This is a genomic window from Buttiauxella sp. AC142 (assembly GCF_979253435.1).
Map to the genome: position 1 here is coordinate 1,324,121 of NZ_CEEDCH010000001.1, position 230,686 is coordinate 1,554,806.

Below are 230,686 nucleotides of genomic sequence, written 5' to 3' on the forward strand. Positions count from 1 at the left end.
CAGGCTGATAACCTAATTCTGTTTCAGCGCGTGTCGTATCGAGCGTTAAATCAAAATTAAGCTTCGACACGCCGTAGTGAGTGAGCACAGGTTCTTTGGCTGATTTACTGCCAAAACGCTCCATGCTTCGGGCAATCATATCCAGCATCGGATACGGTACCGAACGGATCCTGCATTGAATGTCTAATTCATCAATCAGCTTTTGCACGATAACCCGCAGCGGGCGAGCTTCCATGTTGGTGATGTTATAGGCACGCCCAGATGGCTGTGATTCGCACTGAGTTGCGAGCCACATCGCATGTACGGCATTTTCGATATAAGTCATATCGACCATCGCATCACCACCGCGCGGTAACAGCACGCTGCCGTAATGGCGCATCATCTGTACCAGACGTGGGAAGAAAACTTTGTCGTGCGGGCCGAACAAACTTTGCGGACGCAGAATCGTAAAGCGCGTGTGCGGATTCGATTGTGCCAGCAGCTGAATCACTTCTTCGCTGGCGGCTTTGCTGCGGGCAAATTCGTTGGCAAAGCGCACAGGACGGAAGTCCTCGCTGATATTGCGATGATGGTGATAATCAAAATAGAGTGAAGGTGAGGAAATATGCACAAAGTTGCGCACCCCCCACGCCACTGCCCATTCACCTAAGCGGCGAGTTGCGCGAACATTGGCGAGATCAAATGCTTCCTGTGTTCCCCACGGGGAAGTAAAGCTTGAGCAATGCCAGAGCGTGTCAACATCGGCCAGCATCACTTTGGCCTGCGAGGAAACCAGTTCCGTCAGGTCGGCATGGACGAACTCGGCACCCATTTTTTCCAGCAGTTTGCCCATGGCTTCATTGCGCCCGGTTGCCCGTACGCTGATGCCTTTAGCGCGAAGAAATTCGACCGCGTTTCGGCCTAAACCGCTGGTGGCGCCCGTTACCAGTACCTTCATGTCGACCAACTCATGGTAATTGAGATTTACGCTGCGCATTTTTCCGTGAAATGGCAGCGCTTGCAATGGGGAAAGCTAAAGATTAGGACTCTTAACGGACTTTATGTGCAGATTGTTCGGTAATCTGGCAAATCCGTCGGGCCATGCCACGGAAAATGAACAGATGCGCGGGTATCATGACCAACCAGTAGAACAAACCTGCTGTTCCATGCGGATGCCACCAGGCGCGAACATCCAGCGTGCGATGTTGGCCGTGGTCACGCAAAGTGAAAGAAAGTCGCCCAAGTCCGGGGGCTTTCATGCCAAACAATAGCGTCAGCTCTTTCTCGGGTTCGACAATAATCACTTTCCAGCTATCAACCCGATCTCCAACTTGCAGCATTTCCCGCTCCGGGCGTCCTTTCGCCAGTCTGTGACCGACCAGCAAATCCATATATCCTCGGGTTTGCCACAGAATGTTGCCGAAGAAATATCCTTCTTTGCCGCCAATCTGATTCACCACTTGCCACAAATCTGCCAGCTCAGCGGAGGTCGTTAACGTACAACCTGCCTGTTTGGGGAAGAAGCCATATTCCGGACGCCAGCGTGCGTAGGCCTGTGCGTCGTAACCCCAGTCCTGCGAGTTTGCCAGCTTGTGTTCATCTTCAAGGGTTAGGCGGACGGCGTCGTCAAAGGTGAGCAGGGGTTGTGGGATCAGTGCGCGTAATTCGCGATCGTCCGCCAGAAGATCGTGCTTTAGCCCCTGGATCAACGCCTTGGCAATCGTCGGCGGTACGGAGGTGATCATGTTGAGGAACCACACCGAGATCCAACTTGTCGGCAGCGGAATGGGAATCAGCGGGCGGCGTTTACCGCTTATCGCCATAAATCGTTCGAACTGCTGCTGATAACTCAGCACGTCAGGTCCGGCAGCCTCAAATACACGGTTCTCCTGCGCAGGATGTTTCAGCAATTCAACCAGATAATAGAGCAGGTTTTTCAGCGCAATCGGCGTGGTGCGCGAACGCACCCAGCGCGGTGGCGTAAGTACCGGCAGGTTATAAACCATGTCGCGCATCACCTCAAAGGCAGCGGAACCGGCACCAACAATAATACCGGCACGAATTTCGGTAACGGGAACGCCTGCATCACACAGAATATCCGCTGTTAGCTGGCGAGCGCGTAAATGCTCGGAGTCGCCATCACCTTCAGCGGCTTGCAGAGAACTGAGGAATATCAGCTGTTTTACCGGATGCACACGCAGCGCATCGCGCAAATTCAGGGCCGTCTGGCGTTCATGGGCCACGAAATCGGCTCCGTCACCCATGCTGTGCACCAGATAATAAAGCGTATCGACGTTTTCCAGCAGTTGAGGTAGCGTTGACGGCCACTGTAAATCGACGTGACGGCAGTCAACGCCCGGCCAGGGTTGTTTTTCCAGCCACTCAACGCGTCTTGCGGCCGCCGTGACATGATGCCCGGCAGCGGTAAGTTCCGGCACAAGGTGTTGCCCGATATAGCCGCTTGCGCCAAGTACCAGAATATTTTGTGGCTGTGTCATCTTCCCTGACCCTCCGGTTAGCGTTGTAAAAATGCCTGCCAGTGGGAAACAACTTCGGTCAGTTGCTGGCGATTCACATCAAGATGAACAACCAGACGAGTGACTGGCCCTGCGCTCATCAGCACACCGCGTTCTTTCATAAATTTGCCGAGGCTTTCAGCCTGCTCAACCGGCACGCGAGCAAACACCATATTAGTGTCCTGACGTGTCACATCGACGCCAATTTCACGTAACTCACCCGACAGCCAATGCGCGTTGTCGTGGTCTTCTTTAAGGCGCTGCACGTTATTCTCAAGGGCGTACAAACCTGCGGCTGCCAGAATACCGGCCTGGCGCATACCGCCGCCGACCATTTTGCGCCAGCGCGTGGCTCGTTTAATGTATTCGTGGCTACCAACTAACAAAGAACCAACTGGCGTTCCCAGGCCTTTTGAGAGGCAAATGGTGAAGGTATCGCAGTAACGCACCACTTCTTCCAGCGTGCAGCCATATTCCACCACGGCGTTGAAGATGCGCGCACCATCAAGGTGTAATGCCAGATTATGATTGCGGCTAAATTCCCACGCCTGCTTGAGATACTCGCGCGGCAAAACTTTGCCGTTATGGGTATTTTCGAGACTCAGTAATTTCGTGCGTGCGAAGTGGATATCATCAGGTTTGATTTTTGCCGCGACTTTATCGAGAGGCAGCGAACCATCGGGATTGGCGTCAATAGGTTGCGGCTGGATGCTACCTAACACCGCAGCACCACCCGCTTCATAGAGATAATTGTGCGCCAGTTGCCCCACAATATACTCTTCGCCACGTTCGCAATGGCTTAAAAGGGCCACCAGGTTAGCCTGGGTGCCCGTTGGCAGGAAGAGCGCGGCTTCTTTGCCGCTGATTTTGGCCGCGTATTCTTGTAATTCATTGACCGTTGGGTCATCGCCATAGACGTCATCGCCGGTTGGCGCTGCCATCATACGCTTGAGCATTTCTTCACTCGGCCGGGTTACTGTGTCGCTGCGCAAATCAATCACGGTGGTTCCTTATTATTATCCTCAATTAAAGGAATGTTTTACCGGAACCAGTTCGTTTTCGCCAGTTCGATAACTTCATCGCCGCGCCCGCTAATGATGGCGCGAAGCATATACAGGCTGAATCCTTTGGCTTGTTCGAGTTTAATTTGCGGTGGGATCGCCAGCTCATCTTTGGCAACGACCACATCTACCAAAACCGGGCCGTCGATGCTAAAAGCACGTTGCAGAGCGGTGTCTAACTCTTCCGCTTTCTCAACGCGGATGCCGGTAATGCCGCAGGCGTTAGCGATATTGGCAAAGTTAGTGTCGTGCAATTCGGTACCGTCCGTCAGGTAACCGCCGGCTTTCATTTCCATTGCCACAAAGCCCAGCACGCTGTTGTTAAACACCACGATTTTGATGGGTAATTTCATTTGCACGACCGACAAAAAATCCCCCATCAACATGCTAAAACCCCCGTCGCCACACATCGCGATCACTTGTCTGTCAGGAGCTGTAGCTTTTGCACCGAGTGCTTGCGGCATGGCGTTGGCCATTGAACCGTGAGTAAACGAACCCAGCAAACGGCGTTTGCCGTTCATTTTCAGATATCGTGCGGCCCAGACTGTCGGCGTGCCTACGTCACAGGTGAAAATGGCGTCATCATCAGCGTAATGGCTGATTTGTTGCGCGACATATTGCGGATGGATGACTTTGCCATCGCCCTGTTGCGCGAGTTCGTCCAGGCTTTCGCGGGCCTCGCGATAGTTATCCAGCGCTTTATCCAGGAAGCTGCGGTCTGTCTTTTCTTCCAGAAGCGGAATCAATGCCGCAAGTGTGGCTTTAATATCCCCGACCAGCGCCATATCCACTTTACTGTGCGCTCCGATGCTGCCAGGGTTGATATCAATCTGAATGATTTTCGCGTCAGTCGGATAGAAAGCACGATAAGGGAATTGGGTGCCGAGCAGAATCAGCGTGTCAGCATTCATCATGGTGTGGAAGCCTGAAGAAAAACCAATTAGCCCGGTCATGCCTACGTCATAGGGGTTGTCATATTCAACATGCTCTTTACCGCGCAGGGCATGGACAATGGGCGCTTTAAGCGTGGCGGCAAACTGCACCAGTTCTTCATGCGCACCGGCACAACCGCTGCCGCACATCAGGGCAATGTTGTCGTTGTAGCGTAATAACTGAGCGAGTTTTTTGAGTTCTTCGTGAGCGGGAACAACCACGGGTTGCGGCGCAGAATACCAATGGGTGCTGGCGCTTTCAGGGGCGGGTTTAAGCGCCACATCACCGGGCAGCACTACGACGGAAACGCCACGGTTAAGAACCGCTTTGCGCATTGCAATGGCTAAAACCTGGGGAATTTGTTCCGGGGATGACACCAGCTCGCAATAATGGCTGCATTCGCGGAATAACTCTTCGGGGTGGGTTTCCTGGAAATAGCCGCTGCCAATTTCACTCGATGGAATATGCGCAGCAATCGCCAGGACCGGAACCCGGTTGCGATGGCAGTCGAACAGGCCGTTAATTAAATGCAGATTACCAGGGCCGCAGGAACCGGCACATACCGCCAGCTCACCGGAAAGATGGGCTTCTGCACCCGCAGCAAATGCGGCGACTTCTTCATGGCGGGTGGGCATCCATTCAATTGTGCCCATGCGGTTCAGGCTATCGGACAGTCCGTTGAGGGAATCACCGGTGACGCCCCAGATGCGTTTCACGCCTGCACTTTCGAGAGTTTTTGCCACATAAGCGGCGACGGTCTGTTTCATTGCTTCTCCTTGTCACGATTCAGTTAACGTAAACAAGCTTAGTCAAGGAAACAGAAGAGGCGGGGCAGAAAGTGCCACTCAGAGTCTGAGTGGCACGCGTGGATCAAGCGAGAACTAAGTCCCCTTGCGGATGACAACAGCAAGCCAGCACATAACCGTTGGTAATTTCTGCCTCGGTCAACGTCATGGAACTGCTGACCGTGTAATCACCGGACTCGACTTTGGTTTTACAGCTACCACAAACTCCGGCGCGACATGCCGCGTTGACGGGTACGCTATTGCTCTCCATTGCCGCCAGCAACGTGCTGCCAACGGGTGCATAGAACTCGCGCAGCGGTTTTAGCGTGGTAAATTTCAAACCACTTTCGACAGGAGCGGCGACGGGTGTGAAGAATTTCTCAGAATAAAACTCAGTCACCCCCAGGGCTTTGACTTCTGTTTCGACCAGTTCCATATACGGTGCTGGACCACAGGTCATCACGGTGCGCGAGGCAATATCCGGCACGGTTGCCAGAATTTCGCGGGTTAATCGCCCGGCGATAAAGCCGTGCGTCGCGTTATTCTCGGCAATCATGGCTACCGAATAATTGCGCCATTCGTCGGCAAAAATCACATCTTCGGGCGAACGAACGTTGTAAATAACCTGTACGTCGGCCAGCGGACGATGCTTTGCCAGCCAACGGCGCATCGCCATAATCGGCGTCACACCACAACCTGCCGCGATTAACAAATAGCGATCGGTGTTCAGATTTTCACAGGTGAATTCCCCCTGGCCTTCAGATAGCCACAGGTAGTCACCTGGTTTCACATCCTGCGTCAGCCATTGGGAACCAACGCCATTCTCGATACGACGAATCGTCAGCGTGATAAACGGGCTGAGTCCCGGCGTGGAAGAGATCGTATAAGCGCGTAGTGTCTCATCGCTATTACGAATACTCACCAGGGCGTATTGCCCGGCTTTGTATGGATAGAAATCGTGATTAATCAGCGATAGCGTCCAGACATCCGGCGTTTCCTGATGAATATGATGCACCTGCATACGATGCGGGCACAGTGGCGTTGGCATAGTCATGGCGTCTCCTTATGCACTAATCAGCTGTTGAATGTCTTGCTCAACGGTAGTGATGGCGCGCAGGCCAAATTTCTCGTTCAGCACAGCCAGCAGATTTGGCGTCAGGAAGGCCGGTGTGGTTGGGCCAGCAACGATATTGGTCACGCCCAGCGACAGTAAGGTCAGCAGGATGACAATCGCTTTTTGCTCGAACCAGGAAAGCACCAGACTTAGCGGCAGATCGTTCACACCGCAGCCGAGTTTCTCAGCAAGCGTGACGGCGAGAATGATCGCAGAGTAAGCATCGTTACACTGGCCCGCATCGACCAGACGCGGCAGGCCTTCGATATCGCCGAAGTCCAGCTTGTTGAAGCGATATTTACCGCAAGCTAGGGTCAGGATCAGGCAGTCTTTTGGCACGCTGGTGGCAAAATCAGTGAAGTAGCTGCGCTCGCCACGCTCACCGTCACAGCCGCCGACCAGGAAGATGTGGCGCAGTTTTTCACGGCTGACCAAATCAATTAGCGTATCGGCAGCGCCCAACAGAGTCTGGCGACCAAAGCCTACAGTGATCAGGTGCTCGATTTCGCTGTACGGGAAGCCAGCCATTTGTTGCGCCTGAGTAATTACGGGGGCGAAATCATCACCTTCGAGATGGCTCACGCCCGGCCAGCCAACAATGCTGCGTGTCCAGATACGGTCAGTATATGAACCCACCTCCGGGTTGATGATGCAGTTGGAGGTCATCACCACGGGGCCTGGGAAACGGGCGAACTCGGTCTGCTGGTTTTGCCAGCCGCTGCCGTAGTTACCCACCAGATGCTTGAATTTACGCAGCTCAGGGTAACCGTGGGCTGGCAGCATTTCACCGTGAGTAAAGACGTTAACGCCAGTGCCTTCGGTTTGTTCCAGCAGGTTGTAGAGATCTTTAAGATCGTGGCCGGAAATCAAAACACATTTGCCCGCTACCGGGCGCACGTTAACTTGCGTCGGGGTCGGGTGACCGTATTTTTCGGTTTCGCCGAGATCCAGAATGCTCATCACTTTGAAGTTCATCTGGCCGATTTCCATGGAGCACTCAAGCAGTGCGCCCATGTCAGCAGGCCAGGTTCCGAGCCACGCCATAATTTTGTGGTATTGCGCGTAGATATCGTTGTCGTATTGGCCGAGTACGTGAGCGTGTTCCATATAGGCCGCCGCACCTTTCAGGCCGTACAGACACAGCAGACGCAGGCCAAGAATATCTTCGCCAATTTCTGCTTTATCGCGGTTTGGCGCGAATTCAGCCGCCTGGCGTTGTAAATCACCCAAATCTTTGCTGACCAATTGCAGCTCGGCCATTGGATTAGCGACGGTAATATTTGGATTAATTGCGAGGCTGCGCGCCTTCAGGCTTTCGCGCAGCGTAATAGCTTCCTGCGCGTAGCCCACAATGCGCGGGGAGTCGAAGTTAACGTTAGTCAGGGTAGAGAAGAAAGCGCGTGGCGCAAAGTTGTCGATGTCATGGTCGATGATGCCAACTTCACGAGCAGCGATTGCCCATGCAGACAGCCCTTGCAGCGTGGCAATCAGCAGGTCCTGGAGATCGGAAGTTTCGGCAGTTTTGCCACACATCCCCTGAGCATAAGAGCAGCCGTTGCCTGCCGGGGTGCGGATTGTTTGTTCACATTGCACACAAAACATGATCGTACCTTTTAAAGTTATATTTAATATACATGTTTGAGATTATGCTCAGTGCGACACAGGGAAAAGGGATTTTTAATGCAACTTAGAGGGAGATTGATTTAGCGCAATTTTGGCGGTAGAAACCTACCGCCAATGAGGTATCAGGAGGCGAAAAAGGCCATGAGTAAAGGCGTCAGCAAGCTGAGAATAAAGCCGTGAACGATTGCCGCGGGAACAATTTCTAAACCGCCGCTGCGTTGCAGAACCGGAAGCGTGAAGTCCATCGACGTTGCGCCAGATAACCCAAGTGCGGTTGAGCGACTGCGACGAACGAGACCGGGAATCAACATGATTGCCACCAATTCACGCGCCAGATCGTTGAAGAACGAGGCACTACCAATCGCCGGGCCGTATGATTCGGTCATTAAAATACCGGAAAGTGAATACCAGCCGAATCCTGAGGCCATCGCCAGCCCGGTCTTAATCGGCAGGTCGAGAATAAAGGCATTGATAACGCCACCGGCGAGGGAACTGAGTGCGACGACCACGGCGACAATCATGCCCCTTCGGTTCAGCACGATCTGTTTTAGCGTCATGCCGCTATTGCGCAATTGGATACCGACTAACAGCAGCAGGAAGATTAATGTGTATTCGCTGGCATCGGTTGCGTGCTGCAAAATAGGCCATCCTGCCAGACCTAGCAGAAAACCGGCTACCACTACGCCGCATAATTTGAGCGATTCCAGTGCCATTGCAATACGTGAAGGGAGTTTTTCTTGCTCGTGGTTATGTCGCCACGGCATCGAACGCTCCAGCCAGAGCAGTGCCGCAGCATTGCACAGCAATAACACCACCACGGTGACCGCCGCGTAATGAAAAATTGCCAGCAGATTACTTGCCAGGTTGTCGAGAAATGCGAGGCTGATGCCCATGAAAAACAAAATAACGTACACAATCCAGCTTAATAAGCGATTGATTAGCTTTAGCAGACTGGTTTGTTTTAATGGAATGAGATAACCGATAATCAGCGGCACTAAGATAATTAACAATCCCGAAAACATGGTGCGGACAATCCTTGCAATAAAAGTAACGACATGTGTCACACTACCCAAAGTTCGGGAATGAGTAAAGCTACGAAAAAAAAGGATTTTTATGCAGGGGGAAGATTGGCGAAGAGCGGTGGGAAAGCCGCGTCACTTGCCAATATTCGGCAGGTGACGCGAAAGTTTGATTAGTGACGTTTTTCCAGCAACGTACGGTAAATAATGCCACCCAGGATACCGCCAATAATTGGCATTACCCAGAACAGCCAGAGCTGCTGAAGTGCCCAACCGCCCTGGAAGATGGCGACCGCAGTACTGCGCGCTGGGTTCACAGAGGTGTTAGTCACAGGAATACTGATTAAGTGAATCAGCGTCAGCGCCAGGCCAATGGCAATAGGAGCGAAACCGGCTGGAGCAAGCTTGTCTGTTGCGCCATGAATAACAATCAAGAAGCCACAGGTTAATACGATTTCAATAATGATTGCGGAGAGCATGGAATAATGGTCCGGCGAATGCTCGCCATATCCATTCGATGCAAAGCCGCTAGCCGCAGCATCAAAACCGCTTTTCCCGCTGGCAATTAAATAGAGAATACCTGCCGCAACAATACCGCCAATGACTTGCGCAACAACATAGCCAATCACTTCTTTTGCCGGGAAACGTCCGCCTGCCCATAAACCCAGAGTCACAGCCGGGTTAAAGTGGCCGCCGGAAATATGCCCGACGGCATAAGCCATCGTTAATACGGTTAAACCAAATGCTAATGCGACGCCTGCAAAACCTATCCCCAATTCAGGATACGCTGCGGCAAGAACCGCACTGCCACAACCACCAAATACTAACCAGAACGTACCAAAGAATTCTGCTGCTAATTTCCTGAACATAACCACCTCTGCGTTTCATAATTTTAACTGCGGGTAGGGTAAATAAACGCACCCATCCGATTATTTTTTGTCACAACTATTTAAGGCGTAACGTAAATAATAAAAGAGCAGTAATGTTAATGAGATCACTAAGTCAGAACCAGCCTATAAAATCCTAAAAAATTGATTTAGGGCAATGAGATGGCATTCCTTACAAGAATAAACACGTAGAAAGTATAGAAGACTTTTTAATAAAGTAAGAATCTTCTGCTATTCAATGTATTTTCTGATTACCCTGATTTTATCAAGGATTAAATGCAAGGATTTCGGCTTTTATTAAATAAAATAAAAATTGAAATTTAGATAATCCCTGCTACTTCATAAATAACCCGTAATGCTCACCTGCAACCTGAGGCACGAAGGGTATATACTCAGGTTATGCGTTGAGCCGTGCGGCTAATGGAAAGCATCAACCAATCTGGAGGGATTATGTTTCTCGAGCGAGTAGAAATTGTCGGATTCAGGGGTATTAACCGTCTTTCGTTAATGCTTGAGCAAAATAACGTGCTGATTGGCGAGAACGCATGGGGTAAATCGAGCCTGCTGGATGCCTTAACCCTGTTGTTGTCGCCGCACGAAACGCTTTACCATTTTAATCGTGATGATTTTTACTTTCCGCCGGGCGACGTACAAGGCCGGGAACACCATTTACACATTGTTCTGACATTTCGGGAGACTGCTCCAGGGCACCATCTTGGGCGGCGTTACCGTTCACTTGCGCCGGTGTGGGTAGAAGGTAACGACGGCTTTCAGCGCATTATGTACCGTCTGGTGGGCGAGCTGGCGCCAGACAATTCGATTTTGACGCTTCGCAGTTTTCTCGACGAGAAAGGCCGCGCAATCGATCTTGATGATATTGATGACGTGGCAAAACAAATTACCCGCCTCAATCCTGTTTTGCGCTTACGTGACGCGCGTTTTATGCGTCGATTACGCAATGACAGCATACCCACTATGCCAGAAACCGAAATGACGGCTCGCCAGCTTGATTTTCTTTCGCGTGAGCTGGTGTCGCGCCCGCAAAATCTTACGGATGCGCAGTTACGTCAGGGGCTGTCGGCGATGGTGCAATTGCTCGAGCACTATTTTTCTGAGCAGGGGGCAGTAGCTCACCAACGTTTATTACGCCGTCGATCCCACGATGAACAACGCAGTTGGCGTTATCTGGATATCATCAACCGAATGATAGATAAGCCAAATAGCCGAGCGCATCGGATGATTTTATTGGGGATGTTCTCCACGCTTTTGCAAGCGAAAGGCAGCGTGGCGCTGGATAAAAATGCGCGGCCTTTATTGCTGGTTGAAGATCCCGAAACCCGACTGCATCCCATTATGTTATCGGTGGCCTGGCATTTACTAAACTTGTTACCGCTGCAAAAAATCACCACCACCAATTCCGGTGAATTGTTATCCCTCACGCCTGTCGAGAATGTCTGCCGCCTGGTGCGTGAATCCTCTAAAGTCGCAGCCTGGCGGCTCGGCCCGGGTGGAATGAACGCCGAAGACAGTCGCCGTATTGCATTTCATATCCGCTTTAACCGTGCTTCTTCGCTGTTTGCCCGCTGCTGGCTATTGGTTGAAGGGGAAACCGAAGTGTGGGTGATGAACGAACTGGCGCGCCAGTGTGGGCATCATTTCGACGCCGAAGGGGTGAAGGTTATTGAGTTTGCCCAGTCGGGGCTGCGGCCATTGATTAAGTTTGCTCGACGTATGGGTATTGAATGGCATGTGCTGGTGGATGGTGACGAAGCCGGTAAGAAATATGCCTCCGTCGTGCGCGGCATTCTTGAAAATGACCGTGACCAGGAACGCGATCATTTAACCGCATTACCTGCGATGGATATGGAACATTTCATGTATCGGCAAGGGTTTTCCGATGTCTATCATCGGGTGGCGCAACTCCCTGAAAACGTGCCGATGAATATGCGCCGCGTTATCATCAAAGCAATTCATCGCTCCTCAAAACCCGATTTAGCTATTGAAGTGGCAATGGAAGCCGGAAGGCGGGGCGTGGATGCGGTACCGTCGCTGCTGCGAAAGATGTTCTCACGGGTGCTCTGGCTTGCACGTGGCCGGGCTGACTAACCCGGCCGTTGGACTAAAGCTGCTGCTCAATTTGTTCCATCATCTTATCTAACAAACTGTAGCGGCGGCGATACTCAGCACGTTTTTTGCTGGCGATATCCTCAATGGGTTTGCGTGACACATTAAGTGGCAGTTCAAAGAAACCTTCAGGCGTTAATTCCCCGCTCATTGATTCCCAGAAGCTATCGTAATCTGCATGGATTTTGTCTTTCTTCTTTTTCGCATAACGCCATGAACGGTAAATATGCGCGTTGTTGCTCACTGCCAGAATCTGGCTCATGCCTAAATGATGCGCCAGCAGGCAGGCCGCTTCCAGCACCAGACGCTTCGGGAATAAGCCATGACAGGCTTTTGTCGCAATCTGAATGTATTCATGCGGGATATCACTTTTAGCGCCCTGTAGCCCGCCGATGAACAAAGTCGGCTTCTCATGATGCTGGCATAGTGTGAAAGTTAACCCGGCGAGTGCAACCCCGTCATCACGGCTCAGGGTTATTGTCGCTTCACCTTCTTTATCCACATTGGCGATAGCGCATAAATCAAGATGGTAGAAGTTCTCATCTTTACCCGTTATTGTTGCCAGGCGCACACCACTGGCTGAATAGTGCTGCTGTAACAAGTGCTCAGGCAGTACGTGAGTTAAAGCGTGATAGTGGAAAGACAATGCATTAACGGCATCCTTACGGTTAAAATTTGCCGTTAAATAGGGGCGGTGGGCACGACATGGTAGACCCGGCTGCACGGCGAGCAGTTTTTCCAAAAAAGGTTGGTGGGCCAAATCGGCCAGTAAACGAGCCGTCGCGAGCGGAGTAGTCAGTGAACGCAGGACGAATTTCCGACGATAAACCGGATTTTGCCAGGCGCTTCCAGGCATCCATTGTCCGGTGGCTAAAGAGAGAAATAACTGCCAGCCATTGCGTTGAGTGGCGGGTATAAATTCGTTTACGGCAGCTGGATACATGGTTGAGGCCTGGTTGAAGGGTTATGGCGTAATTTCACCATTTGTTTGCTCAACGAATGTTCAATCGCCACATAGGTCGATAAGACCATATGGTTTTTGTTGATACTTCGTTTAATTTGCCAGTTTGTTTGTAGGATACCTATGAGATTCAAGGGAAAAATTAAAAAGCGTTATTGGCTTCTGGGCCTGCTGGTATTACTCCTGGTGATCTGGCTGTGGCAGTTTTTAAATGCGCCAGCGCCGGTCTATCAGACGATGATTGTGCGTAAAGGCGAGCTGCAACAAAGCGTGTTGGCGACCGGCAAACTGGATGCTCTACGCAAAGTGGACGTCGGTGCTCAGGTCAGCGGGCAGCTCAAAACGCTGTCGGTGAATATCGGCGATAAAGTGAAAAAAGATCAGCTGTTGGGGGTAATTGACCCGGAACAGGCGCAAAACCAAATCAAAGAAGTTGAAGCGACACTCATGGAATTGCGCGCGCAACGGCGACAGGCTGTGGCTCAGGCAAAACTCGCGCAAGTGACGTTAAATCGCCAACGTGCGCTGGCAAAAACTCAGGCAGTTTCGCAGCAAGATTTGGATACCGCATCGACCGATCTGGAAGTCAGGCAGGCGCAAATTGGCACCATAGACGCGCAGATTAAACGCAATCAGGCCTCGCTGGACACGGCAAAAACAAACCTCGATTACACTCAGATAGTGGCTCCAATGGCGGGTGAAGTGACAGAAATCACCACCAAACAAGGCCAAACGGTGATTGCCGCGCAGCAAGCGCCAAACATTCTGACGCTTGCCGATCTCGGGACCATGTTGGTGAAAGCGCAGGTTTCTGAAGCGGACGTGATTCACCTTAAACCAGGCCAAAAAGCCTGGTTCACGGTGCTGGGAGATCCATTAACGCGTTATGAAGGCGTGCTCATTGATATTTTACCGACGCCGGAAAAAGTGAACGACGCGATTTTCTATAACGCCCGTTTTGAAGTGCCGAACCCAAATGGCGTGCTGCGTCTTGAAATGACAGCGCAAGTACATATCCAACTTGGCGGCGTAAAAGACGTGCTCACTATTCCACTGGCTGCACTGGGCGAGCCTGTTGGCGATAACCGCTACAAAGTTTCGGTATTGCGTAACGGTGAAACGCGTGACCGTGAAATCACCATCGGGATGCGTAATGACACGATAGTGCAAGTCGCCAATGGACTGACTGAAGGTGAAGAAGTGGTGATTGGGAAAAGCACCGCCGGGAGCGCACCATGACGGCACTGCTTGAGCTACGGGATATTCGCCGTAGCTATCCGTCGGGAGACGAACAAGTTGAAGTGCTTAAAGGCATTAACATCACCATTGAAGCTGGCGAAATGGTGGCGATTGTCGGGGCGTCTGGCTCCGGTAAATCGACGCTGATGAATATTCTCGGCTGCCTGGATAAACCCACCAGCGGGAGCTACAAAGTCGCAGGCCAGGATGTTGCGTTGCTGGATAGCGACGCGCTCGCCACATTACGCCGCGAGCATTTCGGTTTTATCTTCCAGCGTTACCACTTGCTTTCTCATCTTAATGCGACGCAAAACGTTGAAGTCCCGGCGGTATATGCCGGGACAGCGCGGGTCTTTCGCCAGCAGCGGGCGCGGGCATTATTAATGCGTCTTGGGCTTGCAGAACGCGTGGACTACCTGCCTTCACAGCTATCAGGCGGCCAGCAGCAGCGTGTGAGTATCGCCCGCGCTCTGATGAATGGCGGGCAGGTGATTCTTGCGGATGAACCGACAGGTGCGTTGGATAGCCATTCCGGTGAAGAAGTGATGGCCACGCTTAAGCAACTGCGTGAGCAGGGGCATACCGTCATTATTGTGACGCATGATCCTTCCATTGCTGCGCAGGCGCAGCGTGTGATTGAAATTCGTGACGGTGAAATTATCAGCAATCCTCCCTCGGTGGCGCAAGAATCTGCCGCACAGAAAGAGGTGAAAACTCAGCCGATAAATTCTGCGTTTCAGCAAACTATCAGCAGCTTTCGTGAAGCATTCGCCATGGCCTGGCTGGCGCTGGCGGCGAATAAAATGCGCACTTTGCTGACCATGTTGGGGATTATTATCGGTATCGCATCCGTGGTGTCGATTGTGATTGTTGGCGACGCGGCGAAACAGTTGGTATTACAGGACATTCGCTCGATTGGCACCAATACGATTGATATTTATCCGGGTAAGGATTTCGGCGATGACGATCCGCAGTATCAACAGGCGCTAAAATATGACGACCTGGCGGCTATCAGCCAGCAGCCGTGGGTCAGTTCAGCCACCCCGGCGCTCTCGAGCAATTTACGTGTGCGTTACGGCAACGTTGATGCGGCGGCAAGCGTGAATGGTGTCAGCAGCCAATATTTTAACGTTTACGGCATGAGCTTTAGTGAAGGCAATACCTTCAACGAGGAGCAATTGGCCGGGCGTGCACAAGTGGTGGTGCTCGATAGCAACACCAAACGCCAGCTCTTCCCGAACAAAGCCAACGTGGTCGGTGAAATCATTCTGGTGGGGAACATGCCTGCAACGGTGATTGGCGTGGCGCAAGAAAAGCAGTCGATGTTTGGCAGCAGCAAAATTCTGCGTGTCTGGTTGCCTTATAACACCATGGCCGGGCGAGTGATGGGGCAAAGCTGGCTTAACTCGATTACGGTGCGGGTCAACGAGGGTTACAACAGCCACGAAGCCGAACAGCAGCTCAATCGGTTGTTGCAGTTACGTCACGGTAAGAAAGATTTCTTCACCTACAATATGGACGGGCTGTTGAAAACGGCGGAAAAGACCACACGTACTCTTCAGATGTTCCTGACATTAGTGGCGGTGATTTCGTTACTGGTGGGTGGGATAGGCGTGATGAATATTATGCTGGTTTCGGTGACAGAACGTACCAAAGAGATTGGCATTCGTATGGCCGTGGGAGCCAGAGCCAGTGATGTATTGCAGCAGTTTTTAATTGAAGCAGTGCTGGTGTGTCTGGTGGGCGGTGCGTTGGGGATTTCGTTATCCTTGTTGATTGCCTTCACGCTGCAACTGGTTTTACCCGGCTGGGAAATCGGTTTTTCACCGATGGCGTTACTGACTGCATTTGCATGTTCGACCGCTACGGGGATTATATTTGGTTGGCTACCGGCAAGAAATGCCGCGCGATTAAATCCAATTGATGCGCTAGCGCGTGAATGATTTTAATCTTTGGTATTACGTTTGGTTATAAAAATGCCAGCGTACAAGCTGGCATTTTGATTTAGTGATGTACACAATGAAACAAAAGGTCAGGCGACCGCAGCTTCGAGTTCAAGAGGCACAATCAAACTAGCGTGATTGCCTTTTGGCCCCTGGTGCACATCAAACCTGACAGTTTGTCCGGCTTTAAGCGTTCTGTAACCATCCATCTGAATGGTGGAGTAGTGAGCGAAGATATCTTCGCCGCCGCCCTCAGGGCAGATAAAACCGAACCCTTTGGCGTTATTGAACCATTTAACTGTACCCGTCTCCATGCTTCTACATCCTTCGTAAATCTTATAAGTGAGATGGAATGAACCGGTGGGTGAGGGCGGGCTGTTCAAAACCTCGCCAACTCACGCTTGTACAATGTAGATAATTTAACCATGTCGTCAAGCGTTGCACGGGGGGGTAAGAATGAAAATGAATCAAAAATTTGAAGCAGTTAACGCTATTGTGATTAATGTGACGAAGCTCTCGATTGCGATTTACCGTCCCTTTTAAACACAATGAATCACGTTAACTGAAAGCGTATTACACTCAACCTATGGGCTTCGCCTTCATGACAAAGGGCGATTAAACATGATGACGATTTGCAATGGGTAAGACGAACGATTGGTTGGATTTCGACCAGCTGGTGGGCGACAAACTGCGCGAAGCGCTCAAACCACCGTCGATGTATAAAGTGATGTTAATGAACGATGACTACACGCCGATGGAATTTGTTATTGACGTGCTGCAAAAGTTCTTTTCTTATGATGTAGAACGTGCAACGCAATTGATGCTCACTGTGCACTATCAGGGTAAAGCTATCTGTGGCATTTTTACTGCAGAGGTAGCGGAAACCAAAGTCGCGTTAGTGAACCAGTATGCAAGGGAGCATGAGCATCCGCTGCTGTGTACGCTAGAAAAAGCCTGAAGAAGGCAAAATTTGGGGGAGGTGCCTATGCTCAATCAAGAACTGGAACTCAGTTTAAACATGGCTTTCGCCAGAGCGCGCGAGCACCGACATGAGTTTATGACTGTCGAGCATCTGTTGCTGGCTTTACTCAGCAACCCATCAGCTCGTGAAGCGCTGGAAGCGTGTAGCGTAGATCTGGTGGCGCTGCGACAGGAACTCGAGGCCTTCATCGAACAAACCACACCGGTTCTGCCAGCCAGTGAAGAAGAGCGCGATACTCAACCGACGCTCAGCTTCCAGCGTGTGCTGCAACGTGCGGTGTTCCACGTCCAGTCTTCTGGTCGCAGTGAAGTGACTGGCGCAAACGTGCTGGTGGCTATTTTCAGCGAACAGGAATCCCAGGCAGCGTACTTGCTGCGCAAACATGAAGTCAGCCGCCTTGATGTGGTGAACTTCATCTCTCACGGTACACGTAAAGACGAACCAAATCAGGCTCCGGGAGCAGAAAACCCGGTCAATGAAGAGCAAGCAGGCGGGGAGGAACGTATGGAAAACTTCACCACCAATCTCAACCAGCTTGCACGCGTGGGAGGGATAGACCCCTTAATTGGCCGCGATAAAGAGCTTGAGCGCGCCATTCAGGTTCTGTGTCGTCGCCGTAAAAACAACCCGCTGCTAGTGGGTGAATCCGGGGTGGGTAAAACCGCCATTGCCGAAGGACTTGCCTGGCGTATCGTGCAGGGCGACGTTCCGGAAGTGATTGCCGATTGCACGATTTACTCGCTGGATATTGGTTCGTTGCTGGCGGGCACTAAATACCGTGGTGATTTTGAGAAACGTTTCAAAGCGCTGCTTAAACAGCTTGAGCAGGATCAGAACAGCATCCTGTTTATTGATGAAATTCATACCATTATTGGTGCGGGTGCCGCATCTGGTGGGCAAGTTGATGCTGCAAACCTGATTAAGCCGCTGCTATCGAGCGGCAAGATTCGGGTTATCGGTTCAACTACGTACCAGGAATTCAGCAATATTTTCGAAAAAGACCGTGCTCTGGCGCGTCGCTTCCAGAAGATTGATATTACTGAGCCAAGCGTTGAAGAAACCGTTCAGATTATTAACGGCCTGAAACCGAAGTACGAAGCGCACCATGACGTGCGTTACACTGCGAAAGCGATTCGTGCCGCGGTGGAGTTGGCGGTGAAATACATCAACGATCGCCATTTGCCAGATAAAGCGATTGACGTTATCGACGAAGCGGGCGCTCGTAGCCGCCTGATGCCGGTGAGCAAGCGTAAGAAAACGGTCAATGTCTCTGACATCGAAACCGTGGTTGCGCGTATTGCGCGTATCCCGGAGAAAAGTGTTTCAGCAAGCGACCGCGATACGCTGCGCAGCCTGGATGACCGCCTGAAAATGCTGGTGTTTGGCCAGGATAAAGCCATCGAGGCGTTAACCGAAGCCATCAAAATGAGCCGCGCCGGTTTAGGGCACGATCATAAGCCAGTGGGTTCCTTCCTGTTTGCCGGGCCAACTGGTGTAGGTAAAACAGAAGTGACCGTGCAATTGGCGAAATCGCTGGGCATTGAGCTGCTGCGTTTTGATATGTCCGAATACATGGAACGCCACACCGTGAGCCGTTTGATTGGCGCACCTCCAGGCTACGTTGGTTTCGACCAGGGCGGGCTGTTGACGGATGCGGTGATTAAACATCCTCACTCAGTTTTGCTGCTTGATGAAATCGAAAAAGCGCACCCGGATGTCTTCAACCTGTTACTGCAGGTTATGGATAACGGTACGCTGACCGACAACAACGGGCGCAAAGCCGATTTCCGTAATGTGATTCTGGTGATGACCACTAACGCCGGCGTGCGTGAAACCGAGCGTAAGTCTATTGGCCTGATTCGTCAGGACAACAGTACCGATGCGATGGAAGAGATCAAAAAGATCTTTACTCCAGAGTTCCGCAACCGTTTGGACAACATCATTTGGTTCAACCATCTGTCTACGGATGTGATTCACCAGGTTGTCGACAAATTTATCGTCGAGCTTCAGGTGCAGTTGGATCAGAAAGGTGTGTCTCTGGAAGTGAGCCAGGAAGCCCGTGATTGGCTGGCGGAAAAAGGCTATGACCGTGCAATGGGTGCTCGCCCAATGACGCGTGTCATTCAGGACAGCCTGAAAAAACCGCTCGCTAACGAACTGCTGTTTGGTTCATTGGTGGACGGCGGCCAGGTGACTGTGGCTCTGGATAAAGAGAACCAGAAACTGACTTATGACTTCCATAGCGCTCAGAAGCATAAACCGGAAGCAGCACACTAATTCATTCGTATTGCCATAAAAAAAGGCCAGGTTATTAACCTGGCCTTTTCATTACTAAACTGTCTGCGCCGCATGTATCTATGCAGCGCTAAATAAAACTATCAGCGACTACGGAAGACAATGCGGCCTTTGCTCAGGTCGTACGGGGTCAGCTCTACAGTGACTTTGTCACCCGTCAGGATGCGGATATAGTTTTTACGCATTTTACCGGAGATATGAGCGGTTACCACGTGCCCGTTTTCCAGCTCAACGCGGAACATGGTGTTAGGTAACGTATCAAGAACGGTACCCTGCATTTCAATATTGTCTTCTTTGGCCATCTAATCCTCGAGGGTATCACTACCATAGTTTTGAACCGGCAAGATAATGCCCAAGTTCACGTATCATGTAAAGAATTGTTGGTGAAATCACCAGCGAAAGTGCAATTTGCACATTACCCAAAACCCACTCAAAAGCTGCACGGATTGTGCCTGCGATGAGGGCTGCGAAGAGATAAACGATGGGTTGTCCCTGTTAAAGCTAATCCCAAACGGCGGCGGGGTAATGAGCAGAGCTCACTCTGCGGGGCTAATTATAACACTCTTAACAGTAATGTGCCGTAAACATTATCGTTACGACAGGATTTGTGGCACCCAACAATACGATGCCAGATGTTGTGGACGAAATATCGACAAATGTTCCAGATATTCCCGACGCGGAATTTCAATTGCACCTAAAGATGCGGTATGTGCGTTAAGAACCTGGCAATCAATCAATTTCCCGCCATAGCTTAGAAAGTGTTGGCAGAATACCAGTAACGCAGTTTTGGATGCATTTTCCCGGCGGCTGAACATCGACTCACCGCAAAACAATGCACCTTGCGCCACACCGTACATTCCGCCAACCAGTTCATCCCCTTCCCAGACTTCAATAGAATGAGCGTGGCCTAATTCGTGCAGTCGTGTGTAGGCGTCGATAATTTCGGGTGTAATCCATGTGCCTTCTTCACGGTCATCTGCGCAGTCGCTGATGACACGCTCAAAAGCATGGTTGAGCGTGACACGATAGGGCGAGTCGCGATGGAAGCGCTTCATACTGCGACTCAGATGAAACTGTTCCGGGAAAAGCACCGCACGCGGATCGGGCGACCACCATAAAATCGGGTCGCCAGGTGAGAACCACGGGAAGATGCCGCGTTGATAAGCCATCAACAAACGAGCTGGACTTAAATCACCGCCAAGTGCCAGTAACCCATTAGGTTCACGCAACGCGCCTTCCGGGGAAGGGAAGGCGATTGAGTCACGAGAGAGCTGAATAAGGCGCATGACGACACGGCTCCACGGCTAGCAATAATTATTGATAATAGACCAATTACAAAGGCTACAAACGCTGATGAAAATGATAATAACGACCCGCGCTAGCCATCAAATCTGCGTGATTACCTTGCTCAATAATTTGCCCGTTGTCCATCACAATTATGTTGTCGAAATCAGCCAATCCGCGCAGGCGATGAGTGACCATTAAGACGGTTTTCTCTTTGGTCACTTCTGCCAGTAAATCAAGTATTTGACGCTCAGTTTCTGCATCCAGACCTTCGGTCGGTTCATCGAGCAAGAACAGCGGAGCATCATGTAATAACGCACGGGCAATGGCCAGGCGGCGCAGTTCGCCACCAGAAAGCTGGCGGCCACCTTCACCCAACCAACTATTAAGACCTGAATCGTCTAACAACTTCTCCAGACCCACGCGGATCAGAACCTGCTTCAGCTCATCATCGCCGGCGTCAGGTGCGGCGAGTAGAAGATTGTCGCGCAGTGTGGCGCTGAACAAATGCACACGCTGTGACACGACGCTGGTTGAAGTACGTAAAGCCGTTTCATCGAATTGGCTGAGCGCTTCACCATTAAGACGAATTTCGCCCTGCTGGGGTTCCCAGGCGCGGGTCAGCAACTGTAGCAGTGTCGATTTTCCGCACCCGGTTCGACCCAAAATAGCGACGTGTTGACCGGCTTCAACCTGCAACGAAATATCACGCAGCGCCATTTGTGACTGTTCGGGATAAGTGAAGCTGAGGTTGTGAATCTCCAGTGCCACACGCTCAGGTACGGCATGAGTTTTCTCGGTGAAAATGACCTCGGGTTTCTGGCTGGTAATTTCAGTCACGCGCAAGGCCGAAGCAATCACTTGCCCCAAATGCTGAAACGACCCGGTGACGGGAGCCAGTGCTTCAAACGAGGCGAGTGCACAGAACACAAACAATGCTATCAGCGCACCTGGCGTAGTATTTCCACCCACACCTGCGGCGGCCATCCACAGCATCAGAATGACGGCGATTCCGCTAACCAGTAGCATAACTGCCTGCGACAATGCCGTAAGTTCAGCCTGGCGGCGTTGCGCTTCTTGCCAGTTGTCTTCGCTCGCTTCAAGCTGCTGGCGATAACGTTGTGTCGCACCGAAAATGGTCAGTTCCGCGTGGCCCTGTAGCCAGGCTGTAAGCTGCTGGCGATATTGCCCCCGTTGTACGGTAATCGCTTCACCGGTTTTTCTGCCCGCAAAATAGAACACGGGTGGCAGCAGAACTAATGTAGCCAATAAAATGCCGCCGAGCGTGAGCGCCAGGTGCACATCCAGCCAGCTTAATCCGAACGTGACGACCACAATCACGACAAATGCACCGACAAGAGGTGAAATTACGCGCAGATAGAGGTGGTCTAAGGTATCAACATCGGCGACCAGACGGTTAAGCAACTCACCCTGGCGAAAACGAGCCAACCCGGCAGGGGAGAGTGGTAGCAATTTGCTAAAGGTGGAAACTCGTAAGTGCTGGAGAACGCGGAAAGTCGCATCGTGGCTCACCAGTCGCTCAAAATAACGGCCCGCGGTACGGGTAATCGCGCCGCCGCGAACACCTGCGGCAGGCAACATGTAGTTGAAGCTATAAATGCCGGCCACGCCGACTACCGATGCGGCGGAGAGGAACCAGCCTGATAGTGTCAGCAGCCCGATACTGGCTAAGAGAGTAATAATCGCCAGCACAACGCCCAGCATCAGTAACCATTTATGGCGGCAATAAAGCGCAAGATAGGGGAGTAGCGCGCGCATTAAATTTCCTCCTGGCGATGAGTCAGTAACGTTGCAAACGGGCCTTCCTGAGAGGCCAGCGTTGCGTAATTTCCTTGTTGCACGATACGTCCATCACGCATCACCCAAACCTCGTCCCAATCGTTGATGTAATCTAACTGGTGCGTCACCATCAGGGTGGTTTGCTGTCGGGAGGCATTGCCCAACGCTTCCATTACACGCTGTTCGCTATGGGCGTCCAGGCTTGCGGCAGGTTCATCGAGCAATAACAATCCACATGGCATTAATAAGGCGCGCGCGACGGCAACTCGTTGTGCTTGTCCGACGGATAAGCGTGCTGCTGATTCACCTAATGGTGTATCAATCCCTTGCGGTAACAGTGGCAGGAATTCATTGACTGAGGCTTTTTCTAACGCAGCGGCTAGTTGTTCGGCGTTGGCATCAGGCATCGCTAAAAGCACGTTCTCACGAATAGTGGGGGCGGGGAGTTGCGGGTTTTGTCCGACCCAACTCAGTTGTTCGCGCCACCATTTTGGGTCCAGCTCTGAAAGCTCAACCCCGTTGACCAAAAGCTGACCCTGGTAAGGTAAAAATCCAGATATCACATTAAGCAGAGAGCTTTTCCCTGCACCACTTTGCCCCACCAGCACCACGCGCTGCCCGGCAGAAAGGGTGAAGTTCAGCGGGCCGGCGAGTGCTTTCTCTTCGGTCGAAAGAATCACCAAATCACGCGCTTCGATGCTGACAGGTTCGTTATTGTTGAACCGTGCACAACCTTGTTTACGCTGTTGTAGCGGGGCATCAAGGAAAGTCATCAGGCTATCCGCTGCACCGACGGCCTGCGCTTTTGCATGATAAAAAGTGCCTAAATCGCGTAACGGTTGGAAAAATTCAGGAGCCAGAATCAAAGCCAGGAAACCAGCAAATAGGGTTACGCCAGTGCTGTAATGGCCAAAATTCAACTCGCCTAAATAAGAGAAGCCGAAGTAAACCGCGACGACTGCGATGGATAGCGAGGCAAAGAATTCCAATACGCCTGAAGACAGAAATGCGAGGCGCAAGACTTCCATTGTCCGCTGGCGGAAATCCTGAGAAGCCGCACGAATATTCTCGGTTTCGGCATTTCCACGATTGAACAAGCGCAACGTTTCCATGCCGCGCAGACGGTCAAGGAAATGGCCGCTCAGACGCGCCAGTGCCTGGAAGTTACGACGGTTAGCATCTGCGGCTCCCATCCCTACCATCGCCATAAACAGCGGGATCAGTGGTGCTGTACACAGCAGAATCAGCGCGGCAACCCAATTAGACGGGAAAATCACGATCAAAATCAGCACCGGAACCATCACCGCAAGCGACATTTGCGGCAGATAGCGGGCATAGTAATCGTGCATATCTTCAATTTGTTCCAGCACAAGCGTAGCCCAACTGCCCACAGGCTTGCCCTGAATCCAGGCGGGGCCAGCCTCATGAACGCGGTCGAGCACTTTGCGCCGAATTTCTTGCCGTATGTGCAACCCGGCGTAGAAACCCGCTTTTTCACGCAGCCAAACCACCCATGCGCGCAATACAAAAATCAGTATCAGGATGACAAAAAGCAGAAGCAGCGCTTCGCGAGGAATGTTTTCCATGATCATGTGCTGCAACATCCGGGCTAAAAGCCAGGCTTGAGCAACAATTAAAAGTCCACTGATCAAACCCAAAACGCGGGAAAGCCCTAACCAGCGGCGCGAAATAATGCTTTGTTGTTTTAGCCAACGGCTAAGTTCTTGTTGACGGGTTTTATTCATGGTTGCCAGTGCAGGTAAATGATGAATTATCAGGCAAAATTTGCGGGCAATGTTACAACGCAGACAAAAGAAAGGCGACTTATTCAGTCGCCTTTACGTATCTTCAAACTGTCGCTATGGATTACGAGAGTTACTTATTCTGTTCGGCCAGACCGTCCAGGTAGCGCTCGGCATCCAGTGCAGCCATACAACCCGTGCCTGCAGAGGTAATCGCCTGGCGATAGATATGATCCATGACGTCGCCTGCCGCGAACACGCCAGGGATGCTGGTTTGTGTTGCGTTGCCGTGAATACCGGACTGCACTTTGATGTAGCCGTTTTCCAGCTCGAGCTGGTCGGCGAAAATTCCGGTGTTCGGGCTGTGTCCGATTGCGACGAACAGACCTGCAACTTCTAACTCTTCAGTCTGGTCAGTATTGTGTGCATCGCGCAGACGCAGACCGCTCACACCCATCTGGTCACCGGTTACTTCATCGAGCGTGCGGTTAGTGTGCAGCACGATATTGCCGTTCTTCACTTTCTCCATCAAACGATTGATGAGGATTTTCTCGGCGCGGAAGCTATCGCGGCGGTGAATCAGGTGCACCTCAGAGGCAATATTTGCCAGATAAAGTGCTTCTTCAACCGCAGTGTTACCCCCGCCGATAACCGCAACTTTTTGATTGCGATAGAAGAAACCGTCACACGTTGCGCAGGCAGAAACGCCACGGCCTTTGAACGCCTCTTCGGAAGGCAGACCCAAATAACGAGCAGAAGCACCCGTGGCGATAATTAACGCGTCACAGGTGTATTCGCCGCTGTCGCCTGTCAGACGGAACGGACGGTTTTGCAAATCCACTTTAGAAATGTGATCGAACAGAATTTCTGTTTCGAATTTGGTCGCATGTTCGTGCATGCGCTCCATCAACGCTGGGCCTGTCAGGTCATTAGGATCGCCAGGCCAGTTCTCAACTTCAGTTGTTGTGGTCAACTGGCCACCTTTTTCCATCCCGGTAATCAAAACGGGCTTGAGGTTAGCGCGAGCCGCGTAGACTGCAGCGGTATAGCCCGCAGGGCCGGAGCCAAGAATTAGCAATTTACTGTGTTTAGCGGTGCCCATGAGATCCTCATTGTTCGTTGGCAGTCAATCGAGGGATTGTAGGGAATTTGGCGGGTTAAAAAAAGGGTACAACGGTGGTGATGGGTAATAGTGTTAACGATATGTGCAATAGTCGTGTTCAATCAATCTATGCAAATGAATAGAAAGCGCATAGAAATCCATCAGAACAGGGTAATTAGTCACGCCACTAAAGTGATGAATAATCGTCAAGTCGCCGGGATATATGGCACGTTCCACTAATTTTCGATGTTTTGCTTTGACAATCCGCTAAGCATTTGCGAAAACATTCGAGGAAGAAAAACATTTGGTGTGAGAGCAGTAAAATAATCACGCATACCTGATGCAATTTTACCGGGTTATTGAAATCTACTCATGGCGTGGACAGACGCCATGAGTGATGTCGATAGCGGCCATTGGGCACCGGTCTTCTCACGTACACTCGGAACATTGACGTTGACCGGGTTATGGCAGGTGAAGGAAGGAACAAAGAGAGACAATAATAATGGTAGATAGTAAGAAGCGCCCTGGCAAAGATCTCGACCGCATCGATCGTAACATTCTGAATGAACTGCAGAAGGACGGACGTATTTCCAACGTCGAGCTTTCGAAGCGAGTAGGGCTTTCACCGACTCCGTGCCTTGAGCGCGTGCGTCGTCTGGAACGACAGGGTTTCATTCAGGGCTACACCGCTCTGTTGAACCCGCATTATCTGGATGCATCACTTCTGGTTTTTGTTGAGATTACTCTGAATCGTGGCGCCCCGGATGTGTTTGAGCAATTTAACGCCGCAGTTCAGAAACTTGAAGAAATTCAAGAATGTCATTTGGTATCCGGCGATTTCGACTACCTGTTGAAAACCCGTGTACCTGATATGTCTGCGTACCGCAAATTACTAGGCGAAACCTTGTTGCGACTGCCGGGTGTGAACGATACCCGTACGTATGTAGTGATGGAAGAGGTCAAACAGAGCAATCGTCTGGTTATTAAGACCCGTTAACACGGGCCAGGTGCAAAATCTGCGTATTTTGGTTACACTCCTGGTAATTCATACAGCAACAGTGCCGGGAATGCCCGGCACTGTTGCTCTCCATATTTTTTAAGGACCTGGAGAGTCTTACTTGAGCCAGGAATACACCGAAGAAAAAGAAGTTACATTGAGGAAACTCAGCAGCGGGCGTCGTGCATTAGAGGCGTTACTGCTTCTTGTTGCCATTTTTGCCGTCTATTTGATGGTGGCGTTGCTCAGTTTTAATCCTTCCGATCCGAGTTGGTCACAAACCGCATGGCACGAACCTATCCATAACCTGGGTGGAATGCCAGGTGCGTGGCTGGCCGATACTCTGCTATTCATCTTTGGCGTGATGGCCTACACCATCCCGGTAATCATTATTGGTGCGTGTTGGTTCACCTTCCGTAACCGTGATAGCGAAGAGTTTGTTGATTACTTTGCCGTTTCCTTACGCCTGATTGGTGTATTGGCAATGGTACTTACGGCCTGTGGCCTGGCGGCGATAAACGCAGATGATATTTGGTACTTTGCCTCAGGTGGCGTGATAGGGAGTTTGCTCAGCACCGCGATGATGCCTTTGCTTAATAGTAGCGGCGGCACAATTGCCTTGTTGTGCGTTTGGGCGGCAGGTTTAACCCTGTTTACCGGCTGGTCCTGGGTCAGTATTGCAGAGAAAATTGGCAGTGCGACATTAAGCGTGCTGACTTTTGCCAGTAACCGTACGCGCCGGGATAACACCTGGCAAGACGATGATTACGACTACGAAGATGAAGAGCATGGTGATGAGCACGCTCCGGAAGTGGAAAAGCGTGAGTCTCGTCGTGCGCGTATTTTGCGTGGTGCATTAGCACGTAAGCAGCGTATATCTGAGAAATTCTCCAATCCTAACGCGCGTAAAACAGACACTGCGCTGTTTTCTGGTAAGCGTATGGATGATGCGGAAGATGACGTTTTATTCTCGGGAAATAAAGCGACGCTGCCTGAGGACGACGTTTTGTTCTCAGGGAATAAAGCAACACTACCTGAAAGCGACGAATACGATCCGTTATTACACGGGCAGTCTATCGTTGCCCCGGTTGCGGCAACTGCCGCCGCTGCAATGGCGAACCCTGCCTATGCCGCTCCCGTTATGCCAACCGCGACCGTATCACCAGTAGCTGCTCCGGCACCAGAAGTGGATCACCATCCCGCTATTGCCTGGGAACCTGCGCCTACTACGATGACGCCTGAACCCGTTATTGCGCCTGCGCCTGAAAGTTACGACGCGCCTCGCGCGACGGATCAATATCATCCGCAATATTCTGCGCAACAAAATCCGCAGCAGCATCCGCAGCAAGTCACCAGCCATTGGTCAGAACCGGCTGCGGAGCAACCTTTTGTTGAACCGGCTTACTATGAACCAGAGGCTCCAGAGCCTGTTGTTCAGCCTGAGCCTGTTGAAGAATTCAAACCCGCCGTTCGCCCGCCGCTGTACCATTTCGAAGAAGTCGAAGAGCGTCGTGCGCGTGAACGTGAGCAACTGGCAGCCTGGTATCAGCCGGTAAACGAACCTAAGCCTGACCCTTATGGCTATGACAGTTCTCCAGCTTTTGCATCAACAAGTTCTACGGACGCTTCGCGGATTGAACCACCGGCTATGCCTCAGGGGATGTCCAGCGTAATGCCGGAAATTCCGATCGTGCCAGCCCCGGATATTCCGCAAGGTGTTAAAGATGCTGCAAAAGTCGCAGGTGTTGCGGCAGCGTTTAGCCCGGTGTTTAGTATTGCCAGCGACGCGCCTCGTCCTCAGGTTAAAGAGGGGATTGGCCCGCAGTTGCCACGTCCAAATCGTGTGCGCGTACCGACTCGTCGTGAGCTTGCGTCCTATGGCATCAAGTTGCCTTCTCAGCGAATGGCTGAAGAAGAAGCGCGTCGCCAGGGCGGGATGGATATCGAAGACGACTATGCTGACGATGCCGAGGAAATGGAACAGCAGGAACTCGCTCGCCAGTTCGCGGCCCAGCAACAGCGGCGTTATGGTGAAGAGTATGAAGACGATGCGACACAGCAAGATGAAGCAGAGGCTGAACAGGCAGAATTAGCTCGCCAGTTTGCAGCGCAGCAGCAACAGCGTTACTCCGCGGAACAACAGCAACCAACACAGCAACAGCCAAATAATGTGCCGTTCTCACTGGATGATTTTGATTTCTCACCAATGAAAACGTTAGTCGATGATGGCCCGAGCGAGCCATTATTTACGCCGAGTCCGGTTGAAGCACCAGCTCCTGTTCAGCAACCGCAAAGTTGGCAAGCCGCGCCGCAGTCGCATGTGCAGCAGCAACCGCCAGCACCTGCTCCTGTTGCAGCACCTCCGGTACAAGAAAGTTTGATTCATCCATTCCTGATGCGTAATGGGGACGATCGTCCACGGCAGCGTCCAACAACGCCATTGCCATCGCTGGACTTGTTGACCTCACCGCCAGCAGAAGTGGAGCCGATTGACACCTTCGCGTTAGAGCAAATGGCTCGCCTGGTGGAAGCTCGTCTTGCCGATTACCGGATTAAAGCCGATGTGGTGGATTACTCTCCAGGCCCGGTTATCACCCGTTTCGAGCTGGATTTAGCGCCAGGTGTTAAAGCCGCTCGCATTTCTAACTTGTCTCGCGACCTCGCGCGCTCGTTATCAACGGTTGCGGTGCGTGTCGTTGAAGTTATTCCAGGCAAACCCTATGTGGGCCTTGAGTTACCAAACAAAAAACGCCAGACCGTTTACCTGCGCGAAGTTCTCGACTGCGCTAAGTTCCGCGAAAGTGCTTCTCCGTTAACGGTCGTCCTGGGTAAAGATATCGGTGGCGAACCGGTGATTGCCGATCTGGCGAAAATGCCACACTTGCTGGTTGCGGGTACAACCGGGTCCGGTAAGTCTGTTGGCGTGAACGCCATGATCCTCAGCATGTTGTATAAAGCGACGCCTGAAGAAGTGCGCTTTATTATGATCGACCCGAAAATGCTTGAGTTGTCAGTGTATGAAGGCATCCCACATCTGTTAACGGAAGTCGTAACGGATATGAAAGATGCGGCCAATGCATTGCGCTGGAGCGTGAACGAAATGGAACGCCGCTACAAACTGATGTCTGCTCTGGGCGTTCGAAATCTGGCAGGTTACAACGAACGTGTGCTGGAAGCTGAACGCATGGGTCGTCCAATTCCAGATCCATTCTGGAAACCCGGCGACAGCATGGAAGTTTCCCATCCAATGCTTGAAAAGCTGCCGTATATCGTTGTGTTGGTTGATGAATTTGCTGATCTGATGATGACGGTCGGTAAGAAAGTGGAAGAGTTGATTGCTCGCCTGGCACAGAAAGCGCGTGCTGCGGGTATTCACCTGGTGCTGGCCACTCAGCGCCCATCCGTTGACGTTATTACAGGGTTGATCAAAGCGAACATCCCGACGCGTGTGGCGTTTACCGTCTCAAGCAAAATCGACTCGCGAACCATTCTTGACCAAGGTGGCGCTGAGTCGCTGCTGGGAATGGGTGACATGCTTTATTCCGGGCCGAACTCGACGCTGCCGGTACGTGTTCATGGCGCGTTTGTCCGTGACCAGGAGGTCCATGCTGTGGTTCAGGACTGGAAAGCGCGTGGTCGTCCACAATACATAACGGGTATCACTTCCGATAGCGAAAGTGAAGGCGGCGCAGGTGGCGGGATTGACGGTGATGAAGAGCTTGATCCGCTGTTTGATCAGGCAGTTTCCTTCGTGGTTGAAAAACGTAAAGCGTCTATTTCCGGTGTTCAGCGTCAGTTCCGCATTGGCTATAACCGTGCAGCCCGTATTGTTGAACAGATGGAAGCGCAGGGGATCGTGAGTCCGCAAGGTCACAACGGTAATCGCGAAGTGCTTGCACCACCGCCATTTGAGTAACTTTTTGCATTAGAGCCGCCGTTGCGGCTTTTATGCAAAGAAGGGTAAATTAGCGGAAAATCAGCTTTTTCTTCTGTTGCTCCCAAGCAATTCTCCACTAGAGTGGGCAACAGAAATGCCACAGTGCAGTCGCTATGTGGCGCATGAATTTAAGGGATCGTAATGAAGAAAATCGCTATTACTTGTGCTTTATTGACTGCTCTGACCGCAACTGCTGCCTGGGCTGACGCCGCGGGCGACCTGAAAACGCGTCTGGATAAAGTCAGTAGCTTCCACGCAAGTTTCACACAGAAAGTCACCGACGGTGGCGGCGCTGCAGTGCAAGAAGGTCAGGGTGATCTGTGGGTTAAGCGCCCGAATTTATTCAACTGGCACATGACTCAGCCAGACGAAAGCGTCCTGGTTTCCGATGGGAAAACATTGTGGTTCTACAACCCATTTGTTGAGCAAGTGAGTGCCACCTGGCTGAAAGATGCGACTGGTAACACTCCGTTTATGCTGATTGCGCGCAACCAAAGCAGTGACTGGCAGCAGTACAACATCAAACAAAACGGTGATGATTTTATTCTGACGCCTAAAACCAGCGCCGGTAATCTCAAGCAATTCACCATTAACGTTGGACGTGATGGAACCATCCATCAGTTCAGTGCTATTGAGCAAGACGATCAGCGCAGCAGCTACGCGTTGAAATCTCAGCAAAATGGCTCGGTGGATATGAGCAAGTTTACGTTTACCCCGCCTAAAGGCGTGACGGTGGACGACCAACGTAAGTAGAGGTATGAGTGAGCAACTTGTCGCTCGATTTTTCTGAAAATACCTTCCAGCCTCTGGCCGCGCGTATGCGGCCGGAGAACCTCGCGCAGTATATCGGCCAGCAGCATCTTCTCGCTCCGGGTAAACCTCTTCCTAAAGCTATCGAAGCCGGGCATCTCCATTCGATGATTTTATGGGGCCCCCCAGGCACCGGTAAAACCACGCTTGCGGAAGTCATTGCGCATTATGCGGACGCAGATGTAGAACGAATCTCTGCTGTTACTTCCGGTGTAAAAGAAATCCGCGAGGCTATTGAGCGTGCGCGTCAGAGTCGTAATGCTGGGCGACGTACGATTCTGTTTGTTGACGAAGTCCATCGCTTTAACAAAAGCCAGCAAGATGCTTTCTTGCCGCATATTGAAGATGGCACGATAACCTTTATTGGCGCGACCACTGAAAATCCCTCATTCGAGTTAAACTCCGCTTTACTTTCACGCGCCCGGGTTTATTTGCTCAAATCGCTGACGACTGAAGATATTGAAAAAGTCCTCGATCAGGCGATGAACGACACGGCTCGCGGCTACGGAGGGCAGAATATTGTCCTGCCGGACGAAACTCGTCTGGCTATCGCTCAACTGGTCAACGGTGATGCTCGCCGCGCACTGAACACGCTGGAAATGATGGCTGATATGGCCGAAATTGATGCGAGTGGAAATCGTGTGCTACAGATTGCGCTGTTGACCGAAATTGCAGGTGAACGTAGTGCGCGATTTGATAACAAGGGCGACCGTTTCTACGATCTGATTTCCGCGCTGCATAAGTCAGTACGCGGTTCCTCGCCGGATGCTGCACTTTACTGGTATGCGCGCATTATTACTGCAGGCGGCGATCCTTTATATGTTGCCCGGCGTTTGTTAGCGATTGCGTCCGAAGATGTAGGCAATGCCGATCCACGTGGTATGCAGGTCGCTATCGCTGCCTGGGATTGCTTCACGCGGGTTGGCCCTGCAGAAGGGGAGCGCGCCATTGCACAAGCTATTGTTTATCTTGCTTGCGCGCCAAAAAGTAATGCAGTTTACAAAGCTTTCAAGGCAGCAATGGCTGATGCCCGTGAGCGCCCGGATTACGACGTTCCCGTTCATCTTCGTAATGCGCCAACCAAACTGATGAAAGAAATGGGGTATGGTCAGGAGTATCGCTACGCTCATGACGAACCCAATGCTTATGCTTCCGGAGAAGTTTACTTCCCGCAGGAAATGGCACAAACACGCTATTATCAGCCTACAAACAGAGGTCTTGAGGGCAAGATTGGTGAAAAGCTCGCCTGGCTTGCTGAACAGGATCAAAATAGCCCGACAAAACGCTACCGATAATTCAGGCGTTGCGGTAAGGTTAGCAAGACTATCATTCATTGCGGTTGCAGGCTGTGACCGCTATCCCCTTCATTTAATTCGATAAGCACAGGATAAGCATGCTCGATCCCAATCTACTGCGTACAGAGCCAGACGCAGTCGCTGAAAAACTGGCACGCCGAGGCTTCAAGCTGGATGTAGAAACGCTGCGCTCCCTTGAAGAGCGTCGTAAAGTATTGCAGGTTAAAACAGAAAATCTGCAGGCTGAGCGTAACTCGCGATCGAAATCCATCGGCCAGGCGAAAGCGCGCGGGGAGGACATCGAGCCATTGCGTCAGGAAGTTAACCAACTCGGTGAAGAACTTGATGCGGCGAAAACTGAACTTGATGCCCTGCAGGCAGAAATCCGTGATATCTCGCTGACTCTGCCTAACATCCCGGACGATTGCGTACCGATGGGTAAAGACGACAGCGAAAACGTTGAAATCAGTCGCTGGGGTGAGCCACGTAAATTCGATTTTGAAGTGCGTGACCATGTGACGCTGGGTGAAATGGCTAAAGGCCTGGATTTCGCTTCTGCGGTTAAACTGACCGGCTCTCGTTTTGTTGTGATGCAAGGGCAAATTGCTCGCCTGCATCGCGCACTGAGCCAGTTCATGCTCGATTTGCACACCGAACAGCATGGTTACATTGAAAACTATGTCCCGTACCTGGTGAACCAAGAAACGTTGTACGGTACGGGTCAGTTGCCAAAATTTGGCGGCGACTTGTTCCATACTCGTCCATTGGATGAAGAGGCTGACAGCAGCAACTATGCGTTGATCCCAACCGCTGAAGTGCCGTTGACCAACCTGGTGCGTGACGAGATTATTGATGAAGAATCTCTGCCGCTGAAAATGACCGCTCATACGCCATGCTTCCGTTCAGAAGCGGGTTCTTACGGTCGTGATACCCGCGGTCTGATTCGTCAGCACCAGTTCGATAAAGTCGAAATGGTTCAGATTGTGCGCCCTGAAGATTCTATGGATGCACTGGAAGAACTGACAGGACACGCAGAGAAAGTGCTGCAATTGTTGGGCCTGCCATACCGTAAAGTGCTGCTGTGCAGTGGTGATATCGGTTTCGGCTCGGCTAAAACCTACGATCTCGAAGTCTGGTTGCCGGCGCAGGACACTTACCGTGAAATCTCTTCTTGTTCAAACATGTGGGATTTCCAGGCGCGTCGTCTACAGGCTCGTTGCCGTAGCAAAGCAGACAAGAAAACCCGTCTGGTACACACCCTGAACGGTTCTGGTTTGGCTGTAGGTCGTACTTTGGTTGCGGTACTGGAAAACTACCAACAAGCTGATGGACGTATCGAAATTCCAGAAGTGCTACGTCCGTACATGAAAGGTCTTGAGTACATCGGCTAATCATTGCGACTAATACATTAGTACTGTTTTACTCTCTGAAAAGCGCCTAAGGGCGCTTTTTTTATGCCGTAATTATTCTCATTCCCACAGATAATCTGCCTTTATTGATACCAGGCAATAACAAATACCCCTATATGAGTATCATTGCCTCCAGAAAGAGAGTGATGATGACGAATACAACTCATTCAGTTCCCTTATCATTTCGCCGTTTGAAGTTACATGATGTAACCGGGCAGCCAATCGTGGGACTGACATAAATTAAGACACTCCTTTCTCTTTTTGGCTGAGCAACGGAAACGCGGGCCTATTTCCCTGAGTAACCTTTGCCAGCTTGTTCAAACGTGAGCACGATACAAGTGGGTCATTATGAAAGAGAAAACTTCTAATGCGGTTCTGAGCGCACAAGTTAGCCGCCGTAAGCTGGTGAAAACCACGGCTATCGGTGGGCTTGCAGCTGCGAGCGGTGCATTAACACACCCCTTTAGCCGTACGGCTTTCGCACAAACTGCCGCTGATACGGTCAGTGCCGCTGAAAATGTGGTGTGGAGCGCTTGCACAGTAAACTGTGGCAGCCGCTGCCCATTGCGCATGCATGTGGTCGATGGCGAAATCAAATACGTTGAGACCGACAACACCGGCAATGATGATTATGAAGGTCTACACCAGGTGCGCGCTTGCCTGCGAGGCCGTTCAATGCGTCGCCGCGTCTATAATGCCGATCGCCTGAAATACCCGATGAAACGCGTTGGTGCTCGTGGAGAAGGGAAGTTTGAGCGAATCAGTTGGGATGAAGCCTTCGATACCATTGCCAACAGCATGAAAGGCATTATCAAAGAACACGGCAACGAAGCTATTTATCTGAACTACGGCACAGGGACGTTGGGCGGCACGATGACTCGCTCCTGGCCACCGGGTTCCACGCTTATTGCTCGCCTCATGAACTGCTGCGGTGGCTATCTAAATCATTATGGTGATTACTCTACCGCGCAGATTGCCGCAGGCCTGAACTATACCTATGGCGGCTGGGCGGATGGCAATAGCCCGTCTGATATTGAAAACAGCAAACTTGTTGTGTTGTTTGGGAATAACCCGGGCGAAACGCGTATGAGTGGCGGCGGGGTGACTTATTACCTCGAGCAAGCGCGTGAAAAATCTAATGCTCGTATGATTATCATTGACCCGCGTTATACCGACACCGGTGCAGGTCGTGAAGATGAATGGATTCCAATTCGTCCAGGTACAGATACCGCTCTTATCTCCGCCCTGGCTTGGGTGATGATCACTGAAAATCTCGTTGACCAGCCTTTCCTCGATAAATACTGCGTCGGTTATGACGAAAAAACGCTACCAAAAACGGCTCCGGCGAATGGCCATTACAAGGCTTATATCCTCGGCGAAGGGGCTGATGGTGTAGCGAAAACCCCGCAGTGGGCAGCAAAAATCACGGGTATTCCTGCTGAGCGCATCGTGCAACTGGCTCGTGAAATCGCCACGGCTAAACCCGCGTTTATCAGCCAGGGATGGGGGCCTCAGCGCCACTCAAACGGCGAGCTGGTATCGCGCGCAATCGCCATGTTATCGATCCTGACGGGTAATGTGGGAGTCAACGGTGGTAACAGCGGTGCACGCGAAGGTTCTTACAGCCTGCCATTTGTGCGTATGCCGACCCTGGAAAACCCGGTGCAAACCAGTATTTCGATGTTCTTGTGGACGGATGCTATAGAACGCGGCCCAGAAATGACTGCGACCCGCGATGGTGTGCGCGGTAAAGATAAGCTCGATGTGCCGATTAAAATGGTCTGGAACTATGCCAGTAACTGTCTGATTAACCAGCATTCTGAAATTAACCGCACCCATGACATCCTTCAGGATGACAAAAAATGCGAGATGATTGTGGTTATCGACAACCACATGACTTCTTCTGCGAAATATGCGGATATCTTGCTCCCAGATTGCACCGCTTCTGAACAGATGGATTTCTGTCTTGATGCATCTTGCGGCAACATGGCTTACGTGATTTTTGCAGGTCAGGCCATCAAGCCACGCTTTGAGTGCAAAACCATATATGAGATGACCAGCGAAATCGCCAAACGTATGGGGGTTGAGCAGCAATTTACCGAAGGTCGCAACCAGGAAGAATGGATGCGTCATTTGTACAAACAATCGCAAGAAGCTATTCCTGAACTCCCGAGTTTCGAAGAATTCAGCAAGCAAGGCATCTTCAAGAAACGTGACCCGGAAGGGCATCACGTTGCCTATAAAGCTTTCCGTGAAGATCCGGCGGCCAACCCACTGACGACCCCTTCCGGGAAAATCGAAATTTACTCTGAGCAACTGGCTGAGATTGCCGCGACCTGGCAACTTAACGAAGGAGATGTCATCGATCCTTTGCCGGTTTACAGCGCTGGCTTTGAAAACTACGGCGATCCTTTGGCAGAGAAATGGCCATTACAGATGACCGGTTTCCACTATAAAGCGCGTACTCACTCAACCTACGGCAACGTGGAAGTGTTGAAGGCCGCCTGCCGCCAGGAAATGTGGATCAACCCGATTGACGCCCAACAGCGTGGGATCAAAAACGGCGACATGATCCGCATTTTCAACGGACGTGGTGAAGTTCATATCAACGCGAAAGTGACACCGCGCATCATCCCCGGTGTTGTCGCGATGGGGGAAGGGGCGTGGTATAGCCCTGATGCCAATAAAGTGGACCATGCTGGTTGCATTAACGTGCTGACTACCCAGCGACCATCGCCACTGGCGAAAGGCAACCCATCCCACAGTAACCTCGTCCAGGTCGAGAAGGCGTAAGGAATAGCTGATGACAACCCAATACGGATTTTATATAGATTCCAGCCGTTGCACCGGTTGCAAGACCTGCGAGCTGGCTTGCAAAGATTACAAAAACTTAGGCCCGGACGTCAGTTTCCGCCGCATTTATGAATACGCGGGTGGCGACTGGCAGGAAGACAACGGTGTATGGCAGCAAAACGTCTTTGCCTATTATCTTTCGATTGCGTGCAATCATTGCGAAGACCCGGCTTGCACCAAGGTTTGCCCGAGTGGCGCGATGCACAAGCGCGAAGACGGATTTGTCGTCGTTAACGAAGACGTGTGCATTGGTTGCCGCTACTGCCATATGGCTTGCCCGTATGGCGCGCCACAGTACAACGCAGAAAAAGGGCACATGACGAAATGCGATGGTTGCTACTCGCGTATTGCTGAAGGGAAGAAACCTATTTGTGTTGAATCTTGCCCGCTGCGTGCGCTGGATATGGCTCCGATTGCAGAATTACGTGAGAAATATGGCGAACAGGCAGCGATAGCTCCGTTACCGTCAGCACATTTCACCAAACCAAATATCGTCATTAAACCCAACGCCAACAGCCGCCCTTGTGGGGATAAAACCGGCTATCTGGCAAACCCGAAGGAGGTGTGAGATGGGTAACGGATGGCATGAATGGCCGTTAATGGTCTTTACGGTTTTGGGGCAGTGCGTCGCAGGTGGTTTCATAGTGATGGCGCTGGCGTTGCTGACTGGCATCTCAGACCGCGTACTACAAAAGCGCGTGCACTGGGCGATGATTGTACTTTGGGTTCTGATGGGCATTGGCTTTATGGCCTCTGTTCTGCACCTTGGTTCACCGCTGCGCGCATTTAACTCGCTTAATCGTATCGGTAATTCTGCATTAAGTAATGAAATTGCCAGCGGCTCGGTGTTCTTTGCGGTGGGTGGTTTCTGGTGGTTGGTTACCGTGCTGGGCAAAATGCCTCAGGCATTGGGCAAAATCTGGATGGTGCTGACCATGATTCTGGGCGTGTTTTTCGTCTGGATGATGTGCAAGGTTTACCTGATTGATACCGTGCCAACGTGGTATAGCGTTTATACGCCGCTCACTTTCTTCCTGACGATGTTTATAGGTGGCCCGCTTCTTGGTTATTTACTGCTGCGTGTTGCGGGCGTAACGGGCTGGGGAATGCGTCTTCTTCCCGCTATTTCGCTCTTAGCGATTGTGGCGAGTGCAGTCGTTATGATGTTACAGAGCACGGAACTGGCAACTATTCACAGTTCTATTGCGCAGGCATCAGCACTCGTGCCGCAATACGGTGCGTTGATGTCGTGGCGATTGCTGCTGCTTTCTGCTGCACTAATTTGCTGGATTGTTCCACAATTAAAAGGTGGGCTGGCAAGCCCGGCAGTCCTGACGTTTGCATTCGTGCTGATGATTGCTGGAGAGCTTATCGGACGCGGAGTTTTCTATGGCTTGCATATGACTGTCGGCATGGCGATAGCCAGTTAATCAACTTCTAATATTAAATGCGCCTCCGGGCGCATTTTTTTTACCCTCGTATAAGAAAATGTCATCTGAATCACCATGAAATTTTTCATCTAATCCGCTTCGATTCACAGTTGCAGATGCTATCAAAAACAGAGACATAGCATTTTGGCGCTGTACTTCGCTTGTCACTTGGATAAGTTTTTCAAATCGACGGCTTTCAAATCGTGCCAGGCCCCGTCAGCGCTGGATTGACAATCATTTTTCCAGTGGCATGATGCGCACAAATTATTCTCTTCCTCGCGGTTTTTTACATGTCCACCTATACCCGACCAGTGATGCTTTTGCTCTGTGGTCTGATGCTTTTGACCCTGGCGATAGCAGTTTTAAATACACTGGTTCCACTCTGGTTAGCTCACGGAAATCTTCCTACCTGGCAAGTTGGGATGGTGGGTTCATCGTATTTTACCGGAAACTTATTGGGTACATTGATTACCGGGTGGCTGATTAAACGCTACGGATTCAACCGTAGCTATTATCTTGCGTCACTGATTTTTGCCACAGGCTGTGTCGGTCTGGGTTTAATGACCGGTTTCTGGAGTTGGATGATGTGGCGTTTCATCGCCGGTATTGGCTGTGCGATGATTTGGGTGGTAGTTGAAAGTGCTCTCATGTGCAGCGGGACTTCACGTAATCGTGGACGCCTGCTGGCGGCATATATGATGGTTTATTACGTTGGCACCGTGCTGGGCCAATTGCTGATAAGCAAAATGCCGACGGATTTAGCCAGCGTTCTGCCATGGGTAACCGCGCTTATTCTGACCGCCATTCTTCCGCTGTTGTTCACTCGTATTGTTAACGATCGCAGTGAAAACCAGGAGGCGACATCCGTCTGGCCGATGCTTCGCCTGCGCCATGCCCGCCTTGGAGTGAACGGCTGCATTATTTCCGGGATTGTTCTCGGTTCGCTTTACGGATTAATGCCGTTATACCTGAACCATCAGGGGGTGAGTGATGCTGGCATTGGTTTCTGGATGGCAGTCATGGTCAGTGCAGGCATTGTGGGCCAGTGGCCGGTAGGGCGCCTGGCCGATCGTTTCGGTCGTTTGTTGGTGCTGCGAGTTCAGGTGTTTGTGGTGATTTTGGGTTGCATGGCAATGCTGACTCATGCCGCAATGGGGCCAACATTATTTGTACTGGGCGCGGCTGGGTTTACACTTTATCCGGTAGCAATGGCCTGGGCTTGTGAAAAAGTTGAGCACCATCAACTGGTGGCAATGAACCAGGCTCTGTTATTAAGTTATACCGTTGGCAGTTTGCTTGGCCCAACATTTACCTCAATGCTGATGCAAAGCTACTCGGACAACCTGTTGTTTGTGATGATTGCCGGAGTGGCGTTTGTTTACTTACTGATGCTGCTGCGCAAAGCGGGGCCACATTCCACACCTATTGCCCACGCCTGATACAAAAATGGCCCTCGTTGAGGGCCATTTTTGTTGGTGCATCAAGATCAGTACATCACTTTGTGACCGTACTGCTCCAGAATCCCTTTGACGCGTTCCATGGTTTCTTTCTTCGGTGGATGTACGCCATCAAGTTTGTACTCTTCACCCATAGCGACCCATTTGTGTTTGCCCAGTTCATGATAAGGCAAAAGCTCAATCTTCTCGACGTTGCCCATATCACGGGTGAATTCGCCGAGGCGATGTGCAGAGTCATCATCATCAGACCAGCCTGGAACGACAACGTAGCGAATCCAGACGTTAACGTTTTTATCTGAAAGATAACGGGCAAATTCCAGGGTGCGATGGTTTGAAACACCGACCAGATTCTGGTGAATCTCGTCGTTCATTTGCTTCAAATCCAGCATCACCAGGTCAGTCACTTCCAGCAATTCATCAATGACCGGGTCGTAGCGACGCACAAAGCCGTTAGTATCAAGACAGGTATGAATACCTTCTTTACGGCAGGCACGGAACCAGTCACGCACAAACTCAGCTTGAAGAATGGCTTCGCCACCTGATGCTGTTACACCACCACCTGATGCGTTCATAAAGTGGCGATAGGTCACCACTTCTTTCATCAATTCTTCTACAGTAATCTCTTTGCCGCCGTGAGTATCCCAGGTATCACGGTTGTGGCAATACAGGCAGCGCATCAGGCAGCCCTGGAAGAAGGTAATAAAACGAATACCGGGACCATCCACGGTACCGCAGGATTCAAAGGAATGAATTCGGCCAATTACTGACATTGCGGTGTTCTCTCCAGTATTGGTCCAGGCTTTACAGCAAGAACCAGGTTGAGCGCGGTCTTTAAACAGAATGCCGCGTCGAATCAATTTTGCAAGATACCCTAAACTTAGCAGCTATCTTGCAAAATCGGTTCTGACATAAGAAAAGGCCCCACCGAGGTGGAGCCTTTATTCTACGCCTTTTCAGACAAACCGTGAATTACATGGTTTGAGTGAAGGTACGGGTAATAACGTCCTGCTGCTGTTCTTTAGTCAGGGAGTTAAAACGTACAGCGTAACCAGATACACGAATGGTCAACTGAGGATATTTCTCAGGGTGTTCCATCGCATCCAGCAGCATTTCACGGTTCATTACGTTCACGTTCAGGTGTTGACCACCTTCGATGGACGCTTCGTGGTGGAAGTAACCATCCATCAGACCCGCGAGGTTAGTTTTACGAACTTCGTCGTCTTTACCCAGTGCGTTAGGAACGATAGAGAAGGTATAAGAAATACCATCTTTAGCGTAAGCAAACGGCAGTTTAGCAACGGAAGTCAGAGAGGCAACAGCACCTTTCTGGTCACGACCGTGCATTGGGTTAGCACCTGGACCGAATGGAGCGCCAGCGCGACGACCGTCTGGGGTGTTACCGGTTTTCTTACCATAAACCACGTTAGAGGTGATGGTCAGAACAGACTGAGTCGGGATAGCGTTACGGTAAGTAGTCAGTTTCTGAATTTTCTTCATGAAACGTTCTACCAGGTCAACAGCGATGTCATCTACGCGAGAATCGTTGTTACCGAACATTGGGTATTCGCCTTCGATTTCGAAGTCTACAGCCAGGCCGTCTTCGTCACGAACAGGTTTAACTTTCGCGTATTTGATTGCAGACAGTGAGTCAGCTGCAACAGACAGACCCGCGATACCACAAGCCATGGTGCGAACAACGTCACGGTCATGCAGAGCCATCAGAGACGCTTCGTAGCTATACTTATCATGCATGTAGTGAATGATGTTCAGCGCGGTGACGTACTGTTTAGCCAGCCAATCCATGAAGTGGTCAAGACGATCCAGAACGTTATCGTAGTCCAGAACATCTGCCATGATTGGTGCTTCTTTAGGACCGATCTGCAGTTTCAGTTTTTCATCAACGCCGCCGTTGATTGCATACAGCATGGTTTTCGCGAGGTTAGCACGAGCACCGAAGAACTGCATTTGCTTACCAACGATCATTGGGCTTACGCAGCATGCGATTGCGTAGTCATCGTTGTTAAAGTCAGGGCGCATCAGATCATCGTTCTCGTATTGCAGAGAAGAGGTATCGATGGAAACTTTAGCTGCGAACTTCTTGAAGTTCAGTGGCAGTTTTTCAGACCACAGAATAGTGATGTTCGGCTCCGGAGACGGCCCCATGGTGTACAGGGTGTTCAGGAAACGGAAGCTAGATTTGGTAACCAGAGTACGACCATCTACACCCATACCGGCGATAGATTCAGTTGCCCAGATTGGGTCACCAGAGAACAGCTCATCATACTCAGGGGTACGCAGGAAGCGAACCATACGCAGTTTCATGACCAGGTGGTCAATCATTTCCTGTGCTTCAAGCTCAGTAATTTTGCCTGCTTTCAGGTCACGTTCGATGAATGCATCCAGGAAGGTGGATACGCGACCGAAGGACATTGCAGCGCCGTTCTGAGATTTAACCGCAGCCAGGTAGCCGAAGTAAGTCCACTGAATAGCTTCTTGAGCATTTTTAGCAGGACCAGAGATATCGCAGCCATATTTAGCAGCCATTTCTTTGATCTGACCCAGAGCACGGTGTTGCTCGGAGATTTCTTCACGCAGACGGATTGTTGCTTCCAGATCTTCGCCGTTTTCCAGTTTGGATTGCAGAGAGTTGAACTGAGCAAATTTGTCTTTCATCAGGAAGTCGATACCGTACAGCGCTACGCGACGGTAGTCACCAATGATACGACCACGACCGTAGGCATCCGGCAGACCGGTGATTACGCCTGATTTACGGCAGTTCAGGATGTCTTTGGTATAAACGTCAAACACACCCTGGTTGTGGGTTTTGCGGTATTCGGTGAAGATCTTTTTAAGCATTGGGTCAAGTTCGCGACCGTATACTTTGCAAGAACCTTCAACCATTTTGATGCCACCAAACGGAATAATTGCACGTTTCAGTGGAGCGTCAGTCTGCAAGCCAACGATAGTTTCGAGGGACTTGTTGATGTAACCAGCATCATGGGAGGTGATGGTGGAAGCGAGGTCAGTATCGAAGTCAACAGGCGCGTGAGTGCGGTTTTCCTGTTTAACGCCTTCCATGACGTTGTCCCACAGTGTGGTAGTTGCTTCAGTAGCACCTGCCAGGAAGGACTCGTCACCCTCGTAAGGGGTGTAGTTTTTCTGAATAAAGTCACGCACGTTGACTTCATTCTGCCAGTCGCCTTTGGCAAAACCTTCCCAGGCTGTGGCTAACTTCTCATTAAGCTCGGACATTTAACACCTACCTTCTAATGTGGATTTCTTATTCCCTGAACAATGGTTAGCACATTAGTGCTTATCGCCACCGCGCAGATAAATTACCCAGTACGTCAACCCAACCAGTACACCGCCACCAATGATGTTCCCGATAGTCACGGGGATTAAGTTATCAGTGATGAAGTTCAATACGGTCAAGTGTGTGAAATTGTCCGGAGACGACCCAACTGCGGTCCAGAATTCCGGGCTTGCAAAGTTGCGTACTACGATACCCAAAGGGATCATGAACATGTTTGCGATACTGTGCTCAAAACCACAAGCAACAAACATGGCGACCGGGAGGATCATAGCAAACATCTTGTCCATCAAACTGCGGCCCGAGTAGCTCATCCAGACAGCCAGACAGACCATCAGGTTAGCCAAAATACCGAGGCATACAGCTTCAATAAAGGTGTGATGCATTTTGTGGTCTGCAGTTTGAAGTACATTCAGACCCCACGCACCATTTGCTGTCATATACATGCCTGACAACCAAATCAACACCACGAATAGCAACGCACCAACCAAGTTTCCGACATAGACGTTAATCCAGTTCTTGGCTAGCTGACCCCAGGTGATTCGCCCGCTGGCTTTCGCAACAACGATTAACACCGTAGAGGTGAAAAGGTCGGCACCGCAGATGACACAAAGGATTAGCCCTAAGGAGAAGCAAGTACCACCAATCAGTTTTGCAATCCCAAATGGAATGGTTGCAGTACCGGTGGTAGCAGTGATGTAAAAGACAAAGGCAATCGAGATGAACATGCCCGCAGTGATCGCTAAATAAAACGTGGTCAGCGGGTGTTTTGTTGCTTTATAGACGCCAGCATCTTCGGCGACTTTCGCCATAGCGGCTGGGAGCAATAGATCAAAAGGGTTGTCAGCTTTCACACTAACTCTCTCTTATTTAATTCGGCGACGAGATACTAACAAAGCATTATAGAGTAAAAATTGATATGGATCATATCTCGCCAAGCTTATAGGCCTGTTAAAAGCAGGTGTTTACCTGATTTTCAGCGTAAGTAATTGATATTAATTATAAAAATAAAGTTTAAAATTTATAACGTAATTTGATATTTACCCTCGAAGCCCAGGTGAATGGTTAATTAGAAATGAGTATTTCAATAATTTTGCAACAATATTTATAGCTTAAAATAATATTATTTCACCAATATTTAACTATTGGGTCACAAATGAAATTATTGCGGTGACAATAAAAACACGGGGCAATAAAAATCGCCCCGTAATATAGCGTAAACCTGATGATTTACGCACCTTTACTCATATTTTATTACTTTATTTCCAGAAAGCCGCTTTTGCGCGTTGCAGTTTTTCATACGCGCCTAACAATGCCTGGTGTGCAGGGAAAGCTTTCAGATCGCTGTCTACAGCTTGCAAGCCATAGAATGGCGCTTCACCGCTCAGAGCAGCACTTGCTGCTTCTACTGTTTCTGCGCCGTACATACGGACGAAGGCATTCAGATATTGCAGTGGTTGGCGGTCTTCTTCCATCGCCAGTAACAGCAGGGTTTGCAGGCAGCGATAGTAGTTCGCACGCTCAGGGCTGAAAATAGAGGCGTTGAACTCCATCGTCCATTCAGTCCAGATAAGCGCCTGTTCGGTATCACCACCCGCCAACGCCAGCATGGCTTTCAGCTCGCCAATACGTAGCGTGTACCAACCGTTGTCTTTACCGGTAGCCAGGCCGAGCAGTTCACGCACACGGGTGAAATCATCATGACCTTCTTCATCTAACTGCGAGATCAGACCCAGATAATCCTGCTTTTCCCACTCACTTCCTGGCAGCGCCAGAATGGTGTCGCGCAGGTGATAACCCATATTGTTATTGGCAAGCAGCAAATCTTCTGCAGGATAGATATCGGACATTCCAGGCACGATGATACGGCAAGCGTAAACATCCAGATGTTGGTAATCGGCGATGTATACTTCTTGATCTTCTGCGTCAAAGATGGCCATCAAAGTGGCGAATTCTTCTTCTGTTGTGCCGGAGAAACTCCAGTCAACAAACGGATAGTCAGCATCCTGCTTGAACATATCCCATGAAATCAGGCCGCTTGAGTCAATGAAGTGAGTTTCCAGGTTCGCATGTTCGGCCACTTCTTCGTCATCAAAAGTAGGCGGAGTGAACACGTCCAGGTCTTTTAAACCACGGCCCTGAAGCAGTTCAGTCACTGTACGCTCTAGCGCAACACCAAAATCAGGATGCGCGCCGAAGGAAGCAAAACAGGTCCCGTTTGCTGGGTTGAATAACACAACGCAGATAACCGGATATTTGCCGCCTAATGAACCGTCGTAAGCGAAGATTGGGAAACCTTCAGCTTCCAGCGTGGCAATGGATTCAACCACGCCAGGATAGCGAGCCAACACTTCCTGTGGGATTTCCGGCAGACTGATGCTTTCCGCGATAATGCGGTTTTTAATGTAACGCTCAAAAACTTCTGAAAGCCCCTGAACACGGGCTTCGTTTGCGGTGTTCCCTGCAGACATCCCATTAGAAACATACAAATTCCCGATGATGTTCATCGGAATATAGACGGTTTCTTGATCGGATTGGCGGGTAAATGGCAGAGCGCAGATCCCGCGCTCTTCATTACCTGATTGCAGGTCAATAAGCATGCCTGCGGTGACTTCGTTTTCAGGATCGTAGAACGCACGCAGACGCTCGTCGAGAATACCTTCTGGCAACTGCTCGTCTTCAGGAATCGGGAACCACTTCTCGTTTGGATAATGCACAAACGGGCCATTGGCAATGGTTTTGCCCAACCAGAAATCAGCGAAGAAGTAATTGGTCGACAGGCGTTCGAAATATTCGCCCAACGCAGATGCTAACGCTGCTTTTTTAGTCGCACCCTTACCGTTGGTGAAGCACAGTGCGCTGTCTTTATCACGAATATGAACGGACCAGACGTTAGGGACCGGATTTAACCAGGAGGCTTCTTCTATATTAAAGCCAAGATCGGCAAGCTTGGTCTGGAAGCGAGCGATGGAATCTTCCAGGGCGGCATCTTTGCCAGGAATAAAGGTTTGAGTCATGAGGTTTCACTTTTGTCGTACGCAAAGCGCGCAATGATACGGGTTTTAGCCAACTGACGCTATCGTCAGCGGCAAGCAGGCGGCCTTAGCATAACAGGCTATGCTTATTGCTAGTAACCTACTGTTATGGCGGTATAAATGAAGAGTTTTGATCTCCAGCGGATGGCGCTAGACAAAGTCCCTTTAGATTTTCTGTGGGAAGTGGCTTTTCGTAGCCTTTACACCTTTGTGCTCGTGTTCCTGTTTTTAAAGATAACCGGGCGGCGTGGCGTAAGGCAGATGTCGTTGTTTGAAGTGTTGATAATCCTGACTCTTGGCTCAGCGGCAGGTGATGTGGCGTTTTATGACGATGTGCCGATGCTGCCTGTTTTCGTCGTATTCATGACGCTCGCTTGCTTATATCGTTTGGCGATGTGGTTGATGAGCCACAGTGAAAAACTTGAAAATCTGATGGAAGGAAAACCCGCGGTAATAATAGAAGAAGGTGAGTTTGCCTGGGAAAAAATGAAGGCTCAAAACATGACCGAATTTGAGTTCTTCATGGAACTACGCCTGCATGGTGTAGAGCATTTGGGGCAGGTTCGGCTGGCAATATTAGAAACCAACGGGCAGATTAGCGTCTATTACTTCCCCGATGATTTGGTCAGGCCGGGTTTATCTATATTGCCTGAGTATTGTAGCGAGCGTTTCGAGAGGGTTCCGGAGGATGGGGATTACGCCTGCATTCGATGTAGTGAAGTGTTGACGTTAAACGCAGGAGCAAAAATTCTTTGTCCACGCTGTAAACATCATCAATGGGTCAAAGCCAGCACGGCAACACGAGTCACCTGACGGGCGTTTATCGGGTGTTTAATTCAGCGATTAGTTGATTCTGTTGTGTGATTTTGCGCACATTACCGCAGCATGCCGTATTAACCATTGCAGCCTCAGCATCTCAATGATAAAACCGAATATGTGGTAAAACTTATGACTCTAAGCGTGGTGAGGGGAAATGACTCAGGTATACAATTTTAGTTCCGGCCCGGCGATGCTACCGGCTGACGTACTTCGTCGTGCACAAAATGAACTCTGTGACTGGCAAGGTTTAGGCACCTCCGTAATGGAGATAAGCCACCGCAGTAAAGAGTTTATTCAGGTTGCTGAAGAAGCTGAAAAAGATTTTCGCGATCTGCTGCAAATCCCCTCGAACTACAAAGTTTTATTCTGTCACGGTGGTGGTCGCGGACAATTCGCGGGCGTTCCGCTCAATATTCTGGGTGACAAAACTACCGCTGACTACGTTGACGGAGGCTACTGGGCGAGCAGTGCAGTAAAAGAAGCACATAAATACTGCAACCCCAATGTTATTGATGCCAAAGTCACTGTTGACGGTCTGCGCGCCATCAAACCGATGAGCGAATGGCAAGTTTTTGAAAACAGTGCTTATCTGCATTTCTGCCCAAACGAAACCATTGATGGCATTGCTATTCATGAAGCGCCAGATTTTGGCGACACCGTTGTTGTTGCTGACTACTCATCCTCTATCTTGTCGCATCCGATGGACGTTAGCCGCTTTGGCGTAATTTACGCTGGCGCGCAGAAGAACATCGGCCCGGCGGGTCTGACGCTGGTCATCGTGCGTGAAGATTTGCTCGGTAAGGCGCATAAAGCGTGCCCGTCGATTCTTGATTACACCGTGCTTAATGACAATGATTCTATGTTTAACACCCCGCCAACCTTCGCCTGGTATCTTTCAGGTCTGGTGTTTAAATGGCTGAAAGAGCAGGGCGGCGTTGAAGCGATGGACAAAATCAATCGGGCGAAAGCAGAACTGTTGTACGGCGTGATTGATAAAAGCGATTTCTATCGTAACGATGTTGCTTCGGCGAACCGTTCACGCATGAACGTGCCATTCCAGTTGGCTGACAGCGCACTCGACAAACTGTTCCTCGAAGAGTCCTTTGCTGCGGGTCTGCATGCGCTGAAAGGCCACCGCGTTGTCGGTGGGATGCGTGCCTCCATCTATAACGCCATGCCGCTTGAAGGCGTTAAAGCATTAACCAACTTTATGGTCGATTTTGAACGTCGCCACGGTTAATTGCTGTTAGTTGTGATTATCCCCGCGACATGCTTCGCGGGGTTTTTATTCTGTTTTGAGTTGAGAGTATTTTCCCCATGCTGGAATCCCTGACGTTACAACCCATCGCATTGGTCGACGGCACAATTAACCTCCCAGGTTCAAAAAGTGTTTCTAACCGAGCACTGCTACTTGCAGCGCTGGCTAATGGCACTACCGAACTGACTAATTTGCTGGATAGTGACGATGTGCGTCACATGCTTAACGCGCTGAAAGCCTTGGGAGTGAGTTATACACTTTCCGCCGATCGTACGCGTTGTGAAGTCACAGGAATGGGTGGCCCATTACAAGCCTCAGGTGAGCTTGAACTGTTTTTAGGTAACGCGGGTACGGCAATGCGCCCACTGGCGGCGGCATTATGTCTGGGCAGTAACAACATCGTGCTGACGGGTGAACCTCGCATGAAAGAACGTCCAATCGGCCATTTGGTTGATGCTTTACGCCAGGGCGGCGCGCAGATTGATTACCTGGAGCAAGAAAACTATCCGCCGTTGCGTCTGCGTGGTGGTTTTAGTGGCGGGCAGGTTTCTGTCGATGGCAGTGTCTCCAGCCAGTTCTTGACTGCACTTTTAATGACGGCACCACTGGCAGCAAACGACACCGAAATCACTATCAAAGGTGAGTTGGTATCGAAACCTTATATCGACATCACACTGCACCTGATGAAAACCTTCGGTGTAGAAGTGGAAAACCGGGATTACCGTAGTTTTGTGATTCGTGGCAGCCAACAGTACACTTCACCAGGCGCTTATCTGGTGGAAGGTGATGCTTCATCAGCGTCCTATTTCCTCGCAGCTGGTGCCATTAAAGGTGGTACGGTAAAAGTGACCGGTATCGGGCGCAATAGCGTCCAGGGTGATATTCGCTTTGCAGATGTGCTCGAAGCAATGGGTGCAAAAGTGACGTGGGGAGAGGATTTTATCGCCTGCGAGCGCGGAGAACTCAACGCTATTGATATGGATATGAACCATATTCCTGATGCAGCGATGACCATTGCAACTGCGGCTTTGTTTGCTAAAGGCACCACTACATTGCGCAATATTTATAACTGGCGCGTGAAAGAGACTGACCGCCTGAGTGCAATGGCTACAGAGTTGCGCAAAGTTGGAGCGGTGGTGGAAGAGGGCGAAGATTACATCACTGTGACTCCCCCCGCTCAGCTACAAGTTGCAGAAATCGGGACTTATAACGATCACCGCATGGCGATGTGTTTCTCGCTGGTGGCATTGTCGGACACACCGGTCACGATTCTTGATCCGAAATGTACAGCCAAAACCTTCCCTGACTACTTTGAACAATTAGCACGCATCAGCACTCTCGCGTAGCGTACAACATTATGCTCCGGTCATTGCGTGTACCGGAGCCTATTTTAACTACACCGCTTAGTATCAATCCCGCGCTTAATATCAACTCCGTTTTCATACCCTTGCTTTTATTGCACCAGCGTGTACCGCTGTTAATCTCATTTCCTATTTGATCGACAAATCAATGATTTGTTTCATGTATAGCTCATCAATGGAAGATAACTATGAAGACGTTAAAAATGGCACCCCTGTTAATTACAAAGTGTATTTGACCAGTGATGTAAATGCCTGGGCAATGGCTAACGGTTGTGTGCGTGTGTATAGCGGCCTGATGGATATGATGACTGATAACGAAGTGGAAGGCGTTTTGGGCCATGAAATGGGACACGTTGCGCTGGGTCACACTCGAGAAAAAATGCAAACGGCGTATGCGACAATGGCCGCTCGTGATGCAGTCTCAGCAACCAGTGGTGTCGCTTCGCAGCTACCTCAATCGCAACTTGGTGATTTGGTCGAAGGGGTCATCAATGCAACATTCTCGCGTAGTGAAGAATCTGAAGCGGATGATTTCTCATATGATTTGCTGAAAAAACGCGGTATCAGCACCCAAGGTCTTGCCAGCAGTTTTGATAAACTGGCAACGCTGAGCGGAACAGCAAAATCTATGTTTGATTCACATCCACCTTCAACGGAACGTGCGCAGCATATTCGCGAACGCATAGCAGCTGATAAAAAATAATCTACCTCTCTGATTTTAGGGCTGGTTTTTCCCAGCCCTGTCTCAATTCGCGCAATTCTTCTACACTCAGCCCTATTAACGACGATAATTGGCACGAAAGATAACGGTCAGGGTTCTGGCGGCGTATAATACGTGGCGTTTCTATTTCAGGTCCGCAATTCCAGCGAGAGGAGAGTAAGATGACGGCACCCGCCCCGGTAATAACAATTGATGGCCCAAGCGGCGCAGGTAAAGGCACGCTTTGTAAAGCCATGGCGGAAGCGTTGCAATGGCATCTGCTTGATTCCGGCGCGATTTACCGCGTTCTGGCATTAGCGGCTCTACATCACCAGGTAGATGTGACCTCTGAAGATGCATTGGTTCCGTTGGCCGCTCACCTTGATGTGCGCTTTGTTGCCAATAATGGCAATCTGGAAGTCATCCTCGAAGGCGAAGATGTCAGCGCTGAAATCCGTACCCAGGAAGTTGCCAACGCTGCTTCTCAAGTCGCTGCTTTCCCGCGTGTCCGCGAAGCCTTGTTGCGTCGCCAGCGTGCTTTCAGAGAAGCGCCAGGCTTGATTGCTGATGGACGTGATATGGGGACGGTTGTTTTCCCTGATGCCCCAGTAAAAATATTCCTCGATGCGTCTTCCGAAGAGCGTGCGCACAGACGTATGCTACAGTTGCAGGAAAAGGGCTTTAGTGTTAACTTTGAGCGCCTTTTGGCAGAAATTAAAGAACGTGATGACCGTGACCGTAACCGTGCAGTAGCACCGTTAGTGCCAGCCGCAGATGCGTTGGTGCTGGACTCAACCAGCATGTCCATTGAAGACGTCATCAAACAAGCGCTGAGTTATGCGCAGAAAATTTTAACACCAGCACAATAGTCAATATTGTGCTGGTGTGTGTTTTGTCATATTTGTCATGATATTGCCATAGTGGTATCCTGACATATCGGGTAGTTTTTTACCCCTGTAACCTAAACCCTGTCGGCATGGAGCCAATGGCGGGGTATGTGAAACAACCCCATTCGGCGGGATGCTAAATGGACGTTAAACTAAAGAACCTTGAAGATTAACAACATGACTGAATCTTTCGCTCAACTCTTTGAAGAATCCCTGAAAACAATCGAAACCCGTCCGGGTTCCATCGTTCGTGGCGTAGTAGTTGCTATCGACAAAGATATCGTACTGGTTGACGCTGGTCTGAAATCTGAGTCTGCAATTCCTGTAGAGCAGTTCAAAAATGCTGCTGGCGAACTGGAAATCCAGGTTGGTGACGAAGTTGATGTTGCTCTGGACGCTGTTGAAGATGGCTTTGGCGAAACTCTGCTGTCCCGTGAAAAAGCTAAGCGTCACGAAGCTTGGATCACGCTGGAAAAAGCTTACGAAGAAGCTGAGACTGTGGTCGGTATCATCAACGGCAAAGTTAAGGGTGGCTTCACTGTAGAGCTGAACGGTATTCGTGCGTTCCTGCCAGGTTCACTGGTAGATGTTCGTCCGGTACGTGACACTCTGCACCTGGAAGGCAAAGAGCTTGAGTTCAAAGTCATCAAGCTGGACCAGAAGCGTAACAACGTTGTTGTTTCTCGTCGTGCAGTTATCGAATCTGAAAACAGCGCAGAACGTGATCAACTGCTGGAAAACCTGCAAGAAGGCATGGAAGTTAAAGGTATCGTTAAGAACCTTACTGACTACGGTGCATTCGTTGATCTGGGCGGCGTTGACGGCCTGCTGCACATCACTGATATGGCATGGAAACGCGTTAAGCATCCAAGCGAAATCGTGAATGTTGGCGATGAAATTACCGTTAAAGTACTGAAGTTCGACCGTGAGCGTACTCGTGTGTCTCTGGGTCTGAAGCAACTGGGCGAAGATCCATGGGTCGCTATCGCTAAGCGTTATCCAGAAGGTACCAAACTGACTGGTCGCGTGACTAACCTGACTGATTACGGCTGCTTCGTAGAAATCGAAGAAGGCGTTGAAGGCCTGGTTCACGTTTCCGAAATGGATTGGACCAACAAAAACATCCACCCATCCAAAGTTGTTAACGTTGGTGATGTAGTGGAAGTTATGGTTCTGGATATCGACGAAGAACGTCGTCGTATCTCCCTGGGTCTGAAGCAGTGCAAATCTAACCCATGGCAGCTGTTCGCTGAAACCCACAACAAGGGCGACCGCGTTGAAGGTAAAATCAAGTCAATCACTGACTTCGGTATCTTCATCGGCCTGGACGGTGGCATCGACGGCCTGGTTCACCTGTCTGATATCTCCTGGAACGTTGCAGGCGAAGAAGCAGTACGTGAATACAAGAAAGGCGACGAAATCGCGGCTGTGGTTCTGCAAGTTGACGCAGAGCGTGAGCGTATCTCCTTGGGTGTTAAACAACTCGCAGAAGATCCGTTCAACAACTACGTTGCACTGAACAAGAAAGGTACTATCGTTACTGGTAAAGTAACAGCAGTTGACGCGAAAGGTGCTACAGTTGAATTAGCAGATGGCGTAGAAGGCTACCTGCGTGCTTCTGAAGCTTCCCGTGACCGCGTTGAAGATGCAACTCTGGTTCTGAGCGTAGGCGACGACGTTGAAGCTAAATTCACCGGTGTTGACCGTAAAAACCGTGTTGTGAGCCTGTCTGTTCGTGCTAAGGACGAAGCTGACGAGAAAGATGCAATCGCTACTGTTAACAACAAACAGGAAGATGCACCGAACTTCTCTAACGCTATGGCTGAAGCATTCAAAGCAGCTAAAGGCGAGTAATCGTCTGAGCACTAAATCAGGGCGGCTACGGCCGCCCTTGTTCGATTGATAGCTGTAAGTTAATTTTCCTGAAAGGAAACCGGAGGAATCATGACCAAGTCAGAATTGATAGAAAGACTTGCAACTTCGCAATCTCACATCCCGGCGAAAGCTGTAGAAGATGCAGTGAAAGAGATGCTGGAGCATATGGCCTCTACTCTCGCCCAAGGTGAGCGTATTGAAATCCGGGGTTTCGGCAGTTTTTCCTTACACTATCGCGCACCTCGCACCGGACGTAATCCAAAAACTGGCGATAAAGTGGATCTGGAAGGCAAATACGTTCCGCACTTTAAACCAGGTAAAGAATTGCGTGACCGCGCCAACATTTACGGTAATTAAGTCTTCGGACTTGATCCTCAAGAGCGGCACCTTAGGGTGCCGTTTTTTTATACTCAAAATCTGTCTTTTCGAGCAGACTCGCAAAATTCATGAGCGTTACTTTTTAGAGCGTAAAACCCTGGAACCCTCATCGGAAAGTCAATAAAACCTGACTGACTCTAATGATTAGATATCTCAGACTGCCCTCAACAAGGAGGTTCTGTGAACAATCTAATCGGTATGTGTTTTTGCATAATTATTGGCATTATCCCCTTAATGGTGCTGCCTGCTATTCCTGCTGGCAACGTCATAGCCGCACTGCTTGTTATCGCCCTGTGCCTGGCTTTTATTCCATTCCGATTGATGCGTTTCGCTGCAATTATTGTGATTTGTTTTGGCTGGGCGCTTTTCAGTGCAAGGCAGAGTCTTATGCCCTTCGAAAGGTGGGCGGCGAAACCCGTTGTCGTCGAAGCGACGGTTACTCGCACTGATGGAAAACAGAATCATGAGCTGCAAATAATCTCGGTAGAAGGCAAATCCATTTTCCCAACCTTTGGTATCAGAAGTCAGGGAGCTTACCTGGCAGAAAGTGTGTGCGCAGGGCAGCGCTGGCGCATGAAAGTCCTGCTTCGCCCGGTTCATGGCCAACTTAATGAGGGCGGTTTTGATAGCCAAAGATACGCACTTGCACAGCATCAGCCTTTTAGTGCACGTATTATTTCGGCTCAACAAATCTCTGAAAAATGCAGCCTGCGAGCACACTGGCTTACTGCAGTGGAGGGAGTGACCGAATCATTGCCTTATCAGGGAGTCATTCTGGCGTTGGCTTTTGGTGAACGTTCTGGCGTGAGCGATGAACAAAAGAACTTACTGCGCCAGAGTGGCACTGCTCATTTGATGGCGATTTCCGGGATGCATATTTCACTGGCGGCCATGGTCGGTTGGTTACTGGCGCGTTTGTTGCAACTGAGTTTTCCGACCCATCGAATTCATTACAGGATGCCCTTAATAGCCAGTGTCATAGCTGCGGGTGTATATACCTGGCTTGCTGGCGGAAATCCTCCGGCAGTAAGAGCATTGATTGGTTTGAACATCTGGTTATTACTTAAGTTACAAGGCCGAAGCTGGTCGGGATGGGAAGTCTGGTTGTGTTGTATTGCCGGTATCCTGATTTACGATCCGCTAGCGGTATTATCAGACAGTTTTTGGTTATCGATACTTGCCGTGGCGGCACTTATTTTTTGGTATCAATGGATGCCGCTTCCGCGCAGTGTGGCAACGGCGCGATGGTTCTGTCGATATCCGCTTTATTTATTACACCTACAAATTGGCATTATGCTTTTACTGATGCCGCTCCAAATTTTTATCTTTCACGGAATCAGCCTCAGTGCGCTGTTTGCCAACGTGTTTGCGGTCCCGCTGATTTCATTTATCGTTGTCCCATTGCTACTTGCCGGATTAGTATTGACCCACGCTCCGTGGCTCGGTGAACACTTATGGTGGGCAGTTGACCGCTTTTTAGCACTGTTATTTAACGTTTTATCTCTGTTACCAGACGGTTGGCTGACTGTGGACAGGCGCTTCCAGGCATTGAGCCTGAGCGGTTGGTTAATTGTCGTTATCCATCGTTTATCACTTTGGCGGAGCTCATTTGTATCAGTAGTGGCTCTGATGTTGTCTCTGGCTGCTTCTACAATGCGAGTAGATAAAAAAGATGATTCATGGCAGGTGGTTATGCTGGATGTGGGGCATGGGCTAGCTATCGCGCTGATCAGGCAAGGAAAAGTGTTTTTATATGACACCGGGAATGCCTGGCCTGGCGGTGACGCTGCGCAACAAGTCATTATTCCATGGTTGCGTTGGCATCATTTGTCACTCGAGCAAGTTGTCATAAGCCATGAACATCTTGACCATAGAGGGGGGTTAAACAGCCTACAACGTGAATGGCCTGCTATAAAAGTTCGTAGCCCTTTACGCTGGGCGGGGCATAATCCTTGTTTTCAAGGTGAGAAATGGCAGTGGCAGAAATTACAATTTACCGTGCTCTGGCCACCCGTTTCACCCACTTCGACCGGTAATAATGGCTCATGTGTTGTGATGGTGAGCGACGGACATTTTCGTATTTTATTAACCGGGGATGTGGAAGCTGAAGCAGAATTGGCTATGCTGAAGAGGCGATGGGGCATATTACATGCTGATATTATTCAGGTACCTCATCATGGCAGCCGTACATCATCTGGTGCTCCCTTACTACGAGCAGTCGCTGGAACTGCGGCACTTGCCTCAACATCGCGCTATAACGCATGGCATTTACCTTCTGGAAAAGTAGTCAAACGCTATCAGTCGCAGGGGTACACCTGGTACGACACTGCGCAATCAGGCCAACTTACTATCGATATAAATAGTGATAAATGGCAAATCAATAGCCTCAGAGCTCAAATTTCACCCCGTTGGTATCATCAGTGGTTTGGTGTATCCCGGGATAATGGGTAGAATATGCGGCTATTTCATCTAATGCTGGTTTACTGAATGCATAACGATAAAGATCTTTCCACATGGCAGACCTTCCGCCGCCTTTGGCCGATGATTGCTCCTTTTAAGCCAGGTCTGATTGTGGCTGGTATTGCGTTAATCCTCAACGCTGCCAGTGATACCTATATGCTGTCTTTACTCAAACCGTTACTGGATGATGGTTTTGGAAAAACCGATAAATCGGTTTTGCTCTGGATGCCTTTAGTTGTTATCGCACTGATGGTGCTGCGTGGCGTGACAAGCTATGTTTCCAGCTACTGTATCTCCTGGGTTTCAGGGCACGTGGTTATGAACATGCGTCGTCGTTTGTTCAGTCATATGATGGGGATGCCTGTTGCATTCTTTGACCAACAGTCAACGGGGACTCTGCTCTCGCGTATCACTTATGACTCCGAACAAGTTGCCTCGTCTTCTTCCAGCGCATTAATAACAGTTGTCCGTGAAGGTGCTTCAATCATCGGCCTGTTTGTATTGATGTTCTGGTATAGCTGGCAGCTTTCGCTGATTCTGATTGTGCTGGCACCTATCGTTTCTTTTGCTATCCGCTTTGTTTCAAAGCGTTTTCGTAATATCAGCAAAAATATGCAGAACACGATGGGCCAAGTGACAACCAGTGCTGAGCAAATGCTGAAAGGTCATAAAGAAGTGTTGATCTTCGGCGGTCAGGATGTTGAAACCGAACGTTTCAACAAGGTCAGTAACCGTATGCGTCTTCAAGGCATGAAACTGGTGTCTGCATCGTCTATCTCTGATCCGATCATTCAGCTCATCGCTTCTCTGGCTCTGGCTTTCGTCATTTATGCGGCAAGCTTCCCAAGTGTTATGGAAACACTGACTGCTGGTACTATCACGGTTGTGTTCTCTTCCATGATTGCACTGATGCGTCCGTTGAAATCATTAACCAACGTCAACGCACAGTTCCAACGCGGTATGGCCGCATGCCAGACGCTGTTCTCTATTCTCGATACTGAGCAAGAGAAAGACACCGGGACTCGCGTGATTGAGCGTGCTAAAGGTGATGTTGAATTCCGTGATGTGACCTTTACTTACCCTGGCCGCGATGTGCCTGCACTGCGCAGCATCAACCTGAATATTCCAGCAGGGAAAACGGTAGCGCTTGTCGGGCGTTCGGGGTCGGGGAAATCCACCATCGCAAGCCTGATGACGCGTTTTTACGATATTCAGGAAGGCAACATTACGATTGATGGTGTGGATATTCGTGAATACACACTGTCTTCTCTGCGTAATCAGGTAGCTCTTGTTTCGCAAAATGTTCATTTATTCAATGACACTATTGCGAACAACATTGCCTATGCGCGCAATGAACAGTATTCGCGTGCAGATATCGAAAAAGCTGCGCAAATGGCTTATGCCATGGACTTTATCAGTAAGATGGATAATGGCCTGGATACCGTCATTGGTGAAAATGGCGTGCTTCTTTCAGGCGGCCAACGTCAGCGTATCGCCATTGCCCGCGCACTGTTACGCGACAGTCCAATTCTGATTCTTGATGAAGCAACATCTGCTTTGGATACCGAGTCAGAACGTGCAATTCAGGCTGCACTGGATGAACTGCAGAAAAACCGTACCTCTCTGGTCATCGCTCACCGTTTATCAACTATTGAACAGGCTGATGAAATTGTCGTGGTAGAGGACGGTCGCATTGTGGAACGTGGTGCTCACGTCGAACTGCTTGAACACCGTGGGGTCTATGCGCAACTGCATCGGATGCAATTCGGTTCATGATTGAACGCATTTGGTCGGGAAAATCTCCCCTCTATCTTTTGCTATTACCGCTCTCCTGGCTTTATGGCCTGGTGAGCGGTGCTATTCGTCTTAGCTATAAAATAGGGTTACAAAAAAGCTGGCGCGCTCCTGTGCCAGTGGTGGTGGTCGGGAATCTGACTGCGGGTGGTAACGGCAAAACTCCGGTTGTTATCTGGCTGGTTGAGCAACTACAGCAGCGTGGTATTCGTGTTGGCGTGGTCTCGCGGGGTTATGGCGGTAAAGCAGAATCCTACCCATTGTTGTTGAACCCGGATACCACTACTACCCAGGCGGGTGATGAACCCGTACTTATCTATCAGCGCACTGGTGCCGCAGTCGCTGTGGCACCCCGTCGTAGTGATGCGGTAAAAATACTGGTGGAAAAAGTACAACCGCAATTGATTATTACCGATGACGGTTTGCAGCATTACGCGCTGGCCCGTGATAAAGAAATTGTGGTTGTTGACGGCATCAGGCGATTTGGTAACGGCTGGTGGTTACCGGCAGGGCCAATGCGTGAACGCACAGGCCGTCTGGCGTCTGTGGATGCCGTTATCACAAATGGTGGTGTGGCAAAAGCGGGAGAAATCTCGATGGCGCTCTATCCCGGTGATGCAGTCAATTTGTTGACCGGAGAAAAGCGCCCGGTACATCTGTTGACAAATGTGGTTGCAATGGCTGGCATTGGACATCCACCACGCTTTTTTGCCACGTTGCAGCAATGTGGTGTAAATCCGGTTCACACAGTCAGTCTTAGCGATCACCAGGCACTGAGCGAAAGTGATGTGGAAAAACTCGTTCAGACGGGGCAAACCTTGTTAATGACCGAGAAAGATGCGGTGAAGTGTCGTGCTTTCGTTAACGGTCATGATAACTGGTGGTACTTACCGGTCGATGCGCATCTGGCGCAACCTCAGGCCGATGAATTATTGCACTCATTATTGGCGCTGGTGCGCTAAACAAAAGTTCGCGCACCAGAATTCAAGTTTGCTGACGACAGGTATTCTTTCATGTCTGTACCGCAACTGACTTTACGTGCAGCCCGCAACCTTCATCTGGCAGCACAGGGCTTATTACAAAAACCTCGCCGTCGTCCTAAACCTTCCGATGTTACCGCTGCGATTTCTCGCATGTCACTGCTTCAGATTGACACGATCAATATTGTTGCTCGTAGCCCTTACCTGGTTTTATTCAGCCGCTTAGGCAGCTATCCGCAAAGCTGGTTAGATGATGCTCTGCTTGGTGGTGAGTTAATGGAATATTGGGCGCATGAAGCCTGCTTTTTGCCGCGAAAAGATTTCGCGTTGATACGCCACCGGATGCTGAATCCAGAAAAGATGGGCTGGAAATATCGCCCTGAATGGATGGTAGAACATGCCGCAGAAATCGAAAAACTTTTAGCCCATATCGAATGCAACGGCCCTGTTAGATCTGCTGATTTTGAACACCCGCGCAAAGGTGCTAGTGGGTGGTGGGAATGGAAGCCACATAAAAAGCATCTTGAAGGTTTGTTCACCGCCGGAAAAGTTATGGTGGTTGAACGACGTAATTTTCAAAGGGTGTACGATCTCACCTCACGTGTTATGCCGCACTGGAATGATGATTTGCATCTCATTCATCAGCAAGATGCGGAACAACAAATGCTTGCAAACAGTGCCCGTAGTCTGGGGATTTTCCGTCCCGAATGGCTAGCTGATTATTACCGACTAAAGAATATCTCGCTCAAACCCCTGCTTGCACAATGGCAAGAGAACGGCATCGTGACTCGGGTCGATGTGGAGGGGATTGGTGAAATGTGGCTACATCATGAACAGTTGCCATTAATGGAAAAAGCCGAGAAAAATACCCTACGCGCCACGCATAGTGCGGTGCTTTCTCCTTTCGATCCGGTGGTATGGGATCGCAAACGTGCTGAAGTGTTGTTCGGATTCTCATATCGCCTTGAATGCTACACGCCTGCTGAAAAGCGCAAATACGGTTACTTTGTGCTTCCATTATTGCATCAAGGGGCTTTAGTCGGTCGTATTGATGCAAAAATGCATCGTAAAACCGGTGAGCTGGAAATTATCAGCCTCTATCTTGAAGACGGCGTTAAACCGGGTCAGGTATTGATCAATGGCTTGCACTCGGCACTGACAGATTTTGCGCAATGGCAAAATGCGAGCCGGATTCTTCTTGGAAATATTCCCGCCGTTTTAGCTTCATCCTGGGGTGAAGGCTGGGAAATTAGCCCGGAAAGCCCGTGAATTATGTTATTCTGCTGCCTTTGATGGCAGCCATTCTGGAGTAACCATGGATCATCGATTACTTGAAATCATTGCTTGCCCGGTATGTAACGGCAAGTTGTACTTTAATCAGGAAAAGCAGGAGCTTATCTGCAAACCTGATCACCTGGCGTTTCCCCTGCGCGATGGTATTCCAGTGCTGCTGGAGACTGAAGCTCGAGTATTGACTTCTGACGAGACGAATCCATGAGTTTTGTGGCAATTATTCCTGCTCGCTATGCTTCGACACGTTTGCCGGGCAAACCTCTGAAAGACATCAACGGTAAACCGATGGTGGTGCATGTTCTGGAGCGCGCCCGCGAATCGGGTGCCGATCGCATCATCGTTGCAACCGACCATGAAGATGTTGCACGTGCGGTTGAAGCGGCTGGTGGTGAAGTTTGTATGACCCGCGCCGATCACCATTCTGGCACCGAACGTCTTGCTGAAGTTATTGAAAAATATAATTTTAGTGATGATACTGTGATTGTGAATGTGCAGGGCGATGAGCCGATGATCCCTCCGGTTATCATTCGCCAGGTCGCGCTCAATCTGGCAAACAGTCAGGCAGGAATGGCGACACTGGCTGTGCCAATCGACTCTGCGGAAGAAGCCTTCAATCCCAACGCAGTAAAAGTCGTGATGGATGCGCAGGGTTATGCACTTTATTTCTCCCGTGCGACGATTCCATGGGATAGAGATCGCTTTGCCCAGTCGCGTGAAACAATTGGTGATTCTCTGCTGCGCCACATCGGTATCTACGGCTACCGCGCCGGTTTTATCCGCCGCTATGTGACTTGGGAACCTAGCCAGCTCGAACAAATCGAAATGCTCGAACAGTTACGCGTTTTGTGGAATGGTGAAAAAATCCATGTTGCTGTCGCTAAAGAAATCCCGAGTATTGGCGTTGATACGCCGGAAGATTTGGAACGAGTTCGTCAGGCAATGCGCTAATCCTTCTTCTCTAATAAAAAACCGGCGCTCAGCGCCGGTTTTTTATTATCGTCAGTCAATTTGATCTGAATGGATGACATCCTGCGTTCTCAAGCTCATTATAAAAACACCAGTGTTGTAAGGGGTAATGAGTCATGGAGTTGCTACGCAAGGAATTGAGTCATCTGCTGGGTGAAAAACTAAGCCGGATTGAGTGCATCAATGAACAGCCAAACACCGCTCTGTGGTCGCTATATGATAGCGACGGGAATGCGATGTCTCTGCTGGCAAAAAGTTTTAGCACCCCCGGCATTGCTGCTCAGTTAGCCTGGAAAATGTCGATGCTTGCACGATCCGGCACAGTGCGTATGCCTGTGGTTTACGGCGTTGTGACTCACGATGACACTCCTGGGCCGGATGTACTATTAATGGAGCGTTTACGTGGCGTACCCGTTGAAGCTCCCACCCGCACGCCAGATCGTTGGGAGCATCTCAAAGATCAAATTGTAGAAGGCCTGCTAGCCTGGCACCGGGTTGATAGCCGTGGCTGCGTCGGGAATGTCGACAACACTCAAGAGAATATCTGGCCTTCATGGTATCGGCAGCGCGTCGAAACGCTTTGGGCCACCATCAATCAATATCCGAATAATGGCCTGACTATGCAGGACCGGCGCATCCTGTTCCGCACACGGGAATGTTTGCCGCGTCTGTTCGAAGACTTCAACGACAATTGCGTGTTGATCCACGGCAACTTTACCCTCAGCAGCATGCTAAAAGATGGTCGTAGCGATCAGTTACTGGCAATGGTAAATCCGGGTATGACGCTTTGGGCACCGCGGGAATATGAAATATTCCGCCTGTATGAAGCAGGGCAGTCTGAAAGTTTGTTGTGGCATTATTTGCAGCGTGCGCCCGTGTCAGAGTCATTCTTGTGGCGGCGTTGGCTATATGTTCTGTGGGATGGTGTCGATCAACTGCTACAGACGGGCCGCTTAAATCGACCCGCCTTTGATGTGGCTGCGAAAAATTTACTTCCCTGGATCTCCTGAGGATCCTTTCATCCACTGCCAGATGCGTCCCAGAGTTTCATAACCAGCCCGGTCGCTGTGCATTAGCCACACTGGAGAAGGGATGATTCGCTCCCAGGGATTTAACGGAGACTCAATCGCCAGTTGGTTCGCGGGTGCCGGAAGGGGATGTAAACCTGCATTGTGGAAGAAAACCATCGCCCTCGGTAAGTGAGAGGCGGAAGTCACCAGCAAGAACGGTTGCTGCCCGATGGCTTTCTCCACCGCAGCCGCTTCCTCTTCGGTATCTTTTGGCGAGTCCAGAGTGATTATCTCGGAGCGTGGAACGCCCAGACTCTCAGCCACTCTGGCACCGGCTTCAGCGGTACTGACCGGATTTGTCATCGCTCTTGCCCCGGTAAAAATGAGCTTCGAACCAGGGTTTTCCTGCCATAACCGAATGCCTTCAGTCACGCGTGGCAAACTATTATTGATGAGATTGGAACTCGGCGCCCATTCTGGGTTCCACGTATAGCCACCGCCTAAAATCACGATGTAATCCACTTTCTCGCTTCCGCGCCAGGTCGGGTAGGTATTTTCGATAGGCTTGAGCATTTTGTCGGCTACGGGCTGTAAGCTAATCAGCAGCAAAACTAACCAACTCACGCTTAACAGCGCTTTTGCGCTTTTTTGCCAACGGGTGAACCACAACAAGCAAAGTGCCACGCCCATCATCAATAATAAAAAAGGTAAGGGCAGAAGCAGTCCCCCGATAAATTTTTTCAGGATAAAAAGCATGAATTATGGGTCCTTTTTTAGCCATACAGCAGGTAAACGCAGGTGATCTTACACCAGACGGGTTCATTCCTGGCGCAGCTGTGCCAAAATACCCACCGATCTCGGATAATCCCTTTTCCCCCATGGAGCCGTACCCGTGCGTGACCGCAATTTTGACGATATTGCTGAGAAGTTCTCACGCAACATTTACGGTACAACCAAAGGACAACTTCGCCAGGCCATCTTATGGCAAGATCTTGATGCTTTGCTCTCCACCATGCCTGAGAAATTACGGGTTCTGGATGCAGGCGGCGGCGAAGGACAAACTGCCTGCGGTCTTGCGCAGCGGGGTCATGAAGTTCTGCTCTGTGATGTTTCCGCTGAGATGATTTCTCGCGCTCAGGCACAAGCCTGTGAGAAAGGTGTGAGCGAGAACATGCATTTCGTACATTCCTCCGCCCAGGATATTGGTCAACATTTGGAAAAGCCGGTTGATCTGATATTGTTTCACGCTGTGCTGGAATGGGTCGTAGATCCTCAGGCCGTACTGAAAACATTGTGGGATTGTCTGGCACCCGGCGGTGCTTTATCCCTGATGTTCTACAATGCTAACGGCTTACTGATGAGAAATATGTTTGTCGGTAACTTCGAATATGTTCTCCAGGGCATGAAAAAGAATAAGCGAAAGACTCTGTCGCCTGACAATCCGCTACAGCCAGAACAGGTGTACCACTGGCTGGAGCAAATTGGCTGGCAGATAACCGGGAAAACCGGTGTGCGAGTGTTCCACGATTACTTACGCGATAAGCACAAACAACGCGATGGTTTTGAGAATTTGCTTGAACTGGAAACGCGTTATTGCCGCCAGGAACCTTTTGTGAGCCTCGGCCGCTATATCCACGTGACAGCTATCAAGCCGCTTGAGCCAAGGAAAAATTATGAGTGATGTTTCCCAGACAGTGCCGGAGCTGGTTGCCTGGGCCAGGAAAAATGACTACTCGATTTCACTTCCAACAGAGCGCCTGACGTTCCTGTTGGCTATCGCCACTCTAAACGGTGAGCGCCTGGACGGTGAGATGAGTGAAGGCGAGCTGATAGATGCTTTCCGCCACGTCAGCGAAGGTTTTGACCAAACCAGCGAAACCATTAACGTTCGCGCCAATAACGCCATCAATGACATGGTGCGCCAGCGTTTAATCAACCGTTTTGTCAGCGAAATCAATGAAGGCAATGCGATTTATCGCCTGACGCCGCTCGGCATTGGTATTACTGATTACTACATTCGTCAGCGCGAGTTTTCGACGTTGCGTTTATCCATGCAGCTGTCGATTGTCGGGGGCGAATTGAAGCGCGCGGCGGATTCAGCGGATGAAGATGGTGACGAGTTCCACTGGCATCGCAACGTTTTTGCGCCACTGAAATACTCGGTCGCCGAGATTTTTGACAGCATCGATCTCACCCAACGCATCATGGATGAGCACCAACAACAGGTTAAAGATGACATCGCGCAACTGCTGAACAAAGACTGGCGTGCGGCCATTTCCAGTTGCGAAATGTTGTTATCCGAAACTTCCGGTACGTTGCGTGAATTGCAGGACACCCTTGAAGCCGCAGGTGACAAGCTTCAGGCAAATCTATTACGCATCCAGGATGCCATTTTGGGGCGTGATGATCTGCATTTTGTTGACCGCCTGGTGTTTGATTTGCAAAGCAAACTGGACCGCATCGTTAGCTGGGGCCAACAGGCCATTGACCTGTGGATCGGCTATGACCGTCACGTTCATAAATTCATTCGTACCGCTATCGACATGGATAAAAACCGTGTTTTTGCGCAGCGTCTGCGCGTTTCGGTACAAAACTATTTCGATGCCCCTTGGGCACTGACCTACGCCAACGCCGATCGTCTGCTGGATATGCGTGATGAAGAAATGACGCTGCGTGACGATGAAGTCATGGGCGAGCTGCCAAGTGACCTGGAATTCGAAGAGTTTAATGAAATCCGCGAACAGCTTGCTGCCATGATTGAAGCTGCACTTCAGGTCTATAAAACCAGACAAGTGCCGCTGGATTTAGGTGTGGTAATGCGGGACTATCTGGCGCAATACCCACGCGCCCGCCATTTCGATGTGGCGAGAATCGTAGTCGACCAGGCTGTTCGTCTGGGTGTGGCTGAAGCAGACTTTACTGGCTTGCCGCCACAGTGGCAGGCAATTAACGATTACGGAGCCAAGGTACAGGCGCATGTCATCAACAAATATTGAAAAAGTGATGCCAGTAAAACTGGCACAGGCGTTGGCCAATCCGTTATTTCCAGCACTCGATAGCCAATTACGCTCCGGAAGGCACGTCGGGCTTGATGAACTGGATAATCATGCCTATTTGATGGACTTCCAGGATGAACTGGAAGAGTTTTACACCCGCTATAATGTGGAGTTAATTCGCGCGCCGGAAGGTTTCTTCTATTTGCGTCCGCGCTCCACCACGCTGATTCCGCGCTCTGTGTTATCCGAGCTGGACATGATGGTCGGGAAAATCCTTTGTTACCTGTATCTCAGCCCGGAACGCCTGGCTAACGAAGGTATCTTTACTCAGGCTGAACTCTACGACGAGTTATTGACGCTGGCGGATGAAAGTAAGCTGCTCAAGCTGGTGAATAACCGTTCTACTGGCTCCGATCTGGACCGCCAGAAGCTGCAAGAAAAAGTGCGTGCCTCGCTAACCCGTCTTCGCCGTCTCGGCATGATCTGGTTTATGGGGCATGACAGCAGCAAATTCCGTATTACCGAATCCGTATTCCGCTTTGGTGCCGATGTGCGCGCCGGTGACGATGCGCGTGAAGCGCAGTTACGCATGATCCGTGATGGAGAAGCGATGCCGGTAGAAACTCGTTTGCAACTCAATGATGAAACAGAAGAGTCGCAAATTGTTCAGGACAACGCGGAGGATGAACAGGAATGATTGAACGCGGAAAGTTTCGCTCACTAACGCTGATTAACTGGAACGGTTTCTTCGCGCGTACTTTTGATTTAGATGAGCTGGTTACCACGCTTTCAGGCGGTAACGGTGCCGGTAAATCCACCACAATGGCGGCGTTTGTCACCGCGTTAATCCCCGATTTAACGCTGCTGCACTTCCGTAATACCACCGAAGCAGGGGCCACATCTGGCTCACGCGATAAAGGTCTGCACGGTAAATTAAAAGCCGGTGTCTGTTATTCCTTGTTGGACGTGGTTAACTCCCGCAATCAACGTGTCGTGGTCGGTGTGCGTCTGCAACAAGTCGCAGGCCGCGACCGCAAAGTCGACATCAAACCGTTCGCCATTCAGGGTCTGCCGACGTCTATTCAGCCAACACAATTGCTGACGGAAGCGCTCAACGAACGCCAGGCGCGCGTACTAAGCCTGCAAGAGTTGAAAGATAAAGTGGAAGCCATCGACGGCGTTCAGTTTAAACAGTTCAACTCGATTACCGATTACCACTCGCTGATGTTTGATTTGGGCATTGTGGCGCGTCGTCTACGCAGTGCGTCAGATCGTAGCAAGTACTACCGTCTGATCGAAGCCTCGCTTTACGGCGGGATTTCCAGCGCGATCACCCGTTCACTGCGCGACTATTTATTGCCTGAAAACGGCGGCGTGCGTAAAGCCTTCCAGGATATGGAAGCGGCTTTGCGTGAAAACCGCATGACGCTTGAAGCGATTCGCGTCACTCAATCAGACCGTGACCTGTTTAAGCATTTGATTTCTGAAGCCACCAATTACGTGGCCGCAGACTACATGCGTCATGCCAACGAACGCCGCATTCATCTGGATAAAGCGCTCGAATTCCGTCGTGAATTGTTGACCAGCCGTAAGCAACTGGCTGCGGAACAATACAAACATGTCGAAATGGCACGCGAGCTTGGCGAACACAGCGGTGCGGAAGGGGATCTGGAAACAGATTACCAGGCGGCCAGTGACCACCTGAACCTGGTGCAAACGGCGATTCGCCAGCAGGAAAAAATCGAGCGCTATGAAGCCGACCTCGATGAACTGCAAATGCGCCTCGAAGAACAAAATGAAATTGTTGCTGAAGCCTCTGAGCAACAAGAAGAAAACGAAGCCCGCGCCGAAGCCGCAGAGCTGGAAGTTGATGAACTGAAAAGTCAGCTTGCCGACTACCAGCAAGCGCTTGATGTGCAGCAAACTCGCGCGATTCAGTACCAACAAGCGTTGCAGGCGCTCGAGCGTGCGCGTTCACTGTGCCATCTGCCAGATTTAACCGCTGAAAGTGCGGAAGAATGGCTGGAAACCTTCCAGGCTAAAGAGCAGGAAAGCACTGAGAATCTGCTCAATCTTGAGCAGAAAATGAGTGTGGCGCAAACCGCGCACAGCCAGTTTGAGCATGCTTATCAGCTGGTGACGGCCATCAATGGCCCGGTGAGTCGTAGTGATGCCTGGAACGTTGCGCGTGAATTACTGCGTGACAGCAATAATCAGCGCCACCTGATGGAACAAGTTCAGCCATTGCGTGCTCGTCTTAACGAACTCGAGCAGCGCCTTCGCGAGCAGCAAGAAGCTGAACGGATGTTTGCTGAGTTCTGCAAACGTCAGGGTAAACACTTCGATCCCGAAGATCTGGAAGTGTTGCATGACGAGCTTTCTGAACGCATCGAAACCTTGCAGCAACGCGTTGCTGATGCCAGCGATCAGCGTGCCAATTTGCGTCAGGAACAAGAGCAAATTCAGGCGCGTATTAAACGCCTGCAACAGCGCGCACCGATTTGGCTGGCAGCGCAAACCAGCCTGACTCAGCTTTGTGAGCAAAGCCATGAGCAGTTCGAGAGCAGTCAGCAAGTTACTGAATATATGCAGCAACTGCTTGAGCGCGAGCGTGAAGTCACCGTTGAACGTGATGAAGTCGGCGCCCGTAAGCGTGCCATCGATGAAGAAATCGAACGTCTCAGCCAACCAGGCGGTGCTGAAGACTCACGTTTAAATGCGCTGGCTGAACGGTTTGGCGGCGTACTGTTGTCGGAAATTTATGACGACATCAGCCTCGACGACGCACCGTACTTCTCTGCGTTGTATGGCCCATCGCGTCACGCCATTGTGGTGCCAGACTTATCGTTAGTGCGCGATCAACTCGATAATCTCGAAGATTGCCCGGAAGACTTGTACTTAATTGAAGGGGACCCGGCTTCCTTCGATGACAGCGTTTTCACCGTTGAAGAGCTAAATGCCGCGGTTCTGGTCAAAACCGCCGAACGCCAGTGGCGCTATTCGCGTTTGCCTCAGCTGCCATTGTTTGGTCGCGCGGCCCGTGAAAACCGTCTCGAAAAGCTGCATGCGGAGCGTGAAACTCTGGCGGAACGTTTCGCAACGTTGTCATTTGATGTTCAGAAATCTCAGCGTTTGCACCAGTCATTCAGCCGCTTCATCGGCCAGCATTTGGGCGTGGCATTTGACGATGATCCGGAAGCGGAAATTCGTCAGCTAAACACCCGTCGTGGCGAAGTTGAACGTGCTATCAACAGCCATGAAAACGACAATCAGCAACAGCGCCAGCAATACGATCAGGCTAAAGAAGGCGTTGATCAACTTAACCGCCTGTTGCCGCGCATTAGTTTGTTAAATGATGAAACACTGGCTGACCGTTGTGATGAAATCCGTGAGCGTCTTGACGAAGCGGAAGAAGCGGCTCGTTTCCTTCATCAGTTTGGTAATCCGCTGGCGAAACTCGAAGCAGTGGCGTCAGTACTGCAAAGCGATCCGGAACAGTTCGAGCAGTTAAAAGAAGACTATCAATACGCGCAGCAAGTGCAGCGTGACGCGCGTCAGCAGGCGTTTGCGTTGACTGAAGTTGTGCAGCGTCGCGCACACTTTAGCTACTCAGATTCCGCCGCAATGCTAGATGGCAATAGCGATTTAAATGAAAAATTGCGTAACCGTCTTGAGCAGGCCGAAGCAGAACGTACTCGTTCACGTGAAGCGCTGCGCAGCCATGCTCAGCAATTGAGTCAGTTCAGCCAGTTAATGGCGTCGCTGAAAAGCTCCTTTGACACTAAAAAAGAGCTGCTGACCGACCTCCATAAAGAGTTACAGGATATTGGTGTTCGTGCCGATCTCGGTGCGGAAGAGCGCGCACGTGCGCGTCGCGACGAACTGCATACTGCGCTAAGTAACAACCGCTCTCGCCGTAATCAGCTTGAAAAAGCGCTGACGATGTGTGAAGCGGAAATGAGCAACCTGACGCGTAAACTGAAGCAACTGGAGCGCAGCTATTTTGAAATGCGCGAACAGGTTGTGACAGCGAAAGCGGGTTGGTGTGCCGTCATGCGCATGGTGAAAGAGAATGGGGTTGAGCGCCGTCTGCATCGCCGCGAACTGGCGTATGTTACGGGCGACGAGCTGCGTTCTATTTCGGATAAAGCATTGGGTGCTTTGCGACTGGCCGTGGCAGATAACGAGCATCTGCGTGATGTCCTGCGTATGTCTGAAGATCCTAAACGTCCTGAACGTAAAATTCAGTTCTTTGTGGCTGTCTACCAGCATCTTCGCGAGCGTATCCGCCAGGATATCATCCGTACTGACGACCCAGTTGAAGCCATCGAACAGATGGAGATTGAACTGAGCCGTCTGACTGAAGAATTGACCTCACGCGAGCAGAAACTGGCGATCAGTTCCCGCAGCGTGGCGAATATTATTCGCAAGACGATTCAGCGCGAGCAGAACCGTATTCGGATGCTCAATCAGGGTCTGCAAAGCGTTTCATTCGGCCAGGTAAACAGCGTTCGCCTGAATGTGAACGTGCGTGAAACCCATGCGATGTTGCTGGATGTGCTTTCAGAACAGCATGAACAGCATCAGGATTTGTTCAACAGTAACCGCCTGAGCTTCTCTGAAGCATTAGCGAAACTGTATCAACGCCTGAATCCGCAAATCGATATGGGCCAGCGCACGCCGCAGACCATTGGCGAAGAACTGCTGGATTATCGCAACTATCTTGAAATGGAAGTTGAAGTTAACCGTGGTTCAGATGGCTGGTTGCGTGCGGAAAGTGGCGCGTTATCTACCGGGGAAGCCATCGGTACCGGGATGTCAATTCTGGTTATGGTCGTTCAAAGCTGGGAAGAAGAGTCGCGCCGCCTGCGCGGAAAAGACATTTCCCCATGCCGTTTGCTGTTCCTTGATGAAGCGGCACGACTGGATGCCAAGTCCATTGCGACACTATTTGAGCTGTGTGAACGACTCGAAATGCAACTGATCATTGCGGCACCAGAGAACATCAGCCCGGAAAAAGGCACTACTTATAAGCTGGTACGTAAGGTTGTTCAGAACCATGAACACGTACACGTAGTCGGGCTGCGAGGCTTTGCACCGCCGCTTCCCGAACCGGTTGCCGGAACAATAGATGCGTCATAAATAATCGCGGGCTACGGCCCGCGTTTTCTTTTCTCGATAGTTCTTAATCTTTAATTTTATTTACATTTATACGGGCAAATAATATTCGCTGTTTATATACTGAGTTTAAAACCCAGCGCTAAAAGCTGGGGAATGTAATGTGTATAAACAGGGGGCAAAGGATGTTGCTAAAAAAAACGCACGGTTTTCGACTGTCAGCGCTCGGTTACGGGCTGGCACTCAGTTTCGCTCCACTGTTTATGGCGCAGGCCGATGAGCCAGCGGTAGTTCCATCTGACAGCTCTGCTGTGAGCATTGAACCAGCCAGCTCACCTGACCAGCCATTACCACAATCAACCGCTACCGCCACGATGGTGGGCGTGCTCCCGCTTAATTCTACCGGTATGTCAGCCGCGCAAAGCCGCTCGCAGCTCGTGGCGCATCTGCCTGCAGGTTACACACCGGTTTATTTGAATGCGCTATCAGCCTTCTATGCCGCACGTGAAATGAAGCCGATGTGGGAAAATCGCGATGCCGTTAAGGCCTTCCAGCAACAGCTCGCGGAACTTGCCATAGCGGGTATTCAGCCTCAGTTTACGACTTGGGTTGAGTTGCTGACCGACCCCTCCGTTACCGGTATGAGCCGCGACATCGTTTTATCTGATGCGATGATGGGCTATTTGCAATTTGTGTATGGTATTCCGACCGAAGGCAACCGCTGGCTTTACAGCACCAAGCCGTACAAGATGCAGACCCCGCCAATTTCCGTAATTAACCAGTGGCAGGTGGCTGTCGATCAAGGAACGCTGGTGAGTTTTGTTGAGACCTTAGCGCCTCAGCATCCGCAATATGCCAAATTACATCAATCGCTCGTGCACTTGCTGAGCGACTCGCGCCCCTGGCCTCAATTGACCGGGAGTGAAACACTGCGCCCTGGCCAGTGGAGCAATGACGTGCCAGCCCTGCGTGAAATTCTTGCGCGTACCGGTATGCTGCAAGCTGAGCCATCTATTCCTCTGCCTGACCGCTCGGGCAGAGGCGATACCATTGCGGCGGTTAGCCCGTCAGCGATTCAGTTAGACAGTGACCAGACCGCGCAACAGGTTCCAGATGCCGTCGCCGGGAAGAAAAAGAAATCAGCACCTGCTGTTCGCAGTTCCTATAGCAAAGAGCTGATTGAAGGGGTTAAGCGCTTTCAGAAATGGCAGGGACTGGGTGTTGATGGCGCAATTGGTGCACTAACACGCGACTGGCTGAATGTGACACCACAGCAGCGTGCATCGCTGGTGGCGTTAAATATTCAGCGTTTGCGCTTGCTGCCGAAGAAACTTGATACCGGCATTATGGTTAACATTCCTAACTATTCCCTGAGCTATTACCTTAACGGCAGTGAAGTATTGGCTTCGCGTGTGATTGTTGGGCGCCCGGATCGTAAAACTCCGATGATGAGCAGTGCGCTCAATAATGTGGTGGTTAACCCGCCATGGAACGTGCCACCAACGCTTGCGCGGAATGACATTCTGCCAAAAGTGCGCCAGGACCCGGGCTATCTCGAAAGACACGGCTATAGCGTACTGCGTGGCTGGAGTAACAATGCCGAATCTATCGACCCGTGGCGCGTTGACTGGGAAACCATCACGGCCAGCAATTTGCCTTTCCGCTTCCAGCAAAAACCGGGAACCCAGAACTCGTTAGGCCGATACAAATTTAATATGCCAAGTTCTGATGCGATTTATTTGCATGACACGCCAAATCACAACTTGTTCCAGAAAGACGCAAGAGCGCTGAGTTCGGGCTGCGTGAGGGTAAACAAAGCTTCTGAACTGGCAAATATGCTGTTACAGGATGCGGGCTGGAACGATGCGCGGATTTCGAGTCAGCTTAAAGACGGCAGTACGAAGTATGTAAACATTCGTCAGACCATCCCGGTGAACCTTTACTACCTGACTGCTTTCGTTGGTGAAGATGGGCGCACCCAATACCGTACAGATATTTACAATTATGATCTCACCGCGCGATCTGGCGCACAAATTCTTCCAAAAGCTGAACTATTGATCCGGTAAATGCAGTAATTCTAATGAATTAGCGGTCGTAATAATTGCGTAACCCAATCGGGGCCTCTACAGGCCCCGGTTTTACTGGGTTTAGCGCGCCTTGACTCGCATTGTTTTGGCAGTTAAGGTTCCCGGCAGTGCGCCTGAAGTGCATATTATTCGATCGTTTTTTACCTGTAGACCTGGACATCATGGACAAATTTGACGCAAACCGCCGCAAGCTGCTGGCGATGGGTGGCGTGGCTTTAGGTGCCGCTCTGCTTCCGTCGCAAGCGTTTGCCACACTCTCAACACCGCGCCCGCGCATTCTGACTCTCAATAACCTGCATACAGGTGAGTCATTGAAAGCCGAATTTTTCGATGGTAAAGGCTATATTCAGGACGAATTAGCAAGGCTTAATCATTTCTTCCGTGATTATCGCGCGAACAAAATGAAATCCATCGACCCTAAATTGTTTGATCAGCTTTATCGTTTGCAGGGTTTGTTGGGGACCAACAAACCGGTGCAATTGGTATCAGGCTATCGTTCGCTCGACACCAATAATGAATTACGTGCCCACAGCCGCGGTGTTGCTAAAAAGAGCTATCACACCAAAGGCCAGGCCATGGATTTCCATATTGAAGGGATTTCGTTAAGCAATGTTCGCAAAGCAGCATTATCTATGCGCGCTGGTGGTGTAGGATACTACCCACGCAGCAACTTTGTGCATATTGATACGGGGCCACTAAGGCACTGGTAAAACAACGGAATCCGGCGATTGCTGCCGGTATTGGAGTGTCATGAACTATCACATTATCCCGGTCACTGCATTCGGCCAAAACTGTTCACTGATTTGGTGTGAAGAAACTCAACAGGCAGCGTTGGTTGATCCCGGTGGTGAAGCCGAAAAGATCAAACAGCAAGTTGCAGCGAAAGGGGTGAAACTCACGCAAATCCTGCTAACGCATGGTCATCTTGACCACGTTGGTGCGGCTGCTGAACTGGCCGAGTTTTATGGCGTTCCTGTTGTCGGGCCGGAAAAAGAAGACGAATTTTGGTTGCAGGGATTACCTGCACAAAGCCAAATGTTTGGTCTGGAAGAATGCCTGCCGCTGACCCCCGATCGTTGGTTAAATGAAGGGGATAGCGTGTCAGTGGGAAATGTAACCTTACAGGTGTTGCATTGCCCAGGGCACACGCCTGGTCACGTTGTATTCTTTGATGCGCAATCTCAGTTGCTGATTTCCGGTGATGTGATTTTCAAAGGCGGAGTGGGGCGCAGTGATTTCCCGCAGGGCAATCATGCCGCGTTAATTGACTCCATTAAGCGTAAGTTACTGCCGCTGGGTGATGATGTGACGTTTATCCCAGGGCACGGCCCGCTTTCAACGCTCGGTTACGAGCGCCTGCACAACCCGTTCCTGCAAGACGAATTACCGGTCTGGTAAAGTCTGGTGAAATAAAAAAAGCCGCTTTAATCAGCGGCTTTTTTGTCTCTGCTATTTGTTTACAGCACAGCGACGATGGCCTCGCACAGCGGTGCCATGTTATCTGGCGTCATACCTGCAACGTTCACACGCCCGGATGCAACCGCATACACACCAAACTCTTCACGTAAACGCAGCACCTGCTCTTTGGTCAGGCCGCTGAACGAGAACATGCCGTTCTGGTTGATGATAAAGCTAAAGTCGCGGTCAGCGCCTTTCTCTTGCAGAGTATTCACAAACAGCTGGCGCATGCGATGAATACGCTGGCGCATGTCAGACAGTTCCTGCTCCCAGATAGTACGCAGCGCTTCGTTGCTCAAAATGGTAGCAACAACAGATGCGCCGTGTGCTGGCGGGTTAGAGTAGTTAGCGCGAATCACTGACTTCATCTGGCTGAATGCACGGTCAACGGTATCGGCATTGGCGGCAACCAGCGTACAAGCACCTACGCGCTCATTGTACAGGCCAAAGTTCTTGGAGTACGAACTGGCAACAATCAGTTCCTGGTGGCTTGCAGCAAAGATACGCAGGCCTTCTGCATCTTCTTCCAGACCACGAGCAAAGCCCTGGTAGGCGAAGTCAAACAGTGGTAGCCAGCCTTTAGCCTGAGACATCTCAGCCAGGACCTTCCACTGTTCAGCCGTTGGGTCGATACCGGTTGGGTTGTGGCAGCAGCCATGGAACAACACGACGTCGCCAGCTTGTGCCGCTTGCAGACTGCTAACCAGGCCATCAAAATTCAGAGAATGGTTTTGCGCGTCGTAATAGTCATATTCGCAAACTTCCAGACCCGCTGAATTAAATACGCTTTTGTGGTTCGGCCAGCTTGGATTGCTCACCCACACACGTTTAGCCGTGGTGTTTTTAGCGAGGAAATCAGCGGCAACACGCAATGCACCTGTGCCACCTGGGGTTTGTGCGGTGCGGGCGCGTTTGGCCGCGCTCAGTGCGTTGCCTTTCCCGAACAGCAATTCCTGGGTGCAATGACCGAATTCAGGAATACCGTCGATACCGAGGTAATTCTTGGTGTTCTCATTCTCAAGAAGATACAGCTCTGCTTTTTTAACGCTGGTCAGAACCGGAGTTTTACCCGTTTCATCTTTATAAACACCAATGCCGAGGTTAATTTTTGTCGGACGGTCATCGGCGCGAAACAGATCGGCCAAACCAAGAATTGGATCAGCAGGGGCTGCGGTAATGTTCTCAAACATGACGGGTTTCCATTTTGATATCGAGGGAGTAACGCTCTCAGGTTAACTGCTGTTTTAGCAAATGCCAACCGTTTGCAACAAAAAGAAACAGGCTCCGTCACAAGTAATTTTTTTCATCTTTTCAGGCATAAAAAAACAGGGCCGAAGCCCTGTTTTTAAATCATCCTTGCAACAAAGTTGCGGGATAATTAGAACTGGTAAACGATACCAACTGTGGTCTGGTCGTCAGTTTCCAGACCAGTAGCAGCGCTGTATGCGTTATCATCCAACAGGTTGAATTTATACGCAGCGTATACGTTCATGTTTTTGTTGAAGTAGTACCAGGTACCCACTTCGACGTATTTAACCAGGTCAGCATTGCCGCCGTTGAAGCCATTACGTGCAACCAGGTCTTTACCTTTAGACTGAACGTAACCAATGGATGGACGCAGGCCGAAATCGAACTGGTACTGAACTACAGCTTCGAAGTTCTGAGTTTTGTTCGCGAAGTTAGCATCTGCTTCGCGAGTCATGTTGGTAGTCTCTGCATACTGGATAGCTGCGTAGACGTTGTTTGCATCGTATTTAGCAGCAGTAGACCATGCTTCAGCTTGATCACCGCTCGCGCCGCCGTTGTAAGCAACACCGGCTGGAGTCGAAGCTGTTAATGCATTTTTCTGTGCATCGGTACGGTCAGAGTTCGCATAACCCGCAGCAACGCTGAAGCCTTCTGCAAAATCATAAGTTACAGCCGTGCTGTAGCCTTCGCCGTTGGCTTTAGCGCCGTTACCGCTCAGGGAAATTGACGTTGGAGTACCGGTAGTGTTGTCGTATTCAACTGTCACTGGGCTGTTACGATCGTTTTTACCCTGGTATTGCAGAGCAAAGTTCAGACCATCAACCAGGCCGAAGAAGTTGCTGTTACGGTAGGTCAGAACGCCATTGGTACGGCCAGTCATGAAGTTGTCAGTAGCAACCCAAGAATCGCCACCCCAAACAACCAGCATATCGGTATAAGCCGCTACGTCGTAGATTGCGCCGTAGTTACGACCGTAATCCAGGGAGCCTGCATCGCCAAATTTCAGACCAGCAAATGCCAGACGAGTGTTTTGGCTCTGAGCGCCTTCCGGATTGGAAGCGGTCATGTTGTATTCCCACTGACCGTAACCAGTCATCTGGTCATTGATCTGGGTCTCACCCTTGAAGCCAATACGAGCATAGGTAGAGTCAGCGTTGGTGCTGTTGCCGTTAGTTGTCCAGCCATGCTCACCTACAGCTTTACCGTAGAAGTCCAGTTTGTTGCCGTTTTTGTTGTAGATTTCTGCAGCGTTAGCTGCACCGGCTACCAGCAGAGCAGGGATTAACACTGCCAGAATATTGCGCTTCATCATTATTTATTACCCTCATTAGGTTTTTTTGTAACACCTGCCACTGCCGTCAATAATTCTGTACGGAACTATTGATGAGAGTTTGGTGTCTTTCTGTATCTGTCAGGCATCTTTCCATCCATGAAACCGTTTCGCTAGCCTGAAAGTGCTACAAACATCGAGAGTGAGTTACAAGAAGAAACTATGTGTAACTAAATGTGTATTTTACGGAACTTTGTGAACTATCTCAAACTTCCTGGCCGCTTCGTCTAAAATTCCACCTTTCTTATCCTATATATATGAAATACTTATGTTTAATTGGCATAAGTTAAACTTCAGTGAATATTTCGCTTACATTTGTACATTCTTTGAGTGATTTTTGGATGTCCAGACTTCTGTGTGAAAATTATCCAAATGTGCTAAGTCAATTCTCGGAATGAGGATGCAAGCCAAAAGTAGGGTTATTTTGTGTTTGTCTGTTTCGCAGACACAATTGGTAACGGGGAAGTGGCGAAATGGGGTTGAAATTGACGTTTGTTTAACTTTCGTTGAAGAAAAAAGACGAATTTGTTTCAGGTAGAAAAAAGGCCAGCAATGCTGGCCTGAGTAAAAATCAAATCTTAGAAGTTTGCATTACGCGGTGTACGTGGGAACGGAATCACGTCACGAACGTTTTGAACGCCGGTTACATAGGCAATCAGACGCTCAAAACCAAGGCCGAAACCTGAGTGCGGCACGGTGCCGTAACGACGCAGGTCGCGATACCACCAGTAATCTTCTTTATTCAGACCCATCTCGGCCATGCGCGCATCAAGCACATCCAGACGTTCTTCACGCTGAGAACCACCGATGATTTCACCAATGCCTGGCGCTAACACATCCATTGCAGCAACGGTTTTACCGTCTTCGTTAAGGCGCATATAGAAGGCCTTAATGTCTTTCGGATAGTTTTTCACAACAACCGGAGCTTTGAAGTGTTGTTCAGCAAGATAGCGTTCATGCTCGGAAGAAAGGTCAACGCCCCAGTAAACTGGGTTTTCGAATTTCTGACCGCAGTTTTCCAGAATTGTAACTGCATCGGTGTAATCCACCTGCGCAAAGTCAGCTTCGATGAAGCGCTGTAAACGTTCCACTGCATCTTTGTCAACGCGCTCGGCAAAGAACTCCATGTCATCCATGCGCTCATCAAGCACTGCTTTAAAGACATATTTCAGCATCGCTTCAGCCAGACCCGCAACGTCGTCGAGGTTGGCGAAAGCAACTTCCGGTTCCAGCATCCAGAACTCAGCCAGGTGGCGGCTGGTGTTGGAGTTTTCAGCGCGGAAAGTTGGCCCGAAGGTATAAACTTTGGACAGAGCACAGGCGTAAGTTTCGCCATTCAACTGGCCGGATACGGTCAGGAACGCTTCTTTACCGAAGAAGTCTTTATCGAAATCGATTTTGCCAGCTTCAGTACGCGGCAGGTTTTCCATATCCAGCGTAGATACGCGGAACATCTCGCCTGCACCTTCGGTATCAGATGCAGTAATCAGCGGGGTAGACACCCAGAAATAACCCTGCTCATGGAAGAAACGATGCAACGCCTGAGCCAGAGTATGACGAACGCGAGCCACAGCGCCGATCATGTTGGTGCGCGGACGCAGGTGAGCCACTTCACGCAGATATTCAATACTGTGGCGTTTTGCCGCCATCGGGTAAGTATCAGGATCATCAACCCAGCCGGTAACTTCGACTTCGGTCGCCTGGATTTCAAAGCTCTGGCCCTGACCAAGAGATTCAACCACTTTACCGGTGACAACAACGGAGCAACCGGTTGTCAGGCGCAGTACATCTTCATTGTAATTAGGCAGAGAATTATTAATGACGGCCTGTACAGGAGAGAAGCAGGAACCGTCATAGACGGCGAGGAATGAGATACCAGCTTTTGAATCTCTTCGAGTACGCACCCACCCGCGAACGGTGACTTCTTGGTCAACGGCTACACGGCCCTGGAGTACGTCGGCTACAGGCACAACGCTCATAGTTTTCTCTCTATTAAATGGTCAGTGACAAAAAAATAATTACCCACAATTGGGGGTTATCTATGTTACCTGTCGCGAGCTTTCAGACAAGCAGAAAAATCAAAGGAAATGAAGAAATACAATTAAAGAAGAGAACCCATGAACAAGTTGGATATTGTTTATGGGTTTTATCAGGATCAGCTGGCTTTTTTAATCTGCGGTAAATCGAAGGCTTTACGCAGCGCCCGAACGAAGGCTTTATCGTGGCAAATGGTTTTGCCTGGGCTATCAGAAAGTTTAGCGACCGGCTTGCCGTTACACTCCACCAGTTTGATTACAATATTAAGCGGTTTAACCTGTGGAATATCGCAGGTCAGACGCGTACCAATACCAAAACTCAAATTAACGCGGGTGCAGAAATGACGATACAGCTCAATCGCCTTTGGCAAATCGAGGTTGTCTGAGAACACCAATACCTTAGTTTTGGGATCAATACCCAGCTTCTCGTAATGCGCGATAGCTTTCTCACCCCATTCAACCGGATCCCCGGAATCATGACGCAGCCCCTGGTATTGGCTGGCAAACGAGTGATCAAAATCACGTAAGAAAGCATCCATTGTGATGCAGTCGGTCAGCGCAATGCCGAGTTGGTCAGGATACTCGTCAAGCCAGGCCTGAAGTGCTGCGCGTTGGCTGTTTGCCAGAACCGGGCTGATTTGTTGGTGTGCCTGGAACCATTCATGAGCTTGAGTGCCCATTGGAGTTAAATCCAGGCGGCGCGCCAGGTCATAATTGCTGGTGCCGACAAACCACGATTCTTGTTGCAGACGGGTAACGATAGCCTCTTGCACTTCACGCGAGAAGCGGCGGCGGGTGCCGAAATCCATCAGGCGGAATGCGGAGAGATCGACCTGCGCCGTCAGTTCGTTGAACTGAACCAGTTTGCTTTCCAGGCTGTCGAGTGCCATTTGCGGGGTCACGCCCGGCGAACGATGTTGATGCACCACCTCGCTGATAACCGCCAGCAATGGCACTTCCCACATAATCACTTCCAGCCACGAACCGGTCAGACGAATGTCTAAATGACCATTATTATTGCTGATGTGAACTTGCGTGGGGTCGTAGCGGAAAGTACGCAGCCATGCGAGATAATCTGCTTCAAAAAACGGCAGACTTTCAAGGAATGCGAACTCCTCATCGTTGAGCGTGAGGTGGCGCATGAAATCCACCTGTTCACGGATGGCATCGGCATAGACACCCAGCAGGTCGTCACCACGGCAACGGAACTCGGCGGCGACGCTCACGTCGTGATAACGGTGGAATACCGCCTGCTGCATATGAAGCTTATAGGCATCAGTATCCAGAAGCGTTTGCAAAATCGGGGAAGCGTGTCGTGTCATGGCGCGTTGCAGCATCCTCTCACAGGAGCGTTTCCATCAAGGGCTAAGCAGATAAAAGACGCAGGAGTATACCCTGATTATCTGTTTATTAAACCCGGATCACAACACACGGACACTTTCTGGTCGATGGCAATTCGTGCCGCTTGTTATAAAAATGTAGCAATTCGCGTGAGAAGCCCAGAAAAGATGATGATTCTGCGTGGCAACATTAGGGCAACAGGAATAGACTGAACCCCGAAAACTTACGGATGATATATAAGGTTTTTTATGACACAACAGCCACAAGCCAAATATCGCCACGACTACCGTGCGCCGGATTATACGATTACCGATATCGATTTGACCTTTGACCTTGATGCCACAAAAACCCTGGTCACTGCTATTAGTCAGATTAACCGCCAGGGCGCAGCAGGTGCGCCACTTCGTCTTGACGGCGAAGACCTGACGCTGGTTTCAATTGATGTGAATGGTGCCGCCTGGGAAGATTACCGCCAGGAAGAGGGCGCATTGATTATTGAATCACTGCCAGAAGCCTTCACGCTGACCATCGTTAATGAAATCAGCCCGGCGACCAACACCGCGCTGGAAGGGCTTTACCTTTCCGGCGATGCGCTTTGCACCCAGTGTGAAGCAGAAGGTTTCCGCCATATTACCTGGTATCTTGACCGACCGGATGTTCTGGCGCGTTTCACCACCAAAATCATTGCCGACAAATCCAAATATCCTTTCCTGTTATCTAACGGCAACCGCATTGCCGAAGGTGAGTTGGATAACGGCCGTCATTGGGTACAGTGGCAAGACCCGTTCCCGAAACCTTGCTACCTGTTTGCGCTGGTGGCAGGTGATTTCGACGTCCTGCGTGATACTTTCAAAACGCGTTCCGGCCGCGATGTGGCGCTGGAATTGTTCGTTGACCGTGGCAATCTCGACCGCGCAAGCTGGGCGATGACCTCTTTGAAAGCCTCGATGAAATGGGATGAAACCCGTTTCGGTCTCGAATACGACCTCGACATCTACATGATTGTCGCCGTTGATTTCTTCAATATGGGCGCGATGGAGAACAAAGGGCTTAACGTCTTTAACTCCAAATACGTGCTGGCGCGTGCTGAAACGGCGACTGACAAAGATTATCTCGATATTGAACGTGTTATCGGCCACGAATATTTCCATAACTGGACCGGCAACCGCGTGACTTGTCGCGACTGGTTCCAGTTAAGCCTGAAAGAAGGGCTGACCGTGTTCCGCGACCAGGAATTTAGCTCCGACCTCGGTTCACGTGCGGTCAACCGCATTCAGAACGTGCGCACTATGCGTGCCGCACAGTTTGCAGAAGACGCAAGCCCGATGGCGCACCCTATTCGTCCGGATAAAGTTATCGAAATGAACAACTTCTACACGCTGACCGTGTATGAAAAGGGTTCTGAAGTTATTCGTATGCTGCACACCTTGCTGGGTGAAGAGAATTTCCAGAAAGGGATGCAACTTTACTTTGAACGCCATGACGGCAGTGCGGCGACCTGTGATGATTTCGTGCAGGCGATGGAAGATGCGTCAAACGTTGACTTGTCTCACTTCCGCCGTTGGTACAGCCAGGCCGGTACGCCTGTCGTCACCGTGCGTGATGACTACGACCCGGAAACAGAGTTGTACACGCTGACCATCAGCCAGCACACACCGCCTACCGCCGAGCAACAGGAAAAGCATCCGTTACACATCCCGTTCGATATTGAACTGTATGATAACGAAGGCAAAGTGATTCCATTGCAGAAAAACGGCCACCCGATTCACCACGTGCTGAATGTGACGCAGGCAGAGCAGACGTTTGTTTTCGATAACGTTTATTTCCAGCCGGTTCCGTCATTGCTGCGTGAATTCTCAGCGCCGGTGAAACTGGAATATAAATGGAGCGATCAGCAACTGACGTTCCTTATGCGTCATGCGCGTAACGATTTCTCCCGTTGGGATGCGGCGCAAAGCCTGCTGGCAACCTACATCAAGCTGAACGTCAACCGCAGCCAACAGGGCCAACCGTTGTCGCTGCCGCTGCATGTGGCTGATGCGTTCCGCGCGATTCTGCTGGATGAGAAAATCGACCCGGCGCTGGCGGCAGAAATCCTGACGCTGCCTTCGCAGAACGAAATTGCCGAACTTTTCCAGAAAATCGATCCGCAAGCGATCGCCGCCGTGCATGAAGCCTTAACGCGCACGCTGGCAAACGAGCTGGCGGATGAATTCCTGGCAGTTTACAACGCCAACAAACTTGATGCTTATCGTGTTGAGCATGCGGATATCGGCAAACGTGCGCTGCGCAATACTTGCCTGCGTTATCTGGCCTTTGGCGAGAAAAAGCTTGCTGAACAACTGGTGCGTAACCAGTTCGAAAGCGCTGATAACATGACCGATTCTATCGCTGCCCTGGCCTCGTCTGTTGCTGCGCAGTTACCATGTCGCGCAGAACTGCTGGCCGAATTTGACGAGAAATGGCACCAGGATGGACTGGTGATGGACAAGTGGTTTGTGTTGCAAGCCACCAGCCCAGCAGCTGACACCTTGAGCAAAGTGCGTGAGCTACTGAACCATCGTTCATTTAGCATGGGCAATCCGAACCGTGTGCGTTCGCTGATTGGTGCTTTTGCGGCGGGTAATCCGGCGGCGTTCCACGCACTCGACGGCAGCGGTTATCAGTTTATGGTGGAAATGCTCAGTGAGCTAAACCACCGTAACCCGCAGGTGGCTTCACGTCTGATTGAGCCGTTGATTCGACTTAAGCGTTACGATGCGAAACGTCAGGAAATGATGCGTGCGGCGCTGGAACAGCTGAAAGGGCTGGAAAACTTGTCGGGTGATTTGTTCGAGAAGATTTCTAAAGCGTTGGCTTAAAAACCACCCTCACCCTAACCCTCTCCCTGAGGGAGAGGGGATTATTCGGAGTTCTCCCTCTCCCGGGGGAGAGGGCTGGGGTGAGGGCGAACAAACTTAACCGGTGCGCACCACGCGTGCCGGTTCTTCAACAACCTGCCGCTTCATCACACGCTCTAACACCTGCGCTTCCAGTTCAGCCAGCCGGACAGAGCCGAGCTTACGTGGGCGAGGCAAATCCACCGTCAGATCCAAACCGATCTTTCCTTCTTCAATCAGTAACACGCGATCCGCCATTGCAACGGCTTCGCTAACATCGTGTGTCACCAGCAGCACCGTAAAGCCATGTTCCTGCCATAAAGAGACAATCAATTCCTGCATTTCAATGCGCGTCAGGGCATCGAGCGCACCTAATGGTTCATCCAGCAACAGCAGTCGTGGGCGATGAATCAGCGCCCGAGCCAGCGCCACACGTTGTTTCTGGCCACCGGACAGGGCGGCCGGCCATTCATTAGCACGATTGGCAAGCCCAACCGCTTCCAGCGCTTTCATCGCCGATTCTTTCCAGTTCCCTTTCAGCCCCAGGCCGACATTATTAATCACTGACTTCCATGGCAGCAGGCGTGCATCCTGGAACATCAAACGCGTTTCATCCTGACTCTCGCGTAGCGGGGCATTTCCGGCAATTAACGAACCACCGTTAGGGTTTTCCAGCCCTGCCAGCAAACGCAGCAACGTACTTTTACCCCCGCCGCTGCGTCCAACAACCGCAACAAACTGCCCGGCGGGAATATGCAATTCGAGTTCATCAAGAATCGTTTTATCGCCGTAACGTTTAGTCACGCTGTTCAGTAGGAGGGGAGTACCCTGATTTAAACGAGCGGTATTCATGCGTTCTCCTCCTGTAACTGATAAGCCGGGTGCCAGCGCAGCCAGACACGTTCAAGTAATTGCGCGCTGATATCGGCAAGTTTGCCGAGCAGGGCATACAGAATAATGGCGACAACGACGACATCGGTTTGCAAGAATTCGCGGGCGTTCATCGCCAGGTAGCCAATTCCCGAATTGGCCGAAATAGTTTCGGCCACGATTAACGTCAGCCACATCAGACCAAGTGCAAAGCGAATCCCGACCATAATTGAAGGCAGCGCACCGGGGAGAATGACCTGGGCAAACAGGCTAAAACCAGACAGCCCATAGCTGCGTGCCATTTCCAGCAGACCCTGGTCGATATTACGGATACCGTGCCAGGTATTGATGTAAATCGGGAACAACGTGCCAAGTGCGACCAGGAAAATCTTCGCTGACTCATCAATGCCGAACCATAAAATCACCAGCGGGATAAGCGCGAGGTGCGGAACGTTACGTAGCATCTGAATCGAACTGTCCAGCAAACGTTCCCCCCAGCGTGACAGGCCACTTATCAGCCCGAGCACTAACCCAAGAGAGCCACCAATACTGAAACCGATCACCGCACGCCAAGAGCTAATCGCCAGGTGTTGCCACAATTCACCGCTTGCTGAAAGATTCCAGAAAGCGAGAACCACCCCTTCCGGAGAAGGGAGGATGCGCGAGGATAGCCAGCCTGCGCTTGAAGAGAGTTGCCAGATGACGATAACCGCAACGGGCAGCACCCAGGGTGCCAGTCTCAACAACAGTTTGTGCGTTGATGGGGTCATTGGCGGCTCCTTAGCTTTGCGCGACTTTGCGCGGGATGAAGTCATTCGCCACCACTTCACCTTTTTCCTGAATCTGGCGCGGCTGGGGAATTTGTGGGATCGCAACATCAAGATGTGGGAACAGCAGTTCGCCGACCCGATAGGCTTCTTCCAGATGCGGATAACCGGAGAAAATAAAGCTGTCGATACCGAGTGCCGCGTATTCATTAATACGTGCCGCCACCGTCGGGCCATCTCCTACCAGCGCGGTGCCTGCGCCACCACGCACCAGACCAACGCCCGCCCACAAGTTCGGGCTGATTTCCAGATTGTCGCGCTTGCCACCGTGCAACGCCGCCATGCGGTGTTGGCCGACGGAATCCGTGCGTGCAAAAGCAGCCTGCGCTTTGGCGATCGTTTCGTCATCAAGTTGGGAAATCAGGCGATTAGCGGCTTCCCACGCTTCTTCATTTGTTTCACGCACTATCACATGCAGACGAATACCGAAACGAACGGTGCGCCCATGTGCTGCGGCTTTAGCACGAACCTGCTCAATTTTCTCTTTGACTAAATGCGGTGGCTCGCCCCAGGTGAGATAAAGATCAACTTGTTCGGCAGCCAAATCCTGCGCCACATCTGAAGAGCCGCCAAAGTAGAGCGGTGGACGCGGTTGTTGTACCGGCGGGAACAGCAGTTTCGCGCCTTTAACCTGAATGTGTTTGCCTTCGTGATCGACCGTTTCGCCTTCCAGCAAGCGCCGCCAGATTTGGGTAAATTCTGCGGAAGCTTCGTAACGTTCCTGATGATTAAGGAACACGCCGTCTGCCGCTAACTCTTCCGGATCGCTACCCGTGACCAGGTTAAATAAAGCGCGACCGTTGGAAAGCCGATCAAGTGTTGCGGCCTGGCGTGCTGCTACGGTTGGTGAGGTTACGCTTGGGCGCAGTGCCACCAGGAATTTCAAACGCTGCGTCACCGGAATCATGGAGGCGGCAACCAGCCAGGCATCTTCGCAAGAACGCCCTGTTGGGATCAGTACACCAGTAAAGCCGATTCTGTCTGCCGCCTGGGCAATTTGTTGCAGGTAGCCATGGTCAACCGGGCGTGCGGAGTCGTTGCTGCCTAAGTAATGGCCATCGCCATGGGTAGGTAAGAACCAGAACATATTCAGACTCATGATTTATCTCCTTTAGCGGGTTGCCAGATGCGGGTGCGAATATCGACTTTCTTAGGCACTAAGTGGTTGTCGTAAAATAGATCTGCGGTTTGCTGTTGTTTTGCCGCAGTCTCGGCGCTGACAGGTGTAATCACCGTTGGTGGGCGATGATCGAAATAGGTGGCAATCACGTTTTCCGGCAGTCCCATGGTTTTTGCCAGCAGCGCAACGCTTGCGTCACGTTGGGTGCGAGTTAACGCATCGGCATCACTAAAGGTCTTCAGAACGTGTTGCAGGAACGGACCGTTTTGTTCGGCATAAGGGCGTGATGCAAGATAGAAAGAACCCGTCTGATTCAGCTCGCTGCCGTCGGTTAACACGCGTACGCCACCGTTCAATAGTGCTGCGGAGTAATACGGATCCCAAATTGCCCAGGCATCAACGTTGCCTTGTTGGAATGCGGCGCGAGCATCGGCTGGTGTTAAATAAGCAGGCTGGACATCGGTAAATTTCAGCCCGGCTTTTTGTAGCGCTCTCAATACCAGGTTGTGGGAACTGGAGCCTTTCTGGAAAGCGATTTTATGCCCTTTCAGGTCGGCCACGGTTTTAAGCGGGCTGTTCTCTGGCACCAGAATCACTTCAGCTTTTGGTTTTGCCGGTTCAGAACCGACATACACAAGATCTGCGCCTGCCGCCTGGGCGAAAATTGGTGGAATGTCACCGGTGCTGCCCAGATCGATACTGCCAATATTCAACGCTTCCAGCATTTGCGGGCCAGCCGGGAATTCAATCCACTGGAATTTGGTTTGCGGATACTCTTTTTCCAGCAGCTGATGGCTTTTTGCCAGCACCATGCTCACAGAACCTTTTTGATATCCGATGCGTAACTGTTCTGGCCCGGTTTCTGCGGCGTGCAGGGTGGCGCTGAGGCTCAGAGCGCCAGTCAGCATCAGCCAGGGCGCGGTTCGTTTTAGCAGATTAAACATGGGCAACTCCTTGCGCCTTAAAAGGGGAGGTGACGATAAAATCCCGGCGGTGCAGTGCCTGCCAGAACGTTTCCAGCGAGCTATCAAGACGCTGTTGTAAGTTATTGCTGAACACCGGTTTGTGCTGGTAATCCGCAATTTGGCTGTCGTCGGCAAATACGCCATGAAGGATTTCCTGAGCTTTCAGGGCGTTAAGCACAGGCTTTAAGGCGTAATCGACCGCCAACATATGTGCCACGGTGCCGCCCGTTGCCAAAGGCAGAACGACTTTTTTATCCAGCGCACGCTCAGGCAGCAGATCGAGCAAGGTTTTCAGCGCACCGGAAAACGAAGCTTTATAGACAGGAGTTGCGATGATCACCCCATCGGCTTGCTGTAATTGTTCAATTAACGCGAGCAGTGCCGGGCTGTCGAAACGGGCGTACAGCAAATCTTCTGGAGCGAAGTTATGTAGATGCCAGTGACATACCTCGATATCCAAAGCGCTTAATTTTTCGCGGGCATATTCCAGCAGCGCACTGGAACGAGAGGGGAAGCGCGGGCTTCCAGCCAGGGTTATCACACGCATATTGTTTCCTTATAACTAAATGTTTGCTTTTAGGTAACATTGATAACAATTGAGTGTGATATTCGCGCAGAAGTGTTATTCCACTAAATGATTTATCTGGTTTTCATTTGCCAGAAATCGCATAAAGGACAAAGAGAAGAAAACGTTTGCGTTGATTCGGTGTTTTTTGTTGCAGGTCAATTCCATTCAGGGGCGTTATCGTTAATAATACTGCCCCGGTTTGCATACCGGGAATCCAGGAGAGTTCATGTACTACCCCTTCGTTCGTAAAGCCCTATTCAAGCTCGATCCAGAGCGCGCTCATGAAGTGACATTTCAGCAATTGCGTCGTGTAACAGGTACACCTCTCGAATGGCTGGTGCGGCAAAATGTGCCGTCAAAACCTGTGACTTGCATGGGACTGACATTTAAGAACCCATTGGGTCTGGCCGCAGGCCTGGACAAAAACGGTGAGTGCATTGATGCGTTGGGTGCCATGGGCTTTGGCTCCATTGAAATTGGCACTGTCACGCCTCGCCCACAGCCTGGAAATGATAAGCCACGCATTTTTCGTCTGGTTGAAGCTGAAGGTTTAATTAACCGCATGGGGTTCAATAACCTCGGGGTTGATAACCTGGTTGAGAATGTCAAAAAATCTCATTTCGATGGGGTATTGGGCATCAATATCGGCAAGAATAAAGACACTCCAGTTGAGCAAGGCAAAGACGATTATTTGATCTGCATGGATAAAATTTATCCGTATGCGGGTTATATCGCGATCAATATTTCTTCGCCAAATACCCCTGGATTACGTACGCTGCAATACGGCGAAGCCTTAGACGATCTTTTAATTGCGATTAAAAATAAGCAGCAGGAACTTCAGACATTGCACCATAAATATGTGCCGGTCGCCGTGAAGATCGCGCCGGATCTTTCTGAAGAAGAATTGATCCAGGTGGCTGATAGTTTAGTTCGCCATAATATTGATGGGGTAATTGCCACCAATACCACATTGGATCGTAGCCTGGTTCAGGGCATGAAATATTGCGATGAAATGGGTGGATTAAGTGGTCGTCCGGTTCAGTTAAAAAGTACCGAAATTATTCGCCGCCTGTCGCAAGAATTAAATGGTCGCTTGCCGATTATTGGCGTAGGTGGGATTGATTCAGTGATTGCCGCGCGTGAGAAGATGGCGGCTGGCGCTTCACTGGTTCAAATATATTCCGGCTTCATATTTAAAGGCCCGCCGCTGATTAAAGAAATCATTTCAGGTCTGTAATCATTTTACTTTCCAGACAACCGGAGCTTTATTTCCTGCTCCGGTTGTTTTATATTCCATTACTGTTGCTAATTTGAACATATTGGTCTTTTATTAATGTGTTCATTTACGAAGCGGCGATAAGGATATTTTTAATCGCGGGAAGAAGAGAGAAGGTAATAATTATGCGGATTAAACCGGACGATAATTGGCGTTGGTATTATGACGAAGAGCACGATCGTATGATGCTCGATTTAGCCAATGGTATGCTTTTCCGTTCGCGTTTCCCACGTAAAATGCTTACTCCTGATGCCTTTGAAAATACTGGATTTTGTGTCGACGATGCCGCGCTTTTTTTCTCTTTTGAAGAAAAATGTCGCGACCTGGTTTTAAGTAAAGAACAACGCGCGGAACTGGTATTAAATGCGCTGGTGGCGATTCGTTACCTCAAGCCGCAAATGCCAAAAAGCTGGCACTTTATGTCTCACGGTGATTGCTGGCAGCCGATTCCTGGCGACGCCGCTTGTGTATGGTTAAGCGATGATATGCAGCAAGTGAATCTGCTGGTGGTCGAAACGGGTGACAACGCGGCACTCTGCTTACTGGCGCAACCGGGTCTACAACTGGCTGGCCGCACGATGCAGTTGGGTGATGCAATAAAAGTGATGAATGACAGATTAAGGCCGCAACCGTTAAGCAACGACCTTAACCTCGATCAGGCTGTTTAATTTCCCGCTAATTCCACATCGCCCGCCGGTATACAGCTGCAGCACAGAATTGTTCCGTCGTCATTGATAGCGCTTTTCTTCAACGCTTTGACTTCTCCGCTAACCAACTTAATTCGGCAACTTCCACAAATTCCTGCCCGGCAAGAATAGGGCACACGAATGCCTTGTTGTTCTAGCTGTTCGAGCAAAATTTGCTGATTGTTACCGCGAAACTGTTGGCCCTGCCAGTCAATGGCGACCATGCTCTCTTGCTGCTCGAAAGGTTCGAGTGACTCTGCCAGCGCCCCGGCGCCATATATTTTGGCGGGCTTAGTCGCTAACACCTGAAGTTCATCCCCGACACGAATCACGCCGCTGTTACGAGCAATGAGATTCTGGCCAAAATCAACATCGCCATTATCCAGCGCTGTACGGAATTTTTGCAACGTCGCCAGTGGTTCGCTACTCGGATGCTTGCGCCCACGTTCCGGGCTGACGGTTGTCAAAATACAACGGCTGCAAGGCTTGGCGACATCAAACGTCACACCACCCATTCGCACCACTTGCCAGGTGTCTTCTTCCCAGGCTTGCGCACCCGTCACCACAATGTTCGGGCGAAACTGTGTCATTTTGACGCTTGCCGGGCAGCGGTTCTGTAAATCACGCAGTGACGCTTCGTTAGCCAGTAGGAAAGGGTAGCCGTCGGCAAAAGATAACGGGACTTCTTGATGACGTTTTACGCGGCGCGTTAAGGATTCGCCCAACCAGCGTAATTGAACCGGGCGAGAAAAAAAACCGCTCAACCATTGATTGATTTCATCAGGCGCTATTTGCGCGGTGAAGTGATTTCCCCAGACTTCGGTCGGTTCAGCCTGAGGCTGAAAATCCGCAAAACGCACGGTGGCGGAGCTGCCGTCTGGTGCGCTCAGGAACAAACCATCGTGAGTAATTGCCGGAGTAAACAGCACCATTTCCGGTGAAGTACGTGCGGTAATAAAAGTGCCGTCAGGTTCTGTCACCATAAAGATGCGATCAAAGGCCAAACCGCTTGGGGTTACCTGCGCATGAGAGAGGGCAAGACCGCGCATTGATTTCACCGGGTGAATAAAAAGTTGAGACAGGCTAATCATGGCGTCCTCCTTGCCCGTAAAAAAATAATAAGAAGCCAACTTTATGACATGCGTGGCGGATTGGCTATAATGCGCCACAATTTTCTTTTTACACCTGATAAGTGACGATATGAATTCTCTGTTTGCCAGTACGGCGCGTGGGCTTGAAGAGCTATTAAAAACTGAACTGGAGGGCCTTGGTGCGCAAGCATGCCAGGTGGTTCAGGGCGGCGTACATTACCAGGGGGACTCACGTCTGCTCTATCAAAGCCTGATGTGGAGCCGCCTTGCGTCCCGCATTTTGCTGCCTTTAAACGAATGCAGTGTTTATAGCGATCTGGATTTGTACCTCGGCGTACAGACTATCGACTGGCCTGCGCTGTTTGGCCCGGATGCGACCTTTGCGGTGCATTTCAGCGGTCTGAACGACGTTATCCGTAATAGCCAGTACGGTGCGCTAAAAGTGAAAGATGCGATTGTTGACTCCTTCACGCGCAAAAACCTGCCACGTCCAAACGTCGAACGTGAACAGCCAGACCTGCGTATTAACGTCTGGTTGAATAGAGACACCGCCAGCATTGCACTTGATTTAAGTGGCGAAGGCCTGCATCAACGCGGCTACCGCGATAGCACCGGCGCCGCGCCTATTAAAGAAACGCTGGCATCCGCCATTGTGATGCGTTCTGGCTGGCAGCCGGGTACTCCGTTGCTCGATCCGATGTGCGGTTCCGGCACGCTGTTGATTGAAGCGGCAATGATCGCCACCGATCGCGCTCCGGGTCTGCATCGCAAGCACTGGGGTTTCCTGGGCTGGGCGAATCACGATGTCGATTTGTGGAAAGAGATCACCACCGAAGCGCAGGTTCGTGCGCGTAAAGGTCTGGGTGAATACACTTCGCGTTTCTATGGTTCGGATAATGACTCACGTGTTATCGAACGCGCGCGCGCCAATACCCGTCGTGCGGGTCTGGGCGATATCATCAGCTATGAAGTCAAAGACGTGGCTAAATTGACCAACCCGCTGCCAGAAGGTCCGGTTGGTACGGTTGTTAGTAACCCGCCGTACGGTGAGCGTCTGGACAGTGAGCCTGCGCTGATTGCGTTGCACAGTTTGCTTGGCCGCAACATGAAGAACCATTTTGGCGGCTGGAATTTTTCGCTGTTTAGCGCATCCCCAGATTTGCTAAGCTGCCTGCAACTGCGTGCCGAACGTCAGTTTAAAGCGAAGAACGGCCCGCTGGATTGTGTGCAGAAAAACTATCAATTATCGGCTACCAGCACGGGTGCGCAATCAGGCCAGATTGCTGATGATTACGCAAACCGCCTGCGCAAAAATATCAAAAAACTCGACAAATGGGCGCGCCAGGAAGGCATCGAATGCTACCGAATTTATGATGCCGATTTGCCCGATTATAACGTTGCTGTTGACCGCTACGGCGAGTGGGTTGTGGTTCAAGAATATGCGCCGCCGAAAACGGTGGATGCCAACAAAGCGCGCCAGCGTCTGTTTGATGTGATTGCTGCAACAATGTCTGTACTGGAATTGCCATCCAACCGACTGATCCTGAAAACCCGTGAGCGTCAGAAAGGGAAAAGTCAGTATCAGAAAATGGATGAGAAGGGCGACTTCATGGAAGTGAGCGAATATAACGCTCGCTTGTGGGTCAACCTGACGGATTACCTTGATACCGGTTTGTTCCTCGACCACCGTATCGCGCGTCAAATGCTGGGCAAAATGAGCAAAGGGAAAGATTTCCTTAACCTGTTTGCTTATACCGGCAGCGCGACAGTTCACGCAGGGTTAGGTGGTGCTAAAACGACGACCACCGTCGATATGTCTCGTACTTACCTGGAGTGGGCTGAGCGTAACTTGCGTCTTAACGGTTTGAGTGGCCGTGCACACCGCCTGGTTCAGGCTGATTGCCTGGGCTGGTTGCGTGAAACCGATGAACAGTTTGATCTGATTTTTATCGATCCTCCGACGTTCTCAAACTCAAAACGTATGGAAGAATCTTTTGATGTCCAGCGCGACCACATCGTGCTGATGAAAGACCTTAAGCGCCTGTTGCGCCAGGGCGGCACCATTATGTTCTCCAACAACAAACGTGGCTTCAAAATGGACTTTGACGGGTTAGCTAACCTGGGCCTTAGCGCTCAGGAAATCACGCAGAAAACCCTGTCGCAAGACTTTGCCCGTAATCGCCAAATTCATAACTGCTGGCTCGTTACTCACGTAGCCAAGGATTAATTGTCATGTCATTAATTAGTATGCACGGTGCCTGGTTGTCGTTTAGCGACGCACCGTTATTAGATAACACCGAACTTCATATCGAAGAAAACGAACGTGTTTGTTTAGTTGGCCGTAACGGCGCGGGTAAATCCACGCTGATGAAAATCCTCAACCGTGAAGTGCCTCTCGATGATGGCCGCATGGTTTACGAACAGGATTTAATCGTCGCGCGTTTGCAGCAAGATCCGCCGCGTAATGTTGCCGGCACGGTTTATGACTTCGTTGCTGAAGGCGTTGAAGAACAAGCGGAACATCTGAAGGCTTATCACGATATTTCCCATAAAGTGATGACCGATCCGAGCGATAAAAACCTCAATGAGATGGCGCGTATCCAGGAGATTTTGGATCACCAGAACCTCTGGCAACTGGATAGCCGCATTAATGAAGTGCTCGAACAATTAGGTCTGGAAGCTGATACTGAACTGTCGGCACTTTCTGGCGGCTGGTTGCGTAAAGCGGCACTAGGCCGTGCGCTGGTGAGTTCTCCACGTGTTCTATTGCTTGATGAGCCAACCAACCACCTGGATATCGAAGCTATCGACTGGCTGGAAGGTTTCCTGAAAGAGTTCCAGGGCAGCATTATTTTCATCTCGCACGACCGTTCATTTATTCGCAATATGGCTACGCGTATCGTCGACCTTGATCGCGGCAAACTGGTTTCTTACCCTGGCGATTACGATCAGTATCTGCTGGCCAAAGAAGAAGCTCTACGTGTTGAAGATCTGCAAAACGCCGAGTTTGATCGCAAACTTGCTCAAGAAGAAGTGTGGATCCGTCAGGGCATTAAAGCACGCCGTACGCGTAACGAAGGCCGCGTGCGTGCCTTGAAAGCGATGCGTAACGAACGTAGTGCTCGTCGTGAAGTGTTGGGCAGCGCCAAAATGCAAGTTGGTGAAGCGGCGCGTTCCGGCAAGATCGTCTTTGAAATGGAAAACGTGTTTTACCAGATCGCTAACAAAAACCTGGTGTCGGATTTCTCAGCCCAGGTGCAGCGCAGCGACAAAATCGCGCTGGTGGGGCCAAACGGCTGTGGCAAAACCACATTACTGAAACTGATGTTAGATCAGCTGAAAGCGGATAGCGGGCGCGTGCATTGCGGTACCAAGCTTGAAGTGGCGTACTTTGACCAGCACCGTGCCGAGCTTGATCCTGATCGTACGGTAATGGACAACCTGGCGGAAGGTAAGCAAGAAGTGATGGTGAATGGTAAGCCACGCCATGTACTGGGCTACTTGCAGGACTTCCTTTTCCACCCGAAACGCGCCATGACTCCGGTTCGTGCGTTGTCTGGTGGTGAGCGTAACCGCCTTTTACTGGCGAAGTTATTCCTAAAACCAAGCAACTTGATGATTCTCGATGAACCGACGAATGACCTGGATGTCGAAACGCTCGAATTACTTGAAGAGTTGATTGATGGTTATCAGGGAACGGTCATGTTGGTGAGCCACGATCGTCAATTCGTTGATAACACAGTGACCGAATGCTGGATTTTTGAAGGTGAAGGTAAAATCGGTCGCTATGTGGGCGGTTATCATGATGCTAAAGGTCAGCAAGCTTCTGCTCAATCTTTACGCCACTCTGTGGCAGATAAAGCGCAAAACAACCAGCCTGCTAAGGCGGAAGTTGTTAAACGCGCAAGTAGCAAGCTAAGCTATAACCTGCAACGTGAATTAGAGCAATTACCGCAACGTCTTGAACAACTTGAGGCGGAGCTGGAAGCCCTACAAGCGAAGGTCGGGGATGCTGAGTTCTTTAACCAGCCACACGATGTGACGCAAAAAACATTGAGTGATATGTCCAACGCAGAAAAAGCACTGGAAGAGGCTTTTGAGCGCTGGGAATATCTGGAAGCTCTGAAAAACGGCGCGTAACCCAAGGAGACCCGATATGTGTGCCACGCATCATCATCGTTCACACATATTGTGTTCACAATGTGACCTACTAGTTGCGCTACCGGTATTGGAGGACGGCCATAAGGCCGTCTGTCCACGTTGCGGTACAACACTTCTCACTCAGTGGTCCTCACCACGCCAACGTCCTACAGCTTATGCGCTAGCAGCTCTGTTTATGTTGCTGCTCGCCAACCTATTTCCCTTCATCAACATGAAAGTAGCAGGACTCAGCAGTGAAGTTTCGCTGCTTGAAATTCCAGGCGTCATGTTCAACGAAGACTACGCAAGCCTTGGCACTTTCTTTATGGTCTTTGTGCAGGCAGTGCCTACGTTCTGTTTAATTACGATTTTGTTATTGGTTAATCAGGTGGCATTACCACTGACGTTTAAAAAGCGTCTGGCACGAATCCTGTTCCAGCTAAAGTCCTGGGGTATGGCCGAAATTTTTCTCGCGGGCGTTTTGGTCAGTTTCGTCAAATTAATGGCTTACGGCGACATTGGCGTCGGGAGCAGTTTTATTCCGTGGTGCCTGTTCTGTGTGTTGCAACTGCGGGCATTCCAGTGTGTGGACCGGCGTTGGCTTTGGGATGATATTGCGCCTGAACCGGCGATTTCGGTACCGCTTAAAGTCGGTGTATCAGGCCTTCACCAGGGGTTGCGTTCTTGTTCATGCTGCACAGCAATCGTGCCAGAGGAGCAGGAAATTTGTCCACGCTGTGAAACCAAAGGATATGTTCGTCGCCGTCATAGCTTGCAATGGACACTCGCTCTGCTGTTGACTTCAATTATGCTGTACCTACCCGCAAATATATTGCCCATCATGATAACCGAAGTGTTGGGCAGCAAAATCCCGTCGACGATTATTGCCGGGGTTATCTTGTTGTGGAGCGAAGGCTCTTATCCGGTTGCTGGCGTTATTTTTATCGCCAGTATTTTGGTTCCGACACTGAAAATGTTAGCGATTGCCTGGTTGTGCTGGGATGCTAAAGGCCACGGTCAGCGTGACAGTGAAAGAATGCATTTGATCTACGAGGTGGTCGAATTTGTCGGGCGTTGGTCAATGATCGATGTGTTCGTTATAGCGGTATTATCGGCCCTGGTGCGTATGGGAGGATTGATGAGTATCTACCCGGCGATCGGTGCCGTGATGTTTGCATTAGTAGTGATTTTGACAATGTTTGCAGCGATGACCTTTGACCCTCGCTTGTCCTGGGATCGCGCACCGGATTCAACTCATGAGGAGTCGTCTGAGCATGGAAAATAAAAGCGGGGAAGCAAAAGTCGCAAAGGTGAAAAATTGGTCCCCGGTATGGATTTTCCCTATCGTAACCGTGCTAATCGGCGCGTGGATCTTATTTTATCACTACAGCCATCAAGGCCCGGAAGTGACGCTGATTACCACGAATGCCGAAGGTATTGAAGGTGGGAAAACCATGATTAAAAGCCGAAGCGTTAATGTCGGTGTCGTGGAAAGCGCTGTCCTGTCCGATGATTTGCTGCATGTCGAAATTACGGCACGTTTAAATTCCGGTATGGAAAAACTTCTGCACAAAGACTCAGTGTTTTGGGTGGTGAAACCGCAGGTCGGTCGCGAAGGTATTTCTGGCCTGGGTACGTTACTCTCGGGTGCCTATATCGAACTGCAGCCGGGGACGAAAGGCTCAAAAGTCGAACGTTATGATTTACTGGATGCTCCGCCGCTGGCACCGCCGGATGCAAAAGGCATTCGTATTACGCTCGATAGCAATAAAGCAGGGCAGCTCTCTCCTGGCGACCCGGTTCTGTTCCGGGGTTATCGCGTCGGTTCAGTTGAAACCAGCACTTTTGATGCTGCAAAACGTAGCATCAGCTATCAGCTGTTTATCAGCGCGCCAAACGATCGTCTGGTCACCAGTAATGTGCGTTTCTGGAAAGACAGTGGGATCGCCGTGGATATGTCATCCCAGGGGATGCGTGTCGAAATGGGTTCTCTCACCACGCTGTTTAGCGGCGGTGTGAGTTTTGACGTGCCGGAAGGTTGGGATCTTGGCAAACCTGTGAAAGCAGGCAGCGAATTCAATCTGTTTGATGATCAGAAAAGTATTCAGGACTCCTTGTATACCGATCACATTGATTACCTGATGTTCTTTAAAGATTCCGTGCGTGGTCTGCAACCAGGGGCACCTGTTGAATTCCGTGGTATCCGCCTCGGGACAGTGGCGAAGGTGCCATTCTTCACCGAAGGCATGCGTCAGAAAATCAACGATGATTTCCGTATCCCGGTTCTGATCCGTCTTGAACCTGAACGTTTGCAGAATCTTGTTGGTGATGACATCCATATTCAGGACAACATGACCTCGTTAATCAAACGTGGTTTGCGGGCTTCGATGAAAACCGGCAGCCTGGTGACTGGGGCACTGTTTATCGATCTTGATTTCAACCCTAAAGCGCCGCCTGTTACCGATTTGCCGACCTTTAACGGTTATCCAATTATCCCAACGATGAGCGGAGGCCTGGCGCAAATCCAACAGCGCTTGCTGGAAACTCTGGATAAGATTAATAACTTGCCATTGAATCCGATGATTGAGCAAACCACCAATTCGCTTGCCGAAAGTCAGCGAACCATGAAGCACTTGCAGCAGACCCTCGATAATCTGAACAAGATTACGTCGAACAAGTCGATGCAATCATTGCCTGAGGATATGCAGTCAACGCTTCGTGAGCTCAATCGCAGCATGCAAGGCTTCCAGCCAGGCTCTGCTGCTTATAACAAGATGGTGGCGGATATGCAGCGTCTTGACCAGGTTCTGCGTGAATTGCAGCCGGTGCTACGAACGCTGAACGATAAGAGTAATTCGCTTATCTTTGAAGCGAAGGATAAAAAAGATCCCCAGCCGAAGAGGGCAAAAGAATGAAAAGATGGCTTCCATTGATTGCTGCATTAGCCTTAACGGCCTGTAGCAGCAGCGACGAAGGAAAAACGTATTACCAACTGCCTCAAAGCTCAACGCCTGCTGTGCAGGCTGTGAGCCAGCCTGGCACCCACTTGTTATGGGTGGAACAAGTGGCGGTTCCTGATTACCTCGCCGGAAACGGCGTGGTTTATCAAACCAGTGATGTTCAGTATGTCATCGCTACCAGCAACTTGTGGGCGAGTCCTTTAGATCAGCAACTACGTAATACGCTGGTGAGCAATCTGAGCAGTGCATTACCCGGTTGGGTGGTGGCTTCACAACCGTTGGGCAGCCTTCAGGATACTCTGAATGTTAATGTGACGGGTTTCCACGGACGCTATGACGGCAAGGTGATTGTGAGCGGTGAATGGTTGCTCAATCATCAGGGGCAATTGATTAAACGCCCGTTCCATGTGGAACTTAAGCAGCAAGAAGATGGTTATGATGCAATGGTGAAAACCTTAGCGCAGGCCTGGCAGCAAGAGGCGCAAAGCATTGCCAGCCAGTTAAACCGTATTAATTAATTTTCTTAAGTAGCACAAAAAAGCTGCGTCTTTCCGCTGTAAAGCGGGGCGCAGCTTTTCTTTTGGCATTAACCTATTACCCGACCCATCTCACATTTTTATCTCAAATATCATCACGTGTAGCTCACATTTATGACATTGGCGTGAATTTTGCGCATTGACGATGGCTGTTTTTGGAGGTATTCGTTATATGTGCTTGCACATTTTGCAGGCACTGTTTTCTTTCCACCAGATTACAGAAATGAGGGAAACGAGGCATGAAGAGACAAAAACGAGATCGCCTGGAACGGGCTCATCAACGTGGTTATCAAGCAGGTATTGTCGGACGTTCCAAAGAGATGTGTCCTTATCAGACACTGAATCAAAGGTCGTACTGGATGGGAGGCTGGCGAGAAGCCATGGAAGACAGGGCGGTTACCGCGTAATCACTGTCTCTTTAGAAAAAGAAACCTCCGCATGGCGGAGGTTTCGCGTTTCAGAGCTTTATACAATCAGGCTTAGAAAGCAGTAGTGTCTTTGAACAGACCTACTTTCAGGTCGGTAGCGGTGTAAATTACACGGCCGTCAACCAACACTTCACCATCTGCCAGGCCCATAATCAGGCGGCGATTAATAACGCGTTTGAAGTGAATACGGTAGCTGACTTTTTTCGCAGTTGGCAGGATCTGACCCGCGAGTTTAACTTCACCCACGCCCAGCGCACGGCCTTTGCCTTCGCCGCCTAACCAGCCCAGATAGAAGCCTACCAACTGCCACATCGCATCCAGACCCAGGCAACCAGGCATTACCGGATCGCCGATAAAGTGGCAACCAAAGAACCACAGGTCAGGATTGATATCCAGTTCTGCTTCAACGTAACCTTTATCGAAGTTACCGCCGTCTTCAGTCATCTTGACTACGCGGTCCATCATCAGCATGGATGGCGCAGGCAAACGTGGGCCTTCAGCACCAAACAGTTCGCCACGACCAGAGGCAAGAAGATCTTCTTTTGTATAGGATTCGCGTTTATCTACCATGTTTACAGTAAGCCTTTTTATAATGAAGCACGCATGTTAGCTAACACGTGTACGCTCAACAAGTCCGATCAGTTTTGATTGAACCAGTTAAGCCAACGTAATGGCCATGGATAACGGTGCCGAATATCTTGCGCAGATGCCTGAGCGATTCGCTCTTGCACCGCACGCAACAGCGTATTTTGCCCTTCGCCATCCCAGGGCAGGTTTGTTAATAAGGGTAGTGCATCCGTGACATCGTCGATGGCCCAAATCGTGAATTGCCCTTGTTCTACGGCATCCAGAACATCCTGGTGCAGACAAAGGTGACGCACATTAGAAACCGGGATAATCACGCCTTGCTTGCCGTTAAACTCACGTTGCTGGCAAATACGGAAGAAGCCTTCGATTTTCTCATTCAGGCCACCAACAGGTTGCACACGACCAAACTGATCGACTGAACCTGTCACCGCGATATGCTGATAAATAGGCACATTAGCCAGCGCACTGATTAACGCGCACAGTTCGGCCATTGAAGCGCTATCACCGTCGACTTCGCTGTAAGACTGCTCGAAAGTCAGCGAGGCGGAGAAGGGGATTTGCTGATCAAGCTGCAATTCTGACATCAAAAATGCCTGCATGATCATCATGCCTTTCGCATGAATATTACCGCCCAACTCAGCTTTGCGCTCAACGTCGGTAAATTCACCATCACCCACATGCACAACACAACTAATGCGCGAAGGTTCGCCGAATGCACGTGGATGACCAGGGAATTCAATGACCGACAAGGCGTTGATCTGGCCAACCATTTCACCTTCGGTTTCGATCAGGATCTGCTCAAGCAGGATTTCGTCCTGCATGCGTTCAGCCAGATAACCTTCACGCCATTCGCGCTGCGCTAGCATTTGCGTCAGCTCTTCGGCACCAAAGCTTTCATTTTCAGTGAATGCGGCAACTTCACGTAGCTGGCGGCTAATCCATGACGGGCACAGCGGCAGAGTTTCCTGGTCGCCGGTATAACGCACGGCTTCACGGATGAGTGGCTGCCAGGCATCCGCTGCAGGAACTGGCAGGGATTTTGATTGCGCAACGGCATAAATCCACTGGCACCACAACGCCATATCATCGGCAGAGGCGATCTGCAGATTCTCTTCAAACTCGCTGTAAATGGCCGAAGTCGCCAGTTCAGGTTCCATGTCCTGGAAATCAGCCAACGATTCACGTTCACCCACCAGCACCAGTTTCAGGCTTAATGGCAGTGATGGAATGTTAACGGGCAATGGACGAGTTTCATCCTGGGAAATCCAGTCGAAACGGCCTTGAATGACCATTTGTTTAAGGCGCAACCACAGTAGCGGTTGTGCTAAAACACTGCGCAATGAAAGCACCAGAATGCCACCATTTGCGCGGTGAACCAGACCCGGTGTCAGCGTGATTTCACCCGCGAACTGACGCACGCAACCGAAAAGTTGTTCCGCTTCAATCCAGTCAGCGGCAACGACTTCAGACTGGCCTGCAAAATTGTCTTCAGCTGTTTCGGCAGGGCGTAGCATGATGCGCGAGCCTTCAATCAGGTAATGTCCGCCTGTCAGAGCGTTATCCTGCGACCAGCATTCACGTGCTGCTGCGGTAATGAGATTAAGGTACTCGGCTTCTTCAGCGGCTTTTACCAGCATCAGATCGGCCGAGGCTACCGGTTGGCTTAGCTGCACAAGTCCATAAGACAGACGAGGTTGTACAGCGGAGAAAGGGGCAGTTTCGGAATCATAAGGCTGTGCAAAGATTTCCTGATAGCTTTCGGTATCAGGTACAAGAGCACGCCATTCAAGTCGATTAGTCGTCAAAGTCGCTATTTATTAATTAGATGTCAAAGGCGCGATTATACAAGAATAGCCAGGGCAGCACACGGTTTATGCGGAGCGGCAAGTTTACTTAGCTCACAGCTTTCATTTTTCAGGTAAGCGAAAATAGAAAAAACTGTTATTCTGAAGTGAGTTACACGGTCACACTGAGACAACAATGAAATATCAACAGTTGGAAAATCTCGAGAGCGGCTGGAAGTGGAAGTATCTGGTTAAAAAACACCGCGAAGGCGAGCTAATCACACGTTATATCGAGGCGAGTGCAGCGAAAGAAGCTGTTGATGAGTTGTTACGCTTAGAGAATGAACCGGTGCGTGTGTTGAGCTGGATAGAGCAGCATATGAATCCAGAACTTCACAACCGCATGAAACAAACTATCCGTGCGCGTCGTAAACGGCACTTTAATGCCGAGCATCAGCATACGCGTAAAAAATCCATCGACCTGGAATATCTGGTCTGGCAGCGTTTAGCTGGCCTTGCTCATCGGCGTGGATGCACACTGTCGGAAACGATTGTACAGTTGATTGAAGATGCGGAGCGTAAAGAACAATACGCCAATCAGATGTCATCTCTCAAACAAGATCTGCAGGCATTGCTGGGCAAAGAATAAGAGCAGTTGTTGTGACGCTGTGCTTCTCTATTCCTGGTTACTTAGAATTCAGAAACAAAAAACCCCGCCGAAGCGGGGTTTTTTTATAACGGTAACTTATGCCGCAGGCTGAGTTACAACGTCTTTGATACCTTTAACTTCGATCTCAACGCGACGATCTGGAGCCAGGCAATCAATCAGTTTAGCTTTAGGAGCTACGTTATCACAGGTGTTGCCAGTAACTGGGTTAGATTCGCCCATACCGCGTGGGGAGATCTTGTTAGCTGGGATACCTTTAGAGATCAGGTAATCAACAACAGACTGTGCACGTTTGTCAGACAGTTTCTGGTTGTATTCATCAGAACCGATACGGTCTGTGAAGCCCAGAACAACTACTGAACCATCTTTCGGATCAAGGTTGCTCAGCTGAGTATACAGCTGATCCAGAGCTTGTTGACCTTCTGGCTTCAGAGTTGCTTTGTTGAAGTTGAACAGAACGTCAGACTTCAGGGTGAAGTGCTTGGTCTGTACTTCTGGAGCTGGAGCTGGAGCTGGAGCTACAACTGGAGCTGCATCGTACTGGCCGAAACGGTAAGAAACACCCAGGCTCAGCATGCCGTTGTCTGGACGAGTACCAACTGTTTGTGCGTCACCGATGTTGCTAACCCACTGGTAATCCAGACGAGTTGCGATATCACGGGTGATTGCGTATTCAAGACCAACTGCCGCCAACGGGGAAACACCAGTGTCGTGGTTGCTCACACGAGTAGTGCCGTTGTCGTAGTTGCCTTTGGAGTCTGCACGCCAAACCATACCACCCAGACGAGTGTAGATGTCCAGTTCGTCAGTGATTGGGTAGCTCAGTTTAGCAGCCAGTTGAACGCCTTGCGCTTTGAAAGCACCGTTATCAACGCTGCCGGTATAAGCCATACGGCCCAACCAGTCATAACCCATTTCCAGACCAACGTACGGGTTAACCTGGTAACCACCGAAGGCACCAGCACCCAGTTGGCTGTTGTGAGTTGAACCATTGTTGTTCTGATAGCCGTTTCCGTAGAAACCGGTGTCATGGAACTGGGACCAACCCAACTTACCACCTGCATACCAGGTGTTATCTTTCGGTGCGGCCTGCGCTACGGTAGCGAAGCCAGCCAGTGCCACTGCAATCGCGATAGCTGTCTTTTTCATTTTTTGCGCCTCATTATCATCCAAAAAGGCCATGAGCTTTAAAATCGCTCTAAAGCCCAGGGTTAAATCCTTCGCCCGAGTTTATGCTCACTTGTTACTCTACCGATCAATCGGTGTTATGGAAGAGCAACCCTGGCGAGCTAAAGTCTACAACGTAGTTGAAAACTTACAAGTGTGATGTCCGTCAGGCATATGAAAAAAAACGACTTGTGTACACATTTTCTAACAAGTTCGCGCAGGATTTATACTCAAAGATTTCTGGAGAATGCCGCTACAAGCGGCTTGAGACGCGGTTCCACTATGAATCATAAAGATTTGTCAGGAGCTGAAGAAAAGTTCCAGGATTTCTCTTAAATTTACTTAATGATACAAACTAGAATGAATTTTTAGGCCAGTTCGTGGTCGACACCCTGTTTTGGAGGTGTGCATCGGACGCATTATGAAGCCGATCGCATTACCCATTTCAGCTGCTGATGATAGCTGCAAATGTTCTTCATCTGTTAATTCTTTAGGCAACCAACCGATGACCACGCTGTAATTTCCAGTCTGCAATGCTTTTACCATAGCATCTACGGTGAAAAGTGGATCTAACTGGCTCACCTGCATGACTTTTGTAAGTGGAAGACCTGCCGATTTAACCCATTGACGACTCAATTTTTGCTGTGGCGTTAGCCAAAGCTGCCAACGTGACTGTTGACCAAGTTGCTGGAGCAGGGGCAACAGCACCAGTTGCGTAACCCATGGCTGATCTTCGCTATAGATCACTTCACTAATCAACCCTTTAGTATTGTTACCTGCTGATGACTGAGTCAAAGAAGAAAGAGGGGCAACGTGAGTTAGAACGTTATGTGATTGCATAGTTAATCCCGCCTGATGGGTTACTGTATGAATATACAGTAATGCCTGTCAGGCCAAAGATCAATCTAAATTTCGGAAAGCATATCGCAATTTCTTCACGTAAATCTGCGGAATGCGAAAATGTGATTGCCGTCTGTCATCAGGTTACCTATTTTCGTGTTACTGGAAACAGTAACAAGCCGTAGTGGTGTGTTATAGCATGATATTTAAGGATATATTCATGAAAAAGCGATCTTATACAAGGATTCATCAATCGAAAGAATGCTTATCCCCGCTAGGGGATATCAGCCATCGTTCATTATTTGGAGGCTATAGTCTGACGGTCGATAATGTCGTGTTTGCCATGGTTTCTGAAGGGGAACTTTACTTAAGAGCTTGTGAGCAGTCAGAGGTTTATTTTGTTAAGAGGGCGGCAGCGCCATTGCTCTATAACAAACGTGGGCGGACGATTGAACTTAATTACTTCCGTGTTGATGAAGGGTTGTGGAACGATCAAGAAACGCTTTTAAAACTCTCATCGGATGCATTGTTTAGCGCCCGCCGTGAAAAATCTCGCCATAAATCTCATCAACGACTCAAGGATCTCCCGAATTTAACCCACAGTCTGGAGATGATGCTGTGGGAAGCCGGTATTGCGGATGTCAGAACGCTACATGCTTACGGTGCGAAGCGGTCATGGATAAAGTTGAGGAGCGTGAATAAAGGGCTGGGAGTCAGAGTACTACTGGCCCTGGCGGGGGCGATTTGCGGTATTCATGAAGCAGCACTCCCGGCGACGACGCGCCAGGAGTTAGTTGAGTGGGGGCAGCTATATGAACAACGGCATGCGGGTTAATCGTACTGCTGTGTGACAAGCTGCTGGAGGCGCGAGATTTCTGGTAAAAGTGCAACCAACAGGCCAATTTGCTGAAGGACTAACGGCTCTTTGGTCTCTGGTTGCGGCTCCAGTGAAGTTATCCGCTCGGACAACCCTTGCAAGGCTTTTTGAACGCGTTCTTCATCGGCAGGCAGATGATGCAGTGCATCATCGACGTAACAGACGGCATCATCAAGCAGCAACAAAATATCTTCATTGGTCAGCATTTCGCGGTGCGCGCCCAACGCCGAAATATAACTGTTAAATGTATGATTGAGGCACAATAAGCGAAATGCCGTTTCTCGCGCTTCCGGCGTGACTCTGGGCTCTGAGGACATGTTCGATACCACAGATGCCAGCTCCGCATCCTTGTTGTGTGCATCCCGGCGCGCAATACGATACTCCAGTCGGTTATCACGGCCTTGATGATATTGCTCGAGAATGGCATCCAGATAGCGGCAATTGGCATTGAATGCCCGCTCTACAACTAATGGCAGCCGACGGAATCGCCAGTCAGGCCAGATGAAACTCACCGCCGCCCATGCGATCCCACATCCCAAAAGGGTGTCGAAAATTCGCGGCATTGCGACTTCAAAACCTTCGCCCAACAAGTTGAAACACAGCAACACCAGCAACGTGATGAACATAGTGGCGTGAGCGTATTGCACGTTGCGGAAGGCAAAAAACAGCACGCCGGTGATAACAATTAAAACCAGTTGCCCTTCGAGCGACGGCACAAAATAGAGAACCGGTAAACCAACTGCCACGCCGACTAACGTGCCAATTATACGAAGCGCTAAGCGGCGACGAGTGGCACTGTAGTTAGGCTGGCAAACAAACAGGCTGGTCAGAAGTATCCAGTAGCCATGTTTTAGCCCGGTTAACTGAATAAACGCGTAGCCTACGCACAGCACCACAGACATGCGTACCGCATGGCGGAATAAAGCCGACTCCGGCGTCAGATTTCGCTTCAGCCGTTGCCACATATCACCAAAGCCGGTCAAACGGTCATCAAGCAGGCGGTTTTCGATATTATTTTCCGGTGCTGCCAGCGCCTGCTCAGACTCAATCGTCGCCAGTTGAGCGTCAATTGCGCGCAAGTTACTCACCAGATAACCCAGTGCTTTTAATTCGCTCGCCAGCGCCGGGTCAGTTTTCAGCCTTTCAATCGCAGCGTCCAGATGTGTAAATGCACGCTCAAAGCGTGGATCGTGTTGGTATTTCAACCGCAGTAAAACAGATCGCGAGAGCTGCAAACAGGCTTGAGATTGCAGGGACAGCAGGCGTTGAAAGCGAAACATAATATCGCTGTAGCGGAATTTGTCGCGCAGAGCCTGGTATTGAATATGTGATGAACTTGCGCGTTCATGAATATCCTGGGCGACAAAATAGTAGTGCAGCGTTCGGCGTGTGCCGCGCTGCCCACGATCGCCACGTAAACGCGTCAATAAAGAACCTTTGGTCTGATTTAACGTTGTCACCAACTGGCTGTTAGCCATGGCAAGCTCAAGCATTGGAGCCTGGCTTTCTTCTTCGATATCGGGGTCAAAAAGCGTAGCTTTAACTTCCAGATAACGAGCGAGGCTTTCATAACAACGCGCCAGGTTATCTTGCAGCGGGCGGATGGGGAAAATCAGATGGCCTGCCAGAGTCAGCAAGTTGTACCAGATTGCACCTGCCAGCAGCAGAATCGGTTGTTGATACCAGTGGTCATATAAAGAAATACCCAACATGGTATAGATGGCAATGAGCAGCGCGCCAAAGGCGATGGTGGCATAACGCTGGCCTAAACCGCCCAGCAGAATAAATCCGCTGGTGGAAATCATCAATCCAATGCCAAACAGCAGCGGCCACGGGTACAGCAACTCCACAGACGCCGAAGCAATAAAGAAACTCACCAGGGTTATCAGTAGATTTCGCAAGCGCCCGGCCAGCCGGTCATCTAAATCGGCAAGGGCTGCGGCAACCACACCCAGGGTCAGTGGAATAGTGAGCTTAACTTCACCTAACCACCAGGGCAGGGCAGCAGTGCCAGTGAGCGCAATAAAGATGCGCAAGTTATACAGCCAGGCACTGTTCCAGGTATAACGACGCAGAATTGGACTAAGCATTAATACTCACTATTCTTGTCAGAATTACTGGAAACGACGGCGGGCGTTAGCTTCACGCGCAGCCTGTGCGACTTCGACAGAAACGACACGGCGGCCCACAGGCCAAAGCGCGATAACAGCGATTTTGAAATTAGCGATCCCCACAGGGATACCGATAATGGTGATGCATTGGGCAATACCAGTGGCGATATGAAGTAAGCATAACCACCAGCCGAAAAATATCAGCCAAATAATGTTCAGCAATGTGCCGCCGGTATTCAGAATGGCGCTTTTCCCTTGAGGGTTGAGTTCGTCGACATGCACCGCTTCGTTACCGTATGGTACGAAAGAGAGTTTAGTAATCTCCCAGCAGGATCGTGTCAGGGGCAACGTGAAAATAAAAATGATACTGACAAGCGTGGCCAGCAACCAGGATAGGGTGGTCAGAAAACCGCCGAGTACAAAGTTCAAGACATTTAGGACTGTACGCATAATCACTCTTATTTAGGGTGTAAATAAATAACCACAACAATTGTAACGCGTTTTTACTCTGGAGCGTCATTCCTTCGCCGGGTAAACTTAACCACAATCACCATTCTGGATCAGGCAAAGCGTAATGGAATTAAAAGCGACCTCTCTTGGCAAACATTTAGCACAGCACCCATACAATCGTGTGAAATTACTGGCTGCGGGTGTAGAGGTGAAAGGAGAACGTCACGAATACCTTATTCCATTCAATCAGTTAATTGCTATCAATTGCAAGCGCGGTCTGGTCTGGGGCGAGCTGGAATTTGTGTTGCCGGATGACAAAGTGGTGCGTTTGCATGGTACAGAATGGAATGAAACCCAGCGCTTTTATCATCATCTTGATCAGTTATGGCAGAGCTGGAGTGTCGAGATGAGTGAAGTTGCGGCGCAGGTGCTTCAACAGCAGTATGCCGAGATTACGCGCCGCATCCAGCAGGAAAAATGGTTCAAACGCAGCGATATGCAGGCATTGCAGCAAAATGTACGCGTCGCTTTTTCTGCATTGCCACTCCCGCAGGCAAGGCTGGAGGATTTCGATAATTGCCGCGAATTATGGATGCATTGCAAAGCCTGGCTTGAACAAGGTGAGACTCGTCGCCATCAGCGTAATACCGCGTATACCAATCATATGCTTGAAAAGCATGCTGATTTTTTCCAGAAAATAGAAAGCTCGCCGCTCAATCATTCTCAGGCACGCGCCGTGGTCAACGGCGAAGACTCACTTTTGGTGTTAGCGGGAGCCGGGAGTGGCAAAACTTCGGTATTGGTGGCTCGTGCGGGGTGGTTACTGCAACGTGGCGAGGCCAGCGAAGATCAAATCTTGTTATTGGCATTTGGTCGCAAAGCCGCTCAGGAGATGGACGAGCGTATCGCTGAACGTCTCCATACCGACGCGATTTCAGCTCGTACCTTCCATGCTCTGGCGTTGCATATTATCCAGCAAGGCAGCAAAAAAGCGCCGCGCGTCAGCGAACTTGAATCCGATACCAACGCACGCCACCAACTACTGATTGAAAGCTGGCAGCAGCAATGTCGAGAGAAAAAAGCGCAGGCGAAAGGCTGGCGTGAATGGTTGCGCGACGAGTTGCAGTGGGACGTGCCGGAAGGCGAATACTGGAAAGACGAGCGTCTGGCGAAACGTCTGGCCAGTCGATTAGATCGTTGGCTTGGCCTTATGCGAATGCACGGCGGCTCGCAGGCTGACATGATTGCCTCAACGCCAGAAGACATTCGAGATCTCTTCGCTAAACGCGTCAAGCTCATGGCGCCGTTATTAAAAACCTGGAAGACGGCACTGAAAGCCGAAGAGGCTGTCGATTTCTCAGGGCTGATTCATCAGGCCATTAATGTGCTGGAAAAAGGGCGATTTATCAGTCCGTGGAAGCATATTTTAGTTGATGAATTTCAGGATATTTCGCCTCAACGGGCAGCATTACTGGCGGCGCTGAGAAAACAAAACTCGCATACTTCGCTGTACGCGGTGGGCGATGACTGGCAGGCAATTTATCGTTTCAGCGGTGCAGAAATGTCGCTGACAACCGCATTCGCTCAAAACTTTGGCGATGCAGATCAATGTGCGCTGGATACGACGTACCGCTTCAATGATCGCATCGGCGAGATTGCTAATCGTTTTGTGCAGCAGAATCCACATCAACTTGCTAAGCCGCTGAACAGCCTGTCAAAAGGTGATAAAAAAGCCGTAACGTTATTGGCCGACGATCAACTCGAAGCGCTGCTCGACAAAATGAGTGGTTATGTTCAGCCTCAAGAACGCATTCTGGTGCTGGCGCGTTACCATCATTTACGCCCGGCGATTCTGGAAAAAGCCGCAACGCGTTGGCCTAAACTGGCCGTCGATTTTATGACGATTCATGCCAGCAAAGGGCAGCAAGCAGACTATGTTGTGGTTCTGGGATTGCAGCAGGGGAAAGATGGTTTCCCGGCAGTGGCACGCGAATCTGTCATGGAAGAGGCGTTGTTGCCGCAACCTGAAGACTATCCTGATGCGGAAGAGCGGCGGTTGTTGTACGTGGCGATGACGCGGGCCCGTCATCGTGTCTGGCTGTTATTCAACAAACACGAACCGTCCAGTTTTGTCGATATTCTTAAACAGCTTGGCGTGCCCGCAACCAATCGACCGTAATTATTTCAGTCGATCTGCCAGATAGCGTGGGTAATCCGGGATTAGAATTTCAACTGACTGGTCAAAGCCTGGCGATTGAATAATAAAATCAGCGGTCGATAAATTGGTCGCAACCGGGATGTTCCACACTGTCGCCAGGCGCAGTAACGCTTTAACGTCCGGGTCATGTGGAACGGCGTTAAGCGGGTCCCAGAAGAAAATCAGCACATCAATTTTCCCTTCAGAGATCAGTGCCCCAACTTGCTGATCGCCGCCCATCGGGCCGCTTAGCATGGCGTTGACATCCAGACCGCTGCCACGCTGAATCAGATTTCCTGTGGTGCCGGTTGCGTACAACACATGATGGGTGAGAGTGGCTTTATGGCGCTCAACCCATTTCAGCAGCGCGTCTTTGCAGTGATCGTGCGCAACCAGCGCAATATGTTTTTGTTCCGCCAGCGTGCGGGTCGTTAATTCCATTGCTTAATCCTGATTGATTAAAATTGCCTACAGCTTACTGAAAGCCACTGATGCTGCAAGAGAAGGGTGTCAAAAATGCAGGATTAGCAAAGCAATTATTGCGTTGGGTTATCTTTTACCCATTGTAAGAAACGCTCACGAGTCGATTTGTCTGCCTGTAAAAACCAGTATCGCAGGCGTTGCTCAGTTAGTGTTTCTGACTGCCGGGGTGGAGTATCAAGTTCGGATGATTTCGAGAGCAACTCGCTATCATCCGCCATCATTGTAGCGAAACCTTTTATCGACGCCGTTTTTCCCGCCTTGTTGTAAAACTGAGTATCTCGCTCGTAATCAATTCCCTGAGATGTGGCTTTGACCGGCAAAATATCAATTTTCAAGGGGATCACGGCGGCGTCACCATCCAATAATTGCAGATGCGGAGCGTGGTCGAATTCATCACTTTCTTTATCATTCTCTAAACGGGGCAGATTAAAATTAACCTGGCTAACTTCTTTGGTATCGAAGCTCACCACCAACGGTGGCGAGATATAAAGCCGTTGTTCACGCGTGCTGGTACGAATATTTTTTTCAACCCGAAACACCAGTTGATGCGGGCCATTATCCAGCTCAAGACTATCCGCGCCTCGCAGTAAAGAACTGGAAACTTTTTTCCCATCAAGCACCAGCAAATCGATATCCGTAGACAAACGTAACGTTGTTGACCACGCTTCAGGCGGTAACATAAGCAAACAACATATCGCTATGAAGAACCAGGTTCTCATCAATGACTCCTGCCTCAAGTAAATTGGGCTATCCGTAGCTGAATGTATCAAAATTTTTCACATCGCCCGCTCATTAACATATAGACATATTTCCAGGATTTGCTCTACTACGTCCGTATGGGAAAGATGGTGAGTCAGGAAGGGATGGCATACACTTTTAATTACTGAGTCCCAGCGGAGAGTGTGATGAAACAGGCAGATATCGAAACTATTCTAAAAAGCACCCGAACAATTGCTCTGGTTGGGGCGAGTGATAAGCCCGACCGGCCAAGCTATCGTGTGATGGCGTATTTGCTCGACCAGGGTTATGAAGTGATTCCTGTGTCGCCGAAAGTGGCAGGTAAAACGCTTTTAGGCCAGCAGGGTTATGGCACGTTGGCTGAAATTCCTAAAAAAATCGATATGGTGGATGTATTCCGCAATTCTGAAGCTGCGTGGGAAGTGGCGCGAGAAGCGATTGCCATTGGCGCAAAAACGTTGTGGATGCAATTGGGCGTCATCAATGAACAAGCCGCCGTACTGGCGCAAGATGCCGGGCTGAACGTGGTCATGGATAAATGCCCGGCGATAGAAATTCCGAGATTGGGTCTGGCTAAATAATTAAATAATAAAAAACCCCACAGCGTGGGGTTTTTGCTAATTACGTAGGCGAGGTGCCTGAAGTTGCTGCCGTATCGAAGCCGCCAATTCATCCATCGACGGTTGTTCGGGATGCTCGTCTTGTGACTCCCCACTTAACTGGGCTTCAGCAAGATAGGTATGCACCGCCTGGCCATCATCATCTTCCATCACTACATGATACCAGGGGGCACTACGGAGGACATCGTTGTCGGCCAGATCATCTTCCGCAGGTTCATCCAGAGAATATTCCGGGTCGATATCGACCACCACCCCCAGATAACCCAGCAAAGAATGTCGTACTTGCTGGCCAATGCCGAATTTGCTGGCAATCATAGTCACCTCCTGAGAAACATTACCTGCCATTAATGTGCGGGCAACATTCCATTTTTCAAGTTACATGATGCGACAGGCAAACCCTTTCAGATACAGCCCTTCCGGGTAGGTCGCGATCACTGGGTGATCGGCGGCCTGACGGAACTGCTCTATAAATTGTACATCACGCCCGGCATCAACGGCGGCATCAGCAATGATTTTCTGGAATAAATCTGTCGTCATCAGTCCAGAACAAGAGAACGTCATCAGAATGCCACCCGGATTCAACAGCTGGATGGCCAGCATGTTGATATCTTTATAGCCGCGGCAAGCACCCATCAATTGGCTCTTGTTTTCGACAAACTTCGGTGGGTCCATCACGATAACGTCGAACTTCTCACCCTGGTCGCGATACTTGCGCAGCAGTTTAAATACATCATCACGCAAGAACTCAGCTTTGCTCAAATCGAGTTTGTTCAGCTCAACGTTTTGCTTCGCAACATCAAGCGCATCCTGAGAGGTGTCCACGCTGACAACCTGGCTACATCCGCCCATCAAAGCAGAAACCGCAAAACCACCGGTATAAGAGAAACAGTTCAGCACACGCTTATCTTTCACATACTGGCGAGTGGCAAAACGGCTATCACGCTGGTCAAGGTAATAGCCGGTTTTGTGGCCGCCTTTGATATCGACCAGCAACTTCATGCCGTGCTCTTCAATTGGCAATAAATCAGGTGGCAGTTCACCGCTGACCGGGCCTTGCGTTAATTCCATACCTTCTTTCTTACGCACCGCTACGTCAGAACGGTCGTAAATCGCGCATTCTGGGTAGAGGTTTTGCAAAGCAGCAACCACTGCCGGGCGCTGATATTCCGCACCGGCTGAAAGCAATTGCAGCACTAAAAAATTGCCGAAACGATCGATAGTGACGCCTGGCATTCCATCGGACTCGCCTGCAATCAGGCGATAGCTGTCCAGCCCGTCACGCGCGGCGAGCCATTCGCGCCAAAGTTGCGCCTGCTTTAAACGACGAATGAAGAATTCAATATCAATGCTTTCGTTGGCATCAAATGTCCAGACGCGAGCACGAATTTGCGACGATGGGGAATAAGCGGCGCGGGCTAACCATTTGCCCTGGCTATCCACGACATCAATCGTTTCACCAAGGTTGGCTTTGCCTTCCATGCGTGCAACGGCACCAGAAAACACCCACGGATGACGGCGCAATAACGATTTTTCGCGCCCTTTGGTTAACACTAAACGTACACTCATAATTTGCTATGCTTTCTTGCTAATAATTGGGCGTCATTTTCCGGCTTACACCGGCTAAATGCAACGCAAGAACCCGAAACGGAGGAAGTTATGGCCACAGTATGCACACTTGCCTGGGTCCACGGCCTGGTTCAGGGCGTCGGTTTTCGTTACAGCACCCAGCGCGAGGGGTTAAAACTGGGGTTAACCGGTTATGCCCGCAATATGGATGACGGTAGCGTTGAGGTATTGGCCTGCGGTGAAGCGCAACAGGTTGAGGCGCTCATCGCATGGCTAAAAGCTGGGGGGCCGCGCAGTGCCAGGGTGGATAAAGTGCTGACAGAACCTCACCAACCTGACCGCCAATGGACAGACTTTAGTATTCGCTACTAAATGCATTTCACCGGCTTTGGTAGGCCAGCAATTTTCGTTGCCTGCTTAGCCGGCCCTTTTGGAAACAATCGGTACAGATAGCGGCTATTGCCTTTCTCTTCTCCGAATTTGTTTGCCATGGCTTTAACCAGCATCCGAATTGCCGGGGAAGTATTAAATTCGAGATAAAACTCGCGCACGAATCTCACCACTTCCCAGTGCTCTACGGCAAGCGTAATGCCTTCTTTGGCGGCAATCGCTTCGGCAAGCGGTTCGCTCCACTCCTGGCTATTTTTAAGATAACCATCAGCATCGGTTTCTATCTCACGGCCTTCAAACATCAACATCATTATTCTTTGCTCCAGACAAACTGGGCGCAGTGTAGCAAATTTACCGGGCCAGAAAAAACAAAGCCCCGCAGATGCGAGGCTTGGGTGTGAGGTGCTCTGTGCGATTAATCGCGGCTTGCGAAGCCCAGAATGCTCAACAGGCTGATGAAGATATTGTACAGAGAAACGTACAAGCTCACCGTTGCGCGAATGTAGTTGGTTTCGCCACCACGGATGATATTGCTGGTTTCAAACAAAATCGCACCGGATGAAATCAGAATAAACACCGCGCTTATTGCCAGATGCAGAGCAGGCAATTGCAGGAAGATGTTTGCCACCATACCGATAAGCACGACAACCACGCCCGCCATCAGCATACCGCCGAGGAAGGACATGTCTTTTTTGGTGGTCAGCACATAAGCAGAGCAGCTGAAGAACACCAGTGCGGTGCCGCCCAGCGCCATGCCAATGACATCGCCCATACCGGCAGAGATGTAGGAATTCAGCATTGGCCCAAGGATATACCCCAGGAATCCCGTAAAGGCGAACGCAGCCAGAATACCGGTCGGCTTATCCGCCAGGCGATAGGTTAAAAACATCAGGCCATACATGCCGACCAGCGTCAGAATCAAACCTGGGGATGGCAGCATCAGCACGGTGCTGGCGGTTGCGGTAATCGCAGAAAACGCCAGCGTCAGGCTGAGCAGGAAATAGGTATTACGCAGTACCTTGTGGGTACTCAGCAGTGACGAACGGTCACGCGAGGAAGTAATTATGCGATCCATTCAGAAACTCTCTCTTATAGCAGTGGTTATAGTGACTGAGAGTAATGGCCTCCTTTATTGCAATAAAGTCCTTTTACCCATCTTTACCTTGCCGGGCATTATTTCACAGACCAGACTTCCGTCATAAAACTCACTTATATGTGGCTGAAATTTATTGCTTTATCTATTTCGGCTGCTAAGAGTGTTAACCGTACCGTCGTTAATAACTCAAATAAGGCGTGTTATGAAAACAAATAACCACATCACATTTATGAAATCGTTTATCGCAATTGGACTGGCTAGTGCAATTTCAGGTGCCTGGGCGGCTAATGTGCCAGCAGGAACCGAACTGGCTGCGAAACAGGAACTAGTACGCAACAATGGCAGCGAACCGGCTTCACTTGATCCTCATAAAGTAGAAAGTAGTGTGGAGTCGGCAATTATCAGTGATTTTTTTGAAGGGCTGGTAGAGGTACGCAACGATGGTTCCATCGAGCCAAGACTGGCCGACAAGTGGGAACAAAAAAGCAGCACGGAATGGGTTTTCCATCTTCGCCCAGGTATTAAATGGTCCAACGGTGAGCCGATCACTGCTGAAGATGTGGTCTGGAGTTGGCAGCGACTGGTTGATCCTAAAATAGGATCACCTTATGCGAGTTATCTCGGCAATATGCATGTGGAAAATGCGGCGGATATTGCAGAGGGTAAAAAATCTCCTGATACGTTAGGTGTGAAAGCGTTAGATGCAACCACGCTACAAGTTACGCTGACTCAACCTACTGCCGCCTTCCTCGCAATGCTCGCTCACACCTCGCTGGTGGTGGTTGATAAAGCCGTCGTTGAGAAGTTTGGCGACAAATGGACGCAACCGGCCAATTTTGTCAGCAGTGGGCCATACACACTTTCTGATTGGGTAGTAAACGAAAAAGTCATCGGGGTGCGTAATAAAAACTATTGGGACGATAGCCACACCGTAATTAACAAAGTGACTTATTTACCCATTGCTTCTGAAACCTCAGACATCAACCGCTATAAAGCCGGTGAAATTGATATTGTTTTGACTGTGCCGCAAACGCTGTACGCTTCACTGAAGAAATCTATACCCGATCAAGTCCATGTGACGCCTAAGCTGGCGACCTACTACTACCAATTTAATACCACTAAAGCGCCATTTAACGACCCGCGTGTGCGGCGTGCGCTGAACATGGCACTGGATAAAGACATCATCGCTGAAAAAGTGCTGGGGCAGGGGCAAATCCCGGCCTGGGTCATCAGCCAGAAAGATATTGGTGGTGTTGAACTCAAATCACCTGATTACGCCAGTTGGAGCCATGAGAAGCGTGTAGCGGAAGCGAAAAAGCTTCTGGAAGAAGCGGGGTTTAATGCCACCCATCCGTTGAAATTCAATCTGTTGTACAACACCTCTGAATCGCATCAACGCATTGCCATTGCCGCCAGTTCAATGTGGAGCAAAAACCTGGGTGTAGAAGCGAAGCTGCAAAACCAGGAATGGAAAACCATGCTTGATACCATGCACAGCGGGACTTTTGACGTGGTGCGTTATGCGTGGATTGCTGATTACGACGATGCAGCGACATTCCTGAATAACTTCCGCACTGGCGATAGCGAAAATACCTCGAAGTACAGCAATGCCGCTTTTGATGACGCACTAAAAAATGCAGCCAAAGCAGACAATGTGGAACAGCGCGGTAAGTTTTACCAACAAGCCGAAGATAAACTGGCGGAAGATGTGCCAGCCATTCCGGTTTATCACTATGTGCTGGTCCAGTTAGTGAAACCTTATGTCGGCGGATACGCGCCAAACAACCTTGGTTTCTACTACACCAAAGATATGTACATCAAAAAACATTGATAGTCGGCGCGTTGCAGGCGGCAAAAATTGCAACAAATTCTGATGTTAAATTACTCAAGTTGTTGGCGTTTCACTCAAACAGCGCGAGTTTGGTGATTTATCAGGCGAACGAACAAAATCGTGCTTTACAGGAAGTATGGGGATGTTTATAGTTCGCCTCGTTGGAAGCGTGGCCGAGTGGTTGAAGGCACCGGTCTTGAAAACCGGCGATCCGAAAGGGTTCTAGAGTTCGAATCTCTACGCTTCCACCAACATTCAAGCCCTAGCTTAGAAATAAGCTGGGGCTTTTTCGTTTTAACTTTTTGATGTTTCAATTAAATAACACGATTTTGGTTATTTTTAAGGCGAACGAACAAAGTCAGGCTTTACAGGAAGTTCGGAGATGTTTATAGTTCGCCTCGTTGGAAGCGTGGCCGAGTGGTTGAAGGCACCGGTCTTGAAAACCGGCGATCCGAAAGGGTTCTAGAGTTCGAATCTCTACGCTTCCACCAACATTCAAGCCCCAGCTTAGAAATAAGCTGGGGCTTTTTCGTTTTTACTTCTGGTAACGCGGTGCCGGAACGCCCGTCAGGCAGCTTTCAAAAACAGCCAGTCGCGCTGATTCATAGGCTTCCCATTTCGCCAGGTCATGCAGAGGCGGAATCGTCACCGCTTCGCCTTGATCCAGGCCCGCTAACGCCGCATCGACCAGATTCTCCGTGGTCATGATGGCGGCGGGTGGCAGATTTTCCATAGAAACACCGGACACCTCCCAGATTTCTGTCGCCGTCATGGCGGGCAATACCGCCTGAATCTTCACGTTGGTACCCGCCACTTCCTCCTGCAAACCTCTTGTGAAATTCAGCACATAACCCTTGGTGCCGCTGTACACCGAACTTCCTGCGCGCGCATGCAGCGAAACGACCGAGGCAACGTTAATCAGCGTGCCGCTGTTTTGTGCCTGAAAACGGGTGAGGGCGGCAAGGCTCAGGCGTGTCAGCGCGGTGATATTAAGCGCTATATCGGCCTGATGTAACTCAGCGCTGCCTGCCGTAAACGGCGCAAGGTGTGCGACACCGGCATTATTGACCAACACACTTATCCGTTCATTGCTGCGAAGTGACTTTTCCACCGCCTGCATGCCGCTCTCCTTTGCGAGATCGGCGGTTAATGTCTGAACGTTGATACCGTGCAGAGATTCCAGTTTTGCTGCCAGTTCACGCAGGCGATCTTCGCGACGCGCAACCAACAGCAAATCGTATCCGCGAGCGGCGAAGCGCTCTGCATAAACCGCGCCAATGCCTGAAGATGCGCCGGTAATTACTGCAACAGAAGGGGAAGTGGTCATGGTCAAGCCTCGTCGGTGAAAGTGATTTTTAGGTTTCATGATGAAACTAAATTAAAAATAGAATTAATGGTTTTATAATGCAACCAAATTATGCGGAATTTTTTCTTTCTGCGTTTGTTGGAGAGGGATGGATGGGGCGGATAAACCGATCTTTTATCCACCCTTCAACAGGTTACTCGACGGGAATAGCTGGGATTTGTGCGACCACTTCTTCAGGGGCGAGAGTGCGTCCGTCCTGTGCTTGTAACGTGAGTTTACGCAGTGGTTGATGCAGTTCGTCGTCAACCAGCACGCTGCACTTTTCGTGGCTATCAAACAGATAATCGCCACCCCATTGCGCCAGCGCAACCAGCACTGTTTGCAGGGCTCGGCCTTTTTCGGTCAACACATATTCATTCCATGCGCTGCCGTCGGTTGCGGGGCGAACCGTCAAAATGTCTTGCTCAACCAGTTGTTTTAAGCGCTGAGTCAGCATGTTTTTGGCGATGCCGAGGTTTTTTTGGAACTCACCAAAACGCGTCAGGCCGTTCAGTGCATCGCGCACAATCAGCAACGACCACCAGTCACCGATGATATCAAGCGACCGGGCTACCGGGCAGATACTGCCTTCCATACTTTTGCGTTTCATTTGACCTCCACAGCACATCATTTGGTTTTATTATAAAACCCATTATCCATATTGAATAGTTTTCCTTCTTCCTCTGTTTTTGCGACAGGCTCAAAAGGCGGTTGCGCTATTTTCTGCCAAACTGAATGCGGCACTTCATTCGTGCAATAACCTCTTGAGGATAAAGGGATGAATAAAAAAACGATTGCAACATTATTGGCTATGGCTTGCTTCGCACCTGCAATGGCGCACGCCGAAACCGCGCCACAGGGTTACAAACTTGAACAAGTGTTGCTGATGAGTCGCCATAACCTGCGCGCCCCGCTGGCTAACAATGGCAGCGTACTGGAACAATCCACGGCTCAGTCATGGCCTGAATGGGATGTGCCGGGTGGGCAGCTCACCACTAAAGGCGGCGTGCTGGAAGTGTATATGGGCCATTACTTACGTGAATGGCTTGCCGAACAAGGGCTGGTCAAAAGTGGTGAATGCCCAACGCCACAAAGCGTTTACGCCTACGCTAACAGCTTGCAACGCACCGTCGCTACGGCGCAGTTCTTTATCACCGGGGCGTTTCCTGGATGTGATGTTCCTGTCCATCATCAGGAAAAAATGGGCACCATGGACCCAACCTTCAACCCGGTCATCACCAATGATTCGCCTGAGTTTAAGCAAGCCGCTCTGAAGGCGATGGAAACCCAGCGCGAGCACTTCAAACTGGACGACAGCTACCAGCTACTGGAGCAAATTGTCGCATTCAAAGATTCGCCAGGTTGCAAAGAAAAACAGGTGTGTAACCTGACCGCGCAGAAAGACAAATTTAGCGCCAATGCCACAGAAGAACCTGGCGTGAGTGGCCCGCTCAAAGTCGGTAACTCGCTGGTGGATGCGTTTACGCTGCAATATTACGAAGGCTTCCCGGTAGATAACGTCGCCTGGGGGAAAATCAAAACCGACCAGCAGTGGAAGGTATTATCCCAGTTGAAAAATAGTTATCAGGACACGCTGTTTACCTCGCCACAAGTGGCGCGAAATGTCGCCGCACCGCTGATCAAATACATTCAGAATGCGTTGGCGGGCAATGATAATAAAGGGCCAAAAATCACGTTGCTGGTTGGGCATGACTCCAACATTGCATCGCTGCTGACGGCACTGGATTTCAAACCTTATCAATTGCCTGAGCAATATGAACGTACGCCAATTGGCGGGAAAATCATGTTCCAGCGCTGGCATGATGCGGATAACAATCGTGAATTGATGAAGGTGGAGTACGTCTATCAAAGCACCGAGCAGTTGCGTAAGGCGGATGTATTAAGCCTGCAACAACCGCCGCAGCGTGTGACGCTCCAGCTTAACGGTTGCCCGACCGATGCGAATGGTTTTTGCCCGTGGGATAAATTTACCGAAGTGTTAGCGCAATCGGTGAGTCAGGCGAAGTAAAAGAAAGGGGATCCCCCGCCGTGAGCGGGGGAAATCAGGTTACACGTTTTTCCGCTCGATGGTTTGCTCGCCCCAAAATAGCGAATCTTTATCCGTTTTTTCAAATGCCAACGTTAAGACTTCGTCGTTGCCATCTTCCCAAATTTTCTCAGCTAATTTTTCGTCGTATTTTGCCACTTCAAAAATAGCCTCTGCTATTTCAGGAGAAGTGTTTCTCAAACTCGCCCATTCACCAACATGATGAACTTTTGATTGTTGATTCTGCATGCTCTCCTCCGTAATGAATTTAACCGTTCAGTTTAACCGCCAGTCGCGCGACGTGTTCGCCCTGGAAGCGCGCAATCGACAGCTCTTCCTGGCTCGGCTGGCGCGAACCGTCTGCTCCGGCAATCGTTGTTGCACCGTAAGGCGTCCCACCACGAACCTGTGAAACATCAAACAATTCTTGTGCCGCGTAACCGATAGGGACAATCACCATGCCGTGGTGGGCAAGTGTGGTCCAGGTTGAAGAGATGGTATGTTCCTGGCCGCCGCCAGTGCCGGTTGAACTAAACACGCTGGCAAGTTTGCCGTGTAAAGCGCCAGATGCCCATAAGCCACCCGTTTGATCGAGGAAGGTGCGCATCTGCCCGGACATATTGCCAAAGCGGGTTGGAGTGCCAAAAATAATTGCGTCGTAATCGGCAAGCTCTTGTGGTGTGGCTTGCGGGGCATTTTGCGTCTTACCCCCGGCTTTTAAGAATGCATCGGCGGGCATGGTTTCCGGGACGCGTTTCACCGTTACCTCTACGCCATCAACCTTCTGTGCACCTTCTGCCACAGCGTGTGCCATGGTTTCGATGTGTCCGTACATTGAATAATAAAGCACCAGAACTTTAGCCATTTCGCTTCACTCCTTACCTGTGTCGCAGCGTTTGCTGCCGTACTCTAAAGATAAGTGCTGTGGCTCAGACTGCAACCTTGAGTGCCGATTCCTTGATCCTTCACAATCTGGTAGGCATTTGGGGAGAAATGTCGCATTACGTCACATTTTCCTGAGGTGACTATTTCACTAAAAATAAGAAAGTCTTATGGATTAAGCGGCAAAAAAATCACCCATTCTGGCGATTACATGTTGCAAGATATTACGATTAACTGGTCAATTACCCTCACTGCACTAAACTTACTTCCACGCGGCAACGTTAATACTCGTCATATTTCAAGCCGCAGGGGTGTTGGCTTCACTCACTTACCCGAATCACTTACTTATGTAAGCTCATCGGGATTAGTTCCCTTGCCGCCTTCCTGCGACTCGAATTATTTAGAGTATGTTTTGTTCGCGCGGTGAAAGAATCTTCTTTGACCGAATGCAATATGATCTCTTAACTATTTCGCAATCCAATCTGGAGGTTAGAAATGGCAAACCATCGTGGTGGGTCAGGTAATTTTGCTGAAGACCGTGAAAGAGCATCAGAAGCAGGTCGCAAAGGTGGCCAGCATAGTGGCGGGAACTTCAAAAATGACCCGCAACGTGCCTCAGAAGCAGGCCAGAAAGGGGGCAAAAATAGCCACGGCAAAGGTAGCAGTAAGTAATCGTACGCAGCCTGGTTAACCCCAACCGCCGGTGAAAGCCGGCGGTTTTATTTTGTCTGTCCCATTGCGCGGCCCCCCGTCGCACAGCACACTATCCGGCTTGCTTATTCCGCTTCGGTATTTCCATGTCAGCCCTATTGCGCCGTTACCAATTTGCCATAAAACCCCAGGAAGCCATCCTGATCCTCATTACCATGTTTTGGGGTGGGACATTCCTTGCCGTGTCATATGCGATGACGATGAGCGGGCCGTTCTTTTTCGTCGGATTACGCTTTGCCACCGCCGCGCTGGCGGTGGGTTTGCTGTCACTAAAAACACTGCGCGGCCTGACCTGGCTTGAGGTCAAAGCTGGTGTGTTTATCGGGGTGTCGATTGCGATAGGTTACAGCATGCAAACCTGGGGTTTGCAGACCATTCCCAGTAGTAAATCCGCATTTATTACTGCGATGTACGTGCCGCTGGTGCCCGTGCTGCAATGGATTTGTCTGGGCAGAATGCCGGGTGTGATGTCGTGGATTGGCGTAGCACTCGCATTTATCGGCCTGATTTTTCTTGCCGGGCCGGACGGCACCTCGTTAACGCTTGGCGCGGGTGAAATTATCACGCTGATTAGCGCCCTGGCGATTGCCGCAGAAATCATTCTTATCAGCGCCTGGGCGGGGAAAGTGGATATTAAACGCGTCACGATTGTGCAGCTTGCAACCGCCTCGATTGTTGCGTTTGCCACCATGATTCCGGCTGGCGAAAGTGTTCCTGCATTTACTCCTGATTTGCTGGCTATTGCGTTAGGTCTAGGGATTTTCAGCGCCATTATTCAAGTGACGATGAACTGGGCGCAACGCAGCGTTTCCCCGACGCGAGCGACGGTGATTTACACCGGAGAACCGGTTTGGGCAGGTATTTTCGGGCGTATTGCCGGGGAGCGATTACCCGTGTTGGCGCTACTGGGTGGCGCGTTGATTGTGCTGGGCGTGTTGGTCAGCGAGCTAAAACTCAAACGCAAAAAGAAGCAGGAATCACTCTCAGCATTGTAGAGACCGGATATGTCTGTTCTGTCGGGGGTCGCTACGCTAGCCCGACCTACAACGACTTACTGTAGGTCGGATAAGCGAAGCGTCATCCGACTTATGGAACGACTGCGCCGTCGGCAATAACCACCGGGCGGCGGCTCAAAATAGAGTTCAGTATAATCGCGCCAAAAGTAGCCGTCCCAATCCCGCCGAGCGTGAAACCACCGATCGTTAAGGCGAAATCACCCGCCCCCAATACCAGCGTTACCGCCACCATAATCAGGTTGCCGTTCTGGCTTAAATCAACATTGTGCTGCACCCAAATCCGTGCCCCCGCTACGGCTATCAAGCCAAACACCACAATAGATGCGCCGCCAATCACTGGCCCCGGAATAGTATGGATAAGCGCGCCAAATTTTGGTGAAAAACCCAATAACATAGCGATGCCGGAGGCGGCGACAAACACGAGTGTTGAATAGACTTTTGTCACCGCCATCACACCGATATTTTCCGCGTAAGTCGTCACGCCGCTGCCGCCGACCGAGCCTGAAAGCATGGTTGCCAGGCCATCGCCGACAAACGCTTTGCCGATGTACGGGTCCATATTTTTACCCGTCATCCCGGCAACGGCTTTTAAATGTCCGAGGTTTTCTGCCACCAGAATCACCGCCACGGGCGCTATCAGCATCATCGCCTGCACGTTAAACGTCGGTGAAGTCATTTGCGGAATACCGAACCATGCCGCAGCACCAATCAGCGCAAAATCCACCGGTTTACCGAAGCCAAAACCATTTGCCAGCACCGCGTAAATGGCGCAGGCGAGAATGAGGCCAATCAGAATTAACAAGCGTTGGATCATGCCTCGGGTAAACACCGCAATCAGCCCGATACACATCACCGTCATGACCGCCATCCAGCTATCGAAGCTGCTGGCGGAAACGCCCCGCACCGCAATGGGTGCCAGATTCAGGCCGATGGCCATCACCACTGCACCGGTCACTACGGGAGGCATCAGCCGTTCAATCCAGCGCGTTCCGGCCTTCATCACCACAAACCCAATCAGCGTATACACCAGGCCACAGGCGATAATTCCGCCGAGCGCCACGCTTAAATGCGGGTTTAAGCCTTGCCCGTTAAAACCAGTAACAGCAATCACCACGCCGACAAACGCGGCACTCGAGCCTAAGTAACTCGGCACGCGCCCTCCGGTGACCAGGAAGAATAGCAGCGTCCCAACCCCCGACATTAATATCGACAAATTAGGATCAAGCCCCATCAAAAGCGGCATCAGTACCGTTGCGCCAAACATTGCCACCGCATGCTGCACGCCCATCACCAGCGTTTGACCGAGCGGCAGCGTTTCATCCGGGGCGATGACTCCGCCTTCCGTTATCGCAGATTTTTTACGCCATTGTGGAAACCAGGAATTCGCCATATTCATCTCCAGAGGGAACACGTTTCGGCTAACAGGCAGGCCGCATCAGTTGGTGATAGCCACGGTCAAACCACACCAGACCGTGGGACTCGTCGTTACGTTCAAGAGCCACTAATTCACAGAATAAAATGTCATGCGTGCCCACACTGACGACCTGGCTGATACGGCAATCAAAAGAGACAATGGCCCCTTCAAGTTGCGGACAACCTGTCGCACCGTTTCGCCAGCGCGCGGCGGAAAAGCGCTCGGTCATGGCGGTTTTTCCGCCAAACAGATTGGATAACGCTTCGTGTCCGGCGGCCAGAGTGTTGACACATAGCGCCTCGTTGCGGCTAAAAATTGGCCACACCGACGCGCTACGATTCAGGCAAACCAGCAGGGTTGGCGGGTCGTCGGTGACGCTGCACACCGCTGATGCGGTAAAGCCTGCGCGTCCGGCAGGGCCGTCGGTGGTGACGATATTCACCGCCGCCCCCAGGCACGACATCGCATCGCGGAAGATTTGTTTCTCAATCATCTTTGCTCCTTAAGCCACGCGGCAAGCGGCTTCAAACGCTAAACGTGGCAGACGCGTATGGGCTTTTGCCGGGTCGCCATAACCGATGTTTATCAGCAAATTACTTTTCCAGCCGTTGGCGCTGAAAAACTCCGTATCGACTTTTTCACGGTCAAACCCGGACATCGGCCCGGTGTCGAAACCGAGCGCCCGACAGGCCGCAATCAGATAGGCCGCTTGCATGGAGCTGTTGCGAAATGCCGTTTCTTCTGCCAGCTCCGGGCTTGAGGTAAACCAGGCGCGGGCGTCGGCGTAAGGGAACAACGTCGGCAATTGTTCAAAGAAAGCAGGATCCCAGGCCACGATGGCGGTTACGGGCGCGCTCATGGTTTTGTCGATATTGCCCGATGACAGTGCGGGTTTAAGACGTGCTTTTGCCTCCGGGCTGCGGACAAATAAAAAGCGTGCAGGCGAACAGTTGGCGGAGGTTGGGCCAAGGCGCATCAGGTTATAAATCTCGGCAAGCTGGGTATCACTCACCGGTTTATCCAGCCACGCGCTGTGGGTTCGAGCGCCGGTAAACAGCGTTTCCAGCGCCTCGCTTGAGAGGGCATGACTCATACATTTTCCTTCTGAAAAGAGAGTTCGATTTGCTGCAAAGTGCTCATTGCGCTCAGAAACCGTTGATTAAAATTGTTCGCGTCAGTGACGTTGCAGGCGTGTCCACCCCATGGCATCACTTCAAGCCTGCTTTCAGGCAGCGCTTCATGTAATTCCACAGAACAATTCCACGGCACCAGCAGATCGTCGCGGGAGCAAATCAGCAGCACCGGCTGGTGAATATGTGCGGCTGTGTCGTGGAAATCAGCCGCTTTCAGCGCATTCAGGCGGCGAGTCAGATTTTCAGCTCCCTGAAAGTGCGCATTGTGCATCGCTTCTTCGGCCTCGAGGCACGGCTGATTCGCCGCCATCCAGTCTGCCGGGTAGAGAAAAAGCGGTTGAGCCTGCAAATAGGCGGTTGGGCCACTATCGCGTAGCAGCGTTTCACGCACCGCAAAACAGCGCCGCGTATGGGCATTGAGCTGTAACCAGCCATTAATTATCGCAATGCGATCAATAGACGCCGGGTAGTCCAGCGCCAGTTGCAGGGCGACCAGCCCGCCGAGCGCATGTCCGAGCACGCTGTAATGCGTAATGCCCTGTTGCAACACGGCGCTGTGGATTTCATAAGCCATATCGGCAAGCGAGTAATCATTGGGTAGCGGCTCGCGGTTCACGCCAGTTCCGCGCTGGTCGTACATCATCAGTTGGTAATGTTCGCTCAGTGCCGCTCGTTGTGGCAGCCAGTAATTGCCAGTTCCTCCAAGCCCCGCAATCAAGAGCAGAACGGGGGCGTCGGGGAAGGGCGCTGGAGTCAGCTCAATTTGCATAAGCTATTTCCCGATATGCGCGACGCTGGCGATTTCAACCAACGCGTCGGGTTTTACCAGCCCGCACTGAATGCAGAAGCGGGCCGGTTTTTCGCCGGGGAAAAACTCGGCGTACACTTCGTTGATGGCGGCGTAGTTGCTCCAGTCGGTGATGAAAATCGAGTTAAACGTCACGTCATCCATGGTGCCGCCTGCGGTTTCAATCACCGATTTTATGGTTTCCAGCACATGGCGCGTCTGGGCTTTGGCGTCTCCGACATACACCACATTGTTTTGCTTATCGAACGGCAACGTGCCGGAGACATACACCACTCCATCGGCCAGGGTGCCCGGTACAAATGGCGCAATAGGGGTTGTGGTTCCCGGCGGAATAATCACAGATTTCGGCATCGGCATTCTCCTGTTCAGGCAATTCGGGCAAGGGATGGCGGCTGTAACGCCTGGCAAAACGTGCCGACGTCGCTCACCCAACCAAAGAAGGTTTCGATATTGAAAAGTGCGGCTTGCTGCGCAAACGCAGGCCCGGCCTGATGCGTGGCGTCGGCTAAAACCACGCCAAAATATTCGAGGAAAAAGCCATCGCGCAGTGTCGATTCCACGCAAACGTTGGTGGCGATACCGGTAAACACCAGGTGGCGAATACCCCGCGACCGCAAAATGCTATCCAGCGGCGTGTTAAAGAAACCGCTGTAACGAGGTTTGGGCAGCACGATATCACCCGGCTGCGGCACCAGTTCGTCCACCAGTTGGTAATCCCAGCTGCCTTTTGCCAGCAGTTTTCCCTGTAATTCCGGCTGCTTGCGCATGGTTTTGAGAGCGTTGGACTTGTGGAAATTCGGCGAGCCAGGCCCGCCAGCTTCGACATAATCGCTGTCCCAACCGTTCTGGAACCAGACAATCAACATGCCAGCTTCCCGAGCGGCGGCCACCGCTGTTTTAATGTTTTCGATAACCGGTTTGGTTGCTGAAACATCAAAGCCCGCAAGGTCCAGATAACCGCCCTGGCTTGCGTAAGCATTTTGCATATCGACGACGATCAGCGCCGTTTGTTCAGCGGCAAAAGTGATGGCTTCGGGGCGAGCATCAAGAGTGATTTGTTTCATCACGCCACCTCGCGAGCAGAAGGGGAAAGATGCGTACGCGACTGCATTAGCGGTTGGATTTTTTCGCCGAAAGCTTCAATGCCAGCGAGGAAATCATCAAAGGTGAGCAGTACGCCTTCGGCACCGGGAACGGTGGCGACTTCATCCAGCAGACGGGCGACGGTGGCGTAAGAGCCCACCAGGGTGCCCATGTTGATATTCACGGCTGAAGTGGGGTCCGCCATCTGGCGCACGTTGGTATCGGAACCGGAACGCGTGTCTTTTTGACTTTGTTCGGTCAACCACGCCAGCGCTTCTTCATCGGCACCCGCTTTGTAGTGCTCCCATTTGGCGCGTGCGGCCTCGTCGGTTTCATCGGCGATAATCATAAACAGCACGTAGGAACCGACATCGCGCCCGGTTATTTGCGCCGCTTCAACCATGCGCGCGGCAGTGGGAGCGAAGGCGGTTGGCGTGTTAACGCCTTTGCCAAAGCAGAAGTTGTAATCGGCATATTCGGCAGAAAACGCCATGCCCGCATCGCTCTGCCCGGCGCAAATCATTTTCACCGGCTGAGAGGGGCGCGGGCTTAAGCGGCAATCGTTCATGGTGAAAAAATCACCTTTTAAATCACTTTGCCCGGTTCCCCACAAATCGCGCAGCACCGTGGCGTATTCAGAAAGGTAGTCGTAGCGGCGAGCGAAATATTCATCGCCCGGCCAGATGCCCATTTGTTCGTATTCCGGTTTCTGCCAGCCGGTCACCAGATTCACCCCAAAGCGCCCCGGTGCGATGGAATCAATGGTCGACGCCATTCGCGCCACGATGGCAGGCGGCAATGTGAGCGTGGCCGCTGTCGCGTAAATCTGAATTTTGGATGTCACCGCCGCAAGCCCTGCCATCAGACTGAATGACTCGAGGTTATGATCCCAAAATTCAGTTTTGCCGCCAAAGCCGCGCAGTTTGATCATCGAGAGGGCAAAGTCGAAATCGTAATATTCAGCTTTTTGCACAATCGCTTTGTTCAGCTCAAACGTGGGCATGTATTGCGGCGCGTTAGTAGAAATTAACCAGCCGTTGTTGCCGATAGGAACAAATACGCCAATTTTCATCACAAGCCTCTCTGGAAATGGTTTCTTTCAGTTGAGTCTTTGCAAGCCGGATGCCAGGTTGGAAAACTGGTTTGTTATCATCATGTTGATAATTGGTTTCTATTTTTGATGTATTAAAATCAGACTGTTTGGTCAAAATGAATGCACAAAAAACAGGCGTCAGTGCGCGTTCAGGGTGCAAAGGGGCGCAAACAGATCGTTGTCGCCAGGCGCTTTTGCTATGCTGTTGGGCAAAACCGAATAAAGAGAAATGGCATGGCACAAGGTGGCGCAGCAACCAAAGAAACCGGACGGCGCGTGCGTGCGGTCGCAGCGAAAAAGCAGGCAATTCTGGCTGCGGGACTGGAGTTTTTCTCCCAGTTTGGCATTCATGGCACCAGCATCGAGCAGGTCGCTGAGCGTGCCGAAGTGTCGAAAACCAATCTTCTCTATTATTACCCTTCCAAAGAAGCGCTCTACGTCGCGGTGCTCAAACAAATTCTGGATATCTGGCTGGCGCCGTTGCGTGCTTTTCGTGAAGATTTACAGCCGCTGGTGGCGATAGGCGAATACATCCGTTTGAAACTTGAAGTTTCCCGTGATTACCCGCAGGCCTCGCGCTTGTTCTGTCTCGAAATGCTGCAAGGCGCACCGTTGCTGAAAGAAGAATTAACCGGGGATTTAAAAACGCTGGTGGATGAAAAATCGGCCATTATTGCCGGTTGGGTCGAGAGCGGAAAACTGGCGGCGGTAGACCCGCACCATTTGATTTTTATGCTGTGGGCAACCACTCAGCACTACGCTGACTTCGCAAGCCAGGTTGAAGCGGTGGCGGGCAGCAATCTTCAGGACGAGGCGTTTTTCCGCCGCACGGTAGAAAACGTGCAGCGGATGATTATTGAAGGTATTCGGGTGCGTTAATTCGAGCCTGGATGGAAAACACAGCTTACGTCGCCTTCTTCGCAATTGAGCGTGCTTTTCAGCAGCTCCGTGCGCTCACGGGTTTTGTCTGTCATACATTGTGCGTGCACCATTGGGGCGACGGATGCGCCGTCAGCGCCAGAGGTTAAGAATGCACAGTCGGCATCGCGAAAAGCAATCCACGCATTTTGCGCCGCTTTGAGCTGGGTTTTCTGATTATCCGTGGCGAGCTTCATTGCCTTCTGATAAGTCTGATTGAGCAAATCATCCTGCTTTTTATATTCTTTGCCGTAACACTCATTCAGTCCAGCCTGCGATGTCTCGTTATCGCAACTGTCGGCAAGCACATTGGCGCTTAATAACAGGCAAGAAATAAGTAAACAAACGCGTTTCATCATCATTCCTCGAAGAAAAAAGGCTCCCAAAATGGAGCCTTTTTAGCGTAGTGAAAACTTAGCCGATTGTCATCAAACTGGCGTTGCCGCCTGCGGCTGCGGTGTTCACACTCAGCGAACGCTCAACGTACAAACGCTCCAGCAACAGGTTGGTTTCACCGCGAGCAAAGCCCTGCACCGAAACAATCGCACCGTCGCGTGCCGCCACTTTCTCACACAGCAAACGTAGTTGGTCGGAATCGCCGTGGTAAATCACTGCATCAAACGACTGGCTTAACAGCGCATCTTCTTTGGCGAAGTCGATGTGTTTTTGTACCAGTGTCGGCAGCGATTTTGCCAGTTCACGATGCAGTTTATCGTCAGCCCACAGCGCACGGCTGCCAACACTGGTGACTGCCGCCAGTTGCACCAGCGCGTCTTGCTCGTTATCGGCGATACATAACACGCGTTCACGCGGCATTAACGCGTAGGTATTGCGCTCGCCCGTTGGCCCCGGTAGTTGGCGTAAAGTGCCGCTTTGTGCCAGCTGTGCGAAACGTTCGCAAATTGCAGGTAATTCGCCTTTCTTCACTGCCCACTGCGTCAGCACCTGGTGGGCTTCCTGAAGGCGGGCTTTCAGCGTGGTATCTACAGGCAGCTCCGCATCCTGACGGCTAAAGGTGGTTTGCAGCGCGCTATCCGGGCGGTTAGCCAGCAGGCGATACAAATACAGCGGGCCACCGGCTTTCGGACCTGTACCGGATAAACCTTCGCCGCCAAACGGCTGCACGCCGACGACTGCACCGACCATATTGCGGTTCACATACATATTGCCGACATGGGCTGAACCGGTCACTTGCGCGATGGTCTCGTCGATACGGGTATGTACACCCAGCGTCAGGCCGTATCCGGCGGCGTTGATTTGGTTAATCAATGCTTCCAGGTTGTTGCGGTTGTAGCGCACCACGTGCAGCACCGGGCCAAACACCTCTTTTTGCATTTCATCGAAGCTTTCCAGCTCAATCAGCGTCGGTGTGACAAAAGTGCCACTCTGCCACTCTTTTGCATCCACGCTGTTTTCGCGCGCGGCCTGGAATACTTTGCGGCCTTTACCACGCAGCGTCTGGATGTGTTTCTCGATATTCTCTTTGGCCTCGCTGTCAATCACCGGGCCGATGTCGGTGGTCAGGCGGCCTGGGTTGCCCATGCGGCATTCCGCCATCGCGCCGCGCAGCATTTGCAGCGTGTGCTCGGCGACATCTTCCTGAATACACAGGACGCGCAGAGCAGAACAACGCTGGCCCGCGCTATCAAAGGCGGAGGCAAGCACATCAACTACCACTTGTTCGGTGAGCGCGGAAGAATCGACGATCATCGCGTTCAGACCACCCGTTTCGGCAATCAGCGGAGTCGGGCGGCCTTGCGCGTCAAGACGGTCAGCGATATTGCGTTGCAGTAAAGTGGCGACCTCGGTGGAGCCGGTAAACATCACGCCACGCACGCGGGCATCACCGGTCAGCTGCGCGCCGACGGTTTCACCCCGGCCAGGCAGCAGTTGCAGCACGCCCGCAGGCACACCAGCTTCGAGCAAAATAGCGATACCCTGCGCGGCAATCAGCGGAGTTTGTTCGGCCGGTTTTGCCAGCACGCTGTTACCCGCAGCAAGGGCGGCGGCAATTTGACCGCTAAAGATAGCCAGCGGGAAGTTCCACGGGCTGATACACACTACCGGGCCGAGCGGGCGATGGGTTTCGTTATCGAAATCATCGCGTACCTGGCCTGCGTAGTAATGCAGGAAATCGACCGCTTCACGCACTTCGGCAATCGCATTGCTGAAGGTTTTACCGGCTTCGCGCACCAGAATGCCAATCAACTGCTGCATCTGACCTTCCATGATCACCGCTGCACGCTCAAGAATCGCGGCGCGTTCTTGCGGCGGCGTGGCGAACCAGATTGGCGCGTTGTTTACCGCGCTTTCCAGCGCCTTTGAAACTTCATCGGCTGTCGCTTCACGGGTAAAGCCCACGATATCGGTGGGTTCCGCCGGGTTCTTCACCGCAATCATATCGCCTGGTGCAACAGGGTTTTCCAGAATCGGCAGCGCCTGCCATTTTTGTGCCGCACTGTTCAGCAGGGCAGAAGAGAGCGAGGCCAGGCGGTGTTCGTTCGCCAGATCCAGCCCGCCGGAGTTGGTACGACCGCTGCCGTATAGCTCTTTTGGTAAGGGGATTTTTGGATGCGGCAGGCCAAGTTGACCTTCTTTGCCTGCAATGCCTTCGATGGCGGTGACAGGGTCAGCGACTAATTCGTCAAGCGGCAGCGTGTTATCGGCGATACGGTTAACAAACGAGGTGTTCGCGCCGTTTTCCAGCAGGCGGCGCACCAGGTACGCCAGCAGCGTTTCGTGGGTGCCGACCGGGGCATAAATGCGGCAAGGGCGGTTCAGTTTTCCGTCGGCAATTTTGCCCACAACTTGATCATAAAGCGGCTCGCCCATGCCGTGCAGGCACTGGAATTCGTACTGGCCCGGGTAGTAGTTTTGCCCGGCGAGGTTGTAAATGGCCGCCAGTGTGTGGGCGTTGTGGGTCGCAAACTGCGGGTAAATCAGGTTCGGTACGGCCAGCAGTTTTTTGGCGCAGGCCAGATATGAGATATCGGTGTATACCTTGCGTGTGTAAACCGGGTAGCCTTCCAGGCCGTCCATTTGCGCACGTTTGATTTCACTGTCCCAATATGCACCTTTCACCAGGCGAATCATCAGGCGGCGACGACTGCGGGAGGCGAGGTCAACCAGGTAATCAATCACGAACGGGCAGCGTTTTTGGTACGCCTGAATCACGAAGCCAATACCGTTCCAGCCCGCCAGTTCTGGCTCAAAGCAGAGTTTTTCCAGCAGATCGAGGGAGATCTCCAGGCGATCGGCTTCTTCGGCGTCAATGTTGATGCCCACGTCGTACTGGCGTGCCAGCAGCGTCAAAGATTTCAGGCGCGGATATAACTCTTCCATCACGCGGTCGTACTGCGCGCGGCTGTAACGCGGATGCAGCGCAGAAAGTTTAATGGAAATCCCTGGGCCTTCGTAAATACCGCGCCCGTTTGAGGCTTTACCAATCGCGTGAATTGCCTGCTGATAAGAAACCATGTACGCCTGCGCGTCGGCGGCGGTCAGTGCCGCTTCACCCAGCATATCGTAGGAGTAGCGGAAACCTTTTTCTTCCAGTTTGCGGGCGTTGGCGAGCGCCTCGGCGATGGTTTCGCCGGTCACAAACTGCTCGCCCATCAGGCGCATTGCCATATCCACGCCTTTGCGGATTAACGGCTCGCCACTCTTGCTGATAATACGGTTCAGCGAGTGGGACAAACTGGCTTCGTTGTGGGTGGAAACCAGACGGCCAGTAAACAACAAGCCCCAGGTCGCCGCGTTCACAAATAGCGACGGGCTGCGGCCAATATGCGAGTGCCAGTTGCCGTTGCTGATCTTGTCGCGGATTAACGCATCACGCGTGGCTTTGTCCGGAATGCGCAATAAAGCCTCAGCCAGGCACATTAATGCCACGCCTTCTTGCGAAGAAAGTGAAAATTCCTGCAATAAACCCTGTACCATGCCCGCCCGGCCTGTTGCGCTCTTCTGATTACGCAATTTATCGGCGAGCTGATAAGCCAGTTTGTGGGTTTGTTCGGCGATCACCGGGGAGAGGCGAGCTTGCTCGAGGATCATGGGCACCGCGTCGGTTTCCGGGCGACGCCAGGCGGCGGTAATTGCGGCGCGCGTGACCGACTGCGGAAGAATTTGCTCAGCGAAATCAAGGAACGGCTGGTGCGTTTCTTCAACGTGCGGTACGGCTTCTTCACTTTCGTTGGCGGCACCCGCCAGCAGAGCCGGGAGTTCTGGCAATTCGTCGTTGTTTTCCAGGCGTTCAAGATAGTTAAAAATCGCCTGTTTAATTAGCCAGTGCGGTGTGCGGTCAATGCGTGAAGCGGCTTCTTTAATGCGCTCGCGAGTCGATTCGTCGAGCTTAACACCCATGGTAGTGCTGCCCATGCCTGTCACTCCTTTATACCCGTTGTCCTTCAAGCCGAAGGAAGGGAATTAAATGGGGGGATTGATAAAAGTTACCCGGCAATATCTATCATGTTGCAACTTTGTGCAACCTTGTTAAATGTGAGCTGGATAGCAAGCTGGGAAATAGATTGAATTGTTAAATTTGGCCTAAGAAAGCGAGCGGGCTAATTATTCGCAGACAGGGTGAATTTACCGACACAGTTAACAGTTTAAGAGGGTGCAACCGTGAAAAGCGTGAGCGAGTGCAACCTCCAGGAAAAAGCTATTTTTTGTACGGTGAATTTATTGTGAATAACGTGTTAAAACGCTTGCGAGATGAAATTAATAAAAACCTGTGCTGCGTTCCGGCATGGCAAAAATCTGGAGAACTTGCATGACTATGAGTACACCAATGCTGGTGACTTTCTTTATCTACATCTTCGGCATGATATTGATAGGGTTTATCGCCTGGCGTTCAACCAAAAACTTCGATGACTATATTCTGGGCGGTCGCAGCCTGGGAAGTCTGGTCACCGCATTATCAGCAGGCGCATCCGACATGAGCGGCTGGTTGCTGATGGGCTTGCCCGGCGCGATCTTCCTTTCCGGTATTTCGGAAAGCTGGATTGCCATCGGCCTGACCGTGGGCGCCTACATCAACTGGAAACTGGTTGCAGGCCGTCTGCGTGTTCACACTGAAGTGAACAACAATGCGTTGACGCTGCCGGATTATTTCACCGGACGTTTTGAAGATAAGAGTCGCATCCTGCGTATTATCTCGGCGTTGGTGATTTTGCTGTTCTTCACCATTTATTGTGCGTCTGGCATCGTGGCGGGGGCGCGTCTGTTCGAAAGCACCTTTGGCATGAGCTACGAAACCGCACTGTGGGCGGGTGCTGCAGCCACAATCATTTATACCTTCGTTGGCGGGTTCCTGGCGGTGAGCTGGACCGACACAGTACAAGCAAGCCTGATGATTTTCGCCCTGATCCTGACTCCAATCATGGTAGTGATTGCCGTCGGCGGGTTTGACGATTCCATGGCGGTTATCAAGCAAAAAAGCATCGAAAACGTTGATATGCTTAAGGGCCTGAACTTCGTGGCGATTATCTCGCTGATGGGCTGGGGTCTGGGCTACTTTGGTCAGCCGCATATTCTGGCGCGTTTCATGGCGGCAGACTCGCATCACACCATCGTTAAAGCGCGTCGCATCAGTATGACGTGGATGGTTTTGTGCCTGGCGGGCGCGTGTGCCGTGGGCTTCTTCGGTATCGCGTATTTCAACAACAACCCGGCGCTTGCGGGCGCGGTGAACCAGAATGGCGAGCGTGTGTTCATTGAACTGGCGCAGCTGCTGTTCAACCCATGGATTGCCGGTATCTTGCTGTCGGCCATTCTGGCGGCGGTAATGTCCACTCTGAGCTGCCAGTTACTGGTGTGTTCAAGTGCAATCACTGAGGACTTGTACAAAGCCTTCTTCCGCAAAGACGCCGGGCAGAAAGAGTTGGTGTGGGTAGGGCGTTTCATGGTGTTGGTGGTGGCGTTGATCGCCATCGCGCTGGCGGCAAACCCAGAAAACCGTGTGCTGGGCCTGGTGAGTTATGCCTGGGCAGGCTTTGGTGCCGCGTTTGGCCCGGTTGTGCTGTTCTCGGTAATGTGGTCACGCATGACGCGCAACGGCGCACTGGCGGGGATGATCATCGGGGCAGTGACGGTCATCGTCTGGAAACAGTTCGGTTGGTTGGGTCTGTACGAAATCATCCCTGGTTTCGTCTTCGGCAGCATCGGCATTGTGGTTGTTAGCCTGCTGGGTAAGGCGCCAAGTGCCACCATGCAAAAACGCTTTGAACAAGCGGATGAGATTTACCACACCGCGCCACCAACAAAGTTACAGCCTGAGTAAAATTCAGGGACTGCTCATTCTCTCAAAGGCCGCATTCAGCGGCCTTTTTTACAAGTGTACATAAATAACCAAATTATCTTCTTGTGTTTATTTTTGCCGTAATGATAATCACAATCGTTTTGGTTTACTTTTCTTTACGTCTTTTGACCTGAGTTCACAGTTGGGGTGTCAGGAATGTTTGTTCCGTTTCTCATAATGTTACGCGAAGGCCTGGAGGCCGCGCTGATTGTTAGCTTGATTGCAAGCTATCTCAAGCGTACACAACGCGGCCAGTGGATTGGTGTGATGTGGATTGGCGTTGTGGCGGCAGCCGCGCTCTGCCTGGGCCTGGGTATTTTCATTAATGAAACCACCGGTGAATTTCCGCAAAAAGAACAGGAGCTGTTCGAAGGCATCGTGGCGGTTATCGCTGTCTTCATTTTGACCTGGATGGTGTTCTGGATGCGCAAAGTGTCGCGCAATGTGAAAGGGCAGCTAGAACAGAAAGTTGACGAAGCACTGCACAGCAAAGGCAACCACGGCTGGGCGCTGATTTTAATGGTGTTCTTCGCCGTCGCCCGTGAAGGCCTCGAGTCTGTATTCTTCTTGCTGGCAGCGTTCCAGCAGGATGTCGGCATCATGCCGCCGCTTGGCGCAATGCTCGGTTTGGGCACCGCTATCGTGCTGGGTTTCTTGCTTTACTGGGGCGGTATTCGCCTGAATCTGGCCGTGTTCTTTAAATGGACGAGCCTGTTTATTTTGCTGGTTGCGGCAGGGCTTGCGGCGGGAGCGGTTCGTGCGTTCCACGAAGCGGGGCTCTGGAACCACTTCCAGGATATTGCATTTGATCTCAGTAATGTTCTTTCAACGCATTCCCTGACCGGAACGCTGCTCGAAGGTATTTTTGGTTACCAGGAGACGCCGACAGTTAGCGAAGTGGCGATGTACTTTATTTACCTGATTCCGGCGCTGGTGCTGTTCTGCATTCCTCCGCGCATGAACACTCAGGCGACAAATAACGTTCGTTAGTTACAACATACTAATTTTTGAAAGGGATTGGCCATGACTACACATTTTCGCCTTAAAGCCTTGCACGCAGCGCTGTTCGCGTTCGCTTCTTCTACTTTCGCGGTACAAGCCGCTGATGTTCCTCAGGTAAAAGTGACTGTCACCGATAAACAGTGCGAGCCGATGAACATTACGGTTAATGCCGGGAAAACCCAGTTCATCATTCAGAACAACAGCCAGAAAGCGCTGGAGTGGGAAATCCTGAAAGGTGTGATGGTGGTTGAAGAGCGCGAAAACATCGCCCCTGGTTTCTCGCAGAAAATGACCGCTAACCTGCAAGCGGGCGAATACGATATGACCTGCGGCTTGTTAAGCAACCCGAAAGGCAAACTTATTGTTAAAGCGGCAGGGGAGCAGACAGCACCGAAGAACGATCTGATGGCACTGGCAGGCCCGATCACCGAATACAAAGCGTATGTCACCGCACAAGTTGCCGAGCTAGTGAAAGGCACCAAAGCGTTTACTGACGCAGTAAAAGCGGGCGATGTCGAAAAAGCCAAATCCTTGTATGCGCCAACGCGCCAGTACTACGAGCGTATCGAACCGATTGCAGAACTGTTCTCAGATCTGGACGGCAGCATTGACGCCCGTGAAGATGATTACGAGCAGAAAGCCAATGATCCAAAATTCACCGGTTTCCACCGTCTTGAAAAAGCGCTGTTTGCGGATAACACCACCAAAGGCATGGAAAAATATGCCGAGCAGCTGAATACCGACGTGCTGGATTTACAGACGCGCATCTCTGAGCTCGCATTCCCGCCGAGTAAAGTGGTGGGTGGCGCGGCTGGCCTGATTGAAGAAGTTGCGGCGAGCAAAATCAGCGGTGAAGAAGACCGTTACAGTCACACCGACCTGTGGGACTTCCAGGCAAACGTCGATGGCGCACAGAAAATCGTTAGTCTTCTGCGTCCGTTGCTGACCAAAGATAACGCGCCGTTGCTGGCGAAAGTGGATGCCAACTTCAAGAAAGTGGACACCATTCTGGCAAAATATCGCACCAAAGATGGCTTCGAGACTTACGACAAACTGACTGATGCCGATCGTAATGCTCTGAAAGGGCCGGTAACCGCACTGGCGGAAGACCTGTCTCAACTGCGCGGCGTTCTGGGTCTGGACTAGGTTTCGGGATAACGTTTTATGGAAGATAAAAACAAAAACGGCGGGCATATTCCGGCTCGCCGTCGGTTGCTGAAAGGTTTGGGCGCGCTCGGTGGCGCCCTCGCCGTTGCGGGCGGTTGCCCGGTGGCGCACGCTGCAAAACAAGAAACATCGCCAGGCACTTTGCCGCCAGACGCTCGCATGGAAAAACAGCCGTTTTACGGTGTGCATCAGGCGGGCGTGTTAACACCTCAACAAGCGGCCATGATGCTGGTGGCGTTTGATGTGCTTGCCAGCGACAAGGCAGATCTCGAACGTCTGTTTAAATTACTGACGGCGCGGTTTGATTTCCTCACCACCGGAGGCCCGGCACCGGATACACCCAATCCGCGCATGCCACCGATGGACTCCGGGATTCTGGGGGCGGAAATTTACCCTGATAACCTGACGATTACGTTGGCCACAGGCACTTCATTGTTTGACGAGCGCTTCGGTTTGCAGGGGCAAAAGCCTGCAAAACTGCAAAAAATGGAACGCTTCGCAAACGACTCGCTGGATGCCAGCCTGTGCCACGGTGATTTGCTGCTCCAGATTTGTGCTAATACCGCCGACACAGTGATTCATGCGTTGCGTGACATTATCAAACACACGCCTGATTTGCTTAGCGTGCGCTGGAAGCGGGAAGGATTTATCTCTAACCACGCGGCACGTTCGCGCGGCAAAGAGACGCCTATCAACCTGTTGGGCTTTAAAGATGGTACGGCGAACCCAAACAGCGAAGATAAACCGCTGATGGATGAAGTGGTTTGGGTGACGGAAAATCAACAAGAACCCGCATGGACAGTGGGCGGCAGCTATCAGGCCGTGCGCATTATCCAGTTCCATGTTGAGTCCTGGGATCGGACGCCACTCAAAGAGCAACAGACTATTTTTGGCCGCGATAAACACTCTGGCGCGCCGCTTGGTATGAAGAATGAGCACGACGAGCCGGATTATGCAGCCGATCCTGACGGCAACGTGATTGCGCTGGATGCTCATATTCGCCTGGCAAACCCGCGCACCAAAGAGACGCAATCCAATCTGATGATGCGCCGGGGCTATAGCTATTCGCTGGGTGTTTCCAAATCCGGGCAACTGGATATGGGGCTGTTGTTTGTCTGCTTCCAGCATGATCTTGAGAAAGGTTTTCTGGCGGTGCAGCAACGGTTAAACGGCGAGGCGCTGGAGGAGTATGTGAAGCCCATTGGCGGCGGGTATTTCTTCGTGATGCCAGGCGCTCGGGATAAGCAGCACTATTTAGGGCAGGGGCTGATTGAGGCGTAGTTTATTGATGTCGAAACCACCCTCATCCTAACCTTCTCCCTGAGGGAGAAGGGATTGACCGGTTTCTCCCTCTCCTGGGGGAAAGGGCCGGGGTGAGAGCAATCCTTCCCCTGCTAATTTTTTATTTGCTAACAATTTGCCTGCCTATAATTCAATCAATTTTTATCTACCTATATCATTGAAATAAAAATGACATTTTTTTATGTCATAACTTTGAATAGAAGGTGACGAAACGCGAATGTTGAATTAAAGTAAAATAAGTGTTGCATTTAAGATAAAAATTGATGTACTTAAAGCACGAGCGGTAGTTCCCGGCTGTGAATTTAAATCACATTGGAGATCGCGAATGGTAGGGTCCAGTACCGGACGATTGAACAAACTTCTTACCCGCACTATCCAGCGCGGAGGTGTCTCCTCCGGCTTCGCTATCTTCACCGCTAAAAAACCTAATCCTTTAACAACTCAATGTATTAACGATGCGCTAAGCGGCGTAACTCGTCTAACTGGTGCATCCTCTCAACCGGCAGTTCCTGGCTTAAAAGGAAGCCAAACCTCATCCGTTAGTGAACATAATCGCGCCCAATGTCGTGACGCGGGAAATGAAACCAACTGTAAGGTGCCATCCATGGGAAGACAGAAAGCAGTGATCAAAGCTCGTCGTGAAGCAAAACGTGTGCTGAGACGGGATTCGCGTAGCCACAAGCAACGCGAAGAGGAATCGGTCACATCGCTTGTGCAGATGAGCGGCGTTGAATCTATCGGCATGGCCAGGGATTGCCGTGATAATTCACCAATAGCGGCGCGAAATGAGGCTCAACAGCACTATCTTAATGCCATCGAGCAAAAGCAGCTGATCTTTGCCACGGGCGAAGCCGGTTGCGGCAAGACATATATCAGTGCGGCGAAAGCCGCTGAGGCCCTGATACATAAGGATGTCGACAGGATAATTGTTACCCGCCCGGTCCTGCAAGCTGACGAAGATCTCGGCTTCTTACCCGGGGATATTTCGGAAAAATTCGCCCCTTATTTCCGCCCGGTGTATGACATCCTGGTGCGACGTTTAGGGTCGTCTTTCATGCAGTACTGCCTGCGTCCCGAAATCGGCAAAGTAGAGATTGCGCCGTTCGCCTATATGCGCGGACGTACCTTCGAAAATGCGGTGGTTATTCTTGATGAGGCGCAGAACGTCACCGCAGCGCAAATGAAAATGTTTTTAACGCGCCTTGGGGAAAACGTGACGGTGATCGTCAATGGCGATATCACGCAATGTGATTTGCCACGGGGTGTTCAGTCCGGTCTGAGCGACGCTCTGCAACGTTTTGAAGAAGATGAAATGGTTGGTGTGATTCGTTTTGGCAAGCAAGATTGTGTACGCTCAGCCCTTTGCCAGCGCACGTTGAATGCCTACGACTGATTTCTGGTGTCATTGAATTGTAAAGCCCAAACCCTGTTTGGGCTTTTTTCTTTGCGCGAATTATTTACCCAAAATGTGAAGGGTATCAAAACGGATGGTCAAGGAGAGACAATTTCAAGTCCTGCGTTATTATTCCCCGCCAGATTGTTGCCGTATACTTCTTTCAACCAGAAACAATCAGAACTTTCCAATCAGTCCCTTTTGCAGGCGTGGGTTGTGCTGATATCCGACATGCAGGCTGTTGCAACGTGAGGAATTTATTATGACGACTAAAAGACGTATCTACCTATTTTGTTCTGCCGGAATGTCCACCTCATTACTGGTATCAAAAATGAAGGCGCAGGCAGAGAAGTATGAAGTACCGGTGATTATCGAAGCCTGGCCTGAAACGCTGGCTGCTGAAAAGGGCAAAGATGCGGATCTGGTATTACTTGGACCGCAAATCGCTTACATGCTGCCAGAAATTCAAAAAGTATTACCCGGCAAGCCGGTAGAAGTTATTGATTCGGCAATGTACGGCAAAATTGATGGGTTAGGCGTGCTGAAAGCAGCCGTCGCATCGATCAAGAAAGCAGCAAGCAACTAACTTTTTATTTTGTTTTATTTTTCCGTCAAAGAACGACCTTACACAACCTGGCCGCAAGACTCTTGCGGCAATAAAGGAAATTACAAATGAGTAAAGTCATTGATTCACTTGAAAAGATATTGCTTCCTTTCGCAGTGAAAATTGGGAAGCAACCGCACGTCAACGCAATTAAAAATGGTTTCATCAAATTAATGCCATTGACACTTGCCGGTGCCATGTTCGTATTAATTAATAACGTGTTTCTGAGTTTTGGCGCAGGTTCATTTTTCTATTCTTTAGGTATTCGTTTAGACCCCTCGACCATTGAAACCCTTAATGGGTTAAAAGCCATTGGCGGCAACGTATATAACGGTACGTTAGGTATTATGTCGCTAATGGCTCCTTTTTTCATTGGTATGGCACTTGCTGAAGAACGTAAAGTTGACCCACTGGCAGCCGGTTTATTATCCGTAGCGGCATTTATGACTGTTACCCCATATAGTGTTGGCGAAGCTTACGCTGTCGGCGCTAACTGGTTAGGTGGTCAGAATATTATTTCCGGTATTGTTATTGGTCTGGTCGTCGCGGAATTATTTACTTTTGTTATCCGCCGCAATTGGGTTATTACTTTGCCAGATAGCGTACCGACTTCGGTTTCGCGTTCCTTCTCTGCATTAATTCCAGGTTTTATTATCCTGTCTATTTTTGGGATTATTTCCTGGCTGCTGGCAAACCACGGTAGCAACTTCCACCAGATCATTATGGACTCCATCTCTACGCCGCTGGCGTCGATGGGTGCGGTAGTGGGTTGGGCGTACGTTATCTTCAACTCCCTGCTGTGGTTCTTCGGTGTGCATGGTTCGCTGGCGCTGACCGCGCTGGACAACGGCATCATGACTCCGTGGGCGCTGGAAAACATTGCAATCTACAACCAGTACGGCTCTGTACAAGCGGCACTTGACGCGGGTAAACAGTTCCACTTCTGGGCGAAACCAATGCTCGACTCCTACATCCTGTTGGGTGGTTCTGGTGCGACGCTTGGCTTGATTATCGCAATCTTCATGGTTTCACGTCGTGCAGATCACCGTCAGGTGGCGAAACTGGCACTGCCTTCAGGCATCTTCCAGATTAACGAACCTATCCTGTTCGGTCTGCCAATCATCATGAACCCGGTTATGTTTATCCCGTTCGTACTGGTTCAGCCGATTCTGGCAGCCATCACGCTTGCGGCTTACTCTCTGGGGATTATTCCTCCGGTCACAAACCTGGCTCCGTGGACTATGCCGACCGGCCTGGGCGCCTTCTTTAACAGTAACGGCAGTATCGCAGCTCTGTTAGTTGCGCTGTTCAACCTGGGTGTCGCGACATGTGTCTACATCCCGTTCGTTATCCTGTCTAACAAAGCGCAGGCTGTCATCGAAGAAGAAGAAAGCGAAGAAGATATTGCTAACGCACTGAAATTCTGATCTTAATTTTTGGTTGGGGATGACCCCCTGTCCCCAACCACTTTAAATTTACCGGGAGAGAATTTGATGTTTGATTTAGAAAACGTAGTCGATAACGAAGTCGATACTAACGATCTTGAAGAAGTGGTTATGGGTTTAATCATCAACTCAGGTCAGGCTCGCAGCCTTGCATACGGCGCACTGAAAATCGCTAAAACTGGCGATTTTGAAAAAGCCTGGGAGTTGATGGCCCAGTCGCGCGAAGCACTGAATGAAGCACACCTTGTGCAAACCAAACTGATTGAAGGTGACCAGGGCGAAGGCAAAACCAAAGTCAGCTTGGTGCTGGTCCATGCGCAAGACCATCTGATGACTTCTATGCTGGCGCGCGAGCTGGTGACAGAACTTATTGAGCTTCACGAAAAAATAAAATAAGTTGGAGTCCCTATGCAGCCACCGGTAATCAGTATGGAAATCAATACCGCTCGCGAGAGTCAACTTTTTGATGGTCAACATTTCCACATGTTCATCCACAACAAAGTCGAAAGTGTCTCCGGGCTGCACCAGCATGATTATTACGAATTCACGGTGGTGCTGACAGGACGTTATTACCAGGAAATCAACGGTAAACGTGTGCTGCTGGAAAGAGGGAGTTTTGTTTTCATCCCGCTCGGTTCTTACCATCAAAGTTTTTATGATTTTGGTGCGACCAGAATCCTGAATGTCGGTATCAGCAAGGCTTTCTTTGAACAGCATTATTTACCGTTATTTCCCGCTTGTTTTATTGCTTCACAGGTTTATCAGATTAAGAATGAATTTCTGACATATATCGAATCTGTGACAGCCTCATTAAATTTCCGCCAGGGCGAATTTAGTGAATTTCTTGAAATGGTGACGTTTTATATTGTGAATCGTCTGCGCCATCATAAAGAATCAGAGTCAGGCGGAGATATTCCGGTCTGGCTAAAAAACACCGTTGAGCAGATGCATGGCAAGTCGATGTTTGGTGATAAAGCCTTAGTGAATATGGTGGAGCTATCCGGTAAGTCGCAAGAGTATTTAACGCGCGCCACGCAACGCCATTACAGCAAAACACCGATGCAAATTATCAATGAGATAAGAATTGATTTTGCCAAGAAACAACTGGAGATCACGAACTATTCTGTTACCGATATTGCTTTCGAGTCTGGTTACAGCAGTGCCAGTATGTTTATTAAAAACTTTAAGAAGTTAACTTCTTTTACGCCGCAGCATTATCGGAAGCAGTTATACAGCATTAAGTGAGTTATTAAATATTCTGTAAATGTATTAGTGAGGGTTAAATATAATCCTCAATAATACATCTATATCGCTGTCTTAATTTACAGTGCAATAAACTTGTACCGGAGTCCTCATGAGTAAAAAATTGAAAGTCGTCACAATCGGTGGTGGTAGCAGCTATACACCTGAATTACTCGAAGGTTTTATTAAACGTTACGAAGAGTTGCCGATCACTGAATTATGGCTGGTTGATGTTGAAGCTGGAAAAGAGAAGCAAGATATTATCTTTGATCTTTGCTTACGCATGATTGAACGCGCGGCTGTGCCGATTGCGCTGTATAAAACCCTCGATCGTCGCGAAGCACTGGTTGATGCCGATTTCGTTACCACGCAATTGCGTGTCGGGCAGTTGAAAGCTCGTGAACTCGATGAACGTATCCCGTTAAGCTACGGCTATTTGGGCCAGGAAACTAACGGTGCTGGCGGCTTATTCAAAGGCCTGCGTACTATTCCGGTAATTTTCGACATCATTAATGATGTGAAAGAAATCTGCCCAGACGCGTGGGTCATCAACTTCACCAACCCGGCCGGTATGGTCACCGAGGCGGTTTATCGCCACACAGATTTTAAGAAGTTCATTGGCGTTTGTAACATCCCTGTGGGCATGAAAATGTTCATTAAAGATGTGCTGAAACTAGCCCCGACTGATGAACTGAATATTGACCTGTTCGGCCTGAACCACATGGTGTTCATCAAAGATGTCATCGTTAACGGAACCTCTCGTTTCGACGAGCTACTTGATGGCGTTGCATCCGGCACGCTGACTGCGGGTTCGGTCAAAAACATCTTTGACTTGCCGTTCAGTGAAGGCTTGATCCGTTCCCTGCGTTTGCTGCCGTGCTCTTATTTGCTCTACTACTTCAAGCAAAAAGAGATGCTGGCTATCGAAATGGGCGAGTTCTATAAAGGTGGCGCGCGTGCCACGGTTGTTCAGAAAGTTGAGAAACAATTGTTCGAGCTTTACAAAGATCCGGCTTTGAACGTGAAACCAAAAGAGCTGGAACTGCGTGGCGGTGCTTACTACTCTGACGCAGCTTGCGAAGTCATCAGCGATATCTACAACGACAAGCAAAGCGAGCATTACGTTAACGTGCCGCATCATGGTCATGTAGATAATATTCCGGCAGACTGGGCGGTTGAAATGACCTGTACAATCGGTCGCGATGGTGCAACGCCAACTCCGCGCATTACCCATTTTGACGAAAAAGTGCTGGGCCTGATTTACACCATCAAAGGCTTTGAAGTTGCGGCAAGTGAAGCGGCTCTGAGCGGTAACTTTAACGATGTTCTGCTGGCGCTCAACTTAAGCCCGCTGATTCATTCTGATAAAGACGCAGAAAAAATTGCCCGTGACTTGCTGCTGGCACACGAAGCGAATCTGCCAAACTTCGCACAGGCGATTGCTGCACTTAAATAACCGGAAGCCTTCCCTGCAAAGGGAAGGCACCTCGCGAGGCGACAATGGACAAGCTATTAATTGTTAACGCGGATGATTTTGGGCTATGTAAGGCACAGAATTACGGGATTATTGACGCATTTACCCACGGGGTTGTGACTTCGACCACCGCTATGGTTAACGCCTCAGGTATTGAACATGCGGTGGCGCTGAGTGCGAAACATCCAGGTTTGGCGATTGGCATGCACTTTGTGTTGACGCTGGGCCGGCCTTTATCTGCTATGCCAGGCCTGGTGGATGATAAGGGTGAACTGGGCAAATGGATTTGGCAGCGCGCCGAAGAAGGCTCCCTGGTGCTGGCAGAAATTGAGCATGAGCTGGAATGCCAGTTTGCGAGATTTATCGAGTTGTTTGGCCGTATGCCAACCCATCTCGACAGCCATCACCACGTGCATATGATCCCGCAGATTTACCCTATCGTTGAAGCGTTTGCCAGAGAGAAGGGCGTGGCAATTCGTTTCGACTACGATGCCGCGTTACCAACTGAGCTTGAATGTGTGGGTGTGAAGACAGCCGAAGGTTTCGATAGCGGCTTTTATGGCGATGCCATTTCCGAAACGCTTTTCCTCGAAACCCTGGAAAGGTCAACAGCGCGCGGCGAGCAGTCACTCGAGATTATGTGTCACCCTTCATTTATTGATAACACGATACTCGCCAGCAAGTACTGTTACCCGCGTCTGGCGGAACTGGATGTGCTGACCTCGCCTTCGCTTAAATACGCGATTGCAGAGCGTGGATATCGCCTGGGAACGTTCAAAGATTTGTAATATTTGCATGGTGGATGACGCCTGCGGCTTATCCACCACGCAACATTCCCTGAAACGGGTAGGTCGGATAAGCGCAGCGTCATCCGACACTTATCACAGACTCACGCAGATTTCGTGAGCATCGCAATAAGGCTATCGACAACGTCCGGAGCCTGCTCGTAAAGATTGAGATTTTCTGGCTGCATCAGCCAGTTTTTGACTATCCCACTCAGGTAACCGTGAATAATGGTTATCGCCAATTCGACATTGGTGTTAACAGGAATTTGCCCTTTTGAAATACAATTGCGCAATAATTTTCTCATTCTTTCCCGATTAAACCAGTAACGCTCTCTTATTTCCCTCTCAGAATACATTTCCCCATTGAATTCGCACGTATGGTAAAGAATTTGTAGAAGTTCATGTTGGCGGCGATCTGTCGAAATGAATTTTAATGTCTCGATTATGATTTCACGTAATAGTTTTAAATCATTATCTGGGTTCTGGATTTTGAGTTTTCGCCTTATTTCCAATGCGATACACGACTGAATATTCCAGATTTCATTAAACAGTGAAACCTTGCTGTCAAAGTGCCAATAAATCGCGCCGCGGGTCATCCCCGCTGCATCAGCGATGTCTGCAAGGGTCGTTGTGGAGACGCCATTTTTAGCAAATAGTGTGATTGCGACATCAAGAAGATGCTGACGCGTTTTTAACGCATCGGCTTTTGTTTTTCGGGCCATAGGTAATTAACTCTTTATGGATATTAGTTACAAGAATTAACAGGTTTAAATATTATTTTTCTATTCTTGGTTCGATTGATAAAACTAAGAATTATTGTGTTCTTTAAAGTTTTTGATGTCCAGCCCTGGAATATAACTTTATACATACACGCATGAATCATTAATCCATAAAGCCTCTGTTAAGCTCGCCTGTTATATATCCGAAAACAGAGTTCGAGCTCTAACAGGGAAATCTTCACATGGCGAAGTTTTTTATCGAGCGCCCCATATTTGCCTGGGTGCTGGCCATCATTTTGATGTTGGCGGGGGTTCTGTCCATCATCAATTTGCCAGTGGCGCAGTACCCAACAATAGCCCCGCCAGCGGTAGCTATTAACGCAACTTATCCCGGTGCGGATGCCAGTACCGTCCAGGATACGGTGACGCAGGTTATCGAGCAAAATATGAATGGCCTCGATAACTTGATGTACATGTCCTCTACAAGCGATGCCTCAGGTAGTGTGACGGTCACGCTGACCTTTAAATCCGGCACCGATCCGGATATCGCTCAGGTTCAGGTGCAAAATAAACTTCAACTCGCGATGCCTTTATTGCCTCAGGAAGTTCAGCAGCAGGGGATCAGTGTTAAGAAATCCTCCAGCAGTTTCCTGATGGTTGCCGGGTTTATCTCGCAAGATGGCAGCATGAGTCAGGAGGATATTGCCGACTATATTTCCTCGAATATCAAAGATCCTATCAGCCGGACGGCTGGCGTAGGTGATGTGCAGCTTTTTGGTGCGCAGTATTCAATGCGTATCTGGCTTGATCCTCACCAACTGAACAAATATCAGCTCACAACGCTTGATGTCATTAACCAGATTAAAACTCAAAACGCGCAGGTTGCCGCCGGGCAACTTGGCGGTACTCCGGCCATACCAGGCCAGCAACTCAACGCATCTATTATTGCGCAGACGCGCTTGCGTGACCCCGAGCAATTTGGTCACATCCAGCTAAAAGTGAAACCAGACGGTGCGAAAGTCGAATTACGCGATGTCGGGCGAATCGAGTTGGGCGGTGAAAACTACAACGTTATTGCGCGCTACAACGGCAAACCCGCTGCTGGCCTGGGGATTAAATTAGCCACCGGTGCGAATGCGCTGGATACCGCCAAAGCGGTGCAGGCGCAGATGGCCAAACTCGAACCCTATTTCCCACACGAATTGACCGTGGTTTATACCTACGACACCACGCCGTTTGTCAAAATCTCTATTCGCGAAGTCTTCAAAACATTGCTTGAGGCCATCGTGCTGGTTTTCCTGGTGATGTATCTGTTTTTACAGAACTTCCGCGCTACGTTAATTCCAACGATTGCCGTACCGGTAGTGTTACTGGGCACTTTCTCGATCCTCGCCGCCTTCGGCTATTCCATCAACACGCTCACGATGTTCGGCATGGTGCTGGCGATAGGCTTGCTGGTGGACGATGCCATTGTGGTGGTGGAAAACGTTGAGCGCGTGATGGTGGAGGAGGGGCTGCCGCCGAAAGAAGCCACGCAAAAATCAATGGGGCAAATTCAGGGGGCATTAGTCGGAATTGCGATGGTGCTGTCGGCGGTGTTTATTCCGATGGCATTTTTTGGCGGTTCTACTGGCGTAATCTACCGCCAGTTCTCAATAACTATCGTTTCTGCGATGGCGCTGTCGGTGCTGGTTGCACTGATTCTGACGCCTGCACTTTGCGCGACCTTGCTCAAACCGGTGGCTAAAGGTAGCCACGGGAAAACTACCGGGCTGTTCGGCTGGTTTAACGCACGTTTCGAGCAAAGCACTCAGCATTACACTGACAGCGTGAAGCAAATTCTGCGTCGCACTGGCCGTTATATGGTGCTTTACGTGCTGATTGTGGGCGGAATGGTAGCCCTGTTCCTTCATTTACCCACCTCATTTTTACCGGAAGAAGATCAGGGCGTGTTCCTGACGATGGTCACGCTGCCTGCGGGAGCGACTCAGGCCAGAACTGAAAAAATCATGGACCAGATTACCGATTACTATCTGACCCATGAGTCGGCAAACGTCGAGTCCGTGTTTACCGTTAACGGCTTTAGCTTTAGTGGAAAGGGTCAGAATAACGGCCTGGCGTTTGTGCGACTGAAAGACTGGGACAAGCGTCCGGGGAAAGAAAATGAAGTGACCGCGATTGTAGGGCGTGCCACCCGCGCGTTTAGCAAAATTCATGATGGCATGGTCTTCGCGTTCAACCTGCCTGCCATTACCGAGCTGGGCACGGCAACGGGCTTTGATTTTGAGTTAATCGACCAGGCGAGCCTTGGGCACAATGCCCTGACAAAGGCGAGAAATCAGTTACTGGGGATGATTTCAAAACGCCCGGATATGCTGGTGCGGGTGCGTCCGAACGGTCTCGAAGACACACCGCAATTCAAGCTGGAAGTTGATCAGGAAAAAGCTCAGTCACTGGGCGTGAGCATTTCTGATATTAACCAGACTATTGCTACCGGCCTGGGTAGCACCTACGTCAACGACTTCATTGACCACGGACGAGTGAAAAAAGTCTATCTGCAGGGCCGGGCGTCCAGCCGCATGTTGCCGCAGGATATTAACAGTTGGTATGTGCGCGGGAGTAGCGGGCAAATGGTGCCGTTTTCATCCTTTGCCAGTGCTCGTTGGATTTACGGTTCCCCTCGTCTGGAGCGTTACAACGGCCTGCCGTCCATGGAAATCCTCGGTGAAGCGACGCCGGGTAAAAGTACTGGTGAAGCCATGTTGTTGATGGAGGATCTGGCGACGAAATTGCCGAGCGGAATTGGCTTCGACTGGACAGGCATGTCTTATCAGGAGCGCTTATCCGGCAACCAGGCTCCAGCCCTTTACGCCATCTCTTTGCTGGTCGTTTTCTTATGTCTGGCGGCCCTTTATGAAAGCTGGTCCATTCCTTTCTCGGTCATGCTGGTGGTGCCGCTTGGCGTCATCGGAGCGCTGCTTGCCGCCACATTGCGCGGATTAAATAACGACGTTTATTTCCAGGTTGGACTCCTGACCACCATTGGCCTGTCGGCCAAAAACGCCATTTTGATTGTCGAGTTCGCCAAAGACCTGATGGACAAAGAAGGCAAAGGGTTAATTGAGGCAACGCTCGACGCGGTGCGCATGCGTTTGCGCCCAATTCTGATGACTTCCCTGGCCTTCATTCTTGGCGTAATGCCGTTAGTCATCAGCAGCGGAGCGGGGAGTGGCGCGCAAAATGCCGTGGGTACGGGCGTGATGGGCGGGATGGTTTCCGCCACGCTACTGGCGGTTTTTTTTGTTCCGGTGTTCTTTGTGGTCATCAGCCGCCGTTTTGGAAAGTCGAAATAACAGGAATTCGCCGCCGGTGGAATGCGTCTGACGGCGACAAATCTTTACTTTAAGAATCAAGCTTTAAGGAATAGTAATGAAGAAATATGGTGAGTTCATCCTGCTGCCTTCCGTGCTGTTGTTAGCGGCGGGTGTATTAACGGGTTGTAATGATAAAGGCGACGAAAAGGCAGCAATGCCTGCGCCTCAGGTCAATGTGTATACCGTTACAGCCGCGCCTTTAGCGGTGACGACTGAACTTCCAGGACGCACCGATGCCTTCCGTGTGGCAGAAGTTCGCCCACAGGTCAGCGGTATTATTCTGAAGCGCAATTTTGTTGAAGGCAGCGATATTCAAGCGGGAAGTTCGCTCTATCAAATTGACCCGGCACCTTATCAGGCCGCATGGAACAATGCGCAAGGCACACTTGCTAAAGCAAAAGCGGCTGCAAATATCGCGCATTTAACGGTGAAACGTTACGTACCGCTGCTCGGGACAAATTACATCAGCAAACAAGAATACGACCAGGCCGTTGCGAATGCCCAGCAGGCTGATGCAGAAGTCACCGCGGCAAAAGCTGAAGTGGAAAATGCGCGAATTAATTTGGCCTACACCAAAGTCAGCTCGCCAATCGACGGGCGTATCGGGAAATCGAATGTCACCGAAGGGGCGTTAGTGACTAACGGCCAGACTTCATCAATGGCAACGGTGCAACAGCTCGACCCGATTTACGTCGATGTCACCCAATCCAGCAATGATTTTATGCAACTCAAACAGTCGGTTGAGCAGGGAAGTCTGAAAAAGGCGAATGGCAAAACCGCAGTGCAACTGATGATGGAAGATGGCAAGCCTTACGCATTAAACGGTGAGCTGGAGTTCTCTGATGTGACGGTCGATCAGACAACCGGTTCTATCACTTTGCGTGCCGTGTTCCCCAACCCGCAGCACCAGTTGCTGCCGGGGATGTATGTGCGCGCGAAAATTGACGAAGGCATTCAACCTGAAGCGATTTTAGTGCCGCAGCAAGGTGTGACGCGTAATCCACGTGGAGATGCAACGGTGATGGTGGTTGACCAAAACAACAAAGCCGAAGTCCGTGAAGTGACTGCACCGCAGGCGATTGGCGATAAATGGCTGGTGACTAAAGGCGTTAAACCGGGTGACAAAGTGATTGTCAGCGGGCTTCAACGCGTTCGTCCTGGGGTTGCTGTACAGATAGTGCCGGATAGCGCTGCCGCTCAAACCCGCTAAGGTATCCTGGATAATGGCTAAGTTCTTTATTGAAAGACCTATCTTTGCCTGGGTGTTGGCGATCATCCTGATGATTGCCGGTGCGCTGGCAATCCTGCAACTTCCTGTCGCACAGTATCCGACTATTGCACCGCCTGCCGTCGCAGTGACGGCAACGTACCCTGGTGCAGATGCGCAGACGGTTCAGGACACCGTGACGCAGGTTATCGAACAGAACATGAACGGCATCGATAACCTGATGTATATGTCTTCCACCAGTGATTCCGCCGGAGGCGTGACCATCACTTTGACCTTTAAATCAGGCACCAGCCCGGATATTGCTCAGGTTCAGGTGCAGAACAAACTGCAACTGGCGATGCCGCTATTACCGCAAGAGGTGCAGCAGCAGGGGATTAGCGTTGAAAAGTCCTCCAGTAGTTTCTTACTGGTTGCCGGATTTATCTCCGATAACCCGGCGCTGACGCAGGATGATATTTCCGATTATGTGGCATCAAATATTAAAGATTCCATTAGCCGTACCAACGGCGTGGGGGATGTTCAACTGTTCGGTGCGCAGTACGCGATGCGTATCTGGCTGAATGCGGATGCGTTGAACAAGTATCAACTTAATCCGGGCGATGTCATTACGCAGCTAAAAATGCAGAACGACCAGGTCGCTGCTGGCCAACTCGGCGGTACGCCAGCGGTTAAAAACCAGCAGCTTAACGCTTCGATCATTGCCCAGACGCGTTTACGCGACCCCGCAGAATTTGGCAAAGTGACGCTGAAAGTGAACCCCGATGGCTCCGTGGTGCATTTAAGCGACGTGGCGCGTATTGAGTTAGGGGGGAAAACTACAATACGGTGGCGAAAATCAATGGTCAGGCCGCAGCAGGTCTGGGGATTAAGCTTGCCACTGGCGCAAACGCGCTGGATACCGCAGCAGGTATCAAGGCAAAACTGGCCTCGTTGCAACCTTATTTCCCGCAGGGAATGAAGGTGGTTTATCCGTACGACACCACGCCGTTTGTCAAAATATCGATTCATGAAGTGGTGAAAACGCTGTTTGAGGCCATCATCCTGGTGTTCCTGGTGATGTACCTGTTCTTGCAGAATTTCCGTGCGACGCTGATCCCAACCATTGCGGTGCCAGTGGTTTTGCTTGGAACCTTTGCCGTACTTTCTGCGTTTGGCTATTCGATCAACACATTAACCATGTTTGGCATGGTGCTGGCGATAGGCCTGCTGGTTGATGATGCGATTGTGGTGGTGGAAAACGTTGAACGTGTGATGGCCGAAGATCATCTCTCGCCAAAAGAAGCCACCAAAAAATCCATGGGCCAAATTCAGGGTGCCTTAGTGGGCATCGCCATGGTGCTCTCGGCGGTATTTATACCGATGGCCTTCTTTGGCGGCTCGACAGGGGCCATTTACCGCCAATTCTCGATAACCATCGTTTCGGCGATGGCGCTCTCGGTGCTGGTGGCGTTGATCCTGACTCCCGCGCTGTGTGCGACGTTGCTAAAACCTGTCGATCCGCAGGCCCATGAAAAAACCGGTTTCTTTGGCTGGTTTAACACAAAATTCAACCAAAGCGCGCATCACTATACAGACAGCGTCAGCAATATTTTGCGTAGTACTGGGCGTTACTTGCTGCTGTATCTGATCATTGTGGTCGGAATGGCGGTGCTATTTTTGCGTTTACCGACCTCATTCCTGCCGGAAGAAGATCAGGGTGTGTTTATGACTATGGTGCAACTGCCTGCGGGTGCGACGCAGGAACGGACGCAAAAAGTGCTCGACGAGATATCGCATTACTATCTCAACACCGAAAAAGCGAATGTCGAATCGGTATTTACGGTCAACGGCTTTAGTTATAGCGGGCAGGGGCAAAACTCCGGGATTGCCTTTATTAGCTTGAAACCGTGGGAAGAGCGCGCAGGCAAGGAGAATGGCGTCGGTGCCATTGTTGAGCGAGCAACTAAAGCTTTCGGTAAAATTCGCGATGGGCTGATATTCCCGTTTAACTTACCGGCGATTATCGAGTTAGGGACGGCTACTGGCTTCGACTTTGAATTAATCGACCAGGCAAACCTGGGGCATCAACAATTGACCCTCGCACGTAATCAACTGATGGGAATGGTGGCAAAACACCCTGATATGTTGACGCGTGTGCGCCCCAATGGTCTGGAAGACACGCCGCAGTACAAGCTCGAAATCGACCAGGAAAAAGCGCAATCCCTTGGTATTAGCCTTGCTGATATCAACCAGACGATTGCCAGCGCATTGGGCGGCACTTACGTGAACGACTTTATCGATCACGGCCGTGTGAAGAAAGTGTATGTCCAGGCGGATGCGCGTTTCCGCATGTTACCGCAGGATATTGATAATCTGTTTGTTCGCGGTAGCAATGGGCAAATGGCACCGCTTTCAGCATTTTCATCGTCACACTGGATGTACGGTTCGCCACGTCTCGAACGCTATAACGGTTTGCCATCTATGGAACTGTTGGGCGAAGCGGCGCCGGGGAAAAGTACCGGTGAGGCGATGGTGCTGATGGAACAGCTGGCGTCGAAACTGCCGTCCGGGATTGGTTACGACTGGACGGGAATGTCCTATCAGGAACGGCTTTCGGGGAACCAGGCGCCTGCACTGTACGCTATCTCTTTAGTTGTGGTGTTCTTGTGTCTGGCAGCGCTGTATGAAAGCTGGTCGATACCGTTCTCGGTCATGCTGGTGGTGCCACTCGGCGTGGTCGGTGCGCTATTAGCGGCGGCGATGCGTGGAATGAACAATGACGTTTACTTCCAGGTGGGGCTGCTGACGACCATCGGCTTATCGGCTAAAAACGCGATACTGATCGTCGAATTTGCCAAAGATCTGATGGAGAAAGAAGGCAAAGGCTTGATTGAAGCCACGCTCGATGCGGTGCGTATGCGCTTGCGCCCAATACTGATGACTTCACTGGCATTTATTCTGGGTGTCATGCCGCTGGTTTTAAGCAGTGGGGCAGGCAGTGGCGCGCAGAACGCAGTGGGAACCGGTGTAATGGGTGGGATGCTCTCGGCAACCTTACTCGCTATCTTCTTTGTGCCGGTCTTCTTTGTGGTGATACGAGAGCGATTTAGCAAACATAAGCCAGAATAAATCTGACAAGCCCGAACTTAGGTTCGGGTTTTTTTTTGCAGATCGTGGATACAGATAGCGTCATCCAACAAGAAGTACACAAATTACAGACGAAAAAAAAGTCTGAACGTGAGTTCAGACTTTCTCTTTAAATATGGCGGTGAGAGAGGGGTTCGAACCCTCGATACGTTGCCGTATACACACTTTCCAGGCGTGCTCCTTCAGCCACTCGGACACCTCACCGTATTGTTTTTGTTGCCAACTTCAGGGGGCAACGGGGCGCTACTATAGGGATTGAACCGCATTCGGTCAAGTTTAATCTTCTGTTTGCGTACCGTTTGGTCAAGCTATGAACGATGCCAGATTTAAGGCAAAAAAAAGTCTGAACGTGAATTCAGACTTTCTCTTGGAATGTGGCGGTGAGAGAGGGGTTCGAACCCTCGATACGTTGCCGTATACACACTTTCCAGGCGTGCTCCTTCAGCCACTCGGACACCTCACCGTTTTGTTGTTCCTTGACTGCTGGAACGGGCGCTAATGTAGGGAAAACAATTGTCGGCGTCAATCCACTTTTTAGTTATTCTGGTGCGTTTAGCCAAACTTCAAACAACTTGTTTCTTAAAGCGCCAGAACGTGATGGTTTTTTATTACATTCATCTTATGTATTGTTAAGTACTTGCTGATAAGTCTAAGAAATAACGGAGAAAGCATGGATATTATTTTTCACCATCCGACCTTTAATGCTCAACAGTGGATTGAAGGCCTACATCAAAAACTTCCAGAAGCAACGGTTCGCCAGTGGTTGCCTGGCGATAACCAGACTGCGGATTATGCGCTGGTCTGGCATCCCCCGGTTGAAATGCTCAGCGGCCGTTCGACACTGAAAGGCGTATTTGCGTTGGGGGCGGGTGTGGACTCCATTCTTAGTCAACTCCAGAAGCACCCTGAGATGCTACCAAAAGGTGTACCGCTATTTCGCCTTGAAGATACCGGTATGGCGCTTCAAATGCAGGAATATGCCGTCAGCCAGGTGTTGCACTGGTTCCGCCGCTTTGACGATTACCAGGCATTAAAACAGCAGGCGAAATGGGAGCCGCTGGAAGATTATCGCCGCGAAGATTTCACCATTGGTGTGCTCGGTGCGGGGGTTTTGGGTGGCAAAGTCGCCGAAAGTCTTGCTGCCTGGGGCTTCCCGGTGCGCTGCTGGAGCCGCAGTAAAAAAGATTATCTGGGTATCACAAGTTACGCGGGCGCAGAACAGCTGGGTCAATTCCTCTCCGGCACTCGCGTGCTGATTAACCTGTTACCAAACACACCGCAAACCGTGGGCATCATTAACAGCGAGTTGCTTAATAAACTTGCTGATAATTCTTACGTGATGAACCTTGCGCGTGGCGTGCATTTGGTTGAAGACGATCTGCTGGCGGCGCTTGATAGCGGTAAAGTAAAAGGTGCGATGCTCGATGTGTTTGCCAAAGAGCCACTTCCTCAGAACAGTCTGTTGTGGAAACATCCTTGCATTGCAATTACCCCGCACCTTGCGGCGGTCACGCGTCCTGAAGAAGCGATGACGTATATCGCGAAAACGATTCGCCAAATTGAAAACAAGGAATCTCCGAGCGGACAGGTTTCTTTGGACAACGGCTACTAAACCAATGCCCGGCCTGGTCCGGGCTAAAAAACAACGGCGATAACTGCTATCCTTGCGGGAAAGAGATAAAAGGAGAGAGCCATGTATCCCGTTGACCTGCACATGCACACCGTCGCCAGCACCCACGCCTATAGCACCCTTCATGACTACATCGCGATTGCTAAAAGCAAAGGCATCAAACTGTTTGCGATTACCGACCACGGCCCGGATATGGCTGATGCACCGCATTACTGGCATTTTGTGAATATGCGCATATGGCCAAGAGTGGTCGGTGGCGTAGGCATCTTGCGTGGCATTGAAGCCAACATTAAAAATACTGCCGGGGACATCGACTGCACCGGCCCGATGCTGGACTCACTCGACCTGATTATCGCCGGTTTCCATGAGCCTGTTTTCCCGCCACAAGATAGTGCCACGCACACCGAAGCTATGATCGCAGCGATGGCGAGTGGGAATGTCCACATTATCAGCCACCCGGGCAATCCAAAATTCCCGGTTGATATCGAAGCCATTGCGCAGGCGGCAGCCAAATACAACGTGGCGCTGGAGCTGAATAACTCCTCATTTACGCATTCGCGCAAGGGCAGTGGCCCTAACTGCCGGGCGATTGCCGCCGCAGTGCGAGACGCCGGGGGCTGGCTATCATTGGGTTCTGACTCACATACCGCCTTTACGCTTGGGGATTTCGATGAATGCCGCAAAATTTTGGCAGAAGTTGAGTTCCCGGAAGATCGTATACTTAATGTTTCCGTTCGCCGTATGCTCGGATTCCTTGAATCCCGCGGCATGGAACCTATCGACGAATTTGCCGCACTTTGATTATCACTGACTGAATTTCTACTAAATGGACCGTTAGCATGAATGAGTTTTCAATTATTTGTCGCATCTTAGGATCACTGTATTACCGCCAGCCTCAGGATCCTCTGTTGGTTCCGCTGCTGACGATGATCCGCGATGGCAAACTGGCTGAGCATTGGCCGCTGGAGCAAGACGAGTTGCTGGCTCGACTGCAACAAAGCTGCGATCCTCAACTATTGGCTGCTGATTATAATGCGCTGTTTGTTGGCGAAGAGTGCAGCGTGCCGCCGTACCGTTCAGCATGGGAAGCGGGCAGCAACGAAGGTGAAGTGCGTGAGTTCCTCAAACAGCGCGGTATGCCGCTGGCCGACACCCCAGCCGATCATTTTGGCACCTTATTGTTAGCGGCTTCGTGGTTGGAAGATCAGTCACAAGAAGATGAGTTTGAAGCGCAGGTTCGCTTATTTGACGATTACCTGTTGCCATGGGCGGGGACGTTCCTTGGCAAAGTTGAAGCGCACTCCACAACTCCGTTCTATCGCACCCTGGCCCTGCTGAGCCGCGAAGCTATTCAGGCGATGCGTGATGAGTTAGAAGAAGAAAACGAAGAGTAACTTCATGTGATTTAAATCACATTTAGAATGCAACATATCAGTAGGATCTACAAAAAATGTGCGGTAGATCGTGGTCGAACCATAAGGCTCTGCTATGATACGCCGCTATGAACATACTTATTTCTCTGGCATTGACCACCGGTATTCTCTCAGGCCTCTGGGGTTGGGTTGCGGTGAGTCTCGGTCTACTCAGTTGGGCAGGTTTCCTCGGTTGTACCGCGTATTTCGCGTGTCCTCAGGGTGGTCTCAAAGGGCTTTTCATTTCTGCATGCACTTTATGCAGCGGTGTTCTTTGGGCGCAGGTGATTATTCACGGTAGCGCGCTGGCTCCGCATCTGGAAATTCTGGGATACATGGTCACAGGTGTGGTGGCGTTTCTGATGTGCGTGCAGGCAAAACATATGTTGCTATCGTTTGTGCCTGGAACGTTTATCGGGGCTTGCGCCACCTTTGCAAACCAGGGCGAATGGCGAATTGTGGTGCCTTCGTTGCTGCTTGGACTGGTCTTTGGGTTTGCTATGAAGAACAGCGGCCTTTGGCTGGCAGCGCGAAGAGCCAAACCTGAATCTCAAGTTATTGCCGAATAGAATTAGACGCATAAATAAAAAAAACCAGCCGCGGCTGGTTTTTTTCTATCTGCTGAATATCAGGATTCAGGAGGGACCGACATTTCTCTGTATTTAGCGAGTATCGGATTATTAATGTCTTGCGGATTTTGTAGATCCCACAAGCCGCGATTAATACCATCATTAACCAGATAAATAACGCCTGTTTCAATGGCCGACATCAGACACATCATCACCGGTTCGTTAGTCGTATAGCCGATTTCACCTTCCAGCAACCGTTGGTAATCTACGAAGCGGAATACCCCGGCCTGAACTTCATAAGACAAAATCGTTTTACTGGTGTTTACCGACGACAATACTTCACCGGTACTGACGTTAACGACACGCAAGTTAACTGCAATTTGATCCAGCTGATATTGTGTTTCGCCGCCGATACCAAAATAGCGTGCGCCCACACCACCAGATTTCACGTTACTTTCATACCCAATAATTGAACCTTCAACCATCACGTTTGCGGCAATAAGAGAATCAAGTGGTCTGCGGTTATTCTCGGCAACCGTGCCATTTTCCTGTGCTGCACGAATGATCTTACGTTCGTTTAACAGGTTTTGCAGGCCCTGACGCTCCAATGGTACAAACCAGCGTGAATCTTTCAGCGCTGTTACCAGCATTGAAGTCGCACTCTGTGGAACAGCAGTTGAGAAGTTACTTGCTGGATAAGGTTTAAATTGCCCGGTTTCATCCTGAATATTATAAACCGAGACAAACAGTTTCCCTTTTGATTCCGGCAAATGGGTTAAATCACGATAACTTTGCGCCCGAGGCATAAGTGTAGGTTTCGCAGCTTCTTTTGGTGGCGCCGTCAAACAACCACTTAATAAACACACCGCTACGATGAGAAGTAAACGCTGCATGATGTTTATCCTTAAATACTTTTTCATTATTTAAGAGCCACTAGAAATCAGTAGATGAGTTCTGTAAGCCAGCAACCTGAATAGTTGATGTCTTCCCTGTTTTACGGTCAGTCACGTTTAACTGCAACTGCCCATCAGAGTTGGCGATATCAACGATAAAATCATTGGTTACCATGCGCCCTGGTTTGCCCGTATTAATATTGCTAAGCAAACCGCCCAATAACTGTGACTGAATGGCCTGAGTAAAGTTATCCAGTGCAGACGGAGTTTCAATACCAAAGTTGTCATCGAAACTGGGGTCTTTGTAAGAGTTTTGTGCTTGTGCAGAATTAAGTAAAAACGACCCGTTATTAGGGTTCCCGCCAAAATTTGGGTTCGTAAATTGGAACGTCATACTTCCCGCCCACGACAGGGGCGATATTAGCAGTAAAGACAAAACTGCATGAGTGATACGCATGGCAGCCTCCTAAAATTCGTCGGTGGTTAAATCGCCGGTGCTCAACAATGTCTTGTCAATTTGCCGGCGATTAATCGCTTCTTCGGTTTGAACCAGTGCGATAGTGACGTTGCGGTCAAAATCACGTTTTGAGGGGAATAAAAAGGACTGAAAAATAACGTCCTGATCGACTGTAATGGTAATCCAGCTTCCCCAACGGGCACTGGGTCGCTCATTTATAGTTAAATTCCCGGTAAAACTGCTTTCCCACCTGTCACTGAAGGCTCGATAAAAGTCATGGCCCACGGAAGAAACGGTGTGATCCGTTAACAATCCGGGGATTTCAACTTCCACGGCGCGAACGCCCCCGGAGGCGCAGAGTAAAGCTGACGCCAGCAGTAAAGCAGCAGATAATTTCATCGCCTTATCGCCTGAGGTTGTCGTTTGCCCAGGAAACCGCCTGAGTGCGGTTTTTTACAGATATTTTCTTGAAAAGATTATAGAGATGAGTTTTTACCGTGTTTTCACTTATAAATAACGACTGAGCGATTTCAATATTCGAAGCGCCAATACGCAATTTATTAAGTATTTCCTTTTCACGGTGAGTCAATAGAGATGACTCGACATTATTGAAACGATAATTCCCTGAGTGATTAATAAGATAGCTTGCTAACTTTTGCGAGAAGTAGCACTCTCCGGCCATCACACCACGAATTCCTTCTACCACACGCGGTTCTTCCTCAGACATATAAAACACACCATTAATATGCGGCCAGTTTTCTATGTCACGGAATTGATACTCTTCAGGGGTATTTAATAACAACAACTTAATGCTGTTATGTTTGCGACCTAAGTTATCCTGCCAATAGTTAATCAGCTTTTTATCGGCTTCAACCATATCGAAAAGCACCACAACATTACCGACGACATCTTCAAGAGAGCGTTGAATGTTATGAAGTTTCCCATTAATAGAGAGTGAAGACTTTAGATGCTGTAATAACGCAGTCGCCTGTAGCGAGGGTTTCGTGATCAACAATAAAGTTTGAGCATTTAACGCCTGACTATTCATTGTATGGACTTCATTAAACATGATGAAACTCCATCCGAGTTTGCGCATCAATCAGCTGGATTAACAGAAAGTTAATCCACCAGAAGTACTGATAGGTGCTGCACTGCTGTGTTTGAAATTAATGTAACACTGTCAAATAACGCTAAGTTGCGCCCTGACTTATTGTGTTAAACAAAATGTTACTGCTGATTTCAATCTAGCGGTTACTAATCTTAAAGCAAGTGTTAAAGCTGTTACAGAATGTAACTGTAGATATTAAAATGTTGCAACATAATGTTTTTGATATTTAGTTTTAATACTAAAGTTGTACACGTATTATAAATTGCACAGTTTTAAAAATCATACAAATGATTGTAGTGCGTTGATTTTAATAAAATAATTGATTTTTACTGTCTGCGTATTGAAACTTAACATATGTAAATGGTGAAGGTTACACTCTCCATTGAATACTCTCTTAAGAAAACTCATCTTCGTGACGGGGTCTGCTAAAAATTGCCAAAATTGACTCTGAAAACTCAGCCGGGCGGCAAAGTCAGGCTTGATTAACGAGGGTATTTTAAATGCTTGCAGGCTAATTAAAATTGTCTTTCAGGAAGCCTTTGTTGTGTCTGGTGTTTTTTATTTGTCTCATGCTTTGTAATGAGTGGAAATATCAAAATACAACGTGCGGGTGAGATATTTTAAATGTTTCGACAGACATACTCATTTCCGTAACGCAGCAATAACCTTTCATCGTTAGCGTTAACAAGTAGGCAGCAGTTTAAATTGGAAGAAGTATTTCAATGGCTGCATCCAGACTCAGGGTGACAACATGAAAAACAGATCGTTATTTATGATGTTAGCATTGCTGGGTGCGCCTGGTTATGTATTTGCGAATAATCCTGACCTCGCAAAATCGGAATATAACTTTGCTAGAAATGAATTAAGCAAAAGTTCATTCAATCAGGCAGCAATAGTCGGTCAATATGGGAACAATAATAATTCACATGTTGACCAAAATGGAACCCGGCAGTTAGCGGTGGTAAATCAGACAGGTGCTGGAAACCGCGCGAACGTCGATCAATCAGGGAGTTACAACGTTGCTTATATTGCGCAAACAGGCTACGGCAATGACGCGGATATTCAGCAACAATCGTCGGGTAATGCCGCACTTATTATTCAGAAAGGTACTGCTAATAGGGCAAGCATTATTCAACAGGGCACGCAAAAATCAGCAGTTGTTGTACAGAAACAGTCTCAAATGGCGGTACGCGTAATTCAACGCTAATACATGACTATTTAGACTAACATTCTCAATACAATGGGGGTTTCACCATGAACTTTTTCAAAATCGCAGCAATCGCAGTAGTGGTGGTTTCAAGCAGTGCAATGGCATCAGGCCTTCAATTCCCTTGGAATCCAGGTCACGGTGGTGGTAATAACAATGGCCCAGAATCAGAAATGAAAGTGTACCAACACGGTGCAAATAACAACGTAACTGCGCTGCAAGCTGATGCGAAAAAATCTACTGTAGATATTAAACAATATGGTGTTGGCAACGGTGCTGATGTTGGCCAGGGTGCTGATAACGCCTCTATTGACCTGCTGCAAAAAGGTTCTAATAACAACGCAACAATTGATCAATGGGAAGCTAAAGGCTCAACCATTGATGTTAGCCAATATGGTTCAAGAAACGGTGCAACTGTTAACCAAACAGCCGCTGGCTCTTCCATTGAGTTGACCCAGGTTGGCTACCGCAACGGTGCAAATCTTCAACAGCATTAATTGAGATTTTGCACTATATAAAAACAGGGCCATGGCCCTGTTTTTTTATATGAGAGGGAAATATAAATGCACACTTTATTATTGCTTGCGGCCCTCGGTAATCAGCTGAGTTTTGACACTCAGCAGCAGGGAAATATCTATACCATTGTACCCGTCGCGACATTAACTCAGGACTGCCAGTGCCAATTCAAGCTCACGGCACAACGTTCGGGTACCGCCGGACAAAGTAACAGTAGCCAAAGCAGCCAGGTCTTTATCAAAGCCAACGAACCCGCCAAATTATCCCGTTTGAGTCTCAATATTTCGCAAGGAGACAACGTTACCATCACGGTGACAGTGACCGACGGAAAAGATATTCATCTGGAAAAACAATGGGCCCCACCGGGCCACGTTTAATTTTATTGCCTATAGGTTAAATTATTGTTGCGCATGTGTGGCATTTATTTCTTATTTGAACCAGGTTTGATCTGTAGTTCGCGTGTTTTTTGCCGATAACCCTCATACCACTTAATTGAGGAGTCCATAGTGTGAAAACATCAAGCCTTAGACGTTCAATGCTGTTGCCATTAGCCATATTTGCATTCCCGTTATTTAACGCACACGCAGACGGCGGTGTGATTCACTTTCAGGGCTCAATAGTCGAAGATGGATGTCGTTTATCGCCGCAGGAACAATCTGTTCAGTTCTCTTGTTCGCAAAATGGAAAGCCAGTCGTGCAAACTGTTGCATTTAATAAACTCAATGATTTCTCTGTGGGCGCGGATACCCCGGTTTCTACCAACATTCGCTATCTCGATTCCGCACGAAAACTGGCTATTCTGGAAGTTACCTATCGTTAAAACTAAAGGCCCGGAAACTATGGGCCTTTAGATTTATCTTAGCAGTATTTATTTCATGGCTATTTTTGTTACTATTCCCGCCGCTTGTTAATTAATAAAGCTCGAAATATAAGCGCCTTGAGAAAAATCTTTATAATTTAAGATTCTTATCGTTGTCTTGATGCTTTGCGCGGGATATATCTGGCTGGTCGTTGAAGACGGGAAATGGTACTGAGCATGAAGTTAGCGTTTAATATTGTCGACTGGCAGGCTAGTGCCCCTGGTTTATCTGAAAACGAGCAGTGGCAGGTGTGGAGCAACGGCCCGGCTGTCATCGCATCGGACGCGGCGGTGGCTAAATGTCGCCATTTACCGATGATGACCGCGCGTCGTCTGGCTTCGGGCAGCCGCCTTGCGGTGGATTGTGCGCTGGCAATACTGTCTCGCCATCAGGTTGATGCCCTGGTTTTCTCCAGTCGCCATGGAGAACTGGAACGCAACTTTCGAATTTTGACGGCTCTTGCCGAAGGTGAAAGCCTGTCGCCCACAGATTTTGCCATGTCAGTTCATAACTCAGCGGTGGGTAATACCACCATTGCAGCCCGCCAGGCACTGGTCTCCTCTTCGGTTTCCGCGGGATACGACAGCTTTGCGCAAGCATTAGTCGAAGTGGCTGCTCTGCATCATGCGGGTTACAAACGGGTATTGCTGGTGGATTTTGACGGACTTATACCCGAATTTTACCGCCCGCACCTTGCCGGAGAAGCGGTAGATATCCCGTTCTCCGTCGCGCTATTACTGGAATCAGGCTCACAAATTTGCTGTGAAGCGACACCTTGTCGAATGAGCGAACCACAAAATTTGCCGCAGGGTCTGGCGTTTTTGCATGGCTGGCTGAGTAAAAAGGCTGCATTCACTCTTGCAGGTGAGCGTATGGGCTGGCGCTGGAGTCGTCATTAATGTGGCTGCGCATTAAATGGTACTGGCGCGTGCTGATGACCGGCTGGTTATTCGTGTTATTTGGTAGCGGTGGTCTGCTACTTACGCTGGTCTGGTTTAATTTTCTGTTGCTGTGTGTGCGCGATAAACCTAAACGCCGCGAGATTGCGCGTCGTAGCATTGCTGCCAGTTTCCGGTTATTTTTACGCATCGGACGCGGGCTTGGCGTATTCGATTACCGTTTTGAGGGTTTCGAACAGCTCACAAACGATCGCGGATGTTTGATTGTTGCGAACCACCCGACACTGTTGGATTACGTATTTATCGCCTCCCAGGCACCCCACATTGGTTGTCTGGTGAAAGCGAGCCTGATTCACAATCCCTGCTTCCGTGGTGTCATAAAGGCTGCGGATTACCTGGTAAACAGTCAGGGCGAAACATTACTCCCTGAGAGCCAAAAGCGGCTGGCAGAAGGGGAGGCGATATTGATTTTCCCCGAAGGAACGCGCACGAAACCTGGAGAACCATTGGTGCTTCAGCGCGGTGCGGCCAATATTGCGGTGCGCAGTGGCTGTCCGTTACGAATCGTCCATATTTATTGTGACCAACGTTATTTGGATAAACATAGCCGCTGGTATCAGATACCCAAGCGTAAACCTATGATCACTGTGAGTGTAAAGCAGCGGATCGAAAGCCAGGGGTTTATGGCGAATCATGACGAAGCCTCCGCACTTGCGGCCCGTCGTCTGAACCAATATTTGTGTCAGGAACTGGTACCTGATCCTCATTAAAACTCGGATGTAACTATGGAATCCTTAGAGACCGATATTAAACAACTCATTATCGACACTCTGAATCTGGAAGAGCTCAGTGTTGATGAGATTGAAAGTCAGGCCGCCTTATTTGGTCAGGATGGCCTTGGACTTGATTCCATTGATGCACTGGAATTGGGCCTTGCGGTTAAAAAACGTTTCGGCGTGGTGTTATCCGCTGAAAATGAAGCGATGCGCGAACATTTTTATTCCGTCGCCAATCTCGCTGCCTTTATTAAGAGTCAAAACCCTGCGCACAGCGCCTGAATGAAACCACGAGTACGTTATGAATAAAGACGATATTTATCAGGAAGTCACTGGGTTACTGGTGAAGTTATTTGAACTGTCTCCTGAACAAATTACCCCGCAGGCTCGTTTATATGAAGACCTGGATCTCGACAGCATTGATGCGGTCGATATGGTCGTTCATTTGCAAAAGCGCACCGGTAAAAAAATCAAGCCGGAAGATTTCAAAACGGTTCGCACCGTACAGGATGTCGTAGACGCGGTAGAGCGTTTGCATAGCGAGTCTTAATCGCGTGCTGGCAAAACGTGCACTCAGTATTGTTGGAGGGCTGGCCGTCATCGGTTGGCCCTTTGCCGTCTGGTTAGTCATCTCATATCCCCAATTACACATTTTGCTGCCAATTCTGGCGCTGTGTTTTGTGCTGCGTTTGTGTACCTTACGGGGCAAAACCGGAGCCTTAAGCCGCGCCTTTAAAGGCCTGGCGATTGCGGGCGCGGTGTTGTCCGTTGCCAGCATCTGGATGCGTGAAGCGCAACTGTTGTTGTGGTATCCGGTGGTCGTTAATGGCGTCATGCTGGCGTTATTTGGCTCGTCGCTGTTTAGCAGCATGTCGATAGTCGAGCGCCTGGCACGCTTGCACGAAGGGAACCTCCCGCCAGCAGGCGTGCGTTATACCCGCCGTGTGACTCAAGTCTGGTGTGTGTTCTTCATCATTAATGGCAGCGTGTCGCTGTTTACCTGCCTTGCGGGGAACGTTCATTGGTGGACGCTGTGGAACGGAATGATTAGCTATCTATTGATGGGGCTATTATTTGCCTGTGAATGGCTGATCCGGATACGGGTGAAACGACGTTATGAATAACCCTTTGCCGTTGGCGCAGTGGCTTTGTACAAATCGTCACCCGCAACATGTTGTGGCGTTTGCAGGGCAGAAGCTCTGGACTCAGGCCGATTTAATCAATGACGTGCAGCGCATTTACGGCTGGTTGAAGACACAGCCTGGCGAGCATTGGGCGCTCTGTTTTGACAACAGTTACGATTTTCTTGCCGCGCTATTAGCCACGCTTCACGCAGGAAAAACGCCGGTTATTCCCGGTCATCGTCGTGAAGCACAACTGCGCGAGCAGCAAAACCATTTCTACGGTGTGATGAGCGATACGGCACTCAATCTCAGTTGCCCGGTGATAAACCCGCAAGATTTAATCTGCATGCCGGTTCAACCGTTTGAGCCAGTTCCTGCCAATGCAGGCGTGGTGCTGTTCACTTCCGGCTCAACGGGTGAACCCGCGCAAATATTCAAATCATTACAAGCGCTGGATGAAGAAATTGCCTGGCTTGCCGCTCTGTGGGGCGACAGTTTACGCAACTGCCGCGTGGTCGGGTCGGTTTCGCACCAGCATCTCTACGGCTTTACCTTCCGCATCATGCTGCCCATGGCGCTCGGTTTGCCGGGCGATGCGGCGATGATCCACTTCCCGGAACAACTCGCCGCTCACTCTTCACACCCGCTGCTGTTCATCAGCAGCCCGGCATTTTTAAAGCGCCTTGATGTCAATCTGACGCCACCTGATGTGAAAAGAGTGATTTCCGCGGCTGGAAAGCTGGATGACGACACGGCGAAAATGGCACGAGCCTGGCTTAAACAGCCTGTCTCAGAAATTTATGGCACCACTGAAACGGGCGTGCTGGCGTGGCGGGAACATTCGCAATCGGCACCTGTTTGGCAGCCATTCCCGTTAGTGAATTTTATTGCGCAAGAGCATGGCTGGCAGGTTGCGTCGCCATTAACGGATAATAATCCGGTGCAACTGGACGACATTCTCGAATTTACGCCGCAGGGGCATTTTCGTTTATCGGGTCGCCGCGATCGCATTGTAAAAATTGAAGAAAAGCGTATTTCACTCAGTGAAATTGAACGCCGTTTGCTGACGCTGCCGGGGATTGAAGATGCGGCAGTGGTTCCAATTATGCGCGCAAACCGCATTGCTCTGGGGGCGGTAGTGGTCGTTGGTGAGCAAGGCGGAGATAAGCAGCGCTGGCGAGACGCGCTCCGCGCCTGGCTTGAGCCGGTCGCTATTCCACGTTACTGGCGTATCGTCGAACGCATTCCGCTCAATAGCCAAAGCAAACGCGCTTGGACGCAACTACAGGAATTATTTGATGAAACCCGTTGAGTTAAATCGTTCGCAACCCGAGGCGCACCAACTGCGTTTACAGCTGGACGTACCGGCAACATTAGGCTGGTTTTCGGGGCATTTCCCCACGCAGCCGATTTTGCCTGGCGTCGCCCAGTTGGATTGGGTGATGGCTTACGGTCTGGAGCTGGCGCCGGGAATGCGCTTTAGCGCGATTGATTGCGTTAAATTCCAGCAGCCAATTGTGCCGGGCAGCAAGCTGGAACTGAATCTGCAATGGGACGCGCAACGCAACGTGCTGAGTTTTTCTTACACCTTGTTGACTGAACAAGGCGAGATCCCGGCCAGCAGCGGGAAGATCAAACTATGCCCGTAACGCCTTCGGCTTTTCGCCCCTGTGTGGTGATCCCCTGTTACAACCACGGCGCCACGATAGCCGCTGTGGTGGCTCGGCTGCAACCGTATGATCTGCCTTGCATTATTGTTGATGACGGCAGCGAGCGTGCGACTAAACAGCAACTGGCACAATTAACTGGCGTCACCTTGATTGAGCTTGAGTCCAACCAGGGTAAAGGCGAGGCGGTGATGACCGGGCTTAAAGCGGCGGCGCAGGCAGGGTTCACTCACGCCATTCAGCTTGATGCCGACGGGCAGCATTGTATTGAAGATGTGCCGCGTTTTTTAGATGAAGCTCGCGCACATCCTGCCAGCCTGATATCCGGCACCCCGGAATACGATGAATCCGTACCGAAATCGCGCCTTTACGGGCGTTACATCACCCACGTCTGGGTATGGATTGAAACGTTATCCCTGTCGTTAAAAGACAGTATGTGCGGCTTTCGCGTCTATCCGCTGGCGGCTACCCTTGAGGTAATTGCCCGCCACGGCCCCGGCAAACGAATGGATTTCGACACCGAAATCATGGTGCGATTGTATTGGGCAGGGACCGATAGTCGTTTCTTGCACACCCGGGTGATTTATCCGCCAGATGGCGTTTCACATTTCGATGCGCTGCGCGATAACGTGCGTATTTCCTGGATGCATACGCGATTGTTCTTCGGTATGTTGCCGCGCATTCCGACGCTGCTGACCCGCCGCCGTCATCAAAGCGCCCACTGGGCTCAAGTCCCGGAGCGTAAAGGGCTGGCGGGAATGCGCCTGATGCTCAATATCTACCAGCGCTTAGGGCGACGTGCATTTAACGCTCTGCTTTATCCGGTTGTGGCGTGGATGTGGCTCACGGGAAGCACGCAGCGAAAAGCCTCGCAACAATGGCTGGCACGCGTTCGTGAGCAAGCGCAAACCCAGCAAATCACGTTGCCGAATGGCTTAAATAGCTATCGCCATTTCTTACGTTTTGGTGATGCGATGCTCAACAAAATTGCTGCCTGGCGTGGGGATATTATCTGGGGGCGCGACATTGAATTCGCGCCTGGCAGCCGCGAAGTGTTACAGCCGCAGGCCGGGCAGGGGAAGCTCATTCTCGCGGCTCACCTCGGCGATATCGAAGCCAGCCGCGCTCTGGCGCAGGTTGAAGCCGGGCTGGTGATTAATGCGCTAGTCTTTACCGAACACGCCCAGCGTTTTCGCCAGATTATTGAAGAAATCGCCCCTCAGGCTGGCGTGAATTTATTGCCGGTAAGCCACATTGGCCCGGAAACAGCCATGATGCTGCAAGAAAAGCTCGAAGCCGGAGAATGGGTGGCTATCGTCGGAGACAGAATTGCGGTAAATCCACAGCGCGGCGGCGAGCGACGCGTGTGCTGGAGCGAGTTTATGGGGCGTCCAGCTCCTTTTCCGCAAGGGCCGTTTATTCTTGCCGCAGCATTAAGATGCCCGGTCATTCTGATGATGGTCTTGCGTGAACAAGGCAAGCTGCGCATTCATGCAGAACATTTTGCCGATCCGCTATTGCTGCCGCGCGCCACGCGCCAACAAGCGTTACAAGAGCACATTGATTATTACGCGCTGCGTCTTGAGTTTTACGCGCTGCGCTCGCCACTCGACTGGTTTAATTTTTATGATTTCTGGCAATTGCCGCCGGAAAAGGAGTCTGGATGTTAAATTCCCCACGTTTTACCGTGGAGATCGGTATCAAAGTCCCATTCCATGATGTCGATGCGATGGGCGTTGTGTGGCACGGTAACTATTTTCGCTACTTTGAAGTGGCGCGTGAAGCGCTGCTCGGGCAGTTTGATTACGGTTATCGCGCCATGCAGGAGTCGGGTTACGTCTGGCCGGTCGTCGATACACGGGTGAAATACCGTGATGTTGTGAAATTTGAACAGCAAATACTGGTGCGGGCCACGGTGCTGGAATACGAAAACCGCCTGAAAATTGGCTACGAAATTGTCGATGCCGCAAGCGGAAAACGCACCACTACCGGTTACACCATTCAGGTTGCCGTTGAAGCAACAACGGGTGAGATGTGTTTTGTCTCCCCTCAGATCCTTTTTGAACGCATGGGCTTGAGTTATGAATAGAATCATTTTTTTGGCCTTGCTGTTTATCAGCTGTACGGCGAGCGCCATTACGCTTGATGACGTGCAACGCAGCTTTGCTTCGCAGCCAGTTGTGCGGGCGAAGTTCCAGCAGGACCGCCAGATTAGCGGCATGGCACAACCGCTGCATTCCAGCGGAGAAGTGCTTATCGCAAAAAGCAAAGGGCTGTGGTGGCAACAACAGCATCCTTTCCCGATGACGCTGGTGCTTGATGATAGCCACATGGCGCAAATCATGGGCAATCAGGCACCGCAGATCATCACCGCGGACAGCAACCCGCAAATGTTCCAGTTCAACCATTTATTGCGGGCGTTATTTCAGGCCGACCGCAAAGTGCTTGATGAAAACTTTTCCAGCGTGTTTACCGACCAGGGCAAAGGCCAATGGCAACTGGTCTTAACGCCAATCACCACGCCGCTCGACAAGCTTTTCAGCACCATTACGTTGCAGGGCGACAAACATCTTAATCGCATTGCGTTAAACGATTTGCAGGGCGATTTCACCGAAATCACCTTCAGTAACCACCGTCTGGAACCGCGAAAATTGACTCATGAAGAGCAGCAACGCTTCACCTTCTGACGTGCATCGCCGCCTGGCATGGGGCTGGCTGGCGGTCGTCACGCTGCTGGTGGCGTTACTCGCCGTGACGCTACCCAAAGCCAGGCTCGACAGCAGCGTGCTTTCACTCCTGCCTGCCAGCAGCCTGGGGAAAATCCCGCCGCAAATCGAGAACGGTTTTTTGCAACGTCTCGACAGACAAATGATGTGGATGGTTAGCCCTGGCGATAAGCCGAATGACGAGGCGGCAGCATGGTGGCAAACACAACTGCAACAGCAGCCGTTTTTGCAAGGCGTGCAAGGCCCGATGGATGCCAAAGGCCAGCAGGAGTGGGGGGAATTCTACTTCGAGCACCGTAATGGCCTGGTGGATACCCAGACCCGCAGCCGTTTACAAAACGGTGGGGAAGCGCAGGCGCAATGGGTATTAGCGCAACTCTATTCGGCGTTTTCCGGCGTCAGCGGTAAAGAGCTGACCAACGACCCGCTGATGCTGACGCGTGGTTCGCAACTGGCGCTGCAACAAACGGCCAGCCAGATGAGGCTGATGAACGGCTGGCTGGTGGCGCGTGATAAACAAGGGCGTTACTGGTATTTGCTGCACGGCGAACTCAAAGGTTCTTCCTTCGATATGCAGCAAGGGCGCGAAGCGGTTGAACAACTGCGAGCCTTGCAGCAAAAGCTGAAACAGCAGTTCCCGCAGGCACAAGTGATGTCACGCGGCACGCTGTTTTATAGCGATTACGCCAGCCAGCAGGCCAAACACGATGTTTCTACGCTGGGTCTTGCCACGGTTATTGGCGTGCTGTTGTTGATATTGCTGGTGTTCCGCTCGGTGCGCCCGCTCATTTTATGTGTCACTTCTGTCGGCATCGGCGCATTGGCGGGCACTGCCATCACGCTGTTGTGTTTTGGCGAACTGCACCTGATGACGCTGGTGATGAGTATGAGTATCGTCGGCGTTTCGGCAGATTACACCCTGTATTACCTCACCGAACGCATGGTTCACGGTGGGCAAAATTCGCCGATTGCCAGTTTGCGCAAAGTGCTTCCGGCATTGCTGCTGGCGTTGGCGACGACCGCCATTGCTTATCTGATTATGATCCTCGCGCCTTTCCCCGGTATTCGCCAGCTCGCGGTATTTGCCGCCAGCGGTTTGATTGCGTCCTGCCTGACGGTGGTGTGTTGGTATCCGTTTGCGGTGCGCGGTTTGCCCGTCCGCCAGGTGCCTTGTCGCCATTGGCTCAACGCCTGGCTTGACGCATGGCAACACAACAACGCGGTGCGTTTTGGAATACCACTCGCATTGTTGGTTATCAGCCTCGGTGGAATAGCATCATTAAAAATCAATGACGATATCGCCAGCTTCCAGGCACTCCCGCAGGATTTGCTTCGTGAAGAACAGGCAATAACCACCTTAACCGGGCAGGGGATGGATCAGAAATGGTTCGTGGTTTACGGCGACAGCGCCGAGCAAACCCTACAACGACTGGAAAAACTCGCCCCCGCGTTGGCTAAGTTGAAAGCCGATAAAGCCATCGACAGCTATCGCCTGATCCCACTCGCCTCCCTTGAACAACAGCAGGCCGATTTGCAATTGCTGCGCGAAGCGGCACCGTTACTACAAAAACGCCTCGCGCAAAGCGGGATTACGGTGAGTGCGCCAAATTTGCAACAAATGGCGGTGACGCCGGATGTCTGGCAAAAAAGTGTGATCAGCAGCGGCTGGCGTTTGCTGTGGCTGTCGTTACCAGATGGCAAAAGCGGTGCGCTGGTGCCTGTTAGTGGCGTTCACGACAGTCAGCAACTCGGCCAGATTGCGGCAAAAATTCCGGGCGTCAGTTGGGTTGACCGTAAAGTCATGTTCAACGAATTATTCAGCCATTTCCGTAGTTTACTGGCCACTCTGTTAGCTGCGGCGGTAGTGGCGATTGCGCTCAGTTACGTGCTGCGTCTGGGCGTGAAACGGGGCTTGCTCAGTGTTGTGCCTTCGCTGTTATCGCTGGGCGGTGGCCTTGCGGCACTCGCCTTGAGCGGGCACGCACTCAATTTGTTCTCGTTATTAGCGCTGATGCTGGTGCTGGGAATTGGCATTAATTACACCCTGTTCTTTAGCAACCCGCGCGGAACACCGCTGACGTCATTGCTGGCCATTAGTGTTGCTTTGCTGACCACACTTTTCACCTTAGGCATGCTGGTCTTTAGCCAGACGCAAGCCATCGCAAGCTTTGGCATTGTGTTGAGTTGCGGGATCTTCTGTGCATTTTTAACCGCACCATTAGCCTTACCTCCATCCACCCAGGGAAAGGGAAAGAGAGAATCATGAAAAAAATACCGACATTGGCCATCGTGTTTGGCGCGTTTTTACTGAGTGCTTGCAGTGCCCCAAAACCGGATAACACTCGCCCGCAGGCGTGGTTAAAACCAGGTACGTTAGTGACGTTACCCGCGCCTGGCATTTCTCCGTCCATCACCGAACAGCAGCTATTAAGCGCCCAGGTTAAGGGAAAAACGCAATCGCTGATGGTGCTGCTCAATGCCGATCAGCAGAAAGTGATGCTGGCGGGTTTGTCCCCGCTGGGGATTCGTTTATTCCGTTTGACCTACGATCAGAGCGGGATTAAAACCGAACAATCCATCACGCTTCCCGAATTGCCTCCAGCCAGCCAGGTGCTTGCCGATATTATGTTGAGCTACTGGCCGATAAGCGCCTGGCAGAAGCAATTGCCAGCGGGGTGGACGCTAAAAGATATTGATTCACGTCGTGAATTGCGCGACGACCAGGGTGAGCTGATTGAAACAATCCACTATCTGATGCGTGATGGAATCCGCCAGCCTGTGAGTGTTCACCATCTTCGTTTCGGCTATGTCATCCGTATTCAGCACCTGGAAAGCTAATCATGATTACTTTTTCGGCAGTGGGCATGGTTAATGCGTTGGGCAACAACCTTGAAGATATCGCGGCAAATTTGCAGGCAGGCGTTGCGCCAGGCATGGGACCAGATACTGAAGGCTGGCTGCAACAAGGCGAGTGTTGGGTCGGACGCGTCACGGGTGAATTGCCTGAAATCCCAGAAGAAATGGCGCGGTACAACAGCCGCAACAATCGTCTGTTGTTGGCGGCGCTGGCGCAAATTCGCCCGCAGGTGGATGAAGCAATAGCGAAATACGGCGATTCTCGTGTGGCGGTGATTCTCGGGACCAGCACTTCCGGGTTGGATGAGGGCGACCGAATGGTGAGCGGCAGCCACGGCGGGAATCCCCCCGAATCTTATCGTTACGGTCAGCAAGAATTGGGTGATCCATCGCGTTTTCTCAGTGACTATCTGCAATTATTTGGTCCCGCATTAACGATTTCTACCGCCTGTTCCTCCAGTGCGCGGGCGATTATCACCGGTAAACGCTTGATTGAGTCGGGCATGGTTGACGCGGCTATTGTTGGCGGTGCGGACACATTAAGCCGAATGCCAATTAACGGCTTTAGCAGCCTCGAGTCACTAAGCAACGTGCGGTGTAAACCCTTTAGCGCCGAGCGCAACGGGATCACCATCGGCGAAGCAGGTGTCTTGATTTTACTCACCCAGCAGCCGGGGAAAGTGCAGTTGCTGGGTGTTGGGGAATCGACGGATGCCTGGCATATGTCGGCTCCGCACCCGGAAGGTGTCGGGGCGATTCGCGCCATTGAAATGGCGCTGCGGGAAGCAAAACTCGCGGCGGATGAGATTGGCTATATTAATATGCACGGCACCGCCACCCGTCTGAATGACGAAATCGAAGCCAAAGTGGTGAATCAACTTTTTGGTGAGCGTATCCCTTGCAGCTCGACGAAACACCTGACCGGCCACACGTTAGGTGCAGCAGGCGCTTGTGAAGCCGCACTGTGTTATTTATTGCTGGCAGGTGATTTGCCGTTACCCGCGCAGGATTTCAGTGATACGCATCAAGACTTGACCCTGGCGGGCTGTGGTTTACTCACCGCGCCGCAGACATTCTCTAAACCCATCATGTTGTCGAACTCATTCGCTTTTGGCGGCAACAATGCCAGTCTGATTTTAGGAGTTTCCGATGACTGATTTTCTTGCCCCTCACCACTATTTGCCGCACGAAGCGCCAATGTGTTTGCTCGAATCGGTCGTGGCGGTGGAACAAGAAAGCGCACAGTGTCGCGTGACGGTCAGCCACAGCGGCGTGCTGGCTCCGTTTCTGGATGCGAAAGGGGATTTGCCCGGGTGGTTTGCCATTGAGCTGATGGCACAAACCGTCGGTGTCTGGTCTGGGTGGCATTCCAACAACAACGGCGAAGAAGCAAGCCGTGTGGGTATGCTGCTCGGCGGGCGGGGTTTGCGTTGCCCGGAAGGTGTTTTTGCCCACGGTGCGGTGCTGGATTGTCACGTTACGCTGCTCATGCGTGATGACAAAATTGGATGTTTTGAAGGACAAATTCTTGCAGACGGAAACGTACTGGCGAGCGGGCGAGTCAACACGTATCAGCCTGATAATAATGAATTAGAACAATTATTTTAAAGGAAAGCTGTTGTAGGTCGGGCAAGCGCAGCGCCCCCGACACCACGGGCGAAAACGGTGGATGACGCTGACGCTTATCCACCCTACAAAAAGAATTAATCTGATAATAAATAAAGAAATTATTTTAATGGGATGGCAGCAAGATGACACAAACGGTATTAATCACCGGGGCCAGTAAGGGAATTGGCAAGGCTATTGCTTTGGGGCTTGCCGCCGATGGATTTGCGGTAGTGGTGCATTACCATCGCGACGCAGCGGGCGCACAGCAAACGCTTGAAGAGATTAACGCTCAGGGCGGAACAGGTCGCGTCATGCAATTTGACAGCTCCGAGCGTGAACAATGCCGCAGCGTCATCGAAGCTGATATTGAAAAACACGGTGCATATTGGGGCGTGGTGAACAATGCGGGTATCACTCGTGATGGCGCGTTCCCGGCACTCAGCGATGACGATTGGGATGGCGTCATTCGCACCAATCTCGACAGCTTCTATAACGTTATCCAGCCGTGCGTCATGCCGATGATCGGCCTGCGAGCGGGTGGTCGAATTATCACACTCTCGTCGGTTTCAGGTCTGATGGGCAACCGTGGGCAGGTGAATTACAGCGCCGCAAAAGCGGGCATTATTGGTGCCAGCAAAGCGCTGGCCATTGAGCTTGCGAAGCGCAAAATCACGGTGAACTGCATCGCGCCTGGCTTGATTGACACCGGCATGATTGAAATGGAAGAGGCCGCGTTAACCGAAGCGATGCGCCTGATTCCATTGCAGCGTATGGGCCAGCCGGAAGAAGTCGCTGGGCTTGCGCGTTATTTGATGTCACCCGTGGCGGGTTATGTGACGCGCCAGGTTATCTCCATCAATGGAGGTATGTTGTGATTAAGCGTGTTGTAGTGACTGGAATGGGCGGTGTCACTGCGTTTGGTGAAAGCTGGCAGGATGTGGCGACGGGCTTGAAGTCGGGTAAAAACGCTGTACGCCAGATGCCGGAATGGCAAATTTATGACGGGCTGAACACGATGCTCGGCGCTCCTGTCGATAATTTTGTTTTGCCTGAGCACTACACCCGCAAGCGCATCCGGGCGATGGGCCGCGTTTCATTGCTTGCCACACGTGCAACCGAGCTTGCGCTCATCCAGGCCGGTTTGCTGGATGACCCGATTTTAACCGGCGGCGAAACCGGTATTGCCTACGGTTCTTCTACCGGCAGTACCGGCCCGGTGAGCGAATTTGCCACCATGCTGACCGAGAAACACACGCGCAATATCACCGGCACCACTTACGTGCAGATGATGCCGCACACGGCTGCGGTGAACACCGGGCTATTCTTTGGTTTGCGCGGGCGCGTGATCCCCACTTCAAGTGCGTGTACATCAGGCAGCCAGGCGATTGGTTATGCGTGGGAAGCGATTCGTCACGGCTACCAGACCGTGATGGTGGCGGGCGGTGCAGAAGAGTTATGCCCATCGGAAGCGGCGGTTTTCGATACGCTATTTGCGACAAGCCAGCGCAACGAGCGGCCAAAAAGCACGCCATCTCCTTTCGATGTGCAGCGTGATGGGCTGGTGATTGGCGAAGGTGCTGGCACATTGATCCTTGAGGATCTGGATCACGCGCTGGCGCGTGGCGCGACGATCTACGCCGAGATTGTGGGTTTCCACACCAACTGTGATGCGGCACATATCACTCAGCCGCAGAAAGAAACCATGCAAATCTGCATTGAGCGCGGCCTGCGTTCAGCCGGACTCACGGCCAGTGATATTGGCTACATTAATGCTCACGGCACTGCCACCGATCGCGGCGACATTGCCGAAAGCCACGCCACGGCGGCGGTTTTCGGCGCTCGTACGCCAATCTCATCGCTTAAAAGTTACCTCGGCCATACGCTGGGGGCTTGTGGCGCGCTGGAAGCGTGGATGAGTATCGAAATGATGCGCGAAGGCTGGTTTGCTGAAACGCTGAATTTAACTTCACCTGATGAAGCCTGCGGTGAACTGGATTACATCATCGGCGAAGCGCGCAAAATCGACACTGAATTTGTGCAAAGCAATAACTTCGCCTTCGGTGGTATCAACACTTCACTGGTGCTGCGCCGTTGGCAGTAAACGGTTATCACCTTGCGGTGGGTGACGTTGCCCAACTGAAAGATGATGCGCTGGCTACGCGCTGGCTGGCGGCTGAATTGCTACAGGACGCACCTGGCGGGCGTCGCCGGGATGAGTGGATCGCGGCCAGAGTGTTATTGGCAATGCTGCTCAATAATGGCCCGTTACCTCAGCTGGAACGCAGCGCGCAAGGTAAACCGCATCACCCGCAATTGCCTGCATTTAATATCAGCAATAGCGGCAAAAGTGTCGCTGTGCTGGTGGGGGAAGGGGATGTCGGCTGTGATCTTGAAATAATCCGCCCGCGCGCGCGTTTTATGGCGATTGCCCGCCACAGCTTTGACGCAAACCTGTGCGACTGGCTGGAATTTTTGCCAGAAGTGGAACACATCCCGCAATTCTGGCGACTGTGGACGGCGCATGAAGCGGTGCTTAAACAGCGCGGGGGAACGGTCTGGCAAATGGAGCAGCTCCGTTTGCCGCTCCAGACGTTATGCCCGCCAGACCGCTTTTTACATCACGTTACCGTTGAAGACCGGCTTATCGCTTGTTGCGGTGAGCAGCCATTTCCCGCGAATTTTGGCGCGGAGTTGGTGATTTTGTCGGATGACGCCTGCGGCTAATCCGACCTACGTGATTAGGTGATTTTGTAGGGTGGATAAGCGCCGCGTCATCCACCGGTTTTTAAAGCATTTTTACTGCTTCAATGCCCAAATGTGATAAACCCCGTCAATCAGTTCGGCCCCTTCCAGTTCTTTCTCAAAACCGGGGAATTTTTCGCCCCATTGCGCGATGCTGCTTATGTATTTCAGCCATGGGCCATCTGCATCGCCGAAGCTTTCACCCGGCATCACAATCGGTATTCCCGGTGGATAAGGAATCACGCCCACTGCCGAAATACGGTTGGGTAACTGGTCGATAGGTAAATGGTCGGCTTTGCCCGCCATATGCTGTTGGAAGGCGATGCGCGGGCGTGTCACCGGAACGGGAATATTGCCAAACGCCTCGGCTTGCAGTTTGTCCATCTGGCTGGTTTTCATGTAGTTAAACATTTCGTCGCACAAGTCTTGCAGCCCCATTCCTGCGTAACGTGCAGCGTCGGCGCTGATTAAGTCCGGCAGGCAGCGTTTGAGCGGCGTGTTGTTGTCGTAGTCGGTTTTGAACTCCAGCAACACGTTGATTAATGTCCCCCATTTCCCCTTAGTGACGCCGATGGAGAACAGGCACAACACCATAAAATCGGTGGTGCGCGACGGCACAATCCCGTGCTCGCCAAGATACGCCGTGACCATTGCCGCCGGAATGCCGGACTCCAGAAGGTTGCCATCATCGCCCATTCCAGGGGCTAAAATCCCGGCTTTGATAGGGTCGAGCAAACACCAGTCGTCTTCGAGTTGATCAAATCCGTGCCATTTATCACCCGGTTTTAGCGTCCAGCAAGCGGGGTCGGTAGTGAGCTGCTCGCGTGACGCTTTGACAAACGGCACTTCATTTCCCGCAGTATCGGTGATGGTCGGTGCGTTCCACGGTGAGAAGAACCAGTCGTTGTTTTTGGCAAATGCTGCATGCACTTTTGCCAGCGCTAGGCGGAAATCGACCGCTTCGACAATCACCTCTTGCGTCAACGCTTCGCCCTGGCCGCCATCCATCATCGCCGCGCCAATTTCGTTGGAGGCGATGATCGCATACAGCGGTGAGGTGGTGGCCTGCAGCATATACGACTCATTAAAGCGCGAGTGCTCAACCGGTTTTTTGCCGTTACGAATGTGGATGTAGGAAGATTGCGACAGAGCCGCCAGCAGCTTGTGCGTGGAGTGAGTGGCAAAAACGGTTGGCCCAGTGCTATCGAAATCTTTCGGGTCGCCACGCATCGCAAAGCGGCCTTTGTACATCGGATTGAAGCGGGCGTAGGCGTACCAGGCTTCATCAAAGTGAATCTGATCGACGCTTTGCGCCAGTAGCTCTTGCGCCGCTTCGGCGTGATAACACATGCCGTCGTAAGTACAGTTGGTGACGACCGCGTAAACCGGTTTATCACTCACCACTTCGTGTTTCAGCGGGTTGGCGTCAATCGCCGCCCGAATACTTTCTGGCGTGAATTGCCGTTTTGGAATGGGGCCGATAATGCCGAAGCGGTTGCGCGTTGGCACGAAATAAACCGGCAGCGCCCCGGTCATCACTAAGCCTTGTTCAATAGACTTATGGCAGTTACGGTCGCAGAGCGCGATTTCAAACTCGCCTACTACCGCCTGCATAATGGCGCGGTTGGAGCCGGAAGTACCGTTTAATACTGAATAGCTTTTGTGCGCCCCAAACACTTCGGCAGCGTAGGTTTCTGAGGCTTTGATCGGCCCGCTGTGGTCGAGCAATGACCCCATGGCGGCGCGTTCGATACCGGTATCGGTGCGGAATAAATTCTCGCCGAAGAAGTCGAGAAATTCACGCCCGACCGCCGATTTGGTAAACGCCACGCCGCCCTGGTGGCCCGGTGCGGCCCATGAATATTCCGGATTTTCCAGCGTGTAATTAAACAATGCGCGAGTAAACGGCGGCAGCAGTTGCTGGTAATAGCGCTGAATCAGAGAGCGGGCGCGCGCGGCAATAAATTCGGCAGTGTCTTCGTGCATCCAGACAAATTCATTCACCAGCCGCATGGAGTCGAGCGTTAACGTATCGACGCACGAATGTTCCGCCATTAACAGCACCGGAACACTTTTATTGCGCCGCCGAATGGTTTGCAGCAGCGCAAAGGCCTGGCTGTGGGATTCGTCGTCATTGCCGCCGGAGGTCCAGTCAACAAAGATGCAGCACAGCGAGGCGTCGGACGTCACCGTCGCGATGCCATCGTCAAAGGTCGCCGCTGAAATCACGGCAAAGTTATTTTCTTCCAGCGCCTCGATAAGCTCTGCCACAGCGCGTCCATTGGCGGTGTTAACGTCCTGAATACTGCTGTCGACCACCAGAATTTTGCGTTTTTGATGCGTGCCTAAATCAAGCATATCCAGCTCCAGTTAATCGTTAGCCACGGGTTTATCCAGCGGGTAGGGGTTTTTATGGCGACGGTTATAGTTAACGGTGTACATCGCGGTAATCACCATGATGGCAACGAACGACCACATAACTTCTGTCGCGCCCGAACCGACCACCGCCCAAATGCAGTAAACAAAAGCAATCAGCGTAATAAACAGGAACGGGAGGCGTTGATTACCCATATGCCCCTGACCGACGAGCATTAACGCCGCACAGGTATAAATGTAGGGCACCAGGGTAAAGATGACTGAGACCGAGGAAACCACGGCGAACTGCGAAGTGGCATCAGGGGAGATACTGGCGAGCTGGAAGATAGTCATCAGCACGCCGACGATGAGCAGGCCCGCAACGGGCGTTTGGTCTTTATTCACTTTGGCAAAAATGGGTGGGAATAATCCGTCATCGGCAGCGGCTTTTGCCGTTTGGCCTGCCAGTAATGTCCACCCGCCGAGGCTACCTAAACAACCGGCTGCGGCACAAAACGAAACAATTGCGCCTGCCAATGGCCCCATCGCCATGCGCGCGGCGTCACCGAATGGCGATGCGGACGCTTTCAGGTCAACGTTGGGGATCATGCCCATGATGGCGGTGCTGGAGAGCACGTAACAAATTGCGGCGATGAGTACGCCGCCGATGGTGGCAATCGGGACGTTGCGTTTAGGGTTTTTGACTACAGCGGCGGCGACTGACGCACTTTCAACACCAATAAATGACCACAGCGTGACGCTCAAAGTACTTTGAATCGCACCAAAAGTGCCTTTGCCGCTGACGTTCCACGCTTCCATGTAGGTATCACTTTTAAACCAGAACCACCCCAGAACGGCGACGGCTACAATCGGAATTAATGCCAGAATCGTGGCGACCGCCTGCACGCGGGTGATCATTTTCGGGCCAATAATATTCAGCCCGACAAACAGCCACAAAATAGCGATACAGGTGACGGTCAACGGCCACGGCTGGTTTAACATCGGGAAGAAGTAACTGAGATAGCCGACACCAATCACCACCATCGCGACGTTACCAATCCAGCACGCCAGCCAGTAAAGCAGGTTGGTTTGATAGCCGAGGAAGGGGCCAAACGCCCGACGCGCGTAGGCGTAAGAACCGCCGGGGCTGTCATCGAGCGAGGACATTTTGGCGTACACCATTGATAACGATATTGCGCCGACTATCGTCACCATCCAGCCAAAAATAGCAATCCCACCGGTGGCGGCGAGGTTTGCCGGGAGTAAGAAAACACCCGACCCCATAATATTTCCCGCAACCATTAACATCACCGGGACTAGCCCGACTTTTTGCGCTTCACTAGCCATAGAATCTCTCCTGCATGAGTGAGCTTTCTGAAAGTTAGCCTGCTTGCTAAAACGCTATAGGTGGTCTTTTTAGAAATACTGGAGAGGCAAAAACCTTTAGGAGGTGGCCTGTGAAGGAAAGTCGTGAAAGCTTTATAGGGTAGTTGTTGGATTAGTTTAGACTACTTTTGTCAGCAATCAGAACGGGGCAAGATTTTGCCCCGTTCTGGCTAGCTTTGATGAGTGCATACTACTTTAGTGAATTATATGGTTAGATCAGTTTCCACTGTGACCATTCGCCAGTGAATTCTGGATTGCCTGGCTCGTTGTTTTGAGTCCAGTAGTTAGCGTAATAATCGTGGCCTTTATGGCTGACTTTATCGCCCGTGTTGTAAATTTTGGTGGCAATCCATTCCGCATATTTACCTGCAGGTTCTGGAGTAGGTGTTGGCTCCGGTTCCGGAGTAGGTTCCGGGGTCGGTTCTGGATCTGGAGTCGGCTGTGGATCTGGCACAGGTTCTGGATCAACCGTGGTTTCCCCAAAGACGGTGAGCACAAATTCTTTCTTCACCGAGGTGGCACCATGGCTGTCAGTTACAACCAACGTAAAGTCAAAATTCGCTTTGCTGACAACGGCCGGTGCGGTGAAGGTGATAGTCGACGTAGTAGTGCTGCTCAGTGCAATACCTGCAGGTGCGACCCATTTGTAGGTCAAGGTATCGTCATCGGCATCGCTTGATTCTGTCCCACTCAGACGAACCCTGGAACCACTGACGACCTGGAGCTGGATATCGGCAACCGGTGCAGTGTTGGTTTCAGGCTGTTCATCATCAGGTACGCTTCCGCCGATATTAATCCCTTCAAAGTAGAAAGGTTTCATATCGACAACCTGGTTGACAATTGGGCAACCCAACCCTTCGCGCGCAGCATTCACCAGCACACCGTTATCCTGGTCGATAGTCCAGGTAAACAGCGCTCCCAGACCTTTTTCCACAACATATTCACCCTTCGCTTTAACGCTGCGCGGTGTGTCTATGGACATATAAAGTTTGGTGTTTTTGTTATACAGGTAATCGGCGTCAGCAATCTTATCGGTATAAACATCAAAACCATTGCGGCCTTTCTGATTTTCCAGGTCCAGATAGCAGTTGATCACGTCATACCATTCACTGCATCCGCTTTCGAATGAGCCAGTGGTTGTTGCGTTTTCGACCGGTGCATAGGAGCCTGCCAGCGGGGAGAAACTGTCAATTTTGGCATTCTGGCCATTGCGGGAATAAGCCGCGTAACCCACGTTGATGCGATCTGCCGGGAAACCTTTCGCCAGGAGATAGTTAACAATGGTATCGATACCCCAGCCACCTTCAACCAGTGCGTGCAGGTTAGTGTGGTGAGACAGTTCGGTTGCCCATGGGGTGCCGAAGAAGTCATACGTCATGACGTTAATGCTATACAGACCATTTTTCAGCAGGGATGGAACATCGGATTTTTCAAGGATGGCGACGACTGCGGAGCTGGCGATACTGATTTTCACATCTGAGCGGTTAATCGCTTTCAGTTGTTTGCTAATTTCAGCCAGCAGGAGCGCGTAGTTGGCACCGTCCGTATCGTCATAAGCATTATTGTTTCCCGCATTACCAGGATATTCCCAGTCGATATCTACTTCAGAGAACATCGGGAAACGCGTGAACAAACTGGCGACGCTTTTCGCAAATGTAGTGCGGCTTGCCGCAGTTTTGGCCATATTGTGGAAGCCACTGCTCATCGTCCACCCACCGATGCTCATCGAGAGCGCCAGGTCATGACCCTGTGCTTTTGCTTTAGCTTGCAAATCGCGCAGACCGCCAACGATACCTTTGACATTGGCTTGGGTTGCTGTTTCTACAGAAAGCTCAGCCCAACCAGGATCGTTCAGGCCGCAGTTTTCGCTGCTCTGGAAATCACCCCACGGATCAAGGAATGTTGCCTGGTCATTTTTCTTGTTCAGATTGCTTGCCGCACGAGCGATGGTGTCAGCTTTTTCACCTGTGGTATCACCCACAATTCCAAGGAAACCGAAGATGATTTTGTCATACGCGGTTGGGCTGACATTGGCTAAGTCGTAACCACGGCCACGGTCTTCAGGGGAGGCGCTGGCAGATTGCAGACGCCCATCATATTGTGACCAGTCAGTGTAATAACCGAAAACTTTAGGTTTGTTGGTCGTGTTATATTTATTGTATACCGGCTTGGTAACGCGAGCTGAGGTATAACTGTATTTCACTGTTTCTGTTGCCGGGTTAAAACCATCCGCGTCATAAGATGACTGGGTTAGCGCATCTTTCTGAATTAATTTACTAGTAGCCATAATATTATCCTGATTAACAATTAATTGGGTAACAGCGGCTTGCTGTTGGCTAACATAATTGGTGAAGACTGGTTTCCAGGCAAATAACACTCAAGCATTCATTTTTATTTATAATGCCTGGTGCGTAAAAGAGATTTATTGATTTAATAATTCTGATAGGTGATAAATATATTAGAAATACAAATGACATTTATTCTATTTTGTTGATCAATAATTAACTTTAAGAGATTCAGATAGTTATCTGTGCAGTACATTTCAAGTAAAACTCAACAGCTATTTGAGTCTTACTTGAAATGGTCCATTAATTTATAAATTCATCACATTCCATGCAAAATCAGAAATAATACATAGCCTGGCTGTGGTGAAAAATAGAAAACCGGATACGCTTTAACCAAAAGATGAATCGTTTTTTATCTGTGATATTGAACACATCCCCTGGAGTGGTGAAAATGATGACTGTCTATCTAATTAACAATGAATTTATCTTTAATGAAGAAACGAAAGAATTAAAAAAACTGCGTAGCAATATTACTATCAAGCTGACCTTCATGCGTGCACGGTGTCTCGCGTATATCATTCAGCATGCAGCCGATGAAGTTATTGATAAAGTGGCGATAGCACAGGCATTGTGGGGTGAGCGAAGTAAATTCACCAGTGATGCAAGTCTTACCCAAACGTTATATTTAATTCGACGCGATTTGAAAACCCTGGGGATTGATGAATTCTTTATCACTGTACCTAAATCAGGTATTAGGGTGAGTTCTAGTATTCATATTGAAGTGGTAGAGAAAAAGAAAAAAAGGTACCTCCTGAATCGCTGGGTTTATGCGGGGGTATTTATCGGCATACTACTCATTATTGCCAGTACATTCTTAATCTAACTTCTGTTTACACAATGGAAATATAAATATCAATTTATATTGCTATTCGCCATTCCGTTATCTGGGGAGGTTTATCATGTCTGTTAATCCGGTTATCAATGCGGTTTTAGAGAAAGAAGGTAATTATGTCAACCATCCAAACGATCCTGGAGGTGCGACACGTTGGGGTATTACCGAAAAAACAGCGCGAGATTTTGGATATAGTGGTGATATGAAGAATTTTTCTCGTGAGGATGCCTATACGATTCTGGAGAAAAATTATTGGTACCTGCCCGGATTTAATAAGATAGAGAAAATATCACCAGCTCTAGCCCATGAGCTGTGTGATACAGGCACTAATATGGGGCCGGTAGTAGGGATTAAGTGGTTACAACGCTGGTTAAATGCCTATAACAACCAAGGCGCTTATTATCCAGATATTATTGTTGATGGCAATATTGGGCCAGCAACCTTAAGTGCGCTCAATGCTTTTTTGCTAAAAAGAGGCAAAGAGGGTGAAGGCGTTATGCTGCTTTCTCTAAATTGTTCACAAGGGCAACACTATCTGGAGTTAGCTGAAAGCAGAGAGAAAAATGAATCATTTATTTATGGGTGGATGAAAGAACGAGTGAGTTTAGCTGAACCGTGAAATGGAGGGTATAACTTACTTTAATAATACTAATCATTTTTTGTGATAAGAAATAAAATTTTATTTTTATTGCTCATCTGGTTGGTGGCCGTCAATCAGATGAGTCTTAATGCATTGGCATTGCTGCTTTTAGATTTAATAATTGAAGAGTTGTAAATAAATATTTCACTTTATCTAATTTTAAAACGTCTAGAAAATTAGTGCTCATTCATCATATGTGGAGTTCACGATGGCAGGTAATAAATCAACGGGATTTGATTATAATTTGATCAAAGTTATGAATGAAGTCATAATCTCAGGAAGTTTGTCAAGGGCAGCTAAAAATTTAAATATCTCAGTTTCTGCGGTAAGTTTGTTAATTAATAAACTTAAACTTCATTTAGGTGACGATCTTTTTTATCGCACCACGCAGGGTTTAAAACCTACCCCGATGGCGCTGGAAATCCACGATTCATTTGTGAAAGCGATCACGATTATCGAGGATGTGATGCACTGCAATAAAATCGGCCAGCGCAATGATTCACCGCTGCGAATCATTTGTTCAGATGTCACAGAAGATTATTACTTCAACGAGCTATCGCAGTTCGAAGACGAGTTGGTTTGTCCATTTGAATTTGCCAACCATCTTGTGTTTAGCGATGAAGATCTCACCCAATATTTGTTGCAATCAAAAATTGATGTTGTCGTCGGGCAGACATGTTTAGCAGATGATAGAGTGGTGAATCAAAAAATAGATTCAGTTGATGATTTTGTGATTATCTGCGGTGCTAATAGTCTGCTTGCTCATCAAAAAGAGATCACCTTAACTCATTATTATTCATTTCCTCATGTGGAATATAATTGCCGTCTTGCGCAGAAAAATAAAGAGACTTTTAGCCAGGTGCACAGCGTTGATGTACCTTATAGCGGCGTGGTTAAAAAACGTTATAGCTCATCTTCTATCGATAGCGTTATTAAAGCAGTAGAAAACAGCGATATGTTAGCTTTGTTTCCACGAAAATTTGCAGAGCACTTCATCAAAAACCGTGGTCGGTGTATTGTTATTGCTGAACTTCCTTCTGGTTTAATAGCACGGAAAACAGATCTATATATAAATTATTTGTCTTCGAATGTTAAAGAAGATGAAATCAAGAAGATTGCATCCTATCTGATGCAAATGAGTTGTTGTAAGTGATTTTCTTTAAAAGACATGAGCGTTTAAACGAGGGCGCTAATTACCCCCTGATGATGTTTATCTATATAAAATGTTTTGTAGTGATATCTGAATATAAATTTTATTAACCATAATGATTGCTTTTTATTGATCGTAAAAGTTAGCAGGATGTTATCGTTATTATGCCAGAGTGATGTCAGGTAATATTTTTGTTCCTTCAATTACTTTGTCCTGGCACCCGCCTCTGCATTTCTCGCTGAAAGTGAAAGGTTGCTGGGTTGAGAAATAATGAGGGCTTTTACTTTCAAATTAAATAAGGTGAAGTTATGCGTAAAATCAAACCGGTTTTTATGCTTAATATGATTACGTTAGGGTGTTTAATGGTTAGTATTAATACAGCAATGGCTGCTGATACCACTGAACCCTATATCATAAAAGAAAGTGATATTGTCAAAAAAGAAACCTCACTGACACAAGACCCATTAATGCAGGAGGTTAAAGCCTCTATTCGTACACTGGATAATAATTCCGTAGAAAAAATAGCCCCTGGGCTTGCTTCTAATCCCGCCAACGTAAAGCGTGTTGAAAGTATTCTGAATAGCGAAAAATGGGATTATATTTTTCCATTACGCGACTCACAGTATAGTTACATCAATTTTATAAAAGCGATCGGTAAATTCCCTGCGGTGTGCGGCACATATACAGATGGTCGTGATTCGGATGCTATTTGCCGTAAAGTGCTGGCGACGATGTTTGCCCACTTCGCCCAGGAGACGGGGGGGCACGAAGACTGGCGGCCTGAGGCCGTGTGGCGCCAGGGTCTGGTCTATCTGCGCGAAATGGGCTGGGTTGAAGGACAAAAGGGTGGTTATAACGGCGAATGTAACCCGGATGTATGGCAAGGGCAGACGTGGCCATGCGGTAAAGATAAAGACGGTGATTTCGTCAGTTATTTTGGCCGAGGCGCAAAACAACTTTCGTATAACTACAACTACGGCCCGTTCTCTGACGCCATGTTCGGCACTGTCCGCACGCTGTTGGATAAACCTGAATTGGTCGCCGATACCTGGCTGAACCTTGCCAGCGCAGTCTTCTTCTTTGTTACTCCTCAGGCTCCAAAACCGAGCATGCTGCACGTTATCGACGGCACCTGGAAACCTAACGAGCACGACAAACAAAACGGCCTGGTCCCAGGGTTTGGGGTGACGATTCAAATCATTAATGGTGGTGTTGAATGTGGCGGCCCAACTGAGATTGCGCAAGGTGAAAACCGCATCTCTTACTACAAAAGCGAAGCGGAGTATCTGAAAGTGCCAATCGCCGCTGATGAAGTGCTGGGTTGTAAAAACATGAAGCAGTTCGATGAAGGCGGTTCCGGTGCTCTGCCTCAATACTGGGAACAGGATTGGGGATGGAATCCTGACACGCCATCTGGGCAGACCTACTCTTGCCAGTTAGTCGGCTACCAGACGCCATTCTCCGCATTCAAAGAGGGTGACTATAAACGCTGTGTACAGCACTTCTTTAACGTGAAAATTGTCGATGACAACGGTAAAGAAGAACCGGTAACGCCACCAGAGCCAGTCACACCGCCAGAACCTGTCAATCCGGATGAACCGACCCAACCGACCGACACGAATGTTGCACCTGTCGCGAAGTTAGTCGGGCCAATCGGTGAAGTAGAAAGCCAGGCGAATGTGACGCTGAATGCCAAAGATTCCAGTGATGCGAACGGTGACAAACTCACCTACAGCTGGTTGTTACCCAATGGCTCAACCCTTGGCACCACAAATCAGGATTCACTGAACTTTGTTGCACCTGTGGTAACGAAAAAGCAGGATTATGAATTTACGTTAACCGTTTCCGATGGCAAGAAAAGCAGTGTGGCAAGTTATACCCTGACAGTCATACCAAAAGTTCAACCGCTCCCGGATGAAGGCACAACAACCACTTGTGCTAATAACTGGAACGCTTCCAAAATTTATTATGGCGGTGAGCAGGTTAACTGGAAAGGTAAGACATATCTCGCGAATTACTGGACACAAAATAATGAACCAGGGAATCCTGAATTTACTGGGGAATGGTCACAGTGGAAAGAACTGAAGGCTTGTAAATAATAGAGTTTGCTGGTGGGTTAATGACCGGTAAAATTAAGTGGGCACTCATTGAGTGCCCACTTTTTTTGTCGCTAAAGGTGATTATGATTTCTTCACGGTTGGGCTTAGATTTTCTATTAAGGTATTAATTTTTTTGCTAATTATAGTCAATATTGGCCCGGAAAAAACACCACCTAAACCAGCAACAATTAATACTCTGTCATCAGAGGCATTTCTGGACAGGACGATGATACTTAATATTAAACCACTGAAAATGGATACCACCATTTGCTGTAGGTAAACCTTAATACCTACTCGCGAGTTTTTTTTCTGAGTGATCATAATACGTTTTACGATACCCCCCCAGGCTGCCATCCCAATAATGGCGAAGAAAATGAAAGGTTCGATAAAAATAACATCGCGGGCATGGGCTGTACTGATCATAAAGTACTCTCTTAAATTAGCGTTAAATTCTGGGAAAATTCAATGCGCTCAAAATATCACCCGTGGCGGTTTGTGGATAATCATCAGAGATAACATATTATCATTTTCGAGCTTGCGGCATGCGAGAGGAAATAATCCAGAAAAATGGCATGGAATTTATCTGTATCATCAGATTAATTTATGGGGAGTTTTTCCTGGCAACAAAAGGGCTCTTAGAGTGCAAGCAGGAAATCAATGATTAAGTGATATACGTCTGCTGTTCGGTAAGTTTAGACTACTATCAAAGACTAACTGGAGGTTTCCCAATGAGTGAAAGAATGTCGGTGATACAAGGTGATATCACCCGCGCCGAGGTTGATGTGATTGTCAATGCGGCGAATTCATCCCTGATGGGGGGCGGCGGCGTGGATGGTGCGATTCATCGTGCAGCGGGGCCTGCGATACTTGAAGCGTGTAAAGTGATTGTGCGCCAACAGGGCGAATGTGCGCCTGGACATGCGGTGATTACTGAAGCCGGAAATATTCCTGTTAAAGCCGTCATTCATGCCGTTGGCCCGGTGTGGCAGGGCGGCGAAAAGCACGAAGCCCAATTGCTTGAGCAAACCTATCGCAACTGCCTGGACTTAGCGGCTGCCAATGGTTATCGCACGATTGCGTTTCCGGCAATTAGCTCGGGGGCTTACGGTTATCCAAAAGATGAGGCCGCAAAAATAGCCATTGATACTGTTTATCGTTATATCGGCCTGCGTCCGTTACCGGAACAGGTGATTTTTGTCTGTTTTGACGACGAAAATACGCAAATATATCAACAGCTTCTTGCCCAACTCTAATTTGAAAAACCATCACGCTACACGCCTGGGAAAGGCGATCACCCCCACGCTTGCTGAGCACCCAGGTCTGAGTGGTATCCATCCGCTTGCTGATAGCCTCGACGCATTTGCAGCACGTTATTTACTGTGCGGCATGGCGGAGAAAACGCTCGATATTCAGTACTACATCTGGCAGGACGATATGTCGGGGCGGCTGTTATTTAGCGCGTTACTGGCGGCGGCAGAGCGCGGCGTGGAGGTTCGCCTGTTGCTCGACGATAACAACACCAATGGTCTGGATGACATTTTAAAATTACTCAATTCTCATCCGCAGATTGAAGTCCGGCTGTTTAATCCCTTTTCATTTCGCCTGTTTCGCGCCATCGGTTATCTGACTGATTTTGCCCGGCTCAACCGCCGAATGCACAATAAGTCGTTCACCGTTGATGGCGAAACGACGATTATCGGTGGTCGTAACGTGGGTGATGCCTACTTCGGCGTGGGTAAACAACCGCTATTTTCAGATTTAGACGTGTTGGCGATCGGCCCGGTCGTCGGCGAAGTGAGCCAGGATTTTGAACGCTACTGGAACAGTCAGTGTGTCTCGACGCTGGAAAAAGTGTTGGATGTTGACCCCGATGTTTTGCATAACCGTGTGCAGCTGCCTGACGACTGGCGTGATGATCCGAAGGCGCGACGCTATCTTGATCGACTCACAACCAGCCAGTTTGCGACTAACCTGGTTTCCCGAACCCTCGAAATGTACTGGGCAAAGACGCGTTTACTGAGCGATGACCCGCGTAAAGGGCAGGGAAGGGCGCGTAACCACACGCTATTACCCCAGCGCCTGATGAATGTGATAGGTATGCCGGAGCAGGAAATAGACATTATTTCCGCCTATTTCGTGCCAACTCGCGCCGGTGTAGCGCAAATATTAGGCCTGGTGCGTAAAGGAGTGAAAATCGCGATTCTGACGAACTCGCTGGCTGCCAATGATGTTGCGGTTGTTCATGCGGGATATGCACGCTGGCGGAAAAAGCTCCTGCGCCATGGCGTCGAGCTTTATGAATTAAAACCTGAAAATGATAATCCTCGCAGGCTGCGTGACCGTGGCTTGACCGGTAATTCAGGTTCCAGCCTGCATGCCAAAACCTTCAGCGTCGATAAGCAAAAAGTGTTTATTGGCTCGTTCAATTTTGACCCGCGCTCCGCGATGCTTAATACCGAAATGGGTTTTGTGATTGAAAGTGAGGCGCTGGCGAAAAATATTCATCAACGCTTTACGCAGAGCCAGAAAGAAGCTGCATGGGCGCTGCGTTTAGACCGTTGGGGGCGAGTGAATTGGGTTGAAACTAGCGATGACAAAGAGTTTGTCTGGAAGAAAGAACCGCACACCCGCTTTTGGCAGCGGGTGTTGGTGAGATTGGTTTACAGGTTGCCGATTGAGTGGCTACTGTGAAATTTGTGTCGGATGACGCTGGCGCTTATCCGACCTACGAAACTTTCACCGCCACATTCTGCGGTTTGCCGGAGAACAAGAAGCGCAGCAAGGGAATTCGCAGGTGGATTTCATAAAGCGCGACTGCAATTCCCACGACAAAAATGAGCCCGGTTATAAAGCCCAACGCGTTTGAATGAATGTGCGGCGTGATGTATGCGCCGAAAAACAGCGTTAACGGATGGTGCACCAGATAAATAAAAAGCGAGGCATTGACGAAATAGGTGACGCGCTTTGACTGGAAGTTAAGCAATTTATGGCCAAGTGAAAACACCACATTAACCATCCACAAGCCCATCACCATCGTAATCACGCTTTCTGTTTCATACATCCACGCATCGCCGCTGCCATAACGCTGATTGAGCAAATAGGCGGCAAAGGTGAGGGCTGCACCCACTGCGCACCATCGCGAAGGGGTCGTAAACAGCGCTTTTAGCTGGGGGCGAACAAACACTAACGCACCGAGCATGAAGAATGGCAGGTAAAACAGCGTTTGCATGACCACGAAATTAAATAAACCATCGCTTAAAATTGGCGAATAAATAATAAAAATCGTGCGGCGAATGGCGCCGTATAAAATACCGAATCCCAGAAACGCGATTGAGAGCTTTCCTAAAGTGATTGCGGATTGATTATTTTCTGAGGTATCAGCCAGACGTTTTTTCATTTGTTGAAACAAAAATAAACAAACGGTAGTCAGCACGACCATCACTAATAAAAACCACAGGTGAGAAACCAGTTCCCACACCAGCGTGTTGTACTTTTCGTAAGGGGTCAGGCCGGGCCAATTTTTGGCTTTATCATTCACCTGTTGCAGCATTAAAAATTGCGGCAGAGTGAGCAGCGGAATGGCGGTTAACATCGGGATACCGACACGCTCCACGCGCACTTTCCACCAGCGTTTAAGCGGATAGCGCAAAAAAAGCATGTAAGAGAAATAGCCTGAAATGACGAAAAACACCTGCATGCGGAAGGCGTGAATAAAGTCATTGAAAAGGGTTAATCCCCATGAGGCTTCGGCGCTGTTGACGTGCCATTGGTGGCTTGAATAGATGAGCGAGATGTGGAACGGGATGCCTAAAAGCATTAACCAGGCCCGAATTGAATCCAGGAAAAACTCGCGTTGCTGTGGTGCTTTACTCATAATACTCCAGACATTATCGGACGAATCGCCTTATCCTTAAGAACATATCCCAATAGGCTTGAAGTCCCGAACGGTATCAATTCCGTGGCAACCCTACACTAACCGTGACATCCTGTCTCCTGGATGCACTCTGAAAGCGTAAGCAGTTGTCTTTTTTTGCTTAAAGGCTGAGCCGCCGCGCTGAACAATGCGGGTAATTGGTTGTCGGAAAGCAGAAGTTTCCATTAAAATGGATTGGATTGATTTAAGCACACAAAGGGGGATGTGCTGGTTAATATGAAACATAAACTAAAAATGATGAAAATGTGTGGGCTTGGTGCCGCTGTAATGCTGTCACTTTATACCACCTCGGTTTGGGCCTTCACCATCGATGATGTCGCAAAACAAGCGAAAACATTAGCGGGCAAAAGCTACGAAGCACCGAAAAGCAATCTGCCATCGCTCTTCCGCGACATGAAATATGCGGACTATCAGCAGATCCAGTTCAATCATGACAAAGCCTACTGGAGCAAGTTAAAGACCCCATTTAAGCTTGAATTTTATCATCAGGGTATGTACTTCGACACCCCGGTTGCTATCAATGAAGTGACAGCAACAGCGGTTCATAAGATCAAGTACAACCCGGATTACTTTAATTTCGGTAATGTAAAACACGATAAAGACACCGTGAAAGATCTCGGCTTTGCCGGGTTCAAAGTGCTCTATCCGATCAACAGCAAAGATAAGAACGACGAAATTGTCAGCATGCTCGGGGCGAGTTATTTCCGTGTGATTGGCTCAGGTCAGGTTTATGGCCTGTCTGCTCGTGGTTTGGCTATCGATACGGCTTTGCCTTCTGGCGAAGAGTTCCCACGTTTCCGTGAATACTGGATTGAACGCCCAAAAGCTGGCGATAAAACGCTGACCCTTTATGCGTTGCTCGACTCCCCACGTGCAACGGGTGCGTATCGCTTTGTGATTACCCCTGGGCGTGACACCGTCGTTAACGTGCAGTCGAAAGTTTATCTGCGCGATAAAGTCGGCAAACTGGGCGTGGCACCACTGACCAGTATGTTCCTGTTTGGGCCAAACCAGCCTTCACCTGCTACAAATTTCCGTCCTGAATTGCATGACTCTAACGGTCTGTCTATTCATGCCGGGAACGGTGAGTGGATTTGGCGTCCGCTGAACAACCCGAAACACCTGGCTGTTAGCTCGTTTGCGACAGAAAACCCAGTTGGATTCGGTTTGCTGCAACGTGGCCGTCAGTTCTCTCGCTTTGAAGATTTAGACGATCGTTACGATCAGCGCCCAAGTGCCTGGGTTGCGCCACAAGGTGATTGGGGTAAAGGTCGCGTCGAACTGGTGGAAATCCCTACCAATGACGAAACCAACGACAACATCGTTGCTTACTGGACACCGGATCAACTGCCGGAACCAGGCAAAGAGATGAACTTTAAGTACACCATTACCTTTAGTCGTGATGAAGACAAAATGCATGCGCCTGATAACGCATACGTTGCGCAGACTCGTCGCTCAACAGGTGATGTGAAACAGTCAAATCTGATTCGTCAGCCTGACGGCACGATTGCGTTTGTTGTGGATTATATCGGTGCGGACATGAAAAAACTGCCGCAAGACACACCGGTTACTGCGCAAACCAGCATTGGTGACAACGGTGAAATCGTTGACAGCCAGGTACGTTATAACCCGGTCACTAAAGGCTGGCGTTTGACCGTACGTGTGAAAGTCAAAGACGACAAGAAGCCGACTGAAATGCGTGCAGCGCTGGTCAATGGTGACCAAACGTTGAGCGAAACCTGGAGCTACCAGCTACCTGCCAATGAATAAGATTACTGATACTGCGTCTGATTACATTGATGCACTTGCGCTTTCTGCTGAGCAGAAGGCGGCGCTTCCTGCATCGAGTCTGCAAGCGGTGCACGAGGCGCTCGACGCGCAAGGGCACCACTATGACAGAGCTGATGATTCCCCTTTAGCTTCGGTAAAGGCCCGGCTCGAAATGAGCTGGCCTGGATCGCTCGGTGGTGAACAGCTGATCGAGGATGAAGAAGGGCGTACTCAGTTGCAGGCGATGCCAAAAGCAACGCGTTCTTCTATGTTCCCCGATCCGTGGCGCACCAACCCGATTGGTCGTTTCTGGGACCGTTTACGTGGGCGTGAAGTTAACCCTCGCTACATGTCGAAAGAAGAGGCTGAAGCCGAGCAGAAATGGCGTACCGTCGGGACCATCCGTCGATACATCCTGTTGCTGCTGACCATTTCTCAGACTGTGGTCGCAACCTGGTACATGAAGACCATTCTTCCGTACCAGGGTTGGGCGCTGATTAATCCTTCCGATATGATCGGCCAGGATTTGTGGGTGTCCTTCATGCAACTGCTGCCGTATGTCTTGCAAACCGGCATCTTGATCCTGTTTGCGATTTTGTTCTGTTGGGTATCAGCCGGTTTCTGGACCGCGCTGATGGGCTTCCTGCAACTGCTGATGGGCAAAGATAAATACAGTATCTCTGCGTCAACCGTCGGCGATGAGCCTATTGATCCGGCGAACCGTACCGCGCTTATCATGCCAATCTGTAACGAAGACGTAGACCGTGTTTTTGCGGGTCTGCGTGCGACGTGGGAATCGGTCAAAGCAACGGGCCAACAGCAGCACTTTGACGTTTACATCCTGAGCGATAGCTACAACCCGGATATCTGCGTTGCCGAGCAAAAAGCCTGGATGGAGCTGATTAACGAAGTGCAGGGCGAAGGGCAGATTTTCTATCGCCGCCGTCGCCGCCGCGTGAAGCGTAAAAGTGGCAACATTGATGACTTCTGTCGTCGTTGGGGCAACCAATATAGCTACATGGTGGTGTTGGATGCTGACTCCGTAATGAGCGGTGATTGCCTGACCAACCTGGTGCGCCTGATGAATGCTAACCCAAATGCGGGCATCATTCAGTCTTCACCAAAAGCGTCTGGAATGGACACCCTGTATGCGCGTTGCCAGCAGTTTGCAACACGCGTTTACGGGCCGCTGTTTACGGCGGGTCTGCACTTCTGGCAGTTGGGAGAATCCCACTACTGGGGTCACAATGCGATCATCCGCGTAAAACCGTTCATCGAGCACTGTGCGTTAGCGCCACTGCCAGGTGAAGGTTCATTCGCCGGTTCAATTCTGTCGCATGACTTCGTAGAAGCCGCTTTGATGCGCCGTGCGGGTTGGGGCGTGTGGATTGCCTATGACTTGCCGGGTTCTTATGAAGAACTGCCACCGAACTTGTTGGATGAACTCAAGCGTGACCGTCGTTGGTGCCACGGTAACTTGATGAACTTCCGTCTGTTCCTGGTAAAAGGTATGCATCCGGTTCACCGTGCGGTATTCCTGACAGGCGTCATGTCATATCTGTCCGCGCCGTTGTGGTTTATGTTCCTCGCGTTATCGACTGCCTTGCAGGTGGTGCATGCGTTGACGGAACCGCAATACTTCCTGCAACCGCGCCAGCTGTTCCCGGTGTGGCCGCAGTGGCGTCCGGAGTTGGCGATCGCGTTGTTTGCCTCCACCATGGTGTTGCTGTTCCTGCCGAAGCTTCTGAGCATCATTTTGATTTGGTGCAAAGGCTCGAAAGAGTTCGGTGGATTCTTCCGCGTAACGGCTTCTCTGTTGCTTGAAGTGCTGTTCTCAGTGCTGCTGGCTCCGGTGCGCATGCTGTTCCACACCGTATTTGTGGTCAGCGCGTTCCTCGGTTGGGAAGTGGTATGGAATTCACCGCAGCGTGATGATGACTCCACACCATGGGGCGAAGCGTTTATGCGCCACGGTTCTCAGCTTCTGTTGGGGCTGGTATGGGCAGTGGGGATGGCATGGCTGGATTTACGCTTCCTGTTCTGGCTCGCGCCAATCGTGTTCTCGCTGATTCTGTCGCCGTTTGTGTCGGTGATTTCGAGTCGTGCAACCATGGGTTTGCGTACCAAACGCTGGAAACTGTTCCTGATCCCGGAAGAGTATTCTCCTCCGCAGGTGCTGGTGGATACCGACAACTACCTGAAGCTCAACCGCAGCCGTACGCTGGATGATGGCTTTATGCACGCGGTGTTTAACCCGTCGTTTAACGCCCTGGCAACCGCCATGGCTACTGCGCGTCACCGTGCAAGCCAGGTGCTGGAAATCGCCCGTGACCGTCACGTTGAGCAGGCGCTGAACGAAACGCCTGATAAACTCAATCGCGATCGTCGTCTGGTGCTGTTAAGCGACCCGGTAACGATGTCTCGTCTGCATTATCGTGTGTGGTCGAACCCGGAGCGATATTCCTCCTGGGTGGATAGCTACAAAACGGTGAGCCTGAACCCTGAGGCTCTGCCGACGAAATAATGCGAAATACGCGTTATCAATGCCGACCTTCGGGTCGGCATTTTTTTGCGCTCAGGCAACCGGCGGTTATACTCAGCCGGAAAAACAGGAGAGACAATTTGTTAAGAGTGATGGTTGTGATAGCGATGGCGTGCGTGCTGAGCGGGTGTGGCAGTATTATCAGCCGTGCAGTTCCGGGGCAGGGACATGGTAATCAGTATTACCCCGGTGTGCAGTGGGATGTGCGTGACAGCGCATGGCGCTATATTACCGTGCTCGATTTACCGTTTTCTCTGGTATTCGACACGCTATTATTGCCCATTGATGCCAGCCACGGGCCTTACGAATAGGTGTTATCTTTCATCCCATTCATCAGCCGCCGTCTGCCCTTCCTCGGTATCCAGAGGCGGCTCAAGTTGAAATTCACCTTCATCCCATTCATGTAGCGTATTTTCTTCAATCCATTCCTGACGTAACTCGATTTCATCGTAGTCACCGTCGAAGACACTTTGCGCAGCCTCACCGCTGACCATCGGCAAACATTCCCCGTCCTCGCTGTCATCAGCGAAGAACTCGGCCTGCCACATAATATCGCCGTCCTGAAGAATGTATTTCTGAATGTTCAGCTGCGAAACGCTGGCACTCTCTTCATCAAGTTCAGGGTTGTCTACAAGGAAAAGCTCGCGTGCGGCATCAATCGCCTCTTCTAGCGTCGCATACAGACTCATACTCATCTCCTTTTGTTACAGGTCAGGGAGCGCGCTACAGCGCATTTTCAAGTTAATTGTTGACGCTCTTAGCAAAGTTGCAAGTATGAGATTTAATCCTCGTCGAACTTCGAGTTGTCTCTTTGTTGGCTGCGTTCACTCACCCCAGTCACTTACTTTAGTAAGCTCCTGGAGATTCTTTCACTTGCCGCCGCGATACAACTCGAATTACTTAGAGGATTAGGGCGTTAATCTTCCAAAACACGAGCGCGATCGGTTGGGCGGCGCAGGCTAATCCATGAGTAAAGCGCATTGAAGAGGACGACGCAGGCGGTGACTAAAAACACCGTCCGGAAGCCGTAGCTGGCTGAAACAGCTGCCCCGATTAACGGCCCGGTGACGTTGCCAATATCGCGGAAGGACTGGTTGTAGCTAAAGATACGTCCGGCAATTTGGTTGCTGGAGTTGTAAATAAGCAGGGTTTGAACGGCTGGAAGCAGTGCGCCATCAGCCGCACCGAGCAGGAAACGCAATATGCCCAATTGCAAAGGCGTTTGTACCATCGACATTGGGATCAGCAGCAGCACTGAAATCACCAGCGCACAAATTAAAATTCTCTCCGGGCCAATTCTGTCACCCAGTTTCCCCAGTCGCGGTGCGCTAATCAATGCTGCAACACCCGGCACCGAGGCAATCATGCCGCTGATAAAGGCCAGGTTGCTGACATTCCCCGCCAGCTCACGCACATATAGCGTCAGAATTGGCGCAATCGAACCGGTCGCCACCTGAATAATCATCGTGGTAACAAACAGACTCAGCACCAGTTTTGGGTTTTTCAGCGAGGTGAGCACCTGGCGTGCGTGCAGCATGTCTTTCTTATGAACCGGAGTAAATTGCTCACGAATACAAAAAAGTGTGAAAACGAAGCAGGTAAATAGCACGGCTGCCGTAATGAAAAATACCGGTCGAAGACCGTAGGTATCCGCCAGAAAACCGCCGATCATTGGCCCGAGTAATGCACCGCTTACGCCACCCGTTGAAAGTGTGCCGAGTGCCCAACCGCTTTTATGACGGGGAACCTGGGTAGCAATCAGCGCGTTCGCATTAGGGACAAATCCACCTAACAAACCGAGCAAGGCGCGCAGAGCTAAAAATTGCCAGATATTGCTCGCAAAGCCCATTAACACCATCACGATAGACATACCCAATGCGGAACGCAGCAGCATTATTTTGCGCCCTTTGCGGTCGGCAAGCCCTCCCCAAAACGGTGACGCTATCGCAGAGAACAGAAAGGTAATGCTGAAAACGATGCCCGACCACATATTCAGGGCGCTGTGGCCTGTCACACCGAGGTGTTCGACATACAGGGGAAGAAAAGGCATAACCAGGCTGAATGCGACGCCGGTCAGAAAACACCCAAGCCATGCGACGGTAAGATTTCGTTTCCAGTTGATAGTGCTAGTGCTAGTGCTCTCGGGGAGAGTCATAAAACTCCAGTTCGGTGCAAAGAAGATGTGCTGAGGAATTATTACCTTGCTAATTATGCGCCTGTAAGCGGCAGGGAGGCAACGTTTCTGAAACCGTATTTTAGAACGAATTAGGGCGACCTGGCGTCGCCCTATGACTTAATCGAATAGAGAGAGATTAGTAGCGCGCAGGCACACCCTCAGGGCGTGTTTTGAAGCGGCGGTGTAGCCACATATATTGCTCTGGGGCCATCATGATGCATTGCTCGATGATTTGGTTCATCCAGATTGCCGTACCTTCCGGGGTTTCCAGCGGTGGGGAAAACTCTGCGGGGAGAATAATAAGCTCATACCCTTTGCCGTCCGGTTTACGGCGCGGAACCATCGGGACAATCGCGGCACCTGACATACGTGCAAGAGTGTATGTCCCCATGGTGGTTGCCGCCTCATCGACGCCAAAGAACGGGACGAAAACACTGCCGCGCGGGCCGTAGTCGTGATCTGGCGCGTACCAGATGATTTCGCCCTGTTTGAGCGCACGAATCATCCCTTTAAGATCTTTGCGGTCAATCATGCTTTTGTTTGAGCGCATCCGGCCCCAGGTTTGTAGCCAGTCAAGAAGGGGGTTGTCATTGGGGCGGTATACACCGATGCCAGGCGTATTCATACCAAACATTCGCGCACCAAGTTCAAGCGTCAGGAAATGAATACCGATGAGCAGCACGCCGCGTTTGGCCTCTTGCACCGCATGGATTTGATCTACGCCGCTGACGTCGCACCAGCGCTGAATACGCCAGGTTGGCCAGAACCAGGCAATGCCGGTTTCCATCAGGCCAAGACCCACAGACTCAAAGTTTTTATCCAGATAGACCTCGCGCTCTTCCGCCGTTTTATGGGGGAAGGCGAGCTCAAGATTGCGACGGGTAATTCTGACGCGGCGTTTCATAAAACGCCTGGCGAGTTTGCCGAGGCCACGCCCAAGTCGGTAAATCACTGGGTAGGGGAGCAGGGTAATTAAATAAAGTAAGCCAATCCCAAACCAGATTCCCCAGTACCGGGGATGAAGTAAAGCGCGCGAGAATTGCGGTAAGTTCGTCATGTAAAACCTATAGTGACGGCAAATGCCGGATCTTCTTGAGTAAGTCTATTGTGACATTAAATATGAGGCAGCCAAAATTAACAGTAGCAGAGTGTTTGATATTGCACCGTTTGTTGTTTCGGTTGCGGATAAATGAGGAAAATGTAGCGTAAAATACAGGGATGTAAATTAACGTTAATTGCTTTATGATGCAGCCCACTTTTTTCCTGTCAACGATTGCCGAGCGAACACCATGCCAGTGTTACACAACCGCATATCGAATGATGAATTGCGCGTGCGCATGTTGGCTGAAACCGAGCCACGCACCACAATCTCATTCTATAAATATTTCACTATCGAAGAGCCGCAAGCTACGCGCGACGCGCTTTATCTGGCGTTTACCGCGCTGAATGTTTTTGGCCGCGTGTATCTCGCGCATGAAGGGATCAATGCGCAAATTAGCGTTCCGCAAAGTCGGGTCGATGCCTTCCGCGAAACACTTTACGGATTCCATCCTGCGCTCAATGGCGTGCGTCTGAATATCGCCCTTGAAGACGATGGAAAATCATTTTGGGTACTGCGCATGAAAGTGCGTGACCGTATCGTTGCCGATGGCATTGAGGACGCGTCATTTGATGCCAGCAATGTCGGCGCTTATCTGAAGGCCGCGGATGTTAACGCGATGCTCGACGACCCGGATGCTGTGTTTATCGACATGCGTAACCATTACGAATATGAAGTGGGCCATTTCCAGGATGCTATGGAAATTCCTGCGGACACATTTCGTGAACAGTTACCGAAAGCGGTCGATATGTTGCAGGACGACAAAGACAAAAAAATCGTCATGTATTGCACCGGTGGGATTCGTTGTGAAAAAGCCAGCGCCTGGATGCTGCATAATGGCTTCAAAAATGTTTATCACATCGAAGGTGGGATTATCGAATATGCGCGCCGAGCGCGTGAGCAAGGTATCCCGGTGCGTTTTGTCGGCAAAAACTTTGTCTTCGACGAGCGTATGGGCGAGCGCATTTCTGATGATGTGATTGCCCACTGCCATCAGTGTGGGACAGCTTGCGATAGCCACACCAACTGCAAAAACGACGGCTGCCATCTGCTGTTTATTCAGTGCCCAGCTTGCGCTGAGAAGTTTGCTGGCTGCTGTAGTGACATTTGCCGCGAAGAGTTGGCGCTTACGCCAGAGGAACAACGTCGCCGACGTGCAGGCCGTGAGAATGGCAATAAGATTTTCAATAAATCCCGTGGGGTTTTGAACACCACATTAGGGATCCCGGATCCTGAGTGATCTGTGTGGGTGGATACAAACGTATCCACCCATGTTTCTTATTTCAATGAATTAAAGCGTGAAAGGGAAAACGGCTTAAGGTCGAAGTTCGACTCGTTGCCCAGCGCAAACTGACAGGCGATTTCCCCCAGTACCGAAGCGAATTTAAAACCATGCCCGCTTAAGCCCGTGATGATCATCGTGTTGTCATGATCCGGAAGGGTATCAATAATAAAATCTTCATCCGGCGACATATCATATGTGCAGGCCGCGCCATGCATACAAACCCCGACGCCTGGCATTATCTGGCGTAAGAAGCTGAACACTTCACTACCGTCAGTGGCAACGGCGCCAAATGGTTTGCGTTGCTGTGGCTCGCTAATAATCTGCCCGCCATCATGTTTGCCCAGTTTGAGTTCGTTATCCTCACCTGCCGGGAACCCGTAATACTGGCTGCCATCAGGCAATTGGGCGGTAAATGCGGGGAAGTTATTGCTCTCGCTATAGCGTCCATCAGCCTGGTGCCAGCTAAAGATTTTACGCACCGGCGTCACCGGCAAATCTGGCAGCAATTTTGTGACCCAGGTTCCGGCACTGACCAACAGTTTATCAGCGGTAAATTCACCTTCTGGCGTCTGAACCGCGACACCTTCAGCGGTATGGCGAATGTCCGTCACCGGGCAGTTAAATAGTTGTGCGCAACCGCCCTGATTTGCCAGACGGATATAGGTCTTCACCGCCAGCTCGCTACGCAATACGCCAGAATCTGGCTCAAACAGGCCTAGATACTGTTCCGGGACCGTGATTTGCGGCCAGCGCGTCATCACTTCCTGGGCTGTGAGCGTCTCAAGCGGCAATGACCAGTTTTGCGCGCTGCTTTGTACCGTGGAGATAAACGCTGAATCTTTTGGCCCGAGATTAATCACGCCCGTGCGATGGAACACTTTCTCACCGCTGATCTCCTGCAACGCATCCCAAAGCTTTTGTGCACGTAACACCAGCGGGACATATTTTTCCCCTTCACCATAAGCGTGGCGCATCAGACGTGTATCGCCATGATGGCTACCTTGCTGGTGGGGAGGATGGTGGCTATCAATCATTAACACGTTTAAACCGGAGTGAGTGACATAGCACCCGGCGGCTGCGCCGACAGAACCACTACCGACAATGATAAGGTCATAATGCATGGTGCTTTTTCTTCCCTCTGGCAAAAATTAAATTATATAGCAGAGTAATTAATTCCTCGCGGGCTGACAATTAAGCGAGGCCTGAATAATAAAAAAGGCACCTCAACGGTGCCTTGCGTTATTTGGGTAGCATCGGCAATCAATGCTTACGATAATCGTTTACCTGGTAATCACTAGATTCAATCTTAGCAATGCCGGCTTCTAAAATAGAAATAAATTGCCGGGCAACATCCGTGGTCAGCCATAAAGTTTGACCGATTTCAGTTTCGTCGTTCTTTTGCGTATTCGAGGTCAGGTAGTGCAGGCGAAGCATCAGCGCGTCATAGCTATCTACGGTGCTGATGTCCCATCCGACTAAGGGATGGGTCTGGATAACATCACTATTTTTTTCCATCATAACCCCTTTTATACGTGTGTTTAAGACAACGGTTCGCGAGGTTTAATGCTTGTTTAATGTGAAGCCAATTAAGTATATCAATGATTAAGCTAATTCGACGGAGAAATAAATACCTTGCAACACATTTTTTACATAAAAGCGTGTATTTGGACAATTTTTAAGCAGGCGGATGTTTGTTGATATCAGTCAAATCTGAGTTGTGAGCGGGAAGGGAAATATTTAAAGAGTGAAATTTAAACAATAAAAAAACCGGATGGCGACACCCGGCATAAAAAATAACGAGGGAAAATTATTTTGGTGATGGTATGAAAGCAGCGGTACAACATTGAATTTGCCACTTCCAGGATGGTTTTTAATCCGCAGCAAACCAGTCGTCGGCGCTTTCCCAGGTTTCTTGCAATATTTCGCTAATACGATCGCGAGTTTCTTTGCTGGCCCCTAACACTGAAAGGTTGTTAGCAGCGGCATAACGCACCTGAACATGGCTTTCGTCTTCAGGATAATACTGGGTAATACGGCGTGAGAGTTCATTGGCAAGCGCATCAACAGCGCCTGGCGGCAGAGATGTAGTTTTGGCAATAGTGACTTCAATACGCATAATAGCCCCCTGTATAATATACTGGATATTTATACAGTCATATTCTCAGGTATGCAACAGGGGGCATTAAATTTTATTATTTTACTGACCAGTTGACTTGTTCGCCGGCAAGGAAAGGTACGATGCTATCGTCAGAAGTCTCAATGATTTCTGGGATTTGTACCGGAGTACGCACCAGTTCAATGGTTTCTTCGTTAACCGGTAAACCGTAGAAACGTGGGCCATTCAGTGAAGTAAACGCTTCGAAATGCTGCATTGCATTCATTTCTTCAAAGACGGTCGCATAAGCGCCCAGTGCCGAAGGAGCGTTAAAGCAGCCTGCACAACCACAACTCGCTTCTTTACGGTGACGTGCGTGCGGGGCTGAATCCGTGCCAAGGAACACGCGGTCGCATCCGCTGGCAACCAGCTCACGTAACGCTTCCTGATGAACGCTGCGCTTCAAAATTGGCAGGCAGTACAGGTGAGGGCGAACGCCGCCAACCAGCATATGGTTGCGGTTAAACATCAGGTGTTGTGGTGTGATGGTCGCGCCCAACAAGGAGTTTCCTTCCTTCACATACTGTGCCGCGTCTTTGGTGGTGATGTGTTCAAACACCACTTTCAGTTCAGGTAGTTGCTTACGCAGCGGTTCCATCACGGTTTCGATAAAGCGTGCTTCACGGTCGAAAATGTCGATGTCTGCATGAGTCACTTCGCCGTGAATAAGCAAAGGCATGCCGATTTTTTGCATACGCTCAAGCACCGGTAAAATCGCGGCGGTGCTGGTCACGCCGTGGCTTGAGTTGGTTGTTGCGTTGGCAGGATAGAGTTTTGCAGCAGTAAACACGCCTTCGTTGAATCCGCGCTCAACTTCGTTCGGGTCAAGGGAGTCAGTCAGGTAGCAGGTCATCAACGGCTCAAAATTATGCCCTTGAGGCACCGCATCCAGAATGCGTTGACGATAAGCAATGGCGGCTTCAACCGTTGTCACAGGCGGCACCAGATTTGGCATGACAATCGCGCGACCATAAATTTCGCTGGTATAAGGCACCACCGTTTTTAACATCTCACCATCACGAAGGTGAACATGCCAGTCGTCTGGGCGGCGAATTTTTAATACCTGAGGTAGTACGGTCATGAAAGTGCTCCGGCGTAGGAAGGAAATAACGATGATTTATGCCGGGCACAAAGGATAAGCGCAAACGTTTCGCTTTGCACCCATTTCGTTGAGATTTTCACGGGGAGAAGGTGTTCTCCCCGCAGGAAAGCCGATTACTCAGTGAAAGGAATCACAATCTCGCCAGGTTTAACTTCAATCCCTTTAGCGTATTTCTTAGCCAGTTTTTCGCCTGTGCTGTTGTCTTCACTCAAAATATAAGCGGGCTGCTGGTTAAAGTAATTCCGTAACGACTGATTCAGATAGGGAATCAGAGTCTGAACAATCGTCTTCATTTTTTCTGGCTCGACGGTGGCGTCTACCACTTCCATTTCCTGCAAATAAATAGCGCCTTGCTCTTTATTGAAGGTCGGTAAAGCCTTTAATTTCAGTTTGATATTGGCTTTTTGGTTACCGAATAGCGACGTCATATCCAGATTAGCATCGCCCGTCAGCGTGATTTTGTTTGGCTCTTCACGGCCAATCGCACTGGCTAAATTGGTCAAAACAATATGAGCATCGGCAACACCTGGCAGGCCAATGTCTTTAGAAAAATTATTACGTTTATGCAGCGCCTGGTTGATTTCCTGCTCGCTGATGGTGTATTGCGTTAGCTGGTTACAACCCACCACTAATCCGCTCAGCATCAATGCTGCGGCTAACACTATCTTTTTCATGGAGTTCCTTAACATGCTGCTTTGGTCACAGATCCTGACATAAAGCATGATGTTCTACCAGCGCAGGCAGTGCTACAGGAAAAGCCTTAATTTTTTATTCAGCACAATGTGTTTATGAACCAGAAGTTGAAGGCGGGTGGAATTACCCGCCGTAGAACCATGAACAATCTTTAGATCGCATGAGATGACAGCAGATTAATTTGCGTCTGTTTGGCCATATTATCGCGATAGGCAGCAACCCGGCTTGGCCACTCAATTCCGGCAACCAGCGTCAGATTACGCAGCAGCGGGAACAGATGAATATCATCTTCTGACAGCTCGCCGTTAACCGCATTGGGCTGAACAATCAGCTTATCGAGCTTGCGCAAATCATCGCTGATTTTCTTGATAAGACCGGGTGAGTGCGTCAGAAGATCGGCAAAGGAACCGATCATCGCCTCTTTCTTTTTGGTGAAATAAGCACGCGCTTCGGGTGTGGCAAATTCATCGAATGGCGCTTTCGCAATGCGGGGTATCGTCAGTTGCTGAACATAGCTCTGCACATGGCGCAGCCACTCGGAAATCGCGGCGTTAGTGCTGCCAGTAATTAACGGTTCGCCATCGAGTTTATCGACGTAATACACGATATCCATGCTTTCGGGTAGATAACGACTATCGTCTTTTTGCAGGATTGGCGCCATTTTCTTGCCAATCATTTTTGTCGGGGTAGCTTCATCGTCGTTTAACAAGACTTTTAACTCGATGGGGATGTTCTTTAAGCCAAAAATCATGCGTGCTTTAAGGCAGAAAGGGCAGTGATCGTAAATATAAAGCTTCACGTTACTCCTCCATATCAATCGTCAGGAAAAATCCGTCAATTTTTGAGTATGGAGGAGAATACCAGGGGCTGCAAACTAGTTGCCCGGTTCAAGCATCGAGGGTTCAACAGGTTTCGTGCTGAACTGCCACCACAGCGCGAAAAGCGTAATGATGCCAATAATCCCCAGCATCACCCACGGAAGTTCCGGCTGATTAATGCTTTTCCCTGCGTCATAAAGCCACCCGCCGCCCGCATAACCGAATGCGCCACCGATGGCCAGGCCCAGCCGACTGAACCCCATATAACTGCCGCGAGCGCGTGAATCAGCGAGCGATGCACTCAGCGTTTCGCGAGCCGGTTCGGCAATAATGGAGCCAATGTAAAACACGCAAATCAGGGTAAACAGCTGCTGAAGATTGCTGCTTAAACCCATCGGCAACATCGCCAGCGACATCAGCAACAAACCGGCCATCAAACGTTGCTCAAGACGAAAGCGTTTTTCGCTCCAGCGAGCAATTGGGTACAGCAGCGTTAACGAGAGCGCCGCTTCAATGGCGTACATCCATTTCACTGCGGCAGGCGTCCCGGCAATTTCGTTGACCATAATCGGCAGCATCAACATTACCTGCACCGCTAACATGTAATAACCGGCTAGCGTCAGAACATAAGTGATGAAGCGTTTGTCACGCAGCACACGCCCCATGCCTTCGAGCATCGGTGTGCGAATAGTGGAAAGTTTATAAGCAGGCAGCAGCCAGGCATTGACGCCTGCGCAAATGACAAACATCACGGCGCCTACAGCACACACCAGACGGAAATCATATTGCAGCAACCAGCTTCCAAGCAGGGCGCCAATCACCGCCCCGGCGCTGTCTTGCATCATCAATATTGAGAAGAAACGGCCACGCTGATGTGGGCGCACCAGTTTTACCACCAGGGCTGCGCGTGGAGGGTCAAACAACGTCCCGCCAATTGCGGAGATAAAACACGACAACCACAACACCCACGGCTCCTGCGCGATACCCATCAGCGCAAAACCGACGGCGCGCAGCAGCATTCCGGTGACGATCATTGGTTTGGCGCCAAGTTTATCGGCGATAGCCCCGCCAAATATTCCCAGCCCTTGCTGTGTTAATTGGCGCAGGCCGAGCGCAATGCCCACCATTAATGCGGCCCAACCCATTTGGTCAACAAAGCGAATAGAAATAAGAGGGAAAACCACGAAGAAGCCTAATACCACTAGCATATTATCGAGCAATAAGAAGTATTTACCCAGGCTCCTGGCCTGCGCGACCCGCGCCATCTCCCCTCCAGGGAACTTTAAAAGTGTGACAAACTTCTATTCTCTACTGCTCTCAGGGTTTTTGACAGGTAGCCACGTGACAATATTTTTTTATCAATCTGGCGCTTTGATTGAACTCATTAATCGAAAAAAGTATGACCTGATGAAAAATCTGCATGTTGTTGTTTTCCTTCCGTCGCCAGGCGCAGGTATAGTAATTAAGTTGCCTAAGAAAAATGTGGGATGTGAGGAGTAGGGTGAACATGTTTGGCTACCGCAGTAACCTGCCCAAAGTACGCTTAACAACCGACCGCCTGGTGGTGCGTCTGGTGTATGAGCGCGATGCCTGGCGTCTGGCTGATTATTACGCTGAAAACCGCCAGTTCCTGAAACCGTGGGAGCCGATTCGTGACGACAGCCATTGCTACCCTTCCGGTTGGCAGGCGCGGTTGGGCATGATTGGTGAGATGCACAAAACGGGCAGCGCTTATTACTTTGCGCTGCTTGATCCAGAAGAAAAGGAAATACGTGGCGTTGCCAATTTCTCCAACGTGGTGCGTGGCTCTTTTCATGCTTGTTATCTCGGCTATTCGCTGGGCGAGAAATGGCAGGGGCAGGGCATGATGTTTGAAGCGTTGACTACAGCAATACGTTACATGCAACGCAGCCAAAATATTCACCGCATCATGGCGAACTACATGCCGCACAACCAGCGCAGCGGCGACCTCCTTGCCCGCCTCGGTTTTGAAAAAGAAGGCTATGCCAAAGAGTATTTACTGATTGATGGAGTCTGGCGCGACCATGTGTTGACTGCATTGACTACCAAAGAATGGACCCCTGGCCGTTAAGGAAGAGAAATGAAATATCAGTTAACTGCGGTTGAAGCGCGAGTTGTGGGTAGCCTGATGGAAAAGCAGGTGACCACTCCCGAACAATATCCGATGTCGGTGAACGGCGTGGTGACGGCATGTAACCAGAAAACCAACCGCGAACCCGTTATGGAATTAAAAGAACATGACGTTCAGGACACTCTGGATTCGCTGGTAAAACGCCACTTTCTGCGCACCCTCAGCGGGTTTGGCAACCGTGTCACCAAATACGAGCAACGTTTCTGCAATTCTGAATTTGGCAATCTCAAACTCTCGGCTGCTGAAGTCGCCGTTGTGACCACTTTGCTGCTGCGCGGGGCGCAAACGCCAGGTGAATTACGCACACGCGCCGCCAGAATGTTTGAATTTGCCGATATGGCACAGGTTGAAGCGACGCTCGAAAATCTGGCTAATCGCGAAGATGGCCCGTTTGTGGTGCGTTTGCCGCGCGAGCCTGGCAAGCGTGAAAGTCGCTATATGCATCTTTTCAGTGGCGAGGTTGACGCCTCTGAACTGGCAGCGCCCCAAAGTTCTGCGCAGCCCGCAGAAGATTTAACGGCCCGCGTCGAACAACTTGAAAGTGAAGTTGCCGAGCTTAAGCAACGCCTGGATTCACTGCTCGCGCATCTTGGGGATTAATGAATGACTAAACTTCGCGTCGGCGTGGTCGGCTTGGGCGGGATTGCGCAAAAAGCGTGGCTGCCGGTATTAACTCAAGCGGGTGACTGGATATTTCAGGGGGCGTTTTCTCCAACCCAGGCTAAAGCGCAAAAGGTTTGCGATGCGTATCGCATTCCCTATGTTTCCTCTATTTCAGAGCTGGCCGCGCAGTGTGACGCGGTGTTCGTTCACAGCGCAACCAGCAGCCATTTCGCGGTCGTCAGCGAACTATTGCAGGCAGGCGTTAACGTTTGTGTCGATAAGCCTCTGGCTGAAAATCTTGCTGATGCGGAACGCCTGGTAGAAATGGCACATCGCCAGAAACGCACATTAATGGTCGGTTTTAACCGCCGTTTCTCTCCGCTGTATCAGGATCTGAAAGCTAAACTGGCGACTGGCGCGTCGTTGCGAATGGACAAACACCGTGCGGATAGCGTCGGGCCAAACGATCTGCGTTTCACGTTGCTGGATGATTACCTGCACGTCGTTGATACGGCCTTGTGGCTCGGTGGGCGTGAAGCACAATTGCAAAGCGGCACCTTGCAGACTAACGACCAGGGGCAAATGCTGTTTGCTGAACATCACTTTGCCAGCGGTAATCTGCAAATCACTACCAGTATGCATCGCCGTGCGGGAAGTCAGCGCGAGTGGGTTCAGGCGGTGACAGACGGTGGTTTATATGATGTGACTGATATGCGCGAATGGCGTGAAGAGTGCGGCAGTGGCGTGGTACATCGCCCAATCCCTGGCTGGCAAAGCACTCTTGAGCAGCGAGGATTTGTCGGTTGCGCGCATCATTTCCTTGAAAGTGTGGCAAATCAGACGGTTCCTGAAACCGCAGGCGAGCAAGCGTTGATGGCGCAGCGCGTGGTTGAGAAACTGTGGCGTGATGCGATGAGCGAATAACACGAGTGCTATTTAAATAGAGTATCGGTAGACTACGCGCCTACGAAATGTCCCTTAACAACGCCTGCCCAGCAGGCGTTGATGTTTGTGGAACCATATAATAAATGAATCTTTTAAAATCGCTGGCAGCTGTCAGCTCGATGACGATGTTTTCTCGCGTGCTCGGATTTGCACGTGACGCCATTGTGGCAAGGGTTTTTGGGGCAGGAATGGCGACGGATGCCTTTTTTGTCGCGTTTAAATTACCAAACTTATTGCGCCGTATTTTCGCTGAAGGCGCATTCTCGCAAGCCTTTGTCCCGATTCTGGCTGAGTACAAAAGCAAACAGGGTGAAGATGCCACTCGCGTGTTTGTCTCGTATGTTTCCGGGTTACTGACCCTGGCGCTGGCCGTCGTGACGGTTATCGGGATGATTGCCGCGCCTTGGGTGATCCTGGTAACGGCGCCCGGTTTTGCCGACACCGCCGATAAATTTGCGTTGACCTCCAGCTTGTTGCGCATCACGTTCCCGTATATCTTCCTGATTTCACTGGCGTCTTTATGTGGTGCGATTCTTAACACCTGGAACCGTTTCTCGGTGCCTGCGTTTGCGCCAACTTTCTTAAACCTCAGCATGATTGGTTTTGCACTGTTTGCCGCGCCGCATTTTAACCCGCCGATTCTGGCGCTGGCCTGGGCAGTTACCGTCGGTGGCGTCTTGCAACTGGCCTATCAGCTCCCGCATCTGAAAAAGATTGGCATGCTGGTTTTACCGCGTGTGAATCTGAAAGATGCCGGTGCGATGCGCGTCATTAAGCAGATGGGACCGGCCATTCTTGGGGTTTCCGTCAGCCAGATTTCATTGATCATCAACACCATTTTTGCCTCGTTCCTCGCGTCGGGTTCCGTTTCCTGGATGTACTACGCAGACCGCTTGATGGAGTTCCCCTCTGGCGTACTGGGTGTGGCGCTAGGGACTATCTTGTTACCGTCACTGGCGAGAAGTTTTGCCAGCGGCAATCACGACGAATACTCGCGCCTGATGGACTGGGGGCTGCGTTTATGTTTCCTGCTGGCGCTACCCAGTGCCGTGGCTCTGGGTATTCTGGCAAAACCGCTGACCGTTTCTCTGTTCCAGTACGGTAAATTCACTGCTTTCGATGCGGCCATGACGCAACGTGCGCTGGTGGCGTATTCCGTCGGGTTGATGGGGCTGATTGTGGTGAAAGTGCTGGCACCCGGTTTTTACTCGCGCCAGGACATCAAAACGCCGGTCAAAATTGCCATCGTGACGCTTATCATGACCCAGGTAATGAACCTGGCGTTTATCGGCCCGCTCAAGCACGCCGGGCTGTCGCTGTCGATTGGTCTCGGGGCTTGCCTGAATGCCAGCCTGCTATACTGGCAACTGCGTAAACGTGATATTTTCCACCCACAACCGGGTTGGAGTGGCTTCTTGTGGCGTCTGTTTGCCGGTGTGATTGTCATGGCTGCGGTGTTATTTGGCGTGATGCATATTATGCCTGCGTGGGATATTGGCACTATGCCGTACCGTTTATTGCGTCTGATGGCTGTGGTTGTCGCGGGTATTGCGGCGTATTTTGCCACGCTCACGGTGTTGGGATTCCGCGTGAAAGATTTTGCGCGACGGACCCTGTAGTAAACGGACTTTGTAGCCAACGCATTGTGCATTAAACTGCGCGCTGCAAAATTTGACATATTGAACGATTAATTAGGCGGTAATAGCGATGCACGGAACAATCACAACCTGGTTTGAAGACAAAGGTTTCGGTTTTATCAAAGATGAAAATGGCGACAACCGTTATTTTCATGTGATTAAGGTCGCCAATCCAGATCTGATTAAGAAAGATGCTTCGGTGACTTTCGAGCCAACGACCAACAATAAAGGTTTGTCGGCGTATGCGGTAAAAGTAGAACCTGATAGCAAATACATCTATATCGCGGGCGAGCGCATTAAAATCACTGCGATCAAATCTTTCCTGGTCTATAGCGAAGAAGTCCCAGCCGAAACCAAGATTGATAAAGAGAATGCGGTGTTGTCTGTTGGCGCTCTGATGAACAGCATTCGCCCGAAAGCTGACCCTAAACCGGGTGAAATGCGCACGCTGAAAAAACTGGCTGTCACCACGTTCCAGGGTTCGACGTTGATTTTCTCGGAAGATGAAATTGATGTTGAAGCGACGATGAAGATTTTGAAGGCGTTGCCTCGCTAAATTTGCTGGAAGGCGCTTGCGCTTGTCGACCTTACGATGCAAAAGTTCATCGTAGGTCGGATAAGCGTAAGCGCCATCCGACAGCAAATTAAGACTAAATCGTTATTTTTTTATTCCCGCCGCGACTCACCGTCGTCGCCTGCCCGTCAGCACCGTAAAGATTCGGTTCCTGATGCGGCTTGAGCACTGCCAGCGCTTCTTCATTACGCGCCAACTGATCTTCTAATAGCCAACCATTGTGCTGATTGATATCACGTAAATGCTGCGTTTTTTGCGTAATCGTCTGCCAACGCTGGCTGATATCCGTGCTGCTTGTGTTATGTGCATTCTGTTCGGCACGGCGAAGCTGCTCAAGATAATCAAGCGTTGCCAGCAACGAGCTTTTATCTTCGGTAATGCGCTGTAATGCACTGCCATTTACATGGCCTGCGGATAATTGTTGCTGCTCGGCGTCCATCACCTCTTTGAGAGAGTTGAGCACCACAGTCATTTGATCCATCACTTCTAACAGACGATTCATGCAATTATTTACTCAATATATAGCTCTGAGCTTCCTGGATGAGTGCATCGGCGATTTTGCCGGTATCCATTTTTAGCTCACCATTGCGGATAGCAGTTTTGAGTGCTTCAACGCGTTCCATATTGATATCACCGCTGCCCGGCTGAACTAACTTAGCCTGCGCATCGCTGAGTGTCACATTGGTGCTGTTTGGGGTCGTGCTCTTTTCCAGACGGCTCTTTTGGACCGGAGCTTCTGACGTTTCACGCGGTTGTACGGTACTTACCGGTTTCAAAGGAGATGTGCGATCAATACTCATTATTCTATCCTCATCGAGGTGGCCCACTGCACGAGAGCCTGCCAATATCTATCATCTGTTAACACACTATCGGCAGTCGCCGCAGATTCTTTATAGCCTTCTTAATCGCCCGTTGAATATTACAAGTTAATCAGAATATTCCCATCAACATCGACTGTCCCACTCACAATCTGACCCGAATCCATTCGTACACGCGCATTCTGCGCCACCGCCGCATTATTCAACGCTTTGCCTTCGCTATTTACGCTAAAACCTTCACCTGCTGCGACGACTTGTACTCGCTGTCCGGCTTTCACACGCCAGGACTGGCGTACCATGGACAACATAATGGGCTGATTGGGTGCGATATCACGCAGCGTTACTGCACTGCTGGCCTGGTTGATATCCAGCATTGCACGCGGAGGTAATTGGTCTAAACGCCCACGCTTGAGCTGCACCTGAGTTTCGTTGATCACCGTGCCACGCGGCAGTGCAAGCGCTGCCACCACGTAGTTCCCGGTAGCCTGAACTTCTGCCTGAATATAGCGTTTCTCGTTTCCGCATCGTGCCAGAACGCTCACATTGCCCCATAAACGACCATTGCCCGGCATCGAAAAATCGGGAAGTGGGCAGGGAGGCAATTGTGCATCTGGCGTTTTTACAATCACCGACACTTCATCGCTTATACCCACCAGACGTTGCTGGAAAAACTGGGTCAATGGTGCGTCCAGAATACTGGCAAAAGCCTGCGGGCAGGCCAGTAAAAGGGCAATTGTGCTCCAGGTTTTTAGTCCAGCCATCTCGCTTCTCCTTGTTCAGGTTGCAGTGATTTTAACCGCACACCGAATTGATCAAGGCGACAAATAGCGACGCATTTTGTGTCTATTCCAACGATAACGCACGCGTAAGGAGATTTAAGCTGTCAGACAAATCCTAATTATGCGGAGGGAACATGCTAGACAAACTGGATGCCTCACTGCGATTTCAGCAAGAAGCGATTAATTTGCGTGCCCAGCGTCAGGAAATTCTGGCAGCAAATATCGCCAATGCGGATACCCCGGGCTATCAGGCCCGCGATATTGATTTTGCCAGTGAAATGAAAAAAGTGATGGAAAGAGGCCGTGCCGAAGGCAGCGGTGTTGCGCTTGCGCTCACCTCCGCACGCCATATTCCGGCGGCGACACAAACCACTCCTTCGCTTGATCTCCTCTACCGCGTTCCTGATCAGCCATCTATGGATGGCAACACCGTCGATATGGACCGCGAACGTACGCAATTTGCCGATAACAGCCTGAAATATCAATCCGATCTCACGGTCCTCGGCGGCCAAATCAAGGGCATGATGTCTGTGCTGCAACAGGGTGGCTAATAGATGGCATTACTGAATATTTTTGATATTGCCGGTTCGGCAATGACGGCGCAGTCCAAGCGGATGAACGTGGCGGCGAGTAACCTGGCTAACGCAGATAGCGCCACTGGCCCGGACGGCCAACCTTATCGCGCTAAGCAGGTTATTTTCCAGGTTGATGCCGCTCCGGGTGCTGAAACGGGTGGCGTAAAGGTGACGGGTATTCAAGAAAGCCAGGAGCCGGACAAACTGGTGTTCCAGCCGGGGAACCCGCTGGCTGATGCCAAAGGTTATGTGCGGATGCCAAACGTGGACGTCGTAGGTGAGATGGTCAACAGCATGTCGGCGTCACGCAGCTACCAGGCCAACGTTGAAGTGCTCAACACCGTGAAAAGCATGATGTTGAAAACCCTGACTTTGGGTCAGTAAAGGAGTGACTGATGGGCATCGCCGTTAATATGAACGACACCACGACCAGTGGTGTTAATACTTTATCGGGTAATAGCAGCATTACCGGGAACAATGCTGCCGATCTACAGAGTAGCTTTTTGACGCTGCTCGTTGCGCAGCTGAAAAACCAGGACCCGACCAACCCTCTGCAAAACAACGAACTGACCACCCAACTGGCGCAAATCAGCACCGTGAGCGGCATTGAAAAACTCAATACCACGCTCGGTTCTGTGTCTGGTCAGTTGACTAACAACCAGTCTGTGCAGGCCAGCGCTCTGATTGGCCATGGCGTAATGATCCCTGGCTCGAAAATTTTGGCGGGCAGTGAAGCGACCACGCCGTTCGGTGTTGAGTTGCAACAGGGGGCGGATAAAGTCACCGCAACCATCACCGATAACACCGGCAAAGTGGTTCGTACGCTCGATATTGGTGCACTTAGTGCAGGGGTTCATACCTTCACGTGGGATGGCACCGCGACCGATGGGACGACAGTGCCGGACGGCGCTTATAACGTTGCCATCAATGCCAGTAATGGCGGGACACAACTGGTTGCTCAACCGCTGAATTTTGCGTTGGTCAACGGTGTCACGCTCAGTAACGGCAAGACCTTGCTCGACCTCGGTACTTACGGCACCTCAACCCTCGACGATATCAGGCAGATTATCTAAGCCTCCCACCCTTTGCAGGAGTAAAACATGGGCTTTTCTCAAGCGGTCAGCGGCCTGAATGCTGCGGCCACCAACCTGGATGTGATTGGTAACAATATTGCCAACTCCGCCACCTACGGTTTTAAGTCCGGCAGCGTTTCGTTTGCCGATATGTTTGCAGGCTCGAAAGTGGGTCTGGGCGTGAAAGTTGCGGGTATCACCCAGGACTTTAACGACGGTACCACAACCAATACCGGGCGCGGCCTGGATGTGGCTATCAGCCAGAATGGTTTCTTCCGCCTGGTCGATACCAACGGTTCTGTTTATTACAGCCGTAACGGCCAGTTCAAACTGGATGAAAACCGTAATCTGGTGAACATGCAGGGGATGCAGCTGACGGGTTACCCGGCAACCGGCACGCCGCCAACCATTCAGGAAGGGGCAAACCCGGTAGGGCTTGCTGTTCCAAATACCCTGATGGCGGCGAAAACCACCACTACGGCATCGATGCAGATCAACCTGAACTCTACCGATCCCACGCCGACGAAAACGCCTTTCAGTGCGACAGATTCAGATACCTACAACAAAAAAGGTTCTATCACTGTCTTTGACAGCCAGGGTAACGCCCATGATATGAACGTGTTCTTTGTGAAATCCACTACTGCGAACACCTGGGATGTTTATACCCAGGACAGCAGCGTGGCGGGTAGTCCTGTGACAAAAGGCGCGTCGATGGTGTTTAGCCCAAATGGCACGCTGACTTCGGGTGGCACTAACACCCTCACCACCGGGGCTATTAATGGTGCGACACCGGCGACATTTGATCTGAGCTTCCTGAACTCCATGCAGCAGAACACCGGCTCCAACAACATCGTGGCGGCAAACCAGGATGGCTATAAGCCAGGCGACCTGGTGAGCTACCAGATCAACGAAGACGGCAGCATCGTGGGTAATTACTCCAATGAGCAAACCCAGCTGTTAGGCCAGATTGTTCTGTCCAACTTTGCAAACCCGGAAGGTCTGTCTTCTGAGGGCAACAACGTGTGGTCTGCGTCTAATGCTTCAGGTGTTGCCCTGTTGGGGACGGCGGGTTCTGGCAACTTCGGCACGCTGACCAACGGTGCGCTGGAGTCCTCGAACGTCGATCTGAGTAAAGAACTGGTCAATATGATTGTCGCGCAGCGTAACTATCAGTCCAACGCACAGACCATCAAAACCCAGGACCAGATCCTCAACACCCTGGTTAACCTGCGCTAATCACTGACGGAATAGCTTAATGGATCACGCAATTTATACCGCCATGGGCGCGGCCAGTCAGACGCTGAACCAACAAGCGGTGACGGCCAGCAACCTGGCAAACGCTTCAACGCCGGGCTTTCGCGCACAGCTTACCGCTTTGCGTGCGGTTCCGGTGGAAGGGCTATCTTTGCCGACGCGCACCCTGGTGACAGCTTCAACGCCAGGCGTGGATATGTCGCAAGGTCAGCTTGATTACACCCAACGCCCGCTGGATGTTGCGCTGCAACAAGACGGTTGGCTGGCGGTACAAAGTGCTGATGGTACTGAAGCTTATACCCGCAACGGCAATATGCAGGTGAGTCCTGCCGGGCAACTCACCATCGGCGGGCAACCGGTGATGGGCGAAGGCGGCCCGATTGCCGTACCTCAGGGTTCAGAGCTGACTATCGCGGCTGATGGCACCATTTCTGCTCTTAACGCAGGTGACCAGCCTAATACCGTGGCACCGATTGGCCGTCTGAAACTGGTGAAAGCCACCGGGCTTGAAGTGGTGCGCGGTGATGACGGGTTTTTCCGACCAAGTGCTGCCGCTCAGGCCACGCGTGGCGCGACGTTGCAAGCTGACGCATCCATCACGTTGATGCCTGGCGTGCTGGAAGGCAGCAACGTTAAGCCAGTAGAAGCCATGGCTGACATGATTTCCAATGCTCGTCGTTTTGAGATGCAGATGAAAATTATTTCAAGCGTGGATGAAAACGAGCAGCGGGCGAATCAGCTGTTGTCGATGACATGATAATCAGCCGCGAAACTAACAGGAATTCAAAATGATCAGTTCTTTATGGATCGCAAAAACTGGCCTTGATGCCCAGCAAACCAACATGGATGTGATTGCCAACAACCTGGCAAACGTCTCCACCAATGGTTTTAAGCGTCAACGTGCGGTGTTTGAAGATCTTCTTTATCAAACCATTCGCCAGCCTGGTGCGCAATCGTCCGAACAGACGACGCTGCCGTCCGGTTTGCAGATTGGTACCGGTGTGCGCCCCGTAGCCACCGAGCGTTTGCACAGCCAGGGCAACCTGTCGCAAACCAATAACAGCAAAGATGTGGCGATTAAAGGCCAGGGGTTCTTCCAGGTTCAGCTTCCGGATGGCACCAGTGCCTATACGCGCGATGGCTCTTTCCAGGTGGATCAAAACGGCCAGTTAGTCACCGCGGGTGGTTTCCAGGTTCAGCCTGCAATAACCATTCCGGCGAATGCCCTGACGATCACCATTGGACGTGATGGCATTGTGAGTGTGACTCAGCAGGGGCAAGCGCAGCCGGTGCAGGTGGGGCAGCTTAATTTGACCACCTTTATGAACGATACCGGCCTGGAAAGCCTGGGTGAAAACCTGTACGCCGAAACCCAGTCTTCCGGTACGCCGAACGAAAGCACGCCAGGCCTTAACGGCGCGGGCTTGCTGTATCAGGGGTATGTTGAAACCTCTAACGTGAACGTTGCCGAAGAACTGGTGAATATGATCCAGGTTCAGCGCGCCTACGAAATCAACTCTAAAGCCGTTTCTACAACCGATCAGATGCTGCAAAAACTGACGCAACTGTAAGGCGTTTGCCGGTGCGTTTTGCGCGCCGGCTGTCTTTATCTGAATGACCTGAAGATGAAAGCAATGCAAAACCCAATGGTTCTTCGTCCTATCGTGATGTGTCTGGTGCTCGCCACAAGTGGCTGTGCGCTGATACCAACTAAACCGCTGGTGGAAGGTGCGACGACCGCACAGCCAGTGCCTGGCCCTGCACCGGTAATCAATGGTTCTATTTTCCAGACGGTGCAACCGGTGAACTATGGGTATCAACCGCTGTTTGAAGACCGCCGCCCACGTAACGTTGGTGACACGTTGACCATTGTGCTCCAGGAAAATGTCAGCGCCAGTAAGAGTTCTTCGGCAAATGCCAGCCGTGATGGCAAAACAAACTTTGGATTTGATGTCACGCCGCGCTATCTCGAAGGCCTGTTCGGTAACAACCGTGCGGATGTCGATGCCGGTGGCGGCAACAGCTTTAACGGTAAAGGTGGGGCAAATGCCAGTAACACCTTTAGCGGAACGTTGACCGTGACGGTGGATCAGGTGCTGGCGAACGGCAACCTGCACGTCGTGGGTGAAAAACAGATTGCCATCAACCAGGGCACCGAATTTATTCGTTTCTCCGGCGTGGTGAATCCTCGCACCATCAGTGGTACCAATACCGTGTCATCAACCCAAGTGGCGGATGCGCGTATCGAGTATGTCGGCAACGGCTACATCAACGAAGCGCAAAACATGGGCTGGTTGCAACGCTTCTTCCTTAATTTATCGCCGATGTAAGCGAGGAACACATGACCAAATATTTATTCGGATTGCTGATGCTGGTGGCGACACTGGCACAGGCCGATCGTATCCGCGACCTGACGACGGTTCAGGGCGTGCGTGAAAACTCCCTGATTGGCTATGGTCTTGTCGTCGGCCTTGATGGAACGGGCGATCAGACGACCCAGACGCCTTTCACCACTCAGACGTTAAACAACATGCTTTCGCAGTTGGGGATTACCGTTCCCGCGGGCACCAACATGCAGCTTAAGAACGTTGCGGCGGTCATGGTCACGGCGAAGTACCCGGCGTTTGCGCGCTCAGGGCAGAACATTGACGTCGTCGTTTCTTCGATGGGTAACGCTAAAAGTCTGCGTGGCGGCACACTGTTAATGACGCCATTAAAAGGCGTTGATAACCAGGTTTATGCGCTGGCGCAGGGTAACATTTTAGTCGGCGGCGCTGGAGCTTCTGCAGGAGGCAGCAGCGTTCAGGTGAACCAACTTAATGGCGGGCGCATCACCAACGGCGCGGTTATTGAGCGTGAATTACCGGGCACCTTTGGCTCCGGTAATATGATCAGCCTGCAACTGAACAACGACGATTTCACTCTGGCGCAGCAAATCACGGACACCATCAATCGCTCGCGTGGCTATGGCAGTGCGTCGGCGCTTGACGCTCGCACCATTCAAATTCGCGTGCCAACCGGTAACAGTTCGCAGGTGCGTCTGCTGGCCGATATTCAGAATCTCGAAGTCAACATGCCTGCACAGGATGCGAAAGTGATTATCAACTCTCGCACCGGTTCGGTGGTGATGAACCAGGAAGTGACGCTCGATACATGCGCCGTGGCGCAGGGGAACTTGTCTGTTACGGTGAATCGCCAGGCACAAGTGAGCCAACCGGATACGCCATTTGGTGGCGGTCAAACGGTGGTTACGCCGCAAACGCAAATCGACCTGCGTCAGAATGGCGGGGCGCTGCAACGGGTTAACGCCAGCGCAAACCTGAATAACGTTGTTCGGGCATTGAACACGCTGGGCGCATCGCCAATGGAATTGATGTCGATTCTTCAATCTATGCAAACCGCGGGCTGCCTGCGTGCCAAAGTGGAAATCATCTGATGCTTAACGATACCCAGTCACTGGCGAATGCGGCATGGGATGCTAACTCTCTTAACGAGTTGAAAGCGAAAACCGGGCAAGATCCTAAAGGTAATATGAAGTCGGTTGCTCGCCAGGTGGAAGGGATGTTCGTGCAGATGATGCTGAAAAGCATGCGTGAAGCGCTGCCAAAAGATGGCTTATTTAGCAGCGAGCAGACGCGCATGTACACCAGCATCTATGACCAGCAAATCGCGCAGCAGCTCAGTGCCAAAGGCCTTGGGCTGGCCGACATGATGGTTGAGCAAATGGGCGGCAATGCTGACCCGCAGGAAGATGCAGGTAAGGTGCCGATGAAGTTTGATATGCAAACGGTTACCAGCTTCCAGAACCAGGCGTTAACGCAAATGGTGCGCCAGGCCATCCCGAAAGCGCCTTCTAACGAAGAGCCGCTAACAGGGGATAGCAAAGACTTCCTGGCGCAGCTTTCATTACCGGCACGCCTGGCCAGTGAGCAAAGCGGTATTCCGCACCACCTGATTCTGGCGCAGGCTGCGCTGGAGTCAGGCTGGGGGCAGCGTCAAATCCTTACGGAAAAAGGCGAGCCGAGCTTTAACCTGTTTGGCGTGAAAGCCAGCAGCAACTGGAAAGGGCCGGTGACTGAAATCACCACCACCGAATATGAAAACGGTGAGGCGAAAAAGGTGAAGGCCAAATTCCGCGTTTACAGCTCTTATCTGGAAGCGCTTTCTGATTACGTCGGCTTGCTGACACGCAACCCGCGTTACGCCGCCGTGACCAATGCCAACAGCGCAGAGCAGGGCGCGCAAGCCTTGCAGAATGCGGGTTACGCTACGGATCCAAACTATGCCCGCAAATTGACGGGCATGATTCAGCAGATGAAAGCGATGGGTGAGAAGGTCGCAAAAGCGTACAGCAATGACTTATCCAATTTGTTCTAAATAGCCTTCATTAAACCCTCAAGTGTCGCCAGCAGCTGCCGATACTAACTGACAGGAATCGTGATAAACGCGTTAAGGAAATTTCATGTCCAGTAGCCTGATTAACAGTGCCATGAGTGGCCTGGGTGCAGCCCAGGCGGCACTGAATACCGTCAGTAATAACATTTCTAACTATAACGTCACAGGCTATACCCGCCAGACGACCGTGTTGTCGCAGTCGCAAAGTACGCTGGGCGCAGGTGGCTGGATTGGTAATGGCGTGCAAGTCAGCGGTGTGCAACGTGAATATGATGCGTTCATCACTAACCAACTGCGTGCGGCGCAAACCCAAAGCAGTGGTCTGAATACTCAGTACCAGCAAATGTCGAAAATCGACAATATTTTGTCTGGCACCACCAATACGCTGGCGACCACCATGCAGAGTTTCTTCACCGGTTTGCAGACGCTGGTCAGTAACTCAGAAGATCCGGCGGCAAGACAGGCATTGATTGGCAATGCCAATGGCCTGGTAAACCAATTTAAGGTGACGGATCAGTATCTGCGCGATCAGGATAAGCAGGTGAATACCGCTATCCAGAGCAGCGTGGAACAAATCAACAACTACGCCAGCCAGATTGCGAATCTGAATAACCAGATTTCGCGCTTGACCGGCGTGGGTGCGGGTGCCACACCAAACGACTTGCTTGATCAACGTGATCAGCTGGTGAGCGAGCTGAACCAGATTGTTGGCGTGGAAGTCAGCGTTCAGGATGGCGGCACTTATAACGTATCTATCGCCAACGGTCTGTCTCTGGTTCAGGGTGATAAAACCAATAAGCTGGCGGCGGTTTCATCCAGCGCTGACCCTTCGCGCACTACAGTTGCGTATGTTGATTCTGTTTCCGGCACCACAGAAATCCCAGAGAATCAGCTGAAAAACGGCACGCTGGGTGGCATGTTAACTTTCCGCTCGCAAGATCTGGACAGCGCACGTAACCGCCTGGGGCAGCTGGCGCTGGCGTTTTCTGATGCGATTAACCAGCAGCACGGTAAGGGTTTTGATGCTAACGGTGATAAAGGCGAAGATTTCTTTAACATCGGCGGCCCGTCGGTATTAAGCAACGCCAGGAACACGACTAAGACCGAGTTAACGACGACAGTTGCTGATAGCAGCAAAGTTCAGGCCAGCGACTACAACGTTGTTTTCGATGGCACCGACTGGCAGGTAACGCGCTTATCCGATAACGCGAAAATCGATCCAAAGCCAACAAAAGATGCCAACGGTAATGTGACCGGGCTGGCATTTGATGGTTTGGATATCACGGTGAAAGGCGCACCTCAACCGGCGAAGAATGACTCCTTTACCGTGAAGCCTGTGTCTAACGTGGTGGTAAATATGGAAGTCGCGATTACTGATGAAAGCAAACTGGCGTTAGCCGGTGCCGATGATGCAGGTGAAAGCGATAACCGTAACGCCCAGGCTCTGCTGGATTTGCAAAAAAGTAAAGTCGTGGGTGGCAATAAATCGTTTAACGATGCCTACGCAAGTCTGGTCAGCGATGTGGGTAACAAAACCAGCACGCTGAAAGTCACCAGCACGACACAAAATAACGTGGTCACGCAGCTAAGTAATCAACAACAGTCAATCTCTGGCGTCAACCTTGACGAAGAGTACGGCAACTTACAGCGTTTCCAACAATATTACCTGGCGAATGCCCAGGTGCTTCAGACGGCATCAACTCTGTTTGATGCGTTACTGTCCATCCGTTAATTAAGGAATCTGGCGTATGCGTATCAGTACCGCAATGATGTACCAGCAGAATATGCGTGGCGTGACCAACTCACAAAGTGAATGGTTGCGTTATGGCGAGCAGATGTCTACCGGTAAACGTGTGACTAAGCCGTCTGACGATCCGATTGCTGCTTCGCAAGCCGTGGTGCTGTCTCAGGCTCAGGCGCAAAATAGCCAGTATGCTTTAGCGCGTACTTTTGCGACGCAAAAAGTCTCGCTGGAAGAAAACGTGCTGGGGCAGGTGACAACAGCGATTCAGTCAGCGCAGGAAAAAATCGTTTATGCCAATAACGGCACATTAAGCGATGATGACCGTGCGTCTCTTGCGACCGATCTGGAAGGCATCCGTAACCAAATAATGAACCTGGCCAACAGCACTGATGGTAACGGGCGCTATATTTTTGCCGGGTACAAAACCGAAGCCGCACCGTTTAGCGGTACAGCCGGAAATGTCACTTATAAAGGTGGCGATACGCCTGTGTCTCAAAGTGTTGATGCGGCGCGTACCATGACCATTGGCCATACCGGAACCCAAATTTTCAACTCCATCACCAGCAATGCGGTGCCAGAGCCAGGAAATGGCACGTCGGAAACCAACTTGTTCAATATGCTGGACTCCGCCGTCAAAACCCTGAGAACACCAACCGAAGGTTTAGATGATGCAGGCAAAGCAGATTTAACTGCGGCCATTGATAAAACCAGCCGTGGATTGAAAAACTCTCTGAACAACGTGCTGACGGTCCGTGCAGAATTGGGTACGCAACTCAGTGAGTTAGATAAGCTTGACGAGTTAGGCAATGACCGTGCCCTGGGCCAGGCACAACAAATGAGCGATCTGGTTGACGTGGACTGGAACTCAGCGATTTCTTCTTATGTGATGCAGCAGGCAGCGCTTCAGGCATCTTACAAAGCCTTTAGCGATATGCAGGGTATGTCGCTGTTCCAACTCAATAAATAATTTTACCTTTTTGGGCGTGCTTTGAAACTGAGTACGCTTTATATGCCCACTTCAGCACCCCGAAGTGGGCTTTTTTTTGTCTTAAATTCAGGTGATGCGGCGTAACAAATAAAAAAGCCGACTGGTTTCCCAGTCGGCTTTTTCGCAACGCTTAGCGATTATTCAGCGCTTTGCGGGCGTGTAGCAGGAGCAGTTGCCTGGTGAGTAGCGCTGTTAGCGCCAGCAGAGCCACGGCCACTGAACTCATACGTTGGGCGAACCCAATCGCTCTGGCGTGGTGCTTCCGGGTTGTAATCCGGCGCTGGAGCTTTCGTCATTGGTGCCGTTGCATGTTTAATCACATGTGTAACAACCGGCTGTGCTGGCGCAGTTTCCACCTGAGGAACAGGCTGAACAGGAGCCAGTTTAGGCTCAGGCTGCACATCAACAATGGACTCCTGAGCGACAGGCTGTTGAGCTTCAACCACTTCTACTGGTTTCACTTCTTCAACCGGCGCTTCAGGTGCAGTTTCTTCAACGACTACCGGGGCAACCTGAGCAAGTTCTGCTGCCTGTTGCTGATGAGTTTCGACAGCAACAGCTTCTTGTGCAGGCTCAACTTCATCAATCACTTGTTCAGCAACAACTTCATCTTGCGCTGCAATCAGATGCGGCTGCTCGTTAACGGGAGCGGCAATCACTTCCGGATGCGTCGTTTCAACGTGTGGTGCTTCAACCTTAACTTGTTCAGCTTGTACGCTTTCAACTTTTACATCTTCAACAACAGTCTGCGCTGCAACAAATTCCTGCGCGGTTGGCTGTGCGTTGTGAACGTATGCAGTCTCTTGCTCGTGAGCAACAAAGGCAGGTACATGATCAACGTTGTTTTCGTACTGCGACTCTTCATGAGTACGAGCAACCGGATAATTAATCCAGGCTTTACCCGATGCCAATTCTGGAGAGGCACAAGCTACGGTCATCGGCATTGGTGATTGCGTTGGGTAACGCTCATCACGATAGCGGCGACGACGCTGACCACTCACGCGCAGATGGCGTGGAGAGCGGCGAGAACGACGTGGCATACCGTTAGAATCGTTACGAGAGTCGTTGTTGTCATCTTGCTCAACATTCGACTTTTCAGCCTTCTCAACAGGCTTATCGATAACGGCTGGTAACGGGATAGTCGCCAGTTCGGTACGCGCAGCCGGTGCTTGAGCCACTACCGGCGTTGCCACAACTTCAGCCGCAGAATCTTGTTCAGATTCAAAGCGAACTTTCTGGCTCAACTGGCGTTGCTTACGACGCGGCATAACCTGGACGCGTTCTTCCTGCTCTGCATCTACTTCAACTTCTGCTACCGCGTCATCACGTTGCAGAACTTTAACTTCCTGCTGTGCCTGGCGTTTGTCATCGCTGCGGCGACGGTTACGTTCGCGGCGTGGTTGCTGCTCGTCACGGGCTTTTGGCTTTTCAGCTTCTTCAACAGCCACGTTCGGGCGATTTTCACGCACTTCAGTATTTTGCTGCTGACCCTGGCGGCGATTACGGCGGTTATCATCGCGATCACGGTTTTCACGTGGCTCACGGTTGTCACGATTTTCGCTACGGTTATCACGGCCTTCGCCACGATTATCACGGTCGCGGTTGTTGCGATCGCCACGATCGTTACGGTCACGACGGTTATTCGGACGACGGTTATTACGACGTTCCTGGCCTTGACGCTGGCTTTCAGTTTCAGCAGGTTTTGCTTCCTGAACTTCTTTGCTTTCAGTTGCCGTCTCGCCTGCAAACAGGTTTTTCAATGCACCGAAGAAGCGGCTCAGAAGCCCTGGCTGTTCTGGGGTCGCTGTTTTGGCAACGGCAGCTTTAACTGCTGGAGCCGGTGTGGCAGCCACAGGTGCAGATTCTGGCGGAGCTGGCGGCGCGTCTGGCATGACAAAGGTCGCGAGCGCAGGTTGCTCTGGGCGCTTACGCTCGGCGTACTCTTCTTCAGACGGCATTGCCATTTCTTCTTCATGCAGCTTAGGCAGCATGTAGCTCAGCGTTTTGGTTTCTTCGCCTTTACGGACGCGCAGAACGGAATAGTGTGGAGTTTCCATCTGATCGTTAGGAACGATGATGGCTTTCACACCGCCCTGACGGGTTTCAATCGCACTCACCGCATCACGTTTTTCGTTCAGCAGGTAGGAAGCAATCGGTACCGGAACAATCGCGTGAACTTCCTGGGTATTCTCTTTCAGCGCTTCTTCTTCAATCAGACGCAGAATGGAGAGTGCCATGGATTCGTTGTCACGCACCGTACCTGTGCCGCTACAACGCGGGCAGACGTGGTGGCTGGACTCGCCCAGAGAAGGGGAGAGACGCTGACGAGACATTTCCAGCAGGCCAAAGCGAGAGATATGGCTAATCTGGATACGAGCCCTGTCCTGACGGACAGCTTCACGCAGACGGTTTTCAACTGCACGCTGGTGGCGCACAGGCGTCATATCAATGAAGTCGATAACAATCAAACCGCCGAGGTCACGCAAACGTAGTTGGCGCGCGATTTCATCAGCCGCTTCAAGGTTGGTATTAAATGCCGTTTCTTCGATGTCGCCACCGCGAGTTGCGCGCGCGGAGTTGATGTCGATGGCGGTTAACGCTTCGGTGGAGTCGATAACAATCGAGCCACCGGACGGCAGACGGACTTCACGCTGGAAAGCGGATTCAATCTGCGATTCAATCTGGTAGTGGCTAAACAGCGGGATTTCACCGGTGTAGAGCTTAATTTTGCTGCTGAAATCAGGGCGACCCAGAGCACCGATATGCTGGCGAGCCAGCTCAAGCACTTTCGGGTTATCGATAAGAATCTCACCGATGTCCTGACGCAGGTAATCACGGAAAGCACGCACAATAACGTTGCTTTCCTGGTGAATAAGGAATGGAGCCGGGCGATTTTCTGCCGCTTTTTGAATCGCTTCCCAATGCTTCAGGCGGAAGCTTAAATCCCATTGCAGTGCTTCAGCGGATTTACCCACGCCAGCAGTACGTACAATCAGACCCATGCCATCTGGCAGTTCCAGAGAGGAAAGGGCTTCTTTCAGTTCGGTACGGTCGTCACCTTCGATACGGCGGGAAATACCACCAGCACGTGGGTTGTTCGGCATCAGCACCAAATAACTACCGGCCAGACTAATAAAGGTGGTTAAGGCTGCGCCTTTATTACCACGTTCTTCTTTATCAATCTGAACAATCACTTCCTGGCCTTCGCGCAAAACATCTTTAATGTTCGGACGACCATGTGATGAATAATTAGACGGGAAATACTCGCGGGCAATTTCTTTAAGAGGAAGGAAACCATGACGTTCCGCGCCGTAATCTACAAATGCCGCTTCCAGACTTGGTTCAATACGGGTGATTTTGCCTTTATAGATGTTAGCTTTTTTCTGTTCGTGTCCAGGACTTTCAATATCCAGATCGTACAGGCGTTGCCCATCTACAAGGGCGACACGCAACTCTTCTTGCTGAGTCGCGTTTATTAGCATTCTTTTCATCGTAACTTACTCATTATTCTTACATTGGTGACAAAGCTACGGGCATGGTGACGCTGACCGGGAGTGAACCGATGGCCTCGTGACTAAACGCTAAGTCGCCAACCTCACGGTTGTCGCTTGCTGAGAGGCGCAAAGTGTCGGTAGCCTGTATTTCATACGGAAATACAGCGCAATTATCGTGGGAATAACCTTAGAATATATCTTAAGAGTTGATTCCAATTTACCGGTCAGGCTGCAACCCGCAGCCCGCTAACTGCCTGAAGGTACAATACGTCTTACGCCATTGCTGCGTGGATGGACGTTCAGGCAAAACTGGTAATTCCGCAAAATTCCTTGTTCTAACAAGTATCAACACGGAAAACCGCAACATTATTCCATTGCTAACCTTATTATAGCAAGATGACTTTTGCCTTTGATGCCTCGTTTCTTACAGTTTTTTAACTCACTTTTTCGCTGCATGTCGCAGAAAACTGAAAAATGGGAGTCAGGCGACTTAAAACCAGGCAGATTCTCAGTTAAGCACATAAAAATGAGTGGCGCTATGCGCGCACGCTATTTAGAATCGCCGACCATGAAAACTCCGACACCTTCAGTACAAATCGTTGCCATTTCTTCTGACGAAGCTGGGCAGCGTATCGATAACTTTTTGCTCGCCCGCTTGAAAGGCGTGCCGAAAAGTATGATTTATCGCATTTTGCGTAAAGGCGAAGTGCGCGTGAATAAAAAACGCATTAAGCCTGAATATAAAATCCAGGACGGCGACGAAATTCGTATTCCGCCGGTTCGCGTAGCCGAACGTGAAGAAGAAGCCGTTTCACCACATCTACAAAAAGTGGCGGCGCTGACTGACGCGATTATTTATGAAGATGACCATATTCTGGTGCTCAACAAGCCGTCTGGCACGGCGGTTCACGGCGGCAGTGGTTTAAGCTTTGGTGTGATTGAAGGCTTGCGTGCTTTGCGTCCTGAAGCTCGTTTCCTCGAGCTTGTGCACCGCCTTGACCGTGACACTTCCGGAATCTTGCTGGTGGCGAAGAAGCGTTCCGCGCTGCGTTCATTGCATGAGCAACTGCGTGAAAAAGGGATGCAGAAGGATTACCTTGCGCTGGTGCGTGGCCAATGGCAATCGCACGTCAAAGCTGTGCAGGCACCGCTACTGAAGAATATTCTGCAAAGCGGTGAGCGTATCGTGCGGGTTAACAGCGAAGGCAAACCTTCTGAAACGCGTTTCAAAGTTGAAGAGCGCTATGCGTTCGCCACGCTTGTGCGTTGTAGCCCGATTACCGGACGAACTCACCAGATTCGTGTGCATACATTGCATGCCGGTCATCCTATTGCTTTTGACGATCGTTATGGTGACCGTGAGTTTGATAAGCAACTTGCCGGAACCGGTTTGAACCGTTTGTTCTTGCACGCAGCGGCATTACGCTTCACTCACCCTAACACCGGCGAGATTATGCGGGTAGAAGCGCCACTGGATGAGCAGTTGAAGCGTTGCCTTACTGTGTTACGCAACAACGCGCGCTAGTTATCTACGGGAGGGTGGAGCTATCCACCCTCTGTCATTTACATCAGCAGCGGGTTAACGCCTTCGTTGCGCAGCATTTCGCACAAGCTAATTAACGGTAGGCCTACCAGGGCGTTCGGATCCTTTCCTGAAAGCCGTTCGAAAAGCGTAATTCCCAGTCCCTCACTTTTAAAACTTCCGGCACAATGTAGCGGCTGCTCTTTACGCACGTAATGGCGAATTTCCTGTTCGCTTAAATGACGGAAATGCACATCAAAAGGCTCGCAAACCACCTGTAAATTCCCGGAAGCTGAATGATAAAGCGCCAGACCAGTATAAAAAGTAACGATACTATTGCGGGCAAGCATTAATTGCTCCACGGCTTTTTCTTCGCTATGCGGTTTACCGGTTATTTTTCCATCTAAAACACAAACTTGATCCGAGCCGATAATCATATGATTCGGATATTCACGGCTCAATGCCTGAGCTTTGGCTTGTGCCAGGCGTGTGACTAAGTGGCGAGCATCTTCACCGGGAATAGGGGTTTCATCCACCTGCGGAGCCGCGGTAATAAAGGGGATACCCAGTTTTTCAAGTAGCTCCCGGCGCCATGGGGAAGTTGAGGCGAGAACAATTTGCGTCATATTTTTTTCATTAATGATAGCGATTCGGGGAAAGGCATTTTAAACTATGCCACCGCAATGTGTGCGAATAAGTAGAAAAGGCGCTGTTTCCAGGCCATTTTCTTTGACTCTATGACGTTACAAAGTTAATATGCGCGCCCTATGCAAAAAGTAAAATTACCCCTGACTCTCGACCCGGTTCGTACGGCTCAAAAACGCCTTGATTACAAGGGTGTTTACACCCCTATTCAGGTAGAGCGTGTCGCCGAGTTTGTAGTCAGTGTAGACAGTGATGTGGAATGCGATATGTCATTCGCCATCGATAACCAGCGCCTCGCGGTTCTTACCGGTGATGCGAAGGTGTCGCTGACGCTTGAATGTCAGCGTTGCGGAAAGCCATTTGCCCATCAGGTCTACACACAGTATTGTTTTAGCCCGATCGTCAAAGACGAGCAGGTTGAAGCACTCCCGGAAGGATATGAACCAGTTCAGGTCAACGAATTTGGTGAAATTGATCTTCTGGCGTTGGTAGAAGATGAAATTATCCTCTCCTTGCCAGTCGTTCCGGTGCATGAATCTGAACACTGTGAAGTGTCCGAGGCGGACATGGTCTTTGGCAAACTGCCTTCCGAGGCGGAGAAACCAAACCCATTTGCCGTATTAGCCAGTTTAAAGCGTAAGTAATTGAGGAGTAAGGTCCATGGCCGTACAACAGAATAAACCAACCCGTTCCAAACGTGGCATGCGTCGTTCCCATGACGCGCTGACCACAGCAGCAGTATCCGTGGACAAAGTTTCTGGCGAAACTCATCTGCGTCACCACATCACCGCCGACGGTTTCTACCGCGGTCGCAAGGTTATCTCCAAGTAATTGGCGATTCCTTGAGACGTCTAACCCTTGCGTTAGATGCCATGGGTGGGGACTTCGGTCCTTCCGTGACAGTGCCTGCAGCATTGCAGGCACTGGACTCTAATTCCGAGTTAAATCTTCTATTAGTCGGTGACCCCGACGCCATCACGCCATTACTTGCCAAAGCTGATTTTGAAAAACGCTCACGTGCGCAGATTGTGCCTGCGGAGTCGGTTATTGCCAGTGATGCAAGGCCTTCGCAAGCGATCCGCAATAGTCGTGGATCCTCAATGCGAGTGGCGCTTGAGTTAGTGAAAGAAGGGCGAGCGCAAGCTTGCGTAAGCGCAGGAAATACCGGCGCTCTAATGGGTCTGGCTAAATTATTGCTCAAGCCGATCGAAGGAATTGAGCGTCCGGCGCTGATGACGGTTTTACCGCATCAGCAAAAAGGTAAAACTGTCGTGCTGGATCTCGGTGCGAACGTTGAATGTGACAGTAATATGTTGGTGCAGTTTGCGATTATGGGTTCTGTGATGGCAGAGGAACTTCTCGGCATCAGTTCCCCCAGAGTCGCGTTATTGAACATTGGCGAAGAAGAGACAAAAGGTCTCGATAGCATTCGCGATGCATCAGCATTATTAAAAACAATGCCTTCTATCAACTATATTGGTTATCTTGAAGCGAATGAGTTGTTGACGGGAAAAACCGACGTATTGGTGTGTGATGGCTTTGTCGGTAACGTCACCCTTAAGACGATGGAAGGGGTTGCAAGAATGTTCCTCTCGCTTTTGAAATCTCAGGGCGAAGGGAAAAAAAGGTCGTGGTGGCTAATTATATTGAAACATTGGTTACAAAAAAGCCTGAGCAGGCGATTCAGTCACCTCAACCCCGACCAGTATAATGGCGCCTGTCTGTTAGGATTGCGCGGCACAGTGATTAAGAGTCACGGAGCGGCCAATCAGCGAGCGTTTGTTGTCGCGATTGAACAGGCAGTGCAGGCGGTGGCGCGGCAAGTCCCTACCCGGATTGCTGCCCGCCTGGAATCAGTATTACCCAAGAGTGACTGACGTACATGTATACGAAGATTATTGGTACGGGCAGCTATCTGCCTGAACAAGTGCGTACCAACGCCGACCTGGAAAAAATGGTGGATACTTCTGACGAGTGGATTGTCACCCGTACAGGTATTCGTGAACGCCATATCGCAGCGCCAAACGAAACCGTGGCAACGATGGGGTTCGCGGCAGCAACTCGCGCCCTGGAAATGGCCGGTATTGATAAATCCGAAATTGGCTTAATCATTGTTGCCACCACGTCCTCAACACACGCTTTCCCAAGCGCGGCTTGCCAGGTGCAGGCAATGTTGGAGATTAAAGGTTGCCCGGCGTTTGATGTCGCAGCGGCTTGCGCAGGTTTCACCTATGCATTGAGCGTTGCTGATCTTTACGTGAAGTCAGGTGCAGTAAAACACGCATTGGTGATTGGATCTGACGTGTTGGCGCGTACTTGCGATCCAACCGATCGTGGAACGATTATTATTTTTGGTGATGGTGCGGGTGCTGTTGTGCTTGGCGCTTCTGAAGAACAGGGCATCATCTCCACCCATCTGCATGCAGATGGTCGTTACGGTGAGCTGTTAATGCTACCAAACGTCGATCGCGTGAATCCTGAAAATTCAATTCACCTGACCATGGCGGGTAACGAAGTCTTTAAAGTCGCGGTGACTGAGCTTGCTCACATCGTTGATGAAACCCTGGCTGCCAATAACCTCGACCGCTCGGCGCTCGACTGGTTAGTGCCACATCAGGCGAACCTGCGCATTATTAGCGCGACGGCGAAAAAGCTGGGCATGTCGATGGATAACGTGGTTGTTACGCTCGACAGACACGGAAATACTTCGGCGGCTTCCGTACCGGCAGCGCTGGACGAAGCGGTTCGTGATGGACGGATTCAACGTGGCCAACTGGTATTGCTCGAAGCCTTCGGTGGCGGCTTTACCTGGGGTTCAGCACTGGTTCGTTTTTGATTATTAGGGATTTAACCATGACTCAATTTGCTTTTGTATTCCCAGGCCAGGGTTCGCAAGCAGTAGGTATGCTGGCAGAAATTGCAGCAGCAAACCCTGTTGTAGAAGCCACTTTCCGTGAAGCTTCTGACGCGCTGGGCTATGATTTGTGGGCATTGACCCAACAAGGGCCAGCGGAAGAGCTGAACAAGACCTGGCAGACACAACCTGCGCTGCTGACAGCTTCTGTTGCATTGTGGCGTGTCTGGCAGCAGCAGGGCGGCAAAAAGCCAGTGTTGATGGCTGGGCATAGCCTGGGCGAATATTCAGCTCTGGTTTGTGCAGGTGTGATTGATTTCGCCGACGCAGTGCGTCTGGTGGAATTGCGCGGCAAATTGATGCAAGAAGCGGTTCCTGCGGGCACTGGCGCAATGTATGCCATCATCGGTCTAGATGATGCGTCTATTGCTAAAGCCTGCGAAGAAGCCGCTCAAGGTGAAGTGGTTTCTCCGGTGAACTTCAACTCTCCAGGTCAGGTAGTGATTGCGGGCAATAAAGACGCTGT

General features: G+C 50.6%; 203 protein-coding genes, 4 tRNA genes and 2 pseudogenes (2 of these 209 cut by a window edge). 127 read left to right on the plus strand and 82 right to left on the minus strand.

The window, feature by feature from the left end; genetic code table 11:
- The 8 genes from AC0IWZ_RS06035 to aqpZ form a co-directional block, all read right to left on the minus strand.
- Window positions 1-937: the 5' portion of an NAD-dependent epimerase/dehydratase family protein gene (locus tag AC0IWZ_RS06035; protein ID WP_034494597.1), read on the minus strand. It extends 74 nt beyond the left edge of the window; only the first 937 of its 1,011 coding nucleotides appear in the window; its start codon is at window positions 935-937; its stop codon lies beyond the left edge, outside the window.
- Between the two features lie 91 nt (window positions 938-1,028).
- Entirely contained in the window at window positions 1,029-2,477 is a 1,449-nt protein-coding gene (locus AC0IWZ_RS06040) for an SDR family oxidoreductase (RefSeq protein WP_471677843.1), read from the minus strand.
- Window positions 2,478-2,494: 17 nt separating this feature from the next.
- On the minus strand, window positions 2,495-3,496 hold the full coding sequence (gene ltaE / locus AC0IWZ_RS06045; protein ID WP_471677842.1) for a low-specificity L-threonine aldolase: 1,002 nt from the start codon (window positions 3,494-3,496) through the stop codon (window positions 2,495-2,497).
- A 38-nt stretch (window positions 3,497-3,534) separates the two neighbouring features.
- Window positions 3,535-5,256 (minus strand): ubiquinone-dependent pyruvate dehydrogenase, encoded by a 1,722-nt coding sequence (poxB, locus tag AC0IWZ_RS06050; protein ID WP_471677841.1) that lies wholly within the window; start codon window positions 5,254-5,256, stop codon window positions 3,535-3,537.
- Between the two features lie 103 nt (window positions 5,257-5,359).
- Window positions 5,360-6,328, minus strand: coding sequence for an NADH oxidoreductase (hcr, locus tag AC0IWZ_RS06055; RefSeq protein WP_471677840.1), 969 nt, complete (start codon window positions 6,326-6,328; stop codon window positions 5,360-5,362).
- A 9-nt stretch (window positions 6,329-6,337) separates the two neighbouring features.
- A complete protein-coding gene (gene hcp, locus AC0IWZ_RS06060) occupies window positions 6,338-7,990 on the minus strand; it encodes a hydroxylamine reductase (RefSeq protein ID WP_471677839.1) in 1,653 nt (550 codons plus the stop codon).
- 143 nt (window positions 7,991-8,133) lie between these two features.
- On the minus strand, window positions 8,134-9,033 hold the full coding sequence (locus AC0IWZ_RS06065; RefSeq protein WP_471677838.1) for a LysO family transporter: 900 nt from the start codon (window positions 9,031-9,033) through the stop codon (window positions 8,134-8,136).
- 170 nt (window positions 9,034-9,203) lie between these two features.
- Window positions 9,204-9,899 carry an aquaporin Z gene (gene aqpZ, locus AC0IWZ_RS06070; protein ID WP_034494288.1) on the minus strand — a complete coding sequence of 232 codons (696 nt, stop codon included), beginning with the start codon at window positions 9,897-9,899 and terminating at the stop codon, window positions 9,204-9,206.
- Between the two features lie 468 nt (window positions 9,900-10,367).
- Between aqpZ and AC0IWZ_RS06075 the strand changes: the two genes are divergently transcribed.
- The gene (locus AC0IWZ_RS06075) at window positions 10,368-12,023 is read left to right on the plus strand and encodes an ATP-dependent endonuclease (RefSeq protein WP_471677837.1); all 1,656 of its coding nucleotides are present in this window, start codon (window positions 10,368-10,370) and stop codon (window positions 12,021-12,023) included.
- 13 nt (window positions 12,024-12,036) lie between these two features.
- On the opposite strand, the gene AC0IWZ_RS06080 is transcribed toward AC0IWZ_RS06075, so the two are convergent.
- Window positions 12,037-12,984 (minus strand): VirK/YbjX family protein, encoded by a 948-nt coding sequence (locus AC0IWZ_RS06080; protein ID WP_471677836.1) that lies wholly within the window; start codon window positions 12,982-12,984, stop codon window positions 12,037-12,039.
- A gap of 141 nt (window positions 12,985-13,125) precedes the next feature.
- Between AC0IWZ_RS06080 and macA the strand changes: the two genes are divergently transcribed.
- A complete protein-coding gene (gene macA / locus AC0IWZ_RS06085) occupies window positions 13,126-14,241 on the plus strand; it encodes a macrolide transporter subunit MacA (RefSeq protein ID WP_471677835.1) in 1,116 nt (371 codons plus the stop codon).
- Window positions 14,238-16,184, plus strand: coding sequence for a macrolide ABC transporter ATP-binding protein/permease MacB (macB, locus tag AC0IWZ_RS06090; RefSeq protein WP_471677834.1), 1,947 nt, complete (start codon window positions 14,238-14,240; stop codon window positions 16,182-16,184). The genes macA and macB overlap by 4 nt, the downstream gene beginning before the upstream one ends.
- 89 nt (window positions 16,185-16,273) lie before the next feature.
- Here macB and cspD read toward each other — a convergent pair whose 3' ends face one another.
- Window positions 16,274-16,498 (minus strand): cold shock-like protein CspD, encoded by a 225-nt coding sequence (cspD, locus tag AC0IWZ_RS06095; RefSeq protein ID WP_034456407.1) that lies wholly within the window; start codon window positions 16,496-16,498, stop codon window positions 16,274-16,276.
- A 323-nt stretch (window positions 16,499-16,821) separates the two neighbouring features.
- On the opposite strand from cspD, the gene clpS reads away from it, so the two are divergent.
- Together clpS and clpA are read left to right on the plus strand one after the other, a co-directional pair.
- Window positions 16,822-17,142, plus strand: a complete 321-nt coding sequence (gene clpS / locus AC0IWZ_RS06100; RefSeq protein WP_034456405.1) for an ATP-dependent Clp protease adapter ClpS — start codon at window positions 16,822-16,824, stop codon at window positions 17,140-17,142.
- Between the two features lie 27 nt (window positions 17,143-17,169).
- A complete protein-coding gene (clpA, locus tag AC0IWZ_RS06105; RefSeq protein ID WP_034494294.1) occupies window positions 17,170-19,443 on the plus strand; it encodes an ATP-dependent Clp protease ATP-binding subunit ClpA in 2,274 nt (757 codons plus the stop codon).
- A 101-nt stretch (window positions 19,444-19,544) separates the two neighbouring features.
- Here clpA and infA read toward each other — a convergent pair whose 3' ends face one another.
- The 5 genes from infA to trxB form a co-directional block, all read right to left on the minus strand.
- Entirely contained in the window at window positions 19,545-19,763 is a 219-nt protein-coding gene (gene infA / locus AC0IWZ_RS06110) for a translation initiation factor IF-1 (protein WP_002211347.1), read from the minus strand.
- A 291-nt stretch (window positions 19,764-20,054) separates the two neighbouring features.
- On the minus strand, window positions 20,055-20,747 hold the full coding sequence (aat, locus tag AC0IWZ_RS06115; RefSeq protein WP_115629841.1) for a leucyl/phenylalanyl-tRNA--protein transferase: 693 nt from the start codon (window positions 20,745-20,747) through the stop codon (window positions 20,055-20,057).
- Window positions 20,748-20,802: 55 nt separating this feature from the next.
- On the minus strand, window positions 20,803-22,524 hold the full coding sequence (gene cydC / locus AC0IWZ_RS06120; RefSeq protein ID WP_471677833.1) for a heme ABC transporter ATP-binding protein/permease CydC: 1,722 nt from the start codon (window positions 22,522-22,524) through the stop codon (window positions 20,803-20,805).
- Window positions 22,524-24,290, minus strand: coding sequence for a heme ABC transporter permease/ATP-binding protein CydD (cydD, locus tag AC0IWZ_RS06125; protein ID WP_471677832.1), 1,767 nt, complete (start codon window positions 24,288-24,290; stop codon window positions 22,524-22,526). The genes cydC and cydD overlap by 1 nt, the downstream gene beginning before the upstream one ends.
- 130 nt (window positions 24,291-24,420) lie before the next feature.
- Window positions 24,421-25,389: a thioredoxin-disulfide reductase gene (trxB, locus tag AC0IWZ_RS06130; protein ID WP_034494301.1), complete on the minus strand. Its 969-nt coding sequence runs from the start codon at window positions 25,387-25,389 to the stop codon at window positions 24,421-24,423.
- Between the two features lie 502 nt (window positions 25,390-25,891).
- Here trxB and lrp point away from each other — a divergent pair.
- The 9 genes from lrp (at window position 25,892) to AC0IWZ_RS06175 (ending at window position 39,559) form a co-directional block, all read left to right on the plus strand.
- Window positions 25,892-26,386: a leucine-responsive transcriptional regulator Lrp gene (gene lrp, locus AC0IWZ_RS06135; protein ID WP_000228469.1), complete on the plus strand. Its 495-nt coding sequence runs from the start codon at window positions 25,892-25,894 to the stop codon at window positions 26,384-26,386.
- A 121-nt stretch (window positions 26,387-26,507) separates the two neighbouring features.
- Window positions 26,508-30,302 carry a DNA translocase FtsK 4TM domain-containing protein gene (locus AC0IWZ_RS06140; RefSeq protein WP_471677830.1) on the plus strand — a complete coding sequence of 1,265 codons (3,795 nt, stop codon included), beginning with the start codon at window positions 26,508-26,510 and terminating at the stop codon, window positions 30,300-30,302.
- Between the two features lie 162 nt (window positions 30,303-30,464).
- Window positions 30,465-31,076, plus strand: coding sequence for an outer membrane lipoprotein periplasmic chaperone LolA (gene lolA / locus AC0IWZ_RS06145; protein ID WP_034494305.1), 612 nt, complete (start codon window positions 30,465-30,467; stop codon window positions 31,074-31,076).
- 8 nt (window positions 31,077-31,084) lie between these two features.
- The gene (locus tag AC0IWZ_RS06150; protein ID WP_034494307.1) at window positions 31,085-32,428 is read left to right on the plus strand and encodes a replication-associated recombination protein A; all 1,344 of its coding nucleotides are present in this window, start codon (window positions 31,085-31,087) and stop codon (window positions 32,426-32,428) included.
- Between the two features lie 98 nt (window positions 32,429-32,526).
- Window positions 32,527-33,819, plus strand: a complete 1,293-nt coding sequence (gene serS, locus AC0IWZ_RS06155; protein WP_471677829.1) for a serine--tRNA ligase — start codon at window positions 32,527-32,529, stop codon at window positions 33,817-33,819.
- Between the two features lie 366 nt (window positions 33,820-34,185).
- Entirely contained in the window at window positions 34,186-36,630 is a 2,445-nt protein-coding gene (gene dmsA / locus AC0IWZ_RS06160; RefSeq protein ID WP_471677828.1) for a dimethylsulfoxide reductase subunit A, read from the plus strand.
- A gap of 10 nt (window positions 36,631-36,640) precedes the next feature.
- Window positions 36,641-37,258 (plus strand): DMSO/selenate family reductase complex B subunit, encoded by a 618-nt coding sequence (locus AC0IWZ_RS06165; RefSeq protein ID WP_034494312.1) that lies wholly within the window; start codon window positions 36,641-36,643, stop codon window positions 37,256-37,258.
- Window position 37,259: 1 nt separating this feature from the next.
- Entirely contained in the window at window positions 37,260-38,120 is an 861-nt protein-coding gene (locus AC0IWZ_RS06170) for a dimethyl sulfoxide reductase anchor subunit family protein (RefSeq protein WP_410372152.1), read from the plus strand.
- Between the two features lie 290 nt (window positions 38,121-38,410).
- On the plus strand, window positions 38,411-39,559 hold the full coding sequence (locus AC0IWZ_RS06175) for an MFS transporter (RefSeq protein WP_471677827.1): 1,149 nt from the start codon (window positions 38,411-38,413) through the stop codon (window positions 39,557-39,559).
- Between the two features lie 47 nt (window positions 39,560-39,606).
- On the opposite strand, the gene pflA is transcribed toward AC0IWZ_RS06175, so the two are convergent.
- The 4 genes from pflA to ycaO all read right to left on the minus strand — a co-directional run bounded on the left by pflA (window position 39,607) and on the right by ycaO (window position 45,904).
- Window positions 39,607-40,347, minus strand: coding sequence for a pyruvate formate lyase 1-activating protein (gene pflA, locus AC0IWZ_RS06180; RefSeq protein ID WP_034494315.1), 741 nt, complete (start codon window positions 40,345-40,347; stop codon window positions 39,607-39,609).
- Between the two features lie 199 nt (window positions 40,348-40,546).
- A complete protein-coding gene (gene pflB / locus AC0IWZ_RS06185) occupies window positions 40,547-42,829 on the minus strand; it encodes a formate C-acetyltransferase (protein ID WP_034494316.1) in 2,283 nt (760 codons plus the stop codon).
- Between the two features lie 54 nt (window positions 42,830-42,883).
- Window positions 42,884-43,741 (minus strand): formate transporter FocA, encoded by an 858-nt coding sequence (gene focA, locus AC0IWZ_RS06190; RefSeq protein ID WP_034494317.1) that lies wholly within the window; start codon window positions 43,739-43,741, stop codon window positions 42,884-42,886.
- Window positions 43,742-44,146: 405 nt separating this feature from the next.
- Window positions 44,147-45,904, minus strand: coding sequence for a 30S ribosomal protein S12 methylthiotransferase accessory factor YcaO (ycaO, locus tag AC0IWZ_RS06195; RefSeq protein ID WP_259267425.1), 1,758 nt, complete (start codon window positions 45,902-45,904; stop codon window positions 44,147-44,149).
- A 138-nt stretch (window positions 45,905-46,042) separates the two neighbouring features.
- Here ycaO and AC0IWZ_RS06200 point away from each other — a divergent pair, with 138 nt between their 5' ends.
- The 14 genes and pseudogenes from AC0IWZ_RS06200 to AC0IWZ_RS06265 all read left to right on the plus strand — a co-directional run bounded on the left by AC0IWZ_RS06200 (window position 46,043) and on the right by AC0IWZ_RS06265 (window position 61,703).
- Window positions 46,043-46,735 carry a DUF421 domain-containing protein gene (locus AC0IWZ_RS06200; protein ID WP_034494319.1) on the plus strand — a complete coding sequence of 231 codons (693 nt, stop codon included), beginning with the start codon at window positions 46,043-46,045 and terminating at the stop codon, window positions 46,733-46,735.
- Window positions 46,736-46,895: 160 nt separating this feature from the next.
- On the plus strand, window positions 46,896-47,981 hold the full coding sequence (serC, locus tag AC0IWZ_RS06205) for a 3-phosphoserine/phosphohydroxythreonine transaminase (RefSeq protein ID WP_471677825.1): 1,086 nt from the start codon (window positions 46,896-46,898) through the stop codon (window positions 47,979-47,981).
- Window positions 47,982-48,061: 80 nt separating this feature from the next.
- Window positions 48,062-49,345: a 3-phosphoshikimate 1-carboxyvinyltransferase gene (gene aroA / locus AC0IWZ_RS06210; RefSeq protein WP_172896149.1), complete on the plus strand. Its 1,284-nt coding sequence runs from the start codon at window positions 48,062-48,064 to the stop codon at window positions 49,343-49,345.
- A 217-nt stretch (window positions 49,346-49,562) separates the two neighbouring features.
- Window positions 49,563-50,063 (plus strand): annotated as a pseudogene (locus AC0IWZ_RS06215) (M48 family metalloprotease); the annotation flags it as partial.
- Window positions 50,064-50,242: 179 nt separating this feature from the next.
- Window positions 50,243-50,929, plus strand: a complete 687-nt coding sequence (cmk, locus tag AC0IWZ_RS06220; protein WP_034494321.1) for a (d)CMP kinase — start codon at window positions 50,243-50,245, stop codon at window positions 50,927-50,929.
- A gap of 195 nt (window positions 50,930-51,124) precedes the next feature.
- The gene (gene rpsA / locus AC0IWZ_RS06225) at window positions 51,125-52,801 is read left to right on the plus strand and encodes a 30S ribosomal protein S1 (RefSeq protein ID WP_034456368.1); all 1,677 of its coding nucleotides are present in this window, start codon (window positions 51,125-51,127) and stop codon (window positions 52,799-52,801) included.
- A 90-nt stretch (window positions 52,802-52,891) separates the two neighbouring features.
- Window positions 52,892-53,179, plus strand: a complete 288-nt coding sequence (gene ihfB, locus AC0IWZ_RS06230) for an integration host factor subunit beta (RefSeq protein ID WP_034494322.1) — start codon at window positions 52,892-52,894, stop codon at window positions 53,177-53,179.
- 201 nt (window positions 53,180-53,380) lie between these two features.
- Window positions 53,381-55,651, plus strand: a complete 2,271-nt coding sequence (locus tag AC0IWZ_RS06235; RefSeq protein WP_471677824.1) for a ComEC family protein — start codon at window positions 53,381-53,383, stop codon at window positions 55,649-55,651.
- Window positions 55,652-55,687: 36 nt separating this feature from the next.
- Complete coding sequence (gene msbA / locus AC0IWZ_RS06240) at window positions 55,688-57,436, plus strand: lipid A ABC transporter ATP-binding protein/permease MsbA (RefSeq protein WP_034494324.1); 1,749 nt, start codon at window positions 55,688-55,690, stop codon at window positions 57,434-57,436.
- Window positions 57,433-58,416: a tetraacyldisaccharide 4'-kinase gene (gene lpxK / locus AC0IWZ_RS06245; RefSeq protein WP_471677823.1), complete on the plus strand. Its 984-nt coding sequence runs from the start codon at window positions 57,433-57,435 to the stop codon at window positions 58,414-58,416. Before msbA ends, lpxK begins: the two co-directional genes overlap by 4 nt.
- Before the next feature lie 51 nt (window positions 58,417-58,467).
- A complete protein-coding gene (locus tag AC0IWZ_RS06250; protein WP_410372148.1) occupies window positions 58,468-59,703 on the plus strand; it encodes a winged helix-turn-helix domain-containing protein in 1,236 nt (411 codons plus the stop codon).
- 46 nt (window positions 59,704-59,749) lie between these two features.
- A complete protein-coding gene (gene ycaR, locus AC0IWZ_RS06255; RefSeq protein WP_034494329.1) occupies window positions 59,750-59,932 on the plus strand; it encodes a protein YcaR in 183 nt (60 codons plus the stop codon).
- A complete protein-coding gene (gene kdsB / locus AC0IWZ_RS06260; protein ID WP_034494330.1) occupies window positions 59,929-60,675 on the plus strand; it encodes a 3-deoxy-manno-octulosonate cytidylyltransferase in 747 nt (248 codons plus the stop codon). The genes ycaR and kdsB overlap by 4 nt, the downstream gene beginning before the upstream one ends.
- Window positions 60,676-60,809: 134 nt before the next feature.
- Window positions 60,810-61,703, plus strand: coding sequence for a YcbJ family phosphotransferase (locus AC0IWZ_RS06265; RefSeq protein ID WP_115629799.1), 894 nt, complete (start codon window positions 60,810-60,812; stop codon window positions 61,701-61,703).
- Here AC0IWZ_RS06265 and elyC read toward each other — a convergent pair.
- On the minus strand, window positions 61,683-62,459 hold the full coding sequence (elyC, locus tag AC0IWZ_RS06270; protein ID WP_034494332.1) for an envelope biogenesis factor ElyC: 777 nt from the start codon (window positions 62,457-62,459) through the stop codon (window positions 61,683-61,685). The genes AC0IWZ_RS06265 and elyC overlap by 21 nt on opposite strands.
- A gap of 136 nt (window positions 62,460-62,595) precedes the next feature.
- Here elyC and cmoM point away from each other — a divergent pair, with 136 nt between their 5' ends.
- The 7 genes from cmoM to AC0IWZ_RS06305 all read left to right on the plus strand — a co-directional run bounded on the left by cmoM (window position 62,596) and on the right by AC0IWZ_RS06305 (window position 73,302).
- On the plus strand, window positions 62,596-63,384 hold the full coding sequence (gene cmoM / locus AC0IWZ_RS06275) for a tRNA uridine 5-oxyacetic acid(34) methyltransferase CmoM (RefSeq protein ID WP_410372146.1): 789 nt from the start codon (window positions 62,596-62,598) through the stop codon (window positions 63,382-63,384).
- Window positions 63,377-64,699 carry a chromosome partition protein MukF gene (gene mukF, locus AC0IWZ_RS06280; protein WP_034494334.1) on the plus strand — a complete coding sequence of 441 codons (1,323 nt, stop codon included), beginning with the start codon at window positions 63,377-63,379 and terminating at the stop codon, window positions 64,697-64,699. The genes cmoM and mukF overlap by 8 nt, the downstream gene beginning before the upstream one ends.
- Window positions 64,680-65,396, plus strand: coding sequence for a chromosome partition protein MukE (mukE, locus tag AC0IWZ_RS06285; protein WP_115629791.1), 717 nt, complete (start codon window positions 64,680-64,682; stop codon window positions 65,394-65,396). The genes mukF and mukE overlap by 20 nt, the downstream gene beginning before the upstream one ends.
- Window positions 65,393-69,841 carry a chromosome partition protein MukB gene (gene mukB / locus AC0IWZ_RS06290; protein ID WP_410372145.1) on the plus strand — a complete coding sequence of 1,483 codons (4,449 nt, stop codon included), beginning with the start codon at window positions 65,393-65,395 and terminating at the stop codon, window positions 69,839-69,841. Before mukE ends, mukB begins: the two co-directional genes overlap by 4 nt.
- 161 nt (window positions 69,842-70,002) lie before the next feature.
- A complete protein-coding gene (gene ldtD, locus AC0IWZ_RS06295; protein WP_471677822.1) occupies window positions 70,003-71,883 on the plus strand; it encodes a L,D-transpeptidase in 1,881 nt (626 codons plus the stop codon).
- A 182-nt stretch (window positions 71,884-72,065) separates the two neighbouring features.
- Entirely contained in the window at window positions 72,066-72,614 is a 549-nt protein-coding gene (locus tag AC0IWZ_RS06300) for a peptidoglycan L,D-endopeptidase MepK (protein WP_034494606.1), read from the plus strand.
- A 40-nt stretch (window positions 72,615-72,654) separates the two neighbouring features.
- On the plus strand, window positions 72,655-73,302 hold the full coding sequence (locus tag AC0IWZ_RS06305; protein ID WP_034494338.1) for an MBL fold metallo-hydrolase: 648 nt from the start codon (window positions 72,655-72,657) through the stop codon (window positions 73,300-73,302).
- A 59-nt stretch (window positions 73,303-73,361) separates the two neighbouring features.
- Here AC0IWZ_RS06305 and AC0IWZ_RS06310 read toward each other — a convergent pair whose 3' ends face one another.
- From AC0IWZ_RS06310 to pncB, 4 genes are all read right to left on the minus strand, one after another.
- The gene (locus AC0IWZ_RS06310) at window positions 73,362-74,552 is read right to left on the minus strand and encodes an amino acid aminotransferase (RefSeq protein WP_034494339.1); all 1,191 of its coding nucleotides are present in this window, start codon (window positions 74,550-74,552) and stop codon (window positions 73,362-73,364) included.
- A gap of 188 nt (window positions 74,553-74,740) precedes the next feature.
- Entirely contained in the window at window positions 74,741-75,922 is a 1,182-nt protein-coding gene (locus AC0IWZ_RS06315) for a porin (RefSeq protein ID WP_034494340.1), read from the minus strand.
- A gap of 596 nt (window positions 75,923-76,518) precedes the next feature.
- A complete protein-coding gene (gene asnS / locus AC0IWZ_RS06320) occupies window positions 76,519-77,919 on the minus strand; it encodes an asparagine--tRNA ligase (protein WP_034494341.1) in 1,401 nt (466 codons plus the stop codon).
- A gap of 176 nt (window positions 77,920-78,095) precedes the next feature.
- Entirely contained in the window at window positions 78,096-79,298 is a 1,203-nt protein-coding gene (gene pncB / locus AC0IWZ_RS06325; protein ID WP_034494608.1) for a nicotinate phosphoribosyltransferase, read from the minus strand.
- Window positions 79,299-79,565: 267 nt separating this feature from the next.
- Here pncB and pepN point away from each other — a divergent pair, with 267 nt between their 5' ends.
- Window positions 79,566-82,178, plus strand: a complete 2,613-nt coding sequence (gene pepN, locus AC0IWZ_RS06330) for an aminopeptidase N (protein WP_471677821.1) — start codon at window positions 79,566-79,568, stop codon at window positions 82,176-82,178.
- Between the two features lie 96 nt (window positions 82,179-82,274).
- Here the strand turns inward: pepN and ssuB are convergent, their stop codons facing one another.
- From ssuB to ssuE, 5 genes are read right to left on the minus strand one after another with little or no spacing between them, the layout of a single operon-like run.
- The gene (ssuB, locus tag AC0IWZ_RS06335) at window positions 82,275-83,048 is read right to left on the minus strand and encodes an aliphatic sulfonates ABC transporter ATP-binding protein (protein ID WP_172894993.1); all 774 of its coding nucleotides are present in this window, start codon (window positions 83,046-83,048) and stop codon (window positions 82,275-82,277) included.
- Window positions 83,045-83,836 (minus strand): aliphatic sulfonate ABC transporter permease SsuC, encoded by a 792-nt coding sequence (ssuC, locus tag AC0IWZ_RS06340; protein ID WP_034494344.1) that lies wholly within the window; start codon window positions 83,834-83,836, stop codon window positions 83,045-83,047. Before ssuC ends, ssuB begins: the two co-directional genes overlap by 4 nt.
- 10 nt (window positions 83,837-83,846) lie before the next feature.
- Window positions 83,847-84,992, minus strand: coding sequence for an FMNH2-dependent alkanesulfonate monooxygenase (ssuD, locus tag AC0IWZ_RS06345; protein ID WP_471677820.1), 1,146 nt, complete (start codon window positions 84,990-84,992; stop codon window positions 83,847-83,849).
- Window positions 84,989-85,957 carry a sulfonate ABC transporter substrate-binding protein gene (locus AC0IWZ_RS06350; RefSeq protein WP_172894988.1) on the minus strand — a complete coding sequence of 323 codons (969 nt, stop codon included), beginning with the start codon at window positions 85,955-85,957 and terminating at the stop codon, window positions 84,989-84,991. Before AC0IWZ_RS06350 ends, ssuD begins: the two co-directional genes overlap by 4 nt.
- Window positions 85,950-86,525 (minus strand): NADPH-dependent FMN reductase, encoded by a 576-nt coding sequence (ssuE, locus tag AC0IWZ_RS06355; RefSeq protein WP_034494347.1) that lies wholly within the window; start codon window positions 86,523-86,525, stop codon window positions 85,950-85,952. The genes AC0IWZ_RS06350 and ssuE overlap by 8 nt, the downstream gene beginning before the upstream one ends.
- A gap of 247 nt (window positions 86,526-86,772) precedes the next feature.
- Here ssuE and pyrD point away from each other — a divergent pair, with 247 nt between their 5' ends.
- On the plus strand, window positions 86,773-87,783 hold the full coding sequence (gene pyrD / locus AC0IWZ_RS06360) for a quinone-dependent dihydroorotate dehydrogenase (protein ID WP_259267440.1): 1,011 nt from the start codon (window positions 86,773-86,775) through the stop codon (window positions 87,781-87,783).
- A 164-nt stretch (window positions 87,784-87,947) separates the two neighbouring features.
- Window positions 87,948-88,490, plus strand: coding sequence for a cell division protein ZapC (zapC, locus tag AC0IWZ_RS06365; RefSeq protein WP_034494349.1), 543 nt, complete (start codon window positions 87,948-87,950; stop codon window positions 88,488-88,490).
- On the opposite strand, the gene AC0IWZ_RS06370 is transcribed toward zapC, so the two are convergent.
- Window positions 88,487-89,599: a YcbX family protein gene (locus tag AC0IWZ_RS06370; RefSeq protein ID WP_034494350.1), complete on the minus strand. Its 1,113-nt coding sequence runs from the start codon at window positions 89,597-89,599 to the stop codon at window positions 88,487-88,489. The two genes, zapC and AC0IWZ_RS06370, sit on opposite strands and share 4 nt — an antisense overlap.
- Before the next feature lie 109 nt (window positions 89,600-89,708).
- On the opposite strand from AC0IWZ_RS06370, the gene rlmKL reads away from it, so the two are divergent.
- The 6 genes from rlmKL to rmf all read left to right on the plus strand — a co-directional run bounded on the left by rlmKL (window position 89,709) and on the right by rmf (window position 97,642).
- Window positions 89,709-91,826 carry a bifunctional 23S rRNA (guanine(2069)-N(7))-methyltransferase RlmK/23S rRNA (guanine(2445)-N(2))-methyltransferase RlmL gene (rlmKL, locus tag AC0IWZ_RS06375; RefSeq protein WP_471677818.1) on the plus strand — a complete coding sequence of 706 codons (2,118 nt, stop codon included), beginning with the start codon at window positions 89,709-89,711 and terminating at the stop codon, window positions 91,824-91,826.
- Window positions 91,827-91,831: 5 nt separating this feature from the next.
- Window positions 91,832-93,739: an ABC transporter ATP-binding protein gene (locus tag AC0IWZ_RS06380; RefSeq protein ID WP_034494352.1), complete on the plus strand. Its 1,908-nt coding sequence runs from the start codon at window positions 91,832-91,834 to the stop codon at window positions 93,737-93,739.
- A gap of 16 nt (window positions 93,740-93,755) precedes the next feature.
- Window positions 93,756-95,024: a membrane integrity-associated transporter subunit PqiA gene (pqiA, locus tag AC0IWZ_RS06385; RefSeq protein ID WP_471677817.1), complete on the plus strand. Its 1,269-nt coding sequence runs from the start codon at window positions 93,756-93,758 to the stop codon at window positions 95,022-95,024.
- Window positions 95,014-96,654, plus strand: a complete 1,641-nt coding sequence (gene pqiB / locus AC0IWZ_RS06390) for an intermembrane transport protein PqiB (RefSeq protein WP_034494354.1) — start codon at window positions 95,014-95,016, stop codon at window positions 96,652-96,654. Before pqiA ends, pqiB begins: the two co-directional genes overlap by 11 nt.
- Entirely contained in the window at window positions 96,651-97,217 is a 567-nt protein-coding gene (gene pqiC, locus AC0IWZ_RS06395) for a membrane integrity-associated transporter subunit PqiC (protein ID WP_034494355.1), read from the plus strand. The genes pqiB and pqiC overlap by 4 nt, the downstream gene beginning before the upstream one ends.
- Before the next feature lie 257 nt (window positions 97,218-97,474).
- Window positions 97,475-97,642 (plus strand): ribosome modulation factor, encoded by a 168-nt coding sequence (gene rmf, locus AC0IWZ_RS06400; RefSeq protein WP_034456319.1) that lies wholly within the window; start codon window positions 97,475-97,477, stop codon window positions 97,640-97,642.
- Between the two features lie 72 nt (window positions 97,643-97,714).
- On the opposite strand, the gene fabA is transcribed toward rmf, so the two are convergent.
- Window positions 97,715-98,233, minus strand: coding sequence for a bifunctional 3-hydroxydecanoyl-ACP dehydratase/trans-2-decenoyl-ACP isomerase (gene fabA, locus AC0IWZ_RS06405; protein WP_034494356.1), 519 nt, complete (start codon window positions 98,231-98,233; stop codon window positions 97,715-97,717).
- Window positions 98,234-98,301: 68 nt separating this feature from the next.
- Window positions 98,302-100,056 (minus strand): AAA family ATPase, encoded by a 1,755-nt coding sequence (locus tag AC0IWZ_RS06410; protein WP_471677815.1) that lies wholly within the window; start codon window positions 100,054-100,056, stop codon window positions 98,302-98,304.
- 175 nt (window positions 100,057-100,231) lie between these two features.
- On the opposite strand from AC0IWZ_RS06410, the gene matP reads away from it, so the two are divergent.
- Window positions 100,232-100,684 carry a macrodomain Ter protein MatP gene (gene matP, locus AC0IWZ_RS06415; protein ID WP_034494358.1) on the plus strand — a complete coding sequence of 151 codons (453 nt, stop codon included), beginning with the start codon at window positions 100,232-100,234 and terminating at the stop codon, window positions 100,682-100,684.
- 96 nt (window positions 100,685-100,780) lie between these two features.
- On the opposite strand, the gene ompA is transcribed toward matP, so the two are convergent.
- Window positions 100,781-101,851 carry a porin OmpA gene (gene ompA, locus AC0IWZ_RS06420; RefSeq protein WP_156104860.1) on the minus strand — a complete coding sequence of 357 codons (1,071 nt, stop codon included), beginning with the start codon at window positions 101,849-101,851 and terminating at the stop codon, window positions 100,781-100,783.
- A gap of 360 nt (window positions 101,852-102,211) precedes the next feature.
- Window positions 102,212-102,709: an SOS-induced cell division inhibitor SulA gene (sulA, locus tag AC0IWZ_RS06425; RefSeq protein WP_034494359.1), complete on the minus strand. Its 498-nt coding sequence runs from the start codon at window positions 102,707-102,709 to the stop codon at window positions 102,212-102,214.
- A gap of 220 nt (window positions 102,710-102,929) precedes the next feature.
- On the opposite strand from sulA, the gene AC0IWZ_RS06430 reads away from it, so the two are divergent.
- On the plus strand, window positions 102,930-103,544 hold the full coding sequence (locus tag AC0IWZ_RS06430; protein ID WP_410372137.1) for a TfoX/Sxy family DNA transformation protein: 615 nt from the start codon (window positions 102,930-102,932) through the stop codon (window positions 103,542-103,544).
- On the opposite strand, the gene yccS is transcribed toward AC0IWZ_RS06430, so the two are convergent.
- Window positions 103,541-105,676 (minus strand): YccS family putative transporter, encoded by a 2,136-nt coding sequence (yccS, locus tag AC0IWZ_RS06435; protein ID WP_471677814.1) that lies wholly within the window; start codon window positions 105,674-105,676, stop codon window positions 103,541-103,543. The genes AC0IWZ_RS06430 and yccS overlap by 4 nt on opposite strands.
- A 24-nt stretch (window positions 105,677-105,700) precedes the next feature.
- On the minus strand, window positions 105,701-106,147 hold the full coding sequence (locus AC0IWZ_RS06440; protein WP_034494361.1) for a YccF domain-containing protein: 447 nt from the start codon (window positions 106,145-106,147) through the stop codon (window positions 105,701-105,703).
- 124 nt (window positions 106,148-106,271) lie between these two features.
- Between AC0IWZ_RS06440 and helD the strand changes: the two genes are divergently transcribed.
- On the plus strand, window positions 106,272-108,326 hold the full coding sequence (helD, locus tag AC0IWZ_RS06445; RefSeq protein WP_471677813.1) for a DNA helicase IV: 2,055 nt from the start codon (window positions 106,272-106,274) through the stop codon (window positions 108,324-108,326).
- Here the strand turns inward: helD and mgsA are convergent, their stop codons facing one another.
- Entirely contained in the window at window positions 108,327-108,785 is a 459-nt protein-coding gene (mgsA, locus tag AC0IWZ_RS06450) for a methylglyoxal synthase (RefSeq protein ID WP_034494364.1), read from the minus strand.
- A gap of 95 nt (window positions 108,786-108,880) precedes the next feature.
- On the minus strand, window positions 108,881-109,546 hold the full coding sequence (csgI, locus tag AC0IWZ_RS06455) for a curli synthesis inhibitor (RefSeq protein WP_471677811.1): 666 nt from the start codon (window positions 109,544-109,546) through the stop codon (window positions 108,881-108,883).
- A gap of 186 nt (window positions 109,547-109,732) precedes the next feature.
- Here csgI and AC0IWZ_RS06460 point away from each other — a divergent pair, with 186 nt between their 5' ends.
- Window positions 109,733-110,146, plus strand: coding sequence for a CoA-binding protein (locus AC0IWZ_RS06460; RefSeq protein WP_034494366.1), 414 nt, complete (start codon window positions 109,733-109,735; stop codon window positions 110,144-110,146).
- Between the two features lie 36 nt (window positions 110,147-110,182).
- Here AC0IWZ_RS06460 and hspQ read toward each other — a convergent pair whose 3' ends face one another.
- On the minus strand, window positions 110,183-110,500 hold the full coding sequence (hspQ, locus tag AC0IWZ_RS06465) for a heat shock protein HspQ (protein ID WP_034494367.1): 318 nt from the start codon (window positions 110,498-110,500) through the stop codon (window positions 110,183-110,185).
- A gap of 60 nt (window positions 110,501-110,560) precedes the next feature.
- The gene (gene rlmI, locus AC0IWZ_RS06470; protein WP_471677810.1) at window positions 110,561-111,751 is read right to left on the minus strand and encodes a 23S rRNA (cytosine(1962)-C(5))-methyltransferase RlmI; all 1,191 of its coding nucleotides are present in this window, start codon (window positions 111,749-111,751) and stop codon (window positions 110,561-110,563) included.
- Window positions 111,752-111,841: 90 nt separating this feature from the next.
- Between rlmI and yccX the strand changes: the two genes are divergently transcribed.
- The gene (yccX, locus tag AC0IWZ_RS06475; RefSeq protein ID WP_034494369.1) at window positions 111,842-112,123 is read left to right on the plus strand and encodes an acylphosphatase; all 282 of its coding nucleotides are present in this window, start codon (window positions 111,842-111,844) and stop codon (window positions 112,121-112,123) included.
- Here yccX and tusE read toward each other — a convergent pair.
- Window positions 112,120-112,449, minus strand: coding sequence for a sulfurtransferase TusE (gene tusE / locus AC0IWZ_RS06480; RefSeq protein ID WP_115629731.1), 330 nt, complete (start codon window positions 112,447-112,449; stop codon window positions 112,120-112,122). The two genes, yccX and tusE, sit on opposite strands and share 4 nt — an antisense overlap.
- A gap of 107 nt (window positions 112,450-112,556) precedes the next feature.
- Complete coding sequence (gene yccA / locus AC0IWZ_RS06485) at window positions 112,557-113,216, minus strand: FtsH protease modulator YccA (protein WP_034494370.1); 660 nt, start codon at window positions 113,214-113,216, stop codon at window positions 112,557-112,559.
- 250 nt (window positions 113,217-113,466) lie between these two features.
- Here yccA and AC0IWZ_RS06490 point away from each other — a divergent pair, with 250 nt between their 5' ends.
- The 3 genes from AC0IWZ_RS06490 to AC0IWZ_RS06500 all read left to right on the plus strand — a co-directional run bounded on the left by AC0IWZ_RS06490 (window position 113,467) and on the right by AC0IWZ_RS06500 (window position 115,559).
- Complete coding sequence (locus AC0IWZ_RS06490) at window positions 113,467-115,068, plus strand: ABC transporter substrate-binding protein (RefSeq protein ID WP_259267706.1); 1,602 nt, start codon at window positions 113,467-113,469, stop codon at window positions 115,066-115,068.
- A gap of 163 nt (window positions 115,069-115,231) precedes the next feature.
- Window positions 115,232-115,319 (plus strand) — tRNA-Ser (locus AC0IWZ_RS06495).
- 152 nt (window positions 115,320-115,471) lie between these two features.
- Window positions 115,472-115,559: transfer RNA gene (locus AC0IWZ_RS06500), tRNA-Ser, on the plus strand.
- Between the two features lie 44 nt (window positions 115,560-115,603).
- Here the strand turns inward: AC0IWZ_RS06500 and AC0IWZ_RS06505 are convergent.
- Both AC0IWZ_RS06505 and AC0IWZ_RS06510 read right to left on the minus strand, forming a co-directional pair.
- The gene (locus tag AC0IWZ_RS06505; RefSeq protein WP_034494372.1) at window positions 115,604-116,395 is read right to left on the minus strand and encodes an SDR family NAD(P)-dependent oxidoreductase; all 792 of its coding nucleotides are present in this window, start codon (window positions 116,393-116,395) and stop codon (window positions 115,604-115,606) included.
- 172 nt (window positions 116,396-116,567) lie between these two features.
- Window positions 116,568-117,023 (minus strand): winged helix-turn-helix transcriptional regulator, encoded by a 456-nt coding sequence (locus AC0IWZ_RS06510; protein WP_034494374.1) that lies wholly within the window; start codon window positions 117,021-117,023, stop codon window positions 116,568-116,570.
- A 168-nt stretch (window positions 117,024-117,191) separates the two neighbouring features.
- On the opposite strand from AC0IWZ_RS06510, the gene agp reads away from it, so the two are divergent.
- Entirely contained in the window at window positions 117,192-118,442 is a 1,251-nt protein-coding gene (gene agp / locus AC0IWZ_RS06515; protein ID WP_471677809.1) for a bifunctional glucose-1-phosphatase/inositol phosphatase, read from the plus strand.
- A 39-nt stretch (window positions 118,443-118,481) separates the two neighbouring features.
- Here agp and AC0IWZ_RS06520 read toward each other — a convergent pair whose 3' ends face one another.
- Window positions 118,482-118,709, minus strand: coding sequence for a YccJ family protein (locus AC0IWZ_RS06520; protein WP_034494378.1), 228 nt, complete (start codon window positions 118,707-118,709; stop codon window positions 118,482-118,484).
- 19 nt (window positions 118,710-118,728) lie between these two features.
- Complete coding sequence (wrbA, locus tag AC0IWZ_RS06525; RefSeq protein ID WP_034494379.1) at window positions 118,729-119,325, minus strand: NAD(P)H:quinone oxidoreductase; 597 nt, start codon at window positions 119,323-119,325, stop codon at window positions 118,729-118,731.
- Window positions 119,326-119,837: 512 nt separating this feature from the next.
- On the opposite strand from wrbA, the gene AC0IWZ_RS06530 reads away from it, so the two are divergent.
- Both AC0IWZ_RS06530 and AC0IWZ_RS06535 read left to right on the plus strand, forming a co-directional pair.
- Window positions 119,838-120,014 (plus strand): con-10 family general stress protein, encoded by a 177-nt coding sequence (locus AC0IWZ_RS06530; protein ID WP_034456279.1) that lies wholly within the window; start codon window positions 119,838-119,840, stop codon window positions 120,012-120,014.
- Window positions 120,015-120,139: 125 nt separating this feature from the next.
- Window positions 120,140-121,048, plus strand: coding sequence for a DMT family transporter (locus tag AC0IWZ_RS06535; protein WP_034494381.1), 909 nt, complete (start codon window positions 120,140-120,142; stop codon window positions 121,046-121,048).
- A gap of 91 nt (window positions 121,049-121,139) precedes the next feature.
- Here the strand turns inward: AC0IWZ_RS06535 and rutG are convergent, their stop codons facing one another.
- From rutG to rutA, 7 genes are read right to left on the minus strand one after another with little or no spacing between them, the layout of a single operon-like run.
- Window positions 121,140-122,459 carry a pyrimidine utilization transport protein G gene (gene rutG / locus AC0IWZ_RS06540; RefSeq protein WP_471677808.1) on the minus strand — a complete coding sequence of 440 codons (1,320 nt, stop codon included), beginning with the start codon at window positions 122,457-122,459 and terminating at the stop codon, window positions 121,140-121,142.
- A 28-nt stretch (window positions 122,460-122,487) separates the two neighbouring features.
- Window positions 122,488-122,976: an NADH-dependent FMN reductase RutF gene (rutF, locus tag AC0IWZ_RS06545; RefSeq protein ID WP_115629713.1), complete on the minus strand. Its 489-nt coding sequence runs from the start codon at window positions 122,974-122,976 to the stop codon at window positions 122,488-122,490.
- 9 nt (window positions 122,977-122,985) lie between these two features.
- Window positions 122,986-123,576, minus strand: coding sequence for a malonic semialdehyde reductase (locus AC0IWZ_RS06550; RefSeq protein ID WP_471677807.1), 591 nt, complete (start codon window positions 123,574-123,576; stop codon window positions 122,986-122,988).
- On the minus strand, window positions 123,573-124,385 hold the full coding sequence (gene rutD / locus AC0IWZ_RS06555; RefSeq protein WP_471677806.1) for a pyrimidine utilization protein D: 813 nt from the start codon (window positions 124,383-124,385) through the stop codon (window positions 123,573-123,575). Before rutD ends, AC0IWZ_RS06550 begins: the two co-directional genes overlap by 4 nt.
- 3 nt (window positions 124,386-124,388) lie before the next feature.
- Window positions 124,389-124,775: a pyrimidine utilization protein C gene (rutC, locus tag AC0IWZ_RS06560; protein WP_471677805.1), complete on the minus strand. Its 387-nt coding sequence runs from the start codon at window positions 124,773-124,775 to the stop codon at window positions 124,389-124,391.
- A 14-nt stretch (window positions 124,776-124,789) separates the two neighbouring features.
- Window positions 124,790-125,488: a pyrimidine utilization protein B gene (gene rutB / locus AC0IWZ_RS06565; RefSeq protein ID WP_034494391.1), complete on the minus strand. Its 699-nt coding sequence runs from the start codon at window positions 125,486-125,488 to the stop codon at window positions 124,790-124,792.
- Complete coding sequence (gene rutA, locus AC0IWZ_RS06570) at window positions 125,488-126,579, minus strand: pyrimidine utilization protein A (protein WP_471677804.1); 1,092 nt, start codon at window positions 126,577-126,579, stop codon at window positions 125,488-125,490. Before rutA ends, rutB begins: the two co-directional genes overlap by 1 nt.
- Before the next feature lie 255 nt (window positions 126,580-126,834).
- Here rutA and rutR point away from each other — a divergent pair, with 255 nt between their 5' ends.
- Entirely contained in the window at window positions 126,835-127,479 is a 645-nt protein-coding gene (gene rutR / locus AC0IWZ_RS06575; RefSeq protein WP_034494395.1) for an HTH-type transcriptional regulator RutR, read from the plus strand.
- Here rutR and AC0IWZ_RS06580 read toward each other — a convergent pair.
- Together AC0IWZ_RS06580 and putA are read right to left on the minus strand one after the other, a co-directional pair.
- Complete coding sequence (locus AC0IWZ_RS06580) at window positions 127,476-127,874, minus strand: lysozyme inhibitor LprI family protein (RefSeq protein ID WP_410372785.1); 399 nt, start codon at window positions 127,872-127,874, stop codon at window positions 127,476-127,478. The two genes, rutR and AC0IWZ_RS06580, sit on opposite strands and share 4 nt — an antisense overlap.
- A gap of 58 nt (window positions 127,875-127,932) precedes the next feature.
- Entirely contained in the window at window positions 127,933-131,895 is a 3,963-nt protein-coding gene (gene putA / locus AC0IWZ_RS06585; RefSeq protein WP_471677803.1) for a trifunctional transcriptional regulator/proline dehydrogenase/L-glutamate gamma-semialdehyde dehydrogenase, read from the minus strand.
- Window positions 131,896-132,289: 394 nt separating this feature from the next.
- On the opposite strand from putA, the gene putP reads away from it, so the two are divergent.
- The 11 genes from putP (at window position 132,290) to chbG (ending at window position 144,233) form a co-directional block, all read left to right on the plus strand.
- Window positions 132,290-133,798, plus strand: a complete 1,509-nt coding sequence (gene putP / locus AC0IWZ_RS06590; RefSeq protein ID WP_034494400.1) for a sodium/proline symporter PutP — start codon at window positions 132,290-132,292, stop codon at window positions 133,796-133,798.
- A gap of 174 nt (window positions 133,799-133,972) precedes the next feature.
- Window positions 133,973-134,806, plus strand: a complete 834-nt coding sequence (gene efeU / locus AC0IWZ_RS06595; protein WP_034494401.1) for an iron uptake transporter permease EfeU — start codon at window positions 133,973-133,975, stop codon at window positions 134,804-134,806.
- A gap of 33 nt (window positions 134,807-134,839) precedes the next feature.
- Complete coding sequence (efeO, locus tag AC0IWZ_RS06600) at window positions 134,840-135,964, plus strand: iron uptake system protein EfeO (protein ID WP_410372782.1); 1,125 nt, start codon at window positions 134,840-134,842, stop codon at window positions 135,962-135,964.
- Between the two features lie 18 nt (window positions 135,965-135,982).
- Entirely contained in the window at window positions 135,983-137,266 is a 1,284-nt protein-coding gene (gene efeB / locus AC0IWZ_RS06605) for an iron uptake transporter deferrochelatase/peroxidase subunit (RefSeq protein ID WP_471677802.1), read from the plus strand.
- A 625-nt stretch (window positions 137,267-137,891) separates the two neighbouring features.
- Window positions 137,892-138,680, plus strand: a complete 789-nt coding sequence (gene phoH / locus AC0IWZ_RS06610; RefSeq protein WP_471677801.1) for a phosphate starvation-inducible protein PhoH — start codon at window positions 137,892-137,894, stop codon at window positions 138,678-138,680.
- Window positions 138,681-138,942: 262 nt separating this feature from the next.
- Window positions 138,943-139,266, plus strand: coding sequence for a PTS sugar transporter subunit IIB (locus AC0IWZ_RS06615; protein WP_471677799.1), 324 nt, complete (start codon window positions 138,943-138,945; stop codon window positions 139,264-139,266).
- Between the two features lie 86 nt (window positions 139,267-139,352).
- Window positions 139,353-140,711, plus strand: a complete 1,359-nt coding sequence (gene chbC, locus AC0IWZ_RS06620; protein WP_034456264.1) for a PTS N,N'-diacetylchitobiose transporter subunit IIC — start codon at window positions 139,353-139,355, stop codon at window positions 140,709-140,711.
- Window positions 140,712-140,777: 66 nt separating this feature from the next.
- Window positions 140,778-141,125, plus strand: coding sequence for a PTS N,N'-diacetylchitobiose transporter subunit IIA (chbA, locus tag AC0IWZ_RS06625; RefSeq protein ID WP_034494408.1), 348 nt, complete (start codon window positions 140,778-140,780; stop codon window positions 141,123-141,125).
- A 12-nt stretch (window positions 141,126-141,137) separates the two neighbouring features.
- Window positions 141,138-141,974 (plus strand): transcriptional regulator ChbR, encoded by an 837-nt coding sequence (gene chbR, locus AC0IWZ_RS06630; protein ID WP_034494409.1) that lies wholly within the window; start codon window positions 141,138-141,140, stop codon window positions 141,972-141,974.
- Between the two features lie 109 nt (window positions 141,975-142,083).
- Window positions 142,084-143,427 carry a 6-phospho-beta-glucosidase gene (locus tag AC0IWZ_RS06635; RefSeq protein ID WP_034494411.1) on the plus strand — a complete coding sequence of 448 codons (1,344 nt, stop codon included), beginning with the start codon at window positions 142,084-142,086 and terminating at the stop codon, window positions 143,425-143,427.
- Window positions 143,428-143,471: 44 nt separating this feature from the next.
- Entirely contained in the window at window positions 143,472-144,233 is a 762-nt protein-coding gene (gene chbG, locus AC0IWZ_RS06640) for a chitin disaccharide deacetylase (protein WP_471677797.1), read from the plus strand.
- Between the two features lie 101 nt (window positions 144,234-144,334).
- Here the strand turns inward: chbG and AC0IWZ_RS06645 are convergent, their stop codons facing one another.
- Window positions 144,335-144,952, minus strand: a complete 618-nt coding sequence (locus tag AC0IWZ_RS06645) for a TetR family transcriptional regulator (RefSeq protein ID WP_471677795.1) — start codon at window positions 144,950-144,952, stop codon at window positions 144,335-144,337.
- A 239-nt stretch (window positions 144,953-145,191) separates the two neighbouring features.
- Here AC0IWZ_RS06645 and AC0IWZ_RS06650 point away from each other — a divergent pair, with 239 nt between their 5' ends.
- From AC0IWZ_RS06650 to AC0IWZ_RS06660, 3 genes and pseudogenes are all read left to right on the plus strand, one after another.
- Complete coding sequence (locus AC0IWZ_RS06650) at window positions 145,192-148,302, plus strand: efflux RND transporter permease subunit (RefSeq protein ID WP_471677794.1); 3,111 nt, start codon at window positions 145,192-145,194, stop codon at window positions 148,300-148,302.
- Window positions 148,303-148,378: 76 nt separating this feature from the next.
- Window positions 148,379-149,533: an efflux RND transporter periplasmic adaptor subunit gene (locus tag AC0IWZ_RS06655; RefSeq protein WP_471677792.1), complete on the plus strand. Its 1,155-nt coding sequence runs from the start codon at window positions 148,379-148,381 to the stop codon at window positions 149,531-149,533.
- Between the two features lie 13 nt (window positions 149,534-149,546).
- Window positions 149,547-152,659 (plus strand): annotated as a pseudogene (locus AC0IWZ_RS06660) (efflux RND transporter permease subunit).
- 134 nt (window positions 152,660-152,793) lie between these two features.
- On the opposite strand, the gene AC0IWZ_RS06665 reads toward AC0IWZ_RS06660, so the two are convergent.
- Window positions 152,794-152,881 (minus strand) — tRNA-Ser (locus tag AC0IWZ_RS06665).
- Window positions 152,882-153,052: 171 nt separating this feature from the next.
- Window positions 153,053-153,140: transfer RNA gene (locus AC0IWZ_RS06670), tRNA-Ser, on the minus strand.
- 207 nt (window positions 153,141-153,347) lie between these two features.
- On the opposite strand from AC0IWZ_RS06670, the gene ghrA reads away from it, so the two are divergent.
- From ghrA to AC0IWZ_RS06690, 4 genes are all read left to right on the plus strand, one after another.
- Entirely contained in the window at window positions 153,348-154,289 is a 942-nt protein-coding gene (ghrA, locus tag AC0IWZ_RS06675; RefSeq protein ID WP_471677790.1) for a glyoxylate/hydroxypyruvate reductase GhrA, read from the plus strand.
- A gap of 81 nt (window positions 154,290-154,370) precedes the next feature.
- A complete protein-coding gene (locus AC0IWZ_RS06680; RefSeq protein ID WP_471677789.1) occupies window positions 154,371-155,108 on the plus strand; it encodes a PHP domain-containing protein in 738 nt (245 codons plus the stop codon).
- Between the two features lie 38 nt (window positions 155,109-155,146).
- The gene (locus tag AC0IWZ_RS06685; protein ID WP_034494420.1) at window positions 155,147-155,701 is read left to right on the plus strand and encodes a TorD/DmsD family molecular chaperone; all 555 of its coding nucleotides are present in this window, start codon (window positions 155,147-155,149) and stop codon (window positions 155,699-155,701) included.
- A 107-nt stretch (window positions 155,702-155,808) separates the two neighbouring features.
- A complete protein-coding gene (locus AC0IWZ_RS06690; RefSeq protein ID WP_471677788.1) occupies window positions 155,809-156,288 on the plus strand; it encodes a DUF1097 domain-containing protein in 480 nt (159 codons plus the stop codon).
- Window positions 156,289-156,347: 59 nt separating this feature from the next.
- Here the strand turns inward: AC0IWZ_RS06690 and csgG are convergent, their stop codons facing one another.
- From csgG to csgD, 4 genes are read right to left on the minus strand one after another with little or no spacing between them, the layout of a single operon-like run.
- The gene (gene csgG, locus AC0IWZ_RS06695; protein WP_034494424.1) at window positions 156,348-157,181 is read right to left on the minus strand and encodes a curli production assembly/transport protein CsgG; all 834 of its coding nucleotides are present in this window, start codon (window positions 157,179-157,181) and stop codon (window positions 156,348-156,350) included.
- 40 nt (window positions 157,182-157,221) lie between these two features.
- Window positions 157,222-157,638, minus strand: coding sequence for a curli production assembly/transport protein CsgF (csgF, locus tag AC0IWZ_RS06700; RefSeq protein ID WP_034494426.1), 417 nt, complete (start codon window positions 157,636-157,638; stop codon window positions 157,222-157,224).
- Between the two features lie 9 nt (window positions 157,639-157,647).
- Window positions 157,648-158,037: a curli production assembly/transport protein CsgE gene (csgE, locus tag AC0IWZ_RS06705; RefSeq protein ID WP_034494428.1), complete on the minus strand. Its 390-nt coding sequence runs from the start codon at window positions 158,035-158,037 to the stop codon at window positions 157,648-157,650.
- Between the two features lie 4 nt (window positions 158,038-158,041).
- The gene (gene csgD, locus AC0IWZ_RS06710) at window positions 158,042-158,707 is read right to left on the minus strand and encodes a biofilm master transcriptional regulator CsgD (protein ID WP_034494430.1); all 666 of its coding nucleotides are present in this window, start codon (window positions 158,705-158,707) and stop codon (window positions 158,042-158,044) included.
- 790 nt (window positions 158,708-159,497) lie between these two features.
- Here csgD and csgB point away from each other — a divergent pair.
- The 21 genes from csgB to AC0IWZ_RS06815 all read left to right on the plus strand — a co-directional run bounded on the left by csgB (window position 159,498) and on the right by AC0IWZ_RS06815 (window position 175,709).
- Window positions 159,498-159,953 carry a curli minor subunit CsgB gene (gene csgB / locus AC0IWZ_RS06715; protein WP_034494432.1) on the plus strand — a complete coding sequence of 152 codons (456 nt, stop codon included), beginning with the start codon at window positions 159,498-159,500 and terminating at the stop codon, window positions 159,951-159,953.
- A gap of 47 nt (window positions 159,954-160,000) precedes the next feature.
- Window positions 160,001-160,450 carry a curli major subunit CsgA gene (csgA, locus tag AC0IWZ_RS06720; protein ID WP_172894922.1) on the plus strand — a complete coding sequence of 150 codons (450 nt, stop codon included), beginning with the start codon at window positions 160,001-160,003 and terminating at the stop codon, window positions 160,448-160,450.
- A gap of 66 nt (window positions 160,451-160,516) precedes the next feature.
- Complete coding sequence (gene csgC, locus AC0IWZ_RS06725; protein WP_471677787.1) at window positions 160,517-160,846, plus strand: curli assembly chaperone CsgC; 330 nt, start codon at window positions 160,517-160,519, stop codon at window positions 160,844-160,846.
- Window positions 160,847-160,977: 131 nt separating this feature from the next.
- Window positions 160,978-161,289: a hypothetical protein gene (locus tag AC0IWZ_RS06730; RefSeq protein WP_232062477.1), complete on the plus strand. Its 312-nt coding sequence runs from the start codon at window positions 160,978-160,980 to the stop codon at window positions 161,287-161,289.
- Between the two features lie 216 nt (window positions 161,290-161,505).
- Complete coding sequence (locus AC0IWZ_RS06735; RefSeq protein ID WP_410372773.1) at window positions 161,506-162,228, plus strand: beta-ketoacyl synthase chain length factor; 723 nt, start codon at window positions 161,506-161,508, stop codon at window positions 162,226-162,228.
- Window positions 162,228-162,998 carry a lysophospholipid acyltransferase family protein gene (locus AC0IWZ_RS06740; RefSeq protein WP_034494443.1) on the plus strand — a complete coding sequence of 257 codons (771 nt, stop codon included), beginning with the start codon at window positions 162,228-162,230 and terminating at the stop codon, window positions 162,996-162,998. Before AC0IWZ_RS06735 ends, AC0IWZ_RS06740 begins: the two co-directional genes overlap by 1 nt.
- 15 nt (window positions 162,999-163,013) lie before the next feature.
- Complete coding sequence (locus tag AC0IWZ_RS06745; RefSeq protein WP_471677786.1) at window positions 163,014-163,286, plus strand: phosphopantetheine-binding protein; 273 nt, start codon at window positions 163,014-163,016, stop codon at window positions 163,284-163,286.
- Between the two features lie 19 nt (window positions 163,287-163,305).
- Window positions 163,306-163,554, plus strand: a complete 249-nt coding sequence (locus AC0IWZ_RS06750; RefSeq protein WP_034494447.1) for an acyl carrier protein — start codon at window positions 163,306-163,308, stop codon at window positions 163,552-163,554.
- A gap of 4 nt (window positions 163,555-163,558) precedes the next feature.
- Window positions 163,559-164,128, plus strand: coding sequence for a COG4648 family protein (locus tag AC0IWZ_RS06755; protein WP_471677785.1), 570 nt, complete (start codon window positions 163,559-163,561; stop codon window positions 164,126-164,128).
- Entirely contained in the window at window positions 164,121-165,440 is a 1,320-nt protein-coding gene (locus tag AC0IWZ_RS06760; protein ID WP_471677783.1) for an AMP-binding protein, read from the plus strand. The genes AC0IWZ_RS06755 and AC0IWZ_RS06760 overlap by 8 nt, the downstream gene beginning before the upstream one ends.
- Complete coding sequence (locus AC0IWZ_RS06765) at window positions 165,427-165,777, plus strand: 3-hydroxyacyl-ACP dehydratase FabZ family protein (protein WP_471677782.1); 351 nt, start codon at window positions 165,427-165,429, stop codon at window positions 165,775-165,777. Before AC0IWZ_RS06760 ends, AC0IWZ_RS06765 begins: the two co-directional genes overlap by 14 nt.
- Window positions 165,768-167,465, plus strand: a complete 1,698-nt coding sequence (locus tag AC0IWZ_RS06770; protein WP_471677781.1) for a glycosyltransferase family 2 protein — start codon at window positions 165,768-165,770, stop codon at window positions 167,463-167,465. The genes AC0IWZ_RS06765 and AC0IWZ_RS06770 overlap by 10 nt, the downstream gene beginning before the upstream one ends.
- The gene (locus AC0IWZ_RS06775; RefSeq protein WP_034494455.1) at window positions 167,459-167,884 is read left to right on the plus strand and encodes an acyl-CoA thioesterase; all 426 of its coding nucleotides are present in this window, start codon (window positions 167,459-167,461) and stop codon (window positions 167,882-167,884) included. The genes AC0IWZ_RS06770 and AC0IWZ_RS06775 overlap by 7 nt, the downstream gene beginning before the upstream one ends.
- Window positions 167,877-168,482, plus strand: a complete 606-nt coding sequence (locus tag AC0IWZ_RS06780; protein ID WP_410372767.1) for a LolA family protein — start codon at window positions 167,877-167,879, stop codon at window positions 168,480-168,482. The genes AC0IWZ_RS06775 and AC0IWZ_RS06780 overlap by 8 nt, the downstream gene beginning before the upstream one ends.
- A complete protein-coding gene (locus AC0IWZ_RS06785) occupies window positions 168,454-170,787 on the plus strand; it encodes an MMPL family transporter (protein WP_471677780.1) in 2,334 nt (777 codons plus the stop codon). The genes AC0IWZ_RS06780 and AC0IWZ_RS06785 overlap by 29 nt, the downstream gene beginning before the upstream one ends.
- Window positions 170,784-171,359 (plus strand): DUF3261 domain-containing protein, encoded by a 576-nt coding sequence (locus AC0IWZ_RS06790; protein WP_471677779.1) that lies wholly within the window; start codon window positions 170,784-170,786, stop codon window positions 171,357-171,359. The genes AC0IWZ_RS06785 and AC0IWZ_RS06790 overlap by 4 nt, the downstream gene beginning before the upstream one ends.
- 2 nt (window positions 171,360-171,361) lie before the next feature.
- Complete coding sequence (locus AC0IWZ_RS06795; protein WP_471677778.1) at window positions 171,362-172,534, plus strand: beta-ketoacyl-[acyl-carrier-protein] synthase family protein; 1,173 nt, start codon at window positions 171,362-171,364, stop codon at window positions 172,532-172,534.
- Complete coding sequence (locus AC0IWZ_RS06800) at window positions 172,527-172,985, plus strand: hotdog family protein (protein WP_410372763.1); 459 nt, start codon at window positions 172,527-172,529, stop codon at window positions 172,983-172,985. The genes AC0IWZ_RS06795 and AC0IWZ_RS06800 overlap by 8 nt, the downstream gene beginning before the upstream one ends.
- A gap of 143 nt (window positions 172,986-173,128) precedes the next feature.
- Window positions 173,129-173,860, plus strand: a complete 732-nt coding sequence (locus AC0IWZ_RS06805; protein ID WP_410372762.1) for a 3-ketoacyl-ACP reductase FabG2 — start codon at window positions 173,129-173,131, stop codon at window positions 173,858-173,860.
- Window positions 173,857-175,086: a beta-ketoacyl-ACP synthase gene (locus tag AC0IWZ_RS06810; protein WP_034494470.1), complete on the plus strand. Its 1,230-nt coding sequence runs from the start codon at window positions 173,857-173,859 to the stop codon at window positions 175,084-175,086. Before AC0IWZ_RS06805 ends, AC0IWZ_RS06810 begins: the two co-directional genes overlap by 4 nt.
- Window positions 175,077-175,709, plus strand: a complete 633-nt coding sequence (locus AC0IWZ_RS06815; RefSeq protein WP_471677777.1) for a 4'-phosphopantetheinyl transferase superfamily protein — start codon at window positions 175,077-175,079, stop codon at window positions 175,707-175,709. The genes AC0IWZ_RS06810 and AC0IWZ_RS06815 overlap by 10 nt, the downstream gene beginning before the upstream one ends.
- A gap of 72 nt (window positions 175,710-175,781) precedes the next feature.
- On the opposite strand, the gene AC0IWZ_RS06820 is transcribed toward AC0IWZ_RS06815, so the two are convergent.
- The 3 genes from AC0IWZ_RS06820 to AC0IWZ_RS06830 form a co-directional block, all read right to left on the minus strand.
- Window positions 175,782-178,085 carry an Orn/Lys/Arg family decarboxylase gene (locus AC0IWZ_RS06820; RefSeq protein ID WP_471677776.1) on the minus strand — a complete coding sequence of 768 codons (2,304 nt, stop codon included), beginning with the start codon at window positions 178,083-178,085 and terminating at the stop codon, window positions 175,782-175,784.
- Between the two features lie 12 nt (window positions 178,086-178,097).
- Window positions 178,098-179,429: an arginine/agmatine antiporter gene (adiC, locus tag AC0IWZ_RS06825; protein ID WP_410372758.1), complete on the minus strand. Its 1,332-nt coding sequence runs from the start codon at window positions 179,427-179,429 to the stop codon at window positions 178,098-178,100.
- Between the two features lie 250 nt (window positions 179,430-179,679).
- The gene (locus tag AC0IWZ_RS06830; RefSeq protein ID WP_471677775.1) at window positions 179,680-181,755 is read right to left on the minus strand and encodes a glycoside hydrolase family 18 protein; all 2,076 of its coding nucleotides are present in this window, start codon (window positions 181,753-181,755) and stop codon (window positions 179,680-179,682) included.
- Window positions 181,756-182,204: 449 nt separating this feature from the next.
- Between AC0IWZ_RS06830 and AC0IWZ_RS06835 the strand changes: the two genes are divergently transcribed.
- The 4 genes from AC0IWZ_RS06835 (at window position 182,205) to AC0IWZ_RS06850 (ending at window position 186,534) form a co-directional block, all read left to right on the plus strand.
- The gene (locus tag AC0IWZ_RS06835; protein ID WP_410372756.1) at window positions 182,205-182,636 is read left to right on the plus strand and encodes a winged helix-turn-helix domain-containing protein; all 432 of its coding nucleotides are present in this window, start codon (window positions 182,205-182,207) and stop codon (window positions 182,634-182,636) included.
- Between the two features lie 76 nt (window positions 182,637-182,712).
- Window positions 182,713-183,264 (plus strand): glycoside hydrolase family 108 protein, encoded by a 552-nt coding sequence (locus tag AC0IWZ_RS06840; protein ID WP_410372755.1) that lies wholly within the window; start codon window positions 182,713-182,715, stop codon window positions 183,262-183,264.
- 229 nt (window positions 183,265-183,493) lie between these two features.
- Window positions 183,494-184,438 carry a LysR family transcriptional regulator gene (locus AC0IWZ_RS06845; protein WP_471677774.1) on the plus strand — a complete coding sequence of 315 codons (945 nt, stop codon included), beginning with the start codon at window positions 183,494-183,496 and terminating at the stop codon, window positions 184,436-184,438.
- Between the two features lie 329 nt (window positions 184,439-184,767).
- On the plus strand, window positions 184,768-186,534 hold the full coding sequence (locus AC0IWZ_RS06850; protein WP_471679081.1) for a glycoside hydrolase family 19 protein: 1,767 nt from the start codon (window positions 184,768-184,770) through the stop codon (window positions 186,532-186,534).
- Between the two features lie 81 nt (window positions 186,535-186,615).
- On the opposite strand, the gene AC0IWZ_RS06855 is transcribed toward AC0IWZ_RS06850, so the two are convergent.
- Window positions 186,616-186,957: a phage holin family protein gene (locus AC0IWZ_RS06855; RefSeq protein ID WP_410372753.1), complete on the minus strand. Its 342-nt coding sequence runs from the start codon at window positions 186,955-186,957 to the stop codon at window positions 186,616-186,618.
- A gap of 305 nt (window positions 186,958-187,262) precedes the next feature.
- On the opposite strand from AC0IWZ_RS06855, the gene ymdB reads away from it, so the two are divergent.
- Complete coding sequence (gene ymdB / locus AC0IWZ_RS06860) at window positions 187,263-187,787, plus strand: O-acetyl-ADP-ribose deacetylase (RefSeq protein WP_471677773.1); 525 nt, start codon at window positions 187,263-187,265, stop codon at window positions 187,785-187,787.
- Window positions 187,750-189,225, plus strand: coding sequence for a phospholipase D-like domain-containing protein (locus AC0IWZ_RS06865; protein ID WP_471679080.1), 1,476 nt, complete (start codon window positions 187,750-187,752; stop codon window positions 189,223-189,225). Before ymdB ends, AC0IWZ_RS06865 begins: the two co-directional genes overlap by 38 nt.
- Before the next feature lie 34 nt (window positions 189,226-189,259).
- Here AC0IWZ_RS06865 and mdoC read toward each other — a convergent pair whose 3' ends face one another.
- Window positions 189,260-190,408, minus strand: a complete 1,149-nt coding sequence (gene mdoC, locus AC0IWZ_RS06870; RefSeq protein ID WP_471677772.1) for a glucans biosynthesis protein MdoC — start codon at window positions 190,406-190,408, stop codon at window positions 189,260-189,262.
- A gap of 294 nt (window positions 190,409-190,702) precedes the next feature.
- Here mdoC and mdoG point away from each other — a divergent pair, with 294 nt between their 5' ends.
- From mdoG to AC0IWZ_RS06885, 3 genes are all read left to right on the plus strand, one after another.
- Window positions 190,703-192,238, plus strand: coding sequence for a glucans biosynthesis protein MdoG (mdoG, locus tag AC0IWZ_RS06875; protein ID WP_115631858.1), 1,536 nt, complete (start codon window positions 190,703-190,705; stop codon window positions 192,236-192,238).
- Window positions 192,231-194,762: a glucans biosynthesis glucosyltransferase MdoH gene (mdoH, locus tag AC0IWZ_RS06880; protein ID WP_410372751.1), complete on the plus strand. Its 2,532-nt coding sequence runs from the start codon at window positions 192,231-192,233 to the stop codon at window positions 194,760-194,762. The genes mdoG and mdoH overlap by 8 nt, the downstream gene beginning before the upstream one ends.
- Before the next feature lie 110 nt (window positions 194,763-194,872).
- Complete coding sequence (locus AC0IWZ_RS06885) at window positions 194,873-195,091, plus strand: YceK/YidQ family lipoprotein (protein WP_034494479.1); 219 nt, start codon at window positions 194,873-194,875, stop codon at window positions 195,089-195,091.
- 3 nt (window positions 195,092-195,094) lie between these two features.
- Here the strand turns inward: AC0IWZ_RS06885 and AC0IWZ_RS06890 are convergent, their stop codons facing one another.
- From AC0IWZ_RS06890 to AC0IWZ_RS06900, 3 genes are all read right to left on the minus strand, one after another.
- Entirely contained in the window at window positions 195,095-195,469 is a 375-nt protein-coding gene (locus AC0IWZ_RS06890) for a MysB family protein (RefSeq protein ID WP_034494480.1), read from the minus strand.
- A gap of 227 nt (window positions 195,470-195,696) precedes the next feature.
- Window positions 195,697-196,935 (minus strand): multidrug efflux MFS transporter MdtG, encoded by a 1,239-nt coding sequence (mdtG, locus tag AC0IWZ_RS06895; RefSeq protein ID WP_471677771.1) that lies wholly within the window; start codon window positions 196,933-196,935, stop codon window positions 195,697-195,699.
- Window positions 196,936-197,092: 157 nt separating this feature from the next.
- Window positions 197,093-198,013 carry a Kdo(2)-lipid IV(A) acyltransferase gene (locus AC0IWZ_RS06900; protein WP_471677770.1) on the minus strand — a complete coding sequence of 307 codons (921 nt, stop codon included), beginning with the start codon at window positions 198,011-198,013 and terminating at the stop codon, window positions 197,093-197,095.
- Between the two features lie 232 nt (window positions 198,014-198,245).
- Here AC0IWZ_RS06900 and trhO point away from each other — a divergent pair, with 232 nt between their 5' ends.
- A complete protein-coding gene (trhO, locus tag AC0IWZ_RS06905; protein WP_034494484.1) occupies window positions 198,246-199,295 on the plus strand; it encodes an oxygen-dependent tRNA uridine(34) hydroxylase TrhO in 1,050 nt (349 codons plus the stop codon).
- A gap of 38 nt (window positions 199,296-199,333) precedes the next feature.
- Here the strand turns inward: trhO and solA are convergent, their stop codons facing one another.
- From solA to mdtH, 7 genes are all read right to left on the minus strand, one after another.
- Window positions 199,334-200,461 (minus strand): N-methyl-L-tryptophan oxidase, encoded by a 1,128-nt coding sequence (gene solA / locus AC0IWZ_RS06910; protein ID WP_471677769.1) that lies wholly within the window; start codon window positions 200,459-200,461, stop codon window positions 199,334-199,336.
- A 139-nt stretch (window positions 200,462-200,600) separates the two neighbouring features.
- Complete coding sequence (gene bssS, locus AC0IWZ_RS06915) at window positions 200,601-200,855, minus strand: biofilm formation regulator BssS (RefSeq protein ID WP_034494486.1); 255 nt, start codon at window positions 200,853-200,855, stop codon at window positions 200,601-200,603.
- A 355-nt stretch (window positions 200,856-201,210) separates the two neighbouring features.
- Window positions 201,211-201,456, minus strand: coding sequence for a DNA damage-inducible protein I (gene dinI / locus AC0IWZ_RS06920; RefSeq protein ID WP_034494488.1), 246 nt, complete (start codon window positions 201,454-201,456; stop codon window positions 201,211-201,213).
- Between the two features lie 76 nt (window positions 201,457-201,532).
- Window positions 201,533-202,576: a dihydroorotase gene (pyrC, locus tag AC0IWZ_RS06925; protein WP_471677768.1), complete on the minus strand. Its 1,044-nt coding sequence runs from the start codon at window positions 202,574-202,576 to the stop codon at window positions 201,533-201,535.
- A 134-nt stretch (window positions 202,577-202,710) separates the two neighbouring features.
- Window positions 202,711-203,271 (minus strand): lipoprotein, encoded by a 561-nt coding sequence (locus AC0IWZ_RS06930; RefSeq protein ID WP_471677767.1) that lies wholly within the window; start codon window positions 203,269-203,271, stop codon window positions 202,711-202,713.
- A 170-nt stretch (window positions 203,272-203,441) separates the two neighbouring features.
- The gene (grxB, locus tag AC0IWZ_RS06935; protein WP_471677766.1) at window positions 203,442-204,089 is read right to left on the minus strand and encodes a glutaredoxin 2; all 648 of its coding nucleotides are present in this window, start codon (window positions 204,087-204,089) and stop codon (window positions 203,442-203,444) included.
- 75 nt (window positions 204,090-204,164) lie between these two features.
- Entirely contained in the window at window positions 204,165-205,373 is a 1,209-nt protein-coding gene (mdtH, locus tag AC0IWZ_RS06940; protein WP_034494495.1) for a multidrug efflux MFS transporter MdtH, read from the minus strand.
- Between the two features lie 242 nt (window positions 205,374-205,615).
- Here mdtH and rimJ point away from each other — a divergent pair, with 242 nt between their 5' ends.
- From rimJ to AC0IWZ_RS06965, 5 genes are all read left to right on the plus strand, one after another.
- Window positions 205,616-206,200 carry a ribosomal protein S5-alanine N-acetyltransferase gene (rimJ, locus tag AC0IWZ_RS06945; RefSeq protein WP_034494497.1) on the plus strand — a complete coding sequence of 195 codons (585 nt, stop codon included), beginning with the start codon at window positions 205,616-205,618 and terminating at the stop codon, window positions 206,198-206,200.
- A gap of 9 nt (window positions 206,201-206,209) precedes the next feature.
- Entirely contained in the window at window positions 206,210-206,860 is a 651-nt protein-coding gene (locus tag AC0IWZ_RS06950; protein ID WP_471677764.1) for a YceH family protein, read from the plus strand.
- Window positions 206,861-206,863: 3 nt separating this feature from the next.
- Window positions 206,864-207,787: a Gfo/Idh/MocA family protein gene (locus AC0IWZ_RS06955; RefSeq protein ID WP_034494502.1), complete on the plus strand. Its 924-nt coding sequence runs from the start codon at window positions 206,864-206,866 to the stop codon at window positions 207,785-207,787.
- Window positions 207,788-207,891: 104 nt separating this feature from the next.
- Window positions 207,892-209,427, plus strand: coding sequence for a murein biosynthesis integral membrane protein MurJ (gene murJ / locus AC0IWZ_RS06960; protein WP_034494503.1), 1,536 nt, complete (start codon window positions 207,892-207,894; stop codon window positions 209,425-209,427).
- Between the two features lie 82 nt (window positions 209,428-209,509).
- A complete protein-coding gene (locus AC0IWZ_RS06965) occupies window positions 209,510-210,001 on the plus strand; it encodes a cold shock domain-containing protein (protein ID WP_034494504.1) in 492 nt (163 codons plus the stop codon).
- Window positions 210,002-210,095: 94 nt separating this feature from the next.
- Here the strand turns inward: AC0IWZ_RS06965 and flgN are convergent, their stop codons facing one another.
- The 3 genes from flgN to flgA all read right to left on the minus strand — a co-directional run bounded on the left by flgN (window position 210,096) and on the right by flgA (window position 211,598).
- Window positions 210,096-210,521: a flagella biosynthesis chaperone FlgN gene (gene flgN, locus AC0IWZ_RS06970; RefSeq protein ID WP_034494506.1), complete on the minus strand. Its 426-nt coding sequence runs from the start codon at window positions 210,519-210,521 to the stop codon at window positions 210,096-210,098.
- 4 nt (window positions 210,522-210,525) lie between these two features.
- Complete coding sequence (flgM, locus tag AC0IWZ_RS06975; RefSeq protein WP_034494507.1) at window positions 210,526-210,819, minus strand: flagellar biosynthesis anti-sigma factor FlgM; 294 nt, start codon at window positions 210,817-210,819, stop codon at window positions 210,526-210,528.
- 119 nt (window positions 210,820-210,938) lie between these two features.
- Window positions 210,939-211,598 carry a flagellar basal body P-ring formation chaperone FlgA gene (gene flgA, locus AC0IWZ_RS06980; protein WP_410372745.1) on the minus strand — a complete coding sequence of 220 codons (660 nt, stop codon included), beginning with the start codon at window positions 211,596-211,598 and terminating at the stop codon, window positions 210,939-210,941.
- A 152-nt stretch (window positions 211,599-211,750) separates the two neighbouring features.
- Between flgA and flgB the strand changes: the two genes are divergently transcribed.
- From flgB to flgL, 11 genes are all read left to right on the plus strand, one after another.
- Window positions 211,751-212,167, plus strand: coding sequence for a flagellar basal body rod protein FlgB (gene flgB, locus AC0IWZ_RS06985; RefSeq protein ID WP_034494510.1), 417 nt, complete (start codon window positions 211,751-211,753; stop codon window positions 212,165-212,167).
- A 3-nt stretch (window positions 212,168-212,170) separates the two neighbouring features.
- The gene (gene flgC / locus AC0IWZ_RS06990) at window positions 212,171-212,575 is read left to right on the plus strand and encodes a flagellar basal body rod protein FlgC (protein ID WP_034494511.1); all 405 of its coding nucleotides are present in this window, start codon (window positions 212,171-212,173) and stop codon (window positions 212,573-212,575) included.
- An 11-nt stretch (window positions 212,576-212,586) separates the two neighbouring features.
- Window positions 212,587-213,264: a flagellar hook assembly protein FlgD gene (flgD, locus tag AC0IWZ_RS06995; RefSeq protein WP_034494513.1), complete on the plus strand. Its 678-nt coding sequence runs from the start codon at window positions 212,587-212,589 to the stop codon at window positions 213,262-213,264.
- 27 nt (window positions 213,265-213,291) lie between these two features.
- Window positions 213,292-214,500: a flagellar hook protein FlgE gene (gene flgE / locus AC0IWZ_RS07000; RefSeq protein WP_471677763.1), complete on the plus strand. Its 1,209-nt coding sequence runs from the start codon at window positions 213,292-213,294 to the stop codon at window positions 214,498-214,500.
- Window positions 214,501-214,519: 19 nt separating this feature from the next.
- On the plus strand, window positions 214,520-215,275 hold the full coding sequence (locus tag AC0IWZ_RS07005; protein WP_034494517.1) for a flagellar basal body rod protein FlgF: 756 nt from the start codon (window positions 214,520-214,522) through the stop codon (window positions 215,273-215,275).
- A 31-nt stretch (window positions 215,276-215,306) separates the two neighbouring features.
- Window positions 215,307-216,089, plus strand: a complete 783-nt coding sequence (gene flgG / locus AC0IWZ_RS07010; RefSeq protein WP_034494519.1) for a flagellar basal-body rod protein FlgG — start codon at window positions 215,307-215,309, stop codon at window positions 216,087-216,089.
- Window positions 216,090-216,152: 63 nt separating this feature from the next.
- Window positions 216,153-216,848 (plus strand): flagellar basal body L-ring protein FlgH, encoded by a 696-nt coding sequence (flgH, locus tag AC0IWZ_RS07015; protein ID WP_156104865.1) that lies wholly within the window; start codon window positions 216,153-216,155, stop codon window positions 216,846-216,848.
- An 11-nt stretch (window positions 216,849-216,859) separates the two neighbouring features.
- Window positions 216,860-217,954, plus strand: coding sequence for a flagellar basal body P-ring protein FlgI (locus AC0IWZ_RS07020; protein WP_034494521.1), 1,095 nt, complete (start codon window positions 216,860-216,862; stop codon window positions 217,952-217,954).
- Window positions 217,954-218,895, plus strand: coding sequence for a flagellar assembly peptidoglycan hydrolase FlgJ (flgJ, locus tag AC0IWZ_RS07025; RefSeq protein WP_034494523.1), 942 nt, complete (start codon window positions 217,954-217,956; stop codon window positions 218,893-218,895). The genes AC0IWZ_RS07020 and flgJ overlap by 1 nt, the downstream gene beginning before the upstream one ends.
- An 85-nt stretch (window positions 218,896-218,980) precedes the next feature.
- Window positions 218,981-220,645, plus strand: coding sequence for a flagellar hook-associated protein FlgK (gene flgK / locus AC0IWZ_RS07030; RefSeq protein ID WP_410372743.1), 1,665 nt, complete (start codon window positions 218,981-218,983; stop codon window positions 220,643-220,645).
- Between the two features lie 16 nt (window positions 220,646-220,661).
- Window positions 220,662-221,624, plus strand: a complete 963-nt coding sequence (flgL, locus tag AC0IWZ_RS07035) for a flagellar hook-associated protein FlgL (RefSeq protein WP_034494528.1) — start codon at window positions 220,662-220,664, stop codon at window positions 221,622-221,624.
- 158 nt (window positions 221,625-221,782) lie between these two features.
- On the opposite strand, the gene rne is transcribed toward flgL, so the two are convergent.
- The gene (gene rne, locus AC0IWZ_RS07040; RefSeq protein ID WP_471677762.1) at window positions 221,783-225,136 is read right to left on the minus strand and encodes a ribonuclease E; all 3,354 of its coding nucleotides are present in this window, start codon (window positions 225,134-225,136) and stop codon (window positions 221,783-221,785) included.
- A 571-nt stretch (window positions 225,137-225,707) separates the two neighbouring features.
- On the opposite strand from rne, the gene rluC reads away from it, so the two are divergent.
- A complete protein-coding gene (rluC, locus tag AC0IWZ_RS07045; RefSeq protein ID WP_172588735.1) occupies window positions 225,708-226,664 on the plus strand; it encodes a 23S rRNA pseudouridine(955/2504/2580) synthase RluC in 957 nt (318 codons plus the stop codon).
- Window positions 226,665-226,702: 38 nt separating this feature from the next.
- On the opposite strand, the gene AC0IWZ_RS07050 is transcribed toward rluC, so the two are convergent.
- On the minus strand, window positions 226,703-227,287 hold the full coding sequence (locus tag AC0IWZ_RS07050; protein ID WP_471677761.1) for a Maf family protein: 585 nt from the start codon (window positions 227,285-227,287) through the stop codon (window positions 226,703-226,705).
- Window positions 227,288-227,428: 141 nt separating this feature from the next.
- Between AC0IWZ_RS07050 and yceD the strand changes: the two genes are divergently transcribed.
- The 5 genes in view from yceD to fabD are tightly spaced (at most 17 nt apart) and all read left to right on the plus strand, a layout consistent with a single transcriptional unit that may run on beyond the window.
- The gene (yceD, locus tag AC0IWZ_RS07055) at window positions 227,429-227,950 is read left to right on the plus strand and encodes a 23S rRNA accumulation protein YceD (RefSeq protein ID WP_034494536.1); all 522 of its coding nucleotides are present in this window, start codon (window positions 227,429-227,431) and stop codon (window positions 227,948-227,950) included.
- A gap of 16 nt (window positions 227,951-227,966) precedes the next feature.
- A complete protein-coding gene (gene rpmF / locus AC0IWZ_RS07060; RefSeq protein ID WP_034494538.1) occupies window positions 227,967-228,137 on the plus strand; it encodes a 50S ribosomal protein L32 in 171 nt (56 codons plus the stop codon).
- Between the two features lie 11 nt (window positions 228,138-228,148).
- Window positions 228,149-229,183 carry a phosphate acyltransferase PlsX gene (plsX, locus tag AC0IWZ_RS07065; RefSeq protein ID WP_072011149.1) on the plus strand — a complete coding sequence of 345 codons (1,035 nt, stop codon included), beginning with the start codon at window positions 228,149-228,151 and terminating at the stop codon, window positions 229,181-229,183.
- 5 nt (window positions 229,184-229,188) lie between these two features.
- Window positions 229,189-230,142, plus strand: a complete 954-nt coding sequence (locus AC0IWZ_RS07070) for a beta-ketoacyl-ACP synthase III (RefSeq protein ID WP_034494541.1) — start codon at window positions 229,189-229,191, stop codon at window positions 230,140-230,142.
- 17 nt (window positions 230,143-230,159) lie between these two features.
- Window positions 230,160-230,686 carry the 5' portion of an ACP S-malonyltransferase gene (gene fabD, locus AC0IWZ_RS07075; RefSeq protein ID WP_471677760.1) on the plus strand. The gene runs 403 nt beyond the window's last position, so 527 of the gene's 930 nt are visible here — the first part of the coding sequence; it begins with the start codon at window positions 230,160-230,162; the stop codon falls past the right edge of the window.

What these genes read in the sequence shown, in the direction of transcription:
- AC0IWZ_RS06040 (WP_471677843.1), bottom strand. Translation starts at nt 2,477, where the DNA reads ATGACACAGCCACAAAATATTCTGGTACTTGGCGCAAGCGGCTATATC.
- poxB (WP_471677841.1), bottom strand. Translation starts at nt 5,256, where the DNA reads ATGAAACAGACCGTCGCCGCTTATGTGGCAAAAACTCTCGAAAGTGCA.
- hcr (WP_471677840.1), bottom strand. Translation starts at nt 6,328, where the DNA reads ATGACTATGCCAACGCCACTGTGCCCGCATCGTATGCAGGTGCATCAT.
- hcp (WP_471677839.1), bottom strand. Translation starts at nt 7,990, where the DNA reads ATGTTTTGTGTGCAATGTGAACAAACAATCCGCACCCCGGCAGGCAAC.
- AC0IWZ_RS06065 (WP_471677838.1), bottom strand. Translation starts at nt 9,033, where the DNA reads ATGTTTTCGGGATTGTTAATTATCTTAGTGCCGCTGATTATCGGTTAT.
- aqpZ (WP_034494288.1), bottom strand. Translation starts at nt 9,899, where the DNA reads ATGTTCAGGAAATTAGCAGCAGAATTCTTTGGTACGTTCTGGTTAGTA.
- AC0IWZ_RS06075 (WP_471677837.1), top strand. Translation starts at nt 10,368, where the DNA reads ATGTTTCTCGAGCGAGTAGAAATTGTCGGATTCAGGGGTATTAACCGT.
- AC0IWZ_RS06080 (WP_471677836.1), bottom strand. Translation starts at nt 12,984, where the DNA reads ATGTATCCAGCTGCCGTAAACGAATTTATACCCGCCACTCAACGCAAT.
- macA (WP_471677835.1), top strand. Translation starts at nt 13,126, where the DNA reads ATGAGATTCAAGGGAAAAATTAAAAAGCGTTATTGGCTTCTGGGCCTG.
- macB (WP_471677834.1), top strand. Translation starts at nt 14,238, where the DNA reads ATGACGGCACTGCTTGAGCTACGGGATATTCGCCGTAGCTATCCGTCG.
- cspD (WP_034456407.1), bottom strand. Translation starts at nt 16,498, where the DNA reads ATGGAGACGGGTACAGTTAAATGGTTCAATAACGCCAAAGGGTTCGGT.
- clpS (WP_034456405.1), top strand. Translation starts at nt 16,822, where the DNA reads ATGGGTAAGACGAACGATTGGTTGGATTTCGACCAGCTGGTGGGCGAC.
- clpA (WP_034494294.1), top strand. Translation starts at nt 17,170, where the DNA reads ATGCTCAATCAAGAACTGGAACTCAGTTTAAACATGGCTTTCGCCAGA.
- infA (WP_002211347.1), bottom strand. Translation starts at nt 19,763, where the DNA reads ATGGCCAAAGAAGACAATATTGAAATGCAGGGTACCGTTCTTGATACG.
- aat (WP_115629841.1), bottom strand. Translation starts at nt 20,747, where the DNA reads ATGCGCCTTATTCAGCTCTCTCGTGACTCAATCGCCTTCCCTTCCCCG.
- cydC (WP_471677833.1), bottom strand. Translation starts at nt 22,524, where the DNA reads ATGCGCGCGCTACTCCCCTATCTTGCGCTTTATTGCCGCCATAAATGG.
- cydD (WP_471677832.1), bottom strand. Translation starts at nt 24,290, where the DNA reads ATGAATAAAACCCGTCAACAAGAACTTAGCCGTTGGCTAAAACAACAA.
- trxB (WP_034494301.1), bottom strand. Translation starts at nt 25,389, where the DNA reads ATGGGCACCGCTAAACACAGTAAATTGCTAATTCTTGGCTCCGGCCCT.
- lrp (WP_000228469.1), top strand. Translation starts at nt 25,892, where the DNA reads ATGGTAGATAGTAAGAAGCGCCCTGGCAAAGATCTCGACCGCATCGAT.
- lolA (WP_034494305.1), top strand. Translation starts at nt 30,465, where the DNA reads ATGAAGAAAATCGCTATTACTTGTGCTTTATTGACTGCTCTGACCGCA.
- serS (WP_471677829.1), top strand. Translation starts at nt 32,527, where the DNA reads ATGCTCGATCCCAATCTACTGCGTACAGAGCCAGACGCAGTCGCTGAA.
- dmsA (WP_471677828.1), top strand. Translation starts at nt 34,186, where the DNA reads ATGAAAGAGAAAACTTCTAATGCGGTTCTGAGCGCACAAGTTAGCCGC.
- AC0IWZ_RS06165 (WP_034494312.1), top strand. Translation starts at nt 36,641, where the DNA reads ATGACAACCCAATACGGATTTTATATAGATTCCAGCCGTTGCACCGGT.
- AC0IWZ_RS06170 (WP_410372152.1), top strand. Translation starts at nt 37,260, where the DNA reads ATGGGTAACGGATGGCATGAATGGCCGTTAATGGTCTTTACGGTTTTG.
- AC0IWZ_RS06175 (WP_471677827.1), top strand. Translation starts at nt 38,411, where the DNA reads ATGTCCACCTATACCCGACCAGTGATGCTTTTGCTCTGTGGTCTGATG.
- pflA (WP_034494315.1), bottom strand. Translation starts at nt 40,347, where the DNA reads ATGTCAGTAATTGGCCGAATTCATTCCTTTGAATCCTGCGGTACCGTG.
- pflB (WP_034494316.1), bottom strand. Translation starts at nt 42,829, where the DNA reads ATGTCCGAGCTTAATGAGAAGTTAGCCACAGCCTGGGAAGGTTTTGCC.
- ycaO (WP_259267425.1), bottom strand. Translation starts at nt 45,904, where the DNA reads ATGACTCAAACCTTTATTCCTGGCAAAGATGCCGCCCTGGAAGATTCC.
- AC0IWZ_RS06200 (WP_034494319.1), top strand. Translation starts at nt 46,043, where the DNA reads ATGAAGAGTTTTGATCTCCAGCGGATGGCGCTAGACAAAGTCCCTTTA.
- serC (WP_471677825.1), top strand. Translation starts at nt 46,896, where the DNA reads ATGACTCAGGTATACAATTTTAGTTCCGGCCCGGCGATGCTACCGGCT.
- cmk (WP_034494321.1), top strand. Translation starts at nt 50,243, where the DNA reads ATGACGGCACCCGCCCCGGTAATAACAATTGATGGCCCAAGCGGCGCA.
- rpsA (WP_034456368.1), top strand. Translation starts at nt 51,125, where the DNA reads ATGACTGAATCTTTCGCTCAACTCTTTGAAGAATCCCTGAAAACAATC.
- ihfB (WP_034494322.1), top strand. Translation starts at nt 52,892, where the DNA reads ATGACCAAGTCAGAATTGATAGAAAGACTTGCAACTTCGCAATCTCAC.
- msbA (WP_034494324.1), top strand. Translation starts at nt 55,688, where the DNA reads ATGCATAACGATAAAGATCTTTCCACATGGCAGACCTTCCGCCGCCTT.
- lpxK (WP_471677823.1), top strand. Translation starts at nt 57,433, where the DNA reads ATGATTGAACGCATTTGGTCGGGAAAATCTCCCCTCTATCTTTTGCTA.
- AC0IWZ_RS06250 (WP_410372148.1), top strand. Translation starts at nt 58,468, where the DNA reads ATGTCTGTACCGCAACTGACTTTACGTGCAGCCCGCAACCTTCATCTG.
- ycaR (WP_034494329.1), top strand. Translation starts at nt 59,750, where the DNA reads ATGGATCATCGATTACTTGAAATCATTGCTTGCCCGGTATGTAACGGC.
- kdsB (WP_034494330.1), top strand. Translation starts at nt 59,929, where the DNA reads ATGAGTTTTGTGGCAATTATTCCTGCTCGCTATGCTTCGACACGTTTG.
- AC0IWZ_RS06265 (WP_115629799.1), top strand. Translation starts at nt 60,810, where the DNA reads ATGGAGTTGCTACGCAAGGAATTGAGTCATCTGCTGGGTGAAAAACTA.
- elyC (WP_034494332.1), bottom strand. Translation starts at nt 62,459, where the DNA reads ATGCTTTTTATCCTGAAAAAATTTATCGGGGGACTGCTTCTGCCCTTA.
- mukF (WP_034494334.1), top strand. Translation starts at nt 63,377, where the DNA reads ATGAGTGATGTTTCCCAGACAGTGCCGGAGCTGGTTGCCTGGGCCAGG.
- mukE (WP_115629791.1), top strand. Translation starts at nt 64,680, where the DNA reads ATGTCATCAACAAATATTGAAAAAGTGATGCCAGTAAAACTGGCACAG.
- mukB (WP_410372145.1), top strand. Translation starts at nt 65,393, where the DNA reads ATGATTGAACGCGGAAAGTTTCGCTCACTAACGCTGATTAACTGGAAC.
- ldtD (WP_471677822.1), top strand. Translation starts at nt 70,003, where the DNA reads ATGTTGCTAAAAAAAACGCACGGTTTTCGACTGTCAGCGCTCGGTTAC.
- AC0IWZ_RS06300 (WP_034494606.1), top strand. Translation starts at nt 72,066, where the DNA reads ATGGACAAATTTGACGCAAACCGCCGCAAGCTGCTGGCGATGGGTGGC.
- AC0IWZ_RS06305 (WP_034494338.1), top strand. Translation starts at nt 72,655, where the DNA reads ATGAACTATCACATTATCCCGGTCACTGCATTCGGCCAAAACTGTTCA.
- AC0IWZ_RS06310 (WP_034494339.1), bottom strand. Translation starts at nt 74,552, where the DNA reads ATGTTTGAGAACATTACCGCAGCCCCTGCTGATCCAATTCTTGGTTTG.
- AC0IWZ_RS06315 (WP_034494340.1), bottom strand. Translation starts at nt 75,922, where the DNA reads ATGATGAAGCGCAATATTCTGGCAGTGTTAATCCCTGCTCTGCTGGTA.
- asnS (WP_034494341.1), bottom strand. Translation starts at nt 77,919, where the DNA reads ATGAGCGTTGTGCCTGTAGCCGACGTACTCCAGGGCCGTGTAGCCGTT.
- pncB (WP_034494608.1), bottom strand. Translation starts at nt 79,298, where the DNA reads ATGACACGACACGCTTCCCCGATTTTGCAAACGCTTCTGGATACTGAT.
- pepN (WP_471677821.1), top strand. Translation starts at nt 79,566, where the DNA reads ATGACACAACAGCCACAAGCCAAATATCGCCACGACTACCGTGCGCCG.
- ssuB (WP_172894993.1), bottom strand. Translation starts at nt 83,048, where the DNA reads ATGAATACCGCTCGTTTAAATCAGGGTACTCCCCTCCTACTGAACAGC.
- ssuC (WP_034494344.1), bottom strand. Translation starts at nt 83,836, where the DNA reads ATGACCCCATCAACGCACAAACTGTTGTTGAGACTGGCACCCTGGGTG.
- ssuD (WP_471677820.1), bottom strand. Translation starts at nt 84,992, where the DNA reads ATGAGTCTGAATATGTTCTGGTTCTTACCTACCCATGGCGATGGCCAT.
- AC0IWZ_RS06350 (WP_172894988.1), bottom strand. Translation starts at nt 85,957, where the DNA reads ATGTTTAATCTGCTAAAACGAACCGCGCCCTGGCTGATGCTGACTGGC.
- ssuE (WP_034494347.1), bottom strand. Translation starts at nt 86,525, where the DNA reads ATGCGTGTGATAACCCTGGCTGGAAGCCCGCGCTTCCCCTCTCGTTCC.
- pyrD (WP_259267440.1), top strand. Translation starts at nt 86,773, where the DNA reads ATGTACTACCCCTTCGTTCGTAAAGCCCTATTCAAGCTCGATCCAGAG.
- zapC (WP_034494349.1), top strand. Translation starts at nt 87,948, where the DNA reads ATGCGGATTAAACCGGACGATAATTGGCGTTGGTATTATGACGAAGAG.
- AC0IWZ_RS06370 (WP_034494350.1), bottom strand. Translation starts at nt 89,599, where the DNA reads ATGATTAGCCTGTCTCAACTTTTTATTCACCCGGTGAAATCAATGCGC.
- rlmKL (WP_471677818.1), top strand. Translation starts at nt 89,709, where the DNA reads ATGAATTCTCTGTTTGCCAGTACGGCGCGTGGGCTTGAAGAGCTATTA.
- AC0IWZ_RS06380 (WP_034494352.1), top strand. Translation starts at nt 91,832, where the DNA reads ATGTCATTAATTAGTATGCACGGTGCCTGGTTGTCGTTTAGCGACGCA.
- pqiA (WP_471677817.1), top strand. Translation starts at nt 93,756, where the DNA reads ATGTGTGCCACGCATCATCATCGTTCACACATATTGTGTTCACAATGT.
- pqiB (WP_034494354.1), top strand. Translation starts at nt 95,014, where the DNA reads ATGGAAAATAAAAGCGGGGAAGCAAAAGTCGCAAAGGTGAAAAATTGG.
- pqiC (WP_034494355.1), top strand. Translation starts at nt 96,651, where the DNA reads ATGAAAAGATGGCTTCCATTGATTGCTGCATTAGCCTTAACGGCCTGT.
- rmf (WP_034456319.1), top strand. Translation starts at nt 97,475, where the DNA reads ATGAAGAGACAAAAACGAGATCGCCTGGAACGGGCTCATCAACGTGGT.
- fabA (WP_034494356.1), bottom strand. Translation starts at nt 98,233, where the DNA reads ATGGTAGATAAACGCGAATCCTATACAAAAGAAGATCTTCTTGCCTCT.
- matP (WP_034494358.1), top strand. Translation starts at nt 100,232, where the DNA reads ATGAAATATCAACAGTTGGAAAATCTCGAGAGCGGCTGGAAGTGGAAG.
- ompA (WP_156104860.1), bottom strand. Translation starts at nt 101,851, where the DNA reads ATGAAAAAGACAGCTATCGCGATTGCAGTGGCACTGGCTGGCTTCGCT.
- sulA (WP_034494359.1), bottom strand. Translation starts at nt 102,709, where the DNA reads ATGCAATCACATAACGTTCTAACTCACGTTGCCCCTCTTTCTTCTTTG.
- AC0IWZ_RS06430 (WP_410372137.1), top strand. Translation starts at nt 102,930, where the DNA reads ATGAAAAAGCGATCTTATACAAGGATTCATCAATCGAAAGAATGCTTA.
- yccS (WP_471677814.1), bottom strand. Translation starts at nt 105,676, where the DNA reads ATGCTTAGTCCAATTCTGCGTCGTTATACCTGGAACAGTGCCTGGCTG.
- AC0IWZ_RS06440 (WP_034494361.1), bottom strand. Translation starts at nt 106,147, where the DNA reads ATGCGTACAGTCCTAAATGTCTTGAACTTTGTACTCGGCGGTTTTCTG.
- helD (WP_471677813.1), top strand. Translation starts at nt 106,272, where the DNA reads ATGGAATTAAAAGCGACCTCTCTTGGCAAACATTTAGCACAGCACCCA.
- mgsA (WP_034494364.1), bottom strand. Translation starts at nt 108,785, where the DNA reads ATGGAATTAACGACCCGCACGCTGGCGGAACAAAAACATATTGCGCTG.
- csgI (WP_471677811.1), bottom strand. Translation starts at nt 109,546, where the DNA reads ATGAGAACCTGGTTCTTCATAGCGATATGTTGTTTGCTTATGTTACCG.
- AC0IWZ_RS06460 (WP_034494366.1), top strand. Translation starts at nt 109,733, where the DNA reads ATGAAACAGGCAGATATCGAAACTATTCTAAAAAGCACCCGAACAATT.
- hspQ (WP_034494367.1), bottom strand. Translation starts at nt 110,500, where the DNA reads ATGATTGCCAGCAAATTCGGCATTGGCCAGCAAGTACGACATTCTTTG.
- rlmI (WP_471677810.1), bottom strand. Translation starts at nt 111,751, where the DNA reads ATGAGTGTACGTTTAGTGTTAACCAAAGGGCGCGAAAAATCGTTATTG.
- yccX (WP_034494369.1), top strand. Translation starts at nt 111,842, where the DNA reads ATGGCCACAGTATGCACACTTGCCTGGGTCCACGGCCTGGTTCAGGGC.
- tusE (WP_115629731.1), bottom strand. Translation starts at nt 112,449, where the DNA reads ATGTTGATGTTTGAAGGCCGTGAGATAGAAACCGATGCTGATGGTTAT.
- yccA (WP_034494370.1), bottom strand. Translation starts at nt 113,216, where the DNA reads ATGGATCGCATAATTACTTCCTCGCGTGACCGTTCGTCACTGCTGAGT.
- AC0IWZ_RS06490 (WP_259267706.1), top strand. Translation starts at nt 113,467, where the DNA reads ATGAAATCGTTTATCGCAATTGGACTGGCTAGTGCAATTTCAGGTGCC.
- AC0IWZ_RS06505 (WP_034494372.1), bottom strand. Translation starts at nt 116,395, where the DNA reads ATGACCACTTCCCCTTCTGTTGCAGTAATTACCGGCGCATCTTCAGGC.
- AC0IWZ_RS06510 (WP_034494374.1), bottom strand. Translation starts at nt 117,023, where the DNA reads ATGAAACGCAAAAGTATGGAAGGCAGTATCTGCCCGGTAGCCCGGTCG.
- agp (WP_471677809.1), top strand. Translation starts at nt 117,192, where the DNA reads ATGAATAAAAAAACGATTGCAACATTATTGGCTATGGCTTGCTTCGCA.
- AC0IWZ_RS06520 (WP_034494378.1), bottom strand. Translation starts at nt 118,709, where the DNA reads ATGCAGAATCAACAATCAAAAGTTCATCATGTTGGTGAATGGGCGAGT.
- wrbA (WP_034494379.1), bottom strand. Translation starts at nt 119,325, where the DNA reads ATGGCTAAAGTTCTGGTGCTTTATTATTCAATGTACGGACACATCGAA.
- AC0IWZ_RS06530 (WP_034456279.1), top strand. Translation starts at nt 119,838, where the DNA reads ATGGCAAACCATCGTGGTGGGTCAGGTAATTTTGCTGAAGACCGTGAA.
- AC0IWZ_RS06535 (WP_034494381.1), top strand. Translation starts at nt 120,140, where the DNA reads ATGTCAGCCCTATTGCGCCGTTACCAATTTGCCATAAAACCCCAGGAA.
- rutG (WP_471677808.1), bottom strand. Translation starts at nt 122,459, where the DNA reads ATGGCGAATTCCTGGTTTCCACAATGGCGTAAAAAATCTGCGATAACG.
- rutF (WP_115629713.1), bottom strand. Translation starts at nt 122,976, where the DNA reads ATGATTGAGAAACAAATCTTCCGCGATGCGATGTCGTGCCTGGGGGCG.
- AC0IWZ_RS06550 (WP_471677807.1), bottom strand. Translation starts at nt 123,576, where the DNA reads ATGAGTCATGCCCTCTCAAGCGAGGCGCTGGAAACGCTGTTTACCGGC.
- rutD (WP_471677806.1), bottom strand. Translation starts at nt 124,385, where the DNA reads ATGCAAATTGAGCTGACTCCAGCGCCCTTCCCCGACGCCCCCGTTCTG.
- rutC (WP_471677805.1), bottom strand. Translation starts at nt 124,775, where the DNA reads ATGCCGAAATCTGTGATTATTCCGCCGGGAACCACAACCCCTATTGCG.
- rutB (WP_034494391.1), bottom strand. Translation starts at nt 125,488, where the DNA reads ATGAAACAAATCACTCTTGATGCTCGCCCCGAAGCCATCACTTTTGCC.
- rutA (WP_471677804.1), bottom strand. Translation starts at nt 126,579, where the DNA reads ATGAAAATTGGCGTATTTGTTCCTATCGGCAACAACGGCTGGTTAATT.
- rutR (WP_034494395.1), top strand. Translation starts at nt 126,835, where the DNA reads ATGGCACAAGGTGGCGCAGCAACCAAAGAAACCGGACGGCGCGTGCGT.
- AC0IWZ_RS06580 (WP_410372785.1), bottom strand. Translation starts at nt 127,874, where the DNA reads ATGAAACGCGTTTGTTTACTTATTTCTTGCCTGTTATTAAGCGCCAAT.
- putA (WP_471677803.1), bottom strand. Translation starts at nt 131,895, where the DNA reads ATGGGCAGCACTACCATGGGTGTTAAGCTCGACGAATCGACTCGCGAG.
- putP (WP_034494400.1), top strand. Translation starts at nt 132,290, where the DNA reads ATGACTATGAGTACACCAATGCTGGTGACTTTCTTTATCTACATCTTC.
- efeU (WP_034494401.1), top strand. Translation starts at nt 133,973, where the DNA reads ATGTTTGTTCCGTTTCTCATAATGTTACGCGAAGGCCTGGAGGCCGCG.
- efeO (WP_410372782.1), top strand. Translation starts at nt 134,840, where the DNA reads ATGACTACACATTTTCGCCTTAAAGCCTTGCACGCAGCGCTGTTCGCG.
- efeB (WP_471677802.1), top strand. Translation starts at nt 135,983, where the DNA reads ATGGAAGATAAAAACAAAAACGGCGGGCATATTCCGGCTCGCCGTCGG.
- phoH (WP_471677801.1), top strand. Translation starts at nt 137,892, where the DNA reads ATGGGAAGACAGAAAGCAGTGATCAAAGCTCGTCGTGAAGCAAAACGT.
- AC0IWZ_RS06615 (WP_471677799.1), top strand. Translation starts at nt 138,943, where the DNA reads ATGACGACTAAAAGACGTATCTACCTATTTTGTTCTGCCGGAATGTCC.
- chbC (WP_034456264.1), top strand. Translation starts at nt 139,353, where the DNA reads ATGAGTAAAGTCATTGATTCACTTGAAAAGATATTGCTTCCTTTCGCA.
- chbA (WP_034494408.1), top strand. Translation starts at nt 140,778, where the DNA reads ATGTTTGATTTAGAAAACGTAGTCGATAACGAAGTCGATACTAACGAT.
- chbR (WP_034494409.1), top strand. Translation starts at nt 141,138, where the DNA reads ATGCAGCCACCGGTAATCAGTATGGAAATCAATACCGCTCGCGAGAGT.
- AC0IWZ_RS06635 (WP_034494411.1), top strand. Translation starts at nt 142,084, where the DNA reads ATGAGTAAAAAATTGAAAGTCGTCACAATCGGTGGTGGTAGCAGCTAT.
- chbG (WP_471677797.1), top strand. Translation starts at nt 143,472, where the DNA reads ATGGACAAGCTATTAATTGTTAACGCGGATGATTTTGGGCTATGTAAG.
- AC0IWZ_RS06645 (WP_471677795.1), bottom strand. Translation starts at nt 144,952, where the DNA reads ATGGCCCGAAAAACAAAAGCCGATGCGTTAAAAACGCGTCAGCATCTT.
- AC0IWZ_RS06650 (WP_471677794.1), top strand. Translation starts at nt 145,192, where the DNA reads ATGGCGAAGTTTTTTATCGAGCGCCCCATATTTGCCTGGGTGCTGGCC.
- AC0IWZ_RS06655 (WP_471677792.1), top strand. Translation starts at nt 148,379, where the DNA reads ATGAAGAAATATGGTGAGTTCATCCTGCTGCCTTCCGTGCTGTTGTTA.
- ghrA (WP_471677790.1), top strand. Translation starts at nt 153,348, where the DNA reads ATGGATATTATTTTTCACCATCCGACCTTTAATGCTCAACAGTGGATT.
- AC0IWZ_RS06680 (WP_471677789.1), top strand. Translation starts at nt 154,371, where the DNA reads ATGTATCCCGTTGACCTGCACATGCACACCGTCGCCAGCACCCACGCC.
- AC0IWZ_RS06685 (WP_034494420.1), top strand. Translation starts at nt 155,147, where the DNA reads ATGAATGAGTTTTCAATTATTTGTCGCATCTTAGGATCACTGTATTAC.
- AC0IWZ_RS06690 (WP_471677788.1), top strand. Translation starts at nt 155,809, where the DNA reads ATGAACATACTTATTTCTCTGGCATTGACCACCGGTATTCTCTCAGGC.
- csgG (WP_034494424.1), bottom strand. Translation starts at nt 157,181, where the DNA reads ATGCAGCGTTTACTTCTCATCGTAGCGGTGTGTTTATTAAGTGGTTGT.
- csgF (WP_034494426.1), bottom strand. Translation starts at nt 157,638, where the DNA reads ATGCGTATCACTCATGCAGTTTTGTCTTTACTGCTAATATCGCCCCTG.
- csgE (WP_034494428.1), bottom strand. Translation starts at nt 158,037, where the DNA reads ATGAAATTATCTGCTGCTTTACTGCTGGCGTCAGCTTTACTCTGCGCC.
- csgD (WP_034494430.1), bottom strand. Translation starts at nt 158,707, where the DNA reads ATGTTTAATGAAGTCCATACAATGAATAGTCAGGCGTTAAATGCTCAA.
- csgB (WP_034494432.1), top strand. Translation starts at nt 159,498, where the DNA reads ATGAAAAACAGATCGTTATTTATGATGTTAGCATTGCTGGGTGCGCCT.
- csgA (WP_172894922.1), top strand. Translation starts at nt 160,001, where the DNA reads ATGAACTTTTTCAAAATCGCAGCAATCGCAGTAGTGGTGGTTTCAAGC.
- csgC (WP_471677787.1), top strand. Translation starts at nt 160,517, where the DNA reads ATGCACACTTTATTATTGCTTGCGGCCCTCGGTAATCAGCTGAGTTTT.
- AC0IWZ_RS06735 (WP_410372773.1), top strand. Translation starts at nt 161,506, where the DNA reads ATGAAGTTAGCGTTTAATATTGTCGACTGGCAGGCTAGTGCCCCTGGT.
- AC0IWZ_RS06740 (WP_034494443.1), top strand. Translation starts at nt 162,228, where the DNA reads ATGTGGCTGCGCATTAAATGGTACTGGCGCGTGCTGATGACCGGCTGG.
- AC0IWZ_RS06745 (WP_471677786.1), top strand. Translation starts at nt 163,014, where the DNA reads ATGGAATCCTTAGAGACCGATATTAAACAACTCATTATCGACACTCTG.
- AC0IWZ_RS06750 (WP_034494447.1), top strand. Translation starts at nt 163,306, where the DNA reads ATGAATAAAGACGATATTTATCAGGAAGTCACTGGGTTACTGGTGAAG.
- AC0IWZ_RS06760 (WP_471677783.1), top strand. Translation starts at nt 164,121, where the DNA reads ATGAATAACCCTTTGCCGTTGGCGCAGTGGCTTTGTACAAATCGTCAC.
- AC0IWZ_RS06765 (WP_471677782.1), top strand. Translation starts at nt 165,427, where the DNA reads ATGAAACCCGTTGAGTTAAATCGTTCGCAACCCGAGGCGCACCAACTG.
- AC0IWZ_RS06770 (WP_471677781.1), top strand. Translation starts at nt 165,768, where the DNA reads ATGCCCGTAACGCCTTCGGCTTTTCGCCCCTGTGTGGTGATCCCCTGT.
- AC0IWZ_RS06775 (WP_034494455.1), top strand. Translation starts at nt 167,459, where the DNA reads ATGTTAAATTCCCCACGTTTTACCGTGGAGATCGGTATCAAAGTCCCA.
- AC0IWZ_RS06780 (WP_410372767.1), top strand. Translation starts at nt 167,877, where the DNA reads ATGAATAGAATCATTTTTTTGGCCTTGCTGTTTATCAGCTGTACGGCG.
- AC0IWZ_RS06785 (WP_471677780.1), top strand. Translation starts at nt 168,454, where the DNA reads ATGAAGAGCAGCAACGCTTCACCTTCTGACGTGCATCGCCGCCTGGCA.
- AC0IWZ_RS06790 (WP_471677779.1), top strand. Translation starts at nt 170,784, where the DNA reads ATGAAAAAAATACCGACATTGGCCATCGTGTTTGGCGCGTTTTTACTG.
- AC0IWZ_RS06795 (WP_471677778.1), top strand. Translation starts at nt 171,362, where the DNA reads ATGATTACTTTTTCGGCAGTGGGCATGGTTAATGCGTTGGGCAACAAC.
- AC0IWZ_RS06800 (WP_410372763.1), top strand. Translation starts at nt 172,527, where the DNA reads ATGACTGATTTTCTTGCCCCTCACCACTATTTGCCGCACGAAGCGCCA.
- AC0IWZ_RS06805 (WP_410372762.1), top strand. Translation starts at nt 173,129, where the DNA reads ATGACACAAACGGTATTAATCACCGGGGCCAGTAAGGGAATTGGCAAG.
- AC0IWZ_RS06820 (WP_471677776.1), bottom strand. Translation starts at nt 178,085, where the DNA reads ATGCTTGATTTAGGCACGCATCAAAAACGCAAAATTCTGGTGGTCGAC.
- adiC (WP_410372758.1), bottom strand. Translation starts at nt 179,429, where the DNA reads ATGGCTAGTGAAGCGCAAAAAGTCGGGCTAGTCCCGGTGATGTTAATG.
- AC0IWZ_RS06830 (WP_471677775.1), bottom strand. Translation starts at nt 181,755, where the DNA reads ATGGCTACTAGTAAATTAATTCAGAAAGATGCGCTAACCCAGTCATCT.
- AC0IWZ_RS06835 (WP_410372756.1), top strand. Translation starts at nt 182,205, where the DNA reads ATGATGACTGTCTATCTAATTAACAATGAATTTATCTTTAATGAAGAA.
- AC0IWZ_RS06840 (WP_410372755.1), top strand. Translation starts at nt 182,713, where the DNA reads ATGTCTGTTAATCCGGTTATCAATGCGGTTTTAGAGAAAGAAGGTAAT.
- AC0IWZ_RS06845 (WP_471677774.1), top strand. Translation starts at nt 183,494, where the DNA reads ATGGCAGGTAATAAATCAACGGGATTTGATTATAATTTGATCAAAGTT.
- AC0IWZ_RS06850 (WP_471679081.1), top strand. Translation starts at nt 184,768, where the DNA reads ATGCTTAATATGATTACGTTAGGGTGTTTAATGGTTAGTATTAATACA.
- AC0IWZ_RS06855 (WP_410372753.1), bottom strand. Translation starts at nt 186,957, where the DNA reads ATGATCAGTACAGCCCATGCCCGCGATGTTATTTTTATCGAACCTTTC.
- ymdB (WP_471677773.1), top strand. Translation starts at nt 187,263, where the DNA reads ATGAGTGAAAGAATGTCGGTGATACAAGGTGATATCACCCGCGCCGAG.
- mdoC (WP_471677772.1), bottom strand. Translation starts at nt 190,408, where the DNA reads ATGAGTAAAGCACCACAGCAACGCGAGTTTTTCCTGGATTCAATTCGG.
- mdoG (WP_115631858.1), top strand. Translation starts at nt 190,703, where the DNA reads ATGATGAAAATGTGTGGGCTTGGTGCCGCTGTAATGCTGTCACTTTAT.
- mdoH (WP_410372751.1), top strand. Translation starts at nt 192,231, where the DNA reads ATGAATAAGATTACTGATACTGCGTCTGATTACATTGATGCACTTGCG.
- AC0IWZ_RS06885 (WP_034494479.1), top strand. Translation starts at nt 194,873, where the DNA reads ATGGTTGTGATAGCGATGGCGTGCGTGCTGAGCGGGTGTGGCAGTATT.
- AC0IWZ_RS06890 (WP_034494480.1), bottom strand. Translation starts at nt 195,469, where the DNA reads ATGAGTCTGTATGCGACGCTAGAAGAGGCGATTGATGCCGCACGCGAG.
- mdtG (WP_471677771.1), bottom strand. Translation starts at nt 196,935, where the DNA reads ATGACTCTCCCCGAGAGCACTAGCACTAGCACTATCAACTGGAAACGA.
- AC0IWZ_RS06900 (WP_471677770.1), bottom strand. Translation starts at nt 198,013, where the DNA reads ATGACGAACTTACCGCAATTCTCGCGCGCTTTACTTCATCCCCGGTAC.
- trhO (WP_034494484.1), top strand. Translation starts at nt 198,246, where the DNA reads ATGCCAGTGTTACACAACCGCATATCGAATGATGAATTGCGCGTGCGC.
- solA (WP_471677769.1), bottom strand. Translation starts at nt 200,461, where the DNA reads ATGCATTATGACCTTATCATTGTCGGTAGTGGTTCTGTCGGCGCAGCC.
- bssS (WP_034494486.1), bottom strand. Translation starts at nt 200,855, where the DNA reads ATGGAAAAAAATAGTGATGTTATCCAGACCCATCCCTTAGTCGGATGG.
- dinI (WP_034494488.1), bottom strand. Translation starts at nt 201,456, where the DNA reads ATGCGTATTGAAGTCACTATTGCCAAAACTACATCTCTGCCGCCAGGC.
- pyrC (WP_471677768.1), bottom strand. Translation starts at nt 202,576, where the DNA reads ATGACCGTACTACCTCAGGTATTAAAAATTCGCCGCCCAGACGACTGG.
- AC0IWZ_RS06930 (WP_471677767.1), bottom strand. Translation starts at nt 203,271, where the DNA reads ATGAAAAAGATAGTGTTAGCCGCAGCATTGATGCTGAGCGGATTAGTG.
- mdtH (WP_034494495.1), bottom strand. Translation starts at nt 205,373, where the DNA reads ATGGCGCGGGTCGCGCAGGCCAGGAGCCTGGGTAAATACTTCTTATTG.
- rimJ (WP_034494497.1), top strand. Translation starts at nt 205,616, where the DNA reads ATGTTTGGCTACCGCAGTAACCTGCCCAAAGTACGCTTAACAACCGAC.
- AC0IWZ_RS06950 (WP_471677764.1), top strand. Translation starts at nt 206,210, where the DNA reads ATGAAATATCAGTTAACTGCGGTTGAAGCGCGAGTTGTGGGTAGCCTG.
- AC0IWZ_RS06955 (WP_034494502.1), top strand. Translation starts at nt 206,864, where the DNA reads ATGACTAAACTTCGCGTCGGCGTGGTCGGCTTGGGCGGGATTGCGCAA.
- murJ (WP_034494503.1), top strand. Translation starts at nt 207,892, where the DNA reads ATGAATCTTTTAAAATCGCTGGCAGCTGTCAGCTCGATGACGATGTTT.
- flgN (WP_034494506.1), bottom strand. Translation starts at nt 210,521, where the DNA reads ATGAATCGTCTGTTAGAAGTGATGGATCAAATGACTGTGGTGCTCAAC.
- flgM (WP_034494507.1), bottom strand. Translation starts at nt 210,819, where the DNA reads ATGAGTATTGATCGCACATCTCCTTTGAAACCGGTAAGTACCGTACAA.
- flgA (WP_410372745.1), bottom strand. Translation starts at nt 211,598, where the DNA reads ATGGCTGGACTAAAAACCTGGAGCACAATTGCCCTTTTACTGGCCTGC.
- flgB (WP_034494510.1), top strand. Translation starts at nt 211,751, where the DNA reads ATGCTAGACAAACTGGATGCCTCACTGCGATTTCAGCAAGAAGCGATT.
- flgC (WP_034494511.1), top strand. Translation starts at nt 212,171, where the DNA reads ATGGCATTACTGAATATTTTTGATATTGCCGGTTCGGCAATGACGGCG.
- flgD (WP_034494513.1), top strand. Translation starts at nt 212,587, where the DNA reads ATGGGCATCGCCGTTAATATGAACGACACCACGACCAGTGGTGTTAAT.
- flgE (WP_471677763.1), top strand. Translation starts at nt 213,292, where the DNA reads ATGGGCTTTTCTCAAGCGGTCAGCGGCCTGAATGCTGCGGCCACCAAC.
- AC0IWZ_RS07005 (WP_034494517.1), top strand. Translation starts at nt 214,520, where the DNA reads ATGGATCACGCAATTTATACCGCCATGGGCGCGGCCAGTCAGACGCTG.
- flgG (WP_034494519.1), top strand. Translation starts at nt 215,307, where the DNA reads ATGATCAGTTCTTTATGGATCGCAAAAACTGGCCTTGATGCCCAGCAA.
- flgH (WP_156104865.1), top strand. Translation starts at nt 216,153, where the DNA reads ATGCAAAACCCAATGGTTCTTCGTCCTATCGTGATGTGTCTGGTGCTC.
- AC0IWZ_RS07020 (WP_034494521.1), top strand. Translation starts at nt 216,860, where the DNA reads ATGACCAAATATTTATTCGGATTGCTGATGCTGGTGGCGACACTGGCA.
- flgJ (WP_034494523.1), top strand. Translation starts at nt 217,954, where the DNA reads ATGCTTAACGATACCCAGTCACTGGCGAATGCGGCATGGGATGCTAAC.
- flgK (WP_410372743.1), top strand. Translation starts at nt 218,981, where the DNA reads ATGTCCAGTAGCCTGATTAACAGTGCCATGAGTGGCCTGGGTGCAGCC.
- flgL (WP_034494528.1), top strand. Translation starts at nt 220,662, where the DNA reads ATGCGTATCAGTACCGCAATGATGTACCAGCAGAATATGCGTGGCGTG.
- rne (WP_471677762.1), bottom strand. Translation starts at nt 225,136, where the DNA reads ATGAAAAGAATGCTAATAAACGCGACTCAGCAAGAAGAGTTGCGTGTC.
- rluC (WP_172588735.1), top strand. Translation starts at nt 225,708, where the DNA reads ATGAAAACTCCGACACCTTCAGTACAAATCGTTGCCATTTCTTCTGAC.
- AC0IWZ_RS07050 (WP_471677761.1), bottom strand. Translation starts at nt 227,287, where the DNA reads ATGACGCAAATTGTTCTCGCCTCAACTTCCCCATGGCGCCGGGAGCTA.
- yceD (WP_034494536.1), top strand. Translation starts at nt 227,429, where the DNA reads ATGCAAAAAGTAAAATTACCCCTGACTCTCGACCCGGTTCGTACGGCT.
- rpmF (WP_034494538.1), top strand. Translation starts at nt 227,967, where the DNA reads ATGGCCGTACAACAGAATAAACCAACCCGTTCCAAACGTGGCATGCGT.
- AC0IWZ_RS07070 (WP_034494541.1), top strand. Translation starts at nt 229,189, where the DNA reads ATGTATACGAAGATTATTGGTACGGGCAGCTATCTGCCTGAACAAGTG.